Genomic DNA, 222,954 nt, shown 5'->3' on the forward strand with positions numbered 1-222,954 from the left:
CCTTGACCGTCTCGGCGAGCTGCTCGGGACGGGATGCTCCGACCAGCGCCGCGGCGACGTTCGGGTTCTGCAGCACCCACGCGATCGCGAGCTGCGGCATCGACAGGCCCGCCTCGTCGGCGATCGGCTTGAGGCGCTGCACGGCGGTGAGGATGTCATCCTGCAGGAAGCTCTTGATGAAGTCCGCGCCGCTGTGCGGGTCGGTCGCGCGCGAGCCCTCGGGCACCGGCTGGCCGGGGAGGTACTTGCCGCTGAGCACGCCCTGCGCCATCGGCGACCAGACGATCTGCGAGATGCCGAGCTCCTCGGATGCCGGCACGACCTTGCCCTCGATCACGCGCCACAGCATCGAGTACTGGGGCTGGTTCGAGATGAGCTGGATGCCGAGCTGCTTCGCGAGCGCATGTCCTTCGCGCAGCTGCTCCGCCGTCCACTCCGAGACGCCGATGTAGAGCGCCTTGCCCTGGCGGACGATGTCGGCGAAGGCCTGGAACGTCTCCTCGAGCGGGGTCTCGTAGTCGAAGCGGTGCGCCTGGTACAGGTCGACGTAGTCGGTGCCGAGACGGGAGAGCGAGCCGTTGATCGACTCGAGGATGTGCTTGCGGCTCAGGCCGGTGTCGTTGGGACCCTTGGCGCCGGTCGGGAAGTAGACCTTCGTGAAGATCTCGAGGCCTTCGCGACGCTGACCGGCGAGGGCCTTGCCGAGCACGACCTCTGCGGCGGTGTTGGCGTAGGTGTCGGCGGTGTCGAACGTGGTGATGCCCGCGTCGAGTGCTGCGTGGACCGTCTTGACGGCGGCGTCGTCGCCGACCTGCGAGGCGTGGGTGACCCAGTTGCCGTACGTGATCTCCGAGACCTTGAGACCGCTGTTACCGAGATAGCGATAGTTGACCATGCTCCAACGCTAGTCGGTGCCACGGACACCCAGGCCGGAATCCGTGACCGGTCTCAGGCGTCGGCGAGGGCGGGGTCCGATCGACGCGCGGCCACGACGGCGCCCGCGACCCACGCGGTCTGTCGACGTCTACTCATGCCGACACCCTAGGCACGCTCACTGAGAGGTCACGACACGCCGCGCCCCGCGCTTCCGGCACGGCGCGTCTTGACCCCTCAGGAGATGGAGTCCCGGTACTCGCGCCACGCGGCGCCGAGCCGCCGGATGCCCGCGGTGAGCACGTCGTCCGGAGCCGTGAACGGAATGCGGATGTGGTCGTCGGGCGACACGGATGCCGCGAACGCCGCACTCCCCGCGATCGAGACGCCGTGCGTCGCCGCGACCCGCACGAGCGCCGCCGATGAGCCGACCGGCAGGGCGACCCACAGCGACAGCCCGCCGCGCGGAGCGTCGTAGCGCCAGTCGGGAAGGTGCTCGGACATCAGCTGCTCGAGCAGCCGCAGCCGCTCCTGGTGGACCCGGCTGTTCTCGCGCCGCAGCTCGTCGGCGTGCGCGATGAGGTCGAGGGCGATCAGCTGGCCCGGCACGCTCGTGGACTGGTCGGCGAGCTGCCGGGCGGCGCGCAGACGCCGCACGAGCACGGGGTCGGCGCGCAGCCATCCGATCCGCAGTCCCGCCCACGCCCACTTCGACACGGACTCCACCACGATCACCGGAGCATCCGCCCGTTCGGCGGCGAGAGTGGGCGGCACCACACCGTCGAAGGAGATGCCCGCGACCACCCGATCCTCGATCACCGGCACCCCGTATCGTGCGGCGAGCGTGGCGAGACGGTGCCGCGCGGCAGCGGGCAGGCGTGTGCCGGTGGGGTTCTGATGGTGCGGGTTGACCGCGATGAGCACGGGGCGCAGACGCGCGATGGCGACTTCGAGCGCCTCGACGTCCATGCCGTCCTCCCCCATCGGGATGCCGTGCACGGTGCCGCCGCGCAACCCGACCGAGTCAGTGACACCGGGCCAGGTGACCTCCTCGGCGAGCACGACATCCCCCGGGCCGACCAGCGCGTTGACCACGAGGCTGATCGCCTGCTGCGCGCCGTGGGTCACCAGGATCTGCTCCGGCGTGGTCGGGGTGCCCTCGGCGCGGTACATGTCGGCGATCAGCTCCCGCAGCACGGGGAGCCCGGCCGGGTCGGTCTCGGGCAGCAGCGCCAGGTCGAGGCGGGGCTGATGGTCGCGGATCAGCTGCACCGCGAGTGCGGGGATCTGCGGCACCGTGCGCAGCAGGTCGATCGCGTTGGGCAGGGCCGAGAACAGCGCCTCGCCTCGGCCGGGGCGCTGCGCGGACGATGCGGGTGCCGCGGTGCCGGCGATGCGGGTGCCGCTCCCCTGGCGCCGTTCGACCAATCCGTTCTCGGCGAGGTCGGTGTAGGCGGCGACCACGGTGCCGCGCGAGACCGAGCTCGCCGCGGCGAGTGCCCGTTCGGCGGGCAGGCGGTCTCCCGGGCGCAGCTCGCCTCCGGCGATGAGATCGGCGATCCCGCGCGACAGCCTCGCCGCGAGCGTGCCGTCGCCGTGCGTCCAGCGTCCGAGGCGCGCCGACAGCCCTTCCGAGGACACCTCACCCGACCGCACAAGCGTGGGCGGTGCGTTCGTGGCCGATCCATGGTCCACTGGCGCAACATTGGCCCTGTCATCGGTGGTCATGAGAACCGATTCTGGACCAATGGACACCATCATCGCCACCAAGCCGTCACATCTTGGACCAATCGACCCCGATTGGACCATTGCCGAGCTCGTCGAATGGCTCAGCGATGACGTCCGTCAGCACGACCGCGCCCTGCAGCATCCACTGACCCGCATCGAGGCCGCCGTCACCGGGTCGCGTTGGGGAGGCACCCCGTCGACGACCGCGTTGATCCGATCGCTCGTGGACGCGGTCCGCGCCGACCCCGCGCTTCGCGCGGTCCGGATCCGCAATCTCGACCGGCAGGAACCTCAGGAGACGTCGGCACTGCCCGAGCGGATCCCTCAGCTCGCCTGACCCGCCCGCTACTCCGGTGAGGGGTCAAGACACGCCGCGCGTCGAGCATCCGCTGCGGCATGTCTTGACCCCTCACGCGCCGAGATACGCCTCGGATCAGACCGTGGGCTGGACCAGCTGCTCCTGCTCCTCGAGCGTCTGCGCCTGTGCTCGCTTCTCCGCACGCTCGCGCTCCTGCGCCTCGCGGCGTTCCGCACGCGTCTGCGGTTCGCCGGAGCCGGCATCCGCCTGCATCTCCTGCGACTGATCTGTCACGATCTTCGCGCGGTCGCGGAAGCCCTCGGCGGTGACCTTGTCGAGCGCGACCTGCTTGCGGATCGCTGCGGCCTTCTCATACAGGCTCGGGTCTCCGTAGCTCGTGAGCACCTTCACCAGCACGGGCAGCAGCTCGATCATGAAGAACAGCGCCGCGATCAGGATGTGCGCCCACAGGATCGTCGGCTCCTTCTCGCTCAGCCGGTTCAGTCCGCTGATCTGACTGAGCAGTCCGATCGCTCCGGCGTTGCCCTGCGCCACGGCATCCGCTCTGGCGTTGTACGCGGCGAGCGCCTGGTCGTAGGTGTCGCGCGCGGCCGGCAACTGCGCCTTCGCCTGCTCGCGGTTCTGCGACTCCGAAGAGGTGGTGTTCTCCTTGGCAGCGGTGCCGGCCGCGGCCAGCTCCTCGTTGGCGGTACGCAGCTGAGCGGCCAGAGCGTCGTAGGTCTGCTGCGCTTCGGCCAGCTGGGCCTTCGCGGCGTCAGAGCTCGCGCCCTCGCCGTTCACCCCGGTGCAGCCGGGGACGGTCCCTGCACCTTCTCCGGTGAGCTCGCACTGGTAGAGCGTGCGGGCCTGGTCGATGACCGCCTGCTGCGCTGTCATCTTCGCGGTGACGTCGTCGACCGTGGCCTGCGCGGCCGACTCGGTCGCCGACGACGAGTCGGTGCCGGCGACGATGCCGGTCGCCGCCTGGTTCTCCAGCTCGGCGACGCGCGCGGTCGCGGCATCCAGCGCGATCTTCTCGGGGCCGCTCTCGAGCGCCTCCTGGTCGGACTGCGACTGCGTGATGTTGGTCGAGGCGACCTCGCGCGCGATGTCGTTGTGGAAGATCTGCAGCACCAGCGGCTCGGCGACCACGAAGCCGATGATCGCGGCCATGATCACTCGAGGGATGGCGAGGCCGATGAGACGCCACACGTTCCTGGTCGAGCTCATGGTCGAGGTCAGGAAGCGGTCGAGGTTGAAGATGATCAGCGCCCACACGAGCGCGAGCGGCACGGCCAGCCAGACGGCGGCCTGCACCCCGGTGGTGAGGGCGAACAGCATCGAGATCGCCGAGACCAGTGCGGTGCCGGCGAGCACGAAGAACATCTGCACGAAGCGCGGCGTCTCGCCGGGCACGCGGTCGAGGATCTCGCCCTCCGCGCCACCGAGGATCGCCAGTGTCCTGGCGCGGGATCCGGGAGTGCGGGGCTTCCGTACGCGGCGGGCGCGCGGCTGACGCTCCGTGGGCCCCTGAGCCTGTCGAAGGGCATCCTCCGGCGCGGACCCGTCGGCCGGGGTCACGTCGGAAGGCTCGGAGACGGGAGTCTCGGCGGCCTGATCGTCGGCGCCGGTGGGCTCGAACTCACGCAGGAAGTCGAGGTCATCCGTGTCGGCGTTCGGGTCGCTGTCGAGGATGATCCGACCCTGCGAGTCGAAGCGACCCGGTCGGTGGGCGGAATAGGGCATCAGACCAATGTAGGGAGGCATCCCTGTGCATCCGTTGGAAGAGTCCTGCGAACCATTCACAGGAATGGGTCGTTCCCTTCGGCGCCCGGGCGGCTCAGCCCAGCAGACGATCCACGGTCGAGGCGTGCGCCGCGAGGGCGTCGTCGAGCGTGAAGTGGCCGGCGGCGGCCAGCGTGCCCAGCCCGTGGATCAGCCCCCAGAGCGAGACGACGTCGCCGGGGCGGTCGAGCCCTGCGGCGATGGCTCCCTCGGCGAGAGCCGCCTCGAGTCCGTCGATCAGCGGCGCCATGGTCGCGGTCGGCGATCCGGGAACGCACACGGTCGGGTCGTAGACGGCGTCGAAGGCGTGCGGATGCTCGACGGCGAAGCGGATGTAGGCGGAGCCCCCCTCGATCAGCAGCTCCCTGGGCGTCTCGGCCTCGGATGCCGCGGCGCGCACCTGCGCCAGGAGATCGGCCATGCTGCGCTCCGCGATCGCCTTGAGCAGACCCAGTCGATCGGCGAAGTGGTGGTACGGCGCATTGTGGCTCACATTCGCAGCTCTGGCGACTTCGCGCAGGCTGATGTCGGCCGCCGGCATCCGCTCCAACAGCTGCATCGCGGCATCCTCCAGCGCCCTGGCGAGGTCGCCGTGGTGGTAGCCGTCCTTCGAACTTGACATGCGCAACATCATCTCCTATCTTGACAGTGTCCACCTACTTGACAGTGTCCAGATTGGAACCTCGCATGACCGCTCTCGTGATCGACGGCCACCCCGACTCCCGCTCCCTGACCGCCTCGCTCGCCCAGCGCTATGCCGAGGGGCACGGCGATGCCCGCGTGCTCGCGCTCCGGGATCTCGACTTCGATCCGCACCTGCGATTCGGCTACCGCGAGCGGATGACGCTCGAGCCTGACCTCGTCGACGCCAAGCGCGCGCTCAGCGAGGCCGACACGATCGTGGTCGCGACACCGCTGTGGTGGGGATCGGTGCCCGCGGTGCTGAAGGGCTTCTTCGACCGCGCTCTGCTCCCCCAGCAGGAGTACCGCTACACGAAGCTCGGCCTGCCGGTCGGGTTGCTGCCCGCCCGGCGCGGACGCCTGCTCCTGCTCGCCGACACCCCGTGGTTCGCCGCGCCCTTCACCGGCCTGCCCGCACAGACTCACGTCGCCCGCAACACCATGCGTCTGTGCGGCATCCGCTCCGTGCGCACGCATCGGATGCTGGGCGTCAAGGATGCCGCCGAGCCCACCGTCGCCCGCTGGCTCGACCGCGCCGAACGGCTCGGTGCTGTCGACGCCCGCTGAGGCCCTCTCGCCCCTCTCGCCTCTCAGACCCCGATATGCGCGGCCAGCTCGCGGTCGAAGGTCTGCGGCTCGTCGAGGTGCGGGGCGTGCCCGGCCTCGGGGAGCGCGACTTCGCGGTAGGCGCCACCGGCCGCGGCGTAGCGGTCCAGCACGGCGCGCGTCTGCGTGATCATGGGCTGCGGGGGCGCGATGTCGGCGCCGGGCCATCCGGGGATCACGCCGAGCAACCCCAGCTGGTTGAGGTCGAAGAACGACGCATCCGACACGATCGCGTCCTTCTCCCCGCGCACCCAGAGGATCGGAGGCTTCACGGCGAGATCGACGATGCCCGAGAGGTCGAGGTGCTGCGGGGCCATGGTGTTGAGCACCCCTCGCGTGCCGGCAGCGAAGCCGGGCCAGTTCTCCGAGGCCACGCCGTCGCCCGGGTAGTTGTCGACACCGGTCTTCGTGGTGAGCATCGACGCCACCCAGGCATCTTCGTTCGCGGCCTGCCGCTCGGGCTGTGCGACGTAGGCGGTGCGGTACACGGTACGCGGCGAGGTCTGCTCCTCGGCTGTGGCGTCTCCACTCGCGAGCCGCGCCACGAAGTCCGGGTTTGCGCCGCCACCCCCCGTGCCGGCGCCGTCGCCGTCGTTGCGCACACCGTCCGCGCCGTGTGTGCCGCCGAAGCCGTAGGGCGAGACCGGCGATTCGAGCGTGAGCGACAACACCCGCTCGGGGGCATCGAGCGCGACCTGCAGCACCACGCCGCCACCCATGCTCCAGCCCACGAGATGCACCGCGTCGAGGCCGAGAGCGTCGAGCACGGCCCGCACGTCGTCGGCGAAGTCGCGCAGTCCGCGCGTGGCATCGACCGGCTTCGTCTCGCTGTCACCGAACCCGCGCAGATCGATCGCGAGCGCCCGCACCCCGGCAGGAAGGGCCAGCATGGTCGGCTGGTAGAAGTGCGACGACGAGACGTTGCCGTGCACGAACACCACGGTCGCGGTCGGCGCCTCCGGGTCGGCCGCCGGACGCTCCAGCACATTCGCGGTGTACCGGGCGGTCTGGATGCGGTGGGCATCGATGCCATCGAACAGGGCAGCGGTCATGTCGACTCCTTCGTCGGGATCTCGGGTGAGGATGCAGAAGATGCCGCCGCGGCGACACGGGAGGCCCCCCGTTCGGCGAACAGGATCGTGTAGTGGTTCACGTCGTCGACCTCGACGATCGCCAACTGGGGTACCAGCACGCGGAAGGCCTCGAGAGCGCCGGCGCCGTACAGCGGCTCGGTGTCGGTCAGCCCGCGAGGGGCGCGCAGCACGGTCACCGGCATCCGCAGCGAGCGCAGCGCAGCGATGTACCAGTCGGGGCCGTAGAGCTCGGCGCCGTCCTGAAGCATCGCGCTCGCCACGGTGGAGGGCCGGCGGTGCGGCGGCTCGCCGTCGAGGTCATAGCGCGCGTAGGCCTCGACCGCGGGTGACCAGTCGCGGAGGAACGCCGGATGCTGCCGCCAGAAGTCGAGGTACGCGTCGTCATCGGCGAACACCATCGACAGACGCTGCGCCGCAGGGCCGAGCAGCGCTCCGATGTCGAGGTCTTCGGCGCTCGCGGCGTCCGCGGGAAGCGCGAGAGGGAATCCGCCGTCGACCAGCACCAGGCGGGCGACGAGGTCAGGGCGAGCTGCGGCGAGGGCGACCGCGACGAAGGCCCCCATCGAATGCCCGAGCACGGCGCGCGCACCCCCACCGTCGGCGTCGAGCACCGCAGCGAGGTCGGTCGCGTGCTGTCGCAGCCCGTAGGGGCCGGGGAGCAGGTTGCTGCGGCCGCGACCGCGCAGATCCGGCGCGAGCAGGCGGCGCTCCGGCAGGTGCGCGGCGACCGTCTGCCACGACCGTCCGTTCGCCGTGATGCCGTGGATTGCGAGCAGCGCCGGTCCGGCATCCGCAGGTCCGAAGGCCGACACCGCCAGCGTGCTCATCGCGCGCTCCATCCGCCGTCCATCGCGTACGAGGCACCGGTGACCGACGCCGCGGTGTCGCCGCAGAGCCAGAGCGCGAGGTCGGCCACCTCGGAGGGTTCGAGCAGTCGCTTGATCGCGGACTCGACGAGCATGACCTTCTCGACCACCTCGGACTCGGGGATGCCATGCACGCGTGCCTGGTCGGCGATCTGCTTCTCGACCAGCGGCGTGCGCACGTAGCCCGGGTTCAGGCAGTTGCTGGTGACGCCGTGCGCCGCCCCCTCGAGAGCCGTGACCTTCGAGAGACCCTCCAGTGCGTGCTTGGCGGTGACGTAGGCGGACTTGAACTCGCTCGCGCGGATGCCGTGCACCGAGCTGATGTTGACGATGCGCCCCCAGCCGCGGACGTACATGCCCGGCAGGACTGCCCTGGTCAGCAGGAACGGCGCAGTGACCATGATGTCGAGCATCCGTCGGAAGATCAGCGGATCGAAGTCGACGATCGGCGCCACGGTCTGGATGCCGGCGTTGTTCACCAGGATGTCGGCATCGAACGTGCCGGCGGCGAGGGCATCGAGATCGCCGAGGTCGACCACGAGGGCTTCCCCGCCGATCGATGCGGCCACGCGCGCGGCGCCGTCGGCATCGCGGTCCGCGACCAGCACATGCGCCCCCGCCTCCGCGAGCGTGGCGGCACACGCGGCACCGATCCCACTGGCCGCTCCCGTGACGAGAGCGGTCCTGCCCTTCAGATCCGTGCCGCGTGCCGTCCCCTGCGGCGTCATCGTCTGTGCTTCTGCGCCGCTGCCATGACTGGAGAGTAGTTCACCTTCCGGCACAGCCACCAGGGCGCACGATATGCAAAACTGCAGATGTGATGGCGCATTTCCCCGCACCGCCTCTGAGCGCGGATGACCTGCTCGTACTGCTCGCGGTCGCGCGCACCGGCCGCTTCACGACCGCCGGCCAGCAGCTGGGGCTCAACCACACCACGATCGCCCGACGCATCGCCGCGCTCGAGGCGCAGCTGGGCGGCCGGGTGCTCTCGCGGGAGGACGGCGGATGGGAGCTGACACCGCTCGGCACCCGTGCCCTGACCGCGGCGGAGAGCGTGGAGCGCGCGCTCGGCGGCCTCGACGCCCGCGACGACGAGCGCGTGGAAGGCCTCATCCGCCTGTCGGCCACCGACGGCTTCAGCGGCTTCGTCGCGGCGCCTGCGATGGCGGCACTGCAGGAGCGGCATCCCGATGTGCGACTCGAGATCGTCACCGGCACCCGGCAGGCGTCACAGCAGCGCGCCGGAGCAGACCTCGAGGTCGTGGTGGGTCGCCCGCAGGTGCGCCGCGCCCGCGCCGTCCATCTCGGCGACTACGCGCTGGGGCTCTATGCGAGCCGCGACTACCTGCGTCGGCATCCGACGCCGCAGACGCTCGACGACCTCGCCGGCAAGCCGCTCGTGTACTTCATCGAATCGATGCTGCACGTCGACTCGCTCGACGACGCGCGTCGAGCCGTGCCGGGGATGACGGATGCCGTCGCCAGCACCAACGTCTACGTGCACGTGGATGCGACCCGCGGCGGCGCCGGGTTCGGTCTGCTGCCGGCGTTCCTCGCCGATCCGCACGACGACCTCGTGCGGCTGCTGCCGCATCTCGTCTCACAGCGCCTGCCGTACTGGCTGGTCGCGCGTCCTGAGGCGCTGCGTCAGCCCGCGGTCGCCGCGTTCCTGGAAGCTCTGCAGCTACGGCTTCAGGAAGTGCGCCCGCAGCTCCTCGGCGAGCACTGAGCCGGGAGTTCCGGACTCAGGCCATCGCTGCGGACGCGGCCTCGTCCTCAGTCGTCGCGACGAGCTGCCCGCAGGCTCCGTCGATCTCCTTGCCGCGGGTGTCGCGCAGGGTCGTCGGGATGCCGGCGTCGTTGAGCCGGCGCACGAACTCGTTCTGCGCCTCGCGCGTCGACGAGGTCCAGATGGACCCGGGGGTCGGGTTCAGCGGGATCGGGTTCACGTGCACCCAGCCGCGACCGCGCTCGTTGAGCTTCTCGGCGAGCAGATCCGCACGCCACGCGTGATCGTTCATGTCCTTGATCAGCGCGTACTCGATCGAGACGCGGCGGCCGGTCTTCTCGTAGTAGTACCGGGCGGCGTCGAGCGCCTCGTCGACCTTCCAACGCGAGTTGACCGGGATGAGCTCATCGCGAAGGTGGTCGTCGGGTGCGTGCAGCGACAGGGCGAAGGTGACGGGGATGCCCTCATCCGCGAGCTTCTTGATCGCCGGCACCAGGCCGACGGTCGACACCGTGATGCCGCGGGCGCTCATGCCCAGGCCGTCGGGCTGCGGGGCGACCATGCTGCGCACCGCGTCCATGACCCGCTTGTAGTTGGCGAGCGGCTCACCCATGCCCATGAAGACGATGTTGGAGACGCGCTCCATGCTGTGATCGTCGGACTTCTTGCCGCCCAGGCCGCCCTCGGCGATCAGGCGGTTCGCGCGCACGATCTGCTCGACGATCTCGGCCGTCGACATGTTGCGGGTCAGTCCGGCCTGGCCGGTGGCGCAGAACGGGCAGTTCATGCCGCAGCCGGCCTGGCTCGACACGCACAGCGTGATGCGGCCGGGGTAGCGCATGAGCACGGACTCGACCAGCGCACCGTCGTGCAGGCGCCACAGGAACTTGATGGTGTCGCCACGGTCGGTCTCGAGGCGCCGCACCTCGGTGAGCAGCGGCGGCAGCATCCCGGCGACGAGCTGCTCCCGCGTGTCGGCCGGGAGGTCGGTCATCTGCTCGGGGTCGGACGTGTAGTGGCGGAAGTAGTGGGTCGACAGCTGCTTGGCACGGAAGCCGGGCAGCCCGAGCTCCTTGACCTTCTCGACGCGCTGGGCGGGCGTGAGGTCGGCCAGGTGCACCGGCGGCTTGCCGCGCTTGGGGCTGGCGAACTGCAGGAGCGGACGGCCTTCGGCATCCTTCTGCTGGGTCCATCCCTCCGTCTTCGGGCGCACCTGCGGCGTGGCGGGACCCGTGGAACGGATGCGAGTGGGCTCAGTCATACCCTCCAGGGTACGGGGTCCCGGATGAGAGAGGCCTGGGGCGGCGGGAGTCGCCTCCGTAGACTGCCCCTCATGGACATCGTCTGGGTCGTCGGGATCGTCATCGCACTGATCGTGGTCGTGATCATCCTGAACGCGGCGTTCAAGGGCATGCGGCCCAAGGCGCCGGAGGCTCAGGTGTACACGCCCACCGCCGCGACGCCGCGCTCCGCCCCCGCCACCTCTGCGATGTCGACCGTCTCCGGGCTGACTCCCGCGGTGATCGCCGAGATCGATCGACTGGTGGCTGCGGGCCAGAAGATCAACGCCATCAAGGTGCTGCGCGAACACAGCGGCCTCAGCTTGAAGGACGCGAAGGACCGTATCGACCACTGGTCGGCCAGCACCACCGCACCCCACCTCGCGGCCGTCTCGAACGCCGGCGCCGCGTACTCGTCGATCACGCCAGCGTCGGCCACTCCCTCATCCGTGCGGGCGGCGCTTCCGGCATCCGTGGTGGCGGACATCGACCGGCTCGTCGCCGGCAACCAGCAGATCGCCGCGATCAAGCTGGTGCGCGAACACACCGGACTTGGCCTGAAGGAGTCGAAGAACGTGATCGACGCCTGGGGCCCGCACCACATCCGCTGAACACCGGCGCCAGAGCACAGCGATACACCCGACCTCCCCCGATGGTCGGCGTCTCTCGCGCGCGCCGCAATGACCGAAATAGCCGAAACTCCCGTATTGCTGGACAAACGTTTGCTATATGAGATAGCAAAGACCTAGCAATGCGCGGGTATTTCGGACTAAACCGTCTTCTCCGCGATCCGCAACGTCACGCGACTCATGTCGAGAGGACCGATTCCATGCGATTCCGAGCGTTTCTAGCACTGGCGGTAGGCGCTTCACTTCTGGCGGCAAGTATCCCCACGGCTGCCGCTGCCGATGACCCCGTCATCCCCCTCATCGTCGACGGGGATGTCACCGCCGTCATCGTCGTCCCGAACGATCCGGGAGACCGCGTCGACGCGGCCGCCGAATCACTCGCCGCACTGCTCGCCGAGGCATCCGGTGGCGCTGCCCCCGAGATCATCCCGGTGTCGGCGCTGGGCGGACCCACGCCGCCGGACCCGGCCCTGACACTGCTGATGGTGGGGATCCATCCCCACACCCAGCCCGTCATGGATGCCGAGTACGCGGGCCTGTCCGACGACGGCTGGGTCGTGCACGCTCACGCGCCAGGACCCGCCTCCCCCGGCGTCATCGAACTGGTCGCCCCGACCGAGGACGGCGTCTGGGCGGCGACCATGGCGTTCCTCGAACGCGAGGTGGGCGTCGCCTGGCTGATGCCCTGGGCCTTCGGCGACCACGTGCCCGCGGTGTCCGATCTCGAGGTCCCCGCCGTGAATCTCCGCTTCGAGCCCGCGTTCAGCAAGGGCGAGCTCTATTCGATCCCGGAGAACCCGTGGATCGAGCGGATGGCGATGCAGCGGTCCTCCGACCCCGGCGACCGGTTCAGCCACAACATGTACCGCATCTTCACCCCCGGCCTCTACGCCGACGCGCACCCCGAGTACTACCCCGTGGTGAACGGAGAGCGTCGCATCCCCGGGCGCAACGGCGTGCCAGGTCACTACCGGTGGAACCCGCGGTTCACCGCAGAGACGAAACAGGTCGTCGTCGACTACATCGTCGACTACTTCACCACCAACCCGGACGCCGAGTGGTTCTCCCTCGGCGTGAACGACGAGAACGGATTCGATGACGAGTACACGCTGAACGCCCCGGTCAACTCGATCGGCGTACCCAGCGTGTCCGATCCGTACTTCACCTGGGTCAACGACATCGTCGAGACGGTCACCGCGAACGGCACCCTCTACCAGGACAAGAAGTTCGGTGTGGTGGCGTACAGCGCGCTCCAGGACGCCCCCTCGTTCGACCTGAACCCGCAGGTCGTGCCGTTCCTGACGAAGGACGTCGGCATCTGGCTCGACACGGCGATCCGCGACAGCGACCGTGACTGGATCGCGGACTGGAAGGATGTCGCCCCCGAGATCGGCATCTACGACTACACCTACGGTACGTACTACGCCATCCCGCGCTACTACCCGCACCTGATGCAGGAGTCGTACGAGTACCTCGAGTCGATCGGGGTGAAGTCGTACTTCGCGGAGTGGCAGCCAGGGTGGGGGGAGGGACCGAAGGCCTACATCCAGGCGAAGCTGAGCCGCGACCCGTCGCTCGACGTCGATCAGCTGCTCGAATCATGGGCGACTCTCGCCGTGGGGCCCGCCGCCGCCGTCCCGCTCATCGAGTACTACGAGCACTGGGAGGACTTCTGGACCGCCCGGGTCACCGACACCGAGTGGTGGGAGGCATCGAAACGCGGAATCTACCTGAACATCCACACCTCCTCGTACCTCGATGCCGTGACGCAGGCCGACATCGATCTGACCGAGTCACTGATGGCGCAGGTCGAGACCCTCGCCGTGACCGCCGACCAGCAGTCGAGGGCCGATGTGCTCGCGCGCAACGCGGAGATCTACGTCGCGTCCATGGCGAGCTACCCGAAGTCCACCGTCACGGTCGACTCAGAGCAGGAGGCCCTGGATTGGCTCGATGACCAAGGAGGGGTGGCGACCGCGATCGAGAAGGCGGCGCTGCGCAACCAGCTCCTCGACACCGAGCTCGCCCGCACGGACTCGGCACTGTACGGCGACCCGCGCCTGTTCGGCTCGGGGAACAACTGGAACGGTGTGAACACGCATCTCCAGGCCCGCTTCGTCGAATACCTCGCGTCGTCGGAAGCCACCGGTGGACCGGTGACCGAACGCCTGCGCGATCTCGCCACCGCTCCGGCGGACACGCTGCTGCGCGCCTTCGCCCGAGAGATCCTGGTGCGCAGCGTGCCATCGGAGAACACACTGGAGGATCCGTCGTTCGAGGCACAGAGCGGCACCCTCACCGGCACCGGAACCTGGTACACGCAGACCAACGCCGCCGGTGGCGACTTCGCCTCCTCGGAGGATGTCGCCCGCACCGGCACGAAGAGTCTGAAGGCGACGGGCGTGGCGTTCAGCGCGGTCTCGCAGGTCGTGCCCGTCACGGCAGGAGAAGCGACCGCGATCGCCCACTACCGCACGCCTGCCGGCACGAACTCGACGGCGACGCTGTGGTTCAAGGTCGGGCTGCTCGGCGCGAACGGCGCGACGCTCGCGCTCAACCACGCATACACAGACTCGCTGAACGCGTCGGCGGGGACCGGAACGTGGAAGGAGTCGCGGCTGCAGTTCGCGATCCCGGCAGAAGTCGGCGGCGTGCCGGTGACCGACATCCTCTTGCAGATGGAGGTGTACCAGCAGTCCGACGGAGTGCCGATCTACCTCGATGACTTCGGCTTCTCGCAGTCGCTCCCGCTCGACACCTCGGAGTTCGATGCGGTGAATTCCACCTACCAGAGGATCCTCACGACGTCGCAGGCCGACCGCTATACAGCCGCCTCGCTCGGCGCGGCGCAGGATGCCTACGACGCCGTCGTCGCCGCGATCCGCGCCTATGGTGTGACGACGCAGGCCGAGTTCGATCTGCTCGTCGACGACGCGAAGGTGGCGTTCGCGGCACTCGAGCTGCGCCCCGCGACGATCGAGAACAGCCAATGGCTGTCGGACATCCCGTTCGACACGGCGAGATCCTGGTCTCCTTCGCCCGGTTCACAGGAGGGCATCCGGCTCGATCTGAACGCGGCGGGAGCGTCCTATCGCATCGCCACGGACACCGGCTCCGCTGTCGCCGAGAAGTCGGTCGGCGTCACCGCCCCGTCAGAGGTGTTCTACGACGTGAGCGCGCTCGACATCGACACCTTCGACGCCACACCGGCGATCGACACGGGAGCGGACCTTCCGCGCCTGTTCGCGACACCGGTGACCCTGCCGGCCGGCGGCCAGCGGTTCGCCGTCGACCAGACCGACTTCGTCACGGCTCACGGCGAGGACGGAATCGCGAGCTTCCTGCTCAGCACCGCGGAGAGCGGATCGGTGTATCTGGGCGACGCGAATCTGCCCCCGATCTACAGCCCGCACCTGCGGATCATCATGGAGGACGACACGATCCATGATGTCTTGGCGACCGAGACCGTCGACGTGCGGGATTGGATGCCGGACACGAACCTCAACGCCACCGATCCCGGTCAGATGCAGCAGCTCGCAGGTGCCGGCAACGGGAACGCCAAGAGCTATCTGAACTTCGCCATCCCGACGGGGATCGACCTCGAGGACGTGCGGAAGGTAGAGCTCGACATGTGGCTGGCAGCCTCGATCGGAGTGACCACCCTCACCGTGTCGGGGCTCACCGTCGACGACTGGGACGCGAACACCATCACGTACAACACGCAGCCGACCGCCTACACGGATGCCGATATCGCGGCGTTCGCACCGGTGGAGTTCGCGATCTACGGCGACGGCGTGCTGCTGGCGACGGCAGCCGCCGAGTACGGCGAGATCCCCACCGACCTCTCCATCCCGCTCGACGACATCGATGAGCTGCGCCTGGTCACGAACACGAACGACAGCCCCCTGGCGGCGCATGCGGTCTGGGCCGATGCGAAGGTGTACGACTTCGTCCCGACGGAGACCACACCGCCCGCCACCGAGCCACCTGCGACGGAGCCGCCGACGACCGAGCAGCCGTCGACCCCCGGGGCGGCCTGGGCGCAGGTGGATGTGGGCGAGGGCCGGGTCGAGGCCGGCGGCTCGCTGTCGGTGACCATGAGCGGCCTCGAACCGGGTCAGCAGATCGGAGCGGTGCTCCACAGCGACCCGCTGACGGTGACGGGGATCCCCGCCGCCGATGCGCAGGGCGCGGTGACGTTCTCGGTGAGGATCCCCGCGGACTTCGCTCTGGGCGCACACACACTGGAGCTCACGGCGGATGGTGAGGATCCGATCATCCTCGACATCACTGTGGTTGCAGCCGGCAGTCTTGCGGTCACGGGCGGGCAGGTGCCGCTCCTGCTGCTGATCGTCACTCTCGGGCTCCTGACCACCGGCGCCCTGCTCACTGCAAGGCGCCGTCGCGCGAGGCTGTCCTGATCTCTCCGGTCGCCGACTCACACCCGAATGGAGGCGGCGGCCGGCAGGTCGCCTGACCGCAACTTGTAACTACAGGTTGCGGTCAGGGAGAATGGACATGCCAGCCCGATGAAGGAGTTCCATGTCTGATCGTCTCGACCGCGCCCGCACCACCGGCATTCTCGCGGTGCTGCGCGCCCCCTCCCCCGAGCTCGCGCTCGAGGCATCCGAGGCGATCATCCGCGGCGGCGTCACCGGCATCGAGGTCACATTCTCGACCCCCGACGCCCCCGCCGTGATCCGCGAGCTCATCGCTCGGCACGGTGACGCGGCCTACATCGGAGCGGGCACCGTGACGACGCCGGAGCAGGCCGCTCTCGCCGCCGACGCGGGCGCCGAGTTCCTGGTGAGCCCCGGAACGCTTCCCGCGCTCACCCGGTCGATGCTCGACACCGGCCGCGTCGTGATGACCGGAGCGATGACCCCCACCGAGGTCATGGGCGCGCTCGAGCTCGGCGTCGACGTCGTGAAGATCTTCCCGGCCTCCCTCGGCGGCCCCTCGTACCTCGGCGCGCTGCGCGGTCCGTTCCCTGACGCTCCCCTCATGCCGACCGGCGGCGTGAGCCCCGACAACCTCGCCGCCTGGTTCGCGGCGGGCGCTGTCGCCGTGGGGGCGGGCGGAGACCTGGCGAACGGCGCATCGATCGCCGCGGCCGACTGGGCCGACATCGAGCAGCGCGCGGCCCGCTTCACCTCCGCTCTCACCGCCGCGCGCGGCTGACCGATGATCCTGCAGCGGTGATCGCGCTCGAGCCGTGGGCCTGGGCGGCGCTCGCCCTCGCCGCGGTGACGATCGGCATCTCCAAGACCGCACTGCCCGGTGGCAGCATCCTCGCCATCGCGCTGTTCGCGACCGTGCTGCCGGCGCGCACCTCCACGGCCGCGATGCTGCTCCTGCTGATCGTCGGCGACGTGTTCGCGCTCATCACCTACCGACGCCATGCGCACTGGCCGACCCTGCTGCGCCTGGCGCCTGCGGTCGTCGCGGGACTGCTCGCGGGATTCGCGTTCCTGGCGCTCGCGGGCGACGGCATCGTGCGCCGCGCGATCGGTGTGATCCTGCTGCTGATGATCGCGGTCACGCTGTGGCGGCGGTGGCGGCAGAATCGTGTCGAGGCCACGGCTCCCGCGCCGGGTGGCCTCGTGCTCTCCGGGGTCTACGGCACGCTCGGCGGATTCACGACGATGGTCGCGAACGCCGGCGGGCCGGTCATGTCGATGTACTTCCTCGCCACCCGCACTCCGGTGCAGGTGTTCCTGGGCACCTCGGCCTGGTTCTTCGCGATCATCAACCTGATCAAGGTGCCGTTCCTGGCGGGCCTCGGTCTCTTCGAGGGACACGTACTGCTGATGGATGCCGCGCTGGCCCCGCTCGTCGTCATCGGCGCACTCGCCGGCATCCGCCTGGCCCGGCGCATGGATCAGCGCCTGTTCGACCGCATCGTGATCGCCCTGACCATCGCGGGCGCGCTGTATCTGCTGTTCTGAGGGATCACGCCTTCACACTCGACGTGCGCCGCCCCCTCAGTCCAGGAAGATATCGGGGAACAGGGCACTGTCGGGCGTGCCGGGGATCGCGGCGTAGCCCGAGAAGTCGGTGACCCCGTCCGCCTCGAGCACGTCTTCCACGATCAGCGTCTGCCCGGTGTACTCGCGCGCCGGCTTGAGCAGCACCGCGTACGCGGCATCCGCGTAGATGTCCGGCGTGCGACTCGCGGCCATGACTTTGTCTCCGCCGAGCAGGTTCTGCACGGCGGCGGTCGCGATCGTGGTGCGTGGCCACAGGGTGTTCGCCGCGATGCCGTCGCGCGCGAACTCCGCCGCGAGGCCGAGCGTGGCCAGCGTCATGCCGAACTTCGCGAGCGTGTAACCGGTGTGTGCACCGAGCCACTTCGGGCTGGGGTTGAGCGGCGGCGAGAGCGACAGGATGTGCGGGTTCTCGGCATCCTTGAGGATCGGAACCGCGGCGCGCGAGAGCATGAACGTCCCGCGCACGTTGACGTCCTGCATCAGGTCGTACTTCTTCGCACCCAGGTCGAGCGAGCGCGACAGGTCGATCACGCTGGCGTTGTTGATGACGATGTCGATGCCGCCGAACTCGCCCTGCGTCTTCATGACCGCTTCGGTGATGTCGTCGTCATCACGCACGTCGCCCACGATCGGCAGCGCCTGCCCTCCGGCGGCGCGGATCTGCTCCGCCGCGGTGTGGATCGTACCTTCGAGCTTCGGATGCGGGGTGTCGGTCTTCGCGAGCATGGCGATGTTCGCGCCGTCGGCCGCAGCACGCAGCGCGATCGCGAGGCCGATGCCGCGGCTTCCGCCCGACATCAGGATGGTCTTGCCTGCCAGAGTCATGGTTCTCCTTGCGTGCGGGGGATGACGGTTTACTTCGGCGCCATGCGGATGGCGCCGTCGAGACGGATCGTCTCGCCGTTGAGGTAGCCGTTCTCGACGATGTGCTGCACGAGCGCGGCGTACTCGTCGGGGCGACCGAGGCGTGACGGGTGCGGCACCTGCTGCCCGAGCGAGTCCTGCGCTGCCTGAGGCAGGCCCATCAGCATCGGGGTCTCCATGATCCCGGGGGCGATCGTGCAGACGCGGATGCCGTAGCGGGCGAGTTCGCGCGCTACCGGGATGGTCATGGCGTGGACGGCCCCCTTGGAGGCCGCGTAGGCGGGCTGGCCGATCTGTCCGTCGAAGGCCGCGACACTCGCGGTGTTCACGATCACGCCACGGTCGCCGTCGAGGGGCTCCTGCTGCGCGATCACGGCGGACGCCTGAGACAGCACGTTGAACGTGCCCACCAGGTTGATGCGCACCACGCGCTCGAAATCGGCGAGCACCGCGGGGTTGCCTTCGCGGTCGAGCACCTTCGCGGGTGGCGCGATGCCGGCGCAGTTCACGACGATGCGCAGCGGGGCGGCGGCCTGCGCGGTGGCGACGGCGGCCTGCACCTCGTCGACGCTGGTGACGTCGGCGGGCACGAACGCGCCTCCGAGCTCATCAGCGATCGCTGCGCCCTGCGAGGAGGGGAGGTCGACGATCGTGACATGTCCTCCGGCCGCGACGATCCGCCGGGCGGTGGCGAGCCCGAGTCCCGAGGCTCCGCCGGTGATGAGCGCACCCTGGCCGCTGATCTGCATCGTGTTCTCCCTCGAACGTCGTCGGCTGCTCTGTCCGAGGATAGTCGCGCGACGCAGTCTCAGCCAACGTGAGCCTGAGTGGCAGTTGTCCGTTCGGGCCCGGTTCCGAATGTGCACGGGTACGGAGACGGATGGACGACACCCCGGGAGGGATCGGGATGTCACGGCGCGGCGACCCCGGCATCCGAAGTCATGCACGCCTGAGGAGACGAACGGCCCGAGAGGAGCGGGATGCCAGGATGGTCCGATCAGCTCCGCCCCGCGTCAGCTCCAGACGAAGCGGAAGGTGCCCGCCACGACCGCGGCGGTGAGCGCGAGCGCCATGATCGCGATGCCTCCGAGCAGGGCGACGGCGTCACGCGGATGCAGTCGCGAGGGACGCGACCACGTGCGCGGGATGCCGGAGCCGAAGCCGCGGGCCTCCATCGCCAGCGCCAGCTTCGACCCTCGGCGCACCGCGAACACCAGCAGCACGAACGCCATCGAGAAGAACCGTCGCAGCACACCGCGGTCGCCCACGCCGCGCGCCCGGCGAGCCAGGCTCATGGTGCGCCAGTCGTCGAGGAACAGCCCGAGCATCCGGGTGCCGGCGAGGATGCCGAGCACGAAGCGACTCGGCAGTTTCGCGACCTGGGCGAGGGCGTCCGCGAGCTGGGTGGGGTCCGTGCCGCCGAACAGCAGGATCGTGGGCAGCCCGAGCGCGATCACGCGCAGGCTGACCGCGATCGCCAGCGTGATCGAATCGTCGCTGATCGTCGCGAACCCGAATGTGAAGTAGATGTGCCCGGCGGGTTCCGCGTACAGCAGCATGCTCACACCGGCGATCGGCGCGAAGATCACGATCGGCAGCAGCCGCTTCAGCACCGTGCGCAGCCGCAGACCGGTCAGGGGGAGACAGAGCAGCTGCAGTCCGATCGCGGCCAGAGCGCTCGTGACGTCGATCGACGCGAACAGCGGCACCGACAGCAGCACGGCGAGCACCAGCTTCGTCACCGGATTCACGCCGTCGAGCCATACGGTCCGCACGGTCTCGGTCGTGGTCATGAGGCCACCGCCAGCTCGATGCGGTGCCCGCCGAGGTGCCGGATCACGGCGTCATCGTGCGTCACCGCGATGATCGATCGGCCACGTGCGATCTCCTCCTGCAGCAGGGCCACGAGCGAGATCCACCCGCGTCGGTCCTGTCCGAAGGTCGGCTCGTCGAGCACGATCACCTCCGGCGCCCCCGCGAGCACTGTCGCCACGGACAGACGCCGTTTCTGACCGCCGGAGAGCGTGAACGGGTTGGCGAGGGCGAGCGGGGCGAGCCCCAATCGCTCCAGCAGCTCGTCGACGACGGCGTCGGTGCGGGCCTGATCCCAGCCGAGAGCGCGCGGACCGACCGCGAGTTCGTCCCGCAGCGTCTGCGCGAGGAACTGATGCTCCGGTTCCTGGAACACCATGCCGATACGGGTGAGCAGTTCGCGCGACGTCCAGCGGATCGGGCGCACTCCGCGACGCCCCGCGAGTTCGGGGGCGGCGCGCACCTCCCCCGCCTGCTCGGGGATGAGACCGGCGAGGGTCAGTGCCAGCGTGGACTTGCCCGCGCCGTTCGGGCCGGTGATGACGGTCGCATTGGCACGCGGCACGCGCAGATCGAGCCCCGACTGGACCACCACGCGCGGCTCCCGCGCGACCGCGAGACCGGATGCCGTGAGCACATCGGATGCCGCCACCCTCTCGAGCACGGGAAGGTCGATGCCCCGGTCGGGCACCCAGACCCCCGCATCCGCGAGCGCAGCGCCGTGCTCGGCGAACACCCGCTCAGGAGCGCCATCCGCGAGCAGCCCGCCATCCGCGGCGAGCACGATGACGCGCGTCATCAGGTCGACCCAGATGGGGGTCCGATGCTCCACCACGACCAGCGTCGCTCGGCTCGCGGTGACGGCGCGCTCCACACTCGCTCGGACCTCGCGCACGCCCTCGGGGTCGAGGTTCGCGGTCGGTTCGTCGAGCAGCAGGAGACCGGGGCGCATCGCCAGCACGCCGGCGAGCACCAGCCGCTGCTTCTGTCCGCCCGACAGCGCCTTGGTCGGTCGCTGCAGCGGCACGTCGAGCCCGACCGCCTCCAGCGCCTCCGCGACGCGGGCAGGGATGTCGGATGCCGGGACGCCGAGGTTCTCGCATCCGAACGCCACATCGTCGCCGACCTGGGAGAGCACGATCCCGGCATCCGGATCCTGCAGTACCAGACCCACCTGTCCGCGTCGGGACTCGGGGGCGGCACCGTCTACGCGGAGCGAACCGGTGCGCTCGCCTTCGTCGTCGTCGCCGAGCACCCCGGCGAGACCCGCGAGCAGCGTCGACTTGCCCGCACCGGAGGCGCCGAGCAGCAGCACCCGCTCACCCGGCTCGATCGTGAAAGTCACGTCGGCGACCGCCGGGCGCTTCCGTCCGGCGTACCGCCAGCCCCAGCCCGCAGCCTGCACGCGGGCCGGGGCGGCGAAGGTCACGCTCAGACCTCGCGCGCGTGCTCTCGCCCGGCGGCGAAGCGGTTGAGAGCGCCGGTGACCGCGAGGGCGCGCACGAGCAGCCAGCCGACGACACCGGCAAGGATCGCACCGGACACGACGACGCTGACCAGGTAGATCGTGTTGAACTCGACCGACTTCAGGATGTTCGGCGAGCTGCCGTAGAACAGCTCGAACACCCAGGCCGCGACCGCGGCGCCGACACCCGCCAGAGCGGCGACCGCGATGCCGAAACGACGGTAGAAGAACAGCGCGAAGATGATCTCCGCGCCCAGTCCCTGCACGAGCCCCGAGAGGATGGTCGAGATCCCCCACACGTTGCCGATCAGCATCGACACGATCGCCGCGACGAGTTCGACGACCAGCGCGGCGCCGGGCTTGCGGATCACGAGCCCACCGACGACTCCGCCGAGGAGCCAGATGCCGACGGCGATGCCGCCGAGGCCGGGGGTCAGGGCGTCGGCCGCGCCGAACCAGGCGTAGCCGATCGTGTTCCAGCCCCAGAACACGAGGCCGATCGCGACACCGAGAACAGCGGCGACGACGATGTCGACGACGCGCCAGCGCCAGACCGGGGCACGATGAAGATCCTTCGAAGCGGCGGATGCCTGCTGCGCGGATGCGGACGTGGACGTACTCATCTGAACTCCTCCCTGCGCTGGCATGACCCAGATCAGGTTCGACGGTCGAAGCGCGATTCGCTCCCTCTCAGCCCGGCTCGCCGGACTCCCGTGGTTGTGTTCCCGATCTTACCCAGTCGCGGCGCCGCCGTGTCTCCGGGTTGCATGAACGCGAATCGGTCGATGAATTCGGTAGCTTAGGCAAGTGACCGCTTCTGACCCTGCCGAGGCCACCGCCGCAGCTGCCCCCGGCGACGCCACCACCGGCGACGCTTCCCCGGCGGTTGCACCCGAGGCCCCGGATGCCGCGCCCGAGGCCCCGGCGGTCACGCCCGAGGCCCCGAATGCTGCGGCGCCGGAAGCTGTGGAAGCTGTGGAAGGCGACGACGAGGCGGTGATCCCGCCGGAGCCCCTCGCGGACGAGTTCCCCGCCGCCGACGGCGCGGAGGCCACCGACATCCTCACTCCCGCCGCTGCGCAGTGGGCCGACGATGAGGCGCATGCCACGGCCCTGACGTGGGTGGATGCCGCGACCGTCGCCGGTACCTCTCCGGCTCCGACCTTCGATCAGACGACCGATGTCGAGCCTGGTGTCGCACTGATGCGCGGAGCGAAGCTCCGTCCGGCGATCGCGCGCCCCGGACTGCTGGTGCCGCTCGGCGTTCTGGCCGGTCTCCTCGCGACGTACGTCGGGGGTGCTCTGCTGTGGCCGCTGCACGAGGTCGCCCCGACCGTGGAATCCGTGGAGTTCACCACCGTGCCCGCGCCGGCCGCGACCGTGACCTGGCCGGCACAGGGCAGCGCGGCCGTCGGAATCGACGGCATGACGACGTCGGCGTCGATCCCCGACGCCGTGAGCATCGCCAGCATCACCAAGGTCGTCAGCAGCCTGATGGTGCTCGACCGCATGCCGCTGGCTCTCGGCGAGCAGGGCCCCGAGTTCTCCTTCACCTACCGCGACAGCCTCGACTACTGGTCGTACCGGCGGTCCGACCAGTCCGCGCTCGACGTTCCGGTCGGCGGAGTGCTGACCGAATACCAGCTCCTCCAGGGGACTCTGCTGGGGTCGGCGAACAACTACATCGATCGTCTCGCATCGGAGATCTGGGGGTCTGATCGGGCTTTCGCCGAAGCGGCGTCGATCTGGTTGCGCGATCGCGGCCTGTCCGGCATCACCATCGTCACGCCGTCCGGGTTCGACGAGCGCAACGTCTCCACACCGGAATCTCTCGTCGCGCTGGGCGAGTACGCGATGAAGAATCCGGTCTTCGCCCAGATCGTCGGCACGAAGTCGGTGGATCTTCCCGGAGCCGGCACTGTCGAGAACACGAACGGGATGCTCGCCGACCCCGGCGTGGTCGGGATCAAGACCGGCACTTTGGTCGGCTGGAACCTGCTGACCGCCAAGGACGTGACCGTCGGCGACACGACAGTGCACCTGTTCGCCGCCGTGCTCAACCAGGACGACGATGAGCAGCGCCTCGCCGCGACGCGGAGCCTGTTCGCCGAGGCCGAGGCCGCCCTGCAGGCCCAGCCGCCCGTCGTCCCCGAGGGCACGGTCATCGGGGAGGTCCGCACAGTGTGGGGCGAGAAGATCGATGTGATCGCTGATGCCGACGCCGACGTCATCCTCTGGAACGGAGCCGTCGCCCAGGCGACCCCTGACTTCACGCTGAGCTCGGAGCGGGATGCCGGGCAGCAGATCGGAACCCTCACCACGGCCGGACCACTCAACACGGCCACGACGTCCCTGGTTCTCGCCGATGACATCGAGGGTCCGAGTCCCTGGTGGCGACTGACCCACCCGCTCGAGCTGCTCGGACTCGACGCCCCTCAGGATTAGCCCGCGCACACGCCACGGATTCTCCTCTGCGCGGTGAGAATCTGCACAGCAAAGGGCCCCGCCCCGGATGTTCCGGGGCGGGGCCCTGCGTCTGGACATGCGCGGTCTGGCGGTTACTCAGGCGCTGCGGTCAGGACCTTCCGCCGATGATTTCTCGACCAGGGCCTCGGCCGCCGCCACCTCGGCTGCGGGCACCTGCGCGCCCACGGACGCTCCGATCACGGCATCTGCCGCGGCATCCTCCGCCTCGCCGCTGACGACGACCGGGGTCGAGCCGGTGAGGGCGTCTTCCGCATCGATGTCAGTGGCCGCCTGCTCGAACTGCGACTGGTACAGGCGCCAGTAGGCCCCCTGCGCCGCGATGAGCTCGTCGTGCGTGCCCTTCTCGACGATGTCGCCGTGCTCCATCACCAGGATGAGGTCGGCATCGCGGATGGTCGACAGACGGTGCGCGATCACGAACGAGGTGCGGCCCTCGCGAAGAGCAGCCATCGCCTTCTGGAGCAGCAGCTCGGTGCGCGTATCGACCGCCGACGTGGCCTCATCGAGGATCAGGATCGACGGCTTCGCGACGAACGCCCGTGCGATGGTGATGAGCTGGCGCTCACCGGCCGACACGTTCGCAGCGTCCTCGTCGAGCACGGTGTCGTACCCCTCGGGGAGAGCGTGCACGAAGCGGTCGACGTAGGTCGCCGCGGCGGCCTCCTGGACCTCCTCATCGGTCGCGGTCGAGCGGCCGTAGCGGATGTTCTCGCGGATACTGCCGGCGAACAGCCACGGGTCCTGGAGCACCATGCCGGTACGCGACCGCAGCTCGTCGCGGGTCACCTCGGCGATGTCCTGCCCGTCGAGCATGATCCGTCCACCGCTGAGCTCGTAGAAACGCATGATCAGGTTGACCAGCGTGGTCTTGCCGGCACCGGTCGGGCCGACGATCGCGACGGTCTGACCGGGCTCCACCCGGAATGACAGATCCCGGATGAGCGGACGCTCCGGCGTGTACGAGAACGCGACGTTCTGGAACTCGATCACGCCCTTGCCCTCTGCCAGCTCGGGGGCATCGACGTCGTCGGCCTCCTGCTCGTCGGCGTCGAGCAACTGGAAGACCCGCTCGGCCGACGCGGTTCCGGACTGGACGACGGCAGCCATGCCACCCAGCTCGGACAGCGGCTGCGTGAACTGCTGCGAGTACTGGATGAAAGCCTGCACGTCACCGAGGCGCAGCTGCCCGTTCGCGACCATCAGACCGCCGAGCACCGCGATGCCCACGTAGCTGAGGTTTCCGACGAACATCATCGCCGGCATGATGATGCCGGACAGGAACTGCGCCTTGAAGCTCGCCTGGAACAGCTCTTCGTTCTCGTCCTGGAACTTCTCCAGCGCGTCCTTCTCACGACCGAAGACCTTCACCAGCGCGTGGCCGGAGAATGCCTCCTCGACGCGGGCGTTCAGTCGTCCGACCTTGCGCCATTGGCTGCCGAAGGCCTTCTGCGACCGCGGCCCGATGATGCCGAAGATCACACCCATGAGGGGCAGCGTGATGAGGGCGACGAGCGCCAGCTGCCACGAGATCGAGAACATCATCACGAGCACGCCGATCACGGTGAGCACCGAGGTGAGCGCACCCGAGAGCGACTGCTGCATCGTCTGCGTGATGTTGTCGATGTCGTTGGTCACCCGTGAGATCAGCTCACCGCGCTGCACCTTGTCGAAGTAGGCCAGAGGCAGGCGGTTGATCTTCGCCTCGACCGATTCGCGCAGCCTCCACATGGTGCGGACCATGATCACGTTGATCACGTAGCCCTGGATCCAGGTGAGGAACGCCGCAGCCACGTAGATGCTGAGGACGGCGGCGATGACCAGCCGCAGGGCGTCGAAGTCGATCCCCTGGCCGACCGTGAAGTCACCCAGCGCCCCGACCTGGTTCGCGAAGTCATCCTGTCCACCGGCCCGCAGGGCCTCGACGACGACATCCTGCGATGTGCCGGCCGGGAAGCCGGGGAAGCCGTCGCTCGGCTGCCCGAGCTGGATGGAGATGAACCCCTTGTAGACGAGGTTGGTCGCCTCGGCGAGCACCTTGGGCGCGGCGACGGTCAGCACGACGCCGATGGCGCCCAGGATCGACACGAAGACGAACCAGAGGGCCGACGGCTTCAGCAGCCCGATCATCCGGGCGAAGCTCGGACCGAAGTTGTCGGCCTTGCCCGGCGCGACGCTGTCCCAGTCGCCGGAGTTCTGACGCGCCTGCTCCGCGAGCTCGGCCTCGTACTTCTCCTCGGCGGTCAGCTCGGGTTCGATGGTCGCCACTCTGCCGCGGCCACGCTGCTTTCGGGTATCGGTCCCTGAGCCTGTCGAAGGGTTGCTCTGCTCGCTCATGCATCCACCCCCAGCTGCGACTCGACGATCTCGCGGTAGGTGTCGCTCGTCACGAGCAGCTCCTCGTGCGTGCCGACGCCGACCATGGTGCCGCCGTCGAGCACGACGATGCGATCGGCATCCGTGATCGTGGAGATGCGCTGCGCGACCACGATCTTCGTCACGTGCGGCAGCTCCCGCCACAGCGCCTGGCGCAACCGGGCATCCGTGGTCAGGTCGAGGGCCGAGAACGAGTCGTCGAAGACGAGGATCTGCGGCCTGTGCACGATCGCACGGGCGATCGCGAGGCGCTGGCGCTGACCGCCGGAGACGTTCGTCCCGCCCTGCGCGATACGTGATTCGAGCCCGTCAGGCATCTCCTCGACGAAGTCGCGGCCCTGTGCGATCTCGAGTGCCTGCCAGAGCTCTTCGTCCGTCGCCTCCTCGCGGCCGTAGCGCAGGTTGGACGCCACGGTGCCGGTGAACAGGAACGGGCGCTGGGGTACCAGGCCGATGCTGTCCCACAGCGCCTCGACGTCCGCCTCGCGCACATCGGTGCCGCCGACGTGCACTGCTCCGCCCGAGACGTCGAAGAGACGCGGGATGAGCGACACGAGGGTGGTCTTGCCCGAGCCGGTCGATCCGACGATCGCGACCGTCTCACCGGGCTGCGCGGCGAAGCTGATCCCGGTGAGCACCGGGGAGTCGGCTCCGGGGTACGTGAACTCGACGCCGTCGAGCGCCACGGATCCTGGCACGGGGAACTCGGTGACGCCGTTCTCCGGGCGGACGAGGGTCGACTCGGAGTCGAGCACCTCGCCGATGCGTTCGGCCGAGACCGCAGCGCGCGGGATCATCATCGCCATGAAGCTCGCCATGATGACGCCGCCCATGATCTGGCCGATGTACTGCATGAAGGCGAACAGCGTGCCCACCTGGACCGTGCCGTTGTTGACCTCGATGCCGCCGAACCAGATGACCGAGACGACGGTGACATTGAGGATGAGCATGAACAGCGGGAAGAGCAGCACGAACAGCGACCCGACCTTGCGCCCGACGTCCATGATGTCGGTGTTCGCGCCGCGGAAGCGCTCTTCCTCGATGCGCTCGCGCACGAAGGCGCGCACGACGCGGACGCCAGTGAGCTGCTCGCGCATGATGCGGTTGACGTTGTCGAGCTTGCCTTGGTAGGTGCGGAACAGGGGAACCATGCGCCCGATCACCAGAGCGGCGAGCAGCAGCAGCAGCGGCACCGAGACGGCGATGAGCCAACTCAGGCCTGCGTTGGTCTGGATGGCGAAGATGATGCCGCCGATCGCGAGCAGCGGTGCCGTGACGAGCATGGTCGCGCCCATCATGGCGAGCATCTGCACCTGCTGCACGTCGTTCGTGTTGCGGGTGATGAGCGAGCCGGCGCCGAACTGCGACACCTCACGCTCGGAGAAGCCGCTGACCTTGCCGAAGACATCGGCACGGATGTCACGGCCGGCGCCCATCGCTGCACGCGCCGCGAAGTAGGTCGCGGTGACCGAGGCGACGATCTGCCCCAGGGACACGGCGAGCATGAACAGACCCGTGCTCCAGATGTAGCCGGTGTCACCGAGGGCGACGCCCTTGTCGATGATGTCGGCGTTCAGGCGCGGAAGGTAGAGGGTCGCTGCCACACTCGCGAGCTGGAAGACCAGCACGGCGAGCAGCAGCCATCGGTATCGAGAGAGATAGCGGAGGAGGAGTTTTCCCAGCACAGGCGGACTTTCTAGGAAGGATGAATCGGCGGATTTCTCGGCTGACGGATGCCGACCGACAATCGGCCACAAGAAAGAGTGCCACGAAGCGCCGACATTCGTATCCCCCTATCGGGGGACCTTCGCTGACAGCGAACCATTCTCCGGTGCGGCCAGAGGTTTCTGCACCCTGCCGAACAACCTGGCACCTCGCGCCGGAATCGCGCCCGCATTCGACGACAGATGCCATCTCCCTCAGCATCCTCCGGCCCGAGGGCGACTCCGCGGCGACTCAGAAGAGCGGATGCCGTGGCACGTAGTTCCGCGCGTCCGCACCCGCGTCCGGCCCCAGCTCGGCGAGCGTCGCGGGCTGCCAGCGGGGGTTGCGGTCCTTGTCGACCAGCTGCGCGCGGATTCCTTCGACGAGGTCGGGGTGCTCGTTCACGAACCAGAGCACGCGGCGGTACTCCCCCTCCAGCGCAGCGCGGAGGCCCGATGCCGCGCGCGCCTCGCGCACCGCGTCGAGCGTCACCACGAGGCCGGTCGGAGCGAGCCCTTCGAGCAGGTCGGCGATGGCAGCGGCATCCGTGGTGCCCTGCGCGTGGAGTCGTTCGACGATCTCCTCCACGGTCGGCGCCGAGAAGGCTTCGTCGATCGCGGGGCGCAGGCCGGGCAGAGTCGACGGTTCCGGGGTCTCATCGAACAGCAGCACGATCTCGCTGGGACCGGTGGGGTCGGCACGGAAGGCGAGAGCCTCCCGGAGGGCATCGAGTCGGTCGGACGGCACGACATGGTCCGCGAAACCGAGGTACACGGCATCCGCTCCGTTCATGGTCTGACCGGTGAGGCCGAAGTACTCCCCGAACCGGCCGGGTGCCCGACCGAGCAACCAGGTACCGCCGACGTCCGGCGTGAAGCCGATACGGGTCTCCGGCATCGCCAGCTTCGATCGTTCGGTGACGATGCGGATCGCCGCGTGTCCGGCGAGTCCGATGCCGCCGCCCATCGTGATGCCGTCGGCGAGGGCGACGACCGGCTTGGGGTACTCGGCGATCAGTGCGTTGAGCGCGTACTCGGCGCGGAAGAACTCCGCCGTCTCCTCCGCGCGTCCACCCACGATCTGGGCATGCAGTGCGCGCACGTCCCCGCCCGCGCACATGCCGCGCTCGCCCTCTCCGTCGATCAGGACGATCTGCACATCGGTGTCGTCGCGCCAGGCGTGGAGGGTCCGGGTGAGGATCTCGATCATGCCGAGATCGAGGGCGTTGATCGCCTCAGGGCGGTTGAGCGTGAGTCGGCCAAGGGCTCCTTCCGTGCGGACGAGGACACGGGGAGCAGGCGCGGATTCGGTCACGGGAGCCAGGCTACTCCGATCCCGCGACGCCGGAATCCGCATGAAATACGCGATCCGACCGCTTTTCCGGCAGGATAGAGGGAAGTGCCCAATGCAAGGAGAGGTCGCGGATGCCCGACGGACAGGTGCTCGAGTTCACACATGTGACGAAGCGCTTCAATGAGGTGACCGCCGTCTCGGACCTCTCTGCCCGTGTCGAGCCCGGTGCAGTCACTGCTTTCCTCGGCCCTAATGGGGCCGGTAAGACCACGACGCTGCGCATCCTGCTCGGTCAGGTGCGAGCCACATCCGGCACCGCCACGATCGGGGGAACGCCGTTCGCGGAGCTCCGCCAGCCGCTGCGCACCATCGGCTCCGTGCTCGAGGAGACGGCCTACCGCCCTCGTCGCACGGCCAGTCGGCAGCTGACGATCGCCGCGAAGGCGAACGGCATCCCGCTGGCGCGCGTCGATGAGGTCCTCGCGCTGGTCGGGCTCGACGGCGAAGGCGATTCGCGCATCGGCGGCTTCTCGCTCGGCATGCGTCAGCGGCTGAGCGTCGCGCACGCACTGCTCGGAGACCCCGGTGCGCTCGTCTTCGACGAACCGGCGAACGGTCTCGATCCCGAAGGGATCCGGTGGATGCGTCTGCTGATGCGCCGCCTGGCGGATGAGGGCCGTACCGTCCTCGTCTCCTCGCATGTGCTCAGCGAGGTCGAGCAGGTCGCCGACAACGTCCTCGTGCTCTCGAAGGGCCAACTGGTGCTCTCCAGCGGCATCGAGAAGCTCGCCGACCCCACGGCCGGCTCGGTCGTGGTGGATGCCGTGGACCGCGCCGCGCTCACAACTGCACTCTCGACCGCAGGCTTCGACGTGGAGGTGCTGCGCTCCGGCCTCACCGTGCGCGGAGGAGACGCAGGCACCGTCGGCGCCGTCGCCGCTGAGGCCGGCATCGCTTTGAGCACGCTCGTGCAGCGCGGTCCGACACTGGAAGACGTGTTCATCGAGCTGGTCCGCGGCGGCAAGCTCGAGGCGCGCGCTTCGGCCGCTGCGTCGCAGCTCGCACTCGCACCGACCTTCGCAGTGGCGCCCGATGCCGATTCCTCTGCAGAGGCCGAGTCGGCGGATGCCGAAGCTGCGGATGCCAGCGACACCGTGGACACCGGCGGAGACGCGGACGTGGATGCCGGGGATGCCACTCTGATCGCTGAGATCGCCGCGGTCTCGGCCGTGTCGGCCGCAGTGTCGGAGACGGCTCCTGCGGATCCTGCTGCGGCCGCGGCGATCGCCGCAGGCGGCGATCCTGCGCACGACGAGCAGCACGACGAGCAGGCGTTCTCCGACGAGGACGCGATCGCTGTCGCAGCCGTGGAAGAGGTCGCGGAGAGCATCCGTGCGTCGGAGGGCGCGCAGCGCTCGCCCGTCGAGCTCGACGCCGATGCCGACACCATCGAGGAGAACGCGTTCGCGCAGATCGCCGTCGATGAGGCCGTCGCCGCTGACGAGGCCCTCGCCGAGTCGGACGAGGCTCCGTCCGACTCCGCCGCCCCCTCATTCGACGAGATCCTGTTCGGCACGGCGGCTCCCGCCTCTGCTGCATCGACGCCGTCCGACGCGGACGACGAGCCCGTGCACGACGTCAGCCAGATCTTCGCCGACCGCGATGATGACGCGAGCAGCTCCGACCAGGAACACGCTGCGGTCGAGAACCACGAGGAGCCGACTCCGACCCCCGTCGATGCCCCCGTGGCCTCCGACGAGGACTCCGCTGACGAGGACGCGGCAGACGGGGACTCCGAGGGGATCGAGATCTTCGCCGACCTCCACGGTGAGAACGAGTCGGAGTCCGAGGATGCGGCAGACGAGGACTCCACGTCCGACGGCGCGGCTCCTGTGGGCGAGCAGTCCGATGAGGACCCCCGCTCCGCTGCGGTGAGCTCGATGCTCGCCGCCGCGGCCCGCGCCTACTACGAGGACGAGCCGAAAGACTATCCGCTCGGCGCCGAGACATCTGAGGCGTCCGACGCCGAGCAGCCAGGCGCCTCCGAGGAGCCGACCTCGTGGAGCGTCGCATCGACCGGCGTCATCGACACCGTGCCCGCCGCGGCACCCGTCGAGCAGGATGAGGACGGTGCCCCGGCATCCGACGAGCATCACCACGACGGTGAGCACCACGAGGGCGAGCACCACGAGGGCGAGCACCACCACGACGGCGAGCATCGTCAGGACTGACGCACACTCCGCTCAGACAGGGAAGAAGCCCTCCGCGACCTTTCGGTTGCGGAGGGCTTCTCCGTGTCATCTGGCCTGTCAGGCGGGCCGAGGGCGGATGACCGGACGACGGCTGCCCTTCGACACGGGAGTCGGCGCTGTCGCCACGATCTCCTCGACATCGGCCGCCTCGGTCGAGACCTCGAGACGCAGGGCCTGTGTGAGCGAGAGCCCGTGACGGGTCGTGAGGATCAGGCGCCGGTACTGCGCGTCTCCGTCCAGGTCGATCACGACGCTCGGCCGGCGGCGACGGATCAGCACGAAATCGAGGCTGCCAGCGGCCTTCCAGCTTCCGGCCGCGAGGACCCCTGGGATGTGCGTGCCGGGATTCGGCACGCCTCGCAGCCAGGTCCACGCATCGTCGGTCAGCTGCACCTTGGTGATGGTCTCGCGTGCGATCCGGAGATTCTCGCGGTGGAAGGTCGCGGCACGCTCGATCGGCGAGAGCACGACCTCCAGTTGCGTCTGATCCAACAGCAACGTCACCATGACTCCAGTCTGCCAGCGCGGTGCTGCCAGTTGTCTGGAAGTTGCTCACAGGAACGCAACGATCCATTGTCGGAACCCACCATCCGGAAGGCGCACCCGCCGACCTCACCTGTGGATAACTTCCTCCGAGTGTCGTACATATGTTCTAGGCTAGCAGCATGTCAGAGACCCCCACCGACCACGTCGAACAGCGCGCGGCGCTGCTCGACGCGTGGGTGGAGAAGCGTCGACAGATCGCCATACTCGAATCCGAAGCAGCCGAGCTGCTCGTCGATCGACTGCACCTGGGCGACGCCGACACGCGTGAGAACCCCTACCACCGCGACATGATCCACCGGTCGATGGTCGCCGAGTACTCCGCTGCCGGCCACGTCTCGCAGGGCAGCATCGAGTACGCGTTCTCGGACGCCGCCTTCCTCGACTCCGATCACCCCGCTGCGCGCGAGTCCTTCCGTCAGGGCGCGATCACGGCCGCGCATGTGCGTGAGATCGTCCGCGCCGGTGCGATCGTGCGGGAGGCCGTCCGCGAGGGGAGAACGGAAGCCGGGGCGCTGGGCCTCTACGACGCCGCAGCGGTGCTCGTCGCCGAGCAGGACACTCCGGCGCGCACCCGCGCCCTGGTGCGCCAGATCGCTGCAGCGCTGGCCGGCGAGACGCTGGTCGGCCGGCATCGCCGCGCCTCTGCCGAGAGAAGCGTCACGATGCGTTCCGTCGACGATGGACTCGCGTTGATCACGGTCGTGCTCCCCGAACACCTGGCCGCCGCGATCATGGACCGGCTCACGCGCCTCGCACGTCAGGTGATCGCCGCGCGCGACGACGTCGAATCAGTTCCCCACCACGACGTGCTCGCCCCCGACGACCTCGACTCCGGAGAGAACCCGATCTTCCCCGAAGACCTCGACTGGAGTGATCCGAGCATCGACGAGTGGGCAATCTTCGGCGAACGAGACACCTTCACCACCGACCCGCTCCCCGAGCCCGGTCCTGTCGTGGTCCCGGCCGATACGCGGACGATGGACCAGGTGCGCACGGATCTGCTGACCGACCTGCTGCTCGCGTCCGACCCCACTGAGGCAGCCGGCGGGGGCATCGATCAGATCCAGGCGCACATCCAGGTGACGGTCGCCGCCACGACCCTCACCGGAGCCGATGACCGCCCTGCCGAGCTCGACGGCTTCGGCCCGATCGATCCCGACATCGCCCGCGACCTCGCCGGGCGCAATGGGGGCTGGTCCCGTCTCTTCCTCGATCCGACCGGGATGGTCACCGAGACCGACACGTACAGTCCGACCGAAGGCATGCGTCGGTTCCTGCGGGCTCGCGACCAGCACTGCCGCTTCCCCGGGTGCCGTATGCCGGTGCACCGCTGCCAGATCGATCACAACCACGACCACGCGCGAGGCGGGTGCACCAGCTTGTCCAACCTCAGTCACTTCTGCACCGGGCACCACGTGCTGAAACATCCCGATATCGACGAGCGCCATCGATGGACCGCGCGACAGCTTCCCGACCGGAGCCTCGATTGGGTCAGTCCGCTCGGTCGGCACTACAGCGATGCGCCGCCGCGCCGGGTGATGTTCGTCTGAGGGCGGTCAGGCCCGAGCAGCTGCCGCCGCCTCGGCCGCGACCGGAAGTGCGGCCTCGATGCGCTGCAGTTCCTCCTCGCCGTGTGCAGCGGTGAGGAACCAGGCCTCGAAGACGCTCGGCGGAAGCGCGATGCCCTGCTCGCGCAGCGAGTGGAAGAACGGGGCGTAGCGGAACGACTCCTGCGCCTGGGCCTCTGCGTAGTCGCGCGGGGCGGAAGCGCGGAACGACGCATTGAACAGGTTCCCGGCCTTCGCGACCGCGTGGGTGACGCCGGCACCGGCGAGAGCGGCGTCGAGCGCGGTGGAGACCCTGTCAGCAGCGGCGTCGACCGTGGCGTAGACCTCGGGCGTCGCCAGACGCAGCGTCGCCAGCCCCGCCGCGACCGAGAGCGGGTTCCCCGACAGCGTTCCAGCCTGGTAGACCGGCCCCAGCGGGGCGAGCAGGTCCATGACCTCGGCACGCCCTCCGAGCGCGGCCAGCGGCATCCCTCCGCCGACGACCTTGCCGAAGGTGACGATGTCGGGAAGATACTCCTCCCCCGCGGCAGCCTGCAGGCCCCAGAAACCGGCGGGATGCACCCGGAAGCCGGTGAGCACCTCGTCGAGGATCATCAGGGCCCCGTGCGCGTGGGCGGTGTCGGCGATCAGGCGGTTGAAGCCGGGCAGCGGAGCGACCACGCCCATGTTCGCCGCAGACGCCTCCACGATGACCGCCGCGATGCGAGGGCCATGCTCGGCGAAGACCGCCGCGAGAGCGTCCGGGTCGTTGTAGCCGATCACGAGCGTCTGCGCGGCGATCGGTGCGGGCACTCCGGCCGAGCCGGGCAGCGCCAGCGTCGCGACACCGGAGCCGGCCTCTGCGAGGAGCCCGTCCGAGTGCCCGTGATAGTGCCCGGCGAACTTCACCAGCAGGTCTCTGCCCGTGGCACCGCGCGCCAGGCGGATCGCCGTCATCGTCGCCTCGGTGCCTGTCGACACCAGGCGCACGCGCTCGATCGGACGCGTCTCGCCGAAGCGCACGCGCTCCGCGATCACGGCGGCGAGTTCGACCTCGCCCTCCGTGGGCGCACCGAAGGAGAGACCGCGGGTCGCCGCCTCCTGCACGGCGGCGACGACCTCGGGGTGCGCGTGACCGAGGAGCGCAGGACCCCACGAGGCGACGAGGTCGATGTACTCGTTGCCGGCGGCATCCGTGACGGTCGCGCCCTTCGCGGAGGCGAGGAAGCGGGGGGTGCCGCCGACCGACCCGTAGGCGCGCACCGGGGAGTTCACTCCGCCGGGGATCACCGCGCGGGCGGCAGAGAACAGGTCGTCATTGCGATCGGTCATGATGATGCTCCGAAGAAGAGAGAGATACGGCTCAGGCGCGCAGCCAGCGGGCGGCCTCGGTCGCCCAGTAGGTCAGCACCGCGTCGGCACCGGCACGGCGGATCGACAGCAGCGACTCCAGGATGGCGGCACGGCGATCGATCCAGCCGTTCGCGGCGGCGGCCTCGATCATGGCGTATTCGCCGGACACCTGGTATGCCCAGACCGGAATACTGACGGTGTCGCGCACTTCGCGCAGCACGTCGAGGAAGGCCATGGCGGGCTTCACCATCACGATGTCGGCGCCCTCGGCCTCGTCGACGACGGCCTCGCGCACGCCCTCGCGGCGGTTGCCCGGGTCGAGCTGATACGTGCGGCGGTCGCCGGTGAGCTGGGAGTCGACGGCCTCACGGAACGGTCCGTAGAAGGCGCTGGCGTACTTCGCGGCGTAGGCGAGGATCAGGGTCTGCGTGAAGCCCTCCGCGTCGAGCGCGGCGCGGATGACGGCGACCTGGCCGTCCATCATGCCCGACAGCCCGAGCAGCTGGGACCCGGCGCGTGCCTGCGCGAGAGCCATCGACGTGTACCGCTCGAGCGTCGCATCGTTGTCGACGGACCCGTCGGCAGCAAGCACGCCGCAGTGGCCGTGGTCGGTGAACTCGTCGAGACACAGGTCGGTCTGCACGACGAGGGCATCGCCGACCTCCGCCGCCAGCGCCTCGGTCGCCACGTTCAGGATCCCGTGGGGGTCGTCCGCGCCCGAACCGCGGGCGTCGCGCACCGCGGGAACGCCGAACAGCATCACACCGCCCACACCGGCTTCGGCGGCCTCGACCGCCGCCGCGCGCAGCGAGTCCAGCGAGTGCTGGGCGACGCCGGGCATGGATCCGATCGCGACCGGCTCGCTGAGCCCCTCACGCACGAACATCGGCAGCACGAGCTGTCGCGGCTGCAGCGAGGTCTCGCGAACGAGATCGCGCACCGCCGGCGACTGGCGCAGGCGCCTCAGCCGGACTTCGGGGAAGCTCACGGTGCGAACTCGTCTGCCGCGTGCGGAAGCGTGAAGTGCGACACGGCATCGATCAGCGCGTCGACCGTCTGACGATCGGCGACGACCGAGACCGGGAGGCCGGCCCTCTGGGCGTCACGCGCCGTACGAGGGCCGATCGCAGCGAGCAGCGTCTCATCGGGGATCTCGGGGAACTGCTCACGCACCTGCTCCGCGACCGAACCACTCGTGATGAGGATCGCGTTGATGCGACCGTTCTCGACATCGCGCTTGATGCGGTCGGTCACCGGAACACCGACCGTGCGGTAGGCGACGACACTGTGCACATCGTGCCCGGCCTCCGACAGCAACCGGCTCAGCACGGGCTTCGCGATCTCGCTGCGCAGCGCCAGGATGCGCCGGGGCTCGGACTCGAGCGCGATGAGCTGCTCCGCCATACCTTCAGCGGAGTTGTCCTGTGCCGGCACCAGGGCCACTTCGTAGCCGACGGCCTGGAGCGCCGCGGCGGTCGTCTCTCCGACTGCCGCGATACGAGTCGACGGCGGCACTGCCGCGCGGTGCGCGAACAGCACGTCGACCGTGGTCGCGCTCGTGATGGTCAGCCAGTCGAACTCGCCCGCAGCCAACTGCTCCAGGGCGACGTCGAGCGCCGCCTGGTCGGTCGTGGGCGCGAAGTTGATCAACGGCGCGACGACGGGGGTCGCTCCCTGCGCTCGCAGGCTGGCGGCCACGCCGTCGCCCCACGGCCCTCCGCGGGGCACGAGGATGCGCCAGCCGTCCAGTGGTCGGTCCTGCTTCATATCGGATGTCATGAGGAAAGATGCTCTCGGGAGACGAGGTCGGCCGCCCCTTGATCGAGCAACCGACGGGCAACAGTCAACCCGAGCTCGCGCGCTGCGTGCATCGGGCCTGCACCATCGGCAGCATCCGCTCCATTGCCACTGCCGTTCCGACGAATATACTCCCCGTTCAGGTCTTCCGTGACGTCGAGGCCGATCCGACGGTCTCCTTCGGCCGAGTAGACGACGGTCCTGACCCGCACGGACGACCCTTCGACCACGGCGTGAGCGGCCATCGGCGCCTGGCATCCGGCGTCGAGGCCTTCCAGGATCGCGCGCTCGACCGTGACGGCCAGACGAGTCGGGCCGTGGTCGAGAGCAGCGAGCGCGGCGAGCAGTTCGGCCGGAGCGTCCTGCGTCGTCTCCACGGCGAGCGAGCCCTGACCGGGGGCGGTCGGCCACTCGGCGAGACCGAGCTCCTCGCGACGCAGCGGCGAGTTCGCATCGAGCCGCGACAGCCCGGCGGCGGCGAGGACGACGGCATCCAGCTCGCCGGATGTGACGCGCGCCAGACGGGAGTCGACGTTGCCGCGGATGTCGACGACCTCCGCGTGCGGGGCACGCCTGTGCACCTGGGCGATCCGGCGCGGTGCGCCCGTCCCGACGGTGCTGCCGGAGCGGAGGGCATGCAGCGGGGTGCCGTCGCGCGTGAGCACGACATCCCGCGCATCCTCACGCTCCGGAGTCGCCGCGATCACGAGACCAGCGGGGATCGCCGTCGGCAGATCCTTGAGCGAATGGACGAGGAAGTCGCACTCGCCCGAAAGGAGCGCCTCGCGCAGCCGCGTGGCGAAGATGCCCTGGCCGCCGATCTCGGACAGCGACGCCCGATTCGTGTCGCCCTCCGAAGTGATCGGCACGAGCTCGACCGGACGCCCTGTGACTTTCTCGAGCGCCGTCGCGACATGACCGGACTGCGCCTGCGCGAGTGCGCTGCGCCGGGTACCCAAACGGATCGGAGTCGTCATCGCGCGGCCTTACTGCAGCACGTCCGCGATCTCGTCGAAACGGAGCCTGCGCCCGGTGTAGAAGGGCAGCTCCTCCTTCACGTACAGACGCGCGTCGGTGTACCGCAGGTCGCGCATGAGGTCGACGAGCTCGGTCACGTCATCCGCCTCGAGGGGCAGGATCCACTCGTAGTCGCCGAGCGCGAACGCCGCGACGGTGTTCGCGATGACACCCGTGAACGCGGCCCCCTTGCGCCCGTGGTCGGCGAGCATCTTGCGCCGCTCCTCCTCCGGCGCCAGGTACCACTCCGGCGTGCGCACGAACGGGTACAGGCAGAGCCAGTCCTTGGGCTCGATGCCGCGCAGGAAGCCGGGCACATGCGAACGGTTGAACTCGGCGTCGCGGTGCACGCCCATCACGTTCCACACCGGCAGCAGCGAACGGAGCAGCTCGGTGCGGCGGAGGCGACGCAGCGCCCGCTGGAGCTCCTCCGCGGTGTCGCCGTGCAGCCACACCATGAGGTCGGCATCGGCCTTGAGGCCGGAGACGTCGTAGAAGCCGCGCACGGTCACGCCCGAGTCCTCGACGTAGGAGACGATCGTCTCCAGCTCTGTCGAGTCGGACTCCGTGACGGCCACATCGGGATTACGTCGCCAGACCGCCCAGAGGGTGAAGCCGGACGGGTTCTCTTCGCGCACTTCGGACATGACCCCAGTCTGCCCTCTTTGTCGAGCGCCCGCGAACGCGAGGTCAGCGGGAGAGGGCGCGAGCGATCACCCAGACCGCACCGCCCACCACGGCGGCGATTCCCACGGCGGCCGCGACGGCCCCGATCGGGTTGCGATCCGCGAAGACGCGCGCCTTGGCCACCGCCCTGGACGACGCCTTCTCGACGCGACGAGGGATGTTGCCCTTGACCTCGATGGCAGCGAGAGCGGCCTTCAGCTCGGCGCGCGCCGAGGCGACGGGGTCGACGATCCCTGCGGGGACGACCGTGCGAGAGAGGTTGTCAGATACGGTCATCGCCGGCGTCCTTCACGAGTCGGATGTCCTCGGCCACCGCCTGGGCGGGGTTCTGCCTGGCGAGGACCTTGCGGAACTTCAGGATGCCGAGCAGAGCGAACAGCAGCACGGCGAGGATCAGGATGCCGAACACGGCGATCGCCGACAGCCACACGGGCCACCATGACGAGAGGCCGGCGATCGCGAACACGAGCACGACCGGCACCGCCCAGAACAGGAAGAACAGGGCGACCAGGAACCAGACCGAACCGATACCGGCGTCCTTGGCCGTCCGTGAGACCCACGCCTTCGCCGCATCGATCTCGGCCTTGACGAGGTTCGTGACGAGTTCGGGGAGGTCGCCGAGGAGGGTCAGCAGACCGTCGTCGGCCCGATCCCGGTATCCGCGAGGCATCTCAGGCGCCGGCCTTCTTGGTGGTCGCACTCCGGGCGGCCGTGCTCTTCGATGCCGTGGTCTTCGACGCCGTGGTCTTGGAAGCCGTGGTCTTGGCGGCGGGCTTCTTCGCGGCGGGCTTCTTGGCCGCCGTCTTCGCCGCGTCCTTGGCGGCGTCGACAGCATCCTCGGCGGCGTCGGCCACCTCGGCGGCCGCGTCCTTGCTCTTCGCGATCGCGGAGTCGAGCTTCTGACCAGGAGTGCCGTTGCCCTGCACCGACTTGACGATCTTCACCGCACCGCTCCAGATGGCACCGGGCACAGCCGCAGCCTTGTCGCCGAGGAAGCTCTTCGCCTGCTCAACGCGCTCCTGCACGGGATCCAGCTCCCACACCTTGAGCCACTGTGTCTTGATCTGTTCGTAACGCTCACGTCCGGCACGTGTGCCGAGCACGTAACCCACGCCGAGTCCGACGACGAGTCCGATCTTCCCCTTCATGGGGTCTCCTCACGTTGTTCCGGTCGAGCCGCAGGCTTCGCTCCCCGTCGGCCAGGTACCCAGCGTAACCCCGTATGCCGATTTCGGCATCTAAACGTCAGGGGGTTGACAGTCGGAGCCGTTTCAATCCCAGAGCAGCGCGCGGCGAAGTCGATCCGCTTCGGCCACGGCATCCGGCACGACCTGCGCGAGCCCTGTGCCCGCCAACCAGGCGCCGACGACAGCCAGCCCCGGCGTCTTCTGCACGGCGGACCGCGCTGCCGACCGCCTCTCACCCGAGCCGATGATCGACGCGGGCTGCGACTGGATGTAGCGGGAGCGCTCGGCGGCGATGAGGGACGAGGCAGGAAGCGGCACGCCCAGCAGCGCAGAGGCTTCGCTCAACGCCAGGGCTGCGGCAGCATCGTCATCGAGCGCGGCGGTCGCCGCCGGCTCTCCCTGCGCGCCGAATGACACGCGCACGACATGGCGGGTCCCCGCGGCCTCGCGCACCCAGGCCCACTTGGCGGTGGAGTGTGTGAGCGCCTTCGCGGTGTGACTGCCCGGCACCGTGAGCACTCCGGTGCCGCGCGGCACCGCGTCGAGCGCGGGGGCGTCGAGCAGCAGGGTCACCAGCTCGATCTGCGGCGCCTCGGCCGCGTCAGCGGTGGCGAGCGCAGGAACGGTCTCGGCGAGCAGGGCCCGGGCGACGGACTCCTCGGTCGCGACGATCACCGCGTCGGCGAGGAACTCGTTCTCGGGGGACTCGACGGAGGCATCGTCGGAGTCCGCCGGCGCGTCATCGTCGTCATCCGCAAGCTCAGCGGCGATCACTCGCCAGCCGCCTCCCTCGCGTGAGAGGCGCTCCACGGGGGTGCCGACACGCACATCGACTTCGAGGCGGGCGAGGTCTGCGACGAGGGCATCGATCAGCACCGTCATCCCTCCGACCAGCCCCTCGACGGCGGCGCCCGGAGCTTTCGCCGCACCGGCTGCGGCCGTGTCGCGCAGCGCCTGCACGGCGCCGGACAGGGAGCCCACCCTGGTGAGCGCGGCGTTGAGCCCGGGGGCCGCGACATCGACGTCGACGTCGTCGGGCGATGCCGAGTAGACCCCGGTCGTGACGGGAGCCACGAGGCGGTCGCGCACCTTCGCGCCCATGCGCGACGCCACCAGCTTTCCGAGGCTGAGCTGGTGCCCGATGGTCAGCGGCGGTCGCACGCGGTCCACATAGGCGCGCCAGGCGCCGGACCAGCCGATGATGCGGCGCACGTCGTCCTGGAACGGGTTCGCGGGGATGCCGAGCAGGCCACCGACCGGCAAGGGTGCCGCACCGACACCGGGGATGCCGGCCAGCCACGCCGGCCCCGCCGCGGGTGCGACGATGCGCTCGGTGAGGCCGAGCTCCTCCAACAGTGCCCGCACATGGCCGCCACGGGTCGCGAAGCTCTCCGCTCCGGCGTCGAGCGAGATGCCATCGAGTTCGGTACGGCGGATCGCTCCGCCGACGGCATCCGCGGCCTCCAGCAGCGTCACCCGCATGCCGACCTTGGCGCACTCACGCGCGGCCAGCAGACCTCCGATGCCCCCGCCGATCACGACGATGCGCGTCTCGGCGGCGCGGGCGGCGAGCACGGCGGGCGCGGGCGCCTCAGGCATCCGCGTGCACCAGCTCGACGATGCGGGTCAGCTGATCGGGGTCGGTCTCCGGCGGGACGCCGTGGCCGAGGTTGAGGATGTGCGCCCTGGCCGAGCGGCCCCGGGCCAGCACGTCGCGCACGTGCGCCTCGAGCACCGGCCACGGCGCCGACAGCAGCGCCGGGTCGATGTTCCCCTGCACCGTCGTGTCGGGGCCGAGGATGGCGGCGGCCTCGTCGAGCGGCTGACGCCAGTCGACGCCGACACCGTCGACCGCGCCGTCGAGACGCATGTCGGCGATGAACGGTCCTGTTCCCACGCCGAAGTGGATCTTGGGGATGTCGATGCCCTCGAGCGCGGCGCGGGAATGGGGAGCCACGAACGCGCGGTAGTCGGCCGGGTTGAGCGAGCCGGCCCACGAGTCGAAGAGCTGCACGGCGGATGCTCCGGCGTCGCTCTGGGCGACCAGGAAGGCCCGAGAGATCTGCGCGAGCCATCCGGCCAGCTTGTTCCAGGATGCGGGGTCCGCGTGCATCATGGCCCGCGCGCGCAGGTGCTCCTTGGAAGGACCACCCTCGACGAGGTACGCAGCCAGCGTGAAGGGCGCACCGGCGAAGCCGATGAGCGGGGTGTCGCCGAGCTCGGCCGTCACCAGACGCACCGCCTCGGCGATCGCGGTCGAGTCCAGCGACGCGGGGTCGATCGCGGTGATCCGGTCCACGTCGGCGACACTGCGCACCGGGTTCGCGAACACCGGGCCGCGACCGGGCTCGATCTCGACCTCGACACCCGCGAGACGCAGCGGGATCACGATGTCGCTGAAGAACACCGCGGCGTCCACGCCGTGCCGGCGCACCGGCTGCAGCGTGATCTCGGCCGCGAGCTCCGGGGTGAGGCAGGCGTCCAGCATCCGTGTGCCGACGCGCAGCTCGCGGTACTCCGGCAGCGACCGACCCGCCTGACGCATGAACCAGACCGGGGTCTGGGCCGGGCGGTCACCGGCGAGGGCGCGCAAGAGAGGAGCATCGGAGAGGGCCATGCCTCCATCCTCCCATCCGGCTTCTATGAGTGTGCGGAGATGCGCGGCGGAGGCTCGGGTAGGATTGTCTGGTGCTGCTGTGTGTCACGGCGAGTCACAAGACCGCCACATTCGATCTGCTCGAACGCCTGAGCCGCACCCCCGACGGCGTCGCCCCCACTCTCGTGGAGATGGCTCCGTGCGTGCAGGGTGCGGTCGTTCTCGCGACGTGCAATCGGTTCGAGGCGTACGTGGAAATGGACGAACCGGTCACTGCGGCCGGCGCGATCGGCGTCGAGGCCGTGCTGGAAGCGGTCGAAGCCGTCACCGGCGTCCCGGCCGCCGAACTCGACGGCGCCTACACCGTGCACTCCGGCCGTCGCGTGGCAGAGCACCTGTTCTCCGTCGCCTCCGGGCTCGAGTCCGTCGTCTCCGGCGAGGGCGAGATCGCCGGCCAGGTGCGTCGCGCACTGAAGTCGGCCCGCAAGGAGGGCACTACCTCCCCCGAGCTCGAGCGACTGTTCCAGCGCGCCAGCCAGGCGCAGCGCAAGGTCAAGAACGTCACCGCCCTCGGCCGCGCCGGCCGCTCGCTGGTGCGTCTCGCGCTCGAACTCGCCGACAGCCGCATCGCCGACTGGTCCGCCGAGCGCGTTCTACTGGTGGGCACCGGAGCGTATGCGGCCGTCACCCTTGCGACTCTCCGCGAGCGCGGCGCCGTGAACATCTCGGTGTACTCGCCCTCCGGACGTGCAGAGATCTTCGCCGCGAAGCACGGCATCCGTCCTGTCTCGGCGGATGACTACGCCCGCACCGCGGCGCGGTCGAGCCTGCTGATCACCTGCACCACCGCGACAGAGCCGGTCCTCGGACCAGAGCAGCTCCAGGCGCCGACGGGTCCCGCGGCGATCGGATGCCCGGTCGGTGCGCACAACCAGCTCGTCGTCGACCTCGGCATGCCGCGCAACGTCGACCCCGCCGTCGCCACGCTCGAGGGCGTCGCGCTGCTCGACCTCGAGACCATCCGCCTGCACGCGCCGCTCGAGGAGCTCCAGGCGACCGATGCCGCCCGCAGCGTCGTGCGCGAGGCCGCGGACACCTTCCACGTGGTGGGTGAGCGCCAGAGCGTGACCCCGGCCGTCGTCGCACTGCGGTCGCACGTCTTCTCGCTGCTCGAATCCGAGATCGATCGTGCCCGCGCACGGGGCGACGAGGACGGACGCGTCGAGCAGGCGCTGCGCCACCTCTCCGCCGTGCTGCTGCACACCCCCACGACCCGCGCGCACGAACTGGCCGCCGCCGGTCGCGCCGACGAATTCACCGCCGCACTCGGCGCCCTGTACGGCATCGTGCCAGTGGCTGACGCCGCGGCCGACGGCGCCACCCCCGCCTCGGCCTGACACCTGGCATCGGACGCCGCACGCTGGTGACGCGGGTGGCACACTGGAGGCATGGCCCTTCACATCACCGGAGACACCGCCGCTGACGCCCTGCTCACCGACAACCCGCTGGCGCTGCTGGTCGGGATGCTGCTGGACCAGCAGGTCCCCATGGAGACCGCCTTCGCTGGGCCTCTGAAGATCGAGCAGCGCACCGGCGCGACGGACGCCGCCGCGATCGCCGGCATGGCCCCGGACGAGTTCCTCGAGGCCTTCCGGCAGACCCCCGCCGTGCACCGGTTCCCCGGATCGATGGCCACCCGCGTGCAGACGCTGTGCCAGACGCTCGTCGACGATTGGGACGGTGATGCCGCCGCGCTCTGGACCAAGGGCGATCCCTCGGGTGCCGAGGTGCTGAAGCGCCTGAAGGCCCTGCCCGGATTCGGCGAGCAGAAGGCCAAGATCTTTCTCGCGCTGCTGGGCAAGCAGTACGGATTCACCGGCGAGGGCTGGCGCGAGGCCGCCGGCGCATACGGCGAGGAGGGCTCGTTCCGTTCGGTCGCCGACATCGTCTCCCCCGAGTCGCTCACGCAGGTGCGCGAGCACAAGAAGGCGATGAAGGCCGCGGCCAAGAAGGGCTGAGCATGGAGAAGACGGGTCAGGACGTCCAGGAGTACCTCGCTGCCGTGACGCCCACGCGCCGGAGGGACGATGCGCTGGTCGTGCTCGACATCATGCGCGAGATCACCGGCCGCGAGGCGGAGATGTGGTCGAGCGGAATCGTCGGTTTCGGCACCTGCCACTACCGCTACCCCACCGGCACCGAGGGCCTCACCGGCATCCTCGGGTTCGCTCCGCGCAAGGCCTCACTCACGGTGTACGTCTTCGAAGGCTTCGACACCCATCGCGAGGCGCTCGCGCAGCTCGGCCCGCACACCACGAGCGTCTCGTGCCTTTACATCAAGGACCTGTCGAAGATCGATCTCGACATCCTGCGAGGGATCCTGCAGCACTCCTATGAGTGGATGCTGGCGGGCGGCTCCGACTACGCCGCCCTCACGATCATCGACTGAGGGGTCCGGCTGCCCCCGCAGCTTTTGCGGCCTCACGCACGTTCTGCGGCCTGACCACCAGGATGTGGCCGCAGAACGTGCAGAGGGCCGCAGAACGTGCGCGGATACAGCTTCCGGACGCGTGCTCAGGCGCCGCGCAGGCGCTCCGCGAGGTAGGCGTGCAGGTCGTCGATCGAGACGCGCTCCTGCGCCATGGTGTCGCGGTCGCGCACCGTGACGGCCCGGTCTTCGAGAGAGTCGAAGTCGACCGTGACGCAGAACGGGGTGCCGATCTCGTCCTGACGACGGTAGCGGCGACCGATCGCGCCCGCATCGTCGAAGTCGACGGCCCAGGAGGCACGCAGCGTGTCGGCGACCTCACGGGCGAGCGGCGACAGCTTCTCGTTGCGCGACAGCGGGAGCACAGCGGCCTTCACCGGCGCGAGGCGCGGATCGAGCTTGAGCACCGTGCGCACGTCCGTGCCGCCCTTGGCGTTGGGCACCTGCTCCTCGACGTAGGCGTCGACGAGGAACGCCATCATGGCGCGCGTGAGGCCGAACGACGGCTCGATCACATACGGCGTGTAGCGCTCGCCCGTGGCCTGGTCGAAGTAGGTCAGGCTCTGGCCAGACGCCTCGCTGTGGCTGGAGAGGTCGTAGTCGGTGCGGTTGGCGACACCCATGAGCTCGCCCCACTCCTTGCCCGCGAAGCCGAACTTGTACTCGACGTCGATCGTGCCGGCCGAGTAGTGCGCGCGGTCGTCTTCCGGCACGTCGAACTGGCGCATGTTCTCGGGGTCGATGCCCAGATCGATGAACCAGTTCCAGCAGGCCTCGACCCAGTGCTCGAACCACTCCTGCGCATCGGCGGGAGGTGTGAAGAACTCGATCTCCATCTGCTCGAACTCGCGGGTGCGGAAGATGAAGTTGCCGGGGGTGATCTCGTTGCGGAACGCCTTGCCGACCTGGCCGATGCCGAACGGCGGCTTCTTGCGGCTGGCGGTGAGCACGTTCGAGAAGTTCACGAAGATGCCCTGCGCGGTCTCGGGGCGCAGGAAGTACAGGCCGGACTCGTCGTCCACCACGCCGAGGTACGTCTTCACCAGACCGGAGAACGCCTTGGGCTCGGTGTACTGCCCCTTGGTGCCGCAGTTCGGGCAGGGGATGTCGGCGAGGCCGTTCTCGGCCTTGCGGCCCTTGCGCGCCTCGAAGTCCTCGATCAGGTTGTCGGCGCGGAAGCGCTTGTGGCACTGCAGGCACTCGACCAGCGGGTCGGTGAAGGTCGCGACGTGACCCGACGCCTCCCACACGCGCTTGGGCAGGATGATGCTGGAGTCCAGGCCGACCATGTCACCACGGCCGCGCACGAACGTCTGCCACCACTGCCGGCGGATGTTCTCCTTGAGCTCCGTGCCGAGAGGGCCGTAGTCCCAGGCCGACCGGGAACCGCCGTAGATCTCACCCGCTTGGAACACGAACCCGCGGTGGCGGGCGAGGGCGATGACCTTGTCGAGGCGGGACTGTTCGGCCATGGTGGCTCCAATGGTCGGATGCGGGAGGGACCCGTGAACACGGGCGTCTCCATTCTATCCGGGGTCGACCTGGGCCTCCGGGCCCGCCGAAGAGTACCTTCGAGGCATGAGCGCAGCGCAGCCCACCCGTCCGACCCGCGACGAGGACACCCGCTTCTTCGGCCAGCCGTGGTCTCTGGTGCACATCTTCGGGGTGGAGATGTGGGAGCGGTTCAGCTTCTACGGCATGCAGGGCATCCTGCTGATCTACCTGTACTACTCCACGACTCAAGGCGGACTGGGCATCCCCGAGGCGGTCGCGGGTGGCATCGTCGGTGCGTACGGCGGGTCCGTGTACCTCTCGACGATCCTCGGCGCCTGGCTCGCCGACCGGCTCTTCGGTTCGGAGCGTGTGCTGTTCGTGAGCGCGGTCGTGATCGTCGCCGGACACATCGCCCTCGCGCTCCTGCCCGGCCTCCTCGGCGTGGGCGTGGGTCTCGTGCTGGTCGCGCTCGGCTCCGGCGGACTCAAGGCCAACGCCACGTCCGTGGTCGGCACGCTCTACGCCCCCGACGACCCCCGCCGCGATGCGGGCTTCTCGCTCTTCTACCTCGGCATCAACCTCGGCGCGTTCCTCGGACCGATCCTCACCGGCATTCTGCAGTCCACGCTGGGCTTCCACTACGGCTTCGGCCTCGCCGCGATCGGCATGACGCTGGGTCTCGTGCAGTACTCATTCGGCCGCAAGGCCCTGCCGGAGTCCGCCAGGGCGGTGCCGAACCCGCTGCCCTCCGCCCGCTACCCGCTGGTGATCGGCATCGCCGTCGCGGCGATCGTGCTCGTGGCCGTGCTCGTGCTCACCGGTGTCATCCGCGACGACAACCTCGCCGTCATCGTGATCGGGCTGACCGTGATCGCCAGCATCGCGTACTTCGCGGTGATCCTGAGCAGCCGACGTGTCGACAGCACCGAACGCTCGCGCGTGTGGGGATTCCTGCCGCTGTTCGTGACCAGTGTCGCCTTCTGGTCGCTGTACCAGCAGCAGTTCACAGTGCTCACCGTCTATTCCGACAAGCGGCTGGATCGGATGCTGTTCGGCATCGAGATCCCGGTCTCGACCGTGCAGTCCATCAACCCGGTCTTCATCATCATCCTGTCCGGCGTCTTCGCCGCGGTATGGACCCGGCTGGGCAGCCGTCAGCCGTCGACACCGACGAAGTTCGGCATCAGTGCGATCGTGATGGGCTGCGCGTTCCTGTTGTTCCTGCCCTTCGCGAACGGGGGGGAGAACTCGACTCCGCTGCTCGCGATCGTCGGCATCCTCTTCGTGTTCACGGTCGCCGAGCTGCTGCTCTCACCGGTCGGCCTCTCCGTCGCCACCAAGCTCGCGCCTGCGGCGTTCCGCACGCAGATGGTGGCGCTGTTCTTCCTGTCGATCGCCCTCGGCACGGCGATCTCGGGCTGGCTCGTGCAGTTCTACGACCCGAAGAACGAGGTGCCCTACTTCTCGACTCTGGGCGCGATCGCGATCCTGGTCGGCATCGGGCTGCTGCTCTCGGTCAAGCCCGTGCTGCGACTCATGAAGGGCGTGCGCTGAGGGGACTTCGTGCTGCCGCCGCGCTGACCTGCGCGAGGCGCGATCAGGCGGTGAAGAGGTAGCCGCGCTCCACGTCGAAGCCCGCGATGCGCAGGCCGCGGCCGAGCCGCTCCTCCATCTCGGCGCGCAGACGCGTGCGCCATTCGTGGGCAGCGGCCGCATCGGTTTCGCGCAGCGACTCGATGTCTGACGGGATCTCGAGGGTCTCGACCACGAGGTCAGCCGCCGGGGGCTTGGCGATGTCGGCGAGCGCCCACTCGACGTCGAGACGGTCGCTCTCGTCGCCCGCGTCGCCGCCGCCGAAGATGCCGTACACGTTCACGGCGTACCCCGTCACGCGCGCGCCGAGCACGGTGAGGAAGAAGTGCGCGTTGCGGGCCACGAGCGGGTCGAACGTCCAGGTGATGCGACCGACGTCGCGCGAGAACGCCCATTGGCGCTGGTGCTCCTTGAGCTCGCGCCCCCAGCCGCGCCCGCGGTACTCGGGGATCAGCGCCGTGATGTGCGAGTGCATCGCCCGCTGCCCCGGTGCGCCGAAGAACGCAATCGAGGCGCCGACCATGCGCTCCTCGTCGCCCTCGCCGTCGAACAGTCCGACGACGTAGTTGCCGGATTGCTGCAGCGCGCGCAGGGTGCCGGCATCGATGACGCGCTCGGGGCCTCGGATGGAATCGAGGATGCCCTGGGCGTCGAGGATGAGTTCAACGGTGTCGAGATCACGGATGGTTCGCACGCGCCTAGTTTGCCCCTCCTTCGCCCGATCGCAGAATCGGGAACGCCGTTCCGCCCCCCTCGGCGAGCGCTGAGGCGACGATCTCGAGGAACTCGTTCATCATCGGGACAGGCATCTCGGGGAGCATGCCGTCCCAGTAGGAGAGCACAGCGCCGCGTCCCTGCATCATCCCGGCCGGCCGTGCGAAGGCCCAGAGGTGGAGGTGCGCTGAGCCGTCGTTGAAGCGGCTGAAATGGCAGCGCGCGACGCCGGGGATCCGCTTGACGGCTTCGGAGATCCGCTGCATGAGCGGGCCGAGCGCGGCGAGCACCTCGACGGGGGCGTCTTCCAGGAGCCAGTGCTCACGGGGCGAGATGGCCCCGATGAACGGCAGACCGCCCGGCTCCCACCCGGCCTGCACCTGCCAGAGATCGTCGTGCCAGATGGTGTGCTCGTCCACCGCGCACGCGCCGCAGTTCTCGGGATCGAGTTCACCTCTGCGCGGTCTCTCCGGCACGAGCATGGGTTCCAGGGGACGCATCACGACCGACTCGTACGCCCCGGCGGGTCCCTGGGTCATCCAGGCGCCGTCCGGTCGCGTGCCGTAGACGAGACGGCGATGGAAGGGGGTGTCGGCGGGGTGCTGCTCGAGGTCGGCGCTCATGCCCCCATGCAATCACGGGCCTTTCGAACCAGGCGGCGATCGGCCCGGGTGTCCGTGGACGCCGATAGCCTGGGTCGGTGGGTGCGAACGACGACAAGGCCAGAAGACGACTCTCCCGCACCCCTCCGAAGTGGGCGATCGTCGCGGTGCTCGCGTTCGCTGGCCTCTGCTCCTCGTTCATGTTCACCCTGGTCGTGCCGCTGCAGGCCGAGCTGCCGCAGCTGCTGAACGCCTCACGCGAAGACACCACCTGGGTCGTCACGATCACGCTGCTCGTCGCGGCGGTGGCGACGCCGATCTCCGGTCGCCTGGGCGACATGTACGGCAAGCGCCGCGTCGTGATCGTACTGCTGGCCCTGCTCATCCTCGGCTCGCTGATCGCAGCACTGTCGGGCTCGATCGTCGGCGTCATCATCGGCCGCGCGCTGCAGGGCGCCGTGACCGGTGTCGTCCCCCTCGGCATCGCCATCATGCGCGATGTACTGCCGACCGAACGCCTCGGCACCGCGGTCGCGCTGATGAGCGCCACGATGGGAGTGGGCGGCGCGATCGGGATGCCGGTGGCCGCGCTGCTCGCGCAGAACGCCGACTGGCACTGGCTGTTCTGGCTCGCCGCCGGACTCGGCGTGATCGGTCTCGCGCTCGTGCTCGCCGTCATCCCCGAAGACGTGCTCCGCTTCCCCGGTCGCCTCGATGTGCTCGGAGCCATCGGGCTCGCGATCGGCCTCACCGGCATCCTGCTGTTCGTCTCGCGCGGGGCGGAGTGGGGCTGGACTGCTCCGCTCACCCTCACCTGCATCATCGGCGGCGTCCTGGTGCTGCTGGTGTGGGGCTGGTACCAGCTGCGCACCGACGACCCGCTGCTCGACCTGCGCGTCGCCGCGCGGCCCGCCGTGCTGTTCACCAACATCGCCGCGATCGGCATGGGCTTCGCCCTGTTCGCGTCGAACGTGACCTTCCCTCAGCTGCTCGAGGGGCCGGTCTCCTCCGGCTCGGGCTTCGGTCTCGACATGGTCGCCGCATCGCTGATCATCATGCCCGCCGGACTCGTGATGATGGTCATCTCCCCGTTGTCCGGGTGGCTCGAGCGCACCGTGGGCCCTCGACCGCTGTTCACCGTCGGCGCCACCGCGATCGTGCTCGCCTACGTGTTCGTGCTGCTGTGGTCGAGCGAGGTCTGGCACATCCTGGTCGCGAACCTGCTGATCGGCGTCGGCATCGGCTTCACGTTCGCCGCGATGCCGATGATCATCATGCGCTCGGTGCCCGCGAACGAGACCGGCGCGTCGAATGGACTGAATGCGCTGTTCCGCTCCGTCGGCACGTCGAGCGCCTCCGCCGTGATGGGTGGGGTGCTCGCCGCCATGAGCATCGACGTCGACGGCATCTCGGTGCCCACGCGGGCCGCGTTCGAGGTGTGCTTCTGGCTGGCTATCGCCGCCGGCATCATCGCCGTGGTGCTGTCGCTGTTCATCCCCAAACAGCGCGCCAGCGAGCTGCATCCGTCGTTGCCCGGGTGATCGCGGCAGGCTGAGAGCTCAGCGCGAGAAGGTACGCGGATCCGGATCGCCCTCGCGCGGCGGCCGCAGTCGCGCGGGGATCGGCCACTCCACCACGAACTGCGCGGTCGCTGGCCTTGTCATGTCGCCGAAGTCATCGACCTTCACGACGATGCGCCCCGGCACACCCTCGTCGTCGGGCGTCACCTCGAGGATGCGCACACGCAGCGGACGCTCGGCCTCGCCCTCCAGCATCCACGGGTCGGCGAGCCAGGCGATGCCGTGTTCTTCCAGCGCCGCCTCGGCGTCGAGCCACTCGGTGGCAGCGGATGCCGGGCGCCCCAGCACGTCGACGGCCACCCACTGCTCCCCCGCGGGGTGGATCCAGCCGAGCAGTTCGCCGTCATCGCGGCGGTGCGGAGTCCAGTCCGGGCGGGTCATCCCTCGATGCTAGCGAGGATCAGTGCGTGTACTCCATGAGCTCGACGCCCAGCACGCGGAAGGCGTCGTGCGCGCGCAGGCGGTGCGTGATCGACAGGTCGTCGAAGCAGACGATGAGCGAGTAGGCGATGCCGGCGCGGGGTCCGGCCAGCACGCCGGCCTCAGCGCGCACACCACGGTCGCGTCCGGTCTTGTTCACGAACAGCAGACCGTGCGCGTCATGCTCGTGCGCGAAGGGATCGAGTCCCGTGGATGCCGCGACCAGGCTCAGGTCCTGATTCAGGCTGAGCCACTCCGACACCTGGGCGCTCACTGCGGCGTCGACCACTGCGGAGTTCACGAGGGCCGAGAACAGGCCGGCCAACTCGCGCGTGGTGCCGACCGCGACCTGCGGGGCGTCATCCGGCCCGCGCTCGTCGCGGAACCGGTCGAGCAGCGCCGTGCGGCGCAGCCCCAGCGATTCGATGCGCTCGCGCACCCGATCGTGCCCGACCCTCTGCAGCAGCGCGTTCACGGCGATCGGGTCGCCCGCCGTCGCCGCCAGCACGGCCAGATCTTCGAGCGGCAACGCGGGCGCATGCAGATGCCGCCACAGTCCCGATGTCGAGACCGCATCGATGTTCGTGCGCTCGATGATCTCGAGCGGGTCGAGCTCGCCGCTCTCGAACCCGGAGGCCACCTCGATCAGCAGCGGGACGACACCGAGCCCGGCGATGGGCATCGTGACGTGGTCGTCGCCCGACAGCACGTGCTCGTGGCTGTCGAGGTCGACGACGTGCACCGAGACCTGGGCCCCGGAGTCCACGAGAGCTTCCAGCGCACGCAGCGTCGAGGTGAACGATCGACGACCCACGGCGGCCCGCCGCGGAAGGCGCCGACCGGTGCGCTGAGAGCGGCGCAGGGCGGCCTCAGACCCGTTGGCGGGGTCAGGGACCGAGGGTTTGGGCGCGCCCACGCAGGATCCTTACCGAGGGGGTGGAAGGGGACGCCGGGGGGCACGTTCCCCCGCAGCACCGATATCGTAACCCCGCTCGATGAGGTTCTCTCACAGACTCCGGAGATTGGTCACCAGATGGTCACCCGCGACTCCGCGGGCAACCACAGGGCATCTTTCTCGGCCACGTCGAACGCGTCGTAGAAGGCGTCGATGTTGCGCACGATCTGGTTGCAGCGGAACTCGTTCGGCGAGTGCGGGTCGATGGTCAGCAGACGCAGGGTCTCGGCGTCGCGGCTCTTCTGCTGCCAGACCTGCGCCCAGGAGAGCAGCAGTCGCTGCACGCCGGTGTAGCCGTCGATGACCGGCGCCTCGGCACCGTTCAACGACAGCTCGTAGGCCTTGAGCGCGATGCCCAGTCCACCCAGGTCGCCGATGTTCTCGCCGATCGTGAGCGCACCGTTGACGTGGTGCTCCGGGTCGAGCCCCTCGGGGACCAGCTCGTCGTACTGCGCGATGAGCGCCTTGGTGCGCTCCTCGAACGCGGCACGGTCGGCATCCGTCCACCAGTCCTGCAGACGTCCGTCGCCGTCGTAGCGGCTGCCCTGGTCGTCGAAACCGTGGCCGATCTCGTGACCGATGACCGCGCCGATGCCGCCGTAGTTGGCTGCGGCGTCACGACCGGCGTCGAAGAACGGGTACTGCAGGATGGCCGCGGGGAACACGATCTCGTTCATCGACGGGTTGTAGTACGCGTTGACCATCTGCGGAGGCATGTGCCACTCGGTGCGGTCGATCGGCTTGCCGACCTTGTCGACGTGCCGGTCGTGCTCGAAGATCGCGGCGCGGCGCACGTTGCCGAACAGGTCGGCACGATCGATCACGAGGCTGGAGTAGTCGCGCCACACCTCGGGGTGACCGATCTTGGGTGTGAACGAGTCGAGCTTGGCGAGCGCCCGCTCCCGCGTCTCGGCGGTCATCCACTCCAGGTCCGTGATGCTCTGGCGGTAGGCCTCGATCAGGTTCGCGACGAGCTCGTCCATCGCGGCCTTCGCCGTCGGCGGGTAGTGCCGCTCGACGTAGACCTTGCCGATGGCCTCGCCGAGGGCGCTCTCGGTGACCGAGACGCCGCGCTTCCAGCGCTCGCGGATCGAAGGGACACCCGTGAGCTCGGTGCCGTAGAACGAGAAGTTCTCCTGCACGAAGTCATCCGTCAGGTAGGGAGCCGCCGCATGCACGACCTGCGCGCGCAGCCACGCCTTCCAGTCATCGAGGCGCTCGGAGGTCAGGAGCGAGCCGAGCCCCTCGACGAAGCTCGGCTGCGACACCACGACCTCTGCGAAGGCGTCGGGGTTCGACGGCGCGACCGCGTCACGCCACGGCGCGAGGTCGACGCCGGCGAGCGCCTGGATCTCGTCCCAGGTCTTCAGGTTGTAGGTCGCGACCGCGTCGCGGCTGCGCACGTTGTCCCAGTGGTGCCCGGCGAGCTCGGTCTCGAGCGCGATCGCGCGGTCGGCCGTCGAGGCCGCGTCGGCGATGCCGGCCAGCGCCAGCAGGCGCTCGAGGTGCGCGCGGTAGGCGGCACGGGTGTCGGCGAACGTGTCGAGGCGGAAGTAGCTCTCGTCGGGCAGCGACAGGCCGGACTGCACGACCACCGGCACGTACCGCTCGGGGTTGCCGGGGTCACCGTCGACATAGAAGCCGATCAGGTGCGCGCGACCGTCGCGGTCGTAGGCGCCCACCGTGCGGAGGAACGCGGGGATGTCGTCGATCGCCTCGATCTCGGCGAGGGTCTCGGCGAGCGGGGTGGCACCGGCCGCGGCGATGCGCTCGGTGTCCATGAAGCTCGCGAACAGCCCGCCGATCTTGCCCGCGAGAGTGCCGGGCTCGGCATCCTGCGACTCCTCGATGATGGCGCGGACGTCGGCCTCGGCCTGCTCGGCGAGCAGATGGAACGAGCCCCACCGGGCCTTGTCGCCCGGGATCTCGGTGCGTGCGAGCCACGCGCCGTTGACGTGGCGGTACAGATCGTCCTGCGGACGGATGTCGGAGCTGAACTCGTCGGTGGCCAGGCCTGCGGGGAGAACGTCAGTCATGCGACCAGCCTATGACCCGCCTCCCCCACGGGCACGGAATCGAGCTCTCGATTCGATGCCGTGCGCTCGGCGGCGTGCGCGTGAGTCGGCGAAATGCGCTTCCCTCGGCCTCCTCGGCAGAATTCGGCCGAGCGAAGCGCATTTCACCGCGCGAAGCGCTCGGCGTCGGTGGCGCGGTCACTCCCGGCGACGGATGCCGAAGCGGCGGCGGGGCTGTGCGGGCTCCTCGGATGCGGATGCGGATGCGGCTCGGGCCGAACGGCGTGCGGACCAGGCCGCGACCTCGGCGTCGATGTCGCGCGGCGAGGTCACGACCGGTGGGCCGCCCTGCAGCTGACGCCGCGCCTCGCGCACGCGGCGGTTGAAGTCCTCCAGCACCGCACGCACGTCGGCCTCTCGGCCCAACAGGTCGAGTTCGGCGTCGAGTCCCTTGTCCTCGGATCTCAACAGGATCGCGGGCGGACCGAGTCCGGTGAGATTCTCGGTCTCGATCTTGCGGCGGATCCACCAGTCCGGGTCGTGGTGCGTGCCGAGTCCCTCGAGTGGTTTGCCCGCGCCGGGCAGATCGTCGAAGTCCCCGCGGCGGATCGCCACCTGGATCGCGGTCTCGATGAACGCGGCCCTGTCGACGGCCGCGGCGATCCCCGGCGGTGCACCGCCCTCGTCATCTCCGTCGCCGTGCTGCTGCGCGCGGTACCGGGCTGCGGCTTCGCGGGGATCGGTCATGATGCACCTCCGTGGCATCCGATTCCCTCCACCCTACGACCGAGCCGAAACGATGGTGCCCTCGGGAACGTCTGGCCAGCCCATAGGCTCGGAGGATGACCGCGCGCATCTCCCTCAACCGAGAGATCCTGCGGCTCGCCGTCCCCGCGCTCGGCGCACTGATCGCCGAGCCGGCGTTCCTGATCGTCGATGCTGCACTGGTCGGCCACCTCGGCACCACCCCACTGGCCGGCCTCGGCATCGCCGGCGCGATCCTGCAGACGATCGTCGGGCTCATGGTGTTCCTCGCCTATTCGACGACACCCGCCGTGGCGCGCCAGTTCGGTGCCGGACAGCCAGGAGATGCGGTCTCGGTCGGCATCAACGGCATGTGGCTCGCGCTCGGACTGGGCGCCGTGCTCGCGGTGATCGGCGCGGTGTCATCCCCCTGGCTCGTGTCGCTCTTCGGCGCGGGCGACGCCGTCTCCTCCCAGGCGAACGACTACCTCGTGATCTCGATGTGGGGCCTGCCCGCGATGCTGATCGTGTTCGCGGCGACCGGACTGCTGCGTGGCATGCAGGACACGGTCACGCCGCTGTGGATCGCCGGGCTCGGGTTCGGCGCGAACGCGCTGCTCAACGTGCTCTTCATCTACGGCTTCGGCTGGGGCATCGCCGGGTCGGCCGCCGGAACCATCACGGCACAGTGGGGCATGGTCGCCGCCTACGCGCTCGTCATCCGCCGCCTGGCGACGAAGCACAGCGCCTCGTTGCGCGCCCAGCGCGACGGACTGCGCAACTCCGCCCGCTCGGGTGGGTGGCTGTTCCTGCGCACGGTGAGCCTGAGGGTCGCGCTGCTCGCCACGGTCGGGATCGCCACCGGCCTCGGCACCTCGGAGCTCGCGGGCTGGCAGATCGTCTTCACGATCTTCTCGGCTGCGGCGTTCGCGCTCGATGCACTCGCGATCGCCGCGCAGGCGCTGATCGGCAAGGAGCTCGGCGCAGGAGACGAGCAGCAGGTGCGCCGTGTGCTCGGACGAACCGTCGCCTGGGGAGCCTGGTTCGGCGTCATCGTGGGCGGCCTGATCGCCGCGCTCTCCGGCGTGCTCGGCATCGTGTTCACCGGCGACCCCGCCGTGGCGGAGCTCGTGCAGCCGGCGTTGATCGTGCTCGCGGTCGCCCAGCCCGTCGCGGGTGTGGTGTTCGTGCTCGACGGCGTGCTCATGGGCGCGAACGACGCCCGCTACCTCGCGATCGCGGGCGGCCTGAACCTCGTGCCGTTCCTGCCCGCACTATGGATCATCGCCGCGGTGGGGGTGGACGGCAGCGCCGGACTCATCTGGCTCTCGCTGGCCTTCTTCGGCGTGTATCTGCTCGCCCGCCTGGCGACACTCGGCTGGCGGGTGCGCTCGGGCCGCTGGCTGTCGGCCGCGGCGTGAGAGCCCTGGGCGTCACGCGTTCTCGAGGTCCGCGATCACGATCTTCTTCATGTGCATCAGCGCCTGGATCTGCTCCGAGCTCTGCTGCAGCAGGTCGAGTCCTGCCGGCACGACCTGCCAGCTGACGCCGAAACGGTCCTTGCACCAGCCGCAGGCCTCGGCGTCGGGTACGGCGGACAGCGCGGCCCAGTAGTGGTCGATCTCGGCCTGGTCCTCGCACGCGATCACGAAGGAGATCGCCTCGTTGAAGCGGAAGGCCGGCCCGCCGTCGATGCACCCGAACGGCACCCCGTTCAGGGTGAACTCGCCGTTGAGCACCTTGCCCGTCATCCCCTCGAAATGCTCACTGAGTGACTCGTCCGGATAGAGCACCACATCGCCGATCGACGAGTTCGGAAACACCGAGACGTAGTACTCCATGGCTTCCCGCGCACGATCGTCGAACCAGAGATAGGGACGGATGGGTGTCAGCTCGACCATGAGAACCTCCTCGTTCGGCACTCACGGTACGCCGGGAGGTGCAGCCTGTCGAGGGTGTTCTCGTGCACTCAGCGTGCGAAGCGGCGGCACCATTCGTACATGATCACGGCGGCGGCGGCGCTGGCGTTGATCGACCGCGTCGAACCGTACTGCGTGATCTCGACGTGGCCGGATGCCGCGGCGAGCGCCTCCGCCGACAGCCCCGGTCCTTCCTGTCCGAACAGCAGCACGCAGCGCTCGGGGAGCTCGGCCCTGTCGACCGGCACCGACCCATCGACGTTGTCGACAGCGATGATCGGGATGCCCGCTTCCGCGGCCCAGGCGGCGAAGGTCTCGACGTCTTCGTGGTGCACGACGTGCTGGTATCGGTCGGTGACCATCGCGCCGCGCTTGTTCCAGCGGCGGCGGCCGATGATGTGCACGGTGTCGGCGAGGAACGCATTGGCACTGCGCACGATCGAGCCGATGTTCATGTCGTGCTGCCAGTTCTCGATCGCGACGTGGAACGGATGCCGTTGCGTGTCGAGGTCCGCGACGATGGCCTCCATCCGCCAGTAGCGGTAGCGATCGATCACGTTACGGGTGTCTCCGACCTCGAGCAGTTCGGGGTCGTACTGCTCCCCCTCGGGCCAGGCGTCCGCGCCGCCCGGCCAGGGTCCGACGCCATGGGTGGTGCGCTCGGGCGTGCCGCTCTCGGGCGTCTGCTCATCCATCCCGCCAGGCTATCCGGACATCTCCGCATCAGATATTTAGGTGAACCGAAAAATCCGCTACGATTTCGGCATGCCTAAAAATTCCGAGCTCGCCGAGGCGCCCGTGACACGCACCACCCCACCCCGCAGCCTGTGGCTGTTGGGGCCCGCACTCGTGGCGGGCGTCGCATACCTCGACCCCGGCAACGTCGCCAGCAACATGACCGCAGGTGCGCAGTACGGCTACCTGCTGGTCTGGGTCGTCGTCGCCGGCAACGTGATGGCCTGGCTGATCCAGTACCTCTCGGCCAAGCTCGGGGTGGTCACCGGACAGAGCCTTCCCGAGGTGCTGGGCTCGCGCATCCGCAGCCGCTGGGCGCGACGCTCCTACTGGCTGCAGGCCGAACTGGTCGCGATGGCCACCGACCTCGCCGAGGTGATCGGTGGCGCTGTCGCGCTGAACCTGCTGTTCAACGTGCCGCTGCTGCTCGGCGGCCTCATCACCGGGGCCGTGTCCATGATCCTCCTCGCCGTGCAGAGCCGACGGGGACCGCGGCATTTCGAGTTCGTCATCATCGGTCTCATGGCGATCATCACGATCGGCTTCGTCGCCGGCGTCTTCGTCGCGCCCCCGGACCCTGCGGGCGTGGTGGGAGGCCTCGTCCCCCGCTTCGAGGGCACCGGATCCGTGCTGCTCGCCGCATCCATCCTCGGCGCGACGATCATGCCGCACGCGATCTACGCGCACTCCGCACTCAGCCGCGACCGGTTCGGCGCGTCGTCGCCGAAGAACCAGGCTCCGGATGCCGCCGCCGAGGCCGTGCGCACCGACGTCTCGCGCATCCGCCGCCTGCTCACGGCGACCCGGTGGGACGTGTCGATCGCGATGGTCATCGCCGGCTCGGTGAACCTCGGGATCCTGCTGCTGGCCGCCGCGAACCTCGCCGGCGTCGAGGGGACGGACTCGCTCGAGGGCGCCCATGCCGCACTCGCCGCCGGACTCGGCCCGGTCGTGGCGACGTTCTTCGCGGTCGGGCTGCTCGCCTCCGGTCTCGCCTCGACCTCGGTCGGCGCGTATGCCGGCGCCGAGATCATGCACGGGCTGCTGCACGTGCGCGTCCCGCTGCTCGCCCGCCGGCTGGTGACCCTCATCCCCGCGCTCGTGATCCTCGGCATCGGCGTCGACCCGACGCTCGCGCTCGTGCTCAGCCAGGTCGTGCTGTCGTTCGGCATCCCGTTCGCGCTGATCCCGCTGGTCGCGCTGACGGCGCAGCGCCGCACGCTGGGCGTGTGGGCGAACCGGGTGTGGACGACCGCCGCCGGCGTGATCGCCTCGGTGCTGCTGATCGCTCTCAACGGCGCCCTGCTCTGGCTGGTGCTCACGGGCGCCTGAGCCGCGGATAGGCTCGGAGACATGTCTGCCGATCACGCCCGCCGCAACGTCCGCATCCTCACCTGGATCGGCATCGCGACCGGCGTGATCGGCGGCCTCCTGGTCGCGTTCCCGAAGACCATCGACCTCGCGAGCCCGTGGGTGCAGCTCGCACTGGGCATCGCGACGCTCGTGCTCGCGTTCCGCGCTCGAAAGATCGGCATCGCCGACATCGAGGGCTTCGACGGACGCCTGTCGCTCTTCGCCGCCCTGCTCGGGTTCCTCGTGGTGTTCTTCGCCGGACAGGCCGCGTTCGGCATCCTGGTCGCCGTCGCCAACCCGTGAGCCACCGAGAGCACTGACCTAGACTGATTCCGTGGCATCCCCGGCAGCAGACGACTACCTCAAGACCGTCTACGCGCACACCGAATGGCAGGACGTCCCGATCACCCCCTCGGTGCTCGCCGCGAAGCTGGGCATCGCTCCCTCGTCGGTGACCGAGATGGTGAAGAAGCTCGCCGCTGCGGGTCTCGTCTCGCACGTTCCCTACGGCGCGGTGCGGTTGACGGATGCCGGCACGCGCCGCGCACTCGCGATGGTGCGCCGCCACCGGCTGATCGAGACCTGGCTGGTGCGCGAGTTCGACTACGGCTGGCACGAGGTGCACGACGAAGCCGAGGTGCTGGAGCACACCATCAGCGACCGGCTGCTCGAAGGCATCGATACGCGCCTGGGCCGCCCGCGGTTCGACCCGCACGGCGATGCCATCCCCGATGCCGACGGCCATGTCGAGCGCGAACCGTTCGTGCTGCTCGCTGATGCCGCGGTGGGTCACGTCGGGCGCGTGCTGCGCGTCGACGACCGCGACCCCGAGATCCTGCGCGCGGTCGAGGCCGCGGGGATCGCGGTGGGCGTCGACGTGTCGGTGACCCCTGGCGGCTTCTCGGTCGACGGCAGGCAGGCCGAGATCGCACACGCGGCTGATGTGATCTGGCTCACCGCCTGAGCCCACCCGCCCCGACCCCTTACAAGTGGGGCGGTCATCCCTGCGCGAGATGCTTGAGGGTGCGATCGAGACCGGCGAACCGCTGACGACTCCCGGCGGGTATGGAAGTGACGATTGCCCTCGTCTCGGCTGCCACCACCTGTCGCCCCGGCAACGCCCATGAACTCTCCGACATGCTGTTCGGTGACGAGGTCTTCCTCGGCGGCTACCTCCCCACCGATGTCGAGTCCCCCACGGATCCGCTGTTCTTCGGCATCACGCCCGGCGACCCGCAGTTCGTACGCGAGACGCCCGCTCCGTAGCATCCCCTCGACCCCAGATCCGGGGAGCCGCTGGCGGTAGGTGTGATTCGTGTGGCACACTCCTGGTACTTAGTTACATCGACATGCATCATGTCGAAACTCATTGCCACACACCTGATCGAGGACTCGATGTTGAGAAGATCTGCCGCCGCCCTGACCGCCGCCCTCCTGCTCGTGGGCATCCCCACCGCCGGCATCGCCGCCACGGATGAGGAGTTGCTCTACAAGTACGTGAAGGACGCGACCGGCGCCTACGGCTACAGCGACACCCCCGTCTCCACCTACCCGGGCTCGGGCCAGCAGGTATCGGTCCCCTCGACGCTCGCACCGGAGAACCGACGATTCTCGAGCGCATGGGTCGCCACGATCGCGAACCTCAACTTCGGAAAGCCCACGGGGGCGGCCGACTTCGATGCGAAGTACGACACCGTGCTCGACGATTTCGAGTCCTGGAACATGAACGCCGTGATCTTCCAGGTGCGCCCGCTGCTCGATGCCTACTACCCCTCTGAACTCAACCCGTGGTCGGAGTTCCTCACCGGCGCGCAGGGCGTCGACCCCGGATACGACCCGCTCGCCCGCGCGGTCGAAGCCACCCACGCCCGCGGCATGGAGTTCCACGCATGGCTCAACCCCTACCGGGTCACGAACACGAAGATGACAGCCGCATCGACTCTCACCGCGCTCGGCATGACGGCGGTCGAGGTGAAAGCGCTCAGCATCCCCGACTACGTGGCGGCCCTGAACGATGCCGGCATCCTGGCCGACGACAACTACGCCGTGCTGCACCCCGAGGCGGTGCTCTCCTTCGACGAGAAGCTCTTCCTCGACCCCGGGCTGCCCACCGTGCGCACCTACGTCGCCGACACCGTGGCCGAGATCGTCGAGAACTACGACGTCGATGCCATCCACTTCGACGACTACTTCTACCCGTACCGGATCACCGTCGACGGCGTGAACGTGCTCTTCGGCGCCGCCGGTGAGGACCGTGCCACTTTCGAGGAGTTCGGCCTGACCGCCGGATACGCCGACACGGCCGCCGGCATCGAGGAGTGGCGCCGCGACAACATCACCGCCCTCGTGACCGACGTGGGCGACACGATCGATGCACACAACGACGCGACCGGCGCAGCCGTGCAGCTCGGCGTGAGTCCGTTCGGAATCTGGGAGCACCAGGCCCTGAACCCCGCAGGATCGCACACCCCGACCGGCTCTTCTCAGACCTACAGCAGCACGGTGTTCGCCGACACCCGCGGCTGGGTGCAGGACGAGCTGGTCGACTACCTCACCCCGCAGATCTACTGGAGCTTCGATCAGGCAGCCGCACCCTACGGCGAACTGGCGCAGTGGTGGAGCGATACGGCTGCCGAGAGCCGCACCCAGGTGTACGTGGGTCACGCGCTCTACAAGCACGTCAACAACGGCGGCTGGGAGCAGGCATGGATGAACCCGGAGGAGGTGCCGAACCAGATCCGCTTCAACCAGAAGCTCGACGGGATCGACGGCAGCGTGCTCTTCAGCTACAACGACATGAAGCCCAGTGACGTCGCCGCGCTCCCCGCCGATCAGCGGCCTCGCCACGAGGCGAAGAACACCGCGATCGAGTTGCTGAAAGCGGAGGCGTTCGCCGCACCCACCATCGTTCCGGCCAAGCCGTGGTTGTCCGACGGAGCAGTGGCCTCGCCCCTCGACGCCACCGTGGAGGACGGAACGCTTACGTGGAAGGCCGGCGATGCCGGCGAGGCGCGGCAGTACGCGATCTATCGGGGCACCGGCACCCCGGCAGAGGTCGTGGCCACCGGGGGCTCGCTCGTCGACACGGTCTGGGCGGGAGGAGAGGGGCAGTTCGACTACCCCCTTCCCGCCACCGCGCTCGCTGCCGAGGGCGAGACCTGGGTGGTCACCGCGCTGGATGCCGCTGCGGTCGAGAGTTCACCGGTCGCCGCCGCAGTCCCCACCGACCCGACCGACCCCACTGACCCCACGGACCCGACGAACCCGACCGACCCGACGGATCCGACCGGCCCTGCGACGGGTTCGGGCAGCGCGGGCGGCGGCACGGGCGCGAAGGGCGATCTTGCGAGCACGGGTGGATCCGTACCGTCCGCTGCGCTGTTCGCTGGCGTGGGCCTGCTCGCCGCCGGAGGCGTGGCGGCAGGTGTCGCCGCCGCACGCCGACGCCGCCAGCGCACGGAGTGATCCCCTCGGGGGCTGCGCGTGCGGAGACGCGCATGCACAGCCCCCGAGCGGTACCTGCGGCTCGAGATCCGCAGGTGCTCGACACCTCCGCGCAATAGGCTGTGCACATGGCACACCGCGACGACATCGAATGCTGGCTCACCGACATGGACGGCGTGCTCGTCCATGAGAACGACGCCATCCCCGGCGCGTCCGAGATGCTCGCCGGGTGGGAGCGCAACGACATCCCCTATCTGGTGCTGACCAACAACTCGATCTTCACTGCGCGCGACCTCTCGGCCCGCCTGCGCTCGAGCGGACTCGTCGTGCCCGAGGAGCGCATCTGGACCTCCGCGCTCGCCACCGCCGACTTCCTCGCCCAGCAGCTGCCGGGCGGCTCCGCATTCGTGATCGGCGAGGCCGGCATCCTCACCGCACTGCACGAGGCCGGGTTCATCATGACCGAGACCAAGCCGGACTTCGTGGTCGTGGGCGAGACCCGCAACTACTCGTTCGAGGCGATCACCAAGGCCATCCGCCACATCAACGCGGGCTCGCGCTTCATCGTCACGAACCCCGACGCCACCGGCCCCAGCGCCGAGGGACCGATGCCGGCGACCGGCGCGATCGCCGCGCTCATCACCAAGGCCACCGGCAAGGAACCGTACGTGGTCGGCAAGCCGAACCCGATGATGTTCCGTTCGGCGCTGAACAAGATCGGCGCGCACTCGAAGAAGACCGGCATGATCGGCGACCGCATGGACACCGACATCGTCGCCGGCATCGAGGCAGGGCTGCACACGATCCTGGTGCTCACCGGCATCAGCGATCAGGCCGAGATCGAGAAGTACCCGTTCCGCCCCGATGAGATCGTCGACTCGGTCGCGGATCTGCTGCCCACCGTCACCGGCACGATCCCGACGCTCGACGAGGACTGACATGGGCGCACTCGACGAGGGCGAGCGGCTGACGGCAGCGGATGCCGCGGCCTGGCGCGCCTGGCTCGAGGAGCACCACGAGCGCACCGCGGGCGTCTGGCTGCTGGATGTGCGCAGACGAAACGTCGAAGGTCTCGACTACGAGGATGCCGTGCGGCAGGCGCTCTGCTTCGGGTGGATCGACGGGCCGGTACGCACGTTCGAGGGCGTCAGCGCGCAGTGGTTCTCGCCGCGCCGTGCGAACAGCGGCTGGGCGGCGACGAACAAGGCGCGGATCGTGGATCTCGAGGCCGCAGGGCTGCTCGCACCCGCCGGCATCCGGGCGCTCGACGTCGCCAAAGCCAACGGCGCATGGGAGATGCTCGACGGACCAGAGGCGGGGATCGAGCCGCTCGAGTTCGCCGCAGCGCTCGACGCCTCCCCTGAGGCGCGGGCGAACTGGGACGCGTTCCCGAGGTCGGTCAAGAAGTTCGGCCTCACTCAGATCGCGATGGCGAAGCGTCCCGAGACGCGCAGCGCCCGCATCGCCAAGATCGTCTCGGATGCCGCAGAGGGGAAGCGCCCATGAATCAGTCCGACGTGCTGTTCCTGGTGGTGTTCCTGATCCTGCTGAGTTCGCTCACGGTGTTCATCGTGCAGTTCGTGCGTTCACGCCGCCGGGGCTCGGACGAGGGCGACGGTCGCGCCGGGTGGTGGGAAGGCCCCTGGGACGACGACGAGCGTCGCCCGCGCTGACATCCCGGCTGCAGATACTGCTGCAGATACGGCCGATCAGGACCGCAGCGTCAGGCTCGTGACGGCGGCGACCGGTTCCGGCAGGCGCAGGGGTCCCGCTCCCGGGGTGATGGTGCCGAGGATCCGCGGGGCGCTCGCGCCGGTTCCCCCTGGGATCACCGCGGCGACACCGTGCATCGTGCACCACCCGATCAGCGCGAACAGCACGGCTTCCTTGTTGTCGGCCGAGGCACCGAGCTCGTCGGCGAGCACCACATCGACCTCGGGCAACGCGGCGCGCAGCCCCTGCATTATCAGCGGGTTGCGACATCCGCCTCCCGAGACCGCGAGGTAGCCGATGCCCGCTGCACGCACATCCTGCGCGACCGTCCGCACCGTGAGCTCGGTGAGCGTGCGCACCAGGTCCGGTGCCGAGATCTCCCGTCCGGACAGGTGTGCGCGCACGTAGTCGAGGTGGAAGTGCTCCTTGCCGGTGCTCTTCGGGGCGGGGAGCGCGTAGTACGGGTCGGCGAGGAGGGCGGCGAGCAATGCCTCATCGACGGCGCCGATGCGGGCGATCACGGCATCCTCGTCGTAACCGAGATCGTTCAGCCCCTGGTCGACCACCACGGCATCGACCAGCGCGTTCGCGGGACCGATGTCATAGGCCGAGATGCCGTCGCCCACGATCGTGATGTTCGCGATGCCGCCCAGGTTCAGCGCGGCCGAGGTGCCCGCACGGCCGCGCAGCAGCAGCTCGTCGAGGAACGACACCAGCGGGGCACCGTGGCCTCCAGCGGTGATGTCGCGGATGCGCACGTCGGAGACGACCGGAGCGCCGACACGCTCGGCGATCCATGCCGGCTGCCCGATCTGCAGGGTGCCGAGCGCGTGTCCGGCGTCGACCCAGTGGTACACGGTCTGGCCATGCGTGCAGACCGCATCGACTCCCCCGACGGATGCCGCGGCCGTGGCGGCGACCTCGGCGAACGCCTGGCCGATCAGGGTGTCGAGCTCGCACACCTCGGCGAGCGTCGTCTGCGCCGGCGGGAGCGCGGCGACGAGACGTGCGCGGAGTTCCGGGGCGTAGGGGATGCTGTCTTCGAGCAGCACGGCACCGTGGAGCGCCCCGTCAGTCTCATCGAAGTCGACCACTGTGACGTCGATGCCGTCGTGTGAGGTGCCCGAGAGCAGGCCGAGTACGCGCATGCGCAATCCTTCCGTCGTCTCCCCCGAGCCTACGGCGTATTTGTTAGGAACGTGTACGGAATGGTTCTCTTCTCTGCACCGCCCGCCGGATCGCATGAGTCTCCACAGCCTCCGGCACGAGCGTTCTGTGCGCCCCGCCCCGGCCCCCACTTCGGGTAGTTTCGCTGGTGTCCACCCCACTCCGAGAACAGAATGGAGGCATGTTCGTGTCCGCAGAGATCGTCGCGATCGTCATCAGCGCGCTCGGCATCGTGCTGACACTGGGGACGACGATGCTCGCGGGCTTCGCGTGGTGCGTACGGCGCATCGATGCCGTCGACGAGAAGCTCTCCGTCCGCATCGAAGGGCTCGACCACCGACTGACCGCCCGCATCGACAAACTCGACCACCGACTGACCGCCCGCATCGACGAACTCGACCACCGACTGACCGCACGCATCGATACCGTCATCGATGACACGACCGCCCTCAAGATCGCCGTCGCGCGGTGGGAGGGTCCGGTACGACATCTCGTCCTGCCCGGCCACTGATAGCGGACGGCGGACTCAGCGCCCGGAGTCAGCGGATGATGAGCGCCGCGGCGCCGATCAGCGGTCCCTCGTCGCCCAGTCCCGACCGCACGACGCGGGCTCGCCGCGAGTACTCGTGCGCCGCGCTCGCCGTGAGCGCATGCTGCACCAGATCGATGTAATCCGCGGAGACCCGCGAGAAGCCCCCGCCGATCGCGACCATGTCGAGGTCGACGAGGGTCGCGGCATCCGCCAGCGCCTCGCCGACAGCCTTGGCCGAGCGCTCGATGGCCGCACGGGCGATCTCGTCGCCCGCCGCGGCATCCTTCGCCAGGTCCTCACCGGTCGCACCGGTCCAGCCCTGCTGCTGCGCCCAGGTGGCACTCGCGGGGCCCGAGGCGATCTCCTCGAGTGTCAGGCCTCCCTCACGGCGCACCTGCCCGAGGTGTCCGGCGTTGCCGGTGGCACCCGGGATGTAGGCGCCGTTCGCCACGAAGCCCCCACCGACTCCCGTGGACACCACGATCGACAGCGACGCGCCCGCGTCCTGCGTCGCGCCGAGCCAGGACTCGGCGAGCGCGAGCGCACCGCCGTCGTGTCCGAGGATCGTCGGCACCTCGCGACCCAGGATGTCGGATGCCGCCGCGCGTACCGCGTCCGCGAGGCCGAAGCCGCGGGCGAGGGGCATGTTGACGGGCATGATGGCGCCGGCCGCGCGGTCGATCGGGCCGGCGCTGCCGACGCCCGCACCGACGATGTCAGCGTCAGCGGGGGCAGCGGCGAGCGCATGGGCGACGATCGCCTGGACCGCCGCAGTGAGCGAATCGACCGTGGCCTCACGTCCGGTGCCCTGCCTGCTACGGCTGCCCTCCACGAGCACGCCGTCCTCGCTCACGAGGGCGGCCTCCATCTTCGTGCCGCCCACATCGACGGCGAGTGCGTAGCGCGTCACTGCGGGTCGAGTCCGAGGTCGTCGAGGTCGAAGGCGGCACGCCATTCGAGACCCTCGGCTTCGATCGCGGCCTGCGCTCCGGTCTTGCGATCGACGATCACGGCGACGGCGACGATCTCGGCACCCTCACGGCGCAGCGCTTCGACGGCCTTGAGTGCGGACTGTCCGGTCGTGGAGGTGTCCTCCAGCACCACGACGCGCTTGCCCTTGACGTCCGCGCCCTCGATCTGGCGGCCGCGGCCGTGATCCTTCGGTTCCTTGCGCACGACGAACGCGTCGAGCGGGCGCTCGGTGGCGACCGAGGCGTGCAGCACGGAGTTCGCGATCGGGTCGGCGCCGAGCGTGAGGCCGCCGACCGCCACGACGTCCAGATCTCCGATCAGGTCGAGCATGATGCGGCCGATCGCGGGCGCGGCCCTGTGGTCGAGCGTGAGCTTGCGCATGTCGACGTAATACGTCGCCTTCTTGCCACTGGAGAGGGTGAAGTCGCCGTGGAACACCGCCTCATCCTTGATGAGGTCGAGAAGTGTCTGGCGGTCTGCGTCGAGTGCGGTCACGGCATCCAGTGTAGAAGGCGCAGGCTTCGTGTTCCGCGGGAAGTCTGCGTGTCCGACGCCGCAACTCCGCTGTCCGACGCCGCAACTAGGCTGGAGGCATGCGCTTGGCCACCTGGAACGTCAACTCCATCCGCACCCGTGTCACCCGCACCGTCGAGTTCGCCGTGCGCGAAGACATCGACGTGCTGGCGATGCAGGAGATCAAGTGCAAACCGGAGCAGTTCCCGTACGCGCCGTTCGAAGAGGCCGGCTACCACGTCGAGGTGCACGGCCTGAACCAGTGGAACGGCGTCGCGATCGCGAGCCGTCTGCCGATCACCGATGTGCGCACCGCGTTCGACGGGATGCCCGGCTTCGCGAAGGGCCATGAGGGTCCGGATGCTCCGCTCGAGGCCCGCGCGCTCGGTGTGATGGTCGAGGGCGTGCGCGTGTGGAGCCTGTACGTGCCGAACGGCCGTTCGCTCGACGACCCGCACTACGCGTACAAGCTGCACTGGCTCGAGGCGCTGCGCACCTCCACGGCCGCAGAGCTCTCGGCGAACCCCGACCTGCCGCTGGCCCTGGTCGGCGACTTCAACATCATCCCGTTCGACACCGACAACGGCGACCCCGACATCGTCGAGGGCGTGTCCACCCACGTGTCCCCGGCCGAGCGCCAGGCGTTCTTCGCCTTCCAGGACGCGGGGGTCACCGATGTCGTGCGCCCGCTGCTCCCCGAGGGCTACACGTACTGGGACTACCAGCGGCTCAAGTTCCCCCGCAACGAGGGCATCCGCATCGACTTCGTGCTGGGTTCGCGCACGCTGTCCGACGCCGTATCCGGCGCATCCATCCACCGCGAGGAGCGCAAGGGCGAGCAGCCGAGCGATCACGTGCCGGTGGTCGTCGAGTTCGACCTGGCCGGCGCCGATGCAGACGACGATGATCTGCCCATGATCTTCTCGTGACGCATCGATGAAGAGCTGCGCTGTGACCCCTCGACAGGTTCAGGGCCCCAGGGCATGACGCTGCGGCTGATCGCGACCGATCTCGACGGCACTCTCCTCGACCCGTCGTCCGCCGTCACGCCGCGCACCCGCGCCGCACTCGATGCCGCCCGCAGCCGCGGCATCCACGTCGTGCCCGTCACGGCGCGACAGCCGATCGGCCTGCGTGCGATCGCCGCCGACGCGGCATTCGACGGGTGGGCGCTGTGCAGCAACGGCGCGTATGCGATCCACCTCATCGACGGCCGGATGCTGTTCGCCGAGGAGCTCCCGGCCGAGACGATCCGCACGCTCGCCGCCGCGCTGCACGCCAGCATCCCCGGCTTGCTGTTCGCGAGTGTGCGCGAGGGCGGCGAGACGTTCGTCGCCCAGCACGGCTACGCCGAGATCGCCGACCTCTCAGACCACAAGCGGGACCCCGCGACGATGGGTGGCGTGCCGCTGGAGCAGGTGCTCTCGGCCCCGAGCCTGAAGTTCGTGATCCGCCACCCCGAGCTCGCGCCGGCTGCCCTGTTCCAGACGCTGAAGGACCTCGGCCTCACGGGCTTCGAGGCGACGCTCTCCGGCGCCCCGTTCGTCGAGGTCATGGCCGAAGGCGTCACCAAGGCCACCGGCCTCGCCCGCCTCTGCACCCACCTCGGCATCGATCGCACCGAGGTCGTGGCGTTCGGCGACGCCCTCAACGACGTCGAGATGCTGCGCTGGGCCGGGCGAGGCGTGGCCATGGCCGACGCGGAGCCCGTCGTGCAGGACGCGGCCGATGAGACGGCGGCGTCGAACGGTGACGACGGGGTGGCGCGGGTCATCGAGCGACTGCTCGGCTGAGCCGTCCGGCGCGGCGAGCTATCCGAATGTGAACGTCAGCGGGATGGGCGCGCACGTACCGTCGGTCGCCGTGAGCGTGCCCGTGATCACACCGGGCCCGAAGCTGACGTCGGGTTGCACCGCGAACGTCGCTCCCACCGGAACAGTGAACGTGATGCTCCCCTCGGTCGCCGAGGCTGCGGAGTACGACGCCGGCAGACCATTCACCGTTCCGCTGCCGTCCGGTGGAAGAAGGTAGGCGGAGTCGAAAGTCGCCTGGTCCTCGACCGTCACACCATTGATGTTCGTCGAGGTCTGCAACACCAGCGTCACGACCTGCGCGGTGGAGCTGGTGTTCTCGACGAAGGCGCCCTGCGGGTTCGCGGCGGTGAGCTGGTAATCGGTCCCACAACCGGCCAGCGCCTGACTGGCCGCCGCCAGCGGGGTCGCCGCCGTCAACGCGACGACGGGCACCGCCCATGCGGAACCGGCGATGAGTGTGCGCCGGCTGATTCCGTCTCCACCTGATTCTTCACGTGTCATGCCTGTCGTCCTTCTCGGGTAAATGCTGTGTCGTTCGGGGAACTGCTGTGTCGTTCGGGCGACTGCTGCGAGGTCTAGGAGTCGGCGTTCTGTCCTGCGACCTGATCGGGGCCGTTCTCGACGGCTTCCTCGGTCATGAACAGGAATCCGAGCGAGTTGCCGTCGGGGTCGTCGAGGTCGCGCGAGTACATGAAGCCGTAGTCCTGCGCCGGCTTGGGCTCGGCGCCACCGGCTGCCAGCCCCTTGGCGAGGATCTCGTCGACGTCGTCGCGTGAGTCGCAGCTGAACGACACCGACACCTGAGCGACCTCGTTCGGGTCGGCGATCGGCTTCTCGGTGAACGTGGCGAAGTACTCACGCCGGAGGATCATGAAGAAGATGTCCTCCGACCAGACGACGCACGCGGCGTTCTCGTCGGTGAAGAGCGGATTGATCTCGCATCCGAGCGCCGTGTAGAACGCCATGCTGCGCTCGAGATCATTGGTGGGCAGATTGACGAACACCTTGGTCACGGTGGCTCCCCTGTCAGCGTGCGGCGCCGATCCCCGTCGGTCCCCTGAGGTGATATTCGCAAAGGATGCGCGGCCGGTCAATCCTCTGTTTCGGGGGAATCTCCCCCACGGGACGGATGCCGCGGCGCCTCCTCCGCCCTACGGTGGGAGGATGCCGTTCACCCGCACGCCGACCGACCGCGACCGCCGCAATGACCTGCTGCTGGCCGTCGTCCTGTTCGCCGGAGCCGTCATCAGCGCGGGGCTGTCGTCGATCGCCCAGATCTACGGCGACCAGCAGGCTCCCCTGTGGACCGCGCTGATCTATGCCGTCGTCGTGACCGCTCCCCTCGCGTTCCGTCGCCGCTGGCCCGGCATCGTCGCCGTGGTGACCTCGACGGCCTACTTCGTCGCGGTGAGTGTGAAGGTGCCGGAGCTCTACGTCGGCAACATCGCGATGTTCATCGGCCTGTACTCGGTCGGCGCCTGGATGAACGACCGCCGCCGCGCCATGATCGTGCGCACCGCGATCATCATCGGCATGTTCGCCTGGCTGCTGATCACCATGTACTACGAGGCGATCAAGCAAGCCGATGAGGCGGATGTCGTCGCCGGGGCGTTCTCGCCATACATCGCCTTCATGATGCTCCAGATCATGCTGAACGCGCTCTACTTCGGTGGGGCGTACTACTTCGGCGAGCGCGCGTGGGCGTCAGCGGCAGAGCGCACGGTGCTGGAGCAGCGCACGATCGAGCTGGAACGCGAGCGCGAGGTCACCGCGGCGCAGGCCGTGGCGCTGGACCGAGTGCGCATCGCCAGGGAGTTGCACGACGTCGTCGCCCACCACGTGTCGGTCATGGGGGTGCAGGCGGGAGCCGCGCGCCTGGTGATCGACCGGGACCCTGCGGAGTCGAAGCGGATCCTGACCGGGATCGAGTCCTCCGCGCGCGATGCGATCAGCGAGCTGCGACAGCTGCTGGAGACGCTGCGCACGCCCGGGGGTGACACGACGGAGCCGGCATCCACCCTGACTCTCGAGGACATCGCCGAACTCACCGCCTCCTCCACGGATGCGGGACTGCCCACCGCGTACACCGTGATCGGCGACCCGGTGCGCGTGCCATCGGTCGTCGCCGTGAACCTCTATCGCATCGCGCAGGAGTCGCTCACGAATGCCCGCCGTCACGCCGGAGTCGGAGCGACCGCTGATGTGCGGGTGCGCTACGACCACGACGGCGTCGAGGTCGAGATCGTCAACACCGGTCGCACGGTCGGCCAGCTCCGACCAGGGCTCGGGCAGCTCGGCATGCGCGAGCGCGCGATCGCCTCTGGCGGCACGATCGAGGTGTCACCGCGCCCGCACGGGGGACTGCGCGTGCGGGCGCGTGTGCCGCTCTCCCCCACCACGAAGGAGCATGCATGACCTCCTCCCCCATCCGCGTGCTGCTCGTCGACGACCACGCGATGCTCCGTGCCGGGTTCCGCACGATCCTCGAGACGCAACCCGACATCACGGTGGTCGGTGAAGCGGCGACCGGGGCGGATGCGGTGGTGCAGGCATCCGCTCTGCACCCCGATGTCATCACGATGGACGTGCAGATGCCCGACATGGACGGCATCGAGGCGACCAGACTCATCGTGGCCGACCCCGAGGTGGCCGCCGCGATCGCGATCGTCACGACCTTCGACCGCGATGATTACCTGCACAGGGCGCTCGAGGCCGGAGCCAGCGGGTTCCTGCTCAAGAACGCCGACGCCGAGGACCTGATCGCCGCCGTGCGCGCTCTCGCCGCCGGCGACGGGATGCTGGCCCCCGAAGTCACGCGCCGGGTGCTCGCCCGGTTCGCCGCGACCCCCGGGCCCGTGGCCCCCACCGCCCCGGTCGCCCCCGCGCCTGCCGGCCCCGTGACCGTGCTCGCCGAGCCGCTCACCGAGCGCGAAGCCGAGGTGCTGGCGCTGCTCGCGGACGCCCGCAGCAATGCCGAGATCGCCGGAGCGCTGTACATCGGCGAAGCCACGGTGAAGACGCACGTCTCGCGCATCCTGCAGAAGCTCGGTGCACGCGACCGCGTGCAGGCCGTCGTGTTGGCGCACCGTCTCGGGCTCGCTTAGCGATCCACGGAACGACCCCGCCCGGGCGCTAGCCTCGGAGCATGCCCGGCACCACTCCCCTATCCCGCCCGATCCTGGCGGGCATCGTCACGGCCCTGGTGGGCTTCACGAGCTCCTTCGCCGTCGTCCTCACCGGGCTCAGCGCCGTCGGGGCCACGGCCGCGCAGGCCGCGAGCGGACTCCTCGCCGTGAGCCTGACGATGGGGCTCGCGTGCATCGTGTTGGCATGGCGGTATCGGATGCCGATCACCGCCGCATGGTCCACTCCCGGTGCCGCGCTGCTCGCCGCGACCGGGACAGTGGACGGCGGATGGTCGGCCGCGGTCGGCGCCTTCCTCGTGGCCTCCGCGCTGATCCTGCTGACCGCACTGTGGCCCGCGCTCGGTGCACTGATCGCCCGCATCCCTCCCTCGATCGCCCAGGCGATGCTCGCCGGCGTGCTGCTGCCGCTGTGTCTCGCGCCGATCACCGGCATCGTGGCGAACCCCTGGGGTGTCGTTCCGGTCATCGTGACCTGGCTGGTCTTCGCCCGCTTCGCGCCGCGGTGGGCGGTGCCTCTGGCGTTCGTCACGGCGACCGTGGTGGTCGCCGTCTCCCTCGTGCAGGAGAGTGCGCCCGTCGATCCGTCGCTGCTGGTGCCGCGCTTCGAGCTCACCGCGCCGACGTTCACGGTCGGCGCGCTGATCGGGCTGGCGCTGCCGCTGTTCATCGTGACCATGGCATCGCAGAACGTGCCCGGCGTCGCCGTGATGCGCAGCTTCGGATATGAAGTGCCCTGGCGCCCGGCGATGCTCGTGACCGGCCTCGGCACTGCGCTCGGCGCCCCCGCCGGAGGCCACGCGATCAACCTCGCCGCCATCAGCGCTGCCCTCGCCGCAGGGCCCGACGCCGACCCCGACCCGCAGCGACGCTGGGTCGCGGGAGTCTCGACGGGCGTGTCCTACCTCGTGCTGGGCGGATTCTCGGCCGCCTTCGCCGCACTCGTCCTCCTCGCCCCCGAGGCCGTGATCCCCGCGGTCGCCGGCCTCGCCCTGTTCGCCGCCTTCGGCTCGTCGGTGCAGCAGGCGATCGACGACCCCGGCGAACGGCTCCCCGCGGTCGTGACGTTCCTGGTCGCGGCATCCGGCGTCGCGGTGCTCGGCATCAGCGCCGCGTTCTGGGCGCTCGTCGCCGGTCTTCTGGTGCGCACGGTGCTGCACGCCGGGCGGCACTGAGCTCCCGCCGGGTTCGTCGAGTGCACGGCTTCGCGTCGACTGCACGACATCCGCGCGTGGGTACGTCGTGCACTCGGCAGCATCCCGTGCACTCGGCAACAGCATCCGCCGCACGGGTGATGCGGGAGAGTCCGCCACAGGGGGGATGCCCGGACGAGGGCATCTCCGTAGCGTGGGGGCATGACCACTGGACCCCTCGAATTGACGGGCATCACCAAGAGCTACGGCTCTCGGCGCGTGCTCGACGACGTCTCCTTCACCGTGACCCCCGGACGCCTGACCGGCTTCGTCGGCGGCAACGGCGCCGGCAAGACCACGACCATGCGCATCGTGCTCGGGCTGCTGTCAGCCGACGGCGGGCGGGTCGATCTGAACGGCACACCGCTCACCACGGATGACCGCCGCCGCTTCGGCTACATGCCGGAGGAGCGCGGCCTCTACCCCAAGATGAAGGTGCTCGAGCAGATCGTCTACCTGGCGCGGCTGCACGGCTTCGGCAAGGTCGAGGCCACCGCGCGGGCGACCGAACTGCTCAGCGAACTGGGCTTGGGCGAACGCCTCGACGACACGATCGAGTCCCTCTCCCTCGGCAACCAGCAGCGCGCGCAGATCGCCGCCGCTCTGGTGCACGACCCTGAGGTGCTCATCCTCGACGAGCCGTTCTCCGGCCTCGACCCGCTCGCGGTCGACGTGGTCGCCGGCGTGCTGCAGTCCAGCGCCGCGAAAGGCGCGGCCATCCTGTTCTCCTCGCACCAACTCGATGTGGTCGAGCGCCTGTGCGACGACCTCGTCATCCTCGCCGGCGGCACGATCCGCGCCTCCGGCTCGCGCGACGCACTCCGCTCCGAGCACGCGGGCAACCGGTACGAGCTGGTCTCGGCGGGCGACGCCGGCTGGCTGCGCACCGAACCCGGCGTCACCGTCGTCGACTTCGAGGGCGGCTACGCGCTGTTCGACGCCGACGGCCCCGACACGGCGCAGCGCGTCCTGCGGTCCGCCGTGGAGCGCGGCGACGTCGCCAGCTTCTCCCCCAAGCATCCCTCTCTCGCCCAGATCTTCAAGGAGGTCATCCAGTGAACCCTTCGACAGGCTCAGGGACCCAGCGCGCCACGCAGACCTCGAACGGCATCTGGCTCGTCGCAGAGCGCGAGATCGGGTCGAAGCTGCGCAGCAAGGCCTTCATGATCTCGACCGGCATCCTGCTGCTGCTCGCCCTGGTCGGCATCCTGCTCTCCGGATTCGCAAGCAACAACAGCGCCGAGGAGAAGATGCCGGTGGCGGCGACCTCGCAGACCGAAGCCGCCGTATCGGCCCTGCCGAACGTCACCGTCACCGAGGTGTCCGATCAGGCCGCGGCCGAGGAGCTCGTGCGCTCCGAGAAGGTCGACGCCGCCGTGATCCCCGGTGACGGACCCGCGGGCTACACGGTCATCGCGCTGAAGGATGCGCCCGGCTCGCTCGTCTCGGCGCTGTCGCAGTCGCCGGATGTCGTGATCCTCGACCCCGCGACCACCAACCCGCTGCTGCGCTACTTCATCGCGATCGGTTTCGGCCTCGTGTTCATGATGGCTGCGGCGACCTTCGGCGGCACGATCGCGCAGAGCGTCGTCGAGGAGAAGCAGACGCGCGTCGTCGAGGTGCTGCTGTCGGCGATCCCCGCCCGCACCCTGCTCGCCGGCAAGGTGATCGGCAACACCGTACTCGCGATGGGACAGATCCTCGCTCTCGCCGCGATCGCCACGGTCGGGCTGATCATCACGGGTCAGAACGAGATCCTCGCCACCCTCGGGGCGCCGATCATCTGGTTCGCGGTGTTCTTCCTGTTCGGGTTCATCCTGCTCGCGTCGATGTTCGCCGCCGCGGCATCCATGGTCTCCCGCCAGGAGGACATCGGATCGACCACGACCCCGATCACCATGCTGATCATGGCCCCGTACATCCTGGTCATCGTCTTCAACGACAACCCGTTGGTGCTGACGATCATGTCGTACGTGCCGTTCTCGGCTCCGGTCGGCATGCCGATGCGCCTGTTCGTCGGCGAGGCGCAGTGGTGGGAGCCGCTGCTGAGCCTCGTGATCCTCTTGGCGAGCTGCGTGGCCGCGATCGTGATCGGGGCGAAGATCTACGAGAACTCGCTCCTGCGCATGGGCACGCGTGTGAAGCTCAAGGACGCGCTGCGCGGCTGACGCGCACGTCAGACACGAAACCCCCTGTCGCGGCCTGCGGCAGGGGGTTTCGTCGTCATCGCTCCGTGCTCAGATCACGCCGTCCGTCAGCCCGGTCGGGTTGCCGAAGCGGTGGTTCGTGATCGACACGGCCTGCTCGTGCAGGAACGGCAGCATCTCCACCCGTCCGGCACCCGTGACGGCGTGCGACCAGACGGCCACGTCCGGGCTTCCGCCCAGCGCGGCGAACAGCGCAGAGGCGTCGCCGCCGACCAGACGCACCCGCTGCCAGCTGCTCTGGCCCTTCGACACCGCCGTGGCGTAGTTCTTGGCCCACGCGGCGTCCTTCTCATGCTTCACGGTCACGCCCTGTGCGCGCAGCGCCTTCTCGACACCGCTCGGCAGGCTCGCGGCCGAGACCGTGAACGGGCTGCCGCTGCGCAGGGCCGCGGCGAGCACGCGCACGCTGTCGACCAGCGGCGCGTCCTCCGACAGGCGCACGTCGACGGCGACCGGACGGTAGCGGAACAGGTTGCGCTCGACGCCCAGCCCCGACTTGTCGGAGACGGCGCCGAACTCGGTGGTCCAGGCGCTCTCATCGGAAGCAGCGGCCCGCCGCAGCCAGTCGCTCTGCGCGCCGTCGAGCTCGCCGTCGGCCGCACGCAGCAGCCCCTCGATCGCGGGCACCATCGCTGCGCCCGGCACCGCAGCGGGGAGCTCGGATGCCGCCCACTCGCCGAGCCCGAAGAGGTAGTTCGGGCCACCGGCCTTGGCACCGGCGCCGACGGCCGAGCGCTTCCAGCCGCCGAACGGCTGACGCTGCACGATCGCGCCGGTGATGCCGCGGTTCACATACAGGTTGCCGGCCTCGACGCGGTCGAGCCAGGTGGCGACCTCTGCGGAGTCGAGCGAGTGCAGGCCGGCGGTCAGGCCGTAGTCCACTGCGTTCTGCAGGCGGATGGCCTCGTCGAGGTCTTTGGCGTGCATGATGCCGAGCACCGGTCCGAAGAACTCCGTCATGTGGAAGTACGAGCCCTCGGCGACCCCGGTCTTCACGCCGGGAGTCCACTGCTTCCCCTCGGCGTCGAGCTTGCGGGGCTTCACGAGCCACTTCTCGCCCTTGCCGAGCTCGGTCAGCGCGGCGAGCAGCTTGCCGTCGGCGGGCTCGATGATCGGACCCATCTGCGTGCTCGGGTCGTCGGGCAGGCCGACGCGCATCGAGGCGACCGCGTCGACGAGCTGCCGCTCGAACCGGCGCGAGTCCGCGACCGAGCCGACGAGGATCGCGAGGGATGCCGCGGAGCACTTCTGCCCTGCGTGACCGAAGGCGCTGCGGGCGACGTCGGCGGCGGCGAGGTCGAGGTCGGCCGACGGCGTCACGATGATCGCGTTCTTGCCACTCGTCTCGGCGAGCAGCGGCAGGTCGGACCGGAACGAGCGGAACAGCTGCGCGGTCTCGTAGCCGCCGGTGAGGATCACGCGGTCCACCTCTGGACTCGCGACCAGGCGGGTGCCCAGGTCGCGCGAAGCCAGGTCGACCAGGGCGAGCAGATCGCGCGGCACCCCGGCGGCCCACAGCGCCTCGATCATGACGGCTCCGCAACGCTGGGTCAGCTTGGCGGGCTTGATGATCACGCCGGAGCCGGAGGCGAGTGCGGCCAGCACGCCACCGGCGGGGATCGCGACGGGGAAGTTCCACGGCGGGGTCACGACCGTGACCTTCGAGGGGATGAACTCGGCCCCCGACACGGTCTCGAGGTCCTTCGCCCGTTCGGCGTAGTAGTGCGCGAAGTCGATCGCCTCGCTGATCTCGGGGTCGGCCTCGGCGAGGGTCTTGCCCGCCTCGTGCGCCATGATCTCGAGCAGCCGGCCGCGGCGTGCGGAGAGCTCGTCACCTGCGCGGTGCAGCACGGCGGCGCGCTCGGCGGCGGGAAGAGCAGCCCACTTCTCGGCCGCTGCGGTGGCGGCGGCGAAGATGCCGTCGAGCTGCGCGGTCGTCTCGACGCGTGCGGCGGCGATCGCATCGACACCGAGGGTCGTGTGCACCGACCGCTGCAGGATCGCCCGGCCCCAGGCGCGGTTGGCGCCGAGTGCGGGGTCGGTGTCGGGCTGGTTGTGGAACGCGGTCGTCGGGGTGGCGGCATCCGCTTCCGTCGCGCGGTTCTGCACGCGGTTCGAGGCAGGCACAGAGCGATCGGCCTCGAGCCCGGCGAGCGACCGCTCGAAGCGCTCCCGCTCGCGGGTGAGCAGCGTCGGGTTCGAGGCGAGCTCGAAGACGGCCGACATGAAGTTCTCGGAGCTGGCGTTCTCCTCCAGGCGGCGCACGAGGTACGCGATCGCGACGTCGAACTCCGCCGGGTTCACGACCGGTGTGTACAGCAGCAGGCGACCGACGTCCTTGCGGACCGCCTCGGCCTGGCCGGTCGCCATGCCGAGGAGCATCTCGTACTCGACCAGTGAACCGCCGTCGACCCCGCGCGCCTGCGACAGCAGCCACGTGTACGCGATGTCGAAGAGGTTGTGGCCGGCGACGCCGATGCGCACGGCGTCCAGGCGCTCGGGCGTCAGCGCCCAGTCGAGCACACGCTTGTAGTTGGTGTCGGAGTCCTGCTTGGTCGAGTAGGTCGCGAGCGGCCAGCCGTGCACGGCGGCGTCGACGTGCTCCATCGCCAGGTTCGCGCCCTTGACGACGCGCACCTTGATCGGCGCTCCGCCCTTCGCCCGCCGCGCTGTCGCCCACTCCTGCAGGTGCTGCATCGCGCCGAGGGCGTCGGGGAGGTACGCCTGCAGCACGATGCCGGCTTCGAGGTTCTCGAGTCCCGGCTGGTCGAGGATGCTGGTGAACGCCGCGATCGTCAGGTCGAGGTCGCGGAACTCCTCCATGTCGAGGTTGATGAACTTCGCCTTGCCTGCGGCCTCGGAACGTGCCGCGAGCTCGTACAGCGGGGTGAGGCGGGTCACGACGTCGGCGACGGCCTCATCGAACGACCACATCGACAGCTGGCTGACCACGCTGGACACCTTGATCGAGACGTAGTCGACGTCGTCGCGGGCGAGGAAGTCGCTGGTGCCCTGCAGGCGACGTCCGGCCTCGCGCTCACCGAGCACGGCCTCGCCGAGCAGGTTGAGGTTCAGGCGGTTGCCGCTCTTGCGCAGCTTCGCGATCGCCGGGCCGAGCTTGGCGGGCGTCGCGTCGAGCACCAGGTGGCCGACCATCGCGCGCAGCACCCGGCGGGAGATCGGCACCACGACGCCGGGGAGCTTCGGGGCCATGAAGCCACCGGTCTTGATCGCGCTGCGCAGGTACCAGGGCAGCAGCGTCGGGGTGATCTCCGAGATCTCGGCCAGCTTGCGACCCGCGACGCTCAGGTCTTCGGGGCGCATGACACCGTCGACGAAGCCGACCGTGAAATCGAGTCCGTTCGGATCCTTCAGCACCTCGGCGAGGCGCTGGGCGGCGGGCTCGACGGGGTGGGTCTCGCTCTCGGTGAGCCAGCGCTGCACGACGGCGGCGACGTCCGAGGTGCGAGGGGTGGTGTCGACGGCAGTCATCGGCGGGGAACCTCCAGGTCGGGAGCGCACACCTCGGGATCGTGTGCGGCTGGATCATTGTCATCCGCGACGGTAGGCTCCGTCTATCAACCGATTCGAGTGGATTCTGTTCACTCAGACTGAACATGTTTCCCCGACCCGGAGGGATCCCGCGTGCTCGACGTCAACCGCCTGCGGATGCTCGTGGAGCTGAGTCGCCGCGGCACCCTCTCGGCCGTGGCGGACGCCCTCTCGTACAGCAAGGCCTCGGTGTCGCAGCAGTTGAGCGCGCTGGAGCGCGATGTCGGCGTGCCGCTGCTGCGCCGGGTCGGCCGTGGCGTGCAGTTCACCCCGCAGGGCAACGTGCTGGTGGCCGAGGCGATCGGCATCCTCGATCAGCTCGAGCACGCCCAGGTCGCGGTGGCGGAGTCGCTGACCGAGGTGACCGGTACCGTGCGCATCGCGGTGTTCCAGTCCGCCGCGCACTCGCTGCTCCCCCGCGCGCTCGAATCGCTCAAGGACGATCATCCGGCGCTGCGCGTCGAAGTCACAGAGTGCGATCCCGAGACCGGGCTGGTCGGCGTCTCCAGCCGTGACTTCGATCTGATCCTCGCCGAACAGTACCCCGGCGTCACTCGTCCGATCCACGCCGACCTCGACCGCGTCGCCCTCGCCCACGACGCGATCGCCCTCGCTCGCCACCCCGGCACGCCCGACACCACGGATGCCGTCGCCGCCCTCTGGTCGACGCGCGAGCAGCCGTGGGTGCTCGAGCCCGCCGGTACCGCATCACGCGCCTGGGCCGAGCAGCTGTGCCGCACGGCCGGCTTCGAACCGGACGTGCGTTTCGAGGTCGCCGACCTCACCGCGCATGTGCGGCTCATCCGCGCCGGACTCGCCACCGGGCTCCTGCCTGAGCTCGTCTGGGCGGGCGAGAACCCCACGGTGGCGCTCACTCCTCTTCCGCAGCAGCCGCGGCGCGAGATCTTCTCCTCCGCCCGACGGGTGTCCGCCGCGGCCCCATCGATCCGCGCGGTACGCCGAGCCCTGGCATCCGCCGCCTCGCACAACCTCCTCGACTGACACTTCCGTGTCACGCAGGGCCGGAGATCGTCATCTTCCGTCATCCGGGAACAGAGCGGGAATATGCATGCACATGCATCCGTTGAGTCCCGTGTAGCCGGACGAAGGAGTCCGATCCACTCCTTCTGAAAGGCACTTCCGTGAGCACTCCCGTGATCGACCGCACCGCCCCGACCGAGCACCCCGTCCTCGACGTCCTCGCCGGACGCTGGAGCCCCCGCGCCTTCGATGCGCAGAACACGATCGACGAGGGCAAGCTCGCCACCGCTCTCGAGGCCGCCCGCTGGAGCCCGTCCGCCAACAACTCACAGCCGTGGCGCTTCATCGTCGCCCGTCGCGGGACCGCCCTGCATGCGCAGGTCGTCGATTCGCTCGTCGGGTTCAACCAGACCTGGGCAGTGAACGCCGCCGTGCTCGTCGTCGCGATCGCCGAGACCGCGACCGCGGACGGCACCCCGATCACCCACGCCTTCTACGACCTCGGCCAGGCCGTCGCCCACTTCTCGGTGCAGGCGCACCACGACGGTCTGCTCGTGCACCAGATGAGCGGCTTCGACCCGGAGGTCGTGCGCGAGTTCGCCGACCTCGATGAGCGTTTCGTCCCCGCCACCGTCTTCGCCGTGGGCGAGTTCGGTGATGTCGAGACCCTGCCCGAGGTGCTGCAGGAGCGCGAGGTCGCCCCGCGCGTGCGTCGCCCGATCGCTGAGACGGTCATCCTCAGCGCCTGAACCACCCCCACACGCGAAGAGCGCCGCCCCGGACTTCCGGGGCGGCGCTCTTCTGTTTCAGCGAGGTGGAGGACTCAGTCCTCGATCAGTTCGGCCTCGATCACGTCGCCGTCGAGATCCGGCCCAGGGGTGGTGCTGGTGAGCACCAGGCCGGACCCATCGGCCGCCATGTCGACCCGCACCGTGTCGCCATCGCGCACACCGCCCGAGAGCAGCGCGGTCGCCAGCTTGTTCTGCACCTCGGACTGGATCAGTCGCCGCAGCGGACGCGCACCGAACATCGGGTCATAGCCGCGCTCCGCAAGCCACGACCGCGCATCGGGGGTGACCGCGAGGGTGAGTCGGCGGTCGCGCAGCCGCGTGTGCAGCTGGTCGACCGACAGCTCGACGATCTGTGCGAGGTCGTCTTCGCTGAGCGCCTGGAACATCACGATGTCGTCGAGACGGTTCAGAAACTCCGGACGGAACGCCTGCCGCACGAGCGCCATGACCTGATCGCGCTTCTCGTCCGGCGCGAGCACCGGATCGATCAGGATCGGCGAGCCGAGGTTCGACGTCAGGATCAGGATCACGTTCGAGAAGTCGACCGTGCGGCCCTGACCGTCGGTGAGTCGGCCGTCGTCGAGCACCTGCAGCAGCACGTCGAACACTTCGGGGTGCGCCTTCTCCACCTCGTCGAGCAGGATCACGCTGTACGGGCGACGTCGCACGGCCTCGGTCAGCTGACCACCCTGCTCGTAGCCGACGTACCCAGGAGGAGCACCGACGAGGCGCGAGACGGAGTGCTTCTCGCCGTACTCCGACATGTCGATGCGCACCATGGCGTGCTCGTCGTCGAAGAGGAACTCCGCCAACGCCTTGGCCAGCTCGGTCTTGCCCACACCGGTCGGGCCGAGGAACAGGAACGAACCGGTCGGCCGACCGGGGTCGCTGATGCCGGCACGGGAGCGGCGCACCGCATCGGACACCGCCTTGACGGCATCCTTCTGTCCGATGAGGCGCTTGCCCAGCTCGGCTTCGAGGTGCAGCAGCTTCTCGGACTCGCCCTGCAGCAGGCGTCCGACGGGGATCCCGGTCCACGCCGCGATGACGCCGGCGATGTCCTCGTCGGTGACCTGCTCGTTGACCATGCGGCCCTCGTCCGGTTCGGACTGCTCCGACCGCTCCGCCTCGATCAGCTCGCGCTCGAGCGCCGGGATGTCGGCGTACAGCAGCCGCGATGCACGCTCGAGGTTGCCCTCGCGCTGCGCCCGCTCGGCGTCGCTGCGGGCGGCATCGAGCCGCGTCTTCAGGTCGCCGACGCGGTTCAGCGATGCGCGCTCGCGCTCCCACCGGGCCTGCAGCTCGCCGAGCTTGGCCTCTTCGGTCGCGAGGTCGGCGCGAAGGGTGGCGAGGCGCTCCTTGGAGGCCGCGTCCTTCTCCTTCTTGAGCGCGAGCTCCTCGAGCTTGAGACGATCGACGTGCCGCCGCAGCTCGTCGATCTCGACCGGCGCGGAGTCGATCTCCATGCGCAGCCGCGAGGCGGCCTCGTCGATCAGGTCGATGGCCTTGTCTGGCAGCTGTCGCGCAGGCAGATAGCGGTTCGACAGGGATGCCGCCGCCACCAGAGCACCGTCGGAGATGGCGACCTTGTGGTGCGCCTCGTAGCGCTCCTTGAGTCCGCGCAGGATCGCGATCGTGTCTTCGACCGTCGGCTCTCCCACATACACCTGCTGGAAGCGGCGTTCGAGGGCGGCATCCTTCTCGATGAACTCGCGGTACTCGTTGAGCGTGGTGGCGCCGATCAGGCGCAGCTCGCCGCGGGCCAGCATCGGCTTGAGCATGTTGGAGGCCGCGACCGAACCCTCGCCGCCACCGGCGCCCATCAGCACGTGCAGCTCGTCGATGAAGGTGATGACCTGCCCGTCGGACTCGGTGATCTCCTTGAGAACCTGCTTCAGACGCTCCTCGAACTGGCCGCGGTACATCGCACCGGCGACGAGCGCCGAGATGTCGAGGGTGATCAGCTCCTTGTCCTTGAGGGACTCGGCGACGTCTCCTGCGACGATGCGCTGGGCGAGACCCTCGACGACCGCCGTCTTCCCGACGCCGGGCTCGCCGATCAGCACCGGGTTGTTCTTGGTGCGGCGGGTGAGCACCTGGCTGACGCGTCGGATCTCGCTGTCACGCCCGATCACGGGGTCGAGCTTTCCCTGGCGCGCGCGGTCGGTGAGATTGATACCGAACTGCTCGAGGGCGGACTGCTGATCTTGGTTCTGCGGACTGTTCTGCGGGTTCGTCATCTGTCCCTCCTGAGGAGACTCCTTCTTGCCGGATCCGCCCGACCATCGGCCGAACGGTAAAAGTTGAGTTATGTTGACTCAAGTTTAGCAGGCGGTGACCCCGCGGGCAATGCCCCTCGAATCAGCGCGCGGCAAGCACCGAATCCCAGATAGCCGCCGCGACCTGGCGTTTTGTTCCGGACGACGCCGCCACCACCGCGCCTCCCGCTCCGATGATCTCGACCGCGTTCTCCGCACGCTCGAAGCCGTGCTCGGCGTCGGCGAGGTTCACTGCGAGCAGGTCGACGCCCTTGCGCTCGCGCTTGCGCCTCGCGCGCTCGCGTCGCTGCTCGGGGTCACGCAGCGTCTCCGCGGCGAATGCGATGATCGTCTGTCCGGCAGGCGCCCGCCCGTCGGCGCGTGCGGCGGCGAGGGCCGCGACCACGTCTTCGTTCTCGATGAGGTCGATGCGCGTGAGCACACCCTCCTCCTTCGTGAGCTTGTGGTCGGAGGCCTCGGCCGGGCGGTAGTCCGCAACCGCGGCCGCCATGATCACGACATCGGCGCGAGAGGCGGCTTCCTTCATCGCGGCCGAGAGCTCGGCGGCGGTCCCGACGTCCTGCACACGGATCGATGGGTGCGCTGCGGCGGCACGGACGGCGGACTCGACATGCGCGGCGACCAGCACGACCTCCGCGCCGCGTGCTGCGGCCTCGGCGGCGAGCGCTGCTCCCTGGCGTCCGCTGGAGCGGTTGCCGAGGAAGCGCACCGGGTCGATCGGCTCGCGCGTGCCCCCGGCGGAGATGGCGACGCGGAGACCGGCGAGATCCTGCGGAGCGACCACGGCCAGCGCGGCGGCGACGATCTCTTCCGGCTCCGACATCCGGCCCGGTCCTGTGTCCCCACCGGCGAGCTCGCCCTCCGCGGGGCCGACGATCTGCACGCCCCGCGAGCGGAGGGTCGCGATGTTCGCCTGCGTGGCCGGATGCCGCCACATCTCGTTGTGCATGGCAGGGGCGATCACGACCGGGGCCAACGTGGCCAGCAGCGTGGTGCCGAGCAGATCGCTCGCGAGGCCCGCGGCCATCGAGGCGATGGTGTTCGCGGTCGCCGGGGCGACGATCACCAGGTCGGCCGTCTGCCCGATGGCGACGTGACGCACCTTCGCGACATCGTCATGCACGCTCGTGGTGACCGGATGCCGGCTGATCGCCTCCCAGGTGGGCAGTCCGACGAAGCGCAGCGCGTCTTCGGTCGGCACCACGGTCACATCATGACCGGCCTTCGTGAGCAGGCGCACCAGGTGCACGGACTTGTAGGCGGCGATACCACCGGTGACTCCGACGACGATGTTCACATTCCGATTCTGCCGCAGCGGGGTCGCGCCAGGGCCGCTGTCTGTGCACGCTCCTAGACTGAGACGCGTGTGCACTGTCGTGATCGATGTCGAGGATGCCGGATCTGCACGACTTCTCGCGGTGCGCGACGAGGACCCGCAGCGCGAGTGGGATGGACTAGGCGCCTGGTGGCCCGAGCGGTACCCCGGGGTCACCGGCATCCGCGACCGCCGTGCGGGCGGTGCCTGGCTCGCGGTGAACGCCGCCGAACGGCGACTGGCCGTGCTGCTCAACCGTGCCGACGTGGGCGACCTGACCGAGGACCGGGCGGTCTCCCGAGGGTCGCTCGCACTCGAGTCCGTCGCAGGTCGCTCACCCGCGGGGCCGCTGCCCATGCACGGCTTCAACCTGCTCGAGGTGCAGCCCGAGGGCGCGCGAGTGCTTTCCTGGGACGGCGTCGCCCTGCGAGAGACCCCGGTCGACGCGGGCACCCACATGATCGCGCACGACGATCTGGATGACGACGCGACGCCGCGCATCCACGCCTGGCTGCCCCGGTTCCGGGCTCTCGGCCCCGCAGCGGCGAGCCCGGAGTGGGCGGAGGAGTGGATCGCGCTGCTGGCCGAGACCGCCACCCTCTCCCCCGAGGACGACAGGGCCATCATCCGCGACAACCGTCCCCACGGCTATCCCACGCAGTCACTGCTGTACTGCGTGGCATCCGTCACAGGCGCGGGCGTCGAGGTGCACGACCGCGCACTCCCCTCGCCCGCACACTGGAGCGACTGACCGCCTCCCACGCCTCCGAGGTAGCCCGCGACTGCGTAGTCATGTGCCGCAGCGCCTCCGTCTACGATGGGAGTCCCGGACGGAAGAGGGAGACCATGCCGCCCAGATCACGTGGAGTGACGAGCATCGACGTCGCCAAGGCAGCAGGTGTGTCGCAGACGACCGTGTCGCGCATCGTCAACGGCCACGAGGGGGTGTCGGAGCGCGTCCGCACCAAGGTCGAGAACGCCATCCAACAGCTGGGATACCGCCCGAACCTCAGCGCCCGCAGCCTGGTGACCAGCCGTACGCACACGATCGGCGTCGTGCTCGGCGACCCGCGCAACAGTTACTACGCGGAACTGCTGCACACGATCAGCGACGAGCTCACCCGCGCCGGGTACCGCGCCCTCATCCTCAGCGGACGCGCCGACACCACGGAAGACCTGGCGAGGACACTGTGGGAGACCAACGTCGACGCCGTGATCCTGACGACCACCCTGCTGCCGCCGGATGACGAGGGGCGCATCGTCTCTCTCGGCGTGCCCTCCGTCACGATGGGCCCCGGGACCGCCCCCGAGACGGCGACGATCTCGCCGGACAACATGGAGGGCGGGCGCATCGCCGGACGCCATCTGGTATCGCTCGGACACCGACGCATCGGAGTGATCGCCGGACCGCTGGGCGCGGCCTCCGTGCGCGATCGTCACGACGGCTTCCTGCAGGAGCTGGCTGCGGCCGAGGTCCCCTTCGACGACGACCTGCTCGAGGTCGCGGACCTCGACTACACCCGTGCGTTCGAGGCGACCACCCGTCTGCTGCAGCGCGCAGAGCCGCCCACCGCGCTGTTCTGCCACAACGACCTCGTCGCCTTCGGTGCGATGAACGCCGCGAAGGCGCTGGGTGTCTCGGTGCCGGAGGATGTGTCGATCCTGGGCTTCGACGACGTGGCCATGTCGTCCTGGGAGGCGTTCGATCTGACGACCGTGCGTCAGCCGATCCTGGAGATGGCGCGCGGCGCGGTCGAGATGACACTGGCGCTGCTGGCCGAGCCTGCGCAGGAGCGGGCGCATGTCGTGCTCCCGTGCACCCTGGTCGAGCGCTCGACGACCCGCGCACTCTGAGTCGGGCAGGAAGAGGATGCCGACTCAGGCCGCCGATTCCTCCGCGCAGGAGAAGCGAGCCCGGTAGGCGGTCGGGGTCAGGCCGAGCACGCGACCGAAGTTCTGCCGCAGCACGGCAGCCGAGCCGAAGCCGCACTCGTCGGCGACCTGCTCGAGCGGCATGTCGGTGCGCTCCAGCAGCCGCTGGGCATGGATGATGCGCTGACGGGCGAGCCACGCGGCCGGAGTCGCGCCGTATTCCGCCTTGAACCGACGGGCGAAGGTGCGCGGCGACATCAGCGCCCTGGCGGCGAGCTGATCGACACCGAGGTCATCGCGCAGGTGCGCCACAGCCCAGTCGGCCACGGCCGCGAGGGAATCGCTCGGCACCACAGGGATCGGGCGATCGATGAACTGCGCCTGGCCGCCGTCGCGCTGCGGCGGCACGACCATGCGTCGGGCGATGCGGTTCGTGATCTCGGCGCCCAGCTCCTGCCGGAGCAGATGCAGGCAGGCGTCGATGCCCGCCGCGGTGCCGGCACTCGTGATGATCTTGTCGTCCTGCACGAACAGCACGTCGGCGTCGATGTCGATCTGCGGGTACATCTGCGCCATGACATCGGAGTACATCCAGTGCGTGGTCGCCCGGCGCCCGTCGAGCACGCCCGCGGCGGCCAGGATGAACGACCCGCTGCACACGCTCATGACCCACGCACCGCGGGCGACGGCATCGCGGGCAACGTCGAGCAGCAGCGGGTCGATCCGATCCCAGTACCCCCGCGGGAGCGGGCAGAACACCACGAGGTCGGCCTCATAGGCGAACGAGAGGTCGTGCTCCACATTCACCGAGAAGCCCATCTTGGACTCCACGACGCCGGGCCGGGGCGCCACGATGCGGAAGTCGAAGTTCGGCACACCGTCATCCGACCGGTCGAGCCCGAAGGCTTCGCACGCCACTCCGAACTCGAACGGGGCGAAACCGTCCTGGATGATGCAGGCGACCGTCTTCATACGCACTCCCGGGGGTTTGGCAGTTTTCACACGATAGCAGTCATTTCTGCCACTCGTGGCCGATCGACATCGATCGTAGCGTTTCTGCCATGATACTCCTCATCGCACTCGCAGGCCTGGCGATCTGGGCGGCCATCGCCACCGTCGTCGAACTCCGCCGCGACGGCTACCGAGCCACACCCACGGACTGGAGCAGGGTCGTGGACCAGGATCCCCTGGTGTAGCGTCGGCTCATGGTCCCCTTCGACAGTCTGGTCGCCTTCGTCATCGCCTCTGTCGTGATCATCGTGATCCCCGGCCCGAGCGTGCTGTTCGTGATCGGCCGCTCGCTCGCACTCGGTCGCCGTGCGGGAGTGCTGAGCGTCGTCGGCAACGCTCTGGGCACGGTGCCGGCAGTACTGGCCGTCGCCTTCGGTGTCGGCGCGATCGTCGCCTCCTCCGTCGCCGCATTCACCGTCATCAAGATCCTGGGCGCGGCGTACCTCGTGTGGCTCGGCATCCAGGCGATCCGTCACCGTCACGACCACCAGACCGCAGAAGCACGGATGCCGACCTCTGCCGGGAAGCTCCTGCGCCAGGGCTTCATCGTGGGCGTCACCAACCCGAAGACGATCGCGTTCTTCGTCGCGGTACTGCCCCAGTTCGTCACTCCTTCCGCAGGACCGGTCTGGGCACAGCTCCTGATGCTCGGCCTGATCTTCCCGACCCTCGCCCTGGTGTGCGACACCGGGTGGGCACTCGCCGCCGGTGCCGCCCGCACATGGTTCGCGCGCTCGCCGCGGCGCATGTCGACGCTCTCCGGCACCGGAGGCGTCATGATGATCGGCCTCGGCGGCACCCTCGCGTTCACCGGCGCGAAGAGTTGACCCTCGCACACGCTGCTCGCCGACCGGCGGGACTACGCTCGACGTCATGAGCGAGCCGCAGCAGCCCCCTGTTCCGCCGTCCGCAGATCCGAGTGCCGCACCGCCCGCACCGCCCTCCGCCGCGCCGCTCGCCGCGCAACCCCAGTACCCGGCGCAACCCCAGTACCCCGCGCAACCCCAGTACTCGGCATCACCCCAGCACCCGGCATCACCCCAGTACCCGGCCGCAGCCCCCTATGTTCCGGAGCCCGCGCCGGCAGGCAACCCTCTCGGACGCGTGGCGCTCATCGTCGCCGCCCTCACGCTCGGCGTCTCGCTGCTGCTCTCGCTGCTGTATCCGGTCATCTACAGCGCCTCGACCTTCATGATCAGCATCTTCACCATCGGCACCGGCTTCGTCACGCTGGCCGGCGCCGCGACCGCCGTGATCCTCGGAGCGATCGCCGCCCGGCGTCCGGCGCCTCACCTGCTGGCAGGGATCGCGATCGGCATCGGTGCGGCGCTCGTGGTCGCCCGCGCGACCGAGTGGCTCTCGATGACGTTCTACCGCTTCTTCTGAGCGGGGCGCACCCGCACGACGCTCAGTGCGTCTCGGTGATCACCCGGTCGTAGACGTCGACCATCGCCGCGGTGCGCGACGACTGCCGGAAGCCTTCGACAACGGCGGGGAGCGGCGTCGGCGCCGTACCTGCGGCGATGTCGGTTGCGGCATCGCGCAGCGTGTGCGCGAGGGCTGCGATCCGCTGCGCCTCCTGCTCACGCGACCCCGGGGCAGCGGACGACTCCGCCACCGCCCACAGACCGCCGCCGAGCTCGGCGGCGATGTCGGGGTCGCAGATGACGGAGGGCGTGCCGAGGGTCGCGGCCTCGAACGGCGTCATGCCCTGCGTCTCGAAGCCGATCGAAGTCTGCACGAGCGCGTCGGCGGCCGCGATGCGCGCGAGCGTCTGCGGATAGGTGAGCCGTCCGGAGAACCGCACGTGCGGGTGCCCGGCGACGACCTTCTCGGCCGCGGCACGCTGGGCGCCTCCGCCGATGATCTCGAGCTCGGCATCCACCCCCGAGGCCACGAACGCCTCGAGGAACGGGAGCAGTCGCTTCTCGGGGCTCATCCGCCCGAGCCAGACGAAGCGCGGACGACCGGGTTCGCGCTCGGCCGGAGCCGCCGCGAGGGTGGCGTCGCGCACCGCGTCGTCGATGCCGTTCCAGATGACGTCGACCGGCGTGAACACGTCATTCTGCTCGAGCCGACGCGCGAAGTGGGTGGAGGGGGCCGTGACCGCCGACGCACCAGCGGCGAGGCCGCGCAGGAACGCCCAGCCGTCGGCGCCCGAGACCGGAGTACCGATGCCACGCATGGCCGCACGCCGCCAGGTGTTGAGCGCCGCGAGAACGGGCTTGTGCAGCGGAGTGACCGCGGCGATGCCGACGTCGACCCGGTTGTGCATCGTGTGCACGACCGGGATGCCATGGCGCTCGGCATAGCGGTGACCGATGTAGGCACCCCAGAAGTCGGCCTGCACGTGCACGATGTCGACCGGAGGGCGGTGCGTCATCGCGCGGTCGAGGAAACGGTCGGTCGCACGGCCCGGCCAGCTCATCGAGTACTCGCGGTCGGTCGTGATCGGCATCGACGGCAGATCAACATTCCCGGCCGGTCGCCCCGACGGCGCGACCGCACGCGGTCCGTGCATCTTCGGCGCCACGACGGTGACGGTGTGGCCGGCGCGCTCCAGGAACTCCCGCTGCAGCCGCATCGACACCTGCGCCCCGCCGAGCGAGTCGAGGTGCTGATCGCCGAAGAAGACGATGTGCATCGTCACTCGGGCAGGGGCTCGTCGCGGTACAGCGCCTCGAAGGTGTCGAGCGTGCGGTTGATGTCGTGGATCGCCACTCCGTCGAGGGAAGCCTGCTGCATCCGCTCGAACTCCGCGGGCTCCGCCGTCAGCACATCCGTCAGGCGGGCCGCGAGGGCATCCGCGTCACCGGGAGGGAACAGGTAGCCGTTCTCTCCGTCGTGCACGAGGTGCGGGAGCGCGACGGCATCCGCCGCGACGATCGGGAGCGCAGAGGCCATGGCCTCCATGGTCGCGATCGACTGCAGCTCGGCGATCGAGGCGATCACGAACAGACTCGCGCGCGACAGCAGAGCACGAAGCTCCTCGTCGCTGGTGCGTCCGTGGAAGGTCACGCGGTCGGCGAGTCCCAGCTTCGCGGCGAGAGACTCGAGCTGCTTGCGCTGGTCGCCGCCGCCGACGATGTCGAACGTGGTGCCGAGCGCCGGGTCGAGCTTGGTCATCGCCTGCAGGATGACCTCGACCTGCTTCTCGGCCGTGAGCCGGCCCACGAAGATGACGCGGTTCTGGTCGCGCGCCCCGAGCACCGGCGTGTACTGCGACGCGTCGATGCCGCAGCTGACCGGGATCACTCCGGAGACGTCGATCGAGCTCTCGAGGAAGTCCGCCGCACGCCGCGTGGGAGTGGTGATCGCGCGCGTGAGGTCGAGGGTGCGCTTGGCGTCGCCCCACGCCCACTTCAGGATCTGGTCGTCGACGAACTTCGGGAACGTGCTGTGGTCGAGGATGTTCTCGGCCATCACGTGGTTCGTCGCGATCACCGGGATGCCGCGTTCGTGCGCGATGTACGCCAGGCCGCGACCGATCACGATGTGCGACTGGATGTGCACGACGTCGGGCTTGACCTGGTCGAGGATCTTGCGGGCGTAGTGCTTGCTGCGCCACGGCCACACGAACCGCAGCCAGTCGTGCGGTGCCCAGCGCACCGACGGCAGACGGTGCAGCGTCATCGGCTCACCCTCGATCACCTCGGTGTGCGGCTGGGCGCGGCGGTAGGCCTGATTGGGCGCCACGACGTTCACGTCGTGGCCGCGCTGCACGAGACCGGCGGCGAGGCGCTCGGCGAAGCGGGCGGCGCCGTTGATGTCGGGCGCGAAGGTGTCGCAGCCGATCAGGATGCGCAACGGTCGTTGCCCGGTCTCGGGAGCACTCGGATCGGAGGAGGAAGAAGACATGCTGCCTTACGGTACGGCGGCCAAGGAAGGCCCTGGTCGGGGCGTTCGCCACTCTACCCGAGGGGTCTGCGCGCGCGACCCAGGCGTACCGGCATCCTCCAGGCTGACCCTCTAGCGTGGAGGCATGCGACTGACTGCCGACGCCGATCCCGCGCTGTGGATTCCCGTGACGGACTCGCTCGGATGGCGAGGACGCCGCCACCGCAAGGCGGCGATCCGGATGCTGTTGGGCCAGGCCAACTCGGCGCTCGGCGCGACCGAGCGCCCCGGTTCGCGTTTCGGCGCCTGGGCGATGAGCCAGGCCGCGCCATTCATGATGCGGCAGGCCGACGGCCGCGTGCTGGTGTGGACCTGGAAGGCGGAGCCCGAGCTCATCGTGGCCATGGCGACCGCGCAGCTGCTCACCCCCGACGTGCGCATCGCGCGGGCCTCGATGCCGATGGACTACGACGACACCGTCTCGTTCCCCACCCGCCTCGGCGTCGGCGAGAAGCTCGTCGTCCCGGTACCCGACTCCCCCACGGCACCGCCGTTCGCGACATACACCTGGGACACGGGCACGCACCTCGTGACCGTCACCGCGGTGTGCAGCGACCGGGAGCGGTTCGGCACCGTGATCGGGGCGCTCGACGAGCTGGCACGCAGCATCCGCATCGCCGACGACCTCACCGGCGGCGAGTCCCCCGACGTGCTGCGGCTTCCGCCGGCCTGAGCCGCCGTCGCCGCCGTCGCCGGGGCAGGCGATCACTCGAGCGTAGGCAGATTCTCCCGGAATCGTCCTACCTCCGCGCATTCACCTACCGCCGCGAACTCAGCCCGCTCCCTCAGTCCAGTCCGCGCTCCGCGAGCCATTCGCGCGCGACCTTCGCCGGCGCCCGCACGAGCCAGGCATCGGCGATGATCTCGGCCAGCCGATCGCGGTCCACCGCGTCCAGGGGCACGAGCAGACCGGGGTAGCCGTCGAAGTGCGGAATCGTGAACAGCCCCTCGGGTTCGGCGGCGAGCAGCGCCTCCTTCTCCTCCAGGCCGCTCACCCGCACCGCCAGCACCGGCCCCTCCGGCCAGGACCGTCCGAGCTCGTCGAGCTGACGCGAATCCGTCGCGCTCGGTCCGCGCATCCACGCGAACTGTCCGCTCTTCAGCCGCCATGCCGGCTGCCCGGTGTGCCCGCTCACACTCTCCGCTGCGCCGGGGAGTGCGAGGGCGATCTCGCGCACGTCATCGATGCCCGCCATCCCGACATCGTCCCGCACCCGTCCACCTGCCACAATGACCCCATGAACTCCGAGTGGGCCGCACCGGCCTCGCACCGCGACCTCCTCGACCGCGGCATCGCCGCCCGCAAACGCACGCCTCGCCGCGCCCTGGCCGAGCTGGCCGACGGCACCCGCGATCCCCTCGGCATCCTCGCCGCCCAGAATCGCGATCGCATCCCCGAGCTGGTCCCGTTGCGGGCGGAGCGGATGGCGGTGAGCCCCTTCACGTTCTACCGGGGAACCGCGGCGCTGATGGCCGCAGATCTGGCCGATGCCCCGCACAGCGGCATCCTCGTCGCATCCTGCGGAGACGCGCACGTGTCGAACTTCGGGTTCTACGCCTCGGCGGAGCGCAGCCTGATGTTCGACCTCAACGATTTCGACGAGGCGGCGTGGGCGCCCTGGGAGTGGGACGTCAAGCGACTCGTCGCCAGCATCGTCGTCGGCGGGCAGGCGTCCGGCCGACCGGATGACGTGATCGACGATGCCGTGCGCGGGGCAGTCGCCACGTATGCCCGGGGAATCGCCCGAGCCACCGAACTGAGCCCGACCGCACGCTACTTCACGCACTTCAGCGTCGAGTCGGCCAGAGGCCTGCTCGACAAGGCATCGCAGAAGGTGATCCGCGGCGCGGTCAAGCAGGCCGAGCGCCGCACCGGCGAGCGCGCGGTGCGGCGACTCACCGAGACGGATGCCGGGGGCCGACGGCGCTTCCTGCCCCAGGCGCCCACCACGACTCCGGTCGGCGCGGAGGTGCACCAGCTGGTCCATGACCTCGTCGCGCAGTACCGCCGCACCGCGAGCTCCGACATCGCCCTGCTCTTCGAACACTTCACCGTGAGCGACATCGCCCGACGGGTGGTCGGCGTCGGCAGCGTGGGCACCCGCTGCTACCTCGTGCTGTTCCAGGACGGCGAAGGCCACACCCTGCTGATGCAGCCGAAGCAGGCCTCGCGCAGCGTGCTCGTGGAGTATGGCCGCATCGCGCAGCCCGCGGCCCTGCAGGAGGTGATCGACGCCTCCGGCGAAGGCGCCCGCGTCACATCGATGCAGCGCATCCTGCAGGCGCTCTCGGATCCTTTCCTCGGGCACCTGCGCGGTCCGAACGCCGACTTCTACGTGCGGCAGTTCCACGACATGAAGGGGAGCATCGACGTCGAGGAGCTCGAGGACGGGCCGTTCATCACGTATGCCCAGGCGTGCGCGGCCACGGTCGCACGGGCACACAGCCAGTCCGTGACGGCATCCGAAGTGGCCGGCTACATCGGCAGCGGACGCGTGGTCGGGCAGGCGCTGCTCGACTGGGCGCGCGCCTACGCCGAGGTGTCGCTCGCCGACTATCGGGCCTTCCTGGCGGCATCCGTCGCGCCGTGAGGTAGGCGATCACACGGGCGTAGGCCGATCTGCACAGGATCGCCCTACGCCCGCGTATTCACCTGCCGCCAGAACTGGCTGGCTGGCAGGCAGCCTCAGACGGCGACGTCTCCCACCAGGTTGACCTTGATGCCCATGCCGGCGAACATCGCGGCCTTGGCGATCAGGGCCTTGTCGGCGGTCTCGGCGTCGGGCGCGTAGACCGTCTGGGCGTGGTTGGCCTTGTGGCGGGCCATGAACTGGTCGCGCGAGATGCCGTGCAGCACCACGTGGGCGATCGGCCACTCCGGGTTCGTCGCGTCCTTGCGGCGCTGGGTCTCCTCCGCCGGCAGCTCGACCACCGAGGCGCGGAAGATGTCGGCCTGCAGGATGCCGTCGGCGATGAAGACGCGCGACAGCACGAGCTCTCCGGACTTCGAGACACCGTTGATCGTGGCGCCGCCCGCCGGGAAGAACACGTGGCCCTGACGCCATCCTTCGGCGTTCTGCCATCCGCCCAGGTGCGAGGCGGGAACAGAGCCCGAGATCTCGTACACCCACACGAACTGTCCGTCGTAGTCCTCGCCCCAGCGCACGTCGTGCAGCGTGTTGTCGGGCACCAGGCCCATGGCGCGCCACACACGGTCGGTCACGAGCGCGTCGACCGCGACGCCCTCGTCGGCCTCGTTGAAGTGCGGGAACGCGCGGCCCTCGTGCAGCACGCGCGAGCCGTCGCGCGAGGTCACGGGAGGACGCTCGGTGGAGTTCAGGATGCCCTCGGCCAGGTCGGATGCCGGCACCAGGTCCTTCAGACCCTGCTGGTACTGGATGCCGACCGCGTCGAGGCCGAAGTCGTCGGCGATGCGGAGAGCGGCGATGTACATCTTCAGCTGCCACTGCACCTGCTCGCGCGTGAGCTCGGTGGCGGCATCCTCGCCGTAGATGAAGGTCATGCCCGCGTCGATCAGCCAGTCGTAGGCGGCATCCGCCTCGTCCTCGCCGACGTTCAGCATCTCGGCGTACAGCGCGGACTGCGACAGGCGCTCCTTGTAGATGCCCGTCTTGTTGAGCAGCTCGTCGTCGAAGATCGCGTTGTACATGCCCATGCAGCCCTCATCGAAGACGCCGATGATGGCCTTCTCCGCCAGGAGCTCGGCGGCGAGCGCCTCACCCAGCTGCTTCTCGGGGCTGTCGGGCAGCTCGGGCAGGCCGCGCACGTGCGAGGCATCGTGCGTGATGGCGCCGGTCTCGGTCCACTCCTTGATGCCGGCGCGGAACCACTCGTCGGTGAAGTCGACCGACCAGATCGTCGCGTACGGCTTGTCCATCTTGGTGAGGCCGGCGTTCAGACCGAGCAATCCGACGAGTCCCGGCCAGTCGCCCGCGAAGTTCGCGACCGTGAGGATCGGCCCCTGGTGCGTGCGCAGGCCGGCGAGCACATGATGCGAGTACTGCCACACGGCCTCGGCGACGATGAGCGGCGCGTCGACGGGGATGTTCTTGAAGACTTCGAGTCCCATGCGCTGGCTCGAGATGAAGCCGTGGCCGGTGGAGGGGTCGACGTCGTTGGCGCGGATGACGGTCCAGCCGAGGTCGTTGAAGACGCCGGTGACGCCCGCCTCGAGCTCGACCTGCACGGGCCAGCCGCCGGTATTGGCGGCCTCGCGCAGGTCGCCCGAGGCGATCAGGTACGCGGTCTTCGGTGCGGATGCCGGACGGGATGCCGGGGTCGGCAGTGTGTAGGTCATGATTCCTCCGTTGATGAAGTCGAGGGGCGGGAGTGGGGTGCGGAGTCTGTCGCCGCGCGCTGGTCGGCGGCGAGTTCGTGGACGACCTCCACCGTCGCCGCGTACAGGCGCACGTACCGGTCGAACAGGGTGTCGTAGGTCGCGCGCAGGGCAGCGTTCGGGGTGATGGTCTGCGCGACCGGGTTCCAGTCGGTGATGAGCGGTGCCTCGGCGTCGGCGGCGGTCGCGGTGGCGGCGAGGAACGCGGCGCCGTAGCTCGCGCCGATGGTCGTGGCCGGCACCTCCTGCACCAGTCCGGTCACGTCGGAGACGACCTGGAGCCACAGCTGCCCCTGGGTTCCCCCGCCGACCGCGACGATACGACGGATGTCGGCACCGGCCTCGCGCATGGTCTCGACGTTGTGCCGCACACCCAGCGCCGTCGCCTCGAGTGCCGCGCGATACAGGTCACCCCGGCTGTGCTCGAGGGTCAACCCGGCGATGACACCGCGGGCGTCCGGGTCCTGGATCGGCGTGCGCTCGCCGGCGAAGTACGGCAGCACCAGCAGACCGCGCGCGCCGGGGCCCGATGCCTCGGCCTCGGCGAGCAACTGGGGGTAGTCGGCGTCAGTGAGGTCCTTGAGCCAGGCCGTCAGGGCGCCGGAGGTCGAGAGGCCGCCGGCGAGGTTGCGCGTGCCGGGGAACACGCCGGCCGTGGTCCACATCGAGGGGGTGCGCAGCGTCTCCTCGCCGGTCGCCACGCTGTTCGTGAAGACCATGAACATCGTCGTGCCGTACATGAGCATGAGGTCGCCGGGCTCGTGCGCGCCGACGCTGACGGCCTCGGTCCAGGCGTCGATCGTGCCGGTGATCACCGGGATGCCCGCCGCGAGGCCGGTGAGCGCCGCAGCGTCGTCGGTGACGGTACCGGCGATGTCACCCGCCCAGGCGAGTCGCGGCTGCGCGATGGTCGCGGCGTACTGCTCCCAGAACGGCGCATGCCACTGCTCGTTCTCGATGTCGTACAGCGGCGAGACCTGGCTGGCCGACTGATGGTCGAGCACGTAGGCGCCGGTGAGCTTGCGAGCGAGCCAGGATGCGGGCATGAACAGTCGGCGCGCCCGCGCCCAGGCGTCCGGCTCCTCATCGGCGACCCAGGCGATCTTCGGGCCGCCGGCCTGCGAAGTCAGCGTCGAGCCGCCCACGCGGGTGATCTCCGCGACGCCGAGGTCGGCGGTCATCCGCTCGATCTGATCGCCGGCCCTGGTGTCGACGCCGTACAGGATCGCGGGGCGCACAGGCTCGTCGTCTTCATCCGCGAGCAGGATGCAGGGGCCCATGCCGCTCACGCCGACCGCGGTCACCTCGGCGTCGGGGTGCGCGCTCAGGAGTTCACGGGTGATCGAGACGAACTCGTCCCACCAGATCGCGGCATCCATCTCGACCCAGCCCGTGCGGGGGCGGGAGACGTCGTGGGCGCGGGTGGCCGAGGCGATGATCGCACCGTCGGCGGCGACCAGCACACCCTTGGTGCTCGACGTGCCGACATCCACTCCCAGAGTGCATCGCATGGCGTCCTCCTTGATCGCGCTGGCCTTCCGAAAGCGTAGCTGAAATCGATTTCATGATGCAAGCCCCGACGCGGCGATCAGAAAGAGGAGTCTCAGACGCGCACGGCGCTGGCGTGCTGCACCTCGCCACGCAGCACCACGGTGCGTGCGGGCTGGGCGTCTCCGCCGATGCGCTCGAGCAGCATCCGCGCCGCCGTGACCCCCATGTGCCTGGCGGGCAGGCGCACCATCGTGACCGCGGTCGGAGACAGCGTGGTGAACGGCAACGAGCCGACCACGGCCACCCCGAACTGCGGCGGCGTGAGACCCCGCTCGGTGAGCACCTGGATCGCCCCGACGCCAATGAGGTTGTTGCCGGCGACAACGGCATCCGGCGGTTCGGGGAGGTCCAGCAGCTCCTCCATCGCCGCGCGGGCGCCGTCGACGCGGAAGGTCGCGAAGCGCTGCAGCGCGCCGATCTCCGCCGACAGCTCTGCAGCGGCGAGTGCGGCCCGCCACCCGGCGGCGCGGTCGGCCGCGGTGTCGATGTCCTCAGGCCCGCCGATGTAGGCGATACGCCGGTAGCCGGCCTCGATCAGCGACTCGGTCGCCGCGATGCCCGCAGCCCTGTTCGCGATCACGACGCCGTCGACGTCATACCGGGTGGCGCGGTCGACGGCGACGACGGGACGCCCGGTGGAGAGGATGCTGTCGAGGTTCGTGGCCTCGGATGCCGTCGCGATGATCACGCCCGACATGTGCTCGGCGATCGCGATCTGCAGGTACGTCGCCTCCTTCTCGGTCTGCGAGTCGGAGTTGCACAGCACGACCGAGTATCCGGCCTCGGAGGCGACATCCTCGACCCCGCGCGCCATCTCGGTGAAGTACGGGTTCTCGATGTCGGGGATGACGAGGGCGATGACCTCGGAGCTCTGTGTACGCAGCGAGCGCGCCGTCCGATTCGGGGTGAAGTTCAGATCAGCAGCGGCTTTGCGCACCGCGGCGACCTTCTCGGCCGAGACGCTGGTGCCGTTGAACACCCGCGAAACCGTCGCCGGCGAGACACCCGCCCGTTCCGCGACATCGTAGATCGTCGTCATGGGCACTCACTGTAACCGATTTCAGTGTGACAGCGGAGGTCCGACCGGGCACCTGCGCGCATCGGATCTGACATGCTGAAGTCATGGAACCGGAGTTGCACGCATCAGTGGGCGACGTCGATGCGCGGCTGACGAGAGCGCGGAACTCCGTAGCTTCCTCGGCGGCGCAGATCAAGAACGCTCTGGGCAGCATCATCGCGCTGACCAGCACGCCACCCCCGGCGAATCAGCCGCTGTGGCGACGAGTCGACGTGTTCGCACGGGCGGATCTCAAGGAGCTCCTGAACCCTGACGCCCAGAGCGACATCGCCGCCTGCCTCCGCCTGCTCGTGTCCCTGCACAATCGACTCACCGATGCGCGCTGGGAGATCTCGACGGCGCGCGATACGGCGGGCCGCGAGATCCTCAGAGGCCGCGGGAGCGGCATCACCACTACGACGACGATCACGACCACGACCACCACCGAGTCGATCGAACTCCTGGCCGACGTCTTCACCACCGTCGCCGACGCGCTCGTATCCCTCGACACCCGGCTGACCGCGCAGACCGTGTTCACTGCGCCGCTGCCGATCTCGGTGCGCGCGTATGTCCGTGAGATCCAGGCCGCCACCGCCCGGATCTCCGCCCAGCCGGACGACGCCTGGACGTGGGAGTCGCACCTCGACGCAGACTGACGCGCTCGCCCCTGCTCGGTACGAGCCACGCTCAGATGGCGCGAGCATCCTCCTCTGCCGTGACCGCGATGTGCTCCTGCAGTCGGGTGAACACCGTATCCAGGCGCGCGCGCCCGTCATCGTCCACGGCGGGCAGCGGGGCACGGCAGTCGCCGAGAGGCACAGACAACCGGCCCCCGAGGTACTTGGCCGCACCGAAGACGCCGACCTCGACCATGCCCTCGACCGTGTCGTTGATGCGCACCTGCACCGCGCGCGCCCCGTCGAGGTCTCCCCGGGCGAAGCGGCGGCGCAACGAGAGGAACAGCTCGATCTGCAGGCTCACCGTGGTGCCGATCGCCCCGCGGGCGCCGATCGACAGCGCCGGCAGGTAGAACTCGTCGAACCCGTTCACGAGCGTCAGGTGCGGGTAGCGGCGGATGATGCGCTCGGCCCCGTACAGGTTGCGCGAGGTGTGCTTCACGCCGACCACCTGCGGCAGCGCGAGCAGCTCGTCGAAGCCGCCCTCGGAGATGTCGCGGCCGGTGAACTGGGGGATGTTGTAGAGCACGAAGGGCAGGTCGACCGCGTCGATCACGGAGCGGAAGTGCCGCACCACGTCGGGGGTCGAGTAGCCGTAGTACAGCGGCGGGATCATGGAGATCGCCGCGACTCCGGCATCCTTCGCGGCGGCGGCGATGCGGATCGCCTCTCCGGTCGACATGGCACCGACGTGCGACACCACAGGGACTCGCCCGCCGGCCGCGGCGACCGCGGTCTCGACGACGGCGATGCGCTCGCCCTCGGAGAGCAGTACGCCCTCCCCCGACGAGCCGCACACGTACAGCCCTTCGACCCCACGGCGGACGTCGCTGTCGAGCATCGTGGAGAGCGCGGCGTGATCGATGCTCTCGTCGGCGCGCATCGGGGTGACGGCGGCGGTGAAGAGGCGGTCGCCGAGCACGTCGGTCACCATGCGGTCCACCCTCCGTCGACGACGACGTTGGAGCCGGTCATGTACGCCGAGGCGTCGGAGGCGAGGAACACCAGGGCGCCGTTGTACTCGTCGGCCTCGGCCATGCGGCCGATCGGCATGCGCTCGATGTAGTTCGCCTGGAACTTCGCATCCTGCGTGTCGCGGCGCACACCCGAGGGGGTGAGCGTGTTGACGCGGATGCCGGCACGGCCCCAGTACGTGGCGCAATAGCGCGTGAGGTTGTACAGCCCCGACTTGGCGGCCGAGTAGGCAACCGGCTTGATGAACGGGATACCGGTGTCCTCGGCCTTGTACGCGTAGATGTCCTGCACCGGCGAGACCATGCCGTAGATCGAGCCCACGTTGACGATCGAACCGCCGACGCCGGCATCCCGCATCCGCCGGCCCGCGGCCTGCGTGACGAGGAACGTGCCCACGAGGTTGGTGTCGACGACCTCCCGGAACACCTCCACCGGGAACTCCTCGAACGGCCCTGACACCTCCGGCGGGGCGCTGGGCTGCGTGTCGAGCCCGGCGTTGTTCACGACCACGGTCGGCACGCCCCAGGTCGCGAGCACCCGGTCGAAGCCGGCATCCACGCTCGCCTGATCGGTGATGTCCATCGCGACCGCCAGCAGCCGGCCGTCGGGGTCGTCGAGTCCGAGGCGGGCAGCCGGGTCGGCCACCTCGCTGCGGGAGGTGACGGCGACGCGGGCGCCGCGTTCGTGCAGCGAGCGGACGAACTCCGCGCCGATCTGGCCGAAGCCGCCGGTGACGATCACCACCTTGTCCCGGACGGAAAACAGCGGATCGAGTACTTCAGACATAGAGGAGAACTCCAGATTGCAGGGCGTTCAGCCCTTGACGGATCCTGCGGTGAGGCCGGAGACGATGCCCCGCTGCGCCCACAGGAAGAAGATGATCGCGGGGAGCGCGAACAGCAGCGCACAGAACATCACGACGTTCATGGGCGTGTAGAACTGGCCGAGGAACGACGACAGCCCGACGGATGCCGGCCACAGGTCGGACGACGAGATGAACGTGTTCGCGAACATGAACTCGTTCCACCCGTCGAAGAACGCGATGACCGCGGCGGCCGCAATGCTCGGCATGATCAACGGCAGCACGATCGTGGTCAGGATGCGCAGGCGCGAGCATCCGTCGATGCGCGCCGACTCCTCGATCTCGTAGGGGATCTTGTCGATGCCGCTCTTGATGATGAACATGGCGACCGGCATCACGAACGCGGTGTCGGCGAGCACGAGGCCCCAGTGGCTGTTCAGCAGTCCCGCCCCCGCGAAGATCGCGTACAGCGGCACGATGATGAGCGCCTCCGGCAGCATCTGCGTGCTGAAGAAGATGAAGCCGGCGACGCCGCGTCCGTGGAAGCGGTAACGACTGAGCGCGTAGGCGGCCATGGTCGCGAGCACCAGGCTGAGGATGGTGGTGCCCGCCGCGATCACGAACGAGTTGCCGAGCCAGCGGAAGATCGGGATGTCCGAGAGGAACCCGCCCCACTGGCCGATGTTCTGGAACTCCGGGATCAGCGGCTGGCTTCCGCCGTACAGGGACGACTCGGTGCCGAGCGAGGTGCCCAGCATCCAGTACACCGGGAATCCTGCGAAGACCACGAGCAGGGTGATGAGCACGGCCTTGCCGAAGCTGCCGAACTTGGCGGCGACGCCACGACGACGCGGCAGATCGGTGGGGATGAGCGTGGTGGTCATCGCTGGCTCTCCTGACGTTCCTGGATCTGCTCGACGATGAAGTACACGACCGTGACCAACAGCGACAGCACGAGTCCGAGGGCGCCGATCGCCGCGGCGCGGCCGAGGTTCTGGTCTTGGAAGGCGGTGCGGTAGACGTTCACGACCAGAGTGTTCGTCACGTCGAGCGGACCGCCGCCGGTGATGAGGAAGATGATCTCGAAGCGGCGGATCGACCAGATCGTCATGAGCAGGGTGATCACACGCAGCGTCGGCATCAGGTGCGGAAGCGTCACTGCGAGGAACGACTGGAACCGCGTGGCGCCGTCGACCCAGGTCGCCTCGCGCAGCTCCTGCGGCACGCTCTGCAGCGCACTCAGCATGACCAGCATCACGAGCGGGGTGAGCTTCCACACGGTGGCGAGCGTCACGGCGAAGAGTCCGTACTGCGGATCGACCAGCCAGCCGTGCTGCCCCATGCCGAGCGCGGAGGTGGTGCGATTGAGGATGCCCTGCTCGTTGTTGTAGATCCAGACGAAGATCAGCGCCGCGGCCACCGTCGGCACGGCCCACGGGATCGTCGCGATCGCGCGGATGATGCCGCGGCCCTTGAAAGCGGTGTTCAGCAGCAGGGCGCCCGCGGTGCCGATGCCCACCGAGAAGACGACCGTGAACAGCGTGTAGAGCAGGGTCGTGACGACCGAGGTCCAGAACTTGTCACTGGAGAGCAGGTACTCGTAGTTCTCGACGCCGACCGGCTTGCCGCCCGCGGGGTTCACGAGCTTGGTCGCGGTGAACGACAGCATCAGGCCACGGATCAGCGGGAAGACCGTGAAGATCGCGAGGTACACGATCGCCGGGAAGAGGAAGAGGTAGGCGCCGTTGCGCTCGATGAAGCGCCCGACGGCTCCGCTGCCTCGCGGCCGCTTCGGCGGCGCAGCGCGAGGCGTCGACCGGGGCGCCTCGAGTGTGCTGGTGGCCATGCTGAGGTCCTTTCAGGAGTGGGGGCGAGGGGCGGGATGGGGGTTCCCGCCCCTCGGATGCGCAGTCGGGTCTGCGCCGCTCAGCCGAGTTCGGCTTCGAGGGACTTCTGCACCTCGGCGAGCGTGCTCTTCACGTCGCCGCCGTTGACACGCAGGTCCTCGACCGCGGTCAGCACCTCGCGCCAGATCGGCTTGCTCTCGGTCTCGAAGCCCTCGACCAGGGTCGACTTCGAGGTCTTCGCGGCCTCGAGGAACTGCGTGGCCCAGGGGTTGGCGGCCAGGAACTCGGCGTCGGGCTCGACGTCGGTCGCCATGGCGGAGGCGCCGAGGCCGGCACGGATCGCGGTCTGACCCTCTTCGCCGAGCACCCAGCGGACGAAGTCCTTCGCGGCCTCCACGTTGTCGCTGTTGGCGTTGACGGCGATGATGAGCTGCGAGTTCGATCCGGCGTTCGCCAGCGGGAGCGGGGCGGCCCCCATGTTCTCGCCGTTCACCACGTTGTCGGGGTTGCTGGTGATGGTGGTCGCGACGCCCGAGTTCTCGAACAGCATCCCGACCTGGCCCTGGCCGAACTTGGCGCGGAAGGTCGAGGCGTCATCGCCGATCGGCGCGACGCCCGACTCGAAGGTCTCGAGGAACGCCTCGACGGCCTCGACGTTCTCGGCCTTGTCGATCGTCAGCTTCTTGCCGTCGCTGAGCTCGCCGCCGAATCCGTAGATCCAGTTGGCCATCTCGAGCGTCCAGCCGTCGATCTCGGCGGTCTGGTGGCGACCCGCGAATCCGGCGATGCCGAGCTCGCTCTTGATGGTCTCCGCCGTGGTCAGGAACTCCTCGAACGTGGTCGGGACCTCGAGGTCGAGCTCGGCGAAGATGTCCTTGTTGTAGATGACCGTGTTGTAGGTCGGGCGCTCCCAGTTGAAGCCGTACTGGCCGTCCTGGAAGAAGCCGGCCTCGTTGGTGTTGTTGAGGCTGTCACCGAGCTCGTCGGCGATGTCGTCGAGCGGCTCCAGCACTCCGGCATCGACGAGCGACGCGAACTGGCTGTCCTGCAGGACCATGACGTCGGGGCCACCGCCGGCGCCGAGCTCGGTGCTGAGCTTGTCGGCGTAGTTGGCGAAGGGGATCTCAACCTTGGTCAGCTCGATGTTGTCGTTCGGGCCGGTGTAACCCTTGACGGCATCCCAGATGATCGGACCCTTGCCGTCTTCGAGGAACTGCCAGTTGGAGAACGTGAGCTCTCCTCCGGCGTCTCCCCCGTCGCCCGTGCCACCCGCGTCACCGGATGCGGAGCATCCAGCGAGGGCGATGGCGGCGACGGCGGCGATACCGGTGATCCGCAGTGCACGAGCACGGCGGGACGGGTGTGCGTGGTTCAACTTCACTGTTCACTCCTTTGGGCAGCAAGTTCTTTGCGACGATGCAGTCGATTTCTCCGACGGGTTACGTGAAATCGATTTCGCTACCGTAACCCGCCTGTTTGAGCGGTGTCAAGCAAAAATGGTTACGTAACTATTCTGATATCTGAAACCTACACGACGGGCCCGCCCGCCAGGTCGCGGAGAACTGCAGAATCACGGATGCAGGGGGCGCGAGGCATCCGAGATCCCGCAGATCTCCGCAGCGTCGCCGGTGCGCCCCGCCGAGTACGCTGAGGGGATGCCAGAGTGGTCGCAGACGGTCCCCGCCGCGGTTCGACGCGAACAGATCGTGTCGATCATCGAGCGTCAGGGGTTCGCCCGCGTACAGGAGCTGAGCCGCGCACTCAGCGTCTCCGAGGTCACGGTGCGCAGCGACCTCGATCTGCTCGCCGAGGAGAACATCATCCAGCGCGTGCACGGCGGGGCGATGTCGGGCATCAAGTCGACAGCCCACTCGCCGGACTACGAGCGCGCCCTCACTCGCGCCGTCACCGAGAAGCGGCGGATCGGCAATGCCGCCGCGGCACTCGTCGAGAGCGAGATGGCCATTCTGCTCGACGCGGGCACGACGACCCTCGCACTCGCCCGCGCCCTGCGAGCGCGAGAGGAACTGCGCGGCGTCGTCGTCTTCACCAACTCGCTCACGATCGCCCTCGAACTGGGCGTGGCGGAGCCGCACCACATCACCGTCGTCGTCACCGGCGGAACCGTGAGCTACAAGCAGCGCTCGCTGATCGATCCGCTGGGCGACATGTTCCTCGGCTCGGTGCACAGCGATCTGTGCTTCATCGGATGCAACGGGGTGTCGGCCACCGGCTTCACGAACTCGAGCCTTCCCGAGGTCACGATGAAGCGTCGCTACCTCGACTCGGCCGCCCGACGCATCGTCGTCGCCGACAGCTCCAAGATCGGCAAGAGTCAGATGATCCAGGTCGCGCCGCTCAGCCGTATCGACACCCTCGTGACGGGCGTCGAAGCGCCTCCGGCGGAGCTGGAGGCGCTTCGAGAGGCCGGGTTGACGATCGAGCTCGCCTGACCCGGATCCGATCTGACCGGGATCAGGCCCGTCCGGACGAGCCGAACTCGCGCATGCGCTGCGCGACCATCGCGCGGAAGCCGCCGATCGCCGGGCGCAGCTGTTCGCTCGGCTCGACCACGGCGGGGTTCTCCTGCAGGAAACGTCGCAGCTGCGCACTCCAGGCGAGGTGCGAGTCGGTGCCCTGATTGATCTTGCGGATGCCGGCGGCCACGCCCTGCGACTTCTGCGCCGGAGAGATCCCGTACGAAGGGCGCACCTCGCCGCCGTGCGCATTGATCACGGAGACGGCATCGGCCGGTACCGAGGAGGAACCGTGCAGTACGAGGAACGTCTCGGGCAGGCGGCTCTTGATCTCGGCGATGAGCTCGAGGCGCAGTCGTTGTCCGCCCGCGGCATCCGTGAACTTGACCGAGCCGTGGCTGGTGCCGACGGCCACGGCGAGCGCATCGACTCCGGTCTGCGCCACGAACTCGACAGCCTGATCCGGGTCGGCGAAGACGATCTCCTCGACGATGCCGCTGACACCCGCCTCCGCCCCACCGATGGTGCCGAGTTCACCCTCCACGCTCACGCCGGCGGGAGCCGCCGTATCGACGACGCGTCGGGTCGCGGCGACGTTCTGGTGGAACGAAGCCGGTTCGTCCGTGTCGGTCGACCGGGACGCATCGATCATGACGCTCGTGAATCCGTGATCGATGGCGCGCACGCAGTCGTCGTAGGTGCGGCCGTGGTCGAGGTGCAGCACGACCGGAATGTCGCTGTACTCCTCGACCAGGCCGCGCAGCCGCGTCCACCAGCGCGACTCGTCGTCGTAGGCCGACATGCCGGCGATGGACTGCACGATCACCGGCGAGCGCTCCGCCGTGGCGGCATCGAGCACGGCGATGGCCTGATCGATGCTCGACACGTTGAAGGCGCCGACGGCGTACTCCCCTGCCTCGGCTTCGGCGAGCGCGGCCCGCAGCGTCTGGAGTGTCATCCCGCGCCTCAGAGCGACTCGGTGATGCCGAGGGTGTCGTAGTCGAGCACGATCGGGGTGTCGGTGAGGGCGCGGGCGTAGGCCTGCACCTTCGCGGCCGACTCCACGGCCACGCTCGTCTTGAAGGCGTCGCGCAGGTTCGGGCCGACGGTCAGCAGACCGTGATTCGCCCAGACCACGGCGTTCAGGTCGCCCATCGCATCACACATGTGCTCGCCGAACTCGGTGTTGTTGCTGAGCTCGAACGGCATGATCGGCACGTCGCCCTTGGTGTAGATCACCATGTTGACCAGCGTGCCGAGGATCGGGGAACCCACGACCCCCCACACGTTCGAGTAGATGGGCTCGGAGTGCACGATGGCGTTCACATCCGGACGTCGCTTGTACACCGCCATGTGCACCGTGACCTCGCTCGACGGGCCGAGGCGACCTTCGATCAGCTCGCTGTCGCCGTTGACCAGCACGATGTCCTCCGGCGTCATCTTGTCGTACTCGAGGTCGGTGGGCGTGATGAGGAAGCGGTCCTCGACTCCGGGCACGCGGATGCTGATGTTGCCCTGCGTGTTGAAGTTGAGTCCGTACTGCATCGAGCGCAGGCAGTAGTCGAGGATCTCCCGCTTCGCGGCGGCGATGTCGAAGTCGACCTGCAGCGTGGTCTCGGTCATGTCATGTTCTCCTTCTGATGTGGCTGGGGTCGTGTGGCTGAGGGCGTGAGTTCAGGTGCGGATTGAGGGCGCGCATCGCTTCGTAGAGCGCGGTATACGCGGCGCGCTGACCGGCGTACCACCCAGCGAAGGCGTCGTCGGCGCCCGCACCGGCGGGCGTCGGGCCGGAGGGCTCGAGCCGCAACGGCGTCGGGTCTCCACCGATGCCGCGCAGCGCGAGCATGGCGGCACCGCGCGCCGAGGCATCTCTGCCGACAGGGGTGAGCGACGCACCGGCCGCGGCAGCGCGCGCGGCGAGCGCATCCGCGTTCTCCGCTCCCGCCCCGGTGACGTGCAGGGCGGAGACCTCGACGTCGTGTGCGCGCAAGGCGGCGATGATCTTGTGGAACTCGAACCCTGCCGCCTCGACGACCGCGCGGGCGAGCTCCGCCACCGTGGTGTCGAGGGTCACCCCGTGGATCGTGCCGCGCGCGGCGGGGTCGTTGTCGAGCGTTCCGGAACCTGCGAGGTACGGCAGCACGAGGAGCGCGGGAGGCACGTCGGAGAGTGTCCCGAACACATCGGCGACGTCTCGGTTCAGCAACCCGGCGAGCCATTCGAGCGCCCACCCGCCTGCCGCGGTACCCGCGAGCGTCACCCACAGTTCGTCGTCGACGCGATAGCTCGCGAACCCGGTACCCCCGAGTCCTTCGGGGCGCACGCGTGAGCCGACGGTCAGGCAGTCGCTCGACCCGAGTGCGATCACCGAGCGCACTCCGGGTTCACCACCAGCGCCGAGGAAGGCGGCGGCCTGGTCATGTGTCCCCGCCACGAGCGGAGTGCCCGGCGCGATGCCGAGAGCACCCGCGGCTTCTTCCCGTACGACCCCGATGACGCTGCCGGACGCCACCGGAACCGGCAGACGCTCGGCCCGCACCCACGGCGCCGACACCGCGGCCGCACGAAGGATCTCCGCGCTCCACTCCCCGCTGTCGACGTCGAGCATGCCGGTGCGCGCCGCCTGGCCCAGGTCGATCGCGGCGACACCGCTCCATCGCTCGGCCAGCAGGTCGCCGACGCAGCGGTAGCCGGCGGCTCCCGCCCAGGCGGCGTCGCCGGCCATGATCTTGAACAGCGAGAACATGCCGTGCAGCGGCTGACCGGTGATCGCCGTGAAGCGTCCCTCTCCCAGGATCTCGCCGACCGCGGCGGCGACCTCGGTCCCTCGGGTGTCCATGCTCACGGCGACCCGCGCCACGGGTGCGCCGGTCTCGTCTATCGGGACGACCGCTTCGCCGAGCACGCTGAAGCCGATCCCCTGCACCGGATCTCCGGCGGCGGCGGCCTGCTGGGCGGCGCGGCGAACCACGTCCTCCGCAGCCGTGATGATCTCCGCGGCTTCGAGCTCCACGCGGCCAGTGCCGTCTCGCAGCAGAGCGAGCTCCGCCGAGGCGGCACCGCGCACATCCCCGTCGGAGGCGAAGGCCACAGCGCGCACGCCGCTCGTGCCCAGGTCGAGTCCGATGACGCTCACTTGATCGCCCCCGAGAGGCCGTTCACCAGATACTTCTGGATGAAGAGGAACAGCAGCACGACCGGGATCGAGATCAGCACCAGGATCGCGAAGAGCGCACCCGGCTGCGAGAGGTACATGCCCCGGTACGCGAGCGGCACGAGGGTGAGCGGCTTGAGGGCGTTGTCACCCAGCGTCACCAGCGGCAGCAGGAAGTCGTTCCAGCTCATCATCGTCTGCCAGACCGCGACCACCGCGAGGGCCGGCTTGCCCAGCGGCAGGTAGATGCGCCAGAAGATCTGCCAGGCGCTCGCGCCGTCCAGCCGGGCGGCCTCGTAGGTCTCGAGCGGGATCGCGAGGTAGGAGGTGCGGATGATGATCACGGCGAACGGCAGTCCGAGCGCGGTGTAGACCAGCACCAACCCGAGGAGGTTGTTGTAGAGCTGCATCGACTGCAGGATCCGGAATGTCGCGACGACGATGCTCGACATCGGCAGGATCAGCGCGAGGATCAGGATGCCGAAGATCAGCGCTTTCAAGGGCACGCGCAGCCGGGCCAGCGCGAACGCCGTCATCGAACCGAGCAGACACACCAGAAGCACGGAGGGCACGGTGATCAGGAGGCTGTTGAGCAGGTGCAGCAGGATCGGGTTCTGGGCCCAGATCGTGAGGTAGTTCTTGATGCTGAACTCCTCGGGGAAGAGCCCGAAGAACTGGGTGCCGGGGTTGTTCGGCGGCATCATCGACAGCCCGATGACCATGATGATCGGCACGAGCCAGAGCACCGACAGGGGCACGAGCACGAAGTGGAGCCAGCCCACACGGCGACCGGGCGCCCCGTGACGGGATCGGGTCTTCGCCGCCTCCTTCGGGACGATCAGGTTGCGGGTCTCGTTCATCGCGGTCATTTCTCGTCTCCTGTGATGAATCCGGCACCGAACACCCGCACCATCGAGAGCGAGCTCACGACCGCGATCACGAGCAGCACGACGCTGATCGCCGAGGCGTAGCCCACGTTCTGCAACTGGAAGGCCTCGAGGAACGCGAAGGTCGGCAGCATCTCGGATGCGTGATTGGGACCGCCCTGGGTGAGCACGTAGACGAGTTCGAACGTCTTGAGCGAGCCGATGATCCCGAGCAGCACGAGCGAGAGCGTCGTGGTCTTCAGGAGCGGGAAGGTGATCCGCACCATGGTCTGGAATCCGCTCGCTCCGTCGATCCGCGCCGCCTCCATGAGGCTGGGGTCGATCAGCTGCAGTCCCGCGAGGTAGAAGAGCATCGAGAATCCGGTCCACATCCAGACGTTCACGAAGATCACGGCGAAGATCGCGGTCTGGGGGTCGGCGAGGTAGTTTCCGCCGAGGAACTCGAGCCCCGTGGCTTTGCCGATCTCCGTGAGCACGCCGTTGAACGGGTCGAGGATCCGCTGCCAGACGATGCCGACGACCACCGGCGAGAGGATCGCGGGGATGAAGAAGATCGCCCGGTAGATCGTGCTGCCCCGCAGCCCCTGGTTGAGGGCGACCGCGAGGAGGAAGCCGATCACCCCCTGCGGGATGATCGTCAGCACGATCCAGAAGGCCGAGTTCCGGAGAGTGATGAGGAACGTCGGATCCTGGAACAGCTCCAGGTAGTTGCCGATCCCGACTGCGGTGCCGACGTTCACGCCATCCCACTGCAGGGTGCTCGCCTGCACGTTGTAGAAGATGGGGTAGACGACGAAGACGCCGAAAAGGATGAGGGTCGGGGCCAGGAAGGCCAGTCCCACCAGCCTCTCTCTCGTCAGGATCTTCATGCGCGCTCCTCTCAGGCAGGGTTCGGGGATGACGCCCCGAACCCTGCACGAATCCGGTTGTTACAGAGTGTCCTGGACAGCCTGCACGGATTCCGCGGCCTCCTGCGGAGTGGCGTCACCGGTCGCGATCGCGGCCAGCGCGTCGGCGACCGCCTGGTCGAGCTTGGGCGACTCGAAGTAGCGCGACCACTTCACCTGGGGCAGCCACTCGTCGACGAAGAGGTTCCAGATCTGCTCCTGCTTCTCGCTCGTGAACTTCTCGGGAGCGAGGCCGGTCACAGCGGGCACGTCGTTCATCGTGTTGACGAGCTTCTGCGCGGCAGACCCGGCGATGAAGTCCGTGAGCACCTTGCACGCGAGCTCGGGGTTGGCGGTGTTCTTCGAGATGCCGAGGCTCACGTCGATACCGCCGACGAACTGCGACTCGGCAGCTCCTCCGGGAATGGTCGGGAACAGGAACGGCTCGTAGCCGGACATACCCTCCGAGAGGGGCGGGATGTCGGACTTGGTCGGGTCGGACTGCTGGATCCACCAGGCGCCGAGCGGGATCATCGCCGCATTGCCCGCCTCGAACTGGTTCACGGCCGAGGGGTAGGCATCGAGACCGATCGCGCCGTCCTGGGCGATGCCGTCGGAGAAGAGCTTGCTCCAGTATTCGAACGCCTTCACGATCGCGGGATCGGTCCATGCTTTGGTGCCGTCCTCCGCTTCATACACGGTGCCGGGCGAGACGTTGTTGGCGATCTGCAGGAAGACCACGTTGCGCAGCCAGGAGTCCTTGGCCGGAAGCAGGAACGGCGCGGCGTCACCGCCACTGAGGTCCTTCGTGGTCTGGACGAGTTCATCCCACGTCTTCGGAACGCTCAGGCCCGCCTCGTCGAAGATCTCGGAGTTGGCCCACAGGTTGACCGTCTGGGTGAGGATCGGCAGCGAGTAGAAGTTGTCGTCGCCCTCGGGGTTGCCCATCCGCGCCTGTTCGATGCCGATCGGGTAGAACTTGCTCTGCCAGTCGTCGCCCCAGGTCTCGGCCGCGCAGTCCTGCAGCGGCATCAGGTTCTCGCGGTACTGCTGGGTGAGCGCACCGGGCTGCAGGCCGAGCACGTCGGGCATCGTGTTCGAGCTCGCGCGGCTCTGCAGGTCGACGAGGTACTCCGGGTAGTTGAAGATCGTCGCGTCGATCTTCGCGCCGTCGTTCTCTGCCTGGAAGGCGTCGATCATCTGACGCGTGGTCTGTTCGATCGGGCTCCAGGAACGGAACGTGATCGCATCCCCCGACGCGTTTCCCGATTCCACCGGCGCCGCGCCGCCGGCGCATGCGGTGACTCCGAGTGCAGTGATGACTGTCGCCACTCCTGCCAGGCTCCTCTTGAGCTTCATCTGCAATCCCCTTACTTCGCTGTAAAAGTCCGCGGCGGATGCCGGCTGCGCTCAGTTTAGGTTTATTTGCGTATTGAGAGCCAGGATCACAGGGCACCTCGGGGAAAGTCTTTCTCCTTTTGTGTTTTCATATGCTTCTGCTTGCGTAAACGAAAGCGAGCGACCCTCGGTGGGCCGAAATGTCGCGGTCTCACGGTTTTCTTTCCGCAACACCCCGGGAACGACGGATGCCGTGACCCTGTCGGCCACGGCATCCGTCGTCGTGCGTGCAGCTCAGCGCTGCCCTGTTCAGCTCAGCCAGGCGGGGGCACGGCCGCGCAGCACGGCCCCGTCGACCGAGAAGCGGCCGGCACCGGTGAGAGCCAGGGCGAGGGCGGCGACGCCGAGCACGGCAACGAACTCGAATCCGCCGTCGCCGACCCAGAGCCCGGCTGGCAGATGCACCAGGATCAGCGCCACCGCCATGTCGATCGCGAGGACGATGCCGACCGGACGCGTGAGCAGTCCGAGGATGAGCAGGATGCCGCCGATCAGCTCGACGAACGCGACGACGGGCGCGGCGATCTCCGCCAGGGGCACGCCCATGTCGGCGAAGCTGCCGATGGTGCCGGGGATCGTGTACTCGAAGATCTTCTGCGCGCCGTGCGCGGCGAAGATCGCACCGACGACGACGCGGAGGACGAGGAGTCCCAGCGAGGCGGCGGAAGAGGGGGCTTTGGTGTTCGTCATGAGGAGTTCTTCCTTCGTGGCAGGACACCCGCGCGCCAGGCGCGGAGCAGGGTCGTTCCCTGATTCCACGCTAGGGAGGCGACCTTTCCCTCTCCTGTGCCCACTCCGGACCAGGGCCGGCCCGGCACTCAGCGGTGTGCGGCCACGACCTCGGCGACGGCGGTGCGCTCGGCATCCGTCGGGTCCGCGATCGCCATGCGGCAGTAGGTGTCGACCACGTCGAGCACGCGGTACGCCTCCTTCATGCGCGCCATGTCGCCGCCGATCAGCGACACCACGGCGTCGACCGCGACCTGCGCACGGGCGATCGCGTCGGCGTCTCCCGTGCGTCCGGCGTCGGCGAGGGCGCGGAACGGCTTCGGCGTGACCGATGAGACTCCGGAGATGACCCCCTGTGCACCCGCGGCGACGGCGGCGATCAGGTCGCGGTCGGCGCCGGTGTAGAGCTCGAAGTCCTCCGGAACCACGGCGCGGTAGGCGGCGATCTCGTCGAGCGAGAGCTCGCTCAGCTTGGCACCGACGATGCCGGGCAGGGCCGAAAGCCGCACCAGCAGCTCCGGCGAGACCGGATTGCCGCTGCGGGCGGGGTAGATGTAGACGTACATCCGCCCGTCGCCGACGGCCTCCGACAGTGCGCGGTAGTACTCGAAGATCGAGTCATCCGTGGCCCTGAGGTAGTACGGGGTGAGGGCGGCGAACTCGGTCGCCCCCAGCTCGCGGGCGATGCGGGTGAGACGTATGGCCTCGAACGTGCTGGGCTGGCCGACGTGCACGATCACGCGCATCCGGCCGGCCAGCTCCTCGAGTGCCGCTTCGACGAGTGCCGCGAACTCGGCCGCATCCACGGCCGGGAACTCGCCCGTCGTGCCGAGGATGAAGGCGCCCTCATTGCCGGACTCCCCGACGAAGCGGAAGATCGCCCGCGAGCCCTCGAGGTCGAGGGTCCCGTCGCGGTGGAACGCGGTGGGGACGGCGGTCAGGATGTCGTAGCGGGTCACTTCTCGTTCTCCTTGGAGTTCGTGCGCGCCTTGCGGGTCGCGCGGGCAGATGTGTCGACGTTGCGGACGGTCGAGGTCAGCAGGTCGGGCTGGGCGGCGAGTTCGTCGTGCGCCTTCTCGATCTGCACGATGCTCTCGTCGTGCAGGATCGAGTCCTCGAGCGAGGCTCGCTTGTCGCGGGGCTTGCGTGCGGCACGGATCGCGGGCATCACGATCGACAGCACCGCGAGCGCCAGCAGCACGAGTGCGATCGGGCTGACGACCTCGAAGAACGGACGCGTGGGCAGGATCGCGAGCGTGCGGGCCAGGTTCTCCTCGGCGAGCGGTCCGAGCAGCAGACCGAGCACCACCGGACCGGCCGGCACCTGCATGCGCTTGAGCAGCACGCCCACGACGCCGAAGACCAGCATGGTCACCACGGTCGAGAGGCTGTTCGAGGTGGCATAGGTGCCGATGATGCAGAAGATCAGGATGCCACTCCACAGGTACGGCTGCGGCACGTCGAGCAGCTTCACCATGCCCTTCATGCGCACCAGGCTCAGCACCAGTGACAGGATCGTGGCGACCAGCATGATGCCGACGATCGAGACGACGAGGTCGGGGCGGTTGGTGAACAGCGTCGGGCCGGGGGTGATGCCCCAGATGATCATCGAGCCGATCATGACCGCCATGACCGAGTCGCCAGGGATGCCGAGCGCCATGGTCGTGGTGAGCGATCCGCCGAGCGTGGCGCTGGAGGCGGTGTCCGAGGCGGCGACGCCCTCGATCGATCCCTTGCCGAACATCTCAGGGTGCTTCGAGACCTTGCGCGCCCGCTCCCAGCCGATGAGTCCGGCGATGTCGCCGCCGGCTGCGGGGATGAGCCCGACGCCGAGGCCGACCGCGCCGCCGACCGCAGTGGCGCGGCCGCTCTGCTTCAGCTCCGCCCTGTTCGGCCACCAGCGGCCGAGCGCCGAGATCGGCCGCACGTTCGACTTGCGGTATGTGAGCAGCTGGTCGAACAGCTCGGCGATGCCGAAGAGACCGATGATCACGGCGATGAAGTTGACGCCCTCGACCAGCTCGAGCACACCGAACGTGAAGCGCTGATCCGCGGTCGCGGCATACGTGCCGACCGTGCCGAGCATGAGGCCGAAGAGACCGGCGAGGATGCCCTTGAGCATCGACTTCGACGAGATGCCGATCATGATCGAGATGCCGAAGATGACGAGCGCGAACAGCTCGGGCGACTTGAAGTAGTCACGGGCGAAGCTGGCGATCGGCACGGCGGCGACCGAGAACAGCACGAGGGAGGCGAGGATGCCGACGGCCGAGACGATCGCGGAGATCGTCAGCGCGAGACCGGCTCGCCCCTGCTTGGCCATGGGGTAGCCGTCGAGGGTGGTGGCGATCGAGGCCGGCGTCCCTGGAGTGTTGATGAGGATCGAGGGCACCCGGTCGCCGAAGTTCGCGGCGACGTAGATGGTGAGCAGCACCGCGAGGCCCTGCACGGGCTCGAGGGTCATCGTGAAGCCGGCGGCGAGCGCGACCGCCATGGTCGCGGTGATGCCGGGGAAGGCTCCGACCATGAAGCCGAGCACCAGGCCGACGAGCATGTAGAGCAGGATCGAGATGTCGAGGAGCGAGTTCAGCCCCTCCATGAGCGCGTTCACAGGGGGATCCTCAGGAGCATGCCGAACACGACGTAGACGAACGCCGTGACGGAGGCGGAGTAGATGATCAGGCTCAGCCAACGGCGGTGGCCGTAGAGGAGCATGAGGGCGGCCATCAAGAGAGCGGCGGCGACGGGGAAGACCTCGATGCGGTAGCCGAAGAGGATGACGGTGCTGAGCGACCACACGGCGATGAAGGCGCCGGTGATGGCGAGCGTGGCGATGACACGGAGGTAGCCGCCCGGCTGGATGCGCTCGAGGTCTTCGCGGGTGGGCGCCGGTCGGGTGAGCGCGATGGCGAGCAGCGCGATGGCGATCACGACACCGGTGATGCCGATCACGAGCGGCCAGAATCGGGCGTCGATCTGTCCGGGGGCGGCTTCGCGGCGCAGTGAGATCTGGGTGGTGAGGAACAGGTAGCCGGCGGTGAATGCCAGAGCGACGACAGCGAAGGCGATCTCGAGCCACCGCGAGGCGGGGGCACCTTCGTATTCGTCCTGCTCTGCAGGTGCCGCGGGGGTCTCGGAGAGGGACATGATGCTCCTTGCGTGAACTGAGTGCGAGTCCGAAGCACTGCGGGGCCGGCGATGAGTCCGGCCCCGCAGCGTCAGAATCCCGGCTCTCAGCCCAACAGGTCCTTGAACAGCGTGAACTGCTCGTCGACGAAGGTGGTCCACTCGGCGGAGTCGCGGTAGACGACCAGGTTTCCTGCGTCCTTCTGGAACTGCTGGTAGCTGTCGGACTCGACGGCTTCCTTGACAGCCGCCTCGAGCTCGCTCTTCACGTCGTCCGGCAGGCCCTTCGGGGCGTAGATGCCGCCCCAGCCGCCGAACACGACCTCTTCACCGATGGCCTCGTCGACCGTCGGCACGTCTTCCGCGTCGGGGTGGCGCTCGTCGTTCATGACGGCGAGGATGCGCACGGCCTCACCCTGTGCGAGCGCCTCGCCGAGTCCGGAGACGGCGGCGACGGTCTCGCCCGAGGCGGCTGCGGCGACCGCGGTCGCACCGCCGTCGTAGGGAACCGGGGTGAAGGTGGCGTCGGTGGCGGTGCCGAGGCCGATGGTCGCGGCCTCCCAGATGGAGCCGGCCCCGGAGTTCGCGACCGTGACGGCGCCGGCCTCGGCCTGGGCGACGAGGTCTTCCAGCGACTCGATGCCGCTGTTCGCGCCGACCGTGATGACGCCCGGTGCGAGCATGATTTGCCCTAGCAGGTCGAAGTCCTCGGGGAGCACGTTCGCACCCTGGGTGGTGTTCAGCATCGCGATCTCGACCGGCGCGAAGCCGATGACGTAGCCGTCGGGGTCCTGCGCGCCGACGTACTCCATCGCGAGCGCGCCGGCGGCGCCTGGCATGTTCTCGGGGATGATGCTGACGCCGAGGATTTTCTCGAGTTCGGTGGCCAGGGCACGCGACGAGAGGTCGGAGCCTCCGCCGGGGTTCGCCTGGATGATCAGTCGGATGTCGCTCTCGGGGAAGGCCGACTCTGCGGTCTCGCCCTCTTCGACCTTGGTGCAGGCCGAGACGATGAGAGCGGTGGCTGCGAGGGCGGCGATCGCGGCGGCCGCCCGGGTGATGCGCTTGCGGGGCATCTTTGCTCCTCTACGTGGGTCGACCGTGTTGTCGACAACGCGAGGCTAGCAGTGTTGACTGTTAACAGTCAACACTGAGGCATCAGGCGGGACGGTTCGAGATCTCGCTCAGCATCCGTTCGCGAGCCCCGTCGAGGTGCGCCGTGAGCACGGCAGCCGCCTGCTCAGGGGTTCCACTGCGCATCACGTCCATGAGGATCACGTGGTCGCCGGACGACTCATGCAGGTCCTCGTCGTGGTTGATCGTGACCTCGAGCAGCGCGGTGAAGGTGGGGAGGTACTGCGCCCACGCCCCCTCGAGACGCGGATGGTCCGCGAGTGCGTAGATCTGCGAGTGGAACTCGAGGTCGGCGGCGACGAAGGCGGCATGATCGCCCGCATCGGCGGCCGCCCCCATGCGCCCGACGGCCGCGGCCATCGGCGCCCAACGAGCCGCGTCGTCGACCCTCATGGCCCGCGAGAGCGCGAGTTGTTCGAGCGCACCGCGCAGGCTGTAGAGCTGGTCCACATCATCCTGCGTGAGCCCGACGATGTACACGCCGCGTGGGCGCTGCACCTCGATCAGCTTCTCGAAGCTGAGCTGCGTGAGCGCATCGCGGATCGGTCCGCGGCTCACCTCGAACTCCTCGGCGAGCGCCTCCTCGGTGATGCGGGCACCTGGCGCGAGTTCTCCGCGCACGATACGGTGTCTCAGCACCTGAGCCACCTGGGCTCCGAGGGATTCTCCGCGCTTGACAGTCTGCGTCACGGCGACCTCCTGTTAACTGTTGACAGGATACACACCGTCGCGACCAGCAGACGGAATCGGTCTCAGCGACCGTCGCGCGGGTTCCAGAGCACGACATCGGTCGAACGGCGCAGCCGTCGTCCGCCCGGCATCGGCACCACGCCGGCGGAACCGGCGGCGAAGACGCGCACGCCGGGGCGATTCTCCCGCTCGGCGCGCACGGCGGCTTCGAGTTCGGAGACACGGCGGCGCAGCATCCGATTCTCGTCCTCGAGGTCGAGCAGTCGTGCGATTGCGGGAAGGCTCATGCCCTCGGCGGAGAGCTGCGCGACTTCGCGCAACTGCTCGATGTTGCGGGTGGAGTAGCGGCGCGAACCGCCCGACGTGCGGCCGGGCACGACCAGCCCGATGCGGTCGTACTGGCGCAGGGTCTGCGGATGCATGCCGGCGAGCTCGGCCGCCGCGGCGATCGCGAACACCGGGGTGTCGGCGTCCATACGGCGTTCAGCCATGGCCCTTCACCTCCTGCCTCGTCACGAAGGCAGGCGAATCCGCCGGCGTAGGCCGTTTCGCGGGGAAACGTCCTACGCCGGCGGATTCACCTACGTCCAGTATCACCGTCGAGCCTTCGCCATCAGCTCGGCCCGCGGGTTCTCCGTGGGCTCGAGCGCCTGGAACTTCTCCAGCGCCTCGCGTGCAGCGTCGTCGAGATGCGACGGCACCGCGACCTGGAGCTCGGCGAGCAGGTCGCCCGTGCCCTTCGAGGTCTTGACGCCGCGCCCCTTGACGCGCAGCACCCGCCCGGAGGGGGTACCAGGTGCGACGCGGAGCTTCACGGGGTCGCCCCCGAGCGTCGGCACCTCGATCGTGGCACCGAGGGTGGCCTCCGTGAAGGTCACCGGCACCGTCACGCGGAGGTTCAGCCCGTCACGGGTGAAGACCGGATGCGGACGCACCGCGATCTGCACGACGATGTCGCCGTTGTCCCCGCCATCCGGCGAGGGGCGACCGCGGCCGCGCAGACGGATCTTCTGCCCGTCGGCGACACCGGCGGGGATCTTCACCTTGAACGGCTTGCCGTCCTCGCCCTGGAGGGAGATGGTCTCTCCCTGCACGGCGGTGACGAAGTCGAGCGTGGTGCGCGCGGTGACGTCGGCGCCGCGCTGCGGGCCGCCGTATCCGCGGAATCCGCCGGATGTCTGACCGAACCGACCGGACCCGAAGGAACCGCCCTGACCCTGGTTGAACATCGCGAAGATGTCCTCGAAGTCAGCGGACTGTCCCCCACGGCTCTGCCCGTAGCGACTGAAGACGTCTTCGAACCCGCCGGCACCCGAGCCGCCCGCCGTGAAGCGAGCGCCCGAGCCCATGGCGCGGATCTCGTCGTACTCCTTGCGCTGCTCGGCGTCGGAGAGCACCGAGTAGGCCTCGCTGATCTCCTTGAACGTCGCCTCGGCTTTGGCATCACCCTGATTGGAGTCGGGGTGGTACTTGCGCGCGAGCTTGCGATACGCCTTCTTCAGCTCGGCCTCGCTGACGTCCTTCGAGACCCCGAGAGTCTTGTAGAAGTCCTTGTCGAACCAATCCTGGCTAGCCATTGATCACCTACTCTGCAGGGACAGCGACGACGACCTTCGCAGGACGCAGCTCGACGTCTCCGAGGCGGTAGCCCACCTCGATGACCTCGAGGATCGTGGTCTTCTCGGCACCCGGCGTGGGCTGCTGGAAGATCGCCTCGTGGCGCTGGGGGTCGAATTCCTCACCCTTCTCGCCGTACGAGACGACACCGAGGCGCTCCACGACCGCGCGCACCTTCTCGGCGATCGCGGCGAAGGGAGTGCCCTCGACGAGGTCGCCGTGCTGAGCGGCACGGTCGAGATCGTCGAGCACCGGGACCAGGCCCTTAGCCGCCTCGCCCTTCGCACGCTCGATCTCCAGCTGACGCTGGTCCTCGGTGCGGCGACGGTAGTTGGCGTACTCGGCCTGGAGGCGCTTGAGGTCGTTGAGCAGCGTCGACTCGAGGTCGGCGAGCACGGCGTCCTCCGCCGCAGCCTCACCGGTCTGCGTCGCGCCGAGGATGTCGTCGACCGTGAGGTCGTCGTCAGAGCCCTCGGCCGCCGCGGCCTCGGTGGAGTCCGGGTTCTGCGGCGCGGGGCCGGATGCCTGAGCATCCGACCCCTCACCGTGAACCCCGGCCGCGTCCTGATTCTCGTCAGGCACTTCGTCGAAGTTCTTGTCCGTCATGATTACTTCTTGTCTTCTTCGTCGTCGACGACCTCGGCGTCGATGACGTCCTCCTCGGAGGATGCGCCATCGGCGGTGGGCGTCTCGCCGTCAGCCGGAGCGCCGGCTGCGGCGTCCGCCTGAGACTGCGCGTAGATCGCCTCGCCGAGCTTCGCCTGCGACTCGTTGAGCTTGTCGAACGCGGTCTTCACGGCGTCGTCATCCTCGCCGGCGAGAGCCGTCTTGAGGGCGTCGACGTCGGCCTGGACCGACTCCTTGACGTCGGAGGGGAGCTTGTCCTCGTTCTCCTTGATCAGCTTGTCGATCGAGTAGGCGAGGGTCTCGGCCTGGTTGCGGACCTCGGCGGCCTCACGGCGCTTCTTGTCCTCGGCCGCGTTCTCCTCGGCCTCGCGCACCATGCGCTCGATGTCGTCCTTGGACAGCGAGGAGCCGCCCGTGATCGTCATCGACTGCTCCTTGCCGGTGCCCTTGTCCTTGGCGGACACGTGCACGATGCCGTTCGCGTCGATGTCGAAGGTGACCTCGACCTGCGGGATGCCACGAGGAGCCGGCGCGATGCCGGTCAGCTCGAAGGTGCCCAGCGGCTTGTTGTCACGCGTGAACTCGCGCTCGCCCTGGAAGACCTGGATCGCGACGGACGGCTGGTTGTCGTCTGCCGTGGTGAAGGTCTCGCTGCGCTTGGTCGGGATCGCGGTGTTGCGGTCGATGAGCTTCGTCATCATCCCGCCCTTGGTCTCGATGCCGAGGCTCAGCGGGGTGACGTCGATGAGCAGGACGTCCTTGCGCTCGCCCTTGAGGACGCCGGCCTGGAGTGCGGCACCGACGGCGACGACCTCATCAGGGTTGACGCCCTTGTTCGCGTCTTTGCCGGTCTCGCGCTTGACGAGCTCGGCGACGGCGGGCATACGGGTCGATCCACCCACGAGCACGATGTGGTCGATGTCGGCGACCTTGATGCCGGCTTCGCGGATGACATCCTCGAACGGCTTCTTGGTGCGGTCGAGCAGGTCCTTGGTCAGGTCCTCGAACTTCGCGCGGGTGATCGTCTCGCTGAGCGACACCGGGCCGGAGTCGGTGAGCGACAGGTACGGCAGGTTGATGCTGGTGCTCGTGGAGCTCGAGAGCTCCTTCTTCGCCTGCTCAGCCGCTTCCTTCAGACGCTGCAGGGCGATCTTGTCACCCGAGACGTCGACGCCAGTGGTCTCCTTGAACTGCTTGATCAGGAAGTCGACCAGGCGCTGGTCCCAGTCGTCTCCACCGAGGCGGTTGTCACCGGCGGTCGAGCGCACCTGGATGGTCGAGAAGTCGTCGTCCTTGCCCACCTCGAGGAGGGAGACGTCGAACGTTCCACCACCGAGGTCGAAGACGAGGATGAGCTCGTCCTCCTTACCGCGGTCGAGGCCGTAGGCGAGGGCCGCGGCGGTGGGCTCGTTGATGATGCGGAGCACGTTGAGCCCGGCGATCTCGCCGGCTTCCTTCGTGGCCTGACGCTCGGCGTCGTTGAAGTACGCGGGGACGGTGATGACCGCGTCGGTCACCGTGTCACCCAGGTACGACTCGGCGTCGCGCTTCAGCTTCATGAGGATGCGCGCGGAGATCTCCTGCGGCGTCCACTTCTTGCCGTCGACGTCGAAGCTCCAGTCGGTGCCCATGTGGCGCTTGACGGAAGAGATCGTACGGTCGACGTTAGTGACGGCCTGGCGCTTCGCGGTCTCACCGACCAGCACCTCGCCGTCCTTCGTGAATGCGACCACAGACGGGGTCGTGCGGAAGCCTTCTGCGTTGGCGATGACCTTCGGCTCGCCACCCTCGAGGACGCTGACGACGGAGTTCGTCGTTCCGAGGTCGATTCCCACAGCACGTGCCATGTGTTTTCTCCTTTGTTGAGGACGTTGATCGGTTCAGAAACTTGCGGCGATCAGGGAAACCTGAGTCGCGATGACTCAACTGTACTCCGACGTCCGGATGCTGTCAAACAAACTTGATATGAATTGGCTCAACTTTGGAGCTGCGGTCGGCTCCCCACTCAGAACGGTGCACCCGACGGCGCGTCATCACCACGGAACACCACCGTGTTCGACGGCTGAGGTCGGTCGATGTAAGTCCTCCCTGTCGGGCTCGTCCACGAGAGAAGCCCGCCATCGAGACGCTCCACATGCCAGGGGGTGTGATGCTTCAGCATGTGATGCCGGCGACACAGGTGCGCCAGATTCTCCTCGCTTGTCGCTCCGCCGAGCGCAGCATCGTGCGTATGGTCGATGTCGCTGTCGCTCGGCGGCCGCCCGCACCCGGGGAATCGGCATCTCTGATCCCTGGCCCGAAGGTGCCGACGCAAGCGCGCACTCGGTCGATAGCGATCCACTGCGAGGACTGACCCGTGGACCGGGTCGGTGAGCACCCGATCCCATCCGGACGCCGCTCCGGCGAGCCTCCGCGCCGTCTCGATGTCGATCGGTGCCCTGCCGTCGAGTTCGGCGGCGGCATCGCCACGCCCCCACAACGCCATCACGGGAATCGTCACGGAGACGTGAGCCGCGATGGCACCGAGCGCCCCGCCAGACCCGTCGTGTCCGGCGGGAGCGCCGGTGAGCAACAGGTCGAGCGCGAGGTCGACGCGGAGCTGATCCATCGTGCGCCCGTCGGCCACCGCAGCGGACACATCGGGTTCACCGGGCGCACCGGGTTCACCGGGCGCACCGAGTTCAGCGGACGCCGTGCGTTCAACGGAACGAGGGCCATCAGGATCTGCGGCGTGCGCGGCCTTCACCGCGTCGGCCATGCTCGTCAGCCGGTCGAATGCGCCGCGCACCAGCGCGGCCGGGCCCAACAGCCCCAACTGCGCCATGCCGTCTGCCGCGTCCTTCACCCACACCCCGCGCTGCTCACGCGCATCATGATGACGCTCGTCGAGCGACCGCGGCTGGAAGCGTTCGGCGACGCGACGGGCCATGCGCGCCACCCGGTTCGGAGCCTCGACCTCGGCGAGGGCGATCATCTGAGTCGAGTAGGCATCGCGGTCCTCCGCCGCATCGAGGTGCTCTGCGGCGTCGACGATCACCCGCGCATGCGCCGCGCTGATGCGCCCGGCGCCCTGCGCCGCCCACACCAGCGGGAATCGGGTCACCAGCCAGTCCGCTTCGGCCATGCGCCGCTGGATGGTGCGGTCGCTCATGCGCAGAGCAGTGGCCATCTCGGCCGCCACGGAGCGCGCTGCCATGTCCGCTCCCTCAGGATGCTGTGCCTGATCGGCGACTTCGACCGCCCACCGCGAGCCCAGCGCCAGGATCCCGTCTCGCGCCGCCTGCAGACTGCCGATCGTGCGCTCGACGGACTGCAGCAGATCCACCAGCTCATCGAGCGTGGCCACCTGTTCCCCTGTCACGTCCATCAGCGCCGTCATTCTTCCAGTACAGCAGGGGCCACCGACATTGAAAGGCCTGATCAGAGCATGAATCCGGAATATCGGCCTGCTGATTCAGCTCCATACGATCCACCGCCTCTGCGCATCAGCGGCGTGCGCGGTCACCCCCAGCCGAGCTCGCACGACAGGATGGTCGGATGATACGTGCCGTGCTCTTCGACCTCGACGGAGTCGTCCGTCATTTCGACCACGATCCCGACCTCGAGGCGCGTCACGGCCTCGAGGCCGGCGCGATCGGACGCGCCGCCTTCCGCTCGCCCGCGATCGATGACGTGACCACGGGGCGCATCACCCGGGCCGAATGGCTCCATCGAGTCGCCGAGCAGACGGGGGCAGCGCAGGCCGTCGACGAGTGGGGACGCACGAAGTTCACGGTCGATCCGGACGCGGTCGCGCTCGCCCTCGAGCTGCGCACACTCGGTGCGATCACGGCGATCCTCACCAACGGCACCGACACGATCGCCGCCGAGGTCGCGAGCTGCGGTCTCGACCACCACTTCTCCCCGATCTTCAACTCGGCGGAGATCGGCTTCGCCAAGCCGGACCCTCGGGCGTTCCGTCACGTCCTCGACGCGCTCGGACTCCGCGCCGATCAGGTGTTCTTCACCGACGACTCACCGTCGAAGGTGGTGGGAGCAGCCGAGCTCGGGCTGCACACGCACGTGTTCACGGATGTCGGGGCCCTCCGCGCCGCCCTCCGAGACAGCGGAGTGGACGTACGCACCGCCGCCGCCTGAGTACGCCCCCGTCCACAACTCCTCGAGAAGCCACGGGCCAGCCGCGGACGGCCCCGCCGAATCGGGGTCCCGCGCGACGGCGGGCTCAGATCTTGAGGAGTTGTGAACCGGCACCTCACGCGCCCGAAACATCCCGGTCACAGACGACGCCTACAGTCGCCTTCATGGCCCGCCCCACGCTGCTCGCCGTGTCGCACGGCACCGATGACGTCGACGGGGCCCGCGCGATCGCCGACCTCGCCGCTCAGGTCGCCGCAGACCTGCCGGAGGTGGAGGTGCGCACCGCCTTCCTCGACCTGCAGCTGCCCGATGCCCGCGGCGCGCTCGCGACGATCGAGGGGCCGGTCGTGGTCGTGCCCCTGCTGCTGTCGTCGGGGTGTCCCTCACACCACGACCTGCACCGCCTCGTGGCCGACCGGATGGACGCGGTCGTCGCCGACCCGCTCGGCCCCGACCCGAGGCTGGCGCGAGTGCTGGCGCAGCGCCTGTCCGGGGCGACGGATCATCCCGTGATCCTCGCGGCGGCGGGGTCGCGCGACCCCCGCTCGCTCACCGATGCCGAGAGCATGGCCGCGCAGCTCCAGGCGAATCTGGGCCGCCCCGTGCACCTCGCGCACCTCGCGGCCCGCGAACCGGATCTGCCGACCGTGCTGGCGGCGCATCCCGACGCGGTCGTGTCGACGTATCTGCTCGCCCGGGGCCCTCTCTTCGATCTCGCTGTGCGGCACGCCTCCGGCCGCAGCCTGACGCTCCCGCTCCTGAACGGCATCAGCGTGCCCGAGCCGCTCATCTCGCTCGTGGTGGCGCGCTACGAAGATGCTGCGGCCGGCATCCCGGCGGCAGGCGTCCCGACCGACGGCGGCACCACCCGCACCGTAGAACTGGCAGGATAGGAGTAAGGCGAGCCTTACCCCGCATTCGGCCCGCCCGGCGGCGCCGCCATGATCGCCGCTCCCGCGCGCGATCTCCCTCGTCGCCGCCCTTCCCCCCAGGAGGATGCGCATGACGGATCAGGCCCCGTACGACGTGCTGATCATCGGTGGCGGCCCCGCCGGGCTCTCGGCCGCTCTCAACCTCGGCCGATCCCTGATGCGCGTGCTCGTGGTCGACGCCGACCGGCCCCGCAACGCCGCGACCCTGCAGTCGCACGGCTTCCTGACGCGCGACGGCCTGCCGCCCCACGAGCTGCGGCGACTGGCCAGGGAAGAGCTCGCCGCCTATCCGAACATCGAGATCCTCTCGCGCAACCGGGTCTTCGCGCTGCGCACCACGGATGCCGGCTTCACCGCCGAGGTCGGGCGACGCGAGCCCACCGGCTCCGTGTCGGCCCGCTCGGTGCTGCTGGCGACCGGCCTGCGCGAGACCCTGCCCGACGTGCCGAACCTGCGCGGCTTCTACGGCATCAGCCTGTTCAGCTGCGCCGCGTGCGACGCGTGGGAGTTGCGCGACCGTCGTCTCGCCCTGATCGGCGAGTCCTCCGATCTCGCCGACCGCGCGCGGCTGATCGCCCGGTGGACCGACAGCCTCACGGTGTTCACGCTCGGGTCAGATGCTGTGACCCCCGCCCAGCAGACCGAGCTCGAAGCCGCGGGCGTCACCGTGCAGCGGCAGCGGATCACCGAGCTCGTGGGCGAGCGCGGCACGCTCGAAGCCGTCCGGCTCGCGGACGGCACAGCGGTCGCGCTCGACGGCGGCTTCGTGCGACCAGAGTGGCAGACCGAGCTGTCGTTCCTCGATGACATCGCCCCCGCACTCGACGGCGACGGCAACCTGGTGACCGATCGCTCCGGTCGCACCGACGTACCAGGCCTCTACGCCGCCGGCGATGCGGCCACCCCGGGACCCCAGCAGCTCATCGTCGCCGCGGGAGCGGGGGCCAGGGTGGCCGCCGTCATGGTGCACGATGCGGTGGGCGTCGCCACCGCCCACTGACCCGGGCAGGGCAGAACTACCCATCGAGCCGGATGACCTCGAAGGCTAGGCTGACCGGCATGACCCGCTCCCGATCGGCCAGACCGCTGCTCCGCCTCGCTGCGACCGCGATCGTCGCCGTGTCGGTGATCCCGCTCAGCGGATGCCTGTACGCCCAGATCCCGGCGAGCGACCCCGGGGTCGCGGAACCGACGCCGACCGCATCCGATGCGCCGATCGACGAACCCGAAGGCGAGCTCCCCGCCGAGCTGACCTTCGCGGCAGGGCAGGAGCTGCCGGCCACCGCGTACATCGAATGGGGTGACGGCTTCATGACCGCCGACGGGTGGGTGAGCGTCTCGCCCGACGACGGCAACGGAGGCTGGACCTACGGCACGGCCGACGGCACGTGCACGGCGAGGTTCTGGCAGGGCCTCACTCCCGATGTTCCCGTGGTCCCCGGCGACGACAGCGCATCGTCGGATGCGATCCTCGGCACTCTGCTGCAGTCGACGACCGCGGAGATCACCCCGCTGGCCACGACGGGCGAGTTCAGCTACCAGGTCGGCGGCGCCGGAGGCGTCGAGAACCGGCAGCTCACCGGCGAGGACGGAGAGCGCACCTGGATCATCGCGGCGCGCTCCTTCACCGCCACCGGGGTCGGGCTGTATGTGATCGCCGACTGCACCGGGGGCGATGCGAACAGCATCCTGGCCGAAGTCGTCGAACGGAACGCGGTCGTCGTCACGCCGTGAGCACGTCGGTCAGGCTCTGAGCGCGCCGGTCACTTGCCGCCGGGCGGGCCCACGAGCAGCAGGATGACGTAGAGCGCGACGATGCCGCCGGCGAGCAGCACCGCGAGCACCCACGGACGACGCAGGAACCACCGCATCAGTCGGTCATACCAGCGGCCGTCGCGCGGGTCGTCCGTGGCGTCGAGACGCCAGGCTCCCTCGAGTCGGCCCGTGCGGTGCAGCCAGATCTCGGTGGGGATCGTGGCGTAGGGGACGACGGCGCTGACCACGGCGAGCGCGGCGACACCGACATGCCACCGCTGGTTCAGCGCGATCAGCACGGCGGTGGCCCCGTAGGCGAGGAACACGAAGCCGTGGATGCCCCCGCCGATCGTGACGACGACGCCCGGTGCTCCCACCGCCCTGGCGATGATCGCGGAGATCAGGATCGTCCAGGTGATCGCCTCCGCGATCGCGAGAACTCGGAACAGGCGGTCGGGTGAACGGAACACGGGACTCCTCGGGTGGCGTCCTGCCAGCGTATCGGGGACACCGATGTCGTTGCTGAGCGCGCAGCGGAATACGGAGCCTCGCGACGGCGTTGCCGAAGGCATGACGATCGTGGACGCGGATGCCCTCTCGCAGGTGCTCGGCGCCGTCGACCTCCAGGTCGGCGTCGCGCGTCGCGTCGCCCTCCCCGCGGGCGGGCTGCTCCCCCTGGCCGCCGGCGCCGTCACCCTCGTCTACGTCGCGGGCGGGAGCGTGCAGGGTCATCCGCCGCTCACCTCCGCGTGCAGCCTCAGCGTCGACCGCACCTCCCAGAGCGTCGCCGTCACGGCAGCATCCGACCGCCTGGGTGCCGGTGACGCGTTCCTGACCCTGGGCGAGACCGCATTCCTGTTGCAGGCGGACGCCGGGGCGAGCGTCATGGTCGTCGATCTCGTGCTGTCGGACACCACCTCCCGGCTCAGCGCCGTGCTGCCCGACGTGATCACCGTGACGGGGTTCGACGCGCTCGAGCCGGCTGCCGCGGCGCTGGCCGAGAACATGGGGCTGGTCGACCCGGCCGCCTGCCCCGTACGCCAGGGCGATCCGCTCATCTGCCGGATGATGGCCACGACCGTGCTGCTCTCCGTCATCCGCGCCTGGGCCGCGAACGGCTGCGCGCCCGCCGGCTGGCCGTCGATGTCGAACGATCCCTTCCTCGACCGCGTGGTCGATGCGATCCACGAGGAACCAGGACGGGAGTGGACCGTCGAGCGACTCGCGAGCGTCGGCGCCATGTCGCGCTCCGCATTCGCCGCGCGGTTCCGCTCGGCCCTCGGCCGCTCCCCCGCCGACTACGTCACCGAGGTGCGCATCGATGCGGCCAAGCGGATGCTGGACGAGGGCCGATCGGTCTCCGAGATCTCACGCGAACTGGGGTACGCCTCGGACGAGGGCTTCAGCCGCGCCTTCCGCCGCCGCACCGGCATGACGCCGTCGTCGTGGCGCCAGGCACACCGCACCCCCGTCTCCGCGTAGCTTCACGCCCCAGTCGCGCGAAAACGGAGACTATCCGCGTCGGCATCCGCGCGCCGTCTGTCGACACGCTGTATCCGACGCGCATGCTCTCCGTTTTCGTCCGCGACCTCAGGCCCTGACGCGGTTCGAGGCCCCGAAGAACGCAGCGCCGGCGATCAAGGACACGGCGCCGATCACGTAGACGAGCTCGATGCTCAGGGTGTCGACGAGCAGTCCGCCCACGCCGGCCGCGAGGGCGATCGCGCCCTGGAATCCCACGACGACCAGGCTGCCGCCGGCTTCGAGACGGTCGGGCATCCGGTGCCCCACCCAGGTGTTGGCGACGATCAGCCACGACGAGAAGAAGAAGCCCCACACGAGCACCACGATCGCGACGCCGATCACGGTGCCGGACAGCAGGATCATCGAGATCACCGCGGCCGCGATCACGAGCGGCGCGAAGACGGCGAAGAATGCGAAGGAGCGGTCGATGACCAGCCCGATCGTGATGTTGCCTGCCAACCCGCCGAGGCCGAACAGGGCGAGCAGCACCACGATCGTCGACGCGTCGACATCCGGGATGCGCTCGAGCGCCAGTCGCACGTAGGTGTAGGCGGAGAAGTGTCCGAGCACCACGAGCATGTGCCCGATCATGCCGAGCCCGATGCCAGGACGACGCAGCGTGTCGACCAGCAGCCGGAGGCTCGAGGCCTGTGCCGCGGGCACAGACGGCAGCGAGAACCGCAGGGCCACCGCGAGCAGCACCATGAGAACGCCCGCGATCGCGAAGACCATCCGCCAGTCCACGAGCTCGCTCAGCATGACACCCAACGGCACTCCGGCGACGGTCGCGAGCGAGACCCCTGCCGAGGTGAACATGACGCCTCGACCCAGGTGCTCAGGGCCGGCGAGGCGAGCCGCGACCGTGATCGACATCGCCCAGAAGGCGCTGATCGCGGCGCCCAGCAGGAACCGGGCGAGCAGGATGATGACAAGGTTCGGCGCGATCGCCACGATCAGGTTCGACACGGCGGCGGCGAGCGCCATCCACACCAGCAGGGAGCGGCGGTCGAGCCGCGGGAACATCAGGCCGATCGTCGGCGCGACCACGAGTCCGACCAGCGCCGTCACGGTGACTGTCTGCCCCGCCTGTCCGGGGGTGACGCCGAGCGCGTCTGCCATCTCGGTGAGCACACCGTTGGGCAGGAACTCGGCCGTCACGAGCAGGAAGCCCATGAGCATGAGCATGATGAGGGCGCCGTAGCGGATGCGCTCCGCGCGCGGGGGAACGGCCGTCGGAAGGGGCGCGGTTGTTGTCATGTTCCCCAGCCTCGCGGCATCCGCACGCCGCCGCCCGACCAGGCGTCCGCGGCATCCGACCATTCGTCCGGCGTCATCTCGGGATATCGGGATGTTCCCAGCCGGAGCTTGCACAGTGGAGGCATGCGACATCGGGGAGGGGCACGGCGGCGGATGCTGCCCGGTGCCGCGGCCATTGCTGTGATCGCGCTCGCCTCCGGGTGCACGCCGGAACCAGGGCCGGACGACTGGGCGCTGGAGCCGATCTCGTTCCGGAGCTCCTTCGCCGGCACTGGCACTGAGACGGTGCCTGCGGGCGATCCGATCGATGTGTCGTACGGGATGCACGTGCTCTCCGATGACGGCGCTGGCGGGTTCTGGACGGCATCGTCTGGTTCCTGGTTGCACGTCGGAGCCGATGGCGAGACGCTCGCGCGGTTCAACGCCGATTCCGGTCCGCTCCTGCACACCAGTGCGATGGCGCCCTTGTCGCCGACCGAGCTCGTGGTGGCGCAGGGCGATCGGGTGCACGTCATGCCGATGCTCTCGGTGCTCGACACCACCACCATGACGCTGCGAGATCTGCCGGGCGACGCCGTGGGCGACGAGGGCGACTTCGACTACGGGGACTTCGAGTTCGGTGACGTCGCGGTGCACGACGGCGATGCGATCGTGGTGCGCTACCAGCCGCGTCCGCCCGACGAGTACCTCGACTACGAGGTGCTGCGCGTCGACCTCGACAGCGGTGAACGCACTCTGCTGCACAGCGGCCCGGTCGAGCTCGACGACGCCTGGGGCGCCCGCCCCGGCATCCCGCCGATCGGCCTCGATGTCGACGCTGCCGGCCGGATGTATCTGGCGACGCCGTCTGCGCGGATCGTGCTCGCCGCCGACGGCACCGAGCTGAGCCGTGAGCCGCAGGTGGCCGAGCGCCCGTTCGTCGCTGTGGCCCCGGACGGCACGGCGCTGTGGTCGGGCGGGCGACCGGAGCGGACCGAGGTGCAGGGCGTGATCGTCGGCGGCTCCTCCGAGGCGCGAGCGGCGATCGAGGGTCGCCACCCGTGCCCGGCGACCTCGAGCGGCGATGCCCTTCGTCTCGGCGACGCGGCAGGGGAGCATCCGCTGCCGTTCCTGTGCGGGGCGAATGCCGCCGCCTGGACGGGTTCGTCATGGGTGGTCGCGATCGGCGGCGAGGGAGACGGCGTGCTCGTGCGCCTCACCCCGCCCTCAGGGAGCTGACCGCGCCGGCATCAACTTCTGCGGCCGACAGCATCTTCTGCGGCCAGCTGGGGCTCATCCGGCCGCAGAAGTTCGAGTTGGCCGCAGAAAGTCGACCGACGGATGCCCGGACTACGGCTGCGCGACCTGCGCGGCGAGCAGGCACACCAGCTCGTACACGACGTGGCTCGCAGCGATGCCGGTCATCTGCGCGTGATCGTAGGCGGGAGACACCTCGACCACGTCGGCGCCCACGATGTGCTGCGTGCGCAACGCCCGCAGGATGCGGAGCAGTTCACGGCTCGTGAGGCCTCCGGCCTCCGGGGTTCCGGTGCCCGGCGCATGCGCGGGGTCGAGCACGTCGATGTCGATGGACACGTACAGCGGCTTGTCGCCGATGCGCTGCAGTATCCGCGCGATCGCCGCTTCGACGCCGTGCTCTTCGATGTATTCGCTCGACACGATCGAGAAGCCGAGGCGCTCGTCGTCCTCGAGGTCCTGCTTCGAGTACAGCGGTCCGCGGGTGCCGACGTGGCAGCTGGCGGTGAGGTCGATCAGCCCCTCCTCGCTCGCACGGCGGAAGGGCGTGCCGTGCGTGATGGGGGCGCCGAAGTAGGTGTCCCAGGTGTCGAGATGCGCGTCGAAGTGCAGCACCGCGACCGGACCGTGCTTCGCGGCGACGGCGCGCAGCAGTGGCAGCGCGACCGTGTGGTCTCCGCCGATCGTGACGATGCGCGAGACCTGCTCGCCGAGGGCCAGCGCCGCGCGCTCCACCTCGTTCACCGCCGCGGTGAGGTCGAACGGGTTCACCGGGATGTCGCCGGCGTCCACCACCTGCGCGAGCTCGAACGGCGAGACGTCCTGCGCGGGGTTGTAGGGACGCAGCAGCCGCGAGGACTCGCGCACGTGCGACGGCCCGAATCGCGTGCCCGGCCGGTAGCTCACGCCCGAGTCGAAGGGGATGCCGACGACGGCGATGTCGGCGCGCGGCACGTCTTCGATGCGCGGCAGTCGCGCGAAGGTCGCGATCCCGGAGTAGCGGGGATTCGCGGAGGCGTCGATCGGGCCCACGTTGTCAGTCATCATCAGTCCTGTTCTGCTGTCGGGGCGGGAAGGTCAGAGGGCCGCCTGGGGGATGTGCACGAGCTGCACCCCTCCCTCGGCGATGGCGGTTCGGATGCTCGAGGCGATGTCGTCGCGCCGGTCGACCCGCCGTCCGACACCGCCGAAGGCCTGCGCGAGCGCGGCCCAGTCGGGCTGCACGAGATCGACGCCGATCGGCACCATGCCGCGGTCGACCTCGTTCTGCCGGATCTCGGCGTAGCCCCCGTTGTCGACGCACACGATCGTGACGTCGAGGCGCTGCTCGATCGCGGTGGCAAGCTCGTTCACGCAGAACATCAGTGCACCATCGCCGATCACGGTCACGACCGGGCGCTCGGTCTGCGCCACACGTGCGCCGATCGCGGCCGGCAGCCCGTAGCCGAGGGTGGCGTAGGTGGGCGTGTAGAGCAGGGAATGCGGGTGCTGCGGGCGCAGCACACTGCCCAGCGCCATGTAGACGATCTGCGAGGAGTCCCCGGCGACGATCGCGTCGTCCGGCAGACCGGCCGCGATGATCTCGGCGAGGGCGACGGTGTCGGGCGCGGTCTCGCGCATCTCGGCGTTGATCGCGGTGCGCGCGGCGTCGAGCGCGGGCACCGGGCCCACGCCCGGCGGAAGCGCCGCGAGCAGCGCTCCGGCGACGGCCGCGGCATCCCCGACGATCCCGACCGTGGCCGAGAGGTTCTTGTCGATCTGCGCGGGCGAGATGTCGACACGCACGACGGCACCGCGCGCCTCGAGCCGGGGCGCCCACAGCTCCGCCTCCCCCAGCTTCGACCCGATCACGAGCAGCACGTCGGCCGCCTCGGCGACCTCGCGTGCGGCGGCGAGGCGCAGGTTCGAGCCGAGCGCGAGCGGATGCCGCTCGTCGACGACGCCCTTGCCGTTGAGCGTGGTGAGCACCGGGGCGCCGAGCCGCTCGGCGAGCGCGGTGATCTCGGCGGCGGCAGCGGTCGCGCCGCCTCCCGCCACGATCACGGGCGTGCGCGCGGCGGACAGCAGCCGTGCGGCCTCGGCGATCGCACCGGCGTCTCCGGCGGCGCGGGGCGGCAGCGCACGGGCGCGGCGGTCTGCCGCGGGGACCTCGGCCGGGGACTCCAGCACGTCGAGCGGGATCTCGATGTGCACGGGACGAGGGCGTCCGGTGCGGAACAGCGCGAACGCATCGTGCACGGCCTCGACGGCCTCCGCCGCGCTGCCGACCCGGCGCGACCACTCGGCGATCGCACCGACCATGGCCGTGGCATCCTTCGTCTCGTGCAGGGTGCCGACGTCGGCGAACTCCGCACCGAGCGGCACTCCGGGCGAGAGCACGAGCAGCGGACGCGACTCGCAGAACGCCGTGCCGATCGCGCTCATCGCGTTCTGCAGTCCCGGCCCCGAGGTCGTGATGACGACCCCCGGCAGCCCGGTCTGCTGCGCCCAGCCGTCGGCGCCGTAGCCGGACCCCTGCTCGTGCCGGTTCGTGACGGCGCGGATGCCGAGGTCGGCGAGCGGACGGTAGAGCTCGAGATTGTGCGTGCCGGGGATGCCGAAGACCGCCGTCACGCCATAGGCGCGGATCGTCTCCAGCACGGCCCGGCCCGCGGTATCCGCATACTGCGCGGAGGTACCGATGTGAGCAGTGCCATCGATGTGAGCGGCGCTCTCAGACATGGTGACGGCGCTCCCCGTCGACCCAGGTCTCGCGCACGGTGATCGCGGCGATGTCCTCGGCCGGTACCGCGAGCGGGTCGTCCGAGAGCACCGCGAAGTCTGCGTACTTGCCGACTTCCAGCGAGCCGAGGTCGTCTTCCCGTCCGATCGAGATCGCCCCCTCGATGGTGTGCGCGCGCAGGGCCGCGAGCGCCGAGACCCGCAGGTCGTCGGGACCCAGCTTGTGCCCGCGCCGCGTGACCCGGGTGACCGCGGTCTGGATGGCCTCGAGCGGAATGGGCTCGGCGACCGGAGCATCCGAGGAGATCGTGAACGGCACACCCGCCCGCTCGAACTCACCGAGAGGGTTGAAGCGCTCGCCTGGAGTGCCGATGGCCTCCTCCACCCCCTCACCCCAGTTGAAGTAGTGCTGGGTCTGGTTGACCGGGCGGATGCCGGAGGCGGCCATCCGCTCGATCTGCTCCGGAGTGGGCAACCCGCAGTGCTCGATGCGATGGCGGGCATCCGCATCGGGACGCTCGGCGAGCGCGGCCTCGATCGCCGACACGACCATCTCGATCGCGGTCGGCGACTGCGCGTGCGTCGCGGTCTGCAGCCCTGCCGCGTGCGCCTTGCGGATCAGCTCCGTGTACTCCGCGGGCTCGTGGTAGAGCTGGCCGGTGCGGCAGGGGTCGCCGACGTAGCCGTCGGGGAAGTAGGCCGTCCAGCCGCCGAGCGTGCCGTCGGCGTAGAGCTTGATACCCGCGAAGCTCAGGTGCGCATTGCCGAACTGGCCGACCAGGCCCATCTCGAGCGCCTCGTCGAGGAGGTGCGACAGCAGGTACATCGAGACGCGCAGTTCGAGGCGACCGGCCTCGGCGAGGCGCAGGTACATGTCGAACTCGCGACGGGTGACCTGGGCGTCGCCGATCGAGGTGACCCCGCCGGCAAGGAAGCGCCTGGTCGCGGCATCCAGCTGGCGCAGGTGCTCCTCCGGCTCGTCGGCGAGGTGGAAGTTCGGGCCGTGATGCCCGATCTTCACCCCGTGCACCCCCGTGAGCATGTTGCAGGCGGCATCCGAGATCTCGCCCGTCAGCTCGCCGTCCGCATCGCGGAAGTACTCGCCGCCGTCGGGGTTCGGAGTCTCGCGGTCGACGCCGTTGAGCGTCAACGTGTACGAGTTCACGACGCCGCCGTGACCCGAGGCGTTCATCAGGTAGACCTCGCGGTCGGCTGAGACCTCATCGAGTTCGAACCGGGTGGGGTGACGCTTCTCGGCGAGGTTGCGCTGCTCGTAGCCGTAGCCGCGCACCGGCCGCCCCTCGGGAAGACCGGACGCCGCCTCGCGCAGCAATGCCACGATCTCGGGGATGCTGCCGGCCTTCTCCGGACCGCAGTCGACCCAGGTCATCAGCTGCCCGTACATCAGGGGGTGGGCGTGGGCATCGATGAAGCCGGGCACGATCACCGCGTCGCCGAGGTCGATCCGCTCCGGGGCGAGGCCAGCGCGCTCGGCGGCCGCCTCGCACTCGGCTGCGGTGCCGATCGCGACGATCCGCCCGCGGTCGGTCAGCAGCGCGGACGCGGTGGATGACGTGGCATCCGCCGTGTGGATCGCCCTGGCGGTCAGGAGCCGCGGCTCCGTCTGGGAGGAGCGGTCGAAGGGGGTGAGCTTTCTCATGGCAGCCTGTTCGCGGTCGTGTCGGTGCGGGCGGTGAAGGAAGCAGTCACCGGCGCCTCATCGGAGTGCTGAGGCGCGAGCTTGGTGCAGATGCCGGCGATGATCGCCATTCCGGCGAACATGGCGAGGACCGACCAGATGTTCCCCGTCCAGGCGATGAGCTGCGTCGCGAACCAGGGCGAGAACCCGGCCCAGACCGCCGCACCGACGCCGTAGGACAGCGCGATCGAGGTGTACCGCGACTGGGGGCGGAACATCTGGGCGAGCAGCGCTGCGATCGGGGCGTAGGTCGCGCTCATCGCGATGCGCACCAGCGAGGCGAACAGGAAGATGAGCGGTTCGACGCGGCCGGGCATCACGAGCATGAACGGCACGAAGGTGAGCACCGAGGTGATCAGGCCGATGTACATCACGTTCTTGCGGCCCCACTTGTCGCCCAGCCAGGCGATGGGGAGAGTCACCACGAACTCCACGAACGACGCGATCGTCATGGCGTCGAGGATGACCTGCTCGCTGATCGCGATGGTGTCGCCGGTCGCGTATGCCGTCGCGAACGTGGTGGCCAGGTAGTAGCCGCCGGTCGAGATCGGCAGGATGCCGATGCCGAGCAGGATCGGACGCCAGTTGGTGCGCAGCGCATAGGCGAGGGGCATGGACTGCTTGCGGCCCTCGACCTTCGCCTCGAAGACCGGGGTCTCCTCGACGCGGTAGCGCACCCAGAAGCCGACGCCGACCAGCACGATCGACAGCAGGAAGGGGATGCGCCATCCGCCGTTCATGATGAAGTCGTCGCCGACCCGCGACATGATCGCGAAGATGCCGGAGGCGAGCAGAGCACCGGCCGGGTTACCGAGCTGCGTGAAGCCGCCGTAGAAGGTCTTGGACTTCTCGGGGGCGTGCTCGACGCTCATCAGCACCGCGCCACCCCACTCGCCGCCGACCGCGAGGCCCTGCACGGCCCGCAGGAGGATCAGGAGGATCGGCGCCAGGATGCCGATGTTCTCGTAGGTGGGGAGGCAACCGACCAGCACGGTCGCCGCGCCCATCAGCAGCAGGGTGATGACGAGCGACGTGCGCCGGCCGAGCTTGTCGCCGATGTGGCCGAAGATGATGCCACCGAGTGGGCGGACGAGGAACGCGACGGCGAAGGTCGCGAACGCGGCAGCCGTCTCGGCGAGACGATCACCGCTCGGGAAGAACAGCGGTCCGAAGACGAGGGCGGCGGCTGTCGCGTAGACGTAGAAGTCGTACCACTCGATCGTGGTGCCGACGAAGGCGGCGAAGCCTGCGCGTCGCGCCTTGGTATGGGTGGAAGTCATGTGAGACCCGCTCCTTTGCGGAAGATGTCGGATAGCGATGGATGCTACGGCTGTGCGGACAGGTCAGGCAAGGGCAGAACTCCAGCGAGAATGCTCATTCACTGGAGTTATGAATATATGGTCGCGCAAAGCTCACCTTCCCATCGGCGCATAAGGCTCCTAGGCTGAACTTGTGAACCCGTGGGCGTGCGTTCCGGGGAAACTGACGAAACGGACGGAAGCCATGGATTTCGACGCCGAACTCATCCGCGCGCTCCAGGAAGACGGGCGCGCCAGCATCCGTTCCCTCGCCCTGCGTCTGGGCCAGTCGCGCGCCGCCGTGGCCGCACGCCTGCGCAGCATGCTCGACGACCGCACCGTGCGCGTGGTCGCCGCCGTCGACCCGGTCTTCCTCGGCCAGCACGTGCTCGCCCATGTCTCCATCCGCACCGACGGCACGGTCGAGGCCGTCGCCGAGCACCTGCGCGACATGCATGAGACCGTGCTGGTGTCGGCGGTCGGAGGGTCGCACGACCTGGTCACCGAGGTTCGCCTGGGGTCGATGGAGGAGCTGCACGATCTGCTCGCCCAGATCCGGGCGATCACCGGCGTGCTCGACATCAACACGATCATCTACTCCACCGTCGTGAAGGGCTTCTTCGTCTCGGAGTACCACGGCGACGTCACGCTCGACGGGATCGATGAAGCCCTGATCGAGCAGCTGCAGGCCGACGGCCGCACCAGCTTCCGCGCTCTGGGCGAGGCCGTGCGCCTCTCCCCCTCGGCCGTCGCCACCCGCGTGCAGCGTCTGATCGATGGCGGCGTCATCAAGATCAGCGCCGTCGAGGCGCGCGGCCTCGCGCATCGGCAACTGTCGATGGGCGTCGGACTGAACCTCGACCACGACGACGAGAGCGTGATCGAGGCGCTGCGCACCGGTCAGGGCGTGGACTTCGCTGCCCGCACGCTCGGCCGGTTCGATGCGGTCGCGACACTCGTCGAGCCCTCGGCCGGCGCCCTGTATGCGAGCCTCGAGCGGTTGCGGGCGCTCCCCGGCGTCACCCGCATCGAGGCCTGGCTGCACCTCGCCGTGCTGAAAGAGGACTACGCCCGCACCCTGCGCCCCCTGCGCACCGACTGACCCGCAACTTCTGCGCCCACTGCGCACGGACTGACCCGTAACTTCTGCGGCCAACCGCACGTTCCGCGGCCTCGAGCGCGCATCCGCGCCGCAGAAGTTGAAGATGGCCGCAGGACGTGGAGCGGGATGCGAGCGCGGCGCGCCGTCACCGCGCGTTCACCCGACACCGCCAGACTGCGAGCATGAGCGAACCCGATTCTCGCCCCGCCGTTCCGGAGCCCCCGGCGATCGCGAACAGCGGTGCCGTCGGCGTGATCGGCCTCGACCTGCGCGGCGAGACACCGGCGCCGAAGAAGCAGGTCTACTCGTGGGCCCTGTGGGACTGGGCGACGCAGCCCTTCAACACCGTCATCCTCACGTTCGTCTTCACCGCGCTCTACCTGGTGGGCACCGGGTTCCTCCCGCCCGAGATCGCTGCGCTCGCGGAGGACGACCCGGCGCGCCTCGCCGCCGAGGCCGACCTCGCTTCCGGCCTCGGGCTCGGCTCGACCATCGCCGCATTCGGCATCCTGCTGCTCGCCCCGGTGCTCGGACAGCGAGCGGATGCCGCGGGGCGCCAGAAGCTCTGGCTCGGCATCGGCACCGGCGCTCTGGTGTTCTGCATGCTCGGACTCTGGTTCGTCACCCCGACCCCGAGCCTGTTCTGGCTGGGCGTCGCCCTGATCTCGGCGGCCACGGTGTTCCAGGAGATCGCCGCCGTCAACTCCAACGCCATGCTGATCGGCATCGCCACCCCCAAGAACGTCGGCCGCATCTCGGGCCTCGGCTGGGGCTTCGGGTATCTCGGCGGCATCATCGCCCTCGTGATCGTGGTGGTGCTCGACACCTTCGACTGGTTCGGCATGTCGACCGACAACGGTCTCGCCTACCGCCTGATCGCGGTCGGCTGCGCGGTCTGGGCCGTCATCTTCAGCATCCCGATCTTCCTCAACGTGCCGGAGCCGTCGCTCGGCCGCCCCGAGCGCAAGGTCGGCTTCTTCCGCTCGTACGTGCTGCTGGTCACTGACATCCGCGGGCTCTACCGCGACCCCGAGACGCGTCCCACGTTCTGGTACCTGCTCTCGAGCGCCGTGTTCCGCGACGGCCTCGGCGGCGTCTTCGCGTTCGGCGCGATCATCGGCACCGCCGTGTTCAAGTTCGGCACGCAGGACATCATCATCTTCGGCATCGCCGCGAACCTGATCGCCGGCGTCTCGACCATCCTCGCCGGACGCCTCGACGACCGGGTCGGACCGAAGCGCATCATCCTCGCCTCGATCGGGTCGATGATCGTCGCCGGCCTCGCGGTGTTCCTGCTGCGCGACGGCGGTTCTCTGGTGTTCTGGATCGGCGGCCTCATCCTGTGCGCCTTCGTGGGTCCGGCGCAGGCCGCGGCGCGCTCGTTCCTCGCCAGGGTCACCCCGGCCGGACGCGAGGGCGAGATCTTCGGCCTCTACGCCACCACCGGTCGCGCGGCGAGCTGGATGGCCTCCGGCGCCTGGACGCTGCTGATCGTGCTGACCAGCCAGACCGCCTACGGCATCCTGGGCATCATGATCGTGCTGATCGCCGGCTTCCTGCTGCTGCTTCCGGTCAAGGCGCCACGCTGAGGGGGCGGAGGGCCGTGCCCGCCGGGCGTCGTGATCAGAGGATCGTCTTGCGGGCGTCCGCCAGCAGAAGATAGAGCGTTCGATCCTGCCCCGGGAAGCGCGTGAACCCGAAGCGCTCATAGAACGGGACCACCTCCTCGGTCATGGCGTGCACGAGGATCGCCCGGATGCCGATGGCCTCCGCGGCCTCGATCGCCCGCGATGTCGCGTGCTGCAGAAGGGATACTCCGAGCCCCCGCCCGGCGAACTTCTCATCGACGGCGAGGCGCCCGAGCAGCACCACCGGTATCGGGTCGGGCTGCTGACGCGACAACTCCGTCGGCACCGCGTCGCGCACGACCGAACTGGACGACAGACAGTAGTAGCCGGCCACTCGCCCATCACGGGTGGTCGACACCATCGTGCGGGAGGCGCCCGACCGCTCGTTGCTCCGAGCCCTCCCCCGCAACCAGGAGTCGAGCGCCTCCTCACCGCAATGGAAGTCGCTGACCCGGTCGCCGGCGACGAGAGGCCGGGGCCGCAGAAACTCAGTCAACGAACACGGACTCCCGCGTGAGCAGGTCACGGAGCTGCTCGATGCTGCGCGCAGGTCGGTCGAGCACCTCGATAAACGCATCGAACCGGATCGCATCGACACGCAACTGACGGTCCCGCTGGATCACCTCTTCGGCCCGTTCCATCAGCGTCTCCGCTGAGAAGTCCGTGACCGAGCGCCCCTGCAATGCCGCGGCCTGCTCGATCGCCGCCTTCTGCGCGGAGGTCACGCGCAGTTCGATACGTCGGTCCTTCAGAGGGGCAGCCATCGAATCAGTGTACGGCAGATTTCCGTACATTCCACAGAACTCCGGGGGAGAGTCAGCGCTGCCAGTTGTCGGCGAGCTTGTTGAGCAGGCGTGCGAGTTCGGCACTCTCCTCGGGGGTGAAGGCGGCGAGCGCACGCCCGAGCATCTCGCGACGTTCCCCCCGCATCCCTCTGGCGACCTTGCGGCCCTCGTCGGTCAGCGCGATGCGTGTGCGACGGGCGTCGTCGGGGTCAGCCTCGCGGCGCACATAGCCTCGCTCGACACCCTGCTGCACGAGCCGTGAGGCGCGGGGCTGGTCAACGCCGATGGCCTCGCCGAGCGCGCTCACACTGAGCGGAGCGGACGCCGCGGCGAGTGCCTCCAGCATCCGCATGCGCGCCGGTCCCCCGAGGCGGCCGGAAGGGTCGGTCATCCACGGCGGCGTGCCAGGGTGGCCGTGCCCGAACGGGTCGCCGTGTCCGCGCTCGTGCCCGCGCGGGCCGCCGTGCCACCCGTGCGGTCCGCCATGACCCCGACCTCCGGGGCCGCCGCGCTCGCCGGGGCGCCGACCGCGCAGACGGGACAGCGCCTGGGCGATGGCTTCGGACGGGTCGATCTCTTCGGAGGTCACGCTTCGATTTTACATGCGACTTGACATGCATTCACATCGCATGTCACACTACATGTACATGCACTGTGACATACACATGCACACTGACAACTAAGGACTTCCCATGAACACCTCTGAATCACACGAATCTGAGAACGCATCCCGCCCCTTCGGCTACTGGCTGAAGGCCGCCGACCGCCTGATGGCGGCCGAGTTCGCCACCGCCTTCGAGGGCGAGCACGCGAGTCGCCGCGACTGGCGCCTGCTCAACGTCGTCGACGGCACCGTTCCGGCCCGCCGCCCCCTGAACGACCACAAGCTGCATCGCCTCGTCGAGCGCGGCTGGGTCGTCCCCGAGGGCGACGGCTGGGCGCTCACCGACGACGGGCGTGCCGCCAAGGATCGCCTGGGTGCGATCGTCGACGGCATCCGCTCGAAGGTCGCAGACGCCGTCTCCCCCGAGGAGATGGCCACCACCCTCGCCTCGCTCAAGAAGATCGCGCGCGCCTTCGGCTGGGACGAGGAGACTCCTCTCCCCCGCGGACGCCGCCACGGCTTCGGCGGACGCCGTCACGGACGCGGGCACGGCTTCCCTCACGGATTCGGCCGCCCGTTCGGCCGCCCGTTCGGTCGCGGCTTCGGCCCGGATGCTCACGGCGGCGGCTGCCGCGGCGAGCACGAGCACGGCGAGCACGGACACGGCGAACGTGGTCACGGCCACGGCCACGGCCACGGCCGTCGGCACGGCTTCGACTCCAGCCACGGTTTCGGCCCGCGCGGCGACGCCGGACACGAGCACGCTGGTCATGAGCACCCCGGCCACGAGCACGGCCACGGCGGCCACCACCACGACGAGCACGGCCACCACGGTCCGCAGCGCGTCGTCCGCTTCGCGCAGCACGCGTACGAGCGCGGTTTCGACGCGGGCTACTCCCGCGGACGCGACGCCTGACCTACCCGGTGCACACAAGACGAGAGGGACGGATGCTTCGGCATCCGTCCCTCTTCTCGTCTCAGCGTGCCGGGCGCGTCAAGAACATGTCGACCGGGTCCTCGCTGTCGAGCACGAACCCGGCACGGAGATAGAGCCGAAGCGCGGGGCTGCCCTGCAGCACGTTGAGCCGGAACGTCTGGCCGCAGTCTGCGGCGAGCACCCGCTCGAGCACCGCGCCTCCGATGCCTCTTCCCTGCAGCGCCGGGTCGAGGTAGAAGTGCTCGATCCACCGCACGCCCTCGTCGGACCGCACCGCGATCGACCCGGCATCCGCGCCATCGACCACGATGACCTGGGTCCCGGCGGCACTGAAGGAGTCGAGGAACCGTTGCCGCACGCGCACCTCGTCATAGCGCCCGAGGCGCGTCAGGTCATCACGCAGCACGACAGCGCGCAGCTCCGCGATCCAGGCTGCATCCGCGGGCGCGCTCGGACGCAGCGTCCACTCCATGTCCACGCTCAGATCGGCAGCGACAGGTAGAACTGCCGCACCGCGTCATCGTCGCCCTGCACCTGCAGGACCCAGGGCTGCGATCCATCGCCCGTGACGATCCACAGCACCGTGGTGGATGAGTCGTCCTGGTAGGTGTTCTGTGTGCCGCGTCCGTCCTCGTACACGGAGTTCGTGTTCGAGGGATCGCCGAGTCCCTCCTCGGCGATGGCGTACGCGGCTTCGGCCGTCGCGTCATCCGTGAACTTCCACACCGTGAACGCGAGGGAGCCCACCTCCGACTCGTACGTGGCCGCCGTCGCCTCTTCGGCGGGCAGGGCGGCCAGGTCGGCGACAGTCCAGGGCTGCACGAGCTGCCACTCGGTGGCACCGTCTGCGCCGATGACCGATTGTCCGATCTGCGCGGCGATCTCGGCGCAGAAGTCGCTGCAGGGGTCGGTGGTGAGTGACGCGACCGACACCGTCGGTGCATCGCTCTCGGTCGTCGACGACCCCGAAGGCGCGCTCACCGGTGCCTCCTCGCCGAACGTCGGCAACTCGAGGCGTGTGCTCGTCGCGAGATAGATGACGAGCGCGACCGCGCCGGCGAACAGGATCAGCAGGAACACGAAGATCGCCGCCGTCAGTCCGCGATAGCCGCCGGACGACACCTCAGGCGTCATGGTCGGCTGCGACCATTCCTCGGAGACCGCGGCCGGTGCGTCGTCGGTGCCTGCGGGCCGCGTGCTGCGCCGGGAGGGCACCATCGCTTCGGGCGGAGGCGGCGGAATGACGGAATCGGCCGGCGGGATGTCGAGCGGAGGAGGCGGGATGACCGCATCCGGCACGTCGGAGGATGCCGGTGGGATCAGGCCGTCCGGGATCGGGATCTCGGGCGGAGCCGGCGGGATCACCGGCTCCGGGATCGCGAGAGGAGAGTCGGCGGGCGACGGCGCGACCGCCGGGTCCGGCGGAGTCTCCGGGTCGTGCGGGGTGGCGCTGTCGTCGCTCATGTCAGCCTCCGACGGCTCCGACGTCCGTCGTGCCGACATCCGTCCGGTGGAAGTTCTGGAAGGAGCGGGATGCCGTCGGGCCCCGCTGACCCTGGTAGCGGTTGCCGTAGGGACCGGAGCCGTAGGGGTTCTCGGTCGGCGAGGTCAGGCGGAAGAAGCACAGCTGCCCGATCTTCATGCCCGGCCACAGCTTGATCGGCAGGGTCGCGACGTTCGCGAGCTCGAGGGTCACGTGCCCCGTGAATCCCGGGTCGATGAAGCCGGCCGTCGAGTGCGTGATGAGTCCGAGGCGCCCGAGAGAGGACTTGCCCTCCAGCCGCGCGGCGACGTCATCGGGCAGGGTGACCTGCTCGAACGTCGCACCGAGCGCGAACTCGCCGGGGTGCAGGATGAACGGCTCGTCGGGGTCGACCTCGATCAGGCGCGTGAGCTCGGGCTGGTCGACCGAGGGATCGATGAACGGGTACTTGTGGTTGTCGAACAACCGGAAGTAGCGGTCGAGGCGCACGTCGATGCTCGAAGGTTGGATCATCTCCGGCGCGTGCGGATCCAGGCCGATACGGCCTGATGCGAGTTCTGCCCTGATGTCGCGGTCGCTGAGAAGCACGGGTTCAGCCTAGTTGCCCGGGCGGAGTCGGCGCTTTTGCCATACGGCGGTCGGCAGGTAGGCTGGCGATCACCTGTTCCTCCTGGTGCAGGTTCGGGACTGTAGTTCAATGGCAGAACTTCTGCTTCCCAAGCAGATAGCGCGGGTTCGATTCCCGTCAGTCCCTCCACATGTAACGTCAAGAGCCCTTCCTGACATCCGCGAGCTACTTCGGTGGGTGCTCGAGCGTGATGACGAGTTTCCGCGCCGATACGCCTCGGCGAAGGGTGTCGATGGCTTCCTGGATCGCCGGAAACCCGCGTCCTGCGATGTGGGCTTCGGGGTAGAGGCGGTGGCTGCCCGAGGCGAGGGCGGCAGGGAGATATCGGCCCCAGACGGCCGGGCCCACGGGAGAACTGGCGATGGCGCTCCCCCAGATGAATGTCGCTCTGATACCGCGGGCACGACTGCGCACCTGCAGGAGCGCCGTGCGCGTTCCGAGCTTCAGGAAGAGGCGGATACGGGCGAGGGAGAGGCCGCGACGGCGCGGTTGTTCGTAGAACGACACGGGAGGGCTCGCCATCGCGATCTGCGTGGCACCGGTGGCGTGCGCGATCCGCAGACAGGGCTCGGCCGATCCCACCGCGACGGCGAGGATCCCCGCCACCGCGGAGCCACCGACCGCTTCGATGATCCGATTCGGAGTCTGCGGGTCGTGGTAGTCGAAGACGGCTTCCGCTCCCAGCTGCCTCATCCGTTGGTGGTTCTTCGCCGAGGCTGTCGTGACGACGCGATAGCCGGCGGCGCTGGCGAGTTGGATCGCATTGCCTCCGACCGCCGTCGCACCTCCCCAGATCACGACGACCTCGTCGCGAGGTGCCGCGCTTCCGAGACGGGAGTAATCCAGTGCCAATTGGTCCTTCTCGAACAACCCGGCCGCCGCTGTGGATACTGCGAGCGGCAGGACGGCGGCATCCTCGAACGCGGTCGTGGTCGGCAGAATGGCGGCCACGCTCGCGTCGACCGCGACGTAGGACTGGAAGCCGCTCTCGGAGACGGCGTCCCGCCCCTTCTCCAGGCCCAATGCGTACGCCACGACACGGTCTCCGATGGTGAAGCCGTTCACCCCGGCTCCGGTGTCGACGACGACGCCCGCGACATCCTCTCCGAGGATCACCGGATAGCGCAACCACCCGTACATGACGGTGCCGTTGGACTGGATGATCGCATCGAGCGGATTCACCGCCACCGCGCGTACCTCGAGCACCAGCTGCCCCGGCCCCGGCTTCGGCATCGGAGCTTCTCGGATCGCCAGGTCCGCATAGGGAGAATCGATCCACGCCGCCATGTTGTCGCTCATCATCATCCGTTCTCCACTCGTGATGACATCTCGTGTCATCACGGTCAGCTTACGACAGTTCGTGTCATCATGGATCTATGCCTCGTTGGTCACCGGATGCTGCGCTGCGGTTGGAAGCTGCCGCGATGACCCTGTTCGCGGAGCAGGGATACGCGGGAACCACGGTTCCCCAGATCGCCGAGGCCGCGGGGCTGACCACACGCACATTCTTTCGCCACTTCTCCGACAAACGCGATGTGCTGTTCCTCCGAGATCGCGAGTTCCCCCAAGCGGTGAGCGACTTCATGGCGTCCATCCCGCAAGAATGCGGCGGAACGGCCACCGTGCGCGCAGGCCTCGCAGCCGCGTGCCGAGGCATCCAGAGCTGGCGAGAAGAGATCGCGCGCCGACGCAGCATCATCCGCAGCGAACCCGCGCTGCACGAGCGCGATCTTCTGCGCAGTCATCACCTCGCCCTCGCCATCGAACGATCATTGGCCCAACGCGGCATCGAACCTGCGCACGCACACACCTTGGCAGCCCTCGCCGTGACCTGTTTCGACCTTGCGATGGACAGATGGCTCGAAGGGCCATCCGATCTCCCACTCGAGGATGCCCTGACGGCGGTGTGGACCGACATGCAGGGATGGATCGACGGGTGACGACGCCGATACCTCGCGAGACCAGTGGGAAACGTGTGCCTTTCGGCCATCGACGATCTGGATCTTGAGGATCTGTGCCCTTGACCGCAAGAGCAGATTCGACACCGGGGAAGTGGATAGTCAACAGGGAGCGATTACCTCCCATCCGAATCCGCATCGGCTCCGAACAAGAGCGATAGGGCGGTACTCGCGCGCCCGCGACCTGACCCTATGACCCGAGAGGAGCCCCGATGATCGAGTCATCGACCCCGCCGCTTGCCGCCCTCGACGGCTACCGCAACGTCACCGACCTGCTGGTCGCGCGCGTCGCCGCCGCTCCCGATCACATCGCTTTCGAGGTCGAAGAGACGGATGCCGGCTCCTGGCGGCCGATCACGACGCGGGAGTTCTCGAACGAGGTGCGCGCACTGGCGAAGGGTCTCCTGGCCCAGGGCATCCAGGCCGGTGACCCGATCGCGATCATGGCGCCGACGCGCTATGAATGGGCCGTCGCCGACCTCGCGTCCTGGTTCGCGGGCGCTGTCGTGGTGCCGATCTACGAGACCTCATCGCCGTCGCAGGTGAATGCCATCGTCGCGGATGCCGGGGTGCGCCTGGCGATCGGCGGCACCGCGGCGCACGCGGCGCTCCTGCAGGATGCGCTCGCGCAGAGAGACAGCGCCACCCTCGGCGCGTGGACCATGGATGCCGGAGCATCCGCCACCCTTGCCGACCTGGTCGCGGGCGGCGCCGACATCGCCGACGAAGAGCTCGAGGCCCGCCGAGCATCCGCATCCCAGGACGATCCCGCGACCATCGTCTACACCTCGGGCACCACGGGTGAACCCAAGGGCGTCGTGCTCACGCATCGGAACTTCCTCGGCCAGGTGCTGAACATCGCCGCCGCATACCGCGAGATCGTGAACGAAGACGGCAACACCGTCATCTTCCTGCCGCTCGCGCACGTGCTGGCACGCGGGCTGCAGCTGATCTGCCTGGCGAGCGGCATGCGCATCGCGCACCTGTCCGACCCGTCGACGGTCGTCGCCACCCTCGACACGCTGCGACCGACGTTCCTGGTCGTCGTGCCGCGGGTGCTGCAGAAGATCCAGGCCGCCGCGGCCACCAAGGCCGCCGACAAGGGACTTGCGGGTGTCTGGGCGAAGGCACAGGCGACCGCGATCGCGTGGGGTCGCCGCGCAGAACGGGCCGACGCCGGCCGCCGAGCCAGGAAAGACCTCGGGCTCAGCCTGCGCCACCGCATCTTCGACGCGCTGTTCTTCGGGCGCCTGCGCACCGTGATGGGCGGGCGCGTCGGATACATCCTCTCGGGCGGCGCCGCACTCGACACCGAGCTGTCGCTCTTCTTCCGCGGCATCGGCGTCCCCGTGATCGAGGGCTACGGCCTGACCGAGACCACGGCGCCACTCACCGGCAACCTGCCCGGCAACATCGCTTCGGGGAGCGTCGGCACGCCCCTGCCCGGGCTCACGGTGCGCATCAGCGATGAGGGCGAAGTTCTCGCCCGCGGCATCGGGGTCTTCGGCGGCTACCGCAACCCCGCCCACGACGAAGGCGCCTTCATCGACGGATTCTTCCGCACCGGCGATCTCGGACGACTCGACGAGCAGGGTCGACTGATCCTGGAAGGCCGACTCAAAGACGTGATCGTCACCTCGAACGGCAAGACGATCGTGCCGACCCGCTGGGAGAGCGCGGTCGAAGCGAGCCCGCTCGTGTCGCACGCGGTGATGGTCGGAGAGGGAAAGCCCTATCTCTCCGCACTTCTCGTGCTCGACCCGGAGCAGACCACGGAGTGGGCGACCGCAGAAGGCATCATCATCCCCGTGTCCGCCCAGCCCGACATCCGCGCCGTGACCGATCAGACGCTGCGCGCGCACCTGCAGAAGTCGGTCGATGCCGCCAACGCGCTCGTCGCGCGCAGCGAGCAGGTGCGCCGCTTCAGCGTGGTCTTCGCCGACCTCGACGACCGCGCGCTGGTCACCCCGACCATGAGGCTCAAGCGGAACGTCGTGCTCGATCGCGCAGCCGTCACCGTCGAAGACCTGTACCTCTGAGAAACAGAAAGAACACCATGTCCTCCCCGACACCCACCGCCCCCAAGTCTTCCCGCTCCTCGCTCATCGCGATCTTCGCGGCCCTCGTCATCGGCGCGCTCGTCGCACTCGCCGGCAGCCAGGGCGGTGCGACGCTCGGCGGCATCCCGCTGTTCGCCCTCGCCGTCGCCGCGGCCTTCGCCATCCAGTTGCTCGCGTTCATCCCGGCGATGATCCTGCGCACCGAGCGATTCTTCGACCTCACCGGCAGCCTCACCTTCTTCGCGATCTCGGCGGCGCTGGTGCTGCTGACCCCGATGCCCGATGTGCGCAGCTGGATCCTCGCGGCGATGGTGATGCTGTGGGCCGTGCGCCTCGGTTCATTCCTGGCGCTGCGCGTGCACAAGGCCGGATCCGACGGACGATTCGACGAGATCAAGGGCTCGCCCGTGCGTTTCCTGCAGGTGTGGGTGATCCAGGGCGCGTGGGTGTCGCTGACCGCGGCCGCCGCCTGGATCGCGATCAGCACGGATGCCGGGTCCCGCGCCCCGATCGGGTGGCTCACCGTCGTCGGCATCATCGTGTGGGCCGTCGGCATGGTGATCGAGATCGTCGCCGACGCGCAGAAGTCGGCGTTCCGCGCGGACCCGCGCAACAAGGACGAATTCATCAGCACCGGGCTGTGGTCGCGCTCACGCCACCCCAACTACTTCGGCGAGATCGTGATCTGGGTGGGCGTGTTCCTCACCGCCGCCCCGGTGCTGGCCGGATGGCAGTGGGTCGCACTGCTCTCGCCGTTGTTCGTCATCCTGCTGCTCACCCGGGTCAGCGGCATCCCGCTGCTGGAGGCCCGCGCCGAGAAGAAGTGGGGCGATCGCGCCGACTACATCGCGTACCGCGACTCGACCCCGTCGCTGATCCCACGGCTGACACGGGCCGCCGTGCGCGAGAAGTCGGCGTCCTGACCGCGGCGCCCGACCGCTGAGCCCCGATCGCGGAGCCCCGACGGCTGAGGGGTCAAGAAACGCCGTGACGAGCGGCGTGGGCGCGGCGTGTCTTGACCCCTCAGCGGCGCGTGGCGCCTCGGAGCTTCGAGAGGTCGCGCAACGTCGCCTGAGGCTCCTGAAGACGGCATCTTGTGACGTGTTCACCGCACGCAGGTCGCCCATCGCCGCTCGGCCAGGGTGGATGCGGTACTCTGCGCCCCGCGGCCTGCACCCTGCACCTGCGGCCCGCGGCCTGCGCCGCCGCGGCCCTGGATGCGTCGCAATCGAGCCAGCCGCACCCTCCCGACCTCGACGATCGCCGTACTCGACGCGATCGTCGAGGAACTGGCTGCCATTGGTGGAATACCCTACCGGGGTATATAGTTGCACCTAATACCCCATAGGGGTACCACCGATGAGAAGAGGAAACGCGATGACCACGAACGAGTTTCAGGTGACCGGTATGACCTGCGGACACTGCGAGATGTCTGTCCGCGAAGAGGTCGCCGAAGTCCCGGGCGTCGAAGACATCCAGGTGAGCGCGCAGACCGGCACGCTCGTCGTCACCGGCTCGGACTCCCTCGACGATGCACAGATCCTTGCTGCCGTCGCGGAGGCCGGGTACTCGGCAGTGCGGACGGTATGAACGCCGGGGCACGCCTCACGATCTACGGGATCGGCGTGGCGGTGGCGTTCGGCGGGGCCTTCGGCCTCGCCAGCGCCGTCGTCCCCCCGAGCGTTGTCAGCGAGTGGAAGGAAGGCACGGCGATGGACAGCCACAACGGCCACGATTCCGCCACGACGGCCGAGGAGGAGTCCGCGAACGTCGCTGCGGACAACCTGAAGGGTCTGTCGCTCGGTCTCGAGGGATACGTCCTGTCACCGGTCGAGGCGCCGGGAACCGTCGGAAGCTCGGGCGAGCTGCGGTTCCGGATCCTCGATGCGGCCGGCACACCGGTCACGGAGTACACGACCGCGCATGACAAGGACCTGCACCTGATCGTGGTGCGCTCGGACGGGAGCCAGTTCCGTCATGTCCACCCGACGCTGGATGAGAGCACCGGCACCTGGTCGCTGCCGTGGGAATGGACGGATGCCGGGACCTATCGCGTCTTCGCGGACTTCACGCCCGCCGGCACTGATGCCCCCTCGCTCACTCTCACGCGCACGGTCCAGGTGTCGGGCGAGTTCACCCCCGTGGCACCGCAGCCCACGCACACCGCGCACGTCGACGGATTCACGGTCTCGCTCGACGGCGACCTCGCAGCAGGATCGGCGAAAGACCTCACCCTCACCGTGACGCGAGACGGCAAGCCCGTCACCGCACTGGAGCCCTACCTGGGAGCGTTCGGCCACCTCGTCGCGCTGCGCGACGGCGACCTCGCCTACCTGCACGTGCACGCCAAGGGGGAAGAGCCTGAGCCCGGAGAGACGTCCGGTCCGGAGATCGAGTTCGCCGCCGAGGCACCGACCGCCGGCCGGTACTTCCTGTACCTGGACTTCCAGGTCGACGGACAGGTGCACACGGCCGAGTTCGTGGTCGATGCCGCGCCCGGGGATGGCACGGCGGAGTCCGACGGCGACTCGCACGAAGACGGACACTGAGCGGCGAGCACCGCCCCTGCGGCAGCTCCGCGCTGCTGCCCGCACACGAAGCCGACAGAAGGAAGAGCACATGAGCACATCAGCACCTCCGACCAGGGGGTCAGGCGTCGAGTTGGAGATCGGCGGGATGACCTGCGCCTCCTGCGCGATGCGGATCGAGAAGAAGCTGAACAAGCTCGAGGGCGTCGTCGCGACCGTGAACTACGCGACCGAGAAGGCGAAGATCACGGTTCCTGAGGGCTACGACCCTGCGGTGCTGATCGCCGAGGTCGAGAAGACGGGGTACTCCGCGTCCCTGCCCGCCCCGAAGGGCAGGAAGACCGACGCCGGGTCCTCTGACGATGCCGGCGACGAGGATCCGGAACTTCGCTCGCTGCGCCATCGCCTGATCGGCGCGATCGTGCTGACCGTGCCGGTGATCGCGATGGCGATGATCCCCGCGCTGCAGTTCACGTACTGGCAGTGGGCCTCCCTCGCGCTGGCCGCCCCCGTGATCCTCTGGGCCGCATGGCCGTTCCACAAGGCCGCATGGACCAACCTCACGCACGGCGCCGCGACGATGGACACGCTCATCTCGATGGGCACCTCCGCCGCATTCCTGTGGTCGCTGTACGCACTGTTCTTCGGCACGGCGGGCACACCGGGCATGACGCACCCGTTCGAGTTCGCGCTGGCCCCGTCCGACGGGGCGGCGAACATCTACCTCGAGGTGGGCGCCGGGGTGACCATGTTCATCCTCGCCGGGCGGTACTTCGAGAAGCGGTCGAAGAAGCAGGCCGGCGCGGCCCTGCGTGCGCTTCTCGAACTCGGCGCGAAAGAGGTCGCCGTGCTGCGTGGCGGCGTGGAGTCGAAGATCCCGGTCGAGGATCTCCAGGTGGGCGACGAGTTCATCGTGCGCCCTGGAGAGAAGATCGCCACAGACGGCGTCGTCACCTCCGGCACCTCGGCGGTCGACGCATCCATGCTCACCGGAGAAGCCGTACCCGTCGAGGTCGCAGAGGGCGACGCCGTCACCGGTGCCACCACGAACGTCGGCGGTCGACTCGTGATCCGTGCGACCCGGATCGGCTCCGACACGCAGCTGGCGCAGATGGCCCAGTTGGTCGAGGACGCCCAGACCGGGAAGGCCGAGGTGCAGCGCCTCGCCGACCGGATCTCCGGGGTGTTCGTGCCGATCGTGATCGTGATCGCCTTCGCGACTCTCGGCGGCTGGCTCGGGGCAGGATTCCCTGTGACTGCGGCATTCACGGCGGCGGTCGCCGTGCTCGTGATCGCCTGCCCGTGCGCGCTGGGCCTGGCCACTCCGACGGCGCTGCTGGTGGGCACAGGGCGCGGTGCGCAGATGGGCGTGCTCATCAAGGGCCCGGAGGTTCTGGAGTCCACCCGCAAGGTCGACACCGTCGTGCTGGACAAGACCGGCACCGTCACCACCGGCAAGATGACCCTCGTCGGCGTGTTCACAGAGGACGGCACCGATCGCGCTGAGCTGCTGCGGCTGGCGGGCGCCCTGGAGGATGCCTCGGAGCACCCGATCGCACAGGCGATCGCCAAGGGGGCGACCCAGGAGGTCGGTTCCCTGCCGACGCCAGAGGACTTCGCGAACATCGAAGGCAAGGGCGTACAGGGGATCGTCGACGGCCACGCCGTGCTCGTCGGCCGTGACTCGTTGCTCGCCGAGTGGTCGCAGAAGCTCAGCCGCGAACTCGCCTCGACGAAGGCGCGCGCCGAGGGCGAGGGGAAGACCGTGGTCGCCGTGGGGTGGGACGGTCAGGCCCGCGGCATCCTCGTGGTCGCCGACACCGTCAAGCCCAGCAGCGCCGAAGCGATCGCCCAGTTCACGGCCATCGGGTTGACCCCGATCCTGCTCACCGGAGACAACGAGGCCGTGGCCAGGCAGATCGCCGCGGAAGTGGGCATCACCGAGGTCATCGCCGAAGTCCTCCCGAAGGACAAGGTCGACGTCATCACCCGCCTGCAGCGCGAAGGCAAGGTGGTCGCGATGATCGGCGACGGCGTCAACGACGCCCCCGCGCTGGCACAGGCGGACCTCGGACTCGCGATGGGTACCGGCGCGGATGTCGCGATCGAAGCGTCCGACATCACCCTGGTGCGCGGCGATCTGCGCAGCGCGGTCGATGCGATCCGGCTGTCGCGCAAGACGCTCGGAACGATCAAGACCAACCTGTTCTGGGCCTTCGCCTACAACGTCGCGGCGATCCCCGTCGCTGCACTCGGAATGCTCAACCCCATGCTCGCCGGCGCGGCGATGGCGCTTTCCAGCGTCTTCGTCGTCGGCAACAGCCTGCGCCTGCGCGGGTTCACGAGCATGGCGAAGTGATGACGCCCGCACCATCTCCTCCGCCAGAAGCACTCCAGGTACGCCGCCCAGATGGCGTGAGCCCGCCGTGGGGTTCGCGGCGCTCCGGCGTCGCACGTCACGCTGACGGAGCAGAACCGATCGCGCGTCGCGTGAGGAGCGCGACCGGAATGTGGCCGACGGCGAGGACGACTGCGGCGATCGCGATCCACGGATTGTTCAGCCACGCCGCGGCGCAGAGGAACACGAGCACCGGCATGACCGCCATCGGCACCGGGATGCGCCAGAGCGAGGCGTAGAGCAGAGCCTGCTCGCGGCCCGCGACGAGGTACCGGCCCCACAGTGCGTAGTAGATCGCCAGTGCGACAGCGGCGGGAAGAGCCCACCACCACACGATCGCGCCGGGGAGCGTGATCGCCGGCACCACGAGACACAGCGCCTGCCCCATCCGCTCGCCCCATTCGAGAGGACGAGGCACGTGCGCGACCACGTTCCGCCCTCGCGGCGGGAACCGCAGCAGCAGGAGGTTGGGGGCGAGCACGAGAATGCTGACGATCAGTCCGAGAAGTGAGAATCCCACGCTCGAAGGCTACCGATACGCACCCGAGCGACGCGGGAGCCGTTGAAGGATGAGCCGAGGGGTCGCGAGATGTCGCCTCACGTCAGCGCACGCGGCCCGCGATGCGCGAGCGCACCGGCCATCCGATCGACGGCCTGTTCGATGACCGGGCGCGGAGTCGCGAACACGAAGCGCATGAATCCGACGCCCGCGAGGCCGGTCGCCGAGCCGTCGGTCATCGCGACCCCCGCATGCTCGCGGAAGAAGTCGGCAGGCTGCTCGCCGAGCTCGAGGGCGCGCGCGTCGAGCCAGCCGATGTAGGTTCCCTCGGGAGCGCGGTAGGCGATCTCCGGAATCCGGGCGGCGAGTGCTTCACCGAGGAAGCGACGATTCCCATCGAGGTACTGCACGACCTCGCCGAGCCACGCCCGGTCGTCACGATACGCGGCGGTGTTCGCGATCACACCGAGATTGCTCGCCCCGTGGGAGGCCATCATGCCGATACGCTCCCAGACCTCGCGGTCCGCGTCGTTCGTGATGATGATCTGCGCGGTCTTCAGACCAGGGAGGTTCCAGGCCTTCGAGGCCGACGTCGCCGTCACGGTGTGCGAAGCGGCAGCATCCGAGATCGACGCGTACGGGATGTGCGCGGCGGGCGCGTAGACCAGCGGGGCGTGGATCTCGTCGGAGAACACGCGCCCGCCGTGGCGCTCCACGACCTCGCTGACGGCGAGCAGCTCATCGCGATCGAACACGCGCCCCACCGGGTTGTACGGATTGCAGAGCACGAGCAGGTTGGCGCCCGCGCGGAAGGCGGCGTCGATGCCGTCGAGGTCGAGCGTGTACCGGCCGTCGACCACGGTCATCGGCACCTGGATGACCTCCCGCCCTGCCGCCGGCGGCACCGAGAGGAACGGCATGTACGCGGGCGTCGGAACGATGACGGGGCTGCCGGCCCGGGAGAAATGGGTCATCGCCAGTTGGAGCGCGTGGATGACGTCGGCGATCGGATGCACATCGGATGCCGGCACACCCCAGCCGTACGCATCGCGCAGCCAGCCGGATGCCGCCTCGGACATCTCATCGGACACAGAGGCGGGGAGGTACCCGAAGACCCCGCGGTCCACCGCGTCATGCAGGGCGCGCGAGATGCCCGGCGCCACCCCGAAGTCCATCTCGGCGACGAAGGCCCCCAGCGTGTCGGGGAAGGCCGACCACTTGAGACCGCCGAGTCGGCGGAGATGCGCGACCTCGATCGCGTCGAAGTGTGCAGCGAGAGACATCCGGGCTCCTGTCATCGGGGACTGCGGGGGCATCCCTCCATCATCACCCGTGATCACCTGCCAGGGGGCGGTCCCATCCATCGGGGGCTCGGCGTCGAACAACTGGCATGCGTCGTCTCCGCTCGCTCGCGTCCGTGCTCGCCCTCGCCCTCGGACTCACGGCATGCACTGCCGCGCCGGCGCCCGATACGGTGGCGACGCCGGGGAGCGGTCCACTCGTCGCGTTCTACGGAGACTCCTACACTCTGGGGACCGGAGCCAGCGACCCGTCGATGCGCTGGTCGACCGTCATCAGCGACGCGCGAGGGTGGAACGAGTTCAACCCGAGCGTCAACGGACTCGGATTCGTCAACAACCGCTCCGACTTCGGCGAGAACGACCTGCCGGCGCTCGTCATCGCGCAACACCCCGACATCGTCTTCGTGACCATGGGCCTGAACGACAACTTCAGTTTCGCCGGCAGAGCCGACCTCATCCACGAGACCATCACGGCGGACCTCACCCGCCTCCGCGACGCCCTGCCGGCGGCCCGGATCATCGTGGTCGAGCCGTTCTGGTACGCCGAGGAGCGTCCGGAATCGGTTGCGACGATCATCGGCTGGGTCGAGGCCGCCGCCGCGTCGATCGGGGCGGACTGGATCCCCGGCGCCAGCCGCTGGCTCGACGGGCACTATGCCGGGGCCGACGAGAGCTGGATGGCGGCCGACGGCATCCACCCCTCAGACACCGGCTACCGGCACATGGCCGAGCAGATGGATGCCGCGCTCGCACGTCTCGATCCGGCGCTGTGACCCGTCGGATCACCGGTCAGCCGCCGAGGTTCGTCCATACGGTGCGCGTCTCCAGATAGGACTCCAGGTTCGCGTGCCCCATGTCGCGACCGTAGCCGGACATCTTGAAACCGCCGAAGGGCGCCGCGGCGTCGGTCGCGCCGTACATGTTGATGTACACGGTTCCCGCCTGCAGGAGCCCGGCGAGGCGGTTCGCCTTCGTGATGTCGCGCGTCCAGATACCCGCCGCGAGCCCGTACGGAGAGTCGTTCGCACGGCGGGCGATCTCGTCGATGTCGTCGAACGGCTGTGCGACGACGACCGGACCGAAGATCTCCTCGCGCACCGCGGTGAAGGTGTCGTCCACGTCCGTCAAGACCGTGGGGCGGATGTAGTAGCCCCCGGGGATCACGGCATCGGGGAACCCCGACCCGCCGGCGGCGACCGTCGCGCCCTGCTCCTGGGCACCATCGATGTAGCCGAGGACACGCTCGTGCTGGCGGGCCGAGATGACCGGGCCGATCTGCGCGGACGGGTCGAAGCCGTGCCCGACGGCCATGGATGCGGCGATGTCGGCGAGACGCCCCACGACATCGTCGTACGAGTGCTTCTGCACGTACAGGCGGGAGCCCGCCGCACAGGCCTGCCCGGCGTTGAAGAAGATCGCGCTGGCCGCGGCGGCGGCGGCCTCCTCCGCGGGGCTGTCGTCGAAGATGATGTTCGGGCTCTTGCCCCCGAGCTCCAGCGTGACCCTCTTCACCATCGGCGCCGCGCGCTGCGCGATGCGGGTGCCCACCGCGGTCGAGCCGGTGAAGGCCACCTTGTCGACGTCGGGATGGTCGACGAGAGCTTCGCCCGCCTCGGCACCGTAGCCGGTGAGGATGTTCAGAACGCCCTTCGGCATCCCCGCCTCGAGGGCGAGCTGACCGAGACGCAGGAGGGACAGCGGCGTGTTCTCGGCGGGCTTCATGACGATCGTGCATCCGGCCGCGAGCGCGGGGGCGATCTTCCACACGCCCATGAGCAGCGGATAGTTCCACGGCACGATCTGGGCGACGACACCGACGGGAACGCGTTCGGTGCGCACCATGGCATCCGTGATCGACACGGGGATCGTGTTGCCCTCGATCTTCGACGGCCACCCGCCGAAGTACTCGAAGTGGTTGATCGCGAGCGGCAGGTCGACGGTCGCGGCCGCACTCTTGAGCTTCCCTCCGTCGAGGACCTCCAGCTCGACGAACTCCTCGGCGCGCTCCTCCAGCAGGCGGGCGAGCCGCAGGATGATCCTCCCGCGGTCGAGTGCACTCATGCGTCGCCAGGGGGCGTCGGGGGCGAAGGCCCGCCGAGCGGCCCGCACCGCGCGGTCGGCATCGACCGTGTCCGCCGCCGCTGAACGCGCGATGACGGCGCCCGTACCAGGGTCGACGATGTCGATCGTGCGCCCGGAATGGGCTTCGACGAGCTCCCCGTCGATCAGCAGACGCGGCGGCTGAGCGAGAAAGCGCTTCGTCGCCTCGCTGATGTCGGGATCGATCGTGATGTGCGTGGGGGTGGTCGTCATCGCGGTTCCTGTTCAGGCGTGGTGCAGCGCGGCGAGCGCGTCGGCGGGGAAGGCGGTGTCGGTGTCTCCGAGCAGGAGAGCCCGGTAGGTCGCGGTGGCGGCCTCCTCGAGGTTGAGTGCGCGCCGGAATGCCATGCTCACGGAATCGCCGAGAGCGGAGCAGCCGTGGTGCCCCATGATGATGCAGTCGTGGTGCGCAGCCTGCTCCGCCGCGGAGTCGGCGAGCTCGTCCGATCCGTTCGGGTAGTAGGGGGTGGTCCCGATCGAACGCACGTAGTACGCGTGGTCGAGGGTGATCAGGCGCACATCGTGCCCGAGCGCGGTGAGGAGCACGGCGTGCTGTGGGTGCACGTGGACCACCGCATTCACGTCCTGACGGGTCTGGTAGCTCCTCTGGTGCAGCTTCCACTCGCTGGACGGCTTCGGAGAGCCGCTGATCACCTGGCCCGACAGGCTCATGACCGAGAAGTCCTCGGGGGTGAGCCTGTCGAGCCAGGTGCCGGAGGCGGTGACCACGAACGTGTCGTCATCGATGCGAGCGGAGAGATTGCCTCCGGAGGCGAGCGCGAGTCCGCGGGCGACGATGTCGACGCCGGCGGCGGACAGTTCTGCGATGAGTGATTCCACGCGGGTGGTCATGGCGACTCCTTTTCGGGGTGGGGCGGTCAGGCTGTGACGGCGGTCGGGGCGGGGCTCGCCGAGACGACGTCCTCCACGCCCTTCGGCGTCTTCAGCAGGAAGGTCAGGCCGAAGCCGACCAGGTAGAGCGCGGCGATGATCCATACCGTGCCCTCGATGCCGACAGGGGCGGCGAGTCCGGCGATGACCGGGCCGATGAACTGGCTGAGGCCGGCGCCGAGGTTGAGGATCGCGACCGCTGCGGCCTTGTTCTTCGGTGCGAGCAGCGGGACGATCGCGGACAGCGGCACGAACATGCCGAGCGCGAGGCCGTAGACGATGGCGATCGCGATCGTGATCCAGAAGTTCGGTCCGATGAGGGTCGGGACGTAGAACAGCGCGAGCACAGTGACGAAGCATCCGATGCCGCCGGCCCAGGCGACCACGTTGACGCGACCGATCCAGTCGGCGAGGTAGCCGGAGAGGAGGTTCGCGGCGACGTTCGCGGCGAGCATGGTGCCCCAGATGATCTGCCACTGGGCGAGGTCGAAGCCGACGTCGCGGACCATGTAGGTGGTCAGGAAGACGACGAACGCATAGAACGAGAGCGTGTTGATGATGCGGACCACGCCGCCGACGCCGACCTTCGGGTTGGTCGCGACGATCGTGAGCGAACTGACGACACCCTTGACACTGTTGGCGACCGTGACCTTCTTGGTGACCGGGTTGCGCAGGAGGACGAGCACCATGAGCCCACCGACGACGACGAAGGCCAGCGCCATCCAGAGGGTCGCCAGCTCACCGATGATCGGGATGACGGCGCCGGCGAAGTAGGAGCTCAGCACGCCGAGGCCGAGCGTGGAGAAGAACCAGTACCAGCCGACCGCGCGCCCCATGACGCTCTCGTCGGTGTCGATCGTGACCCAGACGAGGAATCCATAGGCGAACATCGGGTAGCCGAGGCCCCGGATGCCGAAGGCGAGGAGCATGATCTCGAAGTTGCCGCCCATGACGCCGAAGACGAGGAAGAGCACTTCGAAGACGACCCAGATGCCGAAGCCGAGCATCATGACGCGCTTCGGGCCCCAGGCCTCTGCCAGCGCGCCGCTCAACCAGGCGGCCACGGCGACGACGATGCCGTACACGGACCAGAGCAGGGCGATCTGACCACCGTCGAATCCGCGCTCGTCGAGGTACGGGGAGAGGAAGCCGGCCTCGATGCCGTCGCCGATCATGAAGACCGTCAGCGCGACGAAGCCCCAGGCGATGGGCCGCGAGATGCCCTGCGAGCTGAGCAGGCGCGCGAAGCGACCTTCGACGGGAGGTGATGCGGGGGTGACCATGGGTGTCTCCTCGTTGAGCGCGTAGAGAAATCGGGGTAAGTGTGTACATTTGTTCACGGAAGTGAACCAATGCCCAAGGACATCTTGGGCAGGAGTCACGGAATTGTCAAGCAGCGCGACGACGGCCGGGGGAACCGGCATGGGAGGATGTTCAGCATGCTGATGGGTCGCGTGGCGCGCATGTACTACGAGCTGGGGCTCACGCACCAGGAGATCGCCGACACCCTCGGGCTGTCGCGCGTCCGGGTGACGAGACTGCTGGCCGAGGCCAGGGAATCGGGCATGGTGGAGATCATCGTGCACGTGGAGGAGTCGCTCTTCGCCGCGGAGGAACAGGCCCTGCTGAGCCGCTTCGGACTGCGCCAGGCGTGGATCGCCCCGAGCATCGACGACCCCGCGAAGGCTGCTCGGGCGATGGCGACGGTCGGCGTCGAGGCGCTCGCCAGCGTCATCGAGAAGGACACCACGGTCGCCATGGGGCTTTCCACGGCGGTCGCCGCCGTGGTCGAGGCCTTCCCGACGCGCTCCCTCGGGGCACGCTTCGTCCCCCTCACCGGCTCGAGCAGCGGCCTCGCCAACGGAGCCAGCCCGCACGAGCTGACCCTCGCACTGGCTCGACGCACCGGCGGCGCCGCATTCCACCTCCCGGCACCGCTCGTCGCCGCGTCCGCCCAGGCGGCGGAGAGCGCATACGCCGACCCCGGGGTGCGCGATGTCCTCGCCAGGGCCGCAGAGGCCACGACAGTGATCGCCGGCATCGGCAGCACGCAGGACACGCGCGGGCTCCTGTTCGGCTCGTTGAGCGAAGAGGAGCGCGCCGCACTCCTCGAAGCGGGCGCGATCGGCGACATCGGCGGGCGCTTCTTCGATGCCACCGGGGCACCGGTGCGCGGTGCCCTCGATCACAGGGTCGTCGGACTCGACCTCGACCAGCTCCGCGCGATCCCCCATCGGCTGGCGATCGCCGCGGGTCCGGCGAAGCTCGACGCCCTGCGGGTCGCGCTGTCGAGCGGCCTCGTCACCATGCTCGTGACCGACTCGACCACCGCCGCCGGGCTGCTCGGCTGACCACCGAAGCCGCCCGGGCAGCGGCGAGATCTAGCCCACCGCGGCGAGCGCCTTCTCGTTCGCCGTTCCGGGCACACGCCGCCCTGCGAGCCACCCCCGCAGCGCGTCAGCCGCGATGCGCGAGTGCTCGACGATCACGTCATCGGACGCGCCGGCGATATGCGGTGTCATCGTGACGTTGTCGAACGTGAAGAGCTCGTGATCGTGAGGCAGCGGCTCCTGATAAAAGACGTCGAAGCCGGCGCCGGCGATCCGCCGCTCGCGCAGCACCGCCATCAGGGCCTGCTCGTCGATGATCGCCGCACGACCCGCATTGATCAGGAACGCGTCGGCGCGCAGCAGCGCGAGCTCACGCGCGCCGAGAAGCCCTTCGGTCTCCGGCATCAGGGGTACGTGAACCGTGACGATGTCAGAGGTCGACAGCACTTCGTCGAGCGGCACCACGCTGGCGTCTTCTCCGAACGCGTCAGGAGCCAGGAAGGGATCGTAGACCTTGACGGTCATACCGAATCCCCGCGCCCGGGAGACCATGCGCCGGCCGATCGCGCCACCGCCGAGGATGCCGAGCGTTCGTCCGTTGAGCCCGATCGAGCGGAAGACCTCGTAGGGCTCGAAGACATCGCTCTCGACCCAGTTTCCAGCGCGCAGCCACCGCTCCGATTGGCTCACCTTGCGCACGGTGGCCAGCAGCAGCGCGAAGCTCAGGTCCGCCGTGACCTCCGCGTTGCGCCCTGGCGTGGTGAAGACGGGGATGCCTCGAGCAGAACAGGCGTCGAGGTCGACGTTCGCCGGCTTGGCCCGGCACGAGACGACCGCCCGGAGCTCGGGAGCCTTCGCAAGGGCTGCCTCGTCCACGACGTCGAGCTCGGCGATCACGACGTGCGCGGCGGCCAGAGAGTCGTCGACGCCGCGGTCCGCGAGCGATCCGCCATCCATGGTGGCGGCGACGATCGTGACATCGAAGGCATCCGCGAGGGACTCAGCGATGGCGGTATCGAACGGCGCCGTGATGAGCACCTTCGGGCGGGACTGTTCAGTCATGTGTCTTCTTTCTGGGATGGCGATCAGTGGATGCGGGGCCGGAAGAAGCCGACGAACCGGCGCTCTCCCGCAGGCGTCGCAGACCAGGCCAGTGCGGGCGCAGAGCATCGCGAGTGGCGATGAACTGCGCGTACATGTGTTCGTACACCGCCACGCGCGAGGCATCGGGACGGAAGGTCGTGGTCGACGGGGCCAGACGATCTGACGCATCGCGAAGGTCTGCGGCCAGGCCGACCGCGGCCATGGCGAGAGTCGCGACTCCGCGAGCACCCACCTCGGGCTCGTCCTGGCGCACGATGTCACGTCCGGTGACGTCGGCGAGGATCGAGCAGAGCAAGTCGGAGTCGGATCCGCCGCCGCAGACGAGGAGGGGGCCATCGAGACCGAGAGCGATCATGCATTCGCGGAGGCTGAAGGCCAGCCCTTCATAGACGCTGCGCAGCAACTGACCGGGGGTCGTGGTGACGCTGATCCCGAGCCACGACGCGGAGGCGTCGGGCGCGAAGAACGGCGCTCGCTCCCCACTCGGAGACCCGTAGGGGAGGTAGACGACCCCGCCGCTGCCGGGCGGAACCGCGACGGCCCGCTTCTCGACGACGACCCAGTCGTCTGCGTCCAGACCGAGCGTCGCCCGCACCCAGTCGAGGTTGGGGGTTCCGGTCATCGGCGCCATGGACTCGAGCACCTGCGCTCCGCGTCCCGTGGCGAGCACGATGCTCGACTCGGTGCGCACCTCGGCCCGTGAGGCATGGTTGATGCCGATGAGGCTGGTGGTGCCGAGGATCGCGTAGCCCCGCCCGTCGTCGAGCACGCCGAGCCCGACCCCGGCGGCAGCGGTGTCGACCATTCCGACCACGACCGGGAGCCCTTCGGGCAGTCCCAGCGCCGCGGCCACCGCCGGCTGCACGACTCCGGCGATGCGCTGCGGGTCGAGCACGCCGGGCAGGCGATCACGGAAGTGCTCCTGCCCGAGTGCTGCGAGCAGTTCGTCGGAGTACGACCCTGTTGCGGTGTCGAGGTACGTGCGGGACGCTTCGCTGGGATCGGTCGCGCGGTTGCCGGTGAGCTTGAAACGCAGCCAGTCCTTGCAGTTCAGCTGGGTCGCCACCCGATCGCGGATGCTCGGCTCCGCCGCCATCAGTTCATCGACGAGGAGCGGCAGCGCACCGGAGAAGAGGGGCGAGCCCGTTGCGGCGTGGACTGCCGCCGCACGCCCGTCGTCCGACCAGTCGTCGAGGCGCGCGTGGGCACGGCCATCCAGCCAGAGCGCCGCGCGGCCCACCGGACGCCCGTCGACATCGACGAACCAGGCACCGTCACCCTGCCCGGTCACTCCGAGGGCCACGATCTCCGCGTCGCCGACCTCTTCGACGACGGCGGCGATGGTGGATGCCGCGGCATCCCAGATATGGTCCATGTCGGCCTCAGCGCGCCCGTCATCGGAGCGCTGCACACGGACACTCGAGCGAGACACGCTCGCGATGCGACCGTCGAGGTCGAACGCCACGGTCTTGACCGAGGTCGTTCCGGCATCGACGCCGAGGATGAGGGGAGTGCGGCTCTGCACACTGAACTCCGAACAATAGTACGAGCAAGTGATCTATTGTTCAGCTTAGCCCGAGTGCCCGTGCACATCAACACTCGCTACGGGTGACACCCCGTGCCCGTCATCCGCGATTCAGCGCGTGCCGCTCAGCTCGTCCGTGCGACGGCGGATGGTGAACCAGAGCCCCACTCCGAGCAGTAGCGCGCCGAGCACGCCACCACCGATCCACGCGGTGCCCCCTGTCGCGGCGAGGCCCGGAGGAGACACCGTCGTCACCGTGTCGCAGTCGTCATCGGTCGAATCCGCCGCGCAGTTCGCACCCGACCCCTTCGGAGTCAGCACGACGTTGCGGAACTCTCCGGCTCGCTCCACGGTCACCGTGTACGTCACTGTCGCCGTCTCGCCGACGCCCAGCGCTCCCGCCCACGACAGGATCGGCTCGTCGTAGTCGGCGCCACCGCTGGCGAAGCCGTCGTACGTGCCGAGGCGGAGAACATCGGTCAGGTCGTCGGTGAACGACGCTGGCCTGTCCACCGTGTACGGAACATCACCGGTGTTGGTCACCGTGACCGTGAAACGCACGGTGTCGCCGACCGCGACGTGTTCGGCGGACACCTGCTTGCGCACCTGGAACGTCGCCACCGGCGTCTCCGTGAGGCATGCGCCGGACTCCGCGCACGCGCCGCCCGGCCCATCGGCGACCACGGCGTTGCGCAGGATCTGATCACCGTTCTGCGGCCGGTCCACGGTCACCGAGTACGTCACCGTGACGGATTCCCCGATGCCGAGCGCCCCGCTCCACGACAGCTCGTCGCCGATCACGACGGCACCGGCGGAGGCATCGCCGTTGTAAGTCGCGTCATCGAGCACCCCGGAGAGGTCATCGACGAACGATGCCGGCGCGTCCGCGGTGTACGGGACCAGCCCGATGTTGGTCACCGTGACCTCGTAGCCGACCTCTCCTCCCCCCACCACATCCTGCACGTCCGTGGTCTTCTCGACCGAGTACGCCGCGACGGCGGTATCGGTTGCGCACCCGTCACCGACGCAGGCCCCGCCGGGCGCGGCGGGGGTGACCACGTTCTGCAGCGAGAAGTCGCCGCTGACGGGATCGTCCACCGTCACGGAGTAGGTCACCTGGAGCGTCTCACCCACCTCGAGCGGACCGGACCACGTCAGCACGTCACCGTCGATCGCCCCGCCGGCGGAGACGTCGTCGTTGTACACTGCGTCGTCGAGCACACCCGAGAGGTCATCCAGGAAGGACGCGGGGTCCTCGTCGGTGTAGGCGACCTCCCCGGTGTTCTCGACCGCGATGTTGTATGTGACGACGTCACCGGGACGCGCCACCTCAGGCTCGACGGACTTCTCGATGGAGAAGGAGGCGACCGGCACCGCCAGGGCGCACGTGACCGCGGTGGCCGCGTCGTTCCCCGCGACCGGGTCCTCTTCATTACCGAGGACCGTCGCGGTGTTCGAGAGGCAGCTACCGGCAAGGATGTCGGAGTCGGCCTCGATCCGGAACGTGGCGGACTCACCCGCGCCGAGACGACCACCACTGACGGTCACGGTGCTCCCGCTCACCTCGGCTGTGAAGTCCCCGACCACCGCGGGGTTGCTGAGGCCGGCAGGGAGGGTGTCGGCGACCGTCCAGCCGCTCGACACCCCCGCACCGTTGTTCGTGACCGTGATCTCGTAGCTGATGCGCTCGCCCGGCTCATGCGTCGCCGGGACGGTCTTGGCGATCTCGAGGTCGACGGGCAGCCCCGGAATGGCCGTCCCGTCGTTGAAGTCGGATCCGGGGCCGGGCACGGTCGAGATGATCGCGAAGCCGGGTGTCGCCGTGGCGCCGTCGGTGATCTCGAGCTGGACGACATCACCCGTCGCGTTCGCGGAGAAGCCAAGGTTGCCGTTTCCGAAGTTCCACACCCCGCCGTATCCCCCGGTCGTGGTCGGCATCACGCCGGGGAAGACGGTGATGCTGCCCGTCACCACGTCGATGCGGCGCAGGTCGCCGGCGTTGTTCGCTCCCCACGCGAACCCGTTCGCGAAAGCGAAGTCCTGCACGCCCGGCTGCACGCCGAGGTCGATGGTGCTCACCACGGCCCCGGTCGTGACGTCCAGCGCCCGTACCGTGGTGTTGGGTCCGGAATCCGAGATGTAGTAGAGACCGTCGGCGGGATTGAACGCCCCGGAGAAGAAGCGGGTGGAGCCGGTCGCCGGGTGCGTGTACACCGTGGTGCCGACCCGCGTGACGGTGCCTCCCTCCCCGACACGGACAAGGGATCCGAGCGGAATCCCGGGGATCGCGTTCCCGGTGACCATCGCGTAGATGAAGTTGTCCGCCTCGTTGAAGCCGATCGCGTTGTAGCCGACGGGGGCTGCACCACCCTCATCGCTGAACACGAAGGAGCCGTCGTCGACCGTCTGTGCGCGCTGCAACTGCGATGGGGTGTTCTGCGCGATGAAGACCACAGGGACGGCCGGATCGAACGCGTCGCCGGGGGCAGCCGCGGCGGGGACCGGGGCCGCCACCGGATTCACCGCCGTCAGGAGTCCGGCGACGAGGGCCAGCACGGCGGCGAAGATCGACGCCGACCGCGGTCTGCGACCGCGCCCTCCGCGATCAGCGTGACTGTGCGCGTTGGCGAGCATCCGTGCCTCCCTTCCCGTGGGGTCGAATCGGTGCCCAGCGGCCCCTGCTGAGAAACAGATCGGCGATCCGCGTCATGAAAGCGCTACGCCGGGGTCCGGATGTGTACAGGTTCCCCACCACCTGACCGACCCAGGTCGGATGCTCCCGGTCTCCCCAGGCCGGGAGGGGGGACGGGCCGCGAACGCCGCCCTCCCCCGATTCCCCACCTCCGGCCCGCGCATCGCAGCGCGGGCCGGAGTTCACTCCGCGGTGAAGTTCCATGTCGTCCACGGCCCGTAGTCCCCCGTCGCCGGGTTCGCATAGCGGAGTCGCATCGTGTGCGCCCCTGGTGCGACAGAGAGGTACTCATTCCATGCTCCGCTGCTCGGTACTCGGATGGTGTGGATAGGAGTCACACCGACGATCTGCCGCTGGAGGACCGTTCCCGCCCCCGCCGTGAACGCGAACCGGAAGCGGTTCGCGGCCACGGTCGTTCCGGACATCGGCGTCGCCGCCGGCGGGGGTGACGTCAGGGTGTAGGTGAGGGGCGCGCTCGCGGGCGATGCCTTCCCTGAGGCGATCTGCCGCGCCACCACGGATTGTGTGCCCGCTTGAGCGGACGTCAGATGCGCGGTCCACGTGCCGTCTGCTCGCGCGACCGTGCTCGCAATCGTCTCGCCCCCGCTGCCGAGGATCTCGACCACGGCGCGCGGCGACGCATCATCACCCGAGACCTTGGGGTACATCCGCGGGTCGAACTGAGCGATCGTGGCTCCGGGTGCTGTCGGGGTCGACGGGCTCGCTCCCGGTCCCGGAGGATCCGGGTCGGGGAGCACCGCTCCCGCCCCTCCGGGTACTTCCGAGTCCGGCCCCGCACCCGGCAGGAGCGGACGGGAGGAGACCTGCGGCGAAGGCATCGGCGACGGGGTCTCACCCGGAAGCGGCGACGCCGATGGGCTGGCGGCTGGCGGCTCCGACGACGGGGGCGACTGCGCGTTCGACGGCTGCCCTCCGGCACCCGGTGCCGACCCCGATTGCGAGGTGAGCGCGGCGTACGCACCGAGAGCCCCCAGCGCGAGAAGGAGCAGCAGCAGCAGAACGAGGAGGACGGTCCTCCGACGCCGCGAAGCCGTGCCAGCGCTCGGCGCCGTCTCGGAGACCGTGACGTCGAATCCCGAGGCCATCGCCGCCGAGAGAGGAGGAGGACCCAGAGTGGAGACGTAGCCCGCCGCGCCCGAGACTCCCGCGACCGCGGGGAGCACCGACATGGTCAGGTTCGAGAGGTTCTTCGCCTCCTCGAGAGCACTCGGACAGGTGGGGCAGGAGGAGAGGTGCGACTCGAGCGTGGCGCGCGCTCGCGCGGACAGCCCATCGCGCGTGTGCGCTCCCATGTCCTTCAGCGCGTCTCTGCACTCCGGCGTCTTCGCCCCGGAGAGCTGTGCAGTGATCCATCCGTCGCGCAGGCCTCGCTTCGCGCGCACGATCAGTGCCGACACGGCGTTGGGGGCCACCCCGAGGAGCACGCTGATGTCGCGCGGCTTCATGCCGTCGACCTCGCTGTACCAGAGCACCTCCTGCCAGCGGGCCGGCAGACCACGGAAGGCCTCCAGGGCCGCCCCGCCTTCGAAGTTCTCCACCGCGGAGACCTCCCCCTCAGGAGCGGCCGGGTCGATGACGTACTCGAAATCGCCCACGGCGATGGAGGTCTCCCGCACGTACCACCGTCGTCCGACGTTGCGCACCGCCATGATGAGGTACGGACGGAATCCGGTCGTGGGGCCGCCGCCGGCCTTGATCGAGCGCAGGACTCGAGCGAACGCCTCCGAGACGATATCGTCGGCGTCGAGGTAGTCGAAGGTCCGCGCCACGGAGTACGCAGGGCCGGCGTGACGCCGCCACAGCTCTGCGTAGGCCCCGGAATCCTGGTCGCGCACGCGCTGTACGAGCTCCTGATCAGAGAGGGAGTCGGGCGTCTCCCCTGCGCTCATCGTCAGCCTTCCCTTTCATCGGCGAACAGGACGAGCCGCCCTCGTGGAGCGCCATCTAATTGAGCATATTGGAATACTGCTTAACCCCGTGTGAGGGGTGCCACCCGCGCAACCCGGGTGGCACCCCTCAGGGTCCTACGGCACCGCTCAGGCGATCACCCTTCGCCGCCGCTGCCACAGCAGGCCCGCGCTCATCAGGGCGACCAGCGCCCCGGAGCCGACCCAGAAGCTGAAGCTTCCGACACCGCCGGTGAGCGGGATCGACGGCACCTCGGAGAGTTCGTTCTCGATCGCCTCCGACAGGGCGGTCACGCCCTGCACATCGACGAATCGCGGTGTCGGGTCGAGCTGGAACCCCGCGGGGGCCCGCGTCTCCACCAGGCGGTAACGTCCATCCTCCAGCGGCTCCACCCGGATCAGACCCGCCTCCGGGTCCACGTCCGGTCCGGTGCACTCCGCAGCGTCACCCGCGACGCAGTCGACCACCGCGACGGATGCTCCGGTGGGCTCGTCATCCGCGTCGACGGGCGTGAGCTCCCACTCGGATCCTTCGAGCCGAGTGCCGTTCTCGACGCTGACCTTCTCCCACGAGAGGCTCGAGGGCAGCACCTCGATGCCGGCGGGATCGCACGACTCCTCGACCGGAGCGGGCTCGCCCGGTGCCGGCGCAGGCGCATCCTCGGGGGCGACGCATGCGGTGTTGACGAGATAGCCGCCGTCAGGCCGTTCGGTGAGGTCCACCTGATACTCGATCGTCACCGCGTTGTCCTCGCCGGGCAGGAGCTCAGGGAGCACCGCGCCCGCGGCGAGACCTGCCGGGAGAGGATCGAGGGCGGCCAGATCGACACGGTCATCCGTGATCACGAGGTCGCGCAGAGTCTGGTCGCCGGTGTTGGTGACCACCAGGCGGTACGTGAGCGTCGAGCCGGTGTGGAACTGCGGGTAGTCGTCGACGTCGTTCGCGTCATGCCACTCCCCCTCCGCGTCCTGCACGTACTTCTTCAGCGCGACCGAGTTCACCGCGCCGATCTCGAAGCGGCTCGAGGTGCGCATGACGAGCTTCGTGCGGTCGGACCGCGCCTCGGCACGGTTGACGTACACATCCTCGAACGTCGCGCCGTCCGTGATGACGGCGATCGTGAACTCCTGCATCGCCGACGGCGCGAGGGCCGGCCCGATCACGCGCACGGCCGTGGCGTCCGCGACGAACGTCGTGGACCATCCGACGGTGTTCCCCGACACACTGCCGGCGGAACCGTTCGACGCGTCTGCAGGATCGTCGACGAGCGTCGCGGGATCAGCGGTCGTGTAGTACACCGTCGCTCCGGCGACAGCCTGCACCGGTGCGCTCAGCAGGTAGTCGCCGCTGAAGCTGGTACCGCGTCCGTCGCCGTTGTAGGGAAGGATGTCGACGGTGTCGGTGAACGACTGCGTGCGGGTGTCCTTCGACGAGATGCGCACGGTCCAGGAGTCCTGAGCGACGCCGTCATCGTGGGGGACCTTCGCCTGAGCAGCAGTCTTGGTGAGCATGGTGTACCCACCGTCACGGATCTGCGTCGAGGCGCTCGAATCGACCGTGACACCTCCGGTGGACGCTGTCGCCGTGTTCGCGAACACGTCTCCTGGTTCGGCATCGGCGGGAATTCGCGCGCTGAACGTGATCACGAACTCCGTGTTCGTCGGCACATTGCTCAGGGCCCACTCGATGTTCTGCCCCGTGATCGAGGTCGGCGCAGTCGAGGCGCTGCCGGCCACGTACTCCATGCCCGCCGGCAGCAGATCGCGCACGGTCATCTGGCCGATCACCGCGTTCGCCGGCGCCTCGGCACGATACGTGAGCGTGTAGTTCACCGTGGCGCCCGGGATCGTCTCCTGCTGATCGACGGTCTTGTGGATCTGTGGTGTCGCGGCGATGATGCGCAGCACATCACGACCACCGCCCGTGTAGGGGTAGCGCGAACCGGTTGTCACCACGCCGGAGTTGGGCACATCGGCCTCCGACATGGTGCGATGCGGGTTGACCCAGGTCGTTCCGCCGTTGAAGGTATACGAGGTCCACGTCCAGATATCCTGACCGACGGCCACCGTCGGCTTGACGACAGACTTCACGTACATGCGCGCCACGGCTTCGGGGATGGTCGCACCCACGGTCGGGGTGATGATCGCCTTCACCGCGCGCACCGTGCGCATGTCGGCGGGACGAGTGGAGGTCCACCCTGACCCGTCGCACGTGAAGGTGTTCGGGTTGTAGTTCGCGCTGTCGGGATTCATGTTGTTCGAGGTTCCCGTGCCCGTGTAGTACTGATACTGCACGCCCGGGTACGCAGTGATCTGCCCTGCGGACACTGTTCCCATCGCCGCGTCGGTCACCTCGACGTAGCGGGAATCGACGATCGTGCACACTTGGGTGCTCTGGGTCGCCCCGGCCAGCGGCGAGCGTACGCCGGAGACGGACATGGCCGGCTGACCGGCGAGCGTGCGGAAGGTGTCCGTCCACTGCGACCCCTTCGCGGGCGGGGCAAGGTTGTTCAGGCTCCACCCGCCTGTCCAGGTTCCCCGTGAAGAGGCGACGCTGTTGGAGTTGTTCGCCGCGTCGTCGACCGACGTGGTCCCGAGCTGGGATGTGTACGTGGGCGTGCTCGCCTGGAACGAGCTGACCGTGGCGTCGGTGTAGGTGAACTGGAGCTTGATCAGACCTGCGGCGACCACATCCCACTCAGTGGGGAGGGCAGTGCCGCTCGAGTCGAGGCTCGGGCGCAGGGTCTTGGAGTAGTCGATGCCCGTCAGCGTGAGGCGCACGCGGTTGGTGCTGATCGCGGTGAGCGTGCAGGTCGCCGGGAACGGCGCCGTCTCGGCCGCCGGGTGACCGGTTCCCGAATGCGGATGCCCCGCCTGAGTCGAGTTCTGAGCCACGCAGCCCGGTGCCATGGCGGTGATGGTGTTGCCCGCCGTCGACGAGAAGGTGAGGTCGTAGCTCACACTGTTCGGGCCAGCCGCCGAACCAGGGGCATGACGCAGCGACCACGGGAAAGAGATCTCCTGACCCGCGCCGGCCTGCGTGCTCGAGGGCCGGCCCCCGTCGAACTTCATATCCATCGCGAACGTGTTCATGATGGGGATCTCCGGGAGCGCCGCCTGCGCGCCACCGATGGATCCCGAGATCGTCACGCCGGAGCCGGTGGAGCCGTCGACCTCGAGGCCGGCGAGCATGAGTTCCGCCGTCCCCTGATCGCGCGTCCCCAGGTTGCAGACGAGCGTGTGACCGTCGGCCGAGATCGACGAGATCGGATCCGCGCCCTCGGTCAGACACACAGACGGCACCGCAGTGAACACCGCGTTCTGTGCGGTGAAGGTGACCGTGACGTTGTCCACCGGGTCGTTCGTGGGTGCGGCCGAATCGTCGTTGATGTTGAACTGCCACACGGAGACGAGTGCGTCCCCTGAGGACACTTCTGCGGGCACCGGAGCCTGCCACTGCCCCTCGATCTCGTACACGGTCGCCGCCTGCGCGGCATCGCCATGCACGATGCCGAGGCTTCCGACGACAGCCAGAGTGGCCATGACCGCTCCGGCTTTTCGCGCCCATCCCCCGGGCGCACGGCGCGAACGCCGCCGCCTGAACATGCTCTTCTCCCGCATCTCTCCCCCTGTGGTGTGTGTCGTCATTGCGTCATCTCCGCTGATCTCAGGCGCCATCGCCGCGAGACCCCTTCGTCGTCTTGTGTGTGCGTGCGCGTCGCGCCGGCACCGGCATCCGTGCATCTGCAAAGCCCTGCCGGAGCAGGTACGCCGAGATGAGGAGGGTTCCTCCCCCGCCCAGCACCGCCCACCAGGGGAAGCCGGGGATCACCGGCTCCTGTCCCGCTGCCGTGAGGTCGGCCTCCGGCGTGGGCGTGATCCGCTCCCCGGTGACGAGGATGCGGTGCGTGTTGATCCCCAGCGGCGTGCAGGTGATCAACGTCACCAGGTCCGCACCGGGCTCGGCGCGCAAGGTGTCGGTCTGGTCGGGCTCGATCACCTTCGTCTCCCTGACCCGGTAGGTCAGCACCCGCCCGAAGGTCTCCACGGTGATGGTGTCGCCGACCTCGACCCGGTCGAGGTCGGTGAACATCGTCGCGTTGGCGAGTCCACGGTGCGCCGTGATCACCGAGCGCGTCCCGATCCCGCCGACCGGCAGGTGCGACCCTTCGAGGTGGCCGGCACCACGGTCGAGAACGGCATCGCTGGTGCCGTGATACACCGGCAGGTCCACGTCGATGCGCGGGATCTTCACCCGCGCCATCAGACCGGCCGCGTTCGCGCTGAGGATCGTCGAGTAGTCCAGTGAGTCGTCGGAGAGCGTGCCGTCGCCGACCGGGATGTTCGCGTTCTCACCCAGCACGACGCCCGCGCTCAAGGCGTCGTTGTACTCACGCGCCTGCCGCAACTGCTCCTGAGCACTGGGCTCGACATCGGCGATCGCCGACTCGTAGCCGACCAGGACCTGCGACTGGTTGTACGACGTGATCCATGCCGCCGTCATCGGATAGAGTCCTGCGCCGAGTCCACCGAGGGCGAGAAGAGCGATGATGATCGTCAGCCCGCCGGGCTTCCACCGTCGTGCTGTCGCCTGCCGACGGTCACCGCGCAGGGCAGTGCCGACCGCCGGCACGGCCGTGTCCGGTGCATCCAGTGTCTGCATGGCGCTCTCTCCCCCTCGGTGCGCTGATGCGGAGGTGTTCCGGTCCGAGGAGGCGCGATGCCTCCTCAGACCGGAACAGCTCGCGTCTACTCGGCGGCGTCCACGCGACGGCGGTGCTTCATCAGGAGCAGCCCGACGGCCACGATGAGCGCAGCCGCACCGGCGGTGATCAGGATGATCTGACCGTTCGCACCCGTCATCGGCAGCGGCGGCACCTCCTGCTGGGTGTTCACGATCTCGACGTTGTCGGAGGTGGTGGTCTGACCGATCAGAACCGCCACCGAGGTGAACGGGTCTGCGGGAAGGACATACCCGGACGGTGCCGCGATCTCCTTGAGCACGTAGCAGCGCTGCGTCGCGTCGATGGCGGGGTTGACGCTGTCGCTCACGAACAGACCGGCGATGGAGATGACTCCGGTGCCGGCCGAGGTGAACTCTGTCTCACCGTTCACGACGACGGGGTCTCCGGCAGCGACAGCCGCCGTGCAGTCCGCAGCGTACGGGTCCGCGGCGTTGTACACCTCGAACGTCGCGCCGTTCAGGAGCCCCTCGGAGCCGGTGGTCCCGGCGCCGCGCTTCTGCACCTCGAGGTTTCCCCAGTAGGTGTGCACCTCGTTGGACGGCAGAGGCGGCTGACCACTCGGGTCGAAGCCGGGGTTGTTCGGCCAGAGCTCGGCCTGGTTGGTGATCTCACCATCGCCGACTGCGACGACGGTTCCCGCGAACACGACCTGGATCGCGGCGCCGACGTGGGCGTTGGGGCCCTCGTTCAGCCACGCGATTCCGGCCGCGGTGAAGTTCATCGTGACCTGCTGGCCGGCGACAGTGACCTCGTAGAACGACGGGTCGAGTGCCGCGCCGTCAGCGGTCACCTCGACGTCAGCCGGTGCGATCGGCTCGAGCCGGTCGTCCAGCGTGTCGCGGATCGCGAAGCCGGTCCACTCCTGCTGCATGGTGGGCACGGGGACGGTCACGGGGAAGCGGATCACCGAGCCGAGCCCGGTGTCCTGCTGCGGGTCGATCGTCTTCTCGACGACGCCCTCGCCGTTCTTCGGGTAGGCGTGCACGTCGTACACCCAGCCGCTCTCGTGCGGCATCGGAACGGTGAGGATGAACGGGGTCGCCCGATCGACGATGATCGCGGGAGCCGAGGTCTCGCACACCTGGTAGACACCGACCGCGAGATCGATGCTCGCCGCACCCTGGGCGTCCGTCGCGGGGAGCGTGATCGGCGCGCCGAGCGTGTACCCCGTGGGCGCCGCGCACGCGGCACCGGCGGTGAGGTCGCTGAGATCGTTCCAGTTCTCCGGAACACTCAGGTCGATCGGCGTACCGCTCTCGAGCAGCGGGTACGCGGTGAAGACCACGCCTGCCACCGGATCTGTGAAGTCGCCCGCGGCCGGAGCCTCACTGATGTCTCCCTCGACATCTCCGTCCTGGTGCAAATACTTGTGCACCGTGAGCGAACCCGTGCGGTCGGGGTCGATGTTGCCGTAGTCCTGCGGAGCCGCGTATGCGGCCGTGCCTGCGCCCATCACTGCGCCCAGGCCGAGTGCCGTCACCCCCATGATCGACAACACTCTCTGTGTCTTCTTGCGTTCAGCCACCTGAACGTCTCCCTCCCTGTATGGCCATGTGGCCCCCTATGGCACACCGGGGTCTTTCGCCCGCAGTGACCTCTTCGCCATACCGGACTCATGTCGAGGGAGATCGTGACGCGGGTTGCCGAAAAACTTTTCCGCACGCTCTCGGCCCCGCCGGTCCGCATGCATTCGGGCCGTTCGCGTCATGTTCGCTGCGCGACGGGGTCGTGCATGTGACGAGCGCCCTCCCCAATCGCTCGTCGCGATGCGTGCGCATCCGCGGTGGGATCGGGGGCGCCATTCCCTCCCCGAAGAGGCTCCCGATCCCCCGTGTCACACCCGGTCACGGATGCACGACCCGGTCACGGATGCACGACCCGGTCACGGATGCACGACCCGGTCACGGATGCACGACCGAAGCCCGTGACACGTCGTGCCGACGTGGTTCCATCGTGCAGGTGAACCGGCACGGCCCAGACGCGGGCACGCCTATCCGATGTCGGCCGACCTCAGCGAGCGCAGCGCACGACCGACGATCCTCGCCGTCGCGGGCGTCGGGCTCTCCTGCAGCCACCGCTCCCCGAGCGCCTGCGCCCAGTCGGGGCGCGATTTGGATGCGTCATTGATCCAGTTGGCGACCGAGTCCTGCACCGAGGAGCTCGGATCCGCTCTGAGCGGCTCCAGGATCGGCTCCCCGTGCTCGGGGTGCGCCTTGAGCTCGCCGATGTGCTTCGCCCATACTCCGCGCGGCCGCAGTGCCTCGCTCGCGAACCGACGGATGCGCTCGGATTCGGACCCCGTCCAGTGCGCGAGCACGTCGACGCTCTCACCGAGGTTCTCAGTCAGGATCGGGCGGGCTGCCATCCACACCCATTCGCGCACGGCGAAGTGCTCGTCGTCGGCCGCCGGCCGCAGCTGCGGCAGCACCGTGCTCACACTCTGGAACTCCGGGTCAGCCGCAACTGCGAAACACACCCACCCACGAACCGTGTCCGAAGAGTGCGTGCCGAGTTCGGCCAACCGACCGTCGCCCAGGTGCGCACGGAGCGCGGCACCGATGCCCTGCATCCGCGCGAGGATTCCCAGGGACTGTGCGTCCGCCACCCGCTCTCGCAGGTCGTCAGACGCATCCGGCAGCACATGGTGCAGCAGCACGACATGATCGATCGCAAGCGCCTCGGTGAGCGTGGTCGTGCTCGCCCCGCCGTGCAACTGCTCCCGACGCCCCGCAGAGACGCCGGCGACCGTTCGTGAGGTCATCACAGGTCGGCCTCGACGACCGTGGACCGGCGGAGATTCGACTGCACCTGCGCGAGCGCGTCGACGACCGCGACGCGACCTTCGACGCCGGCGGCGAGATGCCCCAACCAGTTCGAGTAGACGGGGATCAGCTCTGCGACGAGCGCTGCTCCGGCCGAAGTGAGACTGACGGCGTGCGAACGACGGTCGGCAACATCGACGACACGCGTGACGAGGCCGCTGCGCTCCAACCCCTCCAACAGGCCGGTGACGGTTGCCCGTGTCACACCGAGGCTGTCGGCGATCGTCGACGGACTCGCGCCGTCCTGCGCCTCCACCGCGAGAAGCGCGGCGAAGCGGCCTTCGGAGAGCCCATGGGGCGACAGCATGCGCGCACATGCCTGATCGATCATTCGCGCTGTCGACAGGACGGTCATCACGAGCGCTGCCGACCCGTCGGCGGGCACCCGGCCCAGCAGGAGGGCGTGTTTCGGGTCGACTCCGTCATCCCTGTCGACCCCGCCGCTCCCATCGACCATGCTATTCATAAGGCGCCATACTATCAGCGGGACTCGTGACCAGAGCCCCTCGGGCATCTCATGACACGGCGCGAGATCCCTGTCGTACGCGGAACCAGAGGGACAGCTCCGAGAGCGCGCGCACCGTGGTGGAGCGGTCGGAATCGACGTCGAGGTCGGCGAAGGAGTCCCGGAAACCGACGGGCCGCGGTTCGGCCAGCGGATCGAGCCCCTGGTAGCCCATCGTCCAGTCGGGGAACTGCCGTTCGGGCACGCTCTCGAGCATCAGAATCCTCATGTCCCGGTGCCGAGCATCACGCGCGATGGACCCCGCCAGCGCGGTGACGACAGACCGCGCTCCCTCCAGCACCTGGATGAAGCGGCCGCCGCGGTAGAGCAGCATGCCCGTCACGATGCGCGCCCCATTCGCGTCGCGTGACTGTGCGAGCAGCTGCGACAGCGCATCGCCATCGAGCGCCCGCACCGCTGTGCTCGTGTAGACGAGCGAGACCAGGTCGTCTGCTGACGCGGCACTCACAGGACGACACCGCCTCGGCGCTCGACAGGACCACTCTGCGGTACGCGCACGCTGCCGGCCACGCTGCCGGCCGCGCTGACGGCCGAGGTGGCATCGTGCAGAGAGTCGAAGCGGCCGATGCTCACCGCACGGGCATCGAATGCCAGGTAGGAGCCGTCGGACTGACGATCGACGTAGCCGAGGAAATCGCCGACGCGGCTTCCGACATGGAATCCGTCCTCGACGCAGGCCCACAGCACATCAGGATGATGGTCGGAGGAGTCGTTCACATCTGCAGAGTAGGGCGCGAGCCGAGATCCGTCTCGGGGCTTGCGCTCGCGAGGTCCGGTACGCAAGACGCCGCGATCGCGAACCGGCGTACTGTGCTCTCATGACTGATGTCGCACTGATCACCGGAACCTCCTCGGGCATGGGGCTGCACGCCGCCGTCGAACTGGCACGGCAGGGGCTGCACGTCGTCGCCACGATGCGCGATGTCGGGCGGGCCGAGCGCCTGAACGCCGCAGCCTCCGCAGCGGGAGTGACGGTCGATGTGCGCGCCCTCGACGTGGTCGACCACGCGGCGGCCGCCACCCTCGTCGCCGAGATCGAGGCCGAGTTGGGCAGCATCGACGTGCTTCTCAACAACGCCGGACGCGGCAGCGTGGCCACGGCCGAACAGGCGAGCATGCAGCAGGTGCGCGATCAGCTCGAGGTGAACTACCTCGCACCCGTGAACCTCACCAAGCTGGTGCTGCCGGGCATGCGCGAGCGCGGGAGCGGACGGATCCTCACCATCACGAGTGTCGGCGGCGCCGTCGGGCAGCCCTTCGCCGACACCTACTGCGGCGCGAAGTTCGCGGTGGAGGGATTCATGCAGTCCCTCGCCCCCGTCGCCGAGCGCTTCGGCATCAGGGTCAGCGTGATCGAGCCCGCCGCCGTCGCGAGCGACTTCGTCGACAACGCCGAGCGCCCCGACACCGGCGGCCCCTACGGCGCGCTGCTCGAGGCGTACATCGCCCGCACCGCCGGGGCGTTCGCGAACGCGCAGACGGCGCAGTCCGCCGGAGCAGCAATCGCCGCAGCGGTGTTGTCAGACGAGTACCGGTTCCGCTGGCAGACCTCCGAGGGCGCCACCGCGTTCGTCAGCGCCTCGCTGGCCGACACCGACGGCAGCCGCGTGCTCGGCTTCACACGGGGGTGGATCGCGGCGGGCTCGTGAGCATCGCCGCATAGCCCGCCTCGTAGGTCGGGTACTCCAGCTCACCCAGCACAGCGCGCAGCAGCGAACCGTCGAGCACCGTGCCGGTCGGGGCGGCGGCCTCGTCGTCTGGCGGCACGTCCACCCCGAGTGTCCGCGCGATGAAGCCGACCACGTCGCCGAGAGGTGCCGGGGCCGCATCCACCGCGTGCAGCACAGCTGGTGGCTCCGGAATCCGCAGCAGCAGGTCGAGCGTGCGCACGAGGTCGGTGTCGTGGATGCGGTTCGTGCGACGGCGGTGGTTCACGGTGGCATGCTCCCGCACCTGGCGGATCAGGAACTCGCGCCCTGGCCCGTAGATCCCCGCAGGGCGCACGATGACGGCATCGAACAGCTCGGCAGCGGCGCGTTCGCCGTCACGCAGCTCCCGCGCACGTTCGGTCGTCGGCGCAGGATCATCCTGCTCCGTGATGGGGCGCTCGGCTCCCCATCCCTCGAACACCCCGGTCGACGAGACGAAGATCGTGCGGGCAGGAACCACGGGCAGCGCTGCGGCCAGATGGGTCAGCGCGGTGCGGTAGCCGGAGGGGCCGCTCGGCGGGAGCGTCACCACCATCGCGTCGACCCGCGGCAGCGGCTCGGGCAGCGGAAGCGAGAGGTCCGCCCTGATACCTGCGACGCCATCGGGCAGCGAGCCGTCACTCCGACGTACTGCGACGACCTCTCCACCGTCGGCGCGCAGCCGCGGTACGAGGAGCGCGCCGAGCTTGCCGTATCCGACGAGGAGCGTGCGGGCGGGGGCGACAGATCGGGGCGAAGTCATCCGTCCCAATCTGTCACACCCGCGGGCGGGCGCCGACCGGTACGACAGGACGCGTCAGAACGAGGTGATGACGACGCGCGTGATGTTCGGGTCGCGCAGCGAGTCGTATCCCTCGTTCACCTGGTCGAGGGCGATCTCCTTGGACAGCAGCGAATCCAGCTCGAAGCGGCCTTCGAGGTAGAGCTTCGCGTACATCGGGATGTCGCGCTTCGCCGTGGTCGAGCCCATGTAGACGCCTTGGATGCGCTTCTGGGTGCCGATCAGTCCGACCTGGTGCACATCGATGTGGGAGGTGGGGTCGATCACGCCGATCAAATACAGCCCGCCACCGGGTGCCGCCATCTCGAGACCCTGCTCGGCGACGGCCTTGGTGCCGACGAAGTCGAACACGGCATCGGCACCACGTCCGGTGATCTCGATCACGGCGGTGACCGGGTCGACCTCCTTCGAGTTCACGACGTGAGTGGCGCCGAACTCCCGGGCCTTGTCGAGCTTGTCGTCGGCGATGTCGACCGCGATGATCGTGGTCGCGCCGGCGACCAGCGCACCGTTGATCGCGTTCAATCCGACACCTCCCGCGCCGATCACGACGATCGAGTCGCCGGCCTGCACGTCGGCGGTGTTGAGCACCGAACCCGCACCGGTGACGACACCGCAGCCGAGCAGCGCGGCCTGCGCGAACGGCACCTCGTCCGGCACCTTCACGAGCTGGTTCTCATGCACCAGGGCCTGCTGCGCGAAGCCGCCCAGACCGAACGCCTGGCCGACGGGGCTGCCGTTCTCGCTGAGGCGAGGAGCATCACCCTCGGCACGCAGCGTCGTCTCCGGGTGCAGGCACTGGAACACCTTGCCCGACAGGCACTTCTCACAGGCGCCGCAGTACTGCACCAGGCATCCGACGACATGGTCACCCACGGCGATCTCCGTCACGGCAGGGCCGACCTGCGTGACGACGCCGGCGAGCTCATGCCCGAAGACACCGGGGAGCGGGTTGCCCATCTCAAATCGTGACATCGTGAGGTCGGTGTGGCACAGGCCGGAGGCCTTGATGTCGACGAGCACCTCGCGCCCGATCGGTGCGGCGATGTCGATGTCTGCGCTGACGAAACCTGCACCGATCTCGCGGACGAGCGTTGCCTTCATTGCTTCTCTCCTTCAGGACGTCGGCCATCGGCATCTCCGGTGACCGCAGGGATGCCGGTATGCATCCAGCGGGGCATGAGCTGCGTCAGGTGGCGCGCGAGCTCATCCTCCGTCGCTTCGATATCTCCCAGCACCCACGAGGCGATGACGCCGGTGGCGGCATGGGCGATGTAGGTCGCGGCGATGTCCGGTTCGATCCCGGCGGGCGGCTGCGCGAAGCGGCGCAGGTGCGTGAGGATCTCGACCTTCATCAGCTCGGCGACACGCGTCTCGGCACCGCGGGGAACCGCGACCGCGAAGGCCCCGGCGTAGAGAGCACGGTAGGTGGCGTAGTGGGAGATCAGCGCGCGCTGGGACCGCTCCATGAGGGTCGCATCGAGAGCCCCGGCACCCGTCGGTCGGGACTCCTCCGCGATGTCGTGGAAAGCCTGCTCCTGCAGGTGCAGGGCGAGGTCGTCGATGCCGGAGAAGTGCGTGTAGAAGGTGGCACGGCTGACTCCGGCGCGCTCGGTCGTGCTGCGGACCGTGATCTCCGCGCCCTGGTCGGCGAGATCGCGGACCGCGTCGAACAGGCGGGTGCGCGTGGCCGTGACACGGCGGTCGGACGAGGACCGGATCCCGTCACGCACGGCGGCGAGGTCGGGGTTCGCATCGGCGCGGGTCATACGCCGATCTTACGCCCGTTTCTAGACAGGTGTCCAGAAACGGCGACAGTGCGGAGCGCGTCCCCGCCCTCTCAGCGGAACTCGAGACGCGCGAGAGCGCCGATCACGAGTTGCTCGCCGTCGGGCGAGCGCAGGCAGGTCAGCAGGGTGTGCGAGCATCCGCGACAGAGCAGGATCACACACACGTCGTCCACCTCCGCGATCGCATCCGCGAGTGTCGCCACACGATCGCACTGCCCGCACTGCGCACGCGCGGTCGTCATGTCACGCCCGAACAGCTCGAGCAGACGACCGCCCGCGGCGTTGCCGTCGACCCGGGCACGTCGACCAGGATGGATGTCGCTCATCAGGTTCCTCCGAAGCGCTCGGTGCGGACGCGTTCCGGCGGATGCCCCGCCGCGACCAGCAGATCTGCGACGGTCTCGACGAACCCCGTCGGGCCGCAGATGAACACCGTCGGCTGCTCGCCCGGAGGGATCGTCGACGCCGAGACGGTTGCGGCGTCGATCCTGCCCGCTGCACGCGGAAAACCGGCGGGAGCCGTGCGGGTGTACGCCCAGTCGAGCATGAAACCTTCCCCGGCGAGACCGTCCACCTCGTCGGCGTAGAACGCATCCGCGGGGGCACGCACCGAATAGAGCAATCGCATCGGCGCCGCGCTCACGGACCGCGCGTGAATTCTGGCCATGGCGATGAGGGGAACGATGCCCGAGCCGCCCGCGATGAGCTGCACAGGCCCCTCGTGCTCAGGAGTCCACACGAAGTAGCCCCCGATCGGGCCGCGCACCTCCAACTGGTCGCCGGGCTGCACATCTTCGACGAGATAGGGAGACACCTCCCCGTCGGGCACCTCGTCCACGGCGAGTTCGAGCGTGCTCTCGGACCCCGCGGATGCCAGCGAGTAAGAGCGAACCGCCTGATATCCGTCCTCGGCGGTCAGACGTACGTCGACATGCTGGCCGGCCAGATTCCCCGGCCACTCAGAGACGCGCAGGTGGAGTATCCGCCCGTGCGAACCGACCTGACGCGCATCCACCACGGTGGCCGTCCGCCACGATGATGCGTCGGTCACCAGTACCGCTGCTCTTTCCAGGGATCGCCGTACATGTTGTATCCGTTCTGCTCCCAGAACCCCGGTTCATCCGCCGCCATCAGGGTCAGCCCGCGCACCCACTTCGCGGACTTCCAGAAGTAGAGGTGAGGGACCAGGAGCCGGGCAGGGCCGCCGTGCTCGGCAGCGAGGGGCTGTCCGTCGAACTCGAAAGCGATCCAGGCCTTTCCTCCCGAGAGGTCGGCCCTGGGCACGTTGGTCGTGTACCCGCCGTAAGAGTGCACCTGGGTGAAGGCGCCGTCCGCACCAGCGCGCTCCAGCAGGTGGTCCAGTGAGACGCCGCGCCACTGCGTGCCCAGCTTGGACCAGCGGGTGACGCAGTGGATGTCGGTGGTGATGGTGTCGACGGGGAGCGCGTGCAGTTCGTCCCACGTCCACGTGTGCCGTCGGCCGTCGAGCCCGACGACCGCGAACTCCCAGTCCTCTGTCGACACGTGCGGCGTCGGCCCCGCCGACAGCACAGGGAAGTCCTCGGTGAGGTACTGGCCGGGAGGAAGCCGGTCGTTCGACTCTCTTCTGCGTGCGCCGAAACCGCGGGAGATCACACTCATGGGCGTCTTCTTTCGCTCGTCGAGCCCATTCCACCACATCGCCTTCACGAGCGCTGCAGCAATATCGTGCGCACCCGTGCGGCCGGTCGCCGAGGAGGTTCAGCGGGCGAACGCCACCGATCCGTCCGAGGCGAACGGGATCTCGTGCAGCTGTCGGCCGAGGATGTCGCCGGCCTCAGGAAGACGGTCGAAGTCCACCTCGACGCCGAGGCCCGGCTCGTCGGAGAGCACCATGTGCCCCTCGTCGACCCGCCATCCGGTCTGGATCGCGTCACCGAAGGCGGCGAGCTGGGCGGGGGCGTGCTCGTGCGTCAGTGTGTTCGGGATCGTGGCGTCGACCGTGAGAGTCGCGGCATCCGACACCGGGCTCAACCAGTTGTGCCACGACACCTGGGCGTGGTGCGCCTCCGCGATCGCGGCGATCTTGCGCGCCGCGCTGATGCCGCCGGCGAGGGTCACGTCGGAGCGGACGATGAACGGACCGTTCGCGGCGAGCGCCTCACGCACTTCCCAGATCGACTGCCACCGCTCCCCGAGACCGAGCGGAACACCGTGCGCGAGCAGACCGGTCTGCACATCGAACGTGTCGATCTGGATCGGGTCCTCGACGAAGAGCGGCCGGAGGGGGCGAAGGCCGTCGAGCAGCGCAGGGATCTGGTGGGGCGCGAGGGAGCGGTGCACCTCGACGATCATGTCGACCTTGCCGCCGGTCGCGTCGCGCACGGCGGTGGTGCGCTCGACGGCGCGAGCGGCGATCTCTCCCGTGGAGTGGTCGATCCAGGTGTCCTCCAGCGGATCGAACTTGACGGCCGTGAAGCCCTCTGCGGCCGCGCGGGCGGCGGACGTGCCGAGCTGTTCGGCGTCGGCACCGTCGATGATCGCGTGCAGACGGATGCGGTCGCGGTAGGCACCACCGAGGAGCTCGTGCGTCGGCACGTTCAGCGCCCGCCCCTTGATGTCCCACAGCGCGCAGTCGATCGCGCTCAGCGCCGCACCCACGATCGCGCTGCGGAACGGGCCCATCCGCCACATCAGATGCCAGTGACGCTCGATACGACGGGGGTCGGTGCCGCGCAGTGCCGCCGCGAAGGTCTCGACGACCGAAGCCACCGCCTCGGGGTAGGCCCAGCACGCGGACTCTCCGACACCTACGACGGAGGAGTCGGTACGGACCGCGACGAACAGGATGTTCCCGCGCACGTGAGTTTCGATATCGGTGATCTTCATGGAAGGAGTCCTTGGGAGATTCGCTCAGGAGGCGGTGCCGGCGGCGAGACCGCCGTCGACGATGAGGTCGGTGGCGGTGACGTACGAGGCGTCATCCGAGAGCAGGAAGCAGATGGCGGATGCGACCTCGCCCGCCTCGGCCGCTCGCCGCAGCGGGATCACGCGCTCCGCCTCCGCACGGATGGTCTCGAGCGAGCTCTGCGAGATCGCGAGCGGCGTGATCGCCGACCCCGGAAGGACGCTGTTGACGCGGATGCCGGTCCCCGCCAGCTCCAGCGCGACCGAGCGGGTGATCGCCTGCGCCGAGGCCTTCGATGAGGCGTAGATCGCGTTGCGGGCGACCGGGCGGATGCCGGCGACCGATCCGACCACGACGAGCGAGGATCGGTCATCCTTCGCGACGACGCGCGCCGCCTCCTGCAGGCTGAGCAGGATGCCGAGGGCGTTCACATCGTGCACTCCGCGGAAGGTGGCGGGCTCCACATCGGCCAGAGGAACCGTGCCCGGATGCACTCCTGCGACCAGCGCCACGCCGTTCAACTCCCCCGCCGCGGAGACCGCGTCGAACAGTGCGGAGATCGAGGCCGGGTCTCCCTGGTCGTACCCGAAGTAGTCGCAGCCGCCGAGCGCTGCGGCGAGATCCCGCGCGGCGTCGACATTGCGGTCGGCGATGACGACGCGCGCGCCTTCCTCGTGGAGTCGCACAGCCGTCGCCTCGCCCAGCCCCGAGGCTCCGCCGCAGACGAGGTAGCGGCGGCCTTCGAGGCCCTTCACTGCACGACCTCGACCGGCATCGCAGGTGTGCGCTGCTGTGCGGACGGGACGGGAGAAGTCGGGATGATCGTCACGGTCACAGAATACGGCAGTTTTCGGTAAAACTGCTAGCAAAACCTCTCGCAATGAAGAGGGCATTGGGCGAGGGAATACGGTCTGATACGGTTCTGCCGTGTCTTCCATCGACAGCAGCACTCCTGGTGCCATTCTCCGCGACCCCGAGGTGTTCGTCTACGAGCTGCGGCCCGGATGCGAGGCCGAGTATGACCGGCACCACGCCGCCGTCTGGCCCGAGGTGATCGCCGAGCTGCGCGGCAGCGGCATCACCGAGTACACGATCCATCGACGCGGCAGCCTGGTCATCTCGGTCCTGCGGCGCGAAGAACGCACGCCGGCGCCGGAGCTCTCTGCCGAGGCACGACGTCGTGTGGACGAGTGGCACGATCTCATGGCACCGCTCTTCGCGGCCGTGCAGGACGAGACCGGCGAGCTGCTGTACGCCGAGAAGATCTTCGACATCAGCGGATATCCCGCAACCGACTGAGCGAAGGGCGCGCTGCGCCTCAGCCGAGCGGCGTCCACCCCGAAGGGCGTTCGAGCCCGATACCCGTGCCCTCCACCCGTTCGGGTGCCGAGTACGAGATCGCCAGCTCCGGCGTACTCATGGCCTCGCCGCTCCAGCCCGAGCGCATGGCCGCGCCGAGGATGCCGGTCGTGAGCTGCGTGCGTTCGATCGGGATCTGCGGCCGACCGTCGCGGATCAGGTGCTCCGCCTGCCGCACCAGGAAAGTGAAATGCAGGTGGGGTGCTCCGGGCAACCACATCTGGCAGACGAAGGACTCGTCCGCGCCGCGGGCAGCGAACGCGAACTGTCGCACCTCGTCTTCGCAGATGACCACGTGGGCGATGAGCCCGTCGGCGTAACGCACCTCGATGACTCCCGCGACCGTGAGGATCGCCTGCTCACGCTGCGATGGGGTCAGGTCCAGACTGTCGAAGGCCGCAGCGAGCAGACCGCGGTCGATCCGCCCCTCGGCGATCGCCGCCCGGGACGCCTCACCGTTGAGCGCGATGACCTGCGCGACACCGGTCTCACCGCCGGCACGTCGCTCGACATGCGCCTGCAGTCCTTCCAGACAGTGGAACCCGTAGCGCTCCAGCGGCCCCCAGCCCAGCAGCACCGCGGCATCCATCGCCGCACCCTGCGGCCACTCCGCCGCCGCGGGCACCCGCCACGAGAGAGGGATGGTGGAGCCGGCGCCGTAGCCGACACCGAGTCGATGCGCGGTCGCCGCCATCTCGTTGGCATCCCGCGCGGAGTAGGCCAGGCCTTTGTCGTTGAAGATCGGCACGTAGCGCCCGGCGGCCGTCATCGCCGCGACCGCCGAGTCGAAGAAGCGACGTCGCGGGTACACCTGCTGCCCGTGCTCGTTCAGCTCGTAGTCGCCGTGCTCGCCGATGATGATCACACCGTCGACGCCGAGGCCGCCCGCGCCGTCGACGAGCGCCTCGCCGATCGACAGCGCGCGGCGGATGCCGTGACGCTCGAGGAACGGGAGACCGAGGTCGTCGCCCTGCACGCACCCGATCTGTTCGAGGTACATCGACACGACTTCGAGCTCGGTCTGCTCGTCGACCCCGTCGAGCGTCCAACCCTCGACGATCGGGGGCACGATCACGTCGGTGTGGCATCCCTCGAACCACACCGTCGCCAGCACGGCGACGCGCATCTTCGCAGGTCTCGTCATCTCGTGGCCTCCTTCGTCGAGACAAGCCTAGCCACACGTATGCCCGAAATGAAGAATTCCCGGAAAATAGCATCCCATCGCATGAAGCGAATAGTCTGGCCGAAAACATCCCTAATCCCAGGAGTGCTGCTATGACCAGAATTCACCCGATCGTCGCCGAGGGTCTTCCTCCGGCTCCGTCCGCGTTCTCGGCGGGAGTCCTCGCCGAGGGTCTGCTGCAGGTGTCGGGCCAAGGCCCCATCGATGCCGACGGCACGATCCGCTCGGACCTCGACGTCGCCGACCAGACACGCCTCACGCTCGCACACATCTGCCGCGTGCTCGAGGCCGGCGGCGGATCCTTCGCCGACGTGATGATGCTGCGCGTCTACCTGACCGACCGCACCGACTTCGGTGAGATGAACCGCGCTTTCGAGGAGTACGTGACCCGCTACCGCGAGGGCGCAGGACCGGCGCGGACCACCGTGATCGTCGGACTCCCCTTCGAGGGCATGAAGGTCGAGATCGATGCGCTCGCACTGGTGCCGGAGCGCCCCTCCGCCTGAGCGAGGGTCAGGCGCCGAGTGGGATGGCCGTGAGCGGATGCTCCTCGAGCAGGGTCACCTCGACCTGCATCCAGGGGCGGGCGGGCAGCGAATCGATCGCCGTTTGCACCGCGTCGCGATCCGCCGCGCGCCACACGCCGATGTTCTCGACCGCCTCGTCGGAGGGGACGCGCCAGATGTGCGCGATCACGCCGTCGCGCCGCAGCTCAGCTCCGCGACGGCGCTCGGCCGCCACGACGGCGCTCCACTCCTCGGCCGAGACATCGGCGGGAACCGTCGTGCGCACCCGGACCAGGAACTCGTGTGACGTCATGGGGGATCATTCCTTCTTTCGGAGGGCCCGAACCGCGCACGCGCGCGGAGCGGGTCGAATGTAGCGCGATTGCGGGCATAATTGGTGGACAGTGCGGAAACCATCGTGATTCCGCCTCGCAGCGATAACGGATGACTCGCGCGAAATCGACGGGAGACGAGAATGATCGGACTCATCGGGCCTGCCGACTCGGTGGCGCACGCGCTGGCCGTCGCGACCACCCATCAGTGGGAGGGCCGGATCATCGCCCGCCCCTACCGGCACGCCGACGAGGCTGCGGCTGTCGCCCGCGAACTCGATCAGACCTGTCAGGTGCTGCTGTTCACGGGCCGGGTGCCGTACGAGCTCATCCGCGGCATCGATCTGAACGCCGAGCTGCAGTACATCTCCCACTCCGGTGCCGACCTCTACCGCTGCATCGCGCACATCCTCTTGACCCACGACGGACGGATGCCCACGGCGACCGTCGACTCGATCGACCGGGAGACCGCCGAGAGCACGTTCGAGGACCTCGACCTTCCGGCGCCGGCGTGCGCACCGCTGCCCAGCGACTCCGACGGCCCCATCCCCGCCGCGGACGAGCTCGTGCAGTTCCATCTCGACCAGCTCGCCTCCGGAGCGGCGGAGATCGCTCTGACGTGCCTCGCCGAGGTGAACGAGCGGCTCACCGAGAAGGGCGTGCCCGTCGAGCGCATCGTGCACACCAAGGCCACGCTGCTGGACGCCCTGCACCGTGCCGTCCTGGCCGATGAGCTGCACCGCACGCGCTCCGCCCAGCCGGCCGTCGCGATCTTCCGCGTCGACGTCGACAGCCGCGGCGGACTCGACGTGTACGACCGCGAGCAGCGACGGCTGCGCGCCCAGAGCGCACTCCTGCACCTCGCCCGTAAGAACGGAGGCCGGCTGAGCACGCTGGAGCGCGACCTCTACGCCATCACGACGAACCGCGGCGCGATCGAGATGGCGCTGGAGCGCCGCCGGAACGGCCACTCCTCGCTGCTCGACGTTCCGAACTTCGATGCTCCGACGACCGTCGGAGTCGGCATCGGCGACACCTACTCGCTCGCCGAGGAGAACGCCCGCTCGGCGATGCGCGTTGACGGCGACGCCGTGACGGTGATGTTCCCCGACGGCCGCACCGACTCGGGCCGCGGCGCTGCTCCGGCCCACCTCGGCGCGCAGGACGTGACCGACGGCTATGTGCGTCTGGGAGAGCGGCTGAGCATCGGCGCCCTCGCCGCACAGCGTCTGGTGCGGGCGCTGGGCAAGGTCGACACCGAAGCCGTCACCGCGCGCGAGCTCGGCGAGGCGTACGGCGTGCAGACCCGGTCGGCGCGTCGACTGCTGTCGACGCTGATCGACGCGGGCTTCGCCGAGGAGATCGGCATCCGCGCGCGCCCGCAGGCAGGCCGTCCGCAGACTCTGTGCCGCGTCGAACTGCGCCGAATCCTGGAAGAGCTCGACCAGCCGGCACCTGCCGCCTGATCTCTCACCGTCAGTCCGTTCGCGCGGCGTCGCCGGTGAAGACACGATCGTAGAGAAGCGTTGAGAGCCCGGCATCCACCGTGACCGTCTGCCCGGCGATGGCCCAGGCATCCGGTGAGAGCAGGAAGCTCACGACCCGACCGACATCGGCGGGGCCGACCGTGCGGTCGATGACCTGCTGCTCGGACGCGTGTCGGCGGATCCATCCGATCCCGTCGTCGCCCAGGCCATAGCTGTCGACGAACCGCTCGTCGAGCACCGCACCGGGTGCGACCGCATTGCAGCGGATGCCGTGCGTGCCGAGCTCGGTGGACATGCCCCGAGTCAGCCCCTCCACCGCACCCTTGGTCGCAGCGTAGATCGCGTAGCCGCTCTGCGTGTGCTGCCCGTGGACGGACGAGATGTTCACGATGACGCCACCCCCACCGCGCTCGATCCGATGCTGCGCAAAGGCACGGGACGCCAGCCAGAGGCCGCGGATGTTCAACGAGAAGAGCCGGTCGAAGTCGGCTTCCTCGGCGAGATGCGCAGGCAGGGAGAGCCCGACGCCGGCGTTGTTCACCAGAGCATCGACCTCGCCGTAGTGTGCGATCGCGACATCGAGCACATGCGTGACACCCTCGGCCGTGCGCAGATCGGCCGCCACCGCGATCGCATCCGGGTAGCGCTCGGCCGCCGCGTGCACCGCCCGCTCATCGACATCGTTCAGCACCAGACGTGCGCCCCGTTCGGCGAGCGCATCGCACACACCAGATCCGACGCCGTGCCCGCCGGCACCTGTGACGATGACGACCTGCGCCCGCTGCTTCTCCACCGCTTCTCCTTCGTCCCGCTCGATTCATGATGGCGTGGGGACACCGGCTGACGCCGATGCCCCCACACCGTACTCCGGGCTCAGCCCTGGAGCTCGTACCATTCCTTCTGCTTCTGCACGAGCTGCGAGATGAAGTCCTTCGGCGCGAGCTCGCCGAGCACGAGCTTCTGCGCCAGCGGGTCGAAGACCTCCTGGCCCCACGCCGGGACCGCAGCTCCGGTTCCGTCGTTCGCGGCGACCTTCACCACGTCGGGATTCGCGAGCGCTGCCTGCACGCTGGCGAGCGAGTCGACCACCGTCGCGTCGGTACGGGCCGGGACGGCGATCTGGCCGATCTCGTCCTGGTAGCCCTTCTGCAGGAAGAAGGCCATGAACTTCTTGGCGTTGTCGACGCCGGCGGCGCCTTCGATCGCCGAGAAGCCGATCGTGTCGATCTGCATCGGCTGGATGTCGCCCTTCTCGAGGGCCGGGAACGGGAACGAACTGTACTCGAAGCCCTCGGCCGCGTACGGCGCGACCTCGGCGGGGAGCCAGGAACCGTTCAGGATGAGGGCAGCGTCATTGTTCGCCCACTTCTGCTGGATCGCGGGGAACTTGCTCGCCGCGAAGCCGTCGGCGAAGGCTCCCGTCCCCGCCAGTTCTGCGGCGGCCTCAGCCGCTGCGAGGAACTCCGGGGCTTCGAAGGCCTTGCCGGTCTCGTCCTGCGCAGCCTCGAGCAGCCCGCCCTTCCCGGTCGCGCTGACGGCGAGGTTGATGTACCAGGCACTCGCATACGGCTGGATGGTGCCGTCGAGAGCCACGGAGCCCTTGCCGGTCTCGCCGACCAGATCCATGAACTCCGACCAGGTGGTCGGGGCACCATCGGCCCAGTCCGGGTGCTCCGCCGCGTTGTACCAGATGTCGAAGTTCGAGGTCATCTCGAACGGCAGGCAGTAGGTGGCCCCGTCGAACTGACCGGTGGCGAGCGCATCGGCGGAGAGCGTCTCCTCCACCGTCTTCCCCTCACCGGGGACCTCCTCGCCGAGAACGGAGGAGACGTCGGCCGCCTTGCCTGTCGCCACGAGCGACGAACCGACGCCCGCGCACCCGAAATCGACCATGTCGACGGTGGGGTTGGACGAGGTGAGCAGCGGCGTGAGGACGTTGGGGAGGTCACGCCCCTGCCAGGTCACATCGACCTTGATGCCGGTCTCTTCGGTGAAGGCGTCGAAGGCCTCCTTCATGATGTCGGAGGTCGGCTCACCCTCCGTCCAATAGCTCATGTAACGGAGAGTGTCGTTCTTCTCCCCGTCGCCGCCGCCGTTTCCGGCATCGGTGGAACATCCGGTGATGACGAGTGCCGCTGTGGCGAAGACGCCGACGCTGGCGAGCACACGAGTGGTGTGAGTCACGTGATTTCCTTTCGGTAGAACTTTCGGTGGGTCGGGTACGGCTCGGATCATCTGCTGTATCCGGCCGCGATCCCGTCGACGAGACGGGATCCCAGCCAGATGTAGAGCAGAAGCAGGGGAAGGATGATGAGGGCGATGCCCGCGAAGAGCACCTCCCAGCGGGCGCCCGTGTACTGCATGGTCTTCATGAACTGCATCAGGGCGACCGAGATGGTGCTCTCGTGCCGCAGGAACACCAGGGCGAAGAACGTCTCACCCCAGAATCCGATGGCCTGCAGCACGATCACTGTGATGAGTCCGGAGCGGGCGAGCGGGAACATGATGCGCCAGAACGTCATGCCCGGCTTCAGGCCGTCCAGAGCCGCCGCCTCTTCGAGGTCGCGGGGCAGCGACCGGAAGAACCCGGTGAGCAGGAAGACCGTGAACGGCAGGGAGAGCCCGGTGTAGATCACGAACAGGCCGAAGATCGAGTCGATCAGACCGATCCGGTCGAAAGCGACGAACAGCGGGATGAAGATCGCCTGCACGGGCACGCCGAGGCCGAGGATGAACAGGATGGTGATCGGGCCGGAGCTGGGGCGGCGGAATCGCGCCAAGGCATACGCCGCCGGAGCGCCGAGAGCCACGCTGGCGAGGCTGCAGGTGACCACGAGGACCACCGAGTTCAGGATGCCGGCCCCGAGGTTCGCGGAGTTCCAGGCTGCGACGTAGTTCTCCCACTGCGGAGAGGCCGGCAGGCCCCACGGCTCGAAGATCAGTTCGCGCGTGGTCTTGAAGGAGCTCAGCAGGATCCACAGCAGCACGAACACGTCGAACACGGCGAGCGCCCAGGCGAACGGGATCAGGATGACCTTGACTCCGACCGAGCGCATCTCGCGCACCCTTCGGCTCTGGCGCGTGTGGTCCGACATGCGGACGGAGGTGTCAGTACTCAATGTCGTCACTCCTCATGACACGGCGGGCAAGGATCGTCAGCGCGAGCGCCAGGAGCAGCATCACGACACCGCAGGCGGCTGCCGCCCCGAACTTCGCGATGCCGTTCGTCGGGAACGCCTGGGCGTAGGAGTAGATCGCGATATTCCAGATGTCGGTGCTGGGCAGGGTGCCGGCCGACGAGGAGAACAGCAGCAGGAACTCGAAGGTCTTGAGCGCTCCGACGCACCACAGCACGGCCGTCACGCTCACCAGATCCCACATCAGCGGAAGGGTGACGTAGCGGAACCTCTGGAAGGCGCTGGCACCCGCGAGGTCGGCGACCTCGTAGTACTCCTTCGGGATCCGGTCGGCGGCTGCCAGGAGGATCACCGTGTAGGTGCCGACGCTCAGCCAGGCGAGTCCCAGCATGATCGTCGGGAAGATCAGCTGCGACCCCAGCCAGGCAGGAGGTTCGGCGATACCCAGCGTCTTGAGGAAGCTGTTCACCAGACCGTCGGGGTTGAACAGGAACCCCCAGAGCACCGAGATCACGATGCCGGGGATCAGCGTGGGGAAGAAGATGATCGAACGGATCGCCTTGCGACCGAAGGTGTTCTGAAGAACGAGGGTCAGCGCGAAGGCGATCGCGTAGACGATGATGCCGACACCGACGACGATGAGGAAGGTGTTCCACATCGAGCTGATGAAGATCGGATTGCGGAACATGCGCACGTAGTTGTCGAAGCCGACGAACTCCATCGGGCCGGTGCCCGCCCACTGCGTGAAACTCGTGTAGATGCTGAACAGCGTCGGTACGACGAGCACCGCCGCGAAGACGATCAGCGCCGGTGCGACGAACAGTCGGTAGCTGCGCCGACGCGTCCGGTCGAATGCCGATTCGCCCGGCGCGATCTTGCGCTGCGGGCGACCTTTCGCGTCGGTCGGTGTGACGAGTGTCGCTGTCGCGGACATCGGGCCTCCTTCTCTTTTCCTGCGAGCACTCGGCAGCTGCCTCGGATCGACGGGTGATCGATTCAGCAGCGAATCGTTCGAGTTGTCAAACGCTATCGCACTCGTTGCCACCCGTCAACGGTCAAAGCGAACGCAATGACCTGACGTCTGACAGCGAGGAAGAGAACGGCAGATTCCTTGGTTTTTCAAGGCAGAATCAGGCGGGACAACTTCGTACTCGCGCTCAGCCCTCTGAGGCTCTACGCTGTGATCTAACGAAGTGCGTTCGATATGACGAACACTTCGGACGCAATGACTACTTCGACGCATCGTTGCGTGGAGAGGATGAGCCGATGCAGGACTGGACGGCCGTGACGGCGGGACCATACCCGCGCGACAGCGCGGGGGAGGCGACGACATGGCGCGCGTGACCGTGGTGGGCGGAGCCGGTGACGTGGGCGCCCTCGTACTCCCGCTGCTCTCCCGGCACCACACCGTGCGCGTGGCAGATCTGCGCCCTGCGAACGGGTGGCACGGCGACTACGTCTCGGCGGATGTGGCCGACCCCGCCTCACTGCGCACCGCCTGCGAGGGATCCGACACGCTGATCTTCCTGGCGATGGGCACCAAACGCGACTGGGACAGCGCCGAATGGGCGCGCAATCAGTTCGCAGTGAACGTCGAAGGGCTCTACTCCGCTCTGCGCGCAGCCGCAGAGGTCGGCGTTCGCCGCTTCGTGCATGCCAGCACGGCGTCCATCTTCGCCGACTACCGCGCCCCCCTCCTTCCCGCGACGGGCGATGCGGTCGATGCCTACGGCCTGAGCAAGACGGCTGCGGAACTCGTGTGCGCTGCCGCCACACGTGAACACGACCTGTCCGGCATCTCGCTGCGCCTGGTCGGCCCGCTCGCCGACGAGGACTGGCAGGACTACGACGACCCGCACAGCCGCGATGTGATGACCGCGGGCACCGACGTGGCTCAGGCCTTCCTCGCAGCGCTCGAGGCTCCCACCACGGGGTACCGCACCTGCATGATCTCGGGTGATCACACCGGGGACCACATCGATCTGGCCGACGCACGGGAGCTGCTGGGCTGGCGCCCGCTCGCCCGTCGCGAAGCCACCACACCGAGGGAGAACGCATGAGCATTCCGCTCGCCGACCGCACCACCGTCGAAGCCGCCGAGGCGATCGAGCGGGCTGCCCTCGCGATTCTTCCGCTCGGCGCGATCGAGCAGCACGGCCCGCATCTCGCACTGCGCACCGATATCTCGATCGCGACGGCACTGGCCTCCCGCGTCGCCGACGCGCTGGGCGACACGGCCCTGCTGCTCCCCCCGATGCCCTACGGACTCTCCGAGCACCACACGGCGTTCGCTGGCACCGTGACGCTGCGACCCGAGACCCTCATCCGGCTCATCCTCGACGTCGTCGAGTCGATGGCCGCGCAGGGCATCGACCGCGTGATCATCGTGAACGGTCACGGCGGCAACATGGATGCGATCCGGCTGGCCGCCCGCCAATCCCGCCGCGACCTGGGCTCACGGGTGGCGCACGTGATGTGGGCGCAGGTCGCCGGCGATGCGATCGCGGAGGAGATGGCCGGACGCGGCATGCACAATCACGCCTGCGAGATCGAGACGTCGCTGGCGATGGAGCTGTGCCCGGAGATCGTCCACGAACCGCTTCCCGGCGCCTGGCTGGAACCGGAGTTCGCACCGCACGCGGCACCGCCGACCGCCCGGATCGACGTACCCCTGTGGTTCGACGAGCTCACGCCCACCGGAGCGCTGGGCGACCCCTCGCGGGCGACACCCGAGCGCGGGCGCCGACTGGCCGACCTCGTGGTCGAACGCACCGTGGCCTTCGCGCGCGGGTTCGCGGCCCCGTCTTTCCCTCTCGCCGCACCGCCGGAGTTCGACGCTTGACCCCCTCGCACGCACGGGCCGATGCGCACATCCACCTCTTCCGCGACGGGTTCGTCGAAGGCGGGCGCGACGAGCTCGCCTGGTACGAGGAGCTCCGCGCGACAGCCGGCGTGACCGCGGCGCTCGTGGTCGGGTACGAGGGCAGCCCGCGCTTCGCGGGCAACAACGCGCATATCCTCGCGCTCTCCCGGCGACTCGACTGGGTGCGGCCGACCGCGTTCGTCGAAGTCGCAGCCCCGCCCTCCCCCGCCGCGCTGCGGAAGATGCGCGAGGACGGATTCACCGGATGGAGCATCTACCTCCCCGAAGAGGGGCCTTCGCTGTCGGACTGGTCATCCGAGCAGCTCGCCGCACTGGCCGGCGGCATCCTGAGCGTGAATGCCACTCCCTCGGCGCTGGATCGTGCGCGCACCGCGTTCGCGGCGATCACCGAGACGCGCGTGCTGGTGAGCCACCTGGGGCTCCCCGGTAGCACCGCGCGCGATGTCGATACCGCCACGGTGCGCGATCTGCTCGGCCCCCTGCTGCCCCTCGCTCCGCTCGACCACATCGCCGTCAAGCTCTCGGGGCTCTATGCGATCGATCCCCGCTACCCGCATCTCGGGGCGCGGACGACCATGGATGCAGTGCTCGATGCCTTCGGCGCCGACCGCATCGCCTGGGGATCGGACTTCTCCCCCGTCCTCTCGGAGGTCGCTCCCGACGACGCGATGGTCGCGCCCGAGTGGATCCTGACCGACCTCTCTCCCTCCGAGACGGATGCGATCCTGGGCGGTACACTGCTCAGGCATCTGGCACACGTTGACTCGATCGGGGGGACCGACGCATGAGCGCAGGTTCGACCGGGTGGTCGGAGCCGCCACTTGCCGGCAACATCCGCCGCTGGCGCGAGCGGCGAGGGCTGAGTCTGTCCGCCCTGGCGCGCGACGCGGAGATCTCCAAGTCCACGGTCTCCGAGCTCGAGCGCGGCATCGGCAATCCCTCCCTCGACACGCTCGGCGCGATCGCCCGCACGCTCCGCATCCCGATCGCCTTCCTCTTCAACGAAGCCCAGGGGCCCGCAGACGTCGACATCCGCCGGCTGTCGGATGCCCCCGTGCTCTCGCACGTCGAAGGCGAGTCGATCGCGCAGCTGCTCAGCGGATGGACCGCACGCGGCGAGGCCGAGCTCTCCGTCGTCACCATCGCCGCAGACGGGCGGATCGATGCGCGCGGAGACGGCAGCGGAGCTGTCAAGCGCATCGTGTGTGTGGAAGGCGTCGTAGAGGTGGGCACGACAGCCCGCTCCGATCTGCTCATGCAGGGCGATCTCATCACCTTCCCGAGCGATCAGTCCCACTTCCTGCGCAGCGTGAACGGTGCGACACGGGTCCTCGTGATCGAGCAGTACCCGCCGTCCGCCTGATCCGTTCCTTCGCGATCAGGGCTGGCCCTGCACGGCCTCGTCGATCGCGACCATCCGCCCATCCGGGAAGCAGACCTGCGTCCGGCCCGAGCGCTGCGCACCGTCGAGTGCCGTGCGGGCGAGGGTCTCTGCATGCTCGAAGGTGTTGGCGACGCCGACGCCGACGTGCAGCACCAGGCCGTCCACCGCGATCTCCATCGGCCAGGCCTCACCGAACCCGCCGTCGAGATCGTCATCGAGCGTGAGACGACTCATCGCCACCGAGAACAGCCCGCCCTCGACGGCCGTGAGGCGACCGCCGTTGCGCCGCGCGACCTCCAGCAGCTCGCGGTGCACCCGCATCCGCACCACTTCACGTTCGAATACGTCGAGCTCCGCCAGCCGTGCACGGTCGGGGGCGAACAGCGCCACCGCCAGCTGCTCCTCGCGCGAGCGGATGAGGTCATGCGAGAGCAGCGCCCGCTGCAGTGCATCAGCCATGGTGCGGGCGGTGTGCTCGATGCGCCAGACGCGCACGCCCTCGGCGAGCAGCACCGCGTGCACCTCGGCGAGGCAGGTGAGCACGGCGTCGGCCCGACCGTCGGCGAGCGCCGCGCGGTGGAAGGCGATGATCTCGGCCACATCGGCCGGCACAGCGTGGTCCTCGGGCGATCCGAGCGGATGCGCCGAAGGAGTCGGCAGCCCCAGGTCGGCGAAGGCGCTGAGGACGGTCGCCTCGTCGATCGAGTCCACCGTGACTCGGGGCATCGCGCCGCCGCACTCGATCAGGACCTGGGCGATGCAGCGGTACAGGTCGGCGCCCGAGTGCGAGACGAACTGCGGCTCAGCCTCGGTCAGCTCCGAACCCGCCATCATGTACGGCGCCTGCCCCGTGAACAGCACCACCGTGCACGAGGGGTCCAGTTCCCTGGCCAGATCGGAGGCCTCGTCCGCGTGTCGGTAGACACCGGGCCGGAGCATGTCCGCGAAGCCGGCTTCGGCCGCGATCTGCGTCGCCAGAGCGACGGAGTCAGCTGGTCCGACGATTCCGATCACTGTGCCGCCTCCATCCGTTGTGATGCCTCTGCTCAGCGAACCACACGACGCACTGCCGACACCACATCGGCAGCCGAAGGAATCACCACGGCCTGCAGCGCGGGGGCCGCAGGAGTGGGCACGTCGGGTGCCCCGACCCGGGCAATCGGCGCGCGCAGATCGCTGAAGCACTCCTCGGCCGCGCGCGCGGCGATCTCCGCACCGAAGCCGCCGGTGAGGTTGGCCTCGTGCGCGATCACCAGGCGTCCGGTCTTGCGTACGGATGCCGCGATGAGGTCGAAGTCGAGAGGCGCGAGCCAGCGCGGGTCGACCACCTCGACGTCGATGCCGTCCGCGGCGAGCTCTTCCGCCGCCTCCAGCGCGGCTGCCGCCATCCGCGACCAGGCGACGATCGTGACGTCTGCTCCTTCGCGGGTGATGCGTCCTCCACCGATCGGCTCGACGGGGGCATCGAGACGCACGTCCCCCTTCGTCGGGTAGAGCATGCGCGCCTCTGCCACCACCACCGGGTCGTCTGAGACGATCGCGGCGCGCAGCATCTGGTACGCGTCATCCGCTGTCGACGGCACCGCGAGGCGCAGGCCGGGAGTATGGGCGATGTACGCCTCGATCGAGTGCGAGTGCTGGGCGCACGACCCCGATGAGTAGCCCTGCTGCGTGCGGATGACGAGCGGGGCCCCGTACGTGCCTCGGCTGACGTAGTGCGTGTTCGCGATCTGGTTCACGAGCTGATCCATCGCGACGAACATGAAGTCCGCGTACATGATCTCGGCGATCGGACGCAGACCCGTCATGGCCGCACCGAGCGCCATGCCCAGGAACGCGGTCTCGGAGATGGGGGTGTCGAAGATCCGGCTGTCGCCGAAGTCCCGGTGCAGATTCTTGGTGGCACCGAACGGACCGCCGGGCACCGCGACGTCTTCGCCGAAGATGACGGTGTCGTCGAGCGCTTCGAGCGACCAGCGCAGCCCGTGCTGGACCGCTTGGATGTAGCTGAGGGTCTGGGTGGCGTCAGGCATAGACGTGGTCCTTGGCGGTGTTCGGGTCGGGCAGTTCGGTGGCGCGCGCCGCAGCGACGGCGTGCTCGATCTCGGCGGTGACCTCAGCATCGATCGCGTCGAGCTCGGCGAGCAGCGTGGCGTCGGCGGCGGAGCGGATGCGGTGCAGCGGCTCGTCCAACGCCGCCTCAGCCACCTCTCCGCGTGGCCGGTAGTGCTGCGCATCGCCGCTGTGATGGCCCACCAGGCGCTGGGTCATCGCCTCGATCAGGGTCGGCCCCTCGCCGCGGCGAGCGCGCTCCACCGCGTCGGCGGCAGCAGCCGCGACCACGGCGGGGTCGTTGCCGTCGATCGTCACGCCGGGGATGCCGTATCCCTCCGCGCGGATCGCGAGCTGATCGATCTTCGTCATGTCCTTGATGCGGACCATCTCGGAGTAGATGTTGTTCTCGACCACGAGGACCATCGGAAGCGTCAGGGCGGCGGCGAGGTTCAGCGCCTCGTGCACGGCGCCCTGGTTGGTCGCTCCATCGCCGATCGCGACCACAGACACCTGGCCCTGGCCGTGCCGCTGCGCCGACAGTGCCGCCCCTGCAGCGATGGGGACGCCGGCACCGACGATCGAGTTCTCACCCAGGAAGTTGATGCTCGCATCGCTGAAGTAGGGAGAACCGGCGCGCCCGCCGTTCACTCCCCCGGAGCGGGCCATGACCTCGGCGAACAGCCCGGTCAGGTCGCTGCCGCGGGAGATCGCCCACCCATGACCGCGGTAGGTCGCGGTGACGTAGTCGTCGGGGCGCAGGACGCTCGCCACGCCGACCGCGATCGCCTCCTGCCCGTTGGTGAGATGCATGGAACCCGGCACCTCGCCGCCCGCCTTCAGATCCATCAGTCGATCCTCGAAGGCGCGGATCCGCCGCATCTCGCGATACATGTGCACGATGTCGCCCACAGCGCTCACCGATTCCTCTCGTCTGTCGACAGCACCGCACGGGTGAGTCGTTCCATCATGTCCACACCGGTCGTCAGGCACCGCTCATCGATGTCGAAGTCGCCGGAGTGCAGTGCGCGCGTGCCGGATCGCCCCGGCTCGGCGACACCGAGTTTCAGATACAGCCCCGGCCACCGCTCGGCCAGCAGGGCGAAGTCGTCGGTGGTGAGGGGTGGCTTGGGGAGATCGACGAGATCGCAGACCTCCGGGCCGACCTCGCGGGCCAGCTCGACCAGGGCGTGCGCATTGACCAGCGACGGCATCTCGTCGGCCCAGGTGAGCTCGATCGTGACATCGTGGGCGCGGCCGACGCCCTCGCACAGCTGCGCGATCGTCTGCTTGCAGGTGGCGCGCACCGCCGGGTCGTGGGTGCGCAGGGTGCCGGTGATGGCCACCTCTTCCGGAACCTGGCTCTGCGATGCGCCACCGGAGATCGTGCCGACGTTCAAGGCCACCATCTCGTCGGGGTTGCGGCGTCGGGCGATCACCGCGTGCAGCGATGTGACCAGGTCGCTCATCGCGAGCAGCGCGTCGCGTCCGAGACCGGGGGTGGCGGCGTGCGAGGCCCGGCCGCGCGCGACCATCCGGAACGCATCCTTCGCCGCCATCGCGATCTTCGGATCGACGCCCACGGAACCGGCTTCCAGGTTCGGCCAGCAGTGAAGCCCGAGCACCGCGTCGTACGAGTCCTGCAGTGCCCCGCTCTCGAGCACGCCCCTGGCGCCGGACGGCTGCCCGAACGGGATCTCCTCGGCCGGCTGGAACAGCACCTCGACGCTGCCGCGCTCGGGGCGGCGGGCGGCGAGGCGGCGCAGCACCCCCACCATCACGGTCATGTGCGCATCGTGGCCGCAGGCGTGCGAGACACCGGGGGTCGTCGATGCGTAGGGCAGGTCGTTGACCTCCTGCACCGGATAGGCGTCCATGTCGGCGCGCAGCAGCACGCGAGGTCCCGGCGCGTCCCCGCCGATGCGGGCGATGATGCCGGTGCCGGCGACACCCGTGGTGAGCGAATCCACCCAGCCGTCCAGCAGCGACTCGATCTCGGCGCCGGTGCGGTGCTCGGTGAACCGGAGCTCGGCGAGCGAGTGCAGCCGGCGGCGCACACCGCGCAGGTCCTCGACTTCGTCGACAGCTGTACGTTCCTGCACGGTCACAGCAGCTCGATCCCGGCGGCGAGCGCGCGCTCGCGCACGAACCGCACACCCTCGGCGCTGCGCTCGGGAGCGAGATGCTCCACGATCAGGGCCGAGCCGTCGGGAAGGCGGCGCACCTGCTCGAAGAACGCGTCGTAATCCAGCACGCCTTCGCCGGGCTGCACCTCGAGGATGCGGCAGACGAACTCATCCGTGACGGCGACGTCCTTCAGGTGGCAGGACGCTCCGTAGCGGGGTCCGACGACGTCGATCATGTGTTTCATGCGCGCGGCGTTGTCGAAGACGGCGACCGCGCTGTCGAGCAGGTTCACCGGGTCGAAGTTCGCGGTGATCACGGGTGAGTCCACGGCGTCGAGGATCTCTCGGATGGCTTCGGGCGAGCGCGTCGCCGACAGCTGGTGGCACTCGATCGTGTAGCTGATGCCTGCGTCTTCGATGTGCGGGGCGATGCCGCGCAGGCCGTCGATCAGGTCGGCCTTCGCGCGCTCGGAGTAGTTGTCGGCGTGCGGCGCGTAGAAGTTCGGCTGCCAGTCGTCGCGGCTGGTCCCCGCGCCGGAGCTGATCATGGTCGCCCCCAGGGCGACGGCGGTGGGTATCGCCGCGAGCACACGGCGATGGGCCTCCGCTCTGACCTCGGGGGAGGCGTGCACGAAGTTCGCATTGACGCCGGCCATCTGGGCGACGTGGATTCCGCCGTCGGCGAGGCGGGCGCGCACACCGGGCGCTTCGTCGAGGACGGCTGCGGGCCCCGCCGCGAAGTGCACCGAGAGGGATCGGATGCCCATCTCCGCCCAGCGGGCGATCAGGGGCACGGTGAATCCCGCCGGCTCGTCGGGGATATCGCCGTTCGCCAGGCCCAGATACATCGCCATCGGTACTCCGTAATGTCCGTATTACTCCGTTACTGGTGACCACTCTAGTCCCGGCGCGGTCGACCGGTCAACGCACAGCCATCAAGATATGGAATTCCAGCCAGCACGTCAGTGCACATTCATGCAATGATGAGTCCGACAGGCGGAGAATCCACTCCCCTGGGACTGAATGACCGTTTTGAATCCTCAGAGGAGAGGCGCCGAGAATCATGGCATCGTTCGACAGCACATTGGGACTGCAGGATCGGCGCATCGTCGTCACCGGCGCCGCGAGCGGCATCGGCCGCGCGACCGCGATCGCGCTCGCCGGGGCAGGCGCCCGCCTGGCACTCCTGGACTGGGACGAAGCGGGGCTCGCACAGACCGCCGCTGAACTCTCCGGCGACACCGCCCCCGTGACGCACCAGGTCGATGTCAGCGACGAGAAGTCGGTCGACAGCGCATTCACGGCGATCACCTCCGAGTGGGGCGGAATCGACGTGCTCATCAACGTCGCCGGCATCATGCGCGACCAGATGGCCGACATCCGGAACATCACGGTGCAGGACTGGCAGCGCGTCCTCGACGTCAACCTCACCGGCAGCTTCCTCACTGCGCGCGCCGCCAGCCGGACGATGATCCCCGCCGGGGGCGGCACCATCATCCTCGTCGGATCGCCCGCCGGCGTGGCGGGGGCCAGCGGCTCCATCTCCTACGGCAGCAGCAAGGGGGGCGTGAACGGCCTGGCGATGACACTCGAACGCCACCTCGGAGAGCACGGCATCCGCGTGCACAACTTCCTGCCGGGCTCGGTCGACACCCCGCTGTTCAACCGTTCACTCGACAACGGCGTCGCCAACGGCGCTGATCAGTCCTACGCGGACCACGCCCGCGAGATCGCCGTGAGCCCCGAGGGCATCGGCCGCGCACTCGCCCTGCTGGCGTCGCCGTGGGCAGCCGACCTCAAAGGCAACATCTTCACGCGCTGAGGCGGCAGGTTCATGTCTGCCTGAACGCTGGACTTTGTTTCACCAGACGGTACAGTGATTCCATTCCACGACGCCCGGTATTCTCGCTTGGCGTTTGCCGCTGGCGCGAATGCGCTCGACCCTCAGGAGAACGTCCCGTGCATTTGATGCGCATCGGTGAGATCGGCGCCGAGAGGCCCGTCGTCCGACTGAACGAGGAGACGTACGTCGACGTCTCGGACATCACGAATGACTTCGACGAACGGTTTTTCGGCGGCGACGGCATCCAGGCGCTGCGGCCTATCGTGCAGTCCCGCGTCGCCGCGGGGCACATCGAGGAGTTCTCCGGCGAGCGCATCGGCGCACCGATCGCACGTCCGCATCAGATCCTCTGCATCGGGCTGAACTACCGCGATCATGCCGCCGAGACCGGACAGCCGGTACCCGTGGAGCCGATCCTGTTCAACAAGGCCCCCAACACGCTGGTCGGGCCGAACGACGCCGTGCGCGTTCCTCGGGCCTCCACCAAGCTCGACTGGGAGGTCGAATTGGGGATCGTGATCGGACGCCGCACCAGCTACCTCGAGACCGTCGAGGACGCGGCTGACGCGATCGCGGGCTACACGCTCGTCAACGACGTGAGCGAACGAGCATTCCAGCTCGAGCGCAGCGGCCAGTGGGTCAAGGGGAAGTCCGCGGAGACGTTCAATCCGGCGGGACCCTGGCTGGTGACCCCGGACGAGATCGACGATGTGCACGACCTCGGCCTCTGGCTGGATGTCAATGGCACCCGCCGCCAGAACGGGAACACGTCGACCATGGTGTTCGACCCCCTGTTCATCGTGCACTACGTGTCGCAGTTCCTCGTGCTGGAGCCCGGCGACCTCATCAACACCGGCACACCGCCGGGAGTGGGCATGGGCTTCCAGCCGCCGGTCTGGTTGCAGCAGGGAGATGTGATGGAGCTCGGTATCGACGGCCTCGGAAGCCAGCGACAGGATGTCATCGCGGCACGGACGAGAGTCGGCTCATGAGCGACTTCGCGGGACTCGTCGCGATCGTCACGGGAGCTGCGAGCGGCATCGGCGCCGCCACTGCCGCCGAGCTGCTGTCGCGGGGCGCCACGGTCGCGATCCTCGACCGCGACGTCTCCGGAGCCACTCCCGATGCACTTGCGATCGCGTGCGACATCGCAGACCCCGCCGCCGTGAAGGGCGCTGTGGCTCGCGTGGCCGCGGAGCTGGGCGGCATCGACATCGTCATCAACAACGCCGGCATCGGCGCTTCCGGCACGGTGGCCGACAACGACGATGCGGAGTGGGCGCGCGTGCTCGACGTGAATGTCACCGGGATGGCGCGCGTCGTCCGCGAGGCGCTCCCGCATCTCGAGCGCTCGCAGAACGCGGCGGTCGTGAACATGTCGAGTGCGGTCGCCTACGTCGGGGTGCGCAACCGCGCACTGTACAGCGCGAGCAAGGCGGCGGTCGTCGGACTCACGCTCGGGATGGCCGCCGACCACGTGCGCGACGGCATCCGTGTGAACGCCGTCGCACCCGGAACGGCTGAGACCCCGTGGATCGGACGGCTGCTGCAGGAGTCGGACGACCCGGATGCAGCGGCGGAGGCCCTGCGCCAGCGACAGCCGATCGGGCGGCTCGTCTCCCCCGCGGAGGTCGCAAGGGCGCTCGCCTACCTCGCCTCGCCTCTGTCGGGCTCGACGACGGGAGAGATTCTGCGCGTCGACGGCGGGATGTCGAGCCTGCGGCTGTGAGCACGACGGGCGCCTCACCTGCAGAGGTGGCGGTCATCGGCCTGGGCACGATGGGGATCGCCCTCGCGAGGCTGTTCCATGATCACGGGCTCGACGTCCGCGTCTTCGACACACGGGTGTCCGAGGCGGCATCGCTTCCGGCATCGCTCGGCACGAACCTGCGGGTCTGCGCGAGCATCAGAGAGTGCGTGGAGAACGCGGGCTTCGTCTTCGAAGCAGTCAGCGAAGACCCCGCCGTGAAGGAATCGGTGCTCCGCGAGGTGTCGCGGTGGACAACGGGGATCATCGCCTCGAACACCTCCACCTTCATGCCGCGCGTGCTCGCCGCATTCGTCGACAGGCCGGAGAATCTGCTCATCGCGCACTTCTTCAACCCGGCAGATGTGGTGCCGCTCGTCGAGGTGGTCCCGCATGAGGGGACATCGATCGAAGCCCGCCGCGCTGTCGAGCAGATGCTCCGCGATGCCGGCAAGAAGGTCGTGCTGCTGGAGAAGGAGCGCGTCGGCTTCGTCGCCAATCGCCTGCAGGCTGCAGTGCTGCGCGAGAGCCTCTCTCTCATCGAACAGGGCGTCGTCTCCGCGGAAGACATCGACGAAGTCGTGAGGAGCGCACTCGCCCCGCGCTGGGCGGTCGCCGGGCCGATCGGGGTCGCCGACCTCGGCGGCCTGGATGTCTTCGCGGCAGTCTGCACGCAGATCTTCCCCGACCTCTCCGTCGCAGATGAGCCGAGCCACCTGCTCACGTCGCTGGTCGGCGCAGGACGGGTCGGGGCGAAGACCGGCTCCGGCTTCTACCCCCACACGGATCAGGGCACCCGAGCGTCCGTGGAGCGGATCGCGCGGCTGTTCTCCTCTCTCGAGCCCGACGGCCCCACCACCCCTGAACATCCTGGAGGCATCTCATGACACGCGTCGGAATCATCGGCGTCTTCCACGAGACGAACAGCTTCTCCGAGCACGGCACGGACATTGAATCGTTCCGGCCGCGCTGGTACCTCGGCGAGGAGTTCACCACCGCGTTCGCCGGGTCCCGCACCGTAGGCGGCGGGTTCCTGGCTGGGAACTCCGAACACGGCGCCGAGAGCGTCCCGCTCTTCGGCACCTATGCGACGCCGTCCGGACGGATCACCGCGCCGGCGTTCGCGGAGATCCTGTCGACGATCCGCACCGCGCTGGAGCCTGTCGTCGTCGGCCTGGACGGGATCCTGCTCGAGCTTCACGGAGATATGGACGTCGACCTCGTCTCCGACCCCGAGGAAGTGATCACGGCTCTCGTCCGGGAGCTCGTCGGCACGCTCCCGATCGTCGCTGTCCTGGACTTCCACACGAACATGAGCAGACCGCGCCTCGCACAGGCCGACGTCCTGGTGGGATATCAGGAGAACCCGCACATCGACACCTACGAGCGCGGGAGAGAGGCGGCGGCGCACCTCGCCCGGCTGATGAGCGGAGAGGCAGCGCCCGCCCGCGCCCATCGCGGTCTGGCGATCGTGGCCCCTCCCGTCGCGCAGCGCACGACGATCGAGCCCTTCGCGACGATCATGGCTGAGGCACGGCGGCTCGCCGTCCACCCGGCCATCTGGTCCGTGAACGTGCATGGCGGGTACGCCTACCTCGATGCGTCGTACACCGGGATCGGCTTCACGGCGTTCGGGGATGCCGGCAGCGGCGAACTCGCGGAGTCCATCGTCGACGAGCTGAGCACACTCATGACTGCGCTCGCTCCGGCTCTCTCGAAGGACTATCCGAGCCCTGAGAGCGCCGTTGCCGCCGCGCTCGCGGGCGCAGGACTCACTGCGGTCGTCGATACCGGAGACAACATCAACGGCGGATCGCCGGGAGACACGACGTGGCTCGCGCACGCGGCCAGAGCGCACGCGCCTGCGACGTTCCTGACCACGATCTGCGACCCCGCAGCGATCGAGCAGCTGCGCGAGGTCGCGATCGGCGAGAGCGCCGCAGTGAGCATCGGCGGCTGGGCCGGCGAGAGCGCAGGCGCCCCGCTGGTCGGCACCGTGACGGTCATCGGCCGCTCTTCCGGTGTGTTCGTCAACGAGGGCCCCATGGCGACCGGTGCGACGATCGACATGGGCGCCGCGTGCTGGGTGCGCCTGGACAACATCGACATCGTCCTGCAGCAGCGGGCGGCCCAGCCGAACGATCCGCAGATGTTCCTGCATCTCGGAATCGATCTGCGTGGATACGACGCCGTCATGCTGAAGGGCGCCGCCGCCGTTCGCGCCGGCTGGGCGCCGTACGTGGACGGCTTCATCGATGCAGGAACCCGTGGCGAGACCGACTCCGTCCTGGACCGACTGCCGTATACGGCGTTCGATGGGGGCCCGCGCTCACAGTGAGTGCGGGCCCGCCCTCACCTAGAGGATTCCGAAACGGGCGAACGCGTCGGATGTCGACATGCCGCCCTTGAGCGCAGCGCGTACGTCCCCCTCGCCCGCCACCTTCTCGAACGCGAGCCGCAACACCTCGCCCAGGCGCGCCTGCGGCACGACGACGAGTCCGTCCTCGTCGCCGAATACCAGGTCTCCTCGTCCGGCGGGAACCCCCGCGATGTTGATCGGCTGGTCAATCTCGACGACCTCGTCGCGACCGTAGGAGTCCAGCGGCACGAGCCCCTTGACGAACGTCGGCAGGCCGATCCCCACGATCTCGTCCGCATCACGCGCGAAGCCGTCGACGATCACACCTCGGCCGCCCGCCGACGAGACCGCGGTGGCGAGGAGGCCGCCGAAGATGGCGCTGGTCGCGTGCTGGTCCATCCCGATCAGGAGGACATCCTGATCCTGGAGGTCATCGATGATCTGCATGAGAGCCGCGTACGGCGCCTCCGGCTCGCGGTTCACCGAGACCGCACGGCAGGGCCGCGCATAGCCCACGACACGCATTCCGGCCTGCAGCGGGCGCAGCGATGGATCGGCGACCTGCCCTCCCAGCCCCAGCCCGTCCATGATGTCGCTCAGCACCGCAGTGAAGAGGGCGCGTTGATCTCCTCGATCGACCATGTGTCCTGCACGTTCCACCCCGTTCCATTCAGTGAACCGTGTTGTCCACTGAATGGAATCTACAGTCCCGCCGCTTCTTGCGCAATGACTGCAGAGACCGCCCGGAGACGCGCAGCGACCTCGGGGACCCTGTCCATGGGAAGGCGCGGAGTCACCGAAGAGACACTGATGGCGATGCTCGGCGACTCGATCGGGATCGCCACTGCGATGCACCGCCCGCCGATCTCGTTCTCCTCGTCGTCCACCGCGTACCCCTGGGTCCGCACCCGATCGAGGTCGACACGGAGCGCGGGCCACGAGAGGATCGTGCGCTCGGTGCGAGCGGAGAACTTCTCACCCACCAGCTTTTCCGCCTTCTCGGCAGACATGCGGGCGAGGATCGCTTTGCCCAGTGCGGTGCAGTGCAACGCATCCCGGTCGCGTGGCCGTGCCGCCAGCCGCACCGCGTGGGTGCTCTCGACGATGTCGACGTAGGCAACCTCGCGCCCCACGAGGATCCCCATATTCGCGGTTTCACCGAGCTCATCCCTGAGTCGCTCCAGGTGCGGACGGGCGATCTGGCCGAGTCGCTCCAGGTGGTCCGCCTGCAGCGAGTACACCCCGACGCCGAGACGGAAATCGTTGGAGTCGCCGACGCGTTCCACATAGTTGCGTGCCACCAGGGTGGACAGGTAGCGGAACGCTGACGTCTTCGGCAGACCGCAGGCCGTCGCGAGGGCAGTGAGCGAGACCGGGCCGCCCGCCGCCGCCAGAGTGTCCAAGAGGTCGCAGGTCCTCTCGACAGCACGGATGCCATAGAGATTGACGTCGTCACCGGGTGCTTCTGTAGCCATGATTACGAGTATGTGGCATCGACTCGTCGCCGGATGCGACGGCCGCCACACCCGGAGCCGGGGTCGCGACCTTCGCGACCCCGGCCTCCTATGCTGAGCGCATGATCGCCGCCCAACCGGATGCCGTCTCTCGCCGCGTGGTGTTCCGCCGCTTCGGCGGGCCGGAGGTGCTCGAGGTCGAGCTGCGCCCGATCCCCGTGCCGGCGCCCGACGAGGTGCTCGTGCGGGTGGCCGCGGCCGGGGTGAACCCGGTCGACTGGAAGCTGTTCAGCGGGCAGCCGCTGCACGATTCCTACGAGCGCAGCCTCCCCTCAGGCAACGGCTACGACTTCGCGGGCACGATCGCCGCGACCGGCGCCGAGGTCGCGGGCTGGCGCGTCGGCGACCGGGTGTTCGGTGGACTCCGCTATCACGCGCAGGCCGACCACCTGGTGATCGATCCCCGCCTGCTGGTGCGTGTGCCGCAGGGGCTGTCGCTCCTCGTGGCCGGATCGCTGAACGTGGTCGGGCGCACGGCATACGCGAGCGTCGAGTCGCAGCATCTCACCGCTGACGACGTGGTGCTGGTCAGCGGTGCGGCCGGCGGCGTCGGCATCCTCACCGCGCAGCTCGCCGCCCGCACCGGGGCCCGCGTCTTCGGCACTGCGAGCCCTCGCCATCATGCGCTGCTGCGTCGGCTCGGCATCCACCCGCTGGCCTACGACGACACGTTGCTCGATCACCTGCGTGCCGCAGCGCCCGAGGGGCTCACCGTCGTGTTCGACACGGTCGGGCACGGCACGGTCGATCTGGGACTCGCCCTCGGAGTCGTCCCGGAACGCATCAACTCGGTCGCAGACTACGAGGCACGGCAGCGGCATCCGATCGCCGGGGTGGGAGGCGCCGCCGCCGGCCCCCGCGAACTCGCGATCGTCGCCCAGCTGCTCGCCGATCGCGCGATCGAACTGCCCATCGACTCGGTGCACCAGCTGGGAAGCGTGCGCGAGGCCTATGCGCGCTCCATCGCCGGGCATGCGACCGGCAAGATCGTGATCACCACGGCATCGGGGGCGTGACGGCACAACCGCGATGGCGAGCACTCAGGAGATCGTGGTCGCGACGATCACCGGGGTCATGACCGCCATCATGGTCGCGGCGATCGCGGAGCTCACAGCCGAGGAGACGACACCGCCCGCGGCCGAGCCGGTCGTGAGCGCTTCGATCCGCGTGCGCAGCTGGCCGGCCGAGAGCCCCCCGGCCTCCTGACGAAGCAGCGGGTGGGCGGCGTTGAGACCCTGCAGGATGGCGAGCAGCGTGAGGTCCGCCTCAGAGGGTGCCGCGGTACCGGCGATGACCGCGGCGAGTCGCGAGCGCAACAGCATCTCCGGACCGGGATCGGACTCCGGGGTGCGCTCCGCGCCCAACCCGAAGAAGCCCCGTTCGCCGCGCACGAGCACCCCCTGCGCCGCGAGCGAGGCGATGACCTCGTCGAGGGGGTCGAGCTTCGTGGAGTACACCAGCGACTGCAGGCGCTTGCCGCTCAGCGGGACCAGTCGGGCGAGCACGGCGTCGAGCACGGGATGCCCGGTCGGCTCGGCGGAGACGACCTGCACCACGGACCTCTTCCCCTCGGTCACGATCACCCGGCCGTGCAGGGTGAGGTCGACGAGCACCGCAGCGACCTCGCCGAACAGGCGGTACGACGCGGCGGAGGCCTCACGGCGGCCGTCCGGGCGCAGCAGCAGCAGGTGGAGCTCTTCGACGATCAGCATGACGCCACGGTACGACGCCTCGTCCGCGGGCCGCATCCCCCGCACGACGGATAGCGGACGCGCAGCGGCCCGCAGACGCGAGAACGCCGCGTACCCCGGACGGGGATGCGCGGCGTTCCGGAGCGAAGGAGTTACTCGCCGGCGGCGATCTTCTTCGCGTCCTCGGTGTTGAGCACGCGGAACAGGATCGCGGCGATCACAGCACCGATGATCGGGGCGACGAAGTAGAGCCACAGCGAGCTCCAGGCGAAGTGCCCGCTGACCGAGAGGCCGAGCGCGACGGCCGGGTTGAAGCCACCACCCGAGATCGAGCCGACCGTGGTCGCACCGACGAACACGACGCCACCGATCGCGAGGCCGTAGAACGAGTTGCCCGCGGTGTCCTTCGAGGTGGCGACGTTGAGCACGACGTAGACGAGGATCAGCGTGAAGAGCGCCTCGACGAGGAACGCGGGGCCGACCTCGATGACCATGGCCTTCTCACCGGCCGGCCACACGGTCAGGCTCACCAGAGCCGCGAGTGCGCCACCGACGAGCTGGGCGATGAGGTAGGCGATGAAGTCGGCGACGCTGAGGCCGCCGCGCAGGAAGACACCCACCGAGACGGCGGGGTTCAGGTGCGCACCCGAGATGTGGCCCGTCGCGTAGACGAGGACGGCCAGCGTGAAACCGATGGCCAGCGGAGTCAGCGGGTTGCCGCTGTTGACGGCGGCGATGATCGCGAGGACGAACAGGAAGGTCGCCAGCGCTTCGGCGAGCGCCTTGCGTGCGGTACCGGTCATGAGTGAACTCATTTCTTGTGAGGTTGTGAGCGATACGCATGATCGCCCGCGCACTCGGCCGGCTCCCCCGCCTTTCGCGCGACCACAATATATCGACTCCGAGAGGCGGCCAGGCGGGGGACGCGCGGGTTTTCTGTGAGAAGGCTGAATGCGACGGAGCCCGGAGAATCACCGGAACGGGTGCGCGTGGAGCGACGCTGCAGCCGCTCGGAGCGGTGTCAACCCCGTCGCCGTACGCGCATCGCCGCACATAGCGTGTGCGGATGACCACCGAGATCGCTCCCGCCGCGGAGACCCCCACCCGGCTGCGCAGGGCGATCACCGGCCCTCTCCTGTTCGCCTTCATCCTCGGCGATGTGCTGGGCGCCGGCATCTACGCGCTCATGGGCGTGCTGTCCGAGAAGGTCGGCGGGATGCTGTGGGCACCGCTGCTGCTGGCCCTGCTGCTCGCCCTGCTCACCGCAGGCTCCTACGCGGAGCTCGTCACCAAGTATCCGAAGGCCGGAGGCGCCGCCGTCTTCGCCGAACGGGCGTTCCGCAGCCCGCTGGTGTCGTTCCTGGTCGGCTTCAGCATGCTGGCGGCCGGTGTGACGAGTGCGGCCGGACTCGCTCTCGCCTTCGCCGGCGACTACCTGAGCACCTTCGTCGATCTTCCGACGATCCCGGTGGCGATCGCATTCCTCGCCGTCGTGGCGGCGCTGAACGCCCGCGGCATCCGCGAGTCGCTCGGAGCCAACCTGGTGATGACGGCGATCGAACTGAGCGGCCTGGTCATCGTGGTCGTGGTCGTGGCGATGTTCGTCGGCGGCGGCGGGGGCGACATCTCCCGCGTCACCGAGACTCCGGAGGGCACCAGCGTCGCGCTCTCGGTGCTCGCCGGCGCCGTGATCGCGTACTACTCCTTCGTGGGGTTCGAGACGTCGGCCAACATGATCGAAGAGGTGAAGGACCCGCGACGCACCTATCCGCGGGCCCTCTTCGCCGCGTTGTTCACGGCGGGAGCGGTGTACGTGCTGGTCGGAGTCGCGAGCTCGATCGCGCTGCCGGCGGCGGAGCTGCAGGAGTCCAGCGGTCCGCTGCTCGCCGTCGTGGAGGCCACAGGGGTGAGCATCCCGTCCTGGCTGTTCAGTCTCATCGCACTGATCGCGGTCGCCAACGGCGCGCTGCTGACGATGATCATGGTCAGCCGCCTCACCTACGGGATGTCGGAGCAGAAGCTCCTGCCCGCCGTGCTCTCCCGTGTGCTCCCGAAGCGGAAGACGCCCTGGGTCGCGATCCTGGCCAGCACGCTGGTGGCCATGGGCCTGACGCTGATCGGCGACCTGGCCACGCTCGCCGAGACGGTGGTGCTGCTCCTGCTCTTCGTCTTCCTGAGCGCGAACGTGTCGGTGCTGGTGCTGCGGCGCGACCGCGTCGAACACGACCATTTCCGAGTGTGGACGTTCGTCCCCGTGCTCGGCATCGGCTCCTGCATCCTGCTGCTCACCCAGCAGCGCCCGATCGTCTGGTTGTTCGGAGCGATCCTGCTCGCGGTCGGCGCCCTGCTCTCGCTCCTGGCCCGCTGGGGGCGCCGGCGCGCGGAGAACACGACCCACACCCCCGATATCGAGGAGAAGCACCATGACGAAACCCGATGACAGCTCTGCCGACACCACGTCCGTGCCCGAGATGACGAGCGAGGAGAAGCGCCACGACCAGCTCACGGCCGCGCCAGACGCCACCGAAGCCGACGCGGCTCCGCGCATCGAGGTGACCGAGCGCGACGGCGTCACCCGCATCGACATCGCCCCGGATGCGGCCGTGCGACCCGGCCCCGGCCCAGGGATGCCCGACGCCGATGAGGGCTGACCACTCCCGCGCCCCCTGTCCGAGGGGCGCTAGAGCCAGCCCTTGCGCTTGAAGACGGCGTACAGCCCGAGGCCCATCGCGAGCATCATCGCGATGGCCATCGGATACCCCAGCACCCAGTGCAGCTCAGGCATGTGGTCGAAGTTCATGCCGTAGATCGTTCCGACCAGCGTCGGCGCGAACAGGATCGCGGCCCAGCCTGAGATCTTCTTGACCTCGTCGTTCTGGCGGATGCTCAGCTCGGTCATGCGCCGCATCTCCTCGTTCTGCCGGCGCGCGACGATCGTCGACTCCACCGTCAGGGCGTTGTCCAGCACCGTGCGGAAGGTGTTCGCCCGGTCGGCGACGCGCAGAGTGTGGTCGAGCACGTCGCGCAGGTACCGCTGCAGCTCCTCGTCGACCAGGTACTTCTCCGAGCCGCGCAGCAACGCCTCCAGCATCCCTGACAACGGCTGGGTCGCGCGCTGGAAATCGATGACCTCGCGTCCGAGCTCGTAGATGCGCTGGGTGGCATCCACGCCGTCCGCGAACAGCTGGCTCTCGATCTCGTCGATGTCGTTCTCGAGCCCCGCCAGCACGGGCGCGTACTCGTCGACCACCTCGTCGAGGATCGCGTACAGCACCGCTTCCGGTCCCCGGGCGAGCAGCGCCGAATCGCCCTCGAGTCGACGGCGCACCCGCCCCAGATCCGGCGATTCGGCATGACGGATCGTCACGACGAAGTCCGGCCCGACCACGACGTGCACCTCACCGAACTCGACCTCCTCGGCATCGTCGAGGTATCGCGCAGGGCGCAGCACCATGAAGAGCACGTCGCCGTAGCGCTCGAGCTTGGAACGCTGATGTCCGGCGAGTGCATCCTCCACGACGAGCGCGTGGATGCCGAACTCGTCGGCGACCTCGCGGATCTCCTCCTCGCTGGGCCGGTACAGACCGATCCAGCTCATTCCCTGCCGCTCGCGCATCCGCTCGAAGGTCTCGCTGAGGCTCTTCGGATTCGCCGTGCGGATGCCGTCCACGTAGATCGCGTTGTCGATGATCGTCATCGCCGCTCCTTCAGGACGTCGCCGCAGGTCGGGCCGGGATCACTCCGCGGGAGGCGCGACGCAGGTGATCGCATTGTCTGCGATCGCCTGGTGGTACTGCTCCGCAGTGAACGGCAGCCCGAACTCGGGGGCGGTCTGCCCTTCCGCCGCGGGTGCCTTCGAGGCGATCGCGGCGAGCTCGAACGAGAGGTACGCGGCGATGCTGCCCGCCATCGTGGAGTCGTTGAGCACGACCGCCACGGTGAAGCCGGTCGTGGGATCGGAGTAGGCGGCCGTCGCGTAACCAGGGGTCCAGCCGTGCTGACCGATCATCGATCCGATCAGGATCGCACCGCCGGTCGCCTGGTTCCACGACGGAGCGGTCTCGCTCACCGGCAGAGGGGAACCGAACCGACTCGGTTCCTCCTTCGTGCGCAGCACCTGCGATGCCTCCGCCTGCACGTAGCGGCCGAGGTCGGTGATGGTGGAGACCACACCGGAATCCGTGAACCCGCTGCTCGCCGACAGCGTGGTGATGTCGGCTGGTGCCACGCAGTTGTACCCGCCCTCGACGGCGTTCAGATAGTGGCCGTTCAACACGGGTCCGGTCGACGGCGGAGCGGCCGCATCGCCGGGCAGCGAGGTGTTCGGCAGCCCCAGAGGCTCCGTGACGTACTCCGCGATCAGCTCAGAAGCGGACATGCCCGACGCGCGCTCCAGCGCGAGCCCGAGCAGCAGATAGCCCGCATCAGAATCGCGGTACGTGGTGTGCGGTGCGATCCGCTCGCGCGCGAGGCCGTAGCCGGCGAGCTCCAACGGAGCCCACACCCGCCCCGGTGTGTTCATCCACGCCGACTTCACGGTGGCCTCGGAGGAACCGGCACCGCTGGTGCCGTTGCAGAGGTCGAGGAGGGTGATGTCCTTCATGTCCGCGACGCCGGAGACGTACTCGGGCACAGGGGCGTCGAGCTCGACGGTGCCCTCGTCCGCCAGAGCGTAGAGCACATCGCAGGTCATCAGACGGGTCACATCCGCGATGCGGAACGACATGTCGGTGTCGACGGGGGCGCCGTCCTTCTCGGTCGTTCCGATGCCGGTCACCCAGGAGCCGGCCCATGGCACCCAGACGCCCACGATCGCTCCGGTGGCACCCGAGGCGACCAGCGCACTGTCGACGGCCGCCTGCATCGCGGCGACCGTGTCGTCGGGGAGGGCGCCGTCGACCTGAGCGGGCGGCGTGTACGTGAAGGAGTCCTCCGCAGTACAACCGGTGAGGACGAGACCGAGCACGACCGCAGTGGCCGCGGCGGCGCGCCACCGGCGCGACGAGAGAAGCTGCATGGAAGGTACCCCCGAGAAGATGTCTCCCGAGTCTAGAACGCGGATGCTGAAAGACCACCCCGCGCGAAGCGCCATAGGGTGTGAATGTGCCCCACTCCTTCGATGCCGATGTGACCGCCGCCGTGCTGCGTCACATGAACGGCGACCACACCGACGACAACCTCCTGATCGCCCGCGCCTTCTCCCCGGCAGACGGCGGCGCGATCACGGCATCCGTGATGACGGGCTTCGACGGCGACGGCGGCCGGTGGGATGTCACGCGCGACGGCATCACCTCCGAGCTGACGGTGGCGTGGCCAGGGGGCCCGATCTCCGACCGCCCTGCGGTGCGCCGTGAAGTCGTCGCGATCTACGATGCCGCGTGCGAGCGGCTGGGCATCGAACCCCGCCCGCACGACTGATCCCGAGGATCCGCACCGGGAATTCATGTGTCGCGGGGTTTCGTGACTACTTAGGCAACCCTTACACTGAGGTCATGTCCGAGATCCTCTCCTTCTCCGCCGCCCTCCGGGAACGTTCCTCCGGATCGCACTCGCGCAGCGAGACCGCCGGCTTCATGTCCGACCTCCTCAAGGGCGAGGGTTCTCGCGAGGACTACATCTCTCTCGTGGCGCAGCACTACTTCATCTACGACGCTCTCGAGGGCGTCGGCGAGCGCATGCGCCAGGACCCGGTGGCATCCGTCTTCCTCAGCGACAAGCTCACCCGCCTTCCTGCGCTCGAGGCCGACCTCGCGTTCCTGCTCGGCGCCGACTGGCGCGAGCAGATCGTCGCACTGCCGACGACGCAGCGGTACGTGGACCGCATCCGTCAGGTCGGAGCGACCTGGCCGGGCGGCTTCGTCGCACACCACTACACCCGCTACCTCGGCGACCTCTCGGGCGGCATCTTCATCGGACGCGTGATGGCCCGCCGCTTCGGCTTCGAGACGAACGGCATCGGCTTCTACCTTTTCGACGACATCGCCGACCCCGCCGCGTTCAAGGACGTCTACCGCGAGCAGCTCGACTCCGCTCCCTGGGACGAGGCGGAGCGCGAGCGCGTGATCGATGAGGTCCTGCTCGCCTACCGGTTCAACACGGAGCTGTTCGAGGACCTCGACCGGGCACGCGCCGCGGCCTGAGCTGTCGAGCCCTTCGACAAGCTCAGGGACCCACCGGACTGGGTCGCTGAGCCTGTCGAAGCGCCCCTGTGCCCCCTCAGCTCTTCGGGATCTCCGGCGTGGACGCCGCCAGCCAGGCGTCGCGCATGAACCGACGCACGTCCTCGTCGACACGGATGTCGCGCGGACGCAACGCGCGCGACAGGTACAGCCCTTCCAGCGAGGTCAGCCGACTGAGAGCCACATAGGTCTGACCCGGCGCGAACGCCCCGGAGCCGAGGTCGATGATCGCGCGCTCGTACGTCTTGCCCTGGGACTTGTGGATCGTCACGGCCCACGCCAACCGCAGCGGGAACTGCGTGAACTCGGCGACCACGTCGCGGCTGAGCTTCTTGGTGTTCTGGTCGTACGCGTAGCGGAAACGCTCCCAGACGGCCGGTTCGACGTCGACCTCCTCGCCGTCGATGTCGACGCGCACCGAACTGCCGAGAATACGCAGCACTGTGCCGATCGTGCCGTTCACCCAGCGCGGAGGCTCACCCGACATGGCGGTGTCGTTGCGGAGGAACATCACCTGCGCCCCGACCTTGAGCTTCAACTCGGCTTCGGCGGGCAGCGATGCCTCTCCGCGTCCGAAGTCACCACTGACCTCGGCGCGCGCCGTCTGCTCTTTGCCGGCGAGCGCGGCGAGGTGTCGGCTGTTGGTGCTGTTCACGATGTCGTTGCGCGTGGCCAGAGTGATCATCGGCACCTCACCCGGCTCAGGCTCAGGGGGCTTCCGCGCGCCTTGAGTGTTGAGCACTCCGGCGATCTCGGCCGTGACCCTTCCGTAGCGCACGGCATTGAGCATGGCCTTGAAGCCGTCATCCGACTGACGGTGGATCTGCACCAGCTCGCGCACGTGCAACTTCGCGCGAGTGTCGACCTCGAAGAGGCCCTGCTGGTCGGAAGAGCCGGTCCCCCCTGAGCCGCCCGCCCACACCTTCGCATCGAAAAACCAGAACGAGCGGTAGTGGTCCTGCACGTAGCGGGCCTCGTCGCCGCGCGGAGGCACGGGTGCGAGCTGATACGGGTCGCCGAACATCACGACCTGCACCCCTCCGAACGGCTCGCCGCGGCGGCCCCGCGCCTGGCGCAGCGATCGGTCGATCGCATCCATCAGGTCGGCGTTGACCATCGAGATCTCGTCGATCACGAGGGTCTCGATCGCGTTCAGGATGCGGCGGGTCGCGTCGTTCTGATCGATGTCGCCGTCGCCGATCAGGCCGATCGGCAGACGGAACAGCGAGTGGATCGTCTGCCCCTCGACGTTGAGCGCTGCGACCCCGGTGGGCGCGCAGATCGCGATCTGCTTCTTGGTGTTCCAGGCGAAGTACTGCAGCAGTGTCGACTTTCCCGTACCGGCACGTCCGGTGATGAACACATGCTCGCTGGTGTCCTCGATGAGACGGAACAGCTCATGCTGCTCGTCGGACAGGGCGGGAATCGACACGGTTCTCTCACGGGGAAGCGGATGGATGCAGAGGCTCCCCCATGCTACGGCCCGGTTTCCGCCCGCGCCTCGCAACGCTCGGCATCGTCTCAGGACGCACTCCTAGACTGGCGCCATGAACCAGGTGGAGACGAAGGCGCCTCGGCGCGCCCGTCTCGCCGTCGACCTCGCGATGCTGACCGTCATCGGGCTGCTCCTGGTCGCCGCCATCGGCGCCGGCGGCGCCACGCTGTACCAGCAGTTCTACAGCCCGTCCGCGTTCGTCACCCGCTACCTGGACCTGCTCTCGGCGGGACGGGCGGCCGATGCGCTGCGCATCCCCGGAGTCGCGATCGACCGCGAGACCCTCGCTCAGGCGGGCGTCGATGCGGGGGCATCGGAGGCGATGCTGCGTCACGCCGCTCTGTCGCCGCTGACCGATGTGCACGTCGACGCGGAGAAGCCCGTCGACGGCGGAACCGCGGTGACCGTCAGCTACCAGGCCGGCGGGCATGAGGGGACCACCACCTTCCTCATCGCCCAGGACGGCTGGGCGGGCGTCACCCCGAACTGGCGATTCGTGACCAGCCCGCTGGCCGTCGTCGACCTCACCGTCCGCGGCGCCGACCAGTTCGCCGTCAACGGCTTCGAAGTGGATCGCCGGCAGATCTCGACCGCGGGCGCCGAGGCCGAGGCTCTCGATCCGCTGTCCCTCCTCGTCTTCACCCCGGGTCTGTACTCCGTGACAGTCGACACGGCGATCGCAGAGGCGAGCGGCATCGGCGTCCTCGCCGACACCCCGCTCGCGATCACTCCTCTCGACGTGCAGACGACGCCGACCAAGGAGTTCGTCGGCGTCGTGCAGGAGCGCGTCGAGGAGTTCCTCACGCAGTGCACGTCACAGGAGGTCCTCCAGCCCACCGCGTGCCCGTTCGGATTGCAGGTCAGCAACCGAATCGCCTCCCTGCCGAAGTGGTCGATCGCACAGCAGCCTCAGGTGACCGTCGCCCCGGACGGCGGGCAGTGGCAGATCCCTCCCGCTGACGCCGTGGCGCGCGTCGAGGTCGAGATCCAGTCGCTGTTCGACGGCTCGGTCGAGGCCGTCGCGGAAGACGTCCCCTTCCAGGTCAACGGCTCGATCGTGATCCTGCCGAACGGCTCCGCATCGATCCGCGTCGGATCACCCGGCGAGCCCGAAGCGGACTGAGCTCAGCGGGCGCGCTCCGCCTGACGGCGATCACGCTCGGCGAGCGCCGCGAGCTTCGCGTTGTACTCCTCGAGCTCGGCATCGCCCGTGCGGTCCGCGTGCCGATCTCCGCGGCGCTGCACCTTCGTGTCGTCGCGGCTCCACTGGATCGCGACCGTGATCGCGAGGATCAGCGTGGGGATCTCGCCGATCGACCAGGCGATGCCGCCGCCGATGTACTGGTCTTCCATCGGCGAGGGTCCCCAGGTGCGCCCCATCGACCCGAACCAGTCGGCGACCATCAGCCCCTCCTGCATCATGATCGCCATGCCGAAGAAGGCGTGCATGGCCATGACGGCGATGAGGGTGATCAAGCGGCCGGGGTATGGCAGACGATACGGCACCGGGTCGGCGCCGATCAGGCTCATGACGAACAGGTAGCCGGAGATCAGGAAGTGCGCGACCATCCACTCGTGGCCGAGGTGCTCGTACATCGACCAGCGCACGAGGTCGGTGAAGTAGAACGCCCACAGCGACAGGATGAAGATCGCCGCCGCGACGAACGGATGCGTGACCACCCGGGAGAACGGCGAGTGCACGGCCCACATGATCCACTCGCGGCCGCCACGGGTGCCATCGTTCCGCTTGTTGATCGCGCGCAGGGCGAGCGTGATCGGCGCTCCGCTGACGAGCAGCAGCGGGATCGCCATCGACAGCATCATGTGCCCGAGCATGTGCACGCTGAAGAGGTACTCCTGGTACGCGTTGATCGGACCTCCGGTGACCCAGACCAGCATCAGCATGCCCAGCACCCAGAAGATGGTGCGGTAGATCGGCCAGCGGTCGCCACGGCCGTGCAGGCGGATGACGCCGGCGAGGTAGAAGAACAGCCCGAATCCGGCGGCGACCAGCCACAGGATGTCGATGTCCCACGACGTGAACCAGCGGTCGATCGTGAACTCCGGCGGCAGAGCGGTGCGCGTCAGCACTTCGGCGGGGGTCTGCGCGAACGCCACCTCGCCGGTCGGCGGAGGGGTGCGCGCCAGCGCGGCCGCGGCGCCGGACGCCAGGCCCATGAGTGCGACCTCGCACAGGACCAGCATCCAGAACCAGCGGGAGGCGCGCTCACCCGAGAGCTTCGGGATCAGCCGCGCGCGGTACCAGGCACCGAGCAGTCCCATGCCTCCCAGCAGCACGACCTTGGCGATCAGGATGACGCCGTAGGGCGTCCACAGCGCGCTCCAGTCGCCGAGCGCGACGACCGAGCGTGCGACACCCGACACCGCGACGACCACGAACGCCGCGATCGCGAGGGTCGAATAGCGGGCCACGACGCGGGGGGTGTCGACGTCGGGTCGACCGCGGAGTACCACCAGCAGCAGCAGTCCGCCGAGCCAGACCGCGGCGCCGATCGTGTGGAGGAGGATCGAGTTGACCGCGACGTTGTGGCCGGCGAGGTCGCCCGCGTGCCCCTGAGTGGCCAGCGGTAGGAAGGAGGCGGCCGCCAGGATCGCGGTGAGCAGGGTCGTGGTCCAGCTGCGCCATGCGAAGGCGAGAACCGTGATCACCGCGCCGAACACGGTCGTGATGAGCCACGACTGGCCGAGCGGCAGCGTCAGCAGGAAGCGGCCGAGCTGCGCCCCGAACTCCCGCTCGAGACTGAGCTGCGGGTTGAACGCCGACATGAACGCGAGGAACCCGGCCAGCCCTGCGGCGACCGTGAAGACCGCGGCACCGATCGAGGCGACGTTGAGAGCGGTGTCGAAGGACTTGTCGCCGCTGCGCAGTGCGAACAGCGCGAGCACGAGGGAGCCGAGCATCGCGGCGCCCGCCATGTTCATGAGCAGCTTCGCGATCGGCGTGCCCCAGAGCACGAACGCGCCCGGATCCTGCAGGAGCGGCGTCTTAGCGCCACCTCCGACGACGAGGGCGATGACGACGGCCACGAGCGCGGCGATGATCAGGATTGCCACGCCGGCGAGACGATACGCCGAACTCCGGCTGGTCGTATCGGCGCGGGAACTCACCCCTCCAGCCTAGGCCGCGGATCCGGGGTGTCCGACCTGTCGCGGGGCATCCTTCCCGGGGATGCACGAAGGCCGCCGCCCACAGGGGCGACGGCCTTCGAAGAGGTGCGGTCAGAATTACTTGACGGCAGCCTTCAGCTTGGAGCCAGCGGTGACCTTGACGCGCTTGCCGGCCGGGATCTTGATCTCGGCGCCGGTCTGCGGGTTGCGGCCCGTGCGGGCAGCGGTGTCGACCTGCTCGAACGAGATCCAGCCCGGGATCGAGACCTTGCTGCCCTTGGCAACAGCGTCGGAGACCGTGGCGAACAGCGAGTCGAGGACACCGGAGACGGTGGCCTGGCTCTGGCCGGTGGCGCTTGCGATGCTCGCGACGAGCTCGGTCTTGGTGATGGACTTGTCAGCCATGTCATCCTCCAGCGACGAGATCCCGTCGCATCGTTGTAGGTGTCGGAGCGGATGCTCCTGGTCGAGTGACCGCCTTGAATGTATCAACCGCCACTGACATTTCCGCGTCATTTCGCGGGTTTTGGCGATATCCAGGGCGTGTCGCACCACTTTTGTCACTCTGTTAACAGGTTTGAGGCCTTCAGCGCGGCCGATACGCGTCGATGACGGCGCGCGCCGTGCGCTCGAAAGCAGGGGCCACACGCTCCTCACCGTCGAGGTATCCGCCCACGAGAGCGGCGTCGCGCAGCAGCACGAGGGATGCCGCGACCTCCGGCGGATGCGGCAGTCCCGCCGTCTCGGCCACGCTCTGCAGCGTGCTCCGGAACCACTCCCGGTGCTCGTCGATGAGTCGGCGCACCGCGCCTTCGGCATCCGGGTACTCCGCCGCCGCGTTGATGAACGGGCATCCACGGGTGTGCCGCAGACGGATGTCGGCCGCGATGCCGTCGACCACGGCGTCGAGGAGTCCCTCCGGATCGGCGACGGATGCTCCGGCCTCGGCGAACATCGCGCGAAGGTTCTCATCCTCGTTGCGCAGATAGGCGAGGACGAGGTTCTCCTTGCCGCCGAACTGCTTGTACAGGGTGGCCCTGGTGACCTCGGCTTCGGCGATGACGCGGTCGACGCCGACGGAGTGGATGCCTTCGGCGTAGAAGAGACGGGTGGCGGTGTCGATCAGTCGCGCGCGAGCCGGACTCGGACGCTTCGACGTGGTGGTGCTCATGAGGTTCCTTCGCACGGATAGACAGAACGATTGGTCTACTTCGATGGTATCCCCCTTTCCCGTGTCGGATCCGATCTTCAGGAATAAGTTGTGGTAGATAGAACGTTCGGTCTACTATCAGTGCAACGCACTCCGGGCAGATCGCCCGGGCCGAACAGAGAGAAGAAGATCATGAGCACTTCCGCCAAGACCCCCATCGTCCTCATCCACGGACTCTGGATGACCCCCACCAGCTGGGACACCTGGGCCGAGCGCTTCCGCGCACAGGGCCACGAGGTCATCGTCCCCGGCTGGCCCGGCATCGACGACCGCACCGTCGCCGACATCCGCCGTGATCCGTCCGCTCTCAAGGGGATCGGGCTGAAGCAGATCACCGATCACTACGAGCGCATCATCCGCGCCCTGCCCGTGAAGCCGATCATCATGGGCCACTCCTTCGGCGGTGTCATCACGCAGATGCTCGCCGACCGCGGCCTCGGCGTCGCCTACGTGGGCGTCGCTCCCGGACAGACCGCCGGCGTCACCGCACTCCCCCTGTCGACGCTCTGGACCGGCACCCCGATCCTGTCGAACCCGTTCGGCCGCAACGGCGCGAAGCCGCTGTCGAAGCGCCACTTCCACTTCACCTTCGGCAACGACCTGCCCCGCGCGGCGTCCGACGCCCTGTGGGAGGAGTACGCGGTCAACTCGTACAACCGGGTCTTCTTCGAGGGGGTCACCTCCGTACTGAACGAGAAGCGCGGCGTGACGCACGTCGACTACGCCCGCACGGACCGCGCCCCGCTGCTGCTGATCGCGGGAGAGATCGACCACGTCGTGCCGCCGGCCATCGTCCGCGCGATCGAGAAGAAGTACCGCTCGTCCGGCAGCCCCGCCGTCGTCGAGCGCAAGGAGTACGCCGGCCGCACCCACCGCCTCGTCAGCCAGGACGGCTGGGAGCAGATCGCCGACGACGCCCTCGCCTGGGCCGTGGCACACGCCACATCCGCCACCGCCGCGGCCTGATGCGCGGTGGCAGGCCCGCGGGCCGGGGCCGGCCTCGATCAACATGACGGAGATCTCACGATATGCAGGAGCGGATGCCGTGATCGCTCCTGCATCTTGTGAGATCTCCGTCATTGCGCGCGAGGGCACCTGGTCACGCGAGATGCTTGCCCTGGGCGACCGCCTCCATGATCACGGCCTGCACTTCATGCCAGCGCTCCATGACCTGCTCGTAGCTGAAGCGCAGGGGAAAGTAGCCGTGAAGCACCAGCTGCGCATCGTGGGCGATGTCGCGAGTGCGTTGCGCACCGGTATGTGTCGCCCCATCTATCTGGACGACCAGCCGCTCACCGATCAGCAGATCGACCCGCCGGTCGAGGATCCACGCCTGCGGCAGCATCCGCAGTCCCATCCATCGCAGGCGGTAGACGAAGATCGACTCCAACCCGGAGTCGGCGAACGGCCGCGCCTTCGCCAGGAGTTCGCGAGCCGAAGCCGGCAGATCGAAGCCGCGGAGCCGCGCCGCATCCACGAGACCTCTGTTCATCGCCGACTCCCAGATGACCAGCGCCGACTCGAACGGCTGGCATTGCGCGATCAAGGCGAGCGCATTCACCAGCTCGTCGACCGTCGCATCCGGCGGACGCGGCATGATCGGCTTGGCCCAATGGACGACGACCTGCGATGGCACCGTGATTCTGGTGGCTTTCGGCGAGGCGGCGACATGCAGGGGCAACTCCTCCGGCACCCACAGGCCATGCCTCTTCGCCGCTGTGACGCAACTGAGGATGACGCCGCGCGCCACCGCTCCGACGACCTGCGGGTCGGCATCGGGCAGCGCCACCCACCCCTGGCGCACTGTCCGGATCGCGCCCCGCTCCTTCGCCCGTCGGAGTGAATACGCGCTCACTCCGGCCTCCCGAAGTGCGCTCAGACGCGCGACTCCCCCACGACGACGCAGTTCTCCGACGGGATCCATCGAACGATGATGGCGCGGCGACGAGGGGTGACCGATCCTCGACGCGGTGAGTGTGCAGAAGTGCTCCCAGCACTCTGAGGTGCAGGCGAACTGGCATCCGTGATTCCCTCGCACGACATGACGGAGAACGCTCGAGATGAAGGAGCGATTTCGGCAATGTGCCCTTCATCCGCAGAGATCTCCGTCGTACCGCGAGCCGCACGCCGCGGCGCCGCACCCCCGGGTACGCGAAAGGGGCGAGGATCCGAAGATCCTCGCCCCTTTCGACTGTCTGCTGAGACTTACCAGCTGGACTTGGTCACGCCGGGCAGCTCGCCACGGTGTGCCATGTCACGGAAGCGGACACGCGAGATGCCGAACTTCGTGAGGACACCGCGGGGGCGGCCGTCGATGACGTCGCGCGAACGCACGCGAGCCGGCGACGCGTTGCGCGGCAGCTTCTGCAGGCCGACGCGTGCGGCCTCGCGGGCCTCGTCGGTGGCGTTCGGGTCGACCAGGGTCTTCTTCAGCTCTGCGCGACGCTCTGCGTAACGCTCGACGATGACCTTGCGCTGCTCGTTGCGAGCGATCTTGCTCTTCTTAGCCATTGATCAACGCTCCTCTCGGAATTCGACGTGCTGACGGATGACCGGGTCGTACTTCTTGAGCACGAGGCGGTCGGGGGTGTTGCGGCGGTTCTTCTTGGTCACGTACGTGTATCCCGTACCTGCCGTCGAACGCAGCTTGATGATCGGACGTACGTCCTGAGCCTTCTTCGCCATTAGAGCTTCACACCCTTCGCGAGGAGGTCCTTGACCACGTTCTCGATGCCGCGGACGTCGATCGTCTTGATGCCCTTGGCGGACACGTTGATCGTGATCTTACGACCGAGCGACGGCACGAAATAGGTCTTCTTCTGCACGTTCGGGTCGAAGCGACGCTTCGTCCGGCGGTGCGAGTGCGAGACGTTGTGACCGAAACCGGGAACAGCTCCGGTCACCTGGCACACTGCTGCCATGATGGTGACTCCTTCTATACCGTGAGGCCGGACGGCCTCACCCAAGATCCCTTGTCTGCGTGCCACAGCCCCCTCGACAAGCGCGGGGACCCGACAGCACACGAACTGCGCACAGGAGTGTGCGCAGACAAGGAGTCAGTTTAGCACGGCCGCCGCACCGGGCGTGTCGCGTGCCGGAAGCGCCGCCACGGCGTCTGCCGCACCCCGCCCCCACCGGAACGGCGAGACCGTGCGGTCGCCGGGTATCCAGAAGCGCCACGGGAAGGCGTCCGTTCCGGCGATGCCCGCGACGCCGACCCGAGGTCCTGACGAGAACTCCGCCACGGGGTCGCCCAGCCACAGCTCGGCGCGCGCGCCGAGAAGCTCCTCCCCCGTGACGGCATCGATGCCGTCGTGGGTCGGATACCGCAGACCCACCGCCTGCCCCAGCCGACCGGGTCCGCGGGCGAGGTCGCGACGCGCCGTCACCCCGAGGGGCGGCACGGCTCCACGGCGCTGCGCGGCAGCATCCTCGCCGAACACCACCTCGCCCGCCCGCAGCAGCACGCCGTCACCCTGACCCTCCGGCCCGCACACC

The 222,954-nt window shown here is 68.9% G+C and carries 217 protein-coding genes, 1 tRNA gene and 1 riboswitch (2 of these 219 running past the window's edge); of the genes, 81 read left to right on the top strand and 137 right to left on the bottom strand.

Annotated elements, in window-relative coordinates; translation table 11 throughout:
• Together MRBLWO12_RS13460 and MRBLWO12_RS13465 are read right to left on the bottom strand one after the other, a co-directional pair.
• Positions 1 to 895, bottom strand: the 5' portion of a protein-coding gene (locus MRBLWO12_RS13460) for an aldo/keto reductase family protein (RefSeq protein WP_363556260.1). The gene continues 119 nt to the left of window position 1, outside the view; only the first 895 of its 1,014 coding nucleotides appear in the window; its start codon is at positions 893 to 895; the stop codon falls past the left edge of the window.
• 215 nt (positions 896 to 1,110) lie between these two features.
• Positions 1,111 to 2,601: a PLP-dependent aminotransferase family protein gene (locus MRBLWO12_RS13465; RefSeq protein ID WP_363556262.1), complete on the bottom strand. Its 1,491-nt coding sequence runs from the start codon at positions 2,599 to 2,601 to the stop codon at positions 1,111 to 1,113.
• Positions 2,602 to 2,620: 19 nt separating this feature from the next.
• On the opposite strand from MRBLWO12_RS13465, the gene MRBLWO12_RS13470 reads away from it, so the two are divergent.
• Positions 2,621 to 2,938, top strand: a complete 318-nt coding sequence (locus MRBLWO12_RS13470) for a hypothetical protein (RefSeq protein WP_363556264.1) — start codon at positions 2,621 to 2,623, stop codon at positions 2,936 to 2,938.
• Positions 2,939 to 3,034: 96 nt separating this feature from the next.
• Here the strand turns inward: MRBLWO12_RS13470 and MRBLWO12_RS13475 are convergent, their stop codons facing one another.
• Both MRBLWO12_RS13475 and MRBLWO12_RS13480 read right to left on the bottom strand, forming a co-directional pair.
• Positions 3,035 to 4,645, bottom strand: coding sequence for a DUF4407 domain-containing protein (locus tag MRBLWO12_RS13475; RefSeq protein WP_363556266.1), 1,611 nt, complete (start codon positions 4,643 to 4,645; stop codon positions 3,035 to 3,037).
• Positions 4,646 to 4,739: 94 nt separating this feature from the next.
• Positions 4,740 to 5,306: a TetR/AcrR family transcriptional regulator gene (locus tag MRBLWO12_RS13480; RefSeq protein WP_363556268.1), complete on the bottom strand. Its 567-nt coding sequence runs from the start codon at positions 5,304 to 5,306 to the stop codon at positions 4,740 to 4,742.
• Positions 5,307 to 5,371: 65 nt separating this feature from the next.
• Between MRBLWO12_RS13480 and MRBLWO12_RS13485 the strand changes: the two genes are divergently transcribed.
• On the top strand, positions 5,372 to 5,932 hold the full coding sequence (locus MRBLWO12_RS13485) for an NAD(P)H-dependent oxidoreductase (RefSeq protein ID WP_363556270.1): 561 nt from the start codon (positions 5,372 to 5,374) through the stop codon (positions 5,930 to 5,932).
• A 23-nt stretch (positions 5,933 to 5,955) separates the two neighbouring features.
• Here the strand turns inward: MRBLWO12_RS13485 and MRBLWO12_RS13490 are convergent, their stop codons facing one another.
• From MRBLWO12_RS13490 to MRBLWO12_RS13500, 3 genes are read right to left on the bottom strand one after another with little or no spacing between them, the layout of a single operon-like run.
• The gene (locus tag MRBLWO12_RS13490; RefSeq protein ID WP_363556272.1) at positions 5,956 to 7,023 is read right to left on the bottom strand and encodes an alpha/beta fold hydrolase; all 1,068 of its coding nucleotides are present in this window, start codon (positions 7,021 to 7,023) and stop codon (positions 5,956 to 5,958) included.
• A complete protein-coding gene (locus MRBLWO12_RS13495) occupies positions 7,020 to 7,892 on the bottom strand; it encodes an alpha/beta fold hydrolase (RefSeq protein WP_363556274.1) in 873 nt (290 codons plus the stop codon). The genes MRBLWO12_RS13490 and MRBLWO12_RS13495 overlap by 4 nt, the downstream gene beginning before the upstream one ends.
• Entirely contained in the window at positions 7,889 to 8,659 is a 771-nt protein-coding gene (locus tag MRBLWO12_RS13500) for a 3-hydroxybutyrate dehydrogenase (protein WP_363556276.1), read from the bottom strand. Before MRBLWO12_RS13500 ends, MRBLWO12_RS13495 begins: the two co-directional genes overlap by 4 nt.
• Before the next feature lie 92 nt (positions 8,660 to 8,751).
• Between MRBLWO12_RS13500 and MRBLWO12_RS13505 the strand changes: the two genes are divergently transcribed.
• Entirely contained in the window at positions 8,752 to 9,660 is a 909-nt protein-coding gene (locus tag MRBLWO12_RS13505) for a LysR family transcriptional regulator (protein ID WP_363556278.1), read from the top strand.
• A 16-nt stretch (positions 9,661 to 9,676) separates the two neighbouring features.
• On the opposite strand, the gene rlmN is transcribed toward MRBLWO12_RS13505, so the two are convergent.
• Positions 9,677 to 10,921, bottom strand: coding sequence for a 23S rRNA (adenine(2503)-C(2))-methyltransferase RlmN (gene rlmN, locus MRBLWO12_RS13510; protein WP_363556280.1), 1,245 nt, complete (start codon positions 10,919 to 10,921; stop codon positions 9,677 to 9,679).
• A 72-nt stretch (positions 10,922 to 10,993) separates the two neighbouring features.
• Here rlmN and MRBLWO12_RS13515 point away from each other — a divergent pair, with 72 nt between their 5' ends.
• From MRBLWO12_RS13515 to MRBLWO12_RS13530, 4 genes are all read left to right on the top strand, one after another.
• Positions 10,994 to 11,551 carry a ribosomal protein L7/L12 gene (locus MRBLWO12_RS13515; RefSeq protein ID WP_363556282.1) on the top strand — a complete coding sequence of 186 codons (558 nt, stop codon included), beginning with the start codon at positions 10,994 to 10,996 and terminating at the stop codon, positions 11,549 to 11,551.
• A gap of 218 nt (positions 11,552 to 11,769) precedes the next feature.
• Positions 11,770 to 15,990: a DUF4838 domain-containing protein gene (locus tag MRBLWO12_RS13520; RefSeq protein WP_363556284.1), complete on the top strand. Its 4,221-nt coding sequence runs from the start codon at positions 11,770 to 11,772 to the stop codon at positions 15,988 to 15,990.
• Positions 15,991 to 16,111: 121 nt separating this feature from the next.
• A complete protein-coding gene (locus tag MRBLWO12_RS13525) occupies positions 16,112 to 16,750 on the top strand; it encodes a bifunctional 4-hydroxy-2-oxoglutarate aldolase/2-dehydro-3-deoxy-phosphogluconate aldolase (RefSeq protein WP_363556286.1) in 639 nt (212 codons plus the stop codon).
• 17 nt (positions 16,751 to 16,767) lie between these two features.
• Positions 16,768 to 17,517: a sulfite exporter TauE/SafE family protein gene (locus MRBLWO12_RS13530; protein WP_363556288.1), complete on the top strand. Its 750-nt coding sequence runs from the start codon at positions 16,768 to 16,770 to the stop codon at positions 17,515 to 17,517.
• Positions 17,518 to 17,553: 36 nt separating this feature from the next.
• On the opposite strand, the gene MRBLWO12_RS13535 is transcribed toward MRBLWO12_RS13530, so the two are convergent.
• From MRBLWO12_RS13535 to MRBLWO12_RS13555, 5 genes are all read right to left on the bottom strand, one after another.
• Positions 17,554 to 18,384, bottom strand: coding sequence for an SDR family oxidoreductase (locus MRBLWO12_RS13535; RefSeq protein WP_363556290.1), 831 nt, complete (start codon positions 18,382 to 18,384; stop codon positions 17,554 to 17,556).
• A gap of 29 nt (positions 18,385 to 18,413) precedes the next feature.
• A complete protein-coding gene (locus MRBLWO12_RS13540) occupies positions 18,414 to 19,172 on the bottom strand; it encodes an SDR family NAD(P)-dependent oxidoreductase (protein ID WP_363556292.1) in 759 nt (252 codons plus the stop codon).
• Between the two features lie 264 nt (positions 19,173 to 19,436).
• Positions 19,437 to 20,216, bottom strand: coding sequence for an energy-coupling factor transporter transmembrane component T family protein (locus tag MRBLWO12_RS13545; protein WP_363556294.1), 780 nt, complete (start codon positions 20,214 to 20,216; stop codon positions 19,437 to 19,439).
• A complete protein-coding gene (locus tag MRBLWO12_RS13550; protein ID WP_363556296.1) occupies positions 20,213 to 21,664 on the bottom strand; it encodes an ABC transporter ATP-binding protein in 1,452 nt (483 codons plus the stop codon). The genes MRBLWO12_RS13545 and MRBLWO12_RS13550 overlap by 4 nt, the downstream gene beginning before the upstream one ends.
• A gap of 2 nt (positions 21,665 to 21,666) precedes the next feature.
• On the bottom strand, positions 21,667 to 22,323 hold the full coding sequence (locus MRBLWO12_RS13555; RefSeq protein ID WP_363556298.1) for an ECF transporter S component: 657 nt from the start codon (positions 22,321 to 22,323) through the stop codon (positions 21,667 to 21,669).
• Positions 22,314 to 22,425: riboswitch (TPP riboswitch) on the bottom strand. It overlaps the preceding gene by 10 nt.
• Before the next feature lie 82 nt (positions 22,426 to 22,507).
• On the opposite strand from MRBLWO12_RS13555, the gene MRBLWO12_RS13560 reads away from it, so the two are divergent.
• The gene (locus MRBLWO12_RS13560; RefSeq protein ID WP_363556300.1) at positions 22,508 to 24,145 is read left to right on the top strand and encodes a D-alanyl-D-alanine carboxypeptidase family protein; all 1,638 of its coding nucleotides are present in this window, start codon (positions 22,508 to 22,510) and stop codon (positions 24,143 to 24,145) included.
• Positions 24,146 to 24,262: 117 nt separating this feature from the next.
• On the opposite strand, the gene MRBLWO12_RS13565 is transcribed toward MRBLWO12_RS13560, so the two are convergent.
• The 3 genes from MRBLWO12_RS13565 to MRBLWO12_RS13575 form a co-directional block, all read right to left on the bottom strand.
• Complete coding sequence (locus MRBLWO12_RS13565; RefSeq protein ID WP_363556302.1) at positions 24,263 to 26,521, bottom strand: ABC transporter ATP-binding protein; 2,259 nt, start codon at positions 26,519 to 26,521, stop codon at positions 24,263 to 24,265.
• Positions 26,518 to 28,245, bottom strand: a complete 1,728-nt coding sequence (locus MRBLWO12_RS13570) for an ABC transporter ATP-binding protein (protein ID WP_363556304.1) — start codon at positions 28,243 to 28,245, stop codon at positions 26,518 to 26,520. Before MRBLWO12_RS13570 ends, MRBLWO12_RS13565 begins: the two co-directional genes overlap by 4 nt.
• A 271-nt stretch (positions 28,246 to 28,516) precedes the next feature.
• Positions 28,517 to 29,578 (bottom strand): enoyl-CoA hydratase/isomerase family protein, encoded by a 1,062-nt coding sequence (locus tag MRBLWO12_RS13575; protein ID WP_363556306.1) that lies wholly within the window; start codon positions 29,576 to 29,578, stop codon positions 28,517 to 28,519.
• A 110-nt stretch (positions 29,579 to 29,688) separates the two neighbouring features.
• On the opposite strand from MRBLWO12_RS13575, the gene MRBLWO12_RS13580 reads away from it, so the two are divergent.
• Positions 29,689 to 31,788 carry an ATP-binding cassette domain-containing protein gene (locus MRBLWO12_RS13580; protein WP_363556308.1) on the top strand — a complete coding sequence of 700 codons (2,100 nt, stop codon included), beginning with the start codon at positions 29,689 to 29,691 and terminating at the stop codon, positions 31,786 to 31,788.
• 78 nt (positions 31,789 to 31,866) lie between these two features.
• On the opposite strand, the gene MRBLWO12_RS13585 is transcribed toward MRBLWO12_RS13580, so the two are convergent.
• Positions 31,867 to 32,316, bottom strand: coding sequence for a hypothetical protein (locus tag MRBLWO12_RS13585; protein WP_363556310.1), 450 nt, complete (start codon positions 32,314 to 32,316; stop codon positions 31,867 to 31,869).
• Positions 32,317 to 32,474: 158 nt separating this feature from the next.
• Here MRBLWO12_RS13585 and MRBLWO12_RS13590 point away from each other — a divergent pair, with 158 nt between their 5' ends.
• The gene (locus tag MRBLWO12_RS13590) at positions 32,475 to 33,905 is read left to right on the top strand and encodes an HNH endonuclease signature motif containing protein (RefSeq protein ID WP_363556312.1); all 1,431 of its coding nucleotides are present in this window, start codon (positions 32,475 to 32,477) and stop codon (positions 33,903 to 33,905) included.
• Positions 33,906 to 33,911: 6 nt separating this feature from the next.
• Here the strand turns inward: MRBLWO12_RS13590 and hemL are convergent, their stop codons facing one another.
• The 10 genes from hemL to hemE form a co-directional block, all read right to left on the bottom strand.
• Entirely contained in the window at positions 33,912 to 35,234 is a 1,323-nt protein-coding gene (gene hemL, locus MRBLWO12_RS13595; RefSeq protein WP_363556314.1) for a glutamate-1-semialdehyde 2,1-aminomutase, read from the bottom strand.
• A gap of 31 nt (positions 35,235 to 35,265) precedes the next feature.
• Positions 35,266 to 36,243, bottom strand: coding sequence for a porphobilinogen synthase (hemB, locus tag MRBLWO12_RS13600; protein ID WP_363556316.1), 978 nt, complete (start codon positions 36,241 to 36,243; stop codon positions 35,266 to 35,268).
• Positions 36,240 to 37,034, bottom strand: a complete 795-nt coding sequence (locus MRBLWO12_RS13605) for a uroporphyrinogen-III synthase (RefSeq protein WP_363556318.1) — start codon at positions 37,032 to 37,034, stop codon at positions 36,240 to 36,242. Before MRBLWO12_RS13605 ends, hemB begins: the two co-directional genes overlap by 4 nt.
• Positions 37,031 to 38,029: a hydroxymethylbilane synthase gene (gene hemC / locus MRBLWO12_RS13610; RefSeq protein ID WP_363556320.1), complete on the bottom strand. Its 999-nt coding sequence runs from the start codon at positions 38,027 to 38,029 to the stop codon at positions 37,031 to 37,033. The genes MRBLWO12_RS13605 and hemC overlap by 4 nt, the downstream gene beginning before the upstream one ends.
• A gap of 9 nt (positions 38,030 to 38,038) precedes the next feature.
• Positions 38,039 to 38,716 carry a hydrogen peroxide-dependent heme synthase gene (gene hemQ / locus MRBLWO12_RS13615; RefSeq protein WP_363556322.1) on the bottom strand — a complete coding sequence of 226 codons (678 nt, stop codon included), beginning with the start codon at positions 38,714 to 38,716 and terminating at the stop codon, positions 38,039 to 38,041.
• Between the two features lie 43 nt (positions 38,717 to 38,759).
• Complete coding sequence (locus MRBLWO12_RS13620) at positions 38,760 to 39,032, bottom strand: hypothetical protein (protein WP_363556324.1); 273 nt, start codon at positions 39,030 to 39,032, stop codon at positions 38,760 to 38,762.
• Positions 39,019 to 39,426 carry a phage holin family protein gene (locus tag MRBLWO12_RS13625; protein WP_363556326.1) on the bottom strand — a complete coding sequence of 136 codons (408 nt, stop codon included), beginning with the start codon at positions 39,424 to 39,426 and terminating at the stop codon, positions 39,019 to 39,021. The genes MRBLWO12_RS13620 and MRBLWO12_RS13625 overlap by 14 nt, the downstream gene beginning before the upstream one ends.
• Position 39,427: 1 nt before the next feature.
• Positions 39,428 to 39,904 carry a hypothetical protein gene (locus MRBLWO12_RS13630; RefSeq protein WP_363556328.1) on the bottom strand — a complete coding sequence of 159 codons (477 nt, stop codon included), beginning with the start codon at positions 39,902 to 39,904 and terminating at the stop codon, positions 39,428 to 39,430.
• Between the two features lie 123 nt (positions 39,905 to 40,027).
• Positions 40,028 to 41,542, bottom strand: coding sequence for a protoporphyrinogen/coproporphyrinogen oxidase (locus tag MRBLWO12_RS13635; protein WP_363556330.1), 1,515 nt, complete (start codon positions 41,540 to 41,542; stop codon positions 40,028 to 40,030).
• Positions 41,535 to 42,560, bottom strand: a complete 1,026-nt coding sequence (gene hemE / locus MRBLWO12_RS13640; protein WP_363556332.1) for a uroporphyrinogen decarboxylase — start codon at positions 42,558 to 42,560, stop codon at positions 41,535 to 41,537. Before hemE ends, MRBLWO12_RS13635 begins: the two co-directional genes overlap by 8 nt.
• Before the next feature lie 71 nt (positions 42,561 to 42,631).
• Between hemE and MRBLWO12_RS13645 the strand changes: the two genes are divergently transcribed.
• Genes MRBLWO12_RS13645 through MRBLWO12_RS13655 form a run of 3 tightly spaced genes read left to right on the top strand, consistent with a single transcriptional unit; the run spans position 42,632 to position 44,988 of the window.
• Positions 42,632 to 43,936, top strand: coding sequence for a glutamyl-tRNA reductase (locus tag MRBLWO12_RS13645; protein WP_363556334.1), 1,305 nt, complete (start codon positions 42,632 to 42,634; stop codon positions 43,934 to 43,936).
• Positions 43,937 to 43,987: 51 nt separating this feature from the next.
• Positions 43,988 to 44,557, top strand: a complete 570-nt coding sequence (locus MRBLWO12_RS13650) for an HhH-GPD-type base excision DNA repair protein (protein WP_363556336.1) — start codon at positions 43,988 to 43,990, stop codon at positions 44,555 to 44,557.
• Between the two features lie 2 nt (positions 44,558 to 44,559).
• Complete coding sequence (locus tag MRBLWO12_RS13655) at positions 44,560 to 44,988, top strand: DUF1801 domain-containing protein (protein ID WP_363556338.1); 429 nt, start codon at positions 44,560 to 44,562, stop codon at positions 44,986 to 44,988.
• 125 nt (positions 44,989 to 45,113) lie between these two features.
• Here MRBLWO12_RS13655 and MRBLWO12_RS13660 read toward each other — a convergent pair whose 3' ends face one another.
• Positions 45,114 to 46,499, bottom strand: coding sequence for a glycine--tRNA ligase (locus tag MRBLWO12_RS13660; RefSeq protein WP_363556340.1), 1,386 nt, complete (start codon positions 46,497 to 46,499; stop codon positions 45,114 to 45,116).
• A 106-nt stretch (positions 46,500 to 46,605) separates the two neighbouring features.
• Between MRBLWO12_RS13660 and MRBLWO12_RS13665 the strand changes: the two genes are divergently transcribed.
• Complete coding sequence (locus MRBLWO12_RS13665) at positions 46,606 to 48,075, top strand: peptide MFS transporter (protein WP_363556342.1); 1,470 nt, start codon at positions 46,606 to 46,608, stop codon at positions 48,073 to 48,075.
• 43 nt (positions 48,076 to 48,118) lie between these two features.
• Here MRBLWO12_RS13665 and MRBLWO12_RS13670 read toward each other — a convergent pair whose 3' ends face one another.
• Both MRBLWO12_RS13670 and MRBLWO12_RS13675 read right to left on the bottom strand, forming a co-directional pair.
• Positions 48,119 to 48,808, bottom strand: a complete 690-nt coding sequence (locus MRBLWO12_RS13670; RefSeq protein ID WP_363556344.1) for a GNAT family N-acetyltransferase — start codon at positions 48,806 to 48,808, stop codon at positions 48,119 to 48,121.
• Positions 48,809 to 48,812: 4 nt separating this feature from the next.
• Positions 48,813 to 49,451: a hypothetical protein gene (locus tag MRBLWO12_RS13675; protein WP_363556346.1), complete on the bottom strand. Its 639-nt coding sequence runs from the start codon at positions 49,449 to 49,451 to the stop codon at positions 48,813 to 48,815.
• Between the two features lie 77 nt (positions 49,452 to 49,528).
• Between MRBLWO12_RS13675 and MRBLWO12_RS13680 the strand changes: the two genes are divergently transcribed.
• Positions 49,529 to 50,971 carry an MFS transporter gene (locus tag MRBLWO12_RS13680; protein ID WP_363556348.1) on the top strand — a complete coding sequence of 481 codons (1,443 nt, stop codon included), beginning with the start codon at positions 49,529 to 49,531 and terminating at the stop codon, positions 50,969 to 50,971.
• Between the two features lie 18 nt (positions 50,972 to 50,989).
• Here MRBLWO12_RS13680 and MRBLWO12_RS13685 read toward each other — a convergent pair whose 3' ends face one another.
• From MRBLWO12_RS13685 to MRBLWO12_RS13700, 4 genes are all read right to left on the bottom strand, one after another.
• Positions 50,990 to 51,391 (bottom strand): hypothetical protein, encoded by a 402-nt coding sequence (locus MRBLWO12_RS13685; RefSeq protein WP_363556350.1) that lies wholly within the window; start codon positions 51,389 to 51,391, stop codon positions 50,990 to 50,992.
• A gap of 19 nt (positions 51,392 to 51,410) precedes the next feature.
• A complete protein-coding gene (locus MRBLWO12_RS13690) occupies positions 51,411 to 52,346 on the bottom strand; it encodes a serine hydrolase (RefSeq protein ID WP_363556352.1) in 936 nt (311 codons plus the stop codon).
• A gap of 110 nt (positions 52,347 to 52,456) precedes the next feature.
• A complete protein-coding gene (locus MRBLWO12_RS13695; RefSeq protein ID WP_363556354.1) occupies positions 52,457 to 54,421 on the bottom strand; it encodes a M13 family metallopeptidase in 1,965 nt (654 codons plus the stop codon).
• A 177-nt stretch (positions 54,422 to 54,598) separates the two neighbouring features.
• Positions 54,599 to 55,147, bottom strand: coding sequence for a DUF1992 domain-containing protein (locus MRBLWO12_RS13700; RefSeq protein WP_363556356.1), 549 nt, complete (start codon positions 55,145 to 55,147; stop codon positions 54,599 to 54,601).
• 95 nt (positions 55,148 to 55,242) lie between these two features.
• Here MRBLWO12_RS13700 and MRBLWO12_RS13705 point away from each other — a divergent pair, with 95 nt between their 5' ends.
• Positions 55,243 to 56,565, top strand: coding sequence for an MATE family efflux transporter (locus MRBLWO12_RS13705; RefSeq protein ID WP_363556358.1), 1,323 nt, complete (start codon positions 55,243 to 55,245; stop codon positions 56,563 to 56,565).
• A 12-nt stretch (positions 56,566 to 56,577) separates the two neighbouring features.
• Here the strand turns inward: MRBLWO12_RS13705 and MRBLWO12_RS13710 are convergent, their stop codons facing one another.
• Together MRBLWO12_RS13710 and MRBLWO12_RS13715 are read right to left on the bottom strand one after the other, a co-directional pair.
• Positions 56,578 to 57,045, bottom strand: coding sequence for a VOC family protein (locus MRBLWO12_RS13710; protein ID WP_363556360.1), 468 nt, complete (start codon positions 57,043 to 57,045; stop codon positions 56,578 to 56,580).
• Between the two features lie 68 nt (positions 57,046 to 57,113).
• On the bottom strand, positions 57,114 to 57,758 hold the full coding sequence (locus MRBLWO12_RS13715; RefSeq protein ID WP_363556362.1) for a TrmH family RNA methyltransferase: 645 nt from the start codon (positions 57,756 to 57,758) through the stop codon (positions 57,114 to 57,116).
• A gap of 70 nt (positions 57,759 to 57,828) precedes the next feature.
• Here MRBLWO12_RS13715 and MRBLWO12_RS13720 point away from each other — a divergent pair, with 70 nt between their 5' ends.
• From MRBLWO12_RS13720 to MRBLWO12_RS13755, 8 genes are all read left to right on the top strand, one after another.
• Positions 57,829 to 59,130: an Nramp family divalent metal transporter gene (locus MRBLWO12_RS13720; protein ID WP_363556364.1), complete on the top strand. Its 1,302-nt coding sequence runs from the start codon at positions 57,829 to 57,831 to the stop codon at positions 59,128 to 59,130.
• Between the two features lie 21 nt (positions 59,131 to 59,151).
• Positions 59,152 to 59,454 carry a hypothetical protein gene (locus tag MRBLWO12_RS13725; protein WP_363556366.1) on the top strand — a complete coding sequence of 101 codons (303 nt, stop codon included), beginning with the start codon at positions 59,152 to 59,154 and terminating at the stop codon, positions 59,452 to 59,454.
• A gap of 31 nt (positions 59,455 to 59,485) precedes the next feature.
• A complete protein-coding gene (locus MRBLWO12_RS13730; protein ID WP_363556368.1) occupies positions 59,486 to 60,115 on the top strand; it encodes a metal-dependent transcriptional regulator in 630 nt (209 codons plus the stop codon).
• 107 nt (positions 60,116 to 60,222) lie between these two features.
• A complete protein-coding gene (locus tag MRBLWO12_RS13735) occupies positions 60,223 to 60,417 on the top strand; it encodes a hypothetical protein (RefSeq protein WP_363556370.1) in 195 nt (64 codons plus the stop codon).
• A gap of 90 nt (positions 60,418 to 60,507) precedes the next feature.
• Positions 60,508 to 62,616, top strand: a complete 2,109-nt coding sequence (locus MRBLWO12_RS13740) for a glycoside hydrolase family 10 protein (protein WP_363556372.1) — start codon at positions 60,508 to 60,510, stop codon at positions 62,614 to 62,616.
• A gap of 107 nt (positions 62,617 to 62,723) precedes the next feature.
• Positions 62,724 to 63,533, top strand: a complete 810-nt coding sequence (locus tag MRBLWO12_RS13745; protein ID WP_141870488.1) for an HAD-IIA family hydrolase — start codon at positions 62,724 to 62,726, stop codon at positions 63,531 to 63,533.
• Position 63,534: 1 nt separating this feature from the next.
• The gene (locus MRBLWO12_RS13750) at positions 63,535 to 64,101 is read left to right on the top strand and encodes a YdeI/OmpD-associated family protein (RefSeq protein ID WP_363556374.1); all 567 of its coding nucleotides are present in this window, start codon (positions 63,535 to 63,537) and stop codon (positions 64,099 to 64,101) included.
• Entirely contained in the window at positions 64,098 to 64,268 is a 171-nt protein-coding gene (locus tag MRBLWO12_RS13755) for a hypothetical protein (RefSeq protein WP_363556376.1), read from the top strand. The genes MRBLWO12_RS13750 and MRBLWO12_RS13755 overlap by 4 nt, the downstream gene beginning before the upstream one ends.
• Positions 64,269 to 64,304: 36 nt before the next feature.
• Here MRBLWO12_RS13755 and MRBLWO12_RS13760 read toward each other — a convergent pair whose 3' ends face one another.
• Positions 64,305 to 65,456 (bottom strand): anhydro-N-acetylmuramic acid kinase, encoded by a 1,152-nt coding sequence (locus tag MRBLWO12_RS13760; RefSeq protein ID WP_363556378.1) that lies wholly within the window; start codon positions 65,454 to 65,456, stop codon positions 64,305 to 64,307.
• 200 nt (positions 65,457 to 65,656) lie between these two features.
• On the opposite strand from MRBLWO12_RS13760, the gene MRBLWO12_RS13765 reads away from it, so the two are divergent.
• Positions 65,657 to 65,986 carry a hypothetical protein gene (locus MRBLWO12_RS13765; RefSeq protein ID WP_363556380.1) on the top strand — a complete coding sequence of 110 codons (330 nt, stop codon included), beginning with the start codon at positions 65,657 to 65,659 and terminating at the stop codon, positions 65,984 to 65,986.
• Between the two features lie 28 nt (positions 65,987 to 66,014).
• On the opposite strand, the gene MRBLWO12_RS13770 is transcribed toward MRBLWO12_RS13765, so the two are convergent.
• Together MRBLWO12_RS13770 and pyrE are read right to left on the bottom strand one after the other, a co-directional pair.
• On the bottom strand, positions 66,015 to 66,917 hold the full coding sequence (locus tag MRBLWO12_RS13770) for an ROK family protein (protein WP_363556382.1): 903 nt from the start codon (positions 66,915 to 66,917) through the stop codon (positions 66,015 to 66,017).
• Positions 66,914 to 67,474 carry an orotate phosphoribosyltransferase gene (gene pyrE, locus MRBLWO12_RS13775; RefSeq protein ID WP_141870484.1) on the bottom strand — a complete coding sequence of 187 codons (561 nt, stop codon included), beginning with the start codon at positions 67,472 to 67,474 and terminating at the stop codon, positions 66,914 to 66,916. The genes MRBLWO12_RS13770 and pyrE overlap by 4 nt, the downstream gene beginning before the upstream one ends.
• A 98-nt stretch (positions 67,475 to 67,572) precedes the next feature.
• Here pyrE and MRBLWO12_RS13780 point away from each other — a divergent pair, with 98 nt between their 5' ends.
• Together MRBLWO12_RS13780 and MRBLWO12_RS13785 are read left to right on the top strand one after the other, a co-directional pair.
• Entirely contained in the window at positions 67,573 to 68,421 is an 849-nt protein-coding gene (locus MRBLWO12_RS13780; RefSeq protein ID WP_363556384.1) for an exodeoxyribonuclease III, read from the top strand.
• 54 nt (positions 68,422 to 68,475) lie between these two features.
• On the top strand, positions 68,476 to 69,285 hold the full coding sequence (locus MRBLWO12_RS13785) for an HAD family hydrolase (RefSeq protein WP_363556386.1): 810 nt from the start codon (positions 68,476 to 68,478) through the stop codon (positions 69,283 to 69,285).
• 18 nt (positions 69,286 to 69,303) lie between these two features.
• Here MRBLWO12_RS13785 and MRBLWO12_RS13790 read toward each other — a convergent pair whose 3' ends face one another.
• Together MRBLWO12_RS13790 and MRBLWO12_RS13795 are read right to left on the bottom strand one after the other, a co-directional pair.
• Entirely contained in the window at positions 69,304 to 69,807 is a 504-nt protein-coding gene (locus MRBLWO12_RS13790) for a hypothetical protein (RefSeq protein ID WP_363556388.1), read from the bottom strand.
• A 74-nt stretch (positions 69,808 to 69,881) separates the two neighbouring features.
• Complete coding sequence (locus tag MRBLWO12_RS13795; protein WP_363556390.1) at positions 69,882 to 70,319, bottom strand: VOC family protein; 438 nt, start codon at positions 70,317 to 70,319, stop codon at positions 69,882 to 69,884.
• A gap of 151 nt (positions 70,320 to 70,470) precedes the next feature.
• Here MRBLWO12_RS13795 and MRBLWO12_RS13800 point away from each other — a divergent pair, with 151 nt between their 5' ends.
• The 5 genes from MRBLWO12_RS13800 to MRBLWO12_RS13820 all read left to right on the top strand — a co-directional run bounded on the left by MRBLWO12_RS13800 (position 70,471) and on the right by MRBLWO12_RS13820 (position 75,810).
• Positions 70,471 to 71,721 carry a sensor histidine kinase gene (locus tag MRBLWO12_RS13800; RefSeq protein ID WP_363556392.1) on the top strand — a complete coding sequence of 417 codons (1,251 nt, stop codon included), beginning with the start codon at positions 70,471 to 70,473 and terminating at the stop codon, positions 71,719 to 71,721.
• Positions 71,718 to 72,410 carry a response regulator transcription factor gene (locus MRBLWO12_RS13805; protein ID WP_363556394.1) on the top strand — a complete coding sequence of 231 codons (693 nt, stop codon included), beginning with the start codon at positions 71,718 to 71,720 and terminating at the stop codon, positions 72,408 to 72,410. Before MRBLWO12_RS13800 ends, MRBLWO12_RS13805 begins: the two co-directional genes overlap by 4 nt.
• A 41-nt stretch (positions 72,411 to 72,451) precedes the next feature.
• Positions 72,452 to 73,624 (top strand): benzoate/H(+) symporter BenE family transporter, encoded by a 1,173-nt coding sequence (locus MRBLWO12_RS13810; RefSeq protein ID WP_363556396.1) that lies wholly within the window; start codon positions 72,452 to 72,454, stop codon positions 73,622 to 73,624.
• Between the two features lie 180 nt (positions 73,625 to 73,804).
• Positions 73,805 to 74,701, top strand: a complete 897-nt coding sequence (locus MRBLWO12_RS13815; protein ID WP_363556398.1) for an ABC transporter ATP-binding protein — start codon at positions 73,805 to 73,807, stop codon at positions 74,699 to 74,701.
• Positions 74,698 to 75,810, top strand: a complete 1,113-nt coding sequence (locus MRBLWO12_RS13820) for an ABC transporter permease (protein WP_363556400.1) — start codon at positions 74,698 to 74,700, stop codon at positions 75,808 to 75,810. Before MRBLWO12_RS13815 ends, MRBLWO12_RS13820 begins: the two co-directional genes overlap by 4 nt.
• A gap of 69 nt (positions 75,811 to 75,879) precedes the next feature.
• Here MRBLWO12_RS13820 and MRBLWO12_RS13825 read toward each other — a convergent pair whose 3' ends face one another.
• Complete coding sequence (locus tag MRBLWO12_RS13825; protein ID WP_363556402.1) at positions 75,880 to 79,341, bottom strand: bifunctional proline dehydrogenase/L-glutamate gamma-semialdehyde dehydrogenase; 3,462 nt, start codon at positions 79,339 to 79,341, stop codon at positions 75,880 to 75,882.
• A gap of 153 nt (positions 79,342 to 79,494) precedes the next feature.
• Between MRBLWO12_RS13825 and MRBLWO12_RS13830 the strand changes: the two genes are divergently transcribed.
• Positions 79,495 to 80,403, top strand: a complete 909-nt coding sequence (locus MRBLWO12_RS13830; protein WP_363556404.1) for a LysR substrate-binding domain-containing protein — start codon at positions 79,495 to 79,497, stop codon at positions 80,401 to 80,403.
• A gap of 140 nt (positions 80,404 to 80,543) precedes the next feature.
• Positions 80,544 to 81,131, top strand: coding sequence for a nitroreductase family protein (locus tag MRBLWO12_RS13835; RefSeq protein ID WP_363556406.1), 588 nt, complete (start codon positions 80,544 to 80,546; stop codon positions 81,129 to 81,131).
• Between the two features lie 74 nt (positions 81,132 to 81,205).
• Here MRBLWO12_RS13835 and MRBLWO12_RS13840 read toward each other — a convergent pair whose 3' ends face one another.
• Both MRBLWO12_RS13840 and coaBC read right to left on the bottom strand, forming a co-directional pair.
• A complete protein-coding gene (locus MRBLWO12_RS13840; protein WP_363556408.1) occupies positions 81,206 to 83,413 on the bottom strand; it encodes an ATP-dependent Clp protease ATP-binding subunit in 2,208 nt (735 codons plus the stop codon).
• A 121-nt stretch (positions 83,414 to 83,534) separates the two neighbouring features.
• Positions 83,535 to 84,749, bottom strand: coding sequence for a bifunctional phosphopantothenoylcysteine decarboxylase/phosphopantothenate--cysteine ligase CoaBC (gene coaBC / locus MRBLWO12_RS13845; protein ID WP_363556410.1), 1,215 nt, complete (start codon positions 84,747 to 84,749; stop codon positions 83,535 to 83,537).
• Between the two features lie 67 nt (positions 84,750 to 84,816).
• On the opposite strand from coaBC, the gene MRBLWO12_RS13850 reads away from it, so the two are divergent.
• On the top strand, positions 84,817 to 85,518 hold the full coding sequence (locus MRBLWO12_RS13850; protein ID WP_363556412.1) for an NRDE family protein: 702 nt from the start codon (positions 84,817 to 84,819) through the stop codon (positions 85,516 to 85,518).
• A 95-nt stretch (positions 85,519 to 85,613) separates the two neighbouring features.
• On the top strand, positions 85,614 to 86,621 hold the full coding sequence (locus MRBLWO12_RS13855; protein ID WP_363556414.1) for a LacI family DNA-binding transcriptional regulator: 1,008 nt from the start codon (positions 85,614 to 85,616) through the stop codon (positions 86,619 to 86,621).
• A 24-nt stretch (positions 86,622 to 86,645) separates the two neighbouring features.
• Here MRBLWO12_RS13855 and MRBLWO12_RS13860 read toward each other — a convergent pair whose 3' ends face one another.
• A complete protein-coding gene (locus tag MRBLWO12_RS13860; protein WP_363556416.1) occupies positions 86,646 to 87,611 on the bottom strand; it encodes a GlxA family transcriptional regulator in 966 nt (321 codons plus the stop codon).
• An 89-nt stretch (positions 87,612 to 87,700) separates the two neighbouring features.
• Between MRBLWO12_RS13860 and MRBLWO12_RS13865 the strand changes: the two genes are divergently transcribed.
• The 3 genes from MRBLWO12_RS13865 to MRBLWO12_RS13875 are packed head-to-tail and all read left to right on the top strand — an operon-like array spanning position 87,701 to position 89,036.
• Positions 87,701 to 87,835 carry a hypothetical protein gene (locus MRBLWO12_RS13865; RefSeq protein ID WP_363556418.1) on the top strand — a complete coding sequence of 45 codons (135 nt, stop codon included), beginning with the start codon at positions 87,701 to 87,703 and terminating at the stop codon, positions 87,833 to 87,835.
• Between the two features lie 9 nt (positions 87,836 to 87,844).
• A complete protein-coding gene (locus MRBLWO12_RS13870) occupies positions 87,845 to 88,477 on the top strand; it encodes a LysE family translocator (RefSeq protein WP_363556420.1) in 633 nt (210 codons plus the stop codon).
• Between the two features lie 46 nt (positions 88,478 to 88,523).
• Positions 88,524 to 89,036 (top strand): hypothetical protein, encoded by a 513-nt coding sequence (locus tag MRBLWO12_RS13875; RefSeq protein WP_363556422.1) that lies wholly within the window; start codon positions 88,524 to 88,526, stop codon positions 89,034 to 89,036.
• A 22-nt stretch (positions 89,037 to 89,058) separates the two neighbouring features.
• On the opposite strand, the gene MRBLWO12_RS13880 is transcribed toward MRBLWO12_RS13875, so the two are convergent.
• Together MRBLWO12_RS13880 and MRBLWO12_RS13885 are read right to left on the bottom strand one after the other, a co-directional pair.
• Complete coding sequence (locus tag MRBLWO12_RS13880) at positions 89,059 to 90,294, bottom strand: glycosyltransferase (RefSeq protein WP_363558610.1); 1,236 nt, start codon at positions 90,292 to 90,294, stop codon at positions 89,059 to 89,061.
• Positions 90,295 to 90,296: 2 nt separating this feature from the next.
• Positions 90,297 to 91,508, bottom strand: a complete 1,212-nt coding sequence (locus MRBLWO12_RS13885) for a glycosyltransferase (protein WP_363556424.1) — start codon at positions 91,506 to 91,508, stop codon at positions 90,297 to 90,299.
• A 124-nt stretch (positions 91,509 to 91,632) separates the two neighbouring features.
• Between MRBLWO12_RS13885 and MRBLWO12_RS13890 the strand changes: the two genes are divergently transcribed.
• Positions 91,633 to 92,220 carry a hypothetical protein gene (locus MRBLWO12_RS13890; protein ID WP_363556426.1) on the top strand — a complete coding sequence of 196 codons (588 nt, stop codon included), beginning with the start codon at positions 91,633 to 91,635 and terminating at the stop codon, positions 92,218 to 92,220.
• A gap of 112 nt (positions 92,221 to 92,332) precedes the next feature.
• Here the strand turns inward: MRBLWO12_RS13890 and MRBLWO12_RS13895 are convergent, their stop codons facing one another.
• The gene (locus tag MRBLWO12_RS13895) at positions 92,333 to 92,743 is read right to left on the bottom strand and encodes an MmcQ/YjbR family DNA-binding protein (protein ID WP_363556428.1); all 411 of its coding nucleotides are present in this window, start codon (positions 92,741 to 92,743) and stop codon (positions 92,333 to 92,335) included.
• Between the two features lie 42 nt (positions 92,744 to 92,785).
• Between MRBLWO12_RS13895 and MRBLWO12_RS13900 the strand changes: the two genes are divergently transcribed.
• Complete coding sequence (locus tag MRBLWO12_RS13900; protein WP_363556430.1) at positions 92,786 to 94,138, top strand: DUF2252 domain-containing protein; 1,353 nt, start codon at positions 92,786 to 92,788, stop codon at positions 94,136 to 94,138.
• A gap of 95 nt (positions 94,139 to 94,233) precedes the next feature.
• Here MRBLWO12_RS13900 and MRBLWO12_RS13905 read toward each other — a convergent pair whose 3' ends face one another.
• The 3 genes from MRBLWO12_RS13905 to MRBLWO12_RS13915 all read right to left on the bottom strand — a co-directional run bounded on the left by MRBLWO12_RS13905 (position 94,234) and on the right by MRBLWO12_RS13915 (position 98,494).
• On the bottom strand, positions 94,234 to 95,865 hold the full coding sequence (locus MRBLWO12_RS13905) for a fucose isomerase (protein WP_363556432.1): 1,632 nt from the start codon (positions 95,863 to 95,865) through the stop codon (positions 94,234 to 94,236).
• The gene (locus MRBLWO12_RS13910) at positions 95,862 to 97,415 is read right to left on the bottom strand and encodes an FGGY-family carbohydrate kinase (protein WP_363556434.1); all 1,554 of its coding nucleotides are present in this window, start codon (positions 97,413 to 97,415) and stop codon (positions 95,862 to 95,864) included. The genes MRBLWO12_RS13905 and MRBLWO12_RS13910 overlap by 4 nt, the downstream gene beginning before the upstream one ends.
• Before the next feature lie 92 nt (positions 97,416 to 97,507).
• A complete protein-coding gene (locus tag MRBLWO12_RS13915; protein ID WP_363556436.1) occupies positions 97,508 to 98,494 on the bottom strand; it encodes a LacI family DNA-binding transcriptional regulator in 987 nt (328 codons plus the stop codon).
• 83 nt (positions 98,495 to 98,577) lie between these two features.
• Here MRBLWO12_RS13915 and MRBLWO12_RS13920 point away from each other — a divergent pair, with 83 nt between their 5' ends.
• Positions 98,578 to 99,168, top strand: a complete 591-nt coding sequence (locus MRBLWO12_RS13920) for a hypothetical protein (RefSeq protein ID WP_363556438.1) — start codon at positions 98,578 to 98,580, stop codon at positions 99,166 to 99,168.
• A 31-nt stretch (positions 99,169 to 99,199) separates the two neighbouring features.
• Here MRBLWO12_RS13920 and MRBLWO12_RS13925 read toward each other — a convergent pair whose 3' ends face one another.
• From MRBLWO12_RS13925 to MRBLWO12_RS13945, 5 genes are all read right to left on the bottom strand, one after another.
• On the bottom strand, positions 99,200 to 100,123 hold the full coding sequence (locus MRBLWO12_RS13925) for a dihydrodipicolinate synthase family protein (RefSeq protein ID WP_363556440.1): 924 nt from the start codon (positions 100,121 to 100,123) through the stop codon (positions 99,200 to 99,202).
• Positions 100,117 to 100,950 (bottom strand): SDR family oxidoreductase, encoded by an 834-nt coding sequence (locus tag MRBLWO12_RS13930; protein ID WP_363556442.1) that lies wholly within the window; start codon positions 100,948 to 100,950, stop codon positions 100,117 to 100,119. The genes MRBLWO12_RS13925 and MRBLWO12_RS13930 overlap by 7 nt, the downstream gene beginning before the upstream one ends.
• Positions 100,951 to 100,977: 27 nt before the next feature.
• Positions 100,978 to 101,850, bottom strand: a complete 873-nt coding sequence (locus tag MRBLWO12_RS13935; protein WP_363556444.1) for a carbohydrate ABC transporter permease — start codon at positions 101,848 to 101,850, stop codon at positions 100,978 to 100,980.
• A complete protein-coding gene (locus MRBLWO12_RS13940) occupies positions 101,847 to 102,812 on the bottom strand; it encodes a carbohydrate ABC transporter permease (protein WP_363556446.1) in 966 nt (321 codons plus the stop codon). The genes MRBLWO12_RS13935 and MRBLWO12_RS13940 overlap by 4 nt, the downstream gene beginning before the upstream one ends.
• Before the next feature lie 80 nt (positions 102,813 to 102,892).
• The gene (locus tag MRBLWO12_RS13945; protein ID WP_363556448.1) at positions 102,893 to 104,194 is read right to left on the bottom strand and encodes an ABC transporter substrate-binding protein; all 1,302 of its coding nucleotides are present in this window, start codon (positions 104,192 to 104,194) and stop codon (positions 102,893 to 102,895) included.
• 274 nt (positions 104,195 to 104,468) lie between these two features.
• Here MRBLWO12_RS13945 and MRBLWO12_RS13950 point away from each other — a divergent pair, with 274 nt between their 5' ends.
• Positions 104,469 to 105,266 carry a DeoR/GlpR family DNA-binding transcription regulator gene (locus tag MRBLWO12_RS13950; protein WP_363556450.1) on the top strand — a complete coding sequence of 266 codons (798 nt, stop codon included), beginning with the start codon at positions 104,469 to 104,471 and terminating at the stop codon, positions 105,264 to 105,266.
• Between the two features lie 22 nt (positions 105,267 to 105,288).
• Here the strand turns inward: MRBLWO12_RS13950 and MRBLWO12_RS13955 are convergent, their stop codons facing one another.
• The 17 genes from MRBLWO12_RS13955 to MRBLWO12_RS14035 all read right to left on the bottom strand — a co-directional run bounded on the left by MRBLWO12_RS13955 (position 105,289) and on the right by MRBLWO12_RS14035 (position 122,918).
• Positions 105,289 to 106,248 (bottom strand): ketose-bisphosphate aldolase, encoded by a 960-nt coding sequence (locus tag MRBLWO12_RS13955; protein ID WP_363556452.1) that lies wholly within the window; start codon positions 106,246 to 106,248, stop codon positions 105,289 to 105,291.
• Positions 106,249 to 106,256: 8 nt separating this feature from the next.
• Positions 106,257 to 106,913 (bottom strand): class II aldolase/adducin family protein, encoded by a 657-nt coding sequence (locus MRBLWO12_RS13960; RefSeq protein WP_363556454.1) that lies wholly within the window; start codon positions 106,911 to 106,913, stop codon positions 106,257 to 106,259.
• A gap of 1 nt (position 106,914) precedes the next feature.
• Positions 106,915 to 108,426 carry an FGGY-family carbohydrate kinase gene (locus tag MRBLWO12_RS13965; RefSeq protein ID WP_363556456.1) on the bottom strand — a complete coding sequence of 504 codons (1,512 nt, stop codon included), beginning with the start codon at positions 108,424 to 108,426 and terminating at the stop codon, positions 106,915 to 106,917.
• Positions 108,423 to 109,313 carry a carbohydrate ABC transporter permease gene (locus tag MRBLWO12_RS13970; RefSeq protein ID WP_363556458.1) on the bottom strand — a complete coding sequence of 297 codons (891 nt, stop codon included), beginning with the start codon at positions 109,311 to 109,313 and terminating at the stop codon, positions 108,423 to 108,425. The genes MRBLWO12_RS13965 and MRBLWO12_RS13970 overlap by 4 nt, the downstream gene beginning before the upstream one ends.
• Complete coding sequence (locus MRBLWO12_RS13975; RefSeq protein WP_363556460.1) at positions 109,310 to 110,200, bottom strand: carbohydrate ABC transporter permease; 891 nt, start codon at positions 110,198 to 110,200, stop codon at positions 109,310 to 109,312. The genes MRBLWO12_RS13970 and MRBLWO12_RS13975 overlap by 4 nt, the downstream gene beginning before the upstream one ends.
• A gap of 60 nt (positions 110,201 to 110,260) precedes the next feature.
• Positions 110,261 to 111,577: an ABC transporter substrate-binding protein gene (locus MRBLWO12_RS13980; protein ID WP_363556462.1), complete on the bottom strand. Its 1,317-nt coding sequence runs from the start codon at positions 111,575 to 111,577 to the stop codon at positions 110,261 to 110,263.
• A gap of 288 nt (positions 111,578 to 111,865) precedes the next feature.
• Entirely contained in the window at positions 111,866 to 112,306 is a 441-nt protein-coding gene (locus MRBLWO12_RS13985) for a DoxX family protein (RefSeq protein ID WP_363556464.1), read from the bottom strand.
• A gap of 128 nt (positions 112,307 to 112,434) precedes the next feature.
• Positions 112,435 to 113,304, bottom strand: coding sequence for a dihydrodipicolinate synthase family protein (locus MRBLWO12_RS13990; RefSeq protein WP_363556466.1), 870 nt, complete (start codon positions 113,302 to 113,304; stop codon positions 112,435 to 112,437).
• Complete coding sequence (locus MRBLWO12_RS13995; protein WP_363556468.1) at positions 113,301 to 114,956, bottom strand: tripartite tricarboxylate transporter permease; 1,656 nt, start codon at positions 114,954 to 114,956, stop codon at positions 113,301 to 113,303. Before MRBLWO12_RS13995 ends, MRBLWO12_RS13990 begins: the two co-directional genes overlap by 4 nt.
• Positions 114,953 to 115,492 carry a tripartite tricarboxylate transporter TctB family protein gene (locus MRBLWO12_RS14000; protein WP_363556470.1) on the bottom strand — a complete coding sequence of 180 codons (540 nt, stop codon included), beginning with the start codon at positions 115,490 to 115,492 and terminating at the stop codon, positions 114,953 to 114,955. Before MRBLWO12_RS14000 ends, MRBLWO12_RS13995 begins: the two co-directional genes overlap by 4 nt.
• Positions 115,493 to 115,578: 86 nt before the next feature.
• Positions 115,579 to 116,547 (bottom strand): tripartite tricarboxylate transporter substrate binding protein, encoded by a 969-nt coding sequence (locus MRBLWO12_RS14005; protein ID WP_363556472.1) that lies wholly within the window; start codon positions 116,545 to 116,547, stop codon positions 115,579 to 115,581.
• A gap of 82 nt (positions 116,548 to 116,629) precedes the next feature.
• A complete protein-coding gene (locus MRBLWO12_RS14010) occupies positions 116,630 to 117,295 on the bottom strand; it encodes a GntR family transcriptional regulator (RefSeq protein WP_363556474.1) in 666 nt (221 codons plus the stop codon).
• A gap of 62 nt (positions 117,296 to 117,357) precedes the next feature.
• Positions 117,358 to 117,786, bottom strand: a complete 429-nt coding sequence (locus tag MRBLWO12_RS14015) for a heat shock protein transcriptional repressor HspR (RefSeq protein ID WP_363556476.1) — start codon at positions 117,784 to 117,786, stop codon at positions 117,358 to 117,360.
• A gap of 102 nt (positions 117,787 to 117,888) precedes the next feature.
• Positions 117,889 to 118,872: a DnaJ C-terminal domain-containing protein gene (locus tag MRBLWO12_RS14020; protein WP_363556478.1), complete on the bottom strand. Its 984-nt coding sequence runs from the start codon at positions 118,870 to 118,872 to the stop codon at positions 117,889 to 117,891.
• Between the two features lie 7 nt (positions 118,873 to 118,879).
• On the bottom strand, positions 118,880 to 119,518 hold the full coding sequence (locus MRBLWO12_RS14025; RefSeq protein ID WP_363556480.1) for a nucleotide exchange factor GrpE: 639 nt from the start codon (positions 119,516 to 119,518) through the stop codon (positions 118,880 to 118,882).
• A gap of 2 nt (positions 119,519 to 119,520) precedes the next feature.
• Complete coding sequence (gene dnaK, locus MRBLWO12_RS14030; RefSeq protein ID WP_363556482.1) at positions 119,521 to 121,386, bottom strand: molecular chaperone DnaK; 1,866 nt, start codon at positions 121,384 to 121,386, stop codon at positions 119,521 to 119,523.
• A 158-nt stretch (positions 121,387 to 121,544) separates the two neighbouring features.
• Positions 121,545 to 122,918, bottom strand: coding sequence for an HNH endonuclease signature motif containing protein (locus MRBLWO12_RS14035; protein ID WP_363556484.1), 1,374 nt, complete (start codon positions 122,916 to 122,918; stop codon positions 121,545 to 121,547).
• A gap of 158 nt (positions 122,919 to 123,076) precedes the next feature.
• Between MRBLWO12_RS14035 and MRBLWO12_RS14040 the strand changes: the two genes are divergently transcribed.
• The 4 genes from MRBLWO12_RS14040 (at position 123,077) to MRBLWO12_RS14055 (ending at position 126,342) form a co-directional block, all read left to right on the top strand.
• Positions 123,077 to 123,676, top strand: a complete 600-nt coding sequence (locus tag MRBLWO12_RS14040) for an HAD family hydrolase (RefSeq protein WP_363556486.1) — start codon at positions 123,077 to 123,079, stop codon at positions 123,674 to 123,676.
• A gap of 164 nt (positions 123,677 to 123,840) precedes the next feature.
• A complete protein-coding gene (locus tag MRBLWO12_RS14045; protein ID WP_363556488.1) occupies positions 123,841 to 124,569 on the top strand; it encodes a sirohydrochlorin chelatase in 729 nt (242 codons plus the stop codon).
• A 109-nt stretch (positions 124,570 to 124,678) separates the two neighbouring features.
• Positions 124,679 to 125,608 (top strand): NAD(P)/FAD-dependent oxidoreductase, encoded by a 930-nt coding sequence (locus MRBLWO12_RS14050; RefSeq protein ID WP_363556490.1) that lies wholly within the window; start codon positions 124,679 to 124,681, stop codon positions 125,606 to 125,608.
• Between the two features lie 59 nt (positions 125,609 to 125,667).
• A complete protein-coding gene (locus MRBLWO12_RS14055) occupies positions 125,668 to 126,342 on the top strand; it encodes a hypothetical protein (protein WP_363556492.1) in 675 nt (224 codons plus the stop codon).
• A gap of 29 nt (positions 126,343 to 126,371) precedes the next feature.
• Here MRBLWO12_RS14055 and MRBLWO12_RS14060 read toward each other — a convergent pair whose 3' ends face one another.
• Complete coding sequence (locus tag MRBLWO12_RS14060; RefSeq protein ID WP_363556494.1) at positions 126,372 to 126,833, bottom strand: DUF3817 domain-containing protein; 462 nt, start codon at positions 126,831 to 126,833, stop codon at positions 126,372 to 126,374.
• Positions 126,834 to 126,876: 43 nt separating this feature from the next.
• Between MRBLWO12_RS14060 and MRBLWO12_RS14065 the strand changes: the two genes are divergently transcribed.
• Complete coding sequence (locus tag MRBLWO12_RS14065) at positions 126,877 to 127,845, top strand: AraC family transcriptional regulator (RefSeq protein WP_363556496.1); 969 nt, start codon at positions 126,877 to 126,879, stop codon at positions 127,843 to 127,845.
• Between the two features lie 108 nt (positions 127,846 to 127,953).
• On the opposite strand, the gene MRBLWO12_RS14070 is transcribed toward MRBLWO12_RS14065, so the two are convergent.
• Positions 127,954 to 129,144 carry an MFS transporter gene (locus MRBLWO12_RS14070; protein ID WP_363556498.1) on the bottom strand — a complete coding sequence of 397 codons (1,191 nt, stop codon included), beginning with the start codon at positions 129,142 to 129,144 and terminating at the stop codon, positions 127,954 to 127,956.
• Positions 129,145 to 129,267: 123 nt separating this feature from the next.
• On the opposite strand from MRBLWO12_RS14070, the gene MRBLWO12_RS14075 reads away from it, so the two are divergent.
• Positions 129,268 to 130,362 carry a hypothetical protein gene (locus MRBLWO12_RS14075; protein ID WP_363556500.1) on the top strand — a complete coding sequence of 365 codons (1,095 nt, stop codon included), beginning with the start codon at positions 129,268 to 129,270 and terminating at the stop codon, positions 130,360 to 130,362.
• A gap of 111 nt (positions 130,363 to 130,473) precedes the next feature.
• Here the strand turns inward: MRBLWO12_RS14075 and speB are convergent, their stop codons facing one another.
• From speB to MRBLWO12_RS14095, 4 genes are read right to left on the bottom strand one after another with little or no spacing between them, the layout of a single operon-like run.
• Positions 130,474 to 131,424 carry an agmatinase gene (gene speB / locus MRBLWO12_RS14080; RefSeq protein WP_363556502.1) on the bottom strand — a complete coding sequence of 317 codons (951 nt, stop codon included), beginning with the start codon at positions 131,422 to 131,424 and terminating at the stop codon, positions 130,474 to 130,476.
• A 33-nt stretch (positions 131,425 to 131,457) separates the two neighbouring features.
• Positions 131,458 to 133,101 carry a thiamine pyrophosphate-binding protein gene (locus MRBLWO12_RS14085; RefSeq protein WP_363556504.1) on the bottom strand — a complete coding sequence of 548 codons (1,644 nt, stop codon included), beginning with the start codon at positions 133,099 to 133,101 and terminating at the stop codon, positions 131,458 to 131,460.
• On the bottom strand, positions 133,094 to 134,761 hold the full coding sequence (locus tag MRBLWO12_RS14090; protein WP_363556506.1) for an amidohydrolase: 1,668 nt from the start codon (positions 134,759 to 134,761) through the stop codon (positions 133,094 to 133,096). The genes MRBLWO12_RS14085 and MRBLWO12_RS14090 overlap by 8 nt, the downstream gene beginning before the upstream one ends.
• Complete coding sequence (locus MRBLWO12_RS14095) at positions 134,758 to 136,080, bottom strand: MFS transporter (protein WP_363556508.1); 1,323 nt, start codon at positions 136,078 to 136,080, stop codon at positions 134,758 to 134,760. The genes MRBLWO12_RS14090 and MRBLWO12_RS14095 overlap by 4 nt, the downstream gene beginning before the upstream one ends.
• Before the next feature lie 223 nt (positions 136,081 to 136,303).
• On the opposite strand from MRBLWO12_RS14095, the gene MRBLWO12_RS14100 reads away from it, so the two are divergent.
• Together MRBLWO12_RS14100 and MRBLWO12_RS14105 are read left to right on the top strand one after the other, a co-directional pair.
• Entirely contained in the window at positions 136,304 to 137,200 is an 897-nt protein-coding gene (locus MRBLWO12_RS14100) for an Lrp/AsnC family transcriptional regulator (RefSeq protein ID WP_363556510.1), read from the top strand.
• 182 nt (positions 137,201 to 137,382) lie between these two features.
• Complete coding sequence (locus MRBLWO12_RS14105; protein WP_363556512.1) at positions 137,383 to 138,789, top strand: MFS transporter; 1,407 nt, start codon at positions 137,383 to 137,385, stop codon at positions 138,787 to 138,789.
• A 34-nt stretch (positions 138,790 to 138,823) separates the two neighbouring features.
• Here MRBLWO12_RS14105 and MRBLWO12_RS14110 read toward each other — a convergent pair whose 3' ends face one another.
• From MRBLWO12_RS14110 to MRBLWO12_RS14120, 3 genes are read right to left on the bottom strand one after another with little or no spacing between them, the layout of a single operon-like run.
• The gene (locus MRBLWO12_RS14110; protein ID WP_363556514.1) at positions 138,824 to 139,324 is read right to left on the bottom strand and encodes a GNAT family N-acetyltransferase; all 501 of its coding nucleotides are present in this window, start codon (positions 139,322 to 139,324) and stop codon (positions 138,824 to 138,826) included.
• Positions 139,317 to 139,592, bottom strand: a complete 276-nt coding sequence (locus tag MRBLWO12_RS14115) for a DUF1778 domain-containing protein (protein ID WP_363556516.1) — start codon at positions 139,590 to 139,592, stop codon at positions 139,317 to 139,319. Before MRBLWO12_RS14115 ends, MRBLWO12_RS14110 begins: the two co-directional genes overlap by 8 nt.
• Before the next feature lie 52 nt (positions 139,593 to 139,644).
• On the bottom strand, positions 139,645 to 140,202 hold the full coding sequence (locus tag MRBLWO12_RS14120) for a MarR family winged helix-turn-helix transcriptional regulator (RefSeq protein WP_363556518.1): 558 nt from the start codon (positions 140,200 to 140,202) through the stop codon (positions 139,645 to 139,647).
• A 103-nt stretch (positions 140,203 to 140,305) separates the two neighbouring features.
• Between MRBLWO12_RS14120 and MRBLWO12_RS14125 the strand changes: the two genes are divergently transcribed.
• On the top strand, positions 140,306 to 141,133 hold the full coding sequence (locus tag MRBLWO12_RS14125) for a hypothetical protein (protein WP_363556520.1): 828 nt from the start codon (positions 140,306 to 140,308) through the stop codon (positions 141,131 to 141,133).
• Positions 141,134 to 141,194: 61 nt separating this feature from the next.
• Here MRBLWO12_RS14125 and MRBLWO12_RS14130 read toward each other — a convergent pair whose 3' ends face one another.
• Genes MRBLWO12_RS14130 through dcd form a run of 3 tightly spaced genes read right to left on the bottom strand, consistent with a single transcriptional unit; the run spans position 141,195 to position 143,225 of the window.
• Positions 141,195 to 141,626, bottom strand: coding sequence for a GNAT family N-acetyltransferase (locus MRBLWO12_RS14130; protein WP_363558612.1), 432 nt, complete (start codon positions 141,624 to 141,626; stop codon positions 141,195 to 141,197).
• A gap of 8 nt (positions 141,627 to 141,634) precedes the next feature.
• Entirely contained in the window at positions 141,635 to 142,618 is a 984-nt protein-coding gene (locus tag MRBLWO12_RS14135) for a hypothetical protein (RefSeq protein WP_363556522.1), read from the bottom strand.
• A gap of 1 nt (position 142,619) precedes the next feature.
• Positions 142,620 to 143,225: a dCTP deaminase gene (gene dcd, locus MRBLWO12_RS14140; RefSeq protein ID WP_141873339.1), complete on the bottom strand. Its 606-nt coding sequence runs from the start codon at positions 143,223 to 143,225 to the stop codon at positions 142,620 to 142,622.
• Between the two features lie 95 nt (positions 143,226 to 143,320).
• Between dcd and MRBLWO12_RS14145 the strand changes: the two genes are divergently transcribed.
• Positions 143,321 to 143,394 (top strand) — tRNA-Gly (locus tag MRBLWO12_RS14145).
• 36 nt (positions 143,395 to 143,430) lie between these two features.
• On the opposite strand, the gene MRBLWO12_RS14150 is transcribed toward MRBLWO12_RS14145, so the two are convergent.
• On the bottom strand, positions 143,431 to 144,603 hold the full coding sequence (locus tag MRBLWO12_RS14150; protein WP_363556525.1) for a zinc-binding alcohol dehydrogenase family protein: 1,173 nt from the start codon (positions 144,601 to 144,603) through the stop codon (positions 143,431 to 143,433).
• A 38-nt stretch (positions 144,604 to 144,641) separates the two neighbouring features.
• Here MRBLWO12_RS14150 and MRBLWO12_RS14155 point away from each other — a divergent pair, with 38 nt between their 5' ends.
• The 3 genes from MRBLWO12_RS14155 to MRBLWO12_RS14165 all read left to right on the top strand — a co-directional run bounded on the left by MRBLWO12_RS14155 (position 144,642) and on the right by MRBLWO12_RS14165 (position 148,206).
• Positions 144,642 to 145,205, top strand: a complete 564-nt coding sequence (locus MRBLWO12_RS14155) for a TetR/AcrR family transcriptional regulator (protein ID WP_363556527.1) — start codon at positions 144,642 to 144,644, stop codon at positions 145,203 to 145,205.
• 230 nt (positions 145,206 to 145,435) lie between these two features.
• A complete protein-coding gene (locus MRBLWO12_RS14160; RefSeq protein ID WP_363556529.1) occupies positions 145,436 to 147,262 on the top strand; it encodes an AMP-dependent synthetase/ligase in 1,827 nt (608 codons plus the stop codon).
• 17 nt (positions 147,263 to 147,279) lie between these two features.
• Positions 147,280 to 148,206 carry a DUF1295 domain-containing protein gene (locus MRBLWO12_RS14165; protein ID WP_363556531.1) on the top strand — a complete coding sequence of 309 codons (927 nt, stop codon included), beginning with the start codon at positions 147,280 to 147,282 and terminating at the stop codon, positions 148,204 to 148,206.
• 182 nt (positions 148,207 to 148,388) lie between these two features.
• Here MRBLWO12_RS14165 and MRBLWO12_RS14170 read toward each other — a convergent pair whose 3' ends face one another.
• Positions 148,389 to 148,583 carry a hypothetical protein gene (locus MRBLWO12_RS14170; RefSeq protein ID WP_363556533.1) on the bottom strand — a complete coding sequence of 65 codons (195 nt, stop codon included), beginning with the start codon at positions 148,581 to 148,583 and terminating at the stop codon, positions 148,389 to 148,391.
• 77 nt (positions 148,584 to 148,660) lie between these two features.
• Here MRBLWO12_RS14170 and MRBLWO12_RS14175 point away from each other — a divergent pair, with 77 nt between their 5' ends.
• From MRBLWO12_RS14175 to MRBLWO12_RS14185, 3 genes are all read left to right on the top strand, one after another.
• Entirely contained in the window at positions 148,661 to 148,873 is a 213-nt protein-coding gene (locus MRBLWO12_RS14175) for a heavy-metal-associated domain-containing protein (RefSeq protein WP_363556535.1), read from the top strand.
• Positions 148,870 to 149,832 carry a heavy-metal-associated domain-containing protein gene (locus tag MRBLWO12_RS14180; RefSeq protein WP_363556537.1) on the top strand — a complete coding sequence of 321 codons (963 nt, stop codon included), beginning with the start codon at positions 148,870 to 148,872 and terminating at the stop codon, positions 149,830 to 149,832. The genes MRBLWO12_RS14175 and MRBLWO12_RS14180 overlap by 4 nt, the downstream gene beginning before the upstream one ends.
• A 70-nt stretch (positions 149,833 to 149,902) precedes the next feature.
• Positions 149,903 to 152,170: a heavy metal translocating P-type ATPase gene (locus MRBLWO12_RS14185; protein WP_363556539.1), complete on the top strand. Its 2,268-nt coding sequence runs from the start codon at positions 149,903 to 149,905 to the stop codon at positions 152,168 to 152,170.
• 97 nt (positions 152,171 to 152,267) lie between these two features.
• On the opposite strand, the gene MRBLWO12_RS14190 is transcribed toward MRBLWO12_RS14185, so the two are convergent.
• Both MRBLWO12_RS14190 and MRBLWO12_RS14195 read right to left on the bottom strand, forming a co-directional pair.
• Positions 152,268 to 152,729, bottom strand: a complete 462-nt coding sequence (locus tag MRBLWO12_RS14190; protein WP_363556541.1) for a hypothetical protein — start codon at positions 152,727 to 152,729, stop codon at positions 152,268 to 152,270.
• 77 nt (positions 152,730 to 152,806) lie between these two features.
• A complete protein-coding gene (locus MRBLWO12_RS14195) occupies positions 152,807 to 153,991 on the bottom strand; it encodes a MalY/PatB family protein (RefSeq protein WP_363556543.1) in 1,185 nt (394 codons plus the stop codon).
• A gap of 107 nt (positions 153,992 to 154,098) precedes the next feature.
• On the opposite strand from MRBLWO12_RS14195, the gene MRBLWO12_RS14200 reads away from it, so the two are divergent.
• Positions 154,099 to 154,782, top strand: coding sequence for an SGNH/GDSL hydrolase family protein (locus tag MRBLWO12_RS14200; protein WP_363556545.1), 684 nt, complete (start codon positions 154,099 to 154,101; stop codon positions 154,780 to 154,782).
• Between the two features lie 16 nt (positions 154,783 to 154,798).
• Here MRBLWO12_RS14200 and MRBLWO12_RS14205 read toward each other — a convergent pair whose 3' ends face one another.
• The 3 genes from MRBLWO12_RS14205 to MRBLWO12_RS14215 are packed head-to-tail and all read right to left on the bottom strand — an operon-like array spanning position 154,799 to position 158,283.
• Positions 154,799 to 156,322 carry an aldehyde dehydrogenase family protein gene (locus MRBLWO12_RS14205; protein ID WP_363556547.1) on the bottom strand — a complete coding sequence of 508 codons (1,524 nt, stop codon included), beginning with the start codon at positions 156,320 to 156,322 and terminating at the stop codon, positions 154,799 to 154,801.
• A gap of 12 nt (positions 156,323 to 156,334) precedes the next feature.
• Positions 156,335 to 156,961, bottom strand: a complete 627-nt coding sequence (locus tag MRBLWO12_RS14210) for a class II aldolase/adducin family protein (protein WP_363556549.1) — start codon at positions 156,959 to 156,961, stop codon at positions 156,335 to 156,337.
• Between the two features lie 26 nt (positions 156,962 to 156,987).
• Positions 156,988 to 158,283 carry an MFS transporter gene (locus MRBLWO12_RS14215; protein ID WP_363556551.1) on the bottom strand — a complete coding sequence of 432 codons (1,296 nt, stop codon included), beginning with the start codon at positions 158,281 to 158,283 and terminating at the stop codon, positions 156,988 to 156,990.
• Between the two features lie 156 nt (positions 158,284 to 158,439).
• Here MRBLWO12_RS14215 and MRBLWO12_RS14220 point away from each other — a divergent pair, with 156 nt between their 5' ends.
• Positions 158,440 to 159,351 carry a sugar-binding transcriptional regulator gene (locus tag MRBLWO12_RS14220; protein WP_363556553.1) on the top strand — a complete coding sequence of 304 codons (912 nt, stop codon included), beginning with the start codon at positions 158,440 to 158,442 and terminating at the stop codon, positions 159,349 to 159,351.
• Positions 159,352 to 159,381: 30 nt separating this feature from the next.
• On the opposite strand, the gene MRBLWO12_RS14225 is transcribed toward MRBLWO12_RS14220, so the two are convergent.
• The 11 genes from MRBLWO12_RS14225 to MRBLWO12_RS14275 all read right to left on the bottom strand — a co-directional run bounded on the left by MRBLWO12_RS14225 (position 159,382) and on the right by MRBLWO12_RS14275 (position 175,389).
• Positions 159,382 to 160,392 (bottom strand): NAD(P)-dependent oxidoreductase, encoded by a 1,011-nt coding sequence (locus MRBLWO12_RS14225; RefSeq protein WP_363556555.1) that lies wholly within the window; start codon positions 160,390 to 160,392, stop codon positions 159,382 to 159,384.
• Complete coding sequence (locus MRBLWO12_RS14230; RefSeq protein ID WP_363556557.1) at positions 160,385 to 161,959, bottom strand: FGGY-family carbohydrate kinase; 1,575 nt, start codon at positions 161,957 to 161,959, stop codon at positions 160,385 to 160,387. Before MRBLWO12_RS14230 ends, MRBLWO12_RS14225 begins: the two co-directional genes overlap by 8 nt.
• Positions 161,960 to 162,070: 111 nt before the next feature.
• Entirely contained in the window at positions 162,071 to 164,593 is a 2,523-nt protein-coding gene (locus MRBLWO12_RS14235; protein ID WP_363556559.1) for a DUF11 domain-containing protein, read from the bottom strand.
• 240 nt (positions 164,594 to 164,833) lie between these two features.
• Entirely contained in the window at positions 164,834 to 166,561 is a 1,728-nt protein-coding gene (locus MRBLWO12_RS14240; protein ID WP_363556561.1) for a sigma-70 family RNA polymerase sigma factor, read from the bottom strand.
• A gap of 147 nt (positions 166,562 to 166,708) precedes the next feature.
• Positions 166,709 to 170,122, bottom strand: coding sequence for a DUF7507 domain-containing protein (locus tag MRBLWO12_RS14245; RefSeq protein ID WP_363556563.1), 3,414 nt, complete (start codon positions 170,120 to 170,122; stop codon positions 166,709 to 166,711).
• A gap of 124 nt (positions 170,123 to 170,246) precedes the next feature.
• A complete protein-coding gene (locus MRBLWO12_RS14250) occupies positions 170,247 to 171,242 on the bottom strand; it encodes a class C sortase (protein ID WP_363556565.1) in 996 nt (331 codons plus the stop codon).
• A gap of 86 nt (positions 171,243 to 171,328) precedes the next feature.
• Positions 171,329 to 172,849 (bottom strand): SpaH/EbpB family LPXTG-anchored major pilin, encoded by a 1,521-nt coding sequence (locus MRBLWO12_RS14255; protein WP_363556567.1) that lies wholly within the window; start codon positions 172,847 to 172,849, stop codon positions 171,329 to 171,331.
• A 465-nt stretch (positions 172,850 to 173,314) separates the two neighbouring features.
• Positions 173,315 to 174,085 (bottom strand): HEAT repeat domain-containing protein, encoded by a 771-nt coding sequence (locus tag MRBLWO12_RS14260; protein ID WP_363556569.1) that lies wholly within the window; start codon positions 174,083 to 174,085, stop codon positions 173,315 to 173,317.
• Positions 174,085 to 174,603 (bottom strand): MarR family winged helix-turn-helix transcriptional regulator, encoded by a 519-nt coding sequence (locus tag MRBLWO12_RS14265; RefSeq protein ID WP_363556571.1) that lies wholly within the window; start codon positions 174,601 to 174,603, stop codon positions 174,085 to 174,087. Before MRBLWO12_RS14265 ends, MRBLWO12_RS14260 begins: the two co-directional genes overlap by 1 nt.
• A gap of 58 nt (positions 174,604 to 174,661) precedes the next feature.
• Positions 174,662 to 175,120: a BLUF domain-containing protein gene (locus MRBLWO12_RS14270; RefSeq protein ID WP_363556573.1), complete on the bottom strand. Its 459-nt coding sequence runs from the start codon at positions 175,118 to 175,120 to the stop codon at positions 174,662 to 174,664.
• Positions 175,117 to 175,389, bottom strand: coding sequence for a hypothetical protein (locus MRBLWO12_RS14275; protein ID WP_363556575.1), 273 nt, complete (start codon positions 175,387 to 175,389; stop codon positions 175,117 to 175,119). Before MRBLWO12_RS14275 ends, MRBLWO12_RS14270 begins: the two co-directional genes overlap by 4 nt.
• 101 nt (positions 175,390 to 175,490) lie before the next feature.
• Between MRBLWO12_RS14275 and MRBLWO12_RS14280 the strand changes: the two genes are divergently transcribed.
• Positions 175,491 to 176,321, top strand: a complete 831-nt coding sequence (locus tag MRBLWO12_RS14280; protein ID WP_363556577.1) for an SDR family NAD(P)-dependent oxidoreductase — start codon at positions 175,491 to 175,493, stop codon at positions 176,319 to 176,321.
• Here the strand turns inward: MRBLWO12_RS14280 and MRBLWO12_RS14285 are convergent.
• The 8 genes from MRBLWO12_RS14285 to MRBLWO12_RS14320 form a co-directional block, all read right to left on the bottom strand.
• The gene (locus tag MRBLWO12_RS14285) at positions 176,290 to 177,123 is read right to left on the bottom strand and encodes a sugar nucleotide-binding protein (RefSeq protein WP_363556579.1); all 834 of its coding nucleotides are present in this window, start codon (positions 177,121 to 177,123) and stop codon (positions 176,290 to 176,292) included. The genes MRBLWO12_RS14280 and MRBLWO12_RS14285 overlap by 32 nt on opposite strands.
• A 54-nt stretch (positions 177,124 to 177,177) precedes the next feature.
• Positions 177,178 to 178,266 (bottom strand): Zn-dependent alcohol dehydrogenase, encoded by a 1,089-nt coding sequence (locus MRBLWO12_RS14290; RefSeq protein ID WP_363556581.1) that lies wholly within the window; start codon positions 178,264 to 178,266, stop codon positions 177,178 to 177,180.
• Positions 178,263 to 178,931 (bottom strand): TetR/AcrR family transcriptional regulator, encoded by a 669-nt coding sequence (locus tag MRBLWO12_RS14295; RefSeq protein ID WP_363556583.1) that lies wholly within the window; start codon positions 178,929 to 178,931, stop codon positions 178,263 to 178,265. The genes MRBLWO12_RS14290 and MRBLWO12_RS14295 overlap by 4 nt, the downstream gene beginning before the upstream one ends.
• A gap of 71 nt (positions 178,932 to 179,002) precedes the next feature.
• Positions 179,003 to 179,278, bottom strand: a complete 276-nt coding sequence (locus MRBLWO12_RS14300; RefSeq protein ID WP_363556585.1) for a DUF6510 family protein — start codon at positions 179,276 to 179,278, stop codon at positions 179,003 to 179,005.
• Positions 179,278 to 180,003: a ferredoxin reductase gene (locus MRBLWO12_RS14305; RefSeq protein ID WP_363556587.1), complete on the bottom strand. Its 726-nt coding sequence runs from the start codon at positions 180,001 to 180,003 to the stop codon at positions 179,278 to 179,280. Before MRBLWO12_RS14305 ends, MRBLWO12_RS14300 begins: the two co-directional genes overlap by 1 nt.
• Positions 180,000 to 180,593: a sulfite oxidase-like oxidoreductase gene (locus MRBLWO12_RS14310; protein WP_363556589.1), complete on the bottom strand. Its 594-nt coding sequence runs from the start codon at positions 180,591 to 180,593 to the stop codon at positions 180,000 to 180,002. Before MRBLWO12_RS14310 ends, MRBLWO12_RS14305 begins: the two co-directional genes overlap by 4 nt.
• A 99-nt stretch (positions 180,594 to 180,692) precedes the next feature.
• Positions 180,693 to 181,820 (bottom strand): mandelate racemase/muconate lactonizing enzyme family protein, encoded by a 1,128-nt coding sequence (locus MRBLWO12_RS14315; protein ID WP_363556591.1) that lies wholly within the window; start codon positions 181,818 to 181,820, stop codon positions 180,693 to 180,695.
• Positions 181,821 to 181,844: 24 nt separating this feature from the next.
• Complete coding sequence (locus tag MRBLWO12_RS14320) at positions 181,845 to 182,594, bottom strand: SDR family NAD(P)-dependent oxidoreductase (RefSeq protein ID WP_363556593.1); 750 nt, start codon at positions 182,592 to 182,594, stop codon at positions 181,845 to 181,847.
• Between the two features lie 172 nt (positions 182,595 to 182,766).
• On the opposite strand from MRBLWO12_RS14320, the gene MRBLWO12_RS14325 reads away from it, so the two are divergent.
• Positions 182,767 to 183,138 (top strand): L-rhamnose mutarotase, encoded by a 372-nt coding sequence (locus MRBLWO12_RS14325; protein ID WP_363556595.1) that lies wholly within the window; start codon positions 182,767 to 182,769, stop codon positions 183,136 to 183,138.
• Positions 183,139 to 183,157: 19 nt separating this feature from the next.
• Here MRBLWO12_RS14325 and MRBLWO12_RS14330 read toward each other — a convergent pair whose 3' ends face one another.
• Positions 183,158 to 184,342 (bottom strand): hypothetical protein, encoded by a 1,185-nt coding sequence (locus MRBLWO12_RS14330; RefSeq protein ID WP_363556597.1) that lies wholly within the window; start codon positions 184,340 to 184,342, stop codon positions 183,158 to 183,160.
• Between the two features lie 131 nt (positions 184,343 to 184,473).
• Here MRBLWO12_RS14330 and MRBLWO12_RS14335 point away from each other — a divergent pair, with 131 nt between their 5' ends.
• A complete protein-coding gene (locus MRBLWO12_RS14335; RefSeq protein ID WP_363556599.1) occupies positions 184,474 to 184,887 on the top strand; it encodes a RidA family protein in 414 nt (137 codons plus the stop codon).
• Positions 184,888 to 184,894: 7 nt separating this feature from the next.
• Here the strand turns inward: MRBLWO12_RS14335 and MRBLWO12_RS14340 are convergent, their stop codons facing one another.
• Positions 184,895 to 185,200, bottom strand: coding sequence for a muconolactone Delta-isomerase family protein (locus tag MRBLWO12_RS14340; protein WP_363556601.1), 306 nt, complete (start codon positions 185,198 to 185,200; stop codon positions 184,895 to 184,897).
• Positions 185,201 to 185,362: 162 nt separating this feature from the next.
• On the opposite strand from MRBLWO12_RS14340, the gene MRBLWO12_RS14345 reads away from it, so the two are divergent.
• Positions 185,363 to 186,685: a hypothetical protein gene (locus MRBLWO12_RS14345; RefSeq protein WP_363556603.1), complete on the top strand. Its 1,323-nt coding sequence runs from the start codon at positions 185,363 to 185,365 to the stop codon at positions 186,683 to 186,685.
• A gap of 10 nt (positions 186,686 to 186,695) precedes the next feature.
• Here MRBLWO12_RS14345 and MRBLWO12_RS14350 read toward each other — a convergent pair whose 3' ends face one another.
• The 4 genes from MRBLWO12_RS14350 to MRBLWO12_RS14365 all read right to left on the bottom strand — a co-directional run bounded on the left by MRBLWO12_RS14350 (position 186,696) and on the right by MRBLWO12_RS14365 (position 190,777).
• Complete coding sequence (locus MRBLWO12_RS14350) at positions 186,696 to 187,499, bottom strand: SDR family NAD(P)-dependent oxidoreductase (RefSeq protein WP_363556605.1); 804 nt, start codon at positions 187,497 to 187,499, stop codon at positions 186,696 to 186,698.
• Between the two features lie 80 nt (positions 187,500 to 187,579).
• Entirely contained in the window at positions 187,580 to 188,890 is a 1,311-nt protein-coding gene (locus MRBLWO12_RS14355) for an ABC transporter substrate-binding protein (RefSeq protein WP_363556607.1), read from the bottom strand.
• 47 nt (positions 188,891 to 188,937) lie between these two features.
• The gene (locus MRBLWO12_RS14360) at positions 188,938 to 189,825 is read right to left on the bottom strand and encodes a carbohydrate ABC transporter permease (protein WP_363556609.1); all 888 of its coding nucleotides are present in this window, start codon (positions 189,823 to 189,825) and stop codon (positions 188,938 to 188,940) included.
• The gene (locus MRBLWO12_RS14365) at positions 189,815 to 190,777 is read right to left on the bottom strand and encodes a carbohydrate ABC transporter permease (protein WP_363556611.1); all 963 of its coding nucleotides are present in this window, start codon (positions 190,775 to 190,777) and stop codon (positions 189,815 to 189,817) included. The genes MRBLWO12_RS14360 and MRBLWO12_RS14365 overlap by 11 nt, the downstream gene beginning before the upstream one ends.
• A gap of 397 nt (positions 190,778 to 191,174) precedes the next feature.
• Between MRBLWO12_RS14365 and MRBLWO12_RS14370 the strand changes: the two genes are divergently transcribed.
• Genes MRBLWO12_RS14370 through MRBLWO12_RS14385 form a run of 4 tightly spaced genes read left to right on the top strand, consistent with a single transcriptional unit; the run spans position 191,175 to position 194,090 of the window.
• On the top strand, positions 191,175 to 191,903 hold the full coding sequence (locus MRBLWO12_RS14370) for an NAD-dependent epimerase/dehydratase family protein (protein WP_363556613.1): 729 nt from the start codon (positions 191,175 to 191,177) through the stop codon (positions 191,901 to 191,903).
• Positions 191,900 to 192,685, top strand: coding sequence for a creatininase family protein (locus MRBLWO12_RS14375; RefSeq protein ID WP_363556615.1), 786 nt, complete (start codon positions 191,900 to 191,902; stop codon positions 192,683 to 192,685). The genes MRBLWO12_RS14370 and MRBLWO12_RS14375 overlap by 4 nt, the downstream gene beginning before the upstream one ends.
• The gene (locus MRBLWO12_RS14380) at positions 192,682 to 193,515 is read left to right on the top strand and encodes an amidohydrolase family protein (protein WP_363556617.1); all 834 of its coding nucleotides are present in this window, start codon (positions 192,682 to 192,684) and stop codon (positions 193,513 to 193,515) included. Before MRBLWO12_RS14375 ends, MRBLWO12_RS14380 begins: the two co-directional genes overlap by 4 nt.
• On the top strand, positions 193,512 to 194,090 hold the full coding sequence (locus tag MRBLWO12_RS14385) for a helix-turn-helix domain-containing protein (RefSeq protein ID WP_363556619.1): 579 nt from the start codon (positions 193,512 to 193,514) through the stop codon (positions 194,088 to 194,090). Before MRBLWO12_RS14380 ends, MRBLWO12_RS14385 begins: the two co-directional genes overlap by 4 nt.
• A gap of 15 nt (positions 194,091 to 194,105) precedes the next feature.
• Here MRBLWO12_RS14385 and MRBLWO12_RS14390 read toward each other — a convergent pair whose 3' ends face one another.
• The 5 genes from MRBLWO12_RS14390 to MRBLWO12_RS14410 are packed head-to-tail and all read right to left on the bottom strand — an operon-like array spanning position 194,106 to position 199,143.
• Positions 194,106 to 195,125, bottom strand: coding sequence for a hypothetical protein (locus MRBLWO12_RS14390; protein ID WP_363556621.1), 1,020 nt, complete (start codon positions 195,123 to 195,125; stop codon positions 194,106 to 194,108).
• A 32-nt stretch (positions 195,126 to 195,157) separates the two neighbouring features.
• Entirely contained in the window at positions 195,158 to 196,144 is a 987-nt protein-coding gene (locus MRBLWO12_RS14395) for an alpha-ketoacid dehydrogenase subunit beta (protein WP_363556623.1), read from the bottom strand.
• Complete coding sequence (locus tag MRBLWO12_RS14400) at positions 196,137 to 197,084, bottom strand: thiamine pyrophosphate-dependent dehydrogenase E1 component subunit alpha (RefSeq protein WP_363556625.1); 948 nt, start codon at positions 197,082 to 197,084, stop codon at positions 196,137 to 196,139. The genes MRBLWO12_RS14395 and MRBLWO12_RS14400 overlap by 8 nt, the downstream gene beginning before the upstream one ends.
• The gene (locus MRBLWO12_RS14405) at positions 197,081 to 198,271 is read right to left on the bottom strand and encodes a M20 metallopeptidase family protein (protein WP_363556627.1); all 1,191 of its coding nucleotides are present in this window, start codon (positions 198,269 to 198,271) and stop codon (positions 197,081 to 197,083) included. The genes MRBLWO12_RS14400 and MRBLWO12_RS14405 overlap by 4 nt, the downstream gene beginning before the upstream one ends.
• The gene (locus MRBLWO12_RS14410; protein ID WP_363556629.1) at positions 198,268 to 199,143 is read right to left on the bottom strand and encodes a sugar phosphate isomerase/epimerase family protein; all 876 of its coding nucleotides are present in this window, start codon (positions 199,141 to 199,143) and stop codon (positions 198,268 to 198,270) included. The genes MRBLWO12_RS14405 and MRBLWO12_RS14410 overlap by 4 nt, the downstream gene beginning before the upstream one ends.
• A 209-nt stretch (positions 199,144 to 199,352) precedes the next feature.
• Between MRBLWO12_RS14410 and MRBLWO12_RS14415 the strand changes: the two genes are divergently transcribed.
• The 5 genes from MRBLWO12_RS14415 to MRBLWO12_RS14435 all read left to right on the top strand — a co-directional run bounded on the left by MRBLWO12_RS14415 (position 199,353) and on the right by MRBLWO12_RS14435 (position 204,217).
• Positions 199,353 to 200,111: an SDR family NAD(P)-dependent oxidoreductase gene (locus tag MRBLWO12_RS14415; protein WP_363556631.1), complete on the top strand. Its 759-nt coding sequence runs from the start codon at positions 199,353 to 199,355 to the stop codon at positions 200,109 to 200,111.
• Positions 200,112 to 200,248: 137 nt separating this feature from the next.
• Positions 200,249 to 201,124 carry a fumarylacetoacetate hydrolase family protein gene (locus tag MRBLWO12_RS14420; protein WP_363556633.1) on the top strand — a complete coding sequence of 292 codons (876 nt, stop codon included), beginning with the start codon at positions 200,249 to 200,251 and terminating at the stop codon, positions 201,122 to 201,124.
• Complete coding sequence (locus MRBLWO12_RS14425; RefSeq protein ID WP_363556635.1) at positions 201,121 to 201,861, top strand: SDR family NAD(P)-dependent oxidoreductase; 741 nt, start codon at positions 201,121 to 201,123, stop codon at positions 201,859 to 201,861. Before MRBLWO12_RS14420 ends, MRBLWO12_RS14425 begins: the two co-directional genes overlap by 4 nt.
• A complete protein-coding gene (locus MRBLWO12_RS14430) occupies positions 201,858 to 202,766 on the top strand; it encodes a 3-hydroxyacyl-CoA dehydrogenase family protein (RefSeq protein ID WP_363556637.1) in 909 nt (302 codons plus the stop codon). The genes MRBLWO12_RS14425 and MRBLWO12_RS14430 overlap by 4 nt, the downstream gene beginning before the upstream one ends.
• Positions 202,763 to 204,217, top strand: a complete 1,455-nt coding sequence (locus MRBLWO12_RS14435) for a M81 family metallopeptidase (RefSeq protein ID WP_363556639.1) — start codon at positions 202,763 to 202,765, stop codon at positions 204,215 to 204,217. The genes MRBLWO12_RS14430 and MRBLWO12_RS14435 overlap by 4 nt, the downstream gene beginning before the upstream one ends.
• 18 nt (positions 204,218 to 204,235) lie before the next feature.
• Here the strand turns inward: MRBLWO12_RS14435 and MRBLWO12_RS14440 are convergent, their stop codons facing one another.
• Both MRBLWO12_RS14440 and MRBLWO12_RS14445 read right to left on the bottom strand, forming a co-directional pair.
• Positions 204,236 to 204,880: an RraA family protein gene (locus MRBLWO12_RS14440; RefSeq protein WP_363556640.1), complete on the bottom strand. Its 645-nt coding sequence runs from the start codon at positions 204,878 to 204,880 to the stop codon at positions 204,236 to 204,238.
• Between the two features lie 59 nt (positions 204,881 to 204,939).
• On the bottom strand, positions 204,940 to 205,713 hold the full coding sequence (locus tag MRBLWO12_RS14445; protein ID WP_363556642.1) for an IclR family transcriptional regulator: 774 nt from the start codon (positions 205,711 to 205,713) through the stop codon (positions 204,940 to 204,942).
• A gap of 101 nt (positions 205,714 to 205,814) precedes the next feature.
• Here MRBLWO12_RS14445 and MRBLWO12_RS14450 point away from each other — a divergent pair, with 101 nt between their 5' ends.
• The gene (locus MRBLWO12_RS14450; protein WP_363556644.1) at positions 205,815 to 206,768 is read left to right on the top strand and encodes an NADP-dependent oxidoreductase; all 954 of its coding nucleotides are present in this window, start codon (positions 205,815 to 205,817) and stop codon (positions 206,766 to 206,768) included.
• A 24-nt stretch (positions 206,769 to 206,792) separates the two neighbouring features.
• On the opposite strand, the gene MRBLWO12_RS14455 is transcribed toward MRBLWO12_RS14450, so the two are convergent.
• A complete protein-coding gene (locus MRBLWO12_RS14455; protein WP_363556646.1) occupies positions 206,793 to 207,464 on the bottom strand; it encodes a GOLPH3/VPS74 family protein in 672 nt (223 codons plus the stop codon).
• Positions 207,465 to 207,595: 131 nt separating this feature from the next.
• Complete coding sequence (locus MRBLWO12_RS14460) at positions 207,596 to 208,246, bottom strand: MIP/aquaporin family protein (protein ID WP_363556648.1); 651 nt, start codon at positions 208,244 to 208,246, stop codon at positions 207,596 to 207,598.
• Positions 208,247 to 208,509: 263 nt separating this feature from the next.
• Between MRBLWO12_RS14460 and MRBLWO12_RS14465 the strand changes: the two genes are divergently transcribed.
• Complete coding sequence (locus MRBLWO12_RS14465; RefSeq protein ID WP_363556650.1) at positions 208,510 to 209,883, top strand: APC family permease; 1,374 nt, start codon at positions 208,510 to 208,512, stop codon at positions 209,881 to 209,883.
• The gene (locus tag MRBLWO12_RS14470; protein ID WP_363556652.1) at positions 209,867 to 210,094 is read left to right on the top strand and encodes a multidrug transporter; all 228 of its coding nucleotides are present in this window, start codon (positions 209,867 to 209,869) and stop codon (positions 210,092 to 210,094) included. The genes MRBLWO12_RS14465 and MRBLWO12_RS14470 overlap by 17 nt, the downstream gene beginning before the upstream one ends.
• A 29-nt stretch (positions 210,095 to 210,123) precedes the next feature.
• Here the strand turns inward: MRBLWO12_RS14470 and corA are convergent, their stop codons facing one another.
• Entirely contained in the window at positions 210,124 to 211,140 is a 1,017-nt protein-coding gene (gene corA / locus MRBLWO12_RS14475) for a magnesium/cobalt transporter CorA (protein ID WP_363556654.1), read from the bottom strand.
• Positions 211,141 to 211,179: 39 nt separating this feature from the next.
• Complete coding sequence (locus tag MRBLWO12_RS14480; RefSeq protein ID WP_363556656.1) at positions 211,180 to 212,460, bottom strand: serine hydrolase domain-containing protein; 1,281 nt, start codon at positions 212,458 to 212,460, stop codon at positions 211,180 to 211,182.
• 86 nt (positions 212,461 to 212,546) lie between these two features.
• Here MRBLWO12_RS14480 and MRBLWO12_RS14485 point away from each other — a divergent pair, with 86 nt between their 5' ends.
• Positions 212,547 to 212,861 carry a DUF2470 domain-containing protein gene (locus MRBLWO12_RS14485; protein ID WP_363556658.1) on the top strand — a complete coding sequence of 105 codons (315 nt, stop codon included), beginning with the start codon at positions 212,547 to 212,549 and terminating at the stop codon, positions 212,859 to 212,861.
• Between the two features lie 74 nt (positions 212,862 to 212,935).
• Positions 212,936 to 213,583: a heme oxygenase (biliverdin-producing) gene (locus tag MRBLWO12_RS14490; protein WP_363556660.1), complete on the top strand. Its 648-nt coding sequence runs from the start codon at positions 212,936 to 212,938 to the stop codon at positions 213,581 to 213,583.
• A 76-nt stretch (positions 213,584 to 213,659) separates the two neighbouring features.
• Here the strand turns inward: MRBLWO12_RS14490 and MRBLWO12_RS14495 are convergent, their stop codons facing one another.
• Positions 213,660 to 215,054: an ATP-dependent DNA helicase gene (locus MRBLWO12_RS14495; RefSeq protein WP_363556662.1), complete on the bottom strand. Its 1,395-nt coding sequence runs from the start codon at positions 215,052 to 215,054 to the stop codon at positions 213,660 to 213,662.
• A 115-nt stretch (positions 215,055 to 215,169) separates the two neighbouring features.
• Here MRBLWO12_RS14495 and MRBLWO12_RS14500 point away from each other — a divergent pair, with 115 nt between their 5' ends.
• Entirely contained in the window at positions 215,170 to 216,240 is a 1,071-nt protein-coding gene (locus MRBLWO12_RS14500; RefSeq protein ID WP_363556664.1) for a hypothetical protein, read from the top strand.
• Between the two features lie 2 nt (positions 216,241 to 216,242).
• Here the strand turns inward: MRBLWO12_RS14500 and MRBLWO12_RS14505 are convergent, their stop codons facing one another.
• The 3 genes from MRBLWO12_RS14505 to MRBLWO12_RS14515 form a co-directional block, all read right to left on the bottom strand.
• Positions 216,243 to 218,246 carry a cytochrome c oxidase assembly protein gene (locus tag MRBLWO12_RS14505; RefSeq protein ID WP_363556666.1) on the bottom strand — a complete coding sequence of 668 codons (2,004 nt, stop codon included), beginning with the start codon at positions 218,244 to 218,246 and terminating at the stop codon, positions 216,243 to 216,245.
• Between the two features lie 117 nt (positions 218,247 to 218,363).
• Positions 218,364 to 218,651, bottom strand: coding sequence for an HU family DNA-binding protein (locus MRBLWO12_RS14510; protein ID WP_017203554.1), 288 nt, complete (start codon positions 218,649 to 218,651; stop codon positions 218,364 to 218,366).
• Positions 218,652 to 218,832: 181 nt separating this feature from the next.
• Positions 218,833 to 219,417 carry a TetR/AcrR family transcriptional regulator gene (locus MRBLWO12_RS14515; protein ID WP_363556668.1) on the bottom strand — a complete coding sequence of 195 codons (585 nt, stop codon included), beginning with the start codon at positions 219,415 to 219,417 and terminating at the stop codon, positions 218,833 to 218,835.
• Between the two features lie 171 nt (positions 219,418 to 219,588).
• On the opposite strand from MRBLWO12_RS14515, the gene MRBLWO12_RS14520 reads away from it, so the two are divergent.
• On the top strand, positions 219,589 to 220,422 hold the full coding sequence (locus tag MRBLWO12_RS14520; protein WP_363556670.1) for an alpha/beta hydrolase: 834 nt from the start codon (positions 219,589 to 219,591) through the stop codon (positions 220,420 to 220,422).
• A gap of 133 nt (positions 220,423 to 220,555) precedes the next feature.
• On the opposite strand, the gene MRBLWO12_RS14525 is transcribed toward MRBLWO12_RS14520, so the two are convergent.
• The 5 genes from MRBLWO12_RS14525 to MRBLWO12_RS14545 form a co-directional block, all read right to left on the bottom strand.
• Positions 220,556 to 221,380, bottom strand: a complete 825-nt coding sequence (locus MRBLWO12_RS14525; protein WP_363556672.1) for a type IV toxin-antitoxin system AbiEi family antitoxin domain-containing protein — start codon at positions 221,378 to 221,380, stop codon at positions 220,556 to 220,558.
• Between the two features lie 281 nt (positions 221,381 to 221,661).
• Entirely contained in the window at positions 221,662 to 221,967 is a 306-nt protein-coding gene (gene rpsN / locus MRBLWO12_RS14530) for a 30S ribosomal protein S14 (RefSeq protein WP_017829734.1), read from the bottom strand.
• Positions 221,968 to 221,970: 3 nt separating this feature from the next.
• A complete protein-coding gene (rpmG, locus tag MRBLWO12_RS14535) occupies positions 221,971 to 222,141 on the bottom strand; it encodes a 50S ribosomal protein L33 (RefSeq protein WP_017203558.1) in 171 nt (56 codons plus the stop codon).
• On the bottom strand, positions 222,141 to 222,377 hold the full coding sequence (gene rpmB, locus MRBLWO12_RS14540) for a 50S ribosomal protein L28 (RefSeq protein WP_141873427.1): 237 nt from the start codon (positions 222,375 to 222,377) through the stop codon (positions 222,141 to 222,143). Before rpmB ends, rpmG begins: the two co-directional genes overlap by 1 nt.
• Positions 222,378 to 222,512: 135 nt before the next feature.
• Positions 222,513 to 222,954, bottom strand: the 3' portion of a protein-coding gene (locus MRBLWO12_RS14545; protein ID WP_363556674.1) for a DNA-3-methyladenine glycosylase. 308 nt of this gene lie beyond the right edge of the window; 442 of the gene's 750 nt are visible here — the last part of the coding sequence; its start codon lies off the right edge, out of view; it ends in the stop codon at positions 222,513 to 222,515.

Source organism: Microbacterium sp. LWO12-1.2, assembly GCF_040675875.1.
Lineage (GTDB): Bacteria > Actinomycetota > Actinomycetes > Actinomycetales > Microbacteriaceae > Microbacterium.

Bases quoted from the DNA above. Each gene is read 5' to 3' on its own strand.
- MRBLWO12_RS13465 (WP_363556262.1), bottom strand. From the start codon at position 2,601: ATGACCACCGATGACAGGGCCAATGTTGCGCCAGTGGACCATGGATCG.
- MRBLWO12_RS13470 (WP_363556264.1), top strand. From the start codon at position 2,621: ATGGACACCATCATCGCCACCAAGCCGTCACATCTTGGACCAATCGAC.
- MRBLWO12_RS13475 (WP_363556266.1), bottom strand. From the start codon at position 4,645: ATGCCCTATTCCGCCCACCGACCGGGTCGCTTCGACTCGCAGGGTCGG.
- MRBLWO12_RS13480 (WP_363556268.1), bottom strand. From the start codon at position 5,306: ATGTCAAGTTCGAAGGACGGCTACCACCACGGCGACCTCGCCAGGGCG.
- MRBLWO12_RS13485 (WP_363556270.1), top strand. From the start codon at position 5,372: ATGACCGCTCTCGTGATCGACGGCCACCCCGACTCCCGCTCCCTGACC.
- MRBLWO12_RS13490 (WP_363556272.1), bottom strand. From the start codon at position 7,023: ATGACCGCTGCCCTGTTCGATGGCATCGATGCCCACCGCATCCAGACC.
- MRBLWO12_RS13495 (WP_363556274.1), bottom strand. From the start codon at position 7,892: ATGAGCACGCTGGCGGTGTCGGCCTTCGGACCTGCGGATGCCGGACCG.
- MRBLWO12_RS13500 (WP_363556276.1), bottom strand. From the start codon at position 8,659: ATGACGCCGCAGGGGACGGCACGCGGCACGGATCTGAAGGGCAGGACC.
- MRBLWO12_RS13505 (WP_363556278.1), top strand. From the start codon at position 8,752: ATGGCGCATTTCCCCGCACCGCCTCTGAGCGCGGATGACCTGCTCGTA.
- rlmN (WP_363556280.1), bottom strand. From the start codon at position 10,921: ATGACTGAGCCCACTCGCATCCGTTCCACGGGTCCCGCCACGCCGCAG.
- MRBLWO12_RS13515 (WP_363556282.1), top strand. From the start codon at position 10,994: ATGGACATCGTCTGGGTCGTCGGGATCGTCATCGCACTGATCGTGGTC.
- MRBLWO12_RS13520 (WP_363556284.1), top strand. From the start codon at position 11,770: ATGCGATTCCGAGCGTTTCTAGCACTGGCGGTAGGCGCTTCACTTCTG.
- MRBLWO12_RS13525 (WP_363556286.1), top strand. From the start codon at position 16,112: ATGTCTGATCGTCTCGACCGCGCCCGCACCACCGGCATTCTCGCGGTG.
- MRBLWO12_RS13535 (WP_363556290.1), bottom strand. From the start codon at position 18,384: ATGACTCTGGCAGGCAAGACCATCCTGATGTCGGGCGGAAGCCGCGGC.
- MRBLWO12_RS13540 (WP_363556292.1), bottom strand. From the start codon at position 19,172: ATGCAGATCAGCGGCCAGGGTGCGCTCATCACCGGCGGAGCCTCGGGA.
- MRBLWO12_RS13545 (WP_363556294.1), bottom strand. From the start codon at position 20,216: ATGACCACGACCGAGACCGTGCGGACCGTATGGCTCGACGGCGTGAAT.
- MRBLWO12_RS13555 (WP_363556298.1), bottom strand. From the start codon at position 22,323: ATGAGTACGTCCACGTCCGCATCCGCGCAGCAGGCATCCGCCGCTTCG.
- MRBLWO12_RS13565 (WP_363556302.1), bottom strand. From the start codon at position 26,521: ATGAGCGAGCAGAGCAACCCTTCGACAGGCTCAGGGACCGATACCCGA.
- MRBLWO12_RS13580 (WP_363556308.1), top strand. From the start codon at position 29,689: ATGCCCGACGGACAGGTGCTCGAGTTCACACATGTGACGAAGCGCTTC.
- MRBLWO12_RS13585 (WP_363556310.1), bottom strand. From the start codon at position 32,316: ATGGTGACGTTGCTGTTGGATCAGACGCAACTGGAGGTCGTGCTCTCG.
- MRBLWO12_RS13590 (WP_363556312.1), top strand. From the start codon at position 32,475: ATGTCAGAGACCCCCACCGACCACGTCGAACAGCGCGCGGCGCTGCTC.
- hemL (WP_363556314.1), bottom strand. From the start codon at position 35,234: ATGACCGATCGCAATGACGACCTGTTCTCTGCCGCCCGCGCGGTGATC.
- MRBLWO12_RS13605 (WP_363556318.1), bottom strand. From the start codon at position 37,034: ATGACATCCGATATGAAGCAGGACCGACCACTGGACGGCTGGCGCATC.
- hemC (WP_363556320.1), bottom strand. From the start codon at position 38,029: ATGACGACTCCGATCCGTTTGGGTACCCGGCGCAGCGCACTCGCGCAG.
- hemQ (WP_363556322.1), bottom strand. From the start codon at position 38,716: ATGTCCGAAGTGCGCGAAGAGAACCCGTCCGGCTTCACCCTCTGGGCG.
- MRBLWO12_RS13620 (WP_363556324.1), bottom strand. From the start codon at position 39,032: ATGACCGTATCTGACAACCTCTCTCGCACGGTCGTCCCCGCAGGGATC.
- MRBLWO12_RS13625 (WP_363556326.1), bottom strand. From the start codon at position 39,426: ATGCCTCGCGGATACCGGGATCGGGCCGACGACGGTCTGCTGACCCTC.
- MRBLWO12_RS13630 (WP_363556328.1), bottom strand. From the start codon at position 39,904: ATGAAGGGGAAGATCGGACTCGTCGTCGGACTCGGCGTGGGTTACGTG.
- MRBLWO12_RS13635 (WP_363556330.1), bottom strand. From the start codon at position 41,542: ATGCCTGAGGCGCCCGCGCCCGCCGTGCTCGCCGCCCGCGCCGCCGAG.
- hemE (WP_363556332.1), bottom strand. From the start codon at position 42,560: ATGGCCCTCTCCGATGCTCCTCTCTTGCGCGCCCTCGCCGGTGACCGC.
- MRBLWO12_RS13650 (WP_363556336.1), top strand. From the start codon at position 43,988: ATGGCCCTTCACATCACCGGAGACACCGCCGCTGACGCCCTGCTCACC.
- MRBLWO12_RS13655 (WP_363556338.1), top strand. From the start codon at position 44,560: ATGGAGAAGACGGGTCAGGACGTCCAGGAGTACCTCGCTGCCGTGACG.
- MRBLWO12_RS13660 (WP_363556340.1), bottom strand. From the start codon at position 46,499: ATGGCCGAACAGTCCCGCCTCGACAAGGTCATCGCCCTCGCCCGCCAC.
- MRBLWO12_RS13665 (WP_363556342.1), top strand. From the start codon at position 46,606: ATGAGCGCAGCGCAGCCCACCCGTCCGACCCGCGACGAGGACACCCGC.
- MRBLWO12_RS13675 (WP_363556346.1), bottom strand. From the start codon at position 49,451: ATGAGCGCCGACCTCGAGCAGCACCCCGCCGACACCCCCTTCCATCGC.
- MRBLWO12_RS13685 (WP_363556350.1), bottom strand. From the start codon at position 51,391: ATGACCCGCCCGGACTGGACTCCGCACCGCCGCGATGACGGCGAACTG.
- MRBLWO12_RS13695 (WP_363556354.1), bottom strand. From the start codon at position 54,421: ATGACTGACGTTCTCCCCGCAGGCCTGGCCACCGACGAGTTCAGCTCC.
- MRBLWO12_RS13700 (WP_363556356.1), bottom strand. From the start codon at position 55,147: ATGACCGATCCCCGCGAAGCCGCAGCCCGGTACCGCGCGCAGCAGCAC.
- MRBLWO12_RS13705 (WP_363556358.1), top strand. From the start codon at position 55,243: ATGACCGCGCGCATCTCCCTCAACCGAGAGATCCTGCGGCTCGCCGTC.
- MRBLWO12_RS13710 (WP_363556360.1), bottom strand. From the start codon at position 57,045: ATGGTCGAGCTGACACCCATCCGTCCCTATCTCTGGTTCGACGATCGT.
- MRBLWO12_RS13715 (WP_363556362.1), bottom strand. From the start codon at position 57,758: ATGGATGAGCAGACGCCCGAGAGCGGCACGCCCGAGCGCACCACCCAT.
- MRBLWO12_RS13720 (WP_363556364.1), top strand. From the start codon at position 57,829: ATGCCTAAAAATTCCGAGCTCGCCGAGGCGCCCGTGACACGCACCACC.
- MRBLWO12_RS13725 (WP_363556366.1), top strand. From the start codon at position 59,152: ATGTCTGCCGATCACGCCCGCCGCAACGTCCGCATCCTCACCTGGATC.
- MRBLWO12_RS13740 (WP_363556372.1), top strand. From the start codon at position 60,508: ATGTCGAAACTCATTGCCACACACCTGATCGAGGACTCGATGTTGAGA.
- MRBLWO12_RS13745 (WP_141870488.1), top strand. From the start codon at position 62,724: ATGGCACACCGCGACGACATCGAATGCTGGCTCACCGACATGGACGGC.
- MRBLWO12_RS13750 (WP_363556374.1), top strand. From the start codon at position 63,535: ATGGGCGCACTCGACGAGGGCGAGCGGCTGACGGCAGCGGATGCCGCG.
- MRBLWO12_RS13755 (WP_363556376.1), top strand. From the start codon at position 64,098: ATGAATCAGTCCGACGTGCTGTTCCTGGTGGTGTTCCTGATCCTGCTG.
- MRBLWO12_RS13760 (WP_363556378.1), bottom strand. From the start codon at position 65,456: ATGCGCGTACTCGGCCTGCTCTCGGGCACCTCACACGACGGCATCGAC.
- MRBLWO12_RS13765 (WP_363556380.1), top strand. From the start codon at position 65,657: ATGTTCGTGTCCGCAGAGATCGTCGCGATCGTCATCAGCGCGCTCGGC.
- MRBLWO12_RS13780 (WP_363556384.1), top strand. From the start codon at position 67,573: ATGCGCTTGGCCACCTGGAACGTCAACTCCATCCGCACCCGTGTCACC.
- MRBLWO12_RS13785 (WP_363556386.1), top strand. From the start codon at position 68,476: ATGACGCTGCGGCTGATCGCGACCGATCTCGACGGCACTCTCCTCGAC.
- MRBLWO12_RS13790 (WP_363556388.1), bottom strand. From the start codon at position 69,807: ATGACACGTGAAGAATCAGGTGGAGACGGAATCAGCCGGCGCACACTC.
- MRBLWO12_RS13800 (WP_363556392.1), top strand. From the start codon at position 70,471: ATGCCGTTCACCCGCACGCCGACCGACCGCGACCGCCGCAATGACCTG.
- MRBLWO12_RS13805 (WP_363556394.1), top strand. From the start codon at position 71,718: ATGACCTCCTCCCCCATCCGCGTGCTGCTCGTCGACGACCACGCGATG.
- MRBLWO12_RS13810 (WP_363556396.1), top strand. From the start codon at position 72,452: ATGCCCGGCACCACTCCCCTATCCCGCCCGATCCTGGCGGGCATCGTC.
- MRBLWO12_RS13815 (WP_363556398.1), top strand. From the start codon at position 73,805: ATGACCACTGGACCCCTCGAATTGACGGGCATCACCAAGAGCTACGGC.
- MRBLWO12_RS13825 (WP_363556402.1), bottom strand. From the start codon at position 79,341: ATGACTGCCGTCGACACCACCCCTCGCACCTCGGACGTCGCCGCCGTC.
- MRBLWO12_RS13840 (WP_363556408.1), bottom strand. From the start codon at position 83,413: ATGACGAACCCGCAGAACAGTCCGCAGAACCAAGATCAGCAGTCCGCC.
- MRBLWO12_RS13855 (WP_363556414.1), top strand. From the start codon at position 85,614: ATGCCGCCCAGATCACGTGGAGTGACGAGCATCGACGTCGCCAAGGCA.
- MRBLWO12_RS13860 (WP_363556416.1), bottom strand. From the start codon at position 87,611: ATGAAGACGGTCGCCTGCATCATCCAGGACGGTTTCGCCCCGTTCGAG.
- MRBLWO12_RS13865 (WP_363556418.1), top strand. From the start codon at position 87,701: ATGATACTCCTCATCGCACTCGCAGGCCTGGCGATCTGGGCGGCCATC.
- MRBLWO12_RS13870 (WP_363556420.1), top strand. From the start codon at position 87,845: ATGGTCCCCTTCGACAGTCTGGTCGCCTTCGTCATCGCCTCTGTCGTG.
- MRBLWO12_RS13875 (WP_363556422.1), top strand. From the start codon at position 88,524: ATGAGCGAGCCGCAGCAGCCCCCTGTTCCGCCGTCCGCAGATCCGAGT.
- MRBLWO12_RS13880 (WP_363558610.1), bottom strand. From the start codon at position 90,294: ATGCACATCGTCTTCTTCGGCGATCAGCACCTCGACTCGCTCGGCGGG.
- MRBLWO12_RS13885 (WP_363556424.1), bottom strand. From the start codon at position 91,508: ATGTCTTCTTCCTCCTCCGATCCGAGTGCTCCCGAGACCGGGCAACGA.
- MRBLWO12_RS13890 (WP_363556426.1), top strand. From the start codon at position 91,633: ATGCGACTGACTGCCGACGCCGATCCCGCGCTGTGGATTCCCGTGACG.
- MRBLWO12_RS13895 (WP_363556428.1), bottom strand. From the start codon at position 92,743: ATGGCGGGCATCGATGACGTGCGCGAGATCGCCCTCGCACTCCCCGGC.
- MRBLWO12_RS13900 (WP_363556430.1), top strand. From the start codon at position 92,786: ATGAACTCCGAGTGGGCCGCACCGGCCTCGCACCGCGACCTCCTCGAC.
- MRBLWO12_RS13905 (WP_363556432.1), bottom strand. From the start codon at position 95,865: ATGACCTACACACTGCCGACCCCGGCATCCCGTCCGGCATCCGCACCG.
- MRBLWO12_RS13910 (WP_363556434.1), bottom strand. From the start codon at position 97,415: ATGCGATGCACTCTGGGAGTGGATGTCGGCACGTCGAGCACCAAGGGT.
- MRBLWO12_RS13915 (WP_363556436.1), bottom strand. From the start codon at position 98,494: ATGACGACGATCTACGATGTCGCGGAACGGGCGGGTGTCTCGCCGGCG.
- MRBLWO12_RS13920 (WP_363556438.1), top strand. From the start codon at position 98,578: ATGGAACCGGAGTTGCACGCATCAGTGGGCGACGTCGATGCGCGGCTG.
- MRBLWO12_RS13925 (WP_363556440.1), bottom strand. From the start codon at position 100,123: ATGGTGACCGACGTGCTCGGCGACCGCCTCTTCACCGCCGCCGTCACC.
- MRBLWO12_RS13930 (WP_363556442.1), bottom strand. From the start codon at position 100,950: ATGTCTGAAGTACTCGATCCGCTGTTTTCCGTCCGGGACAAGGTGGTG.
- MRBLWO12_RS13935 (WP_363556444.1), bottom strand. From the start codon at position 101,850: ATGACCACCACGCTCATCCCCACCGATCTGCCGCGTCGTCGTGGCGTC.
- MRBLWO12_RS13940 (WP_363556446.1), bottom strand. From the start codon at position 102,812: ATGGCCACCAGCACACTCGAGGCGCCCCGGTCGACGCCTCGCGCTGCG.
- MRBLWO12_RS13950 (WP_363556450.1), top strand. From the start codon at position 104,469: ATGCCAGAGTGGTCGCAGACGGTCCCCGCCGCGGTTCGACGCGAACAG.
- MRBLWO12_RS13955 (WP_363556452.1), bottom strand. From the start codon at position 106,248: ATGACACTCCAGACGCTGCGGGCCGCGCTCGCCGAAGCCGAGGCAGGG.
- MRBLWO12_RS13960 (WP_363556454.1), bottom strand. From the start codon at position 106,913: ATGACCGAGACCACGCTGCAGGTCGACTTCGACATCGCCGCCGCGAAG.
- MRBLWO12_RS13970 (WP_363556458.1), bottom strand. From the start codon at position 109,313: ATGACCGCGATGAACGAGACCCGCAACCTGATCGTCCCGAAGGAGGCG.
- MRBLWO12_RS13975 (WP_363556460.1), bottom strand. From the start codon at position 110,200: ATGAAGATCCTGACGAGAGAGAGGCTGGTGGGACTGGCCTTCCTGGCC.
- MRBLWO12_RS13980 (WP_363556462.1), bottom strand. From the start codon at position 111,577: ATGAAGCTCAAGAGGAGCCTGGCAGGAGTGGCGACAGTCATCACTGCA.
- MRBLWO12_RS13985 (WP_363556464.1), bottom strand. From the start codon at position 112,306: ATGACGAACACCAAAGCCCCCTCTTCCGCCGCCTCGCTGGGACTCCTC.
- MRBLWO12_RS14000 (WP_363556470.1), bottom strand. From the start codon at position 115,492: ATGTCCCTCTCCGAGACCCCCGCGGCACCTGCAGAGCAGGACGAATAC.
- MRBLWO12_RS14005 (WP_363556472.1), bottom strand. From the start codon at position 116,547: ATGCCCCGCAAGCGCATCACCCGGGCGGCCGCCGCGATCGCCGCCCTC.
- MRBLWO12_RS14015 (WP_363556476.1), bottom strand. From the start codon at position 117,786: ATGGCTGAACGCCGTATGGACGCCGACACCCCGGTGTTCGCGATCGCC.
- MRBLWO12_RS14020 (WP_363556478.1), bottom strand. From the start codon at position 118,872: ATGGCTAGCCAGGATTGGTTCGACAAGGACTTCTACAAGACTCTCGGG.
- MRBLWO12_RS14025 (WP_363556480.1), bottom strand. From the start codon at position 119,518: ATGACGGACAAGAACTTCGACGAAGTGCCTGACGAGAATCAGGACGCG.
- dnaK (WP_363556482.1), bottom strand. From the start codon at position 121,386: ATGGCACGTGCTGTGGGAATCGACCTCGGAACGACGAACTCCGTCGTC.
- MRBLWO12_RS14035 (WP_363556484.1), bottom strand. From the start codon at position 122,918: ATGACGGCGCTGATGGACGTGACAGGGGAACAGGTGGCCACGCTCGAT.
- MRBLWO12_RS14040 (WP_363556486.1), top strand. From the start codon at position 123,077: ATGATACGTGCCGTGCTCTTCGACCTCGACGGAGTCGTCCGTCATTTC.
- MRBLWO12_RS14045 (WP_363556488.1), top strand. From the start codon at position 123,841: ATGGCCCGCCCCACGCTGCTCGCCGTGTCGCACGGCACCGATGACGTC.
- MRBLWO12_RS14050 (WP_363556490.1), top strand. From the start codon at position 124,679: ATGACGGATCAGGCCCCGTACGACGTGCTGATCATCGGTGGCGGCCCC.
- MRBLWO12_RS14055 (WP_363556492.1), top strand. From the start codon at position 125,668: ATGACCCGCTCCCGATCGGCCAGACCGCTGCTCCGCCTCGCTGCGACC.
- MRBLWO12_RS14065 (WP_363556496.1), top strand. From the start codon at position 126,877: ATGTCGTTGCTGAGCGCGCAGCGGAATACGGAGCCTCGCGACGGCGTT.
- MRBLWO12_RS14070 (WP_363556498.1), bottom strand. From the start codon at position 129,144: ATGACAACAACCGCGCCCCTTCCGACGGCCGTTCCCCCGCGCGCGGAG.
- MRBLWO12_RS14075 (WP_363556500.1), top strand. From the start codon at position 129,268: ATGCGACATCGGGGAGGGGCACGGCGGCGGATGCTGCCCGGTGCCGCG.
- speB (WP_363556502.1), bottom strand. From the start codon at position 131,424: ATGACTGACAACGTGGGCCCGATCGACGCCTCCGCGAATCCCCGCTAC.
- MRBLWO12_RS14085 (WP_363556504.1), bottom strand. From the start codon at position 133,101: ATGTCTGAGAGCGCCGCTCACATCGATGGCACTGCTCACATCGGTACC.
- MRBLWO12_RS14090 (WP_363556506.1), bottom strand. From the start codon at position 134,761: ATGAGAAAGCTCACCCCCTTCGACCGCTCCTCCCAGACGGAGCCGCGG.
- MRBLWO12_RS14095 (WP_363556508.1), bottom strand. From the start codon at position 136,080: ATGACTTCCACCCATACCAAGGCGCGACGCGCAGGCTTCGCCGCCTTC.
- MRBLWO12_RS14100 (WP_363556510.1), top strand. From the start codon at position 136,304: ATGGATTTCGACGCCGAACTCATCCGCGCGCTCCAGGAAGACGGGCGC.
- MRBLWO12_RS14105 (WP_363556512.1), top strand. From the start codon at position 137,383: ATGAGCGAACCCGATTCTCGCCCCGCCGTTCCGGAGCCCCCGGCGATC.
- MRBLWO12_RS14115 (WP_363556516.1), bottom strand. From the start codon at position 139,592: ATGGCTGCCCCTCTGAAGGACCGACGTATCGAACTGCGCGTGACCTCC.
- MRBLWO12_RS14125 (WP_363556520.1), top strand. From the start codon at position 140,306: ATGAACACCTCTGAATCACACGAATCTGAGAACGCATCCCGCCCCTTC.
- MRBLWO12_RS14130 (WP_363558612.1), bottom strand. From the start codon at position 141,626: ATGGAGTGGACGCTGCGTCCGAGCGCGCCCGCGGATGCAGCCTGGATC.
- MRBLWO12_RS14135 (WP_363556522.1), bottom strand. From the start codon at position 142,618: ATGAGCGACGACAGCGCCACCCCGCACGACCCGGAGACTCCGCCGGAC.
- MRBLWO12_RS14150 (WP_363556525.1), bottom strand. From the start codon at position 144,603: ATGACACGAGATGTCATCACGAGTGGAGAACGGATGATGATGAGCGAC.
- MRBLWO12_RS14155 (WP_363556527.1), top strand. From the start codon at position 144,642: ATGCCTCGTTGGTCACCGGATGCTGCGCTGCGGTTGGAAGCTGCCGCG.
- MRBLWO12_RS14160 (WP_363556529.1), top strand. From the start codon at position 145,436: ATGATCGAGTCATCGACCCCGCCGCTTGCCGCCCTCGACGGCTACCGC.
- MRBLWO12_RS14165 (WP_363556531.1), top strand. From the start codon at position 147,280: ATGTCCTCCCCGACACCCACCGCCCCCAAGTCTTCCCGCTCCTCGCTC.
- MRBLWO12_RS14170 (WP_363556533.1), bottom strand. From the start codon at position 148,583: ATGGCAGCCAGTTCCTCGACGATCGCGTCGAGTACGGCGATCGTCGAG.
- MRBLWO12_RS14175 (WP_363556535.1), top strand. From the start codon at position 148,661: ATGACCACGAACGAGTTTCAGGTGACCGGTATGACCTGCGGACACTGC.
- MRBLWO12_RS14180 (WP_363556537.1), top strand. From the start codon at position 148,870: ATGAACGCCGGGGCACGCCTCACGATCTACGGGATCGGCGTGGCGGTG.
- MRBLWO12_RS14185 (WP_363556539.1), top strand. From the start codon at position 149,903: ATGAGCACATCAGCACCTCCGACCAGGGGGTCAGGCGTCGAGTTGGAG.
- MRBLWO12_RS14195 (WP_363556543.1), bottom strand. From the start codon at position 153,991: ATGTCTCTCGCTGCACACTTCGACGCGATCGAGGTCGCGCATCTCCGC.
- MRBLWO12_RS14200 (WP_363556545.1), top strand. From the start codon at position 154,099: ATGCGTCGTCTCCGCTCGCTCGCGTCCGTGCTCGCCCTCGCCCTCGGA.
- MRBLWO12_RS14205 (WP_363556547.1), bottom strand. From the start codon at position 156,322: ATGACGACCACCCCCACGCACATCACGATCGATCCCGACATCAGCGAG.
- MRBLWO12_RS14210 (WP_363556549.1), bottom strand. From the start codon at position 156,961: ATGACCACCCGCGTGGAATCACTCATCGCAGAACTGTCCGCCGCCGGC.
- MRBLWO12_RS14215 (WP_363556551.1), bottom strand. From the start codon at position 158,283: ATGGTCACCCCCGCATCACCTCCCGTCGAAGGTCGCTTCGCGCGCCTG.
- MRBLWO12_RS14220 (WP_363556553.1), top strand. From the start codon at position 158,440: ATGCTGATGGGTCGCGTGGCGCGCATGTACTACGAGCTGGGGCTCACG.
- MRBLWO12_RS14225 (WP_363556555.1), bottom strand. From the start codon at position 160,392: ATGACTGAACAGTCCCGCCCGAAGGTGCTCATCACGGCGCCGTTCGAT.
- MRBLWO12_RS14235 (WP_363556559.1), bottom strand. From the start codon at position 164,593: ATGCTCGCCAACGCGCACAGTCACGCTGATCGCGGAGGGCGCGGTCGC.
- MRBLWO12_RS14240 (WP_363556561.1), bottom strand. From the start codon at position 166,561: ATGAGCGCAGGGGAGACGCCCGACTCCCTCTCTGATCAGGAGCTCGTA.
- MRBLWO12_RS14245 (WP_363556563.1), bottom strand. From the start codon at position 170,122: ATGGCCACTCTGGCTGTCGTCGGAAGCCTCGGCATCGTGCATGGCGAT.
- MRBLWO12_RS14250 (WP_363556565.1), bottom strand. From the start codon at position 171,242: ATGCAGACACTGGATGCACCGGACACGGCCGTGCCGGCGGTCGGCACT.
- MRBLWO12_RS14260 (WP_363556569.1), bottom strand. From the start codon at position 174,085: ATGACCTCACGAACGGTCGCCGGCGTCTCTGCGGGGCGTCGGGAGCAG.
- MRBLWO12_RS14265 (WP_363556571.1), bottom strand. From the start codon at position 174,603: ATGGTCGATGGGAGCGGCGGGGTCGACAGGGATGACGGAGTCGACCCG.
- MRBLWO12_RS14280 (WP_363556577.1), top strand. From the start codon at position 175,491: ATGACTGATGTCGCACTGATCACCGGAACCTCCTCGGGCATGGGGCTG.
- MRBLWO12_RS14285 (WP_363556579.1), bottom strand. From the start codon at position 177,123: ATGACTTCGCCCCGATCTGTCGCCCCCGCCCGCACGCTCCTCGTCGGA.
- MRBLWO12_RS14290 (WP_363556581.1), bottom strand. From the start codon at position 178,266: ATGAAGGCAACGCTCGTCCGCGAGATCGGTGCAGGTTTCGTCAGCGCA.
- MRBLWO12_RS14295 (WP_363556583.1), bottom strand. From the start codon at position 178,931: ATGACCCGCGCCGATGCGAACCCCGACCTCGCCGCCGTGCGTGACGGG.
- MRBLWO12_RS14300 (WP_363556585.1), bottom strand. From the start codon at position 179,278: ATGAGCGACATCCATCCTGGTCGACGTGCCCGGGTCGACGGCAACGCC.
- MRBLWO12_RS14310 (WP_363556589.1), bottom strand. From the start codon at position 180,593: ATGAGTGTGATCTCCCGCGGTTTCGGCGCACGCAGAAGAGAGTCGAAC.
- MRBLWO12_RS14315 (WP_363556591.1), bottom strand. From the start codon at position 181,820: ATGAAGATCACCGATATCGAAACTCACGTGCGCGGGAACATCCTGTTC.
- MRBLWO12_RS14330 (WP_363556597.1), bottom strand. From the start codon at position 184,342: ATGACGAGACCTGCGAAGATGCGCGTCGCCGTGCTGGCGACGGTGTGG.
- MRBLWO12_RS14335 (WP_363556599.1), top strand. From the start codon at position 184,474: ATGACCAGAATTCACCCGATCGTCGCCGAGGGTCTTCCTCCGGCTCCG.
- MRBLWO12_RS14340 (WP_363556601.1), bottom strand. From the start codon at position 185,200: ATGACGTCACACGAGTTCCTGGTCCGGGTGCGCACGACGGTTCCCGCC.
- MRBLWO12_RS14345 (WP_363556603.1), top strand. From the start codon at position 185,363: ATGATCGGACTCATCGGGCCTGCCGACTCGGTGGCGCACGCGCTGGCC.
- MRBLWO12_RS14365 (WP_363556611.1), bottom strand. From the start codon at position 190,777: ATGTCCGCGACAGCGACACTCGTCACACCGACCGACGCGAAAGGTCGC.
- MRBLWO12_RS14370 (WP_363556613.1), top strand. From the start codon at position 191,175: ATGGCGCGCGTGACCGTGGTGGGCGGAGCCGGTGACGTGGGCGCCCTC.
- MRBLWO12_RS14375 (WP_363556615.1), top strand. From the start codon at position 191,900: ATGAGCATTCCGCTCGCCGACCGCACCACCGTCGAAGCCGCCGAGGCG.
- MRBLWO12_RS14385 (WP_363556619.1), top strand. From the start codon at position 193,512: ATGAGCGCAGGTTCGACCGGGTGGTCGGAGCCGCCACTTGCCGGCAAC.
- MRBLWO12_RS14395 (WP_363556623.1), bottom strand. From the start codon at position 196,144: ATGCCTGACGCCACCCAGACCCTCAGCTACATCCAAGCGGTCCAGCAC.
- MRBLWO12_RS14410 (WP_363556629.1), bottom strand. From the start codon at position 199,143: ATGGCGATGTATCTGGGCCTGGCGAACGGCGATATCCCCGACGAGCCG.
- MRBLWO12_RS14415 (WP_363556631.1), top strand. From the start codon at position 199,353: ATGGCATCGTTCGACAGCACATTGGGACTGCAGGATCGGCGCATCGTC.
- MRBLWO12_RS14425 (WP_363556635.1), top strand. From the start codon at position 201,121: ATGAGCGACTTCGCGGGACTCGTCGCGATCGTCACGGGAGCTGCGAGC.
- MRBLWO12_RS14435 (WP_363556639.1), top strand. From the start codon at position 202,763: ATGACACGCGTCGGAATCATCGGCGTCTTCCACGAGACGAACAGCTTC.
- MRBLWO12_RS14440 (WP_363556640.1), bottom strand. From the start codon at position 204,880: ATGGTCGATCGAGGAGATCAACGCGCCCTCTTCACTGCGGTGCTGAGC.
- MRBLWO12_RS14445 (WP_363556642.1), bottom strand. From the start codon at position 205,713: ATGGCTACAGAAGCACCCGGTGACGACGTCAATCTCTATGGCATCCGT.
- MRBLWO12_RS14450 (WP_363556644.1), top strand. From the start codon at position 205,815: ATGATCGCCGCCCAACCGGATGCCGTCTCTCGCCGCGTGGTGTTCCGC.
- MRBLWO12_RS14455 (WP_363556646.1), bottom strand. From the start codon at position 207,464: ATGCTGATCGTCGAAGAGCTCCACCTGCTGCTGCTGCGCCCGGACGGC.
- MRBLWO12_RS14460 (WP_363556648.1), bottom strand. From the start codon at position 208,246: ATGACCGGTACCGCACGCAAGGCGCTCGCCGAAGCGCTGGCGACCTTC.
- MRBLWO12_RS14465 (WP_363556650.1), top strand. From the start codon at position 208,510: ATGACCACCGAGATCGCTCCCGCCGCGGAGACCCCCACCCGGCTGCGC.
- MRBLWO12_RS14470 (WP_363556652.1), top strand. From the start codon at position 209,867: ATGACGAAACCCGATGACAGCTCTGCCGACACCACGTCCGTGCCCGAG.
- corA (WP_363556654.1), bottom strand. From the start codon at position 211,140: ATGACGATCATCGACAACGCGATCTACGTGGACGGCATCCGCACGGCG.
- MRBLWO12_RS14480 (WP_363556656.1), bottom strand. From the start codon at position 212,460: ATGCAGCTTCTCTCGTCGCGCCGGTGGCGCGCCGCCGCGGCCACTGCG.
- MRBLWO12_RS14490 (WP_363556660.1), top strand. From the start codon at position 212,936: ATGTCCGAGATCCTCTCCTTCTCCGCCGCCCTCCGGGAACGTTCCTCC.
- MRBLWO12_RS14500 (WP_363556664.1), top strand. From the start codon at position 215,170: ATGAACCAGGTGGAGACGAAGGCGCCTCGGCGCGCCCGTCTCGCCGTC.
- MRBLWO12_RS14510 (WP_017203554.1), bottom strand. From the start codon at position 218,651: ATGGCTGACAAGTCCATCACCAAGACCGAGCTCGTCGCGAGCATCGCA.
- MRBLWO12_RS14515 (WP_363556668.1), bottom strand. From the start codon at position 219,417: ATGAGCACCACCACGTCGAAGCGTCCGAGTCCGGCTCGCGCGCGACTG.
- MRBLWO12_RS14520 (WP_363556670.1), top strand. From the start codon at position 219,589: ATGAGCACTTCCGCCAAGACCCCCATCGTCCTCATCCACGGACTCTGG.
- MRBLWO12_RS14525 (WP_363556672.1), bottom strand. From the start codon at position 221,380: ATGGATCCCGTCGGAGAACTGCGTCGTCGTGGGGGAGTCGCGCGTCTG.
- rpsN (WP_017829734.1), bottom strand. From the start codon at position 221,967: ATGGCTAAGAAGAGCAAGATCGCTCGCAACGAGCAGCGCAAGGTCATC.
- rpmG (WP_017203558.1), bottom strand. From the start codon at position 222,141: ATGGCGAAGAAGGCTCAGGACGTACGTCCGATCATCAAGCTGCGTTCG.
- rpmB (WP_141873427.1), bottom strand. From the start codon at position 222,377: ATGGCAGCAGTGTGCCAGGTGACCGGAGCTGTTCCCGGTTTCGGTCAC.